Source organism: Pseudomonas sp. ADAK13 (assembly GCF_012935715.1).
Lineage (GTDB): Bacteria > Pseudomonadota > Gammaproteobacteria > Pseudomonadales > Pseudomonadaceae > Aquipseudomonas.
Map to the genome: position 1 here is coordinate 2,733,574 of NZ_CP052860.1, position 230,686 is coordinate 2,964,259.

193 protein-coding genes, 3 tRNA genes, 3 rRNA genes, 1 pseudogene and 1 riboswitch (2 of these 201 running past the window's edge) are annotated in these 230,686 nt (G+C 61.1%); of the genes and pseudogenes, 97 read left to right on the plus strand and 103 right to left on the minus strand.

Features of this window, described 5'->3' with window-relative positions; genetic code table 11:
- Nucleotides 1-174 carry the 3' end of a transporter substrate-binding domain-containing protein gene (locus HKK54_RS12725; protein WP_169386936.1) on the plus strand. It extends 762 nt beyond the left edge of the window, so 174 of the gene's 936 nt are visible here — the last part of the coding sequence; its start codon lies off the left edge, out of view; it ends in the stop codon at nucleotides 172-174.
- Between the two features lie 142 nt (nucleotides 175-316).
- Here HKK54_RS12725 and HKK54_RS12730 read toward each other — a convergent pair whose 3' ends face one another.
- The gene (locus HKK54_RS12730) at nucleotides 317-1,036 is read right to left on the minus strand and encodes a 16S rRNA (uracil(1498)-N(3))-methyltransferase (protein WP_169386937.1); all 720 of its coding nucleotides are present in this window, start codon (nucleotides 1,034-1,036) and stop codon (nucleotides 317-319) included.
- A gap of 91 nt (nucleotides 1,037-1,127) precedes the next feature.
- The gene (locus HKK54_RS12735; protein WP_169386938.1) at nucleotides 1,128-2,534 is read right to left on the minus strand and encodes an adenosylmethionine--8-amino-7-oxononanoate transaminase; all 1,407 of its coding nucleotides are present in this window, start codon (nucleotides 2,532-2,534) and stop codon (nucleotides 1,128-1,130) included.
- Nucleotides 2,535-2,814: 280 nt separating this feature from the next.
- Here HKK54_RS12735 and HKK54_RS12740 point away from each other — a divergent pair, with 280 nt between their 5' ends.
- Nucleotides 2,815-3,366, plus strand: a complete 552-nt coding sequence (locus HKK54_RS12740; RefSeq protein ID WP_169386939.1) for a cytochrome b — start codon at nucleotides 2,815-2,817, stop codon at nucleotides 3,364-3,366.
- Between the two features lie 32 nt (nucleotides 3,367-3,398).
- Entirely contained in the window at nucleotides 3,399-3,995 is a 597-nt protein-coding gene (locus HKK54_RS12745) for a YceI family protein (protein WP_010167625.1), read from the plus strand.
- Between the two features lie 68 nt (nucleotides 3,996-4,063).
- On the opposite strand, the gene HKK54_RS12750 is transcribed toward HKK54_RS12745, so the two are convergent.
- The 5 genes from HKK54_RS12750 to ahcY form a co-directional block, all read right to left on the minus strand.
- A complete protein-coding gene (locus HKK54_RS12750) occupies nucleotides 4,064-5,947 on the minus strand; it encodes a DEAD/DEAH box helicase (protein ID WP_010167623.1) in 1,884 nt (627 codons plus the stop codon).
- Between the two features lie 222 nt (nucleotides 5,948-6,169).
- Nucleotides 6,170-6,973: a substrate-binding periplasmic protein gene (locus HKK54_RS12755; protein WP_169386940.1), complete on the minus strand. Its 804-nt coding sequence runs from the start codon at nucleotides 6,971-6,973 to the stop codon at nucleotides 6,170-6,172.
- A gap of 70 nt (nucleotides 6,974-7,043) precedes the next feature.
- Entirely contained in the window at nucleotides 7,044-8,126 is a 1,083-nt protein-coding gene (locus tag HKK54_RS12760) for a hypothetical protein (RefSeq protein WP_169386941.1), read from the minus strand.
- Between the two features lie 75 nt (nucleotides 8,127-8,201).
- Nucleotides 8,202-9,047 carry a methylenetetrahydrofolate reductase [NAD(P)H] gene (gene metF, locus HKK54_RS12765; RefSeq protein ID WP_010167618.1) on the minus strand — a complete coding sequence of 282 codons (846 nt, stop codon included), beginning with the start codon at nucleotides 9,045-9,047 and terminating at the stop codon, nucleotides 8,202-8,204.
- 71 nt (nucleotides 9,048-9,118) lie between these two features.
- Entirely contained in the window at nucleotides 9,119-10,528 is a 1,410-nt protein-coding gene (gene ahcY / locus HKK54_RS12770) for an adenosylhomocysteinase (protein ID WP_010167616.1), read from the minus strand.
- A gap of 21 nt (nucleotides 10,529-10,549) precedes the next feature.
- Nucleotides 10,550-10,655, minus strand: a riboswitch (S-adenosyl-L-homocysteine riboswitch).
- A gap of 198 nt (nucleotides 10,656-10,853) precedes the next feature.
- Between ahcY and HKK54_RS12775 the strand changes: the two genes are divergently transcribed.
- The 3 genes from HKK54_RS12775 to HKK54_RS12785 all read left to right on the plus strand — a co-directional run bounded on the left by HKK54_RS12775 (nucleotide 10,854) and on the right by HKK54_RS12785 (nucleotide 14,276).
- The gene (locus tag HKK54_RS12775) at nucleotides 10,854-11,258 is read left to right on the plus strand and encodes an acyl-CoA thioesterase (RefSeq protein WP_010167614.1); all 405 of its coding nucleotides are present in this window, start codon (nucleotides 10,854-10,856) and stop codon (nucleotides 11,256-11,258) included.
- Nucleotides 11,259-11,297: 39 nt separating this feature from the next.
- Nucleotides 11,298-13,325 carry a patatin-like phospholipase family protein gene (locus HKK54_RS12780; RefSeq protein WP_237151055.1) on the plus strand — a complete coding sequence of 676 codons (2,028 nt, stop codon included), beginning with the start codon at nucleotides 11,298-11,300 and terminating at the stop codon, nucleotides 13,323-13,325.
- Between the two features lie 63 nt (nucleotides 13,326-13,388).
- Complete coding sequence (locus HKK54_RS12785) at nucleotides 13,389-14,276, plus strand: formate/nitrite transporter family protein (RefSeq protein WP_169386942.1); 888 nt, start codon at nucleotides 13,389-13,391, stop codon at nucleotides 14,274-14,276.
- On the opposite strand, the gene HKK54_RS12790 is transcribed toward HKK54_RS12785, so the two are convergent.
- The gene (locus tag HKK54_RS12790) at nucleotides 14,270-15,535 is read right to left on the minus strand and encodes a cation:proton antiporter (protein WP_010167608.1); all 1,266 of its coding nucleotides are present in this window, start codon (nucleotides 15,533-15,535) and stop codon (nucleotides 14,270-14,272) included. The two genes, HKK54_RS12785 and HKK54_RS12790, sit on opposite strands and share 7 nt — an antisense overlap.
- Nucleotides 15,536-15,692: 157 nt before the next feature.
- Nucleotides 15,693-16,862 (minus strand): MFS transporter, encoded by a 1,170-nt coding sequence (locus HKK54_RS12795; RefSeq protein WP_169386943.1) that lies wholly within the window; start codon nucleotides 16,860-16,862, stop codon nucleotides 15,693-15,695.
- Nucleotides 16,863-17,061: 199 nt separating this feature from the next.
- Here HKK54_RS12795 and HKK54_RS12800 point away from each other — a divergent pair, with 199 nt between their 5' ends.
- Nucleotides 17,062-17,895: an EamA family transporter gene (locus HKK54_RS12800; protein WP_010167604.1), complete on the plus strand. Its 834-nt coding sequence runs from the start codon at nucleotides 17,062-17,064 to the stop codon at nucleotides 17,893-17,895.
- Between the two features lie 31 nt (nucleotides 17,896-17,926).
- The gene (locus HKK54_RS12805; RefSeq protein WP_010167602.1) at nucleotides 17,927-18,313 is read left to right on the plus strand and encodes an MAPEG family protein; all 387 of its coding nucleotides are present in this window, start codon (nucleotides 17,927-17,929) and stop codon (nucleotides 18,311-18,313) included.
- Nucleotides 18,314-18,407: 94 nt separating this feature from the next.
- Here HKK54_RS12805 and mltA read toward each other — a convergent pair whose 3' ends face one another.
- A complete protein-coding gene (mltA, locus tag HKK54_RS12810; protein WP_010167600.1) occupies nucleotides 18,408-19,580 on the minus strand; it encodes a murein transglycosylase A in 1,173 nt (390 codons plus the stop codon).
- 128 nt (nucleotides 19,581-19,708) lie between these two features.
- Here mltA and HKK54_RS12815 point away from each other — a divergent pair, with 128 nt between their 5' ends.
- Nucleotides 19,709-20,158: a c-type cytochrome gene (locus HKK54_RS12815; RefSeq protein WP_010167598.1), complete on the plus strand. Its 450-nt coding sequence runs from the start codon at nucleotides 19,709-19,711 to the stop codon at nucleotides 20,156-20,158.
- A 6-nt stretch (nucleotides 20,159-20,164) separates the two neighbouring features.
- Here the strand turns inward: HKK54_RS12815 and HKK54_RS12820 are convergent, their stop codons facing one another.
- The 5 genes from HKK54_RS12820 to HKK54_RS12840 all read right to left on the minus strand — a co-directional run bounded on the left by HKK54_RS12820 (nucleotide 20,165) and on the right by HKK54_RS12840 (nucleotide 25,196).
- On the minus strand, nucleotides 20,165-20,560 hold the full coding sequence (locus HKK54_RS12820) for a DUF1090 domain-containing protein (protein ID WP_169386944.1): 396 nt from the start codon (nucleotides 20,558-20,560) through the stop codon (nucleotides 20,165-20,167).
- A gap of 81 nt (nucleotides 20,561-20,641) precedes the next feature.
- Entirely contained in the window at nucleotides 20,642-22,327 is a 1,686-nt protein-coding gene (gene ligB / locus HKK54_RS12825; protein ID WP_169389277.1) for an NAD-dependent DNA ligase LigB, read from the minus strand.
- 98 nt (nucleotides 22,328-22,425) lie between these two features.
- Nucleotides 22,426-22,767, minus strand: a complete 342-nt coding sequence (locus HKK54_RS12830; RefSeq protein ID WP_010167595.1) for a DUF1090 family protein — start codon at nucleotides 22,765-22,767, stop codon at nucleotides 22,426-22,428.
- Nucleotides 22,768-22,990: 223 nt separating this feature from the next.
- Nucleotides 22,991-24,181 (minus strand): methionine adenosyltransferase, encoded by a 1,191-nt coding sequence (gene metK, locus HKK54_RS12835; protein ID WP_010167594.1) that lies wholly within the window; start codon nucleotides 24,179-24,181, stop codon nucleotides 22,991-22,993.
- Nucleotides 24,182-24,200: 19 nt separating this feature from the next.
- Nucleotides 24,201-25,196, minus strand: coding sequence for an ArsR/SmtB family transcription factor (locus tag HKK54_RS12840; protein ID WP_169386945.1), 996 nt, complete (start codon nucleotides 25,194-25,196; stop codon nucleotides 24,201-24,203).
- Between the two features lie 248 nt (nucleotides 25,197-25,444).
- Here HKK54_RS12840 and tkt point away from each other — a divergent pair, with 248 nt between their 5' ends.
- The 6 genes from tkt (at nucleotide 25,445) to fba (ending at nucleotide 31,727) form a co-directional block, all read left to right on the plus strand.
- Entirely contained in the window at nucleotides 25,445-27,442 is a 1,998-nt protein-coding gene (tkt, locus tag HKK54_RS12845) for a transketolase (protein WP_169386946.1), read from the plus strand.
- A 137-nt stretch (nucleotides 27,443-27,579) separates the two neighbouring features.
- Nucleotides 27,580-28,629 carry an erythrose-4-phosphate dehydrogenase gene (gene epd / locus HKK54_RS12850; RefSeq protein WP_010167590.1) on the plus strand — a complete coding sequence of 350 codons (1,050 nt, stop codon included), beginning with the start codon at nucleotides 27,580-27,582 and terminating at the stop codon, nucleotides 28,627-28,629.
- A 19-nt stretch (nucleotides 28,630-28,648) separates the two neighbouring features.
- The gene (locus HKK54_RS12855) at nucleotides 28,649-29,812 is read left to right on the plus strand and encodes a phosphoglycerate kinase (protein WP_010167588.1); all 1,164 of its coding nucleotides are present in this window, start codon (nucleotides 28,649-28,651) and stop codon (nucleotides 29,810-29,812) included.
- 29 nt (nucleotides 29,813-29,841) lie between these two features.
- Complete coding sequence (locus tag HKK54_RS12860; protein ID WP_010167587.1) at nucleotides 29,842-30,069, plus strand: hypothetical protein; 228 nt, start codon at nucleotides 29,842-29,844, stop codon at nucleotides 30,067-30,069.
- A 60-nt stretch (nucleotides 30,070-30,129) separates the two neighbouring features.
- The gene (locus HKK54_RS12865) at nucleotides 30,130-30,465 is read left to right on the plus strand and encodes an MliC family protein (protein ID WP_010167585.1); all 336 of its coding nucleotides are present in this window, start codon (nucleotides 30,130-30,132) and stop codon (nucleotides 30,463-30,465) included.
- 197 nt (nucleotides 30,466-30,662) lie between these two features.
- Complete coding sequence (fba, locus tag HKK54_RS12870) at nucleotides 30,663-31,727, plus strand: class II fructose-bisphosphate aldolase (protein ID WP_003177554.1); 1,065 nt, start codon at nucleotides 30,663-30,665, stop codon at nucleotides 31,725-31,727.
- A 56-nt stretch (nucleotides 31,728-31,783) separates the two neighbouring features.
- On the opposite strand, the gene alr is transcribed toward fba, so the two are convergent.
- Together alr and HKK54_RS12880 are read right to left on the minus strand one after the other, a co-directional pair.
- A complete protein-coding gene (alr, locus tag HKK54_RS12875) occupies nucleotides 31,784-33,013 on the minus strand; it encodes an alanine racemase (RefSeq protein ID WP_169386947.1) in 1,230 nt (409 codons plus the stop codon).
- A gap of 141 nt (nucleotides 33,014-33,154) precedes the next feature.
- Entirely contained in the window at nucleotides 33,155-33,820 is a 666-nt protein-coding gene (locus tag HKK54_RS12880) for a polysaccharide lyase family 7 protein (protein ID WP_010167573.1), read from the minus strand.
- 308 nt (nucleotides 33,821-34,128) lie between these two features.
- Between HKK54_RS12880 and HKK54_RS12885 the strand changes: the two genes are divergently transcribed.
- Genes HKK54_RS12885 through HKK54_RS12895 form a run of 3 tightly spaced genes read left to right on the plus strand, consistent with a single transcriptional unit; the run spans nucleotide 34,129 to nucleotide 37,100 of the window.
- On the plus strand, nucleotides 34,129-36,240 hold the full coding sequence (locus tag HKK54_RS12885) for a putative bifunctional diguanylate cyclase/phosphodiesterase (RefSeq protein WP_169386948.1): 2,112 nt from the start codon (nucleotides 34,129-34,131) through the stop codon (nucleotides 36,238-36,240).
- 43 nt (nucleotides 36,241-36,283) lie between these two features.
- Nucleotides 36,284-36,784, plus strand: coding sequence for a M48 metallopeptidase family protein (locus tag HKK54_RS12890; RefSeq protein ID WP_010167569.1), 501 nt, complete (start codon nucleotides 36,284-36,286; stop codon nucleotides 36,782-36,784).
- 19 nt (nucleotides 36,785-36,803) lie between these two features.
- Complete coding sequence (locus HKK54_RS12895) at nucleotides 36,804-37,100, plus strand: winged helix-turn-helix domain-containing protein (RefSeq protein WP_010167567.1); 297 nt, start codon at nucleotides 36,804-36,806, stop codon at nucleotides 37,098-37,100.
- 131 nt (nucleotides 37,101-37,231) lie between these two features.
- On the opposite strand, the gene HKK54_RS12900 is transcribed toward HKK54_RS12895, so the two are convergent.
- Nucleotides 37,232-37,684, minus strand: coding sequence for a GNAT family N-acetyltransferase (locus HKK54_RS12900; RefSeq protein ID WP_010167565.1), 453 nt, complete (start codon nucleotides 37,682-37,684; stop codon nucleotides 37,232-37,234).
- A gap of 221 nt (nucleotides 37,685-37,905) precedes the next feature.
- Between HKK54_RS12900 and HKK54_RS12905 the strand changes: the two genes are divergently transcribed.
- Nucleotides 37,906-38,643, plus strand: a complete 738-nt coding sequence (locus tag HKK54_RS12905; RefSeq protein WP_010167563.1) for a substrate-binding periplasmic protein — start codon at nucleotides 37,906-37,908, stop codon at nucleotides 38,641-38,643.
- A gap of 88 nt (nucleotides 38,644-38,731) precedes the next feature.
- On the opposite strand, the gene yccS is transcribed toward HKK54_RS12905, so the two are convergent.
- On the minus strand, nucleotides 38,732-40,915 hold the full coding sequence (gene yccS, locus HKK54_RS12910) for a YccS family putative transporter (protein ID WP_169386949.1): 2,184 nt from the start codon (nucleotides 40,913-40,915) through the stop codon (nucleotides 38,732-38,734).
- Here yccS and HKK54_RS33790 point away from each other — a divergent pair.
- Nucleotides 40,914-41,045 carry a hypothetical protein gene (locus HKK54_RS33790; RefSeq protein WP_272903150.1) on the plus strand — a complete coding sequence of 44 codons (132 nt, stop codon included), beginning with the start codon at nucleotides 40,914-40,916 and terminating at the stop codon, nucleotides 41,043-41,045. The genes yccS and HKK54_RS33790 overlap by 2 nt on opposite strands.
- Before the next feature lie 108 nt (nucleotides 41,046-41,153).
- Here HKK54_RS33790 and HKK54_RS12915 read toward each other — a convergent pair whose 3' ends face one another.
- From HKK54_RS12915 to betI, 9 genes are all read right to left on the minus strand, one after another.
- Nucleotides 41,154-42,332, minus strand: coding sequence for an NAD(P)/FAD-dependent oxidoreductase (locus HKK54_RS12915; RefSeq protein ID WP_169386950.1), 1,179 nt, complete (start codon nucleotides 42,330-42,332; stop codon nucleotides 41,154-41,156).
- Nucleotides 42,333-42,495: 163 nt separating this feature from the next.
- On the minus strand, nucleotides 42,496-43,833 hold the full coding sequence (gene dbpA, locus HKK54_RS12920; RefSeq protein WP_237151081.1) for an ATP-dependent RNA helicase DbpA: 1,338 nt from the start codon (nucleotides 43,831-43,833) through the stop codon (nucleotides 42,496-42,498).
- Between the two features lie 130 nt (nucleotides 43,834-43,963).
- On the minus strand, nucleotides 43,964-45,391 hold the full coding sequence (mdtD, locus tag HKK54_RS12925; RefSeq protein ID WP_003216894.1) for a multidrug transporter subunit MdtD: 1,428 nt from the start codon (nucleotides 45,389-45,391) through the stop codon (nucleotides 43,964-43,966).
- A 37-nt stretch (nucleotides 45,392-45,428) separates the two neighbouring features.
- Nucleotides 45,429-46,319 carry an alpha/beta fold hydrolase gene (locus tag HKK54_RS12930; RefSeq protein WP_169386951.1) on the minus strand — a complete coding sequence of 297 codons (891 nt, stop codon included), beginning with the start codon at nucleotides 46,317-46,319 and terminating at the stop codon, nucleotides 45,429-45,431.
- Between the two features lie 329 nt (nucleotides 46,320-46,648).
- Nucleotides 46,649-47,965, minus strand: coding sequence for a TldD/PmbA family protein (locus HKK54_RS12935; protein ID WP_169386952.1), 1,317 nt, complete (start codon nucleotides 47,963-47,965; stop codon nucleotides 46,649-46,651).
- Entirely contained in the window at nucleotides 47,965-49,407 is a 1,443-nt protein-coding gene (locus HKK54_RS12940; protein WP_169386953.1) for a TldD/PmbA family protein, read from the minus strand. Before HKK54_RS12940 ends, HKK54_RS12935 begins: the two co-directional genes overlap by 1 nt.
- 216 nt (nucleotides 49,408-49,623) lie before the next feature.
- Entirely contained in the window at nucleotides 49,624-51,327 is a 1,704-nt protein-coding gene (gene betA, locus HKK54_RS12945) for a choline dehydrogenase (RefSeq protein ID WP_010167551.1), read from the minus strand.
- A gap of 130 nt (nucleotides 51,328-51,457) precedes the next feature.
- Nucleotides 51,458-52,930, minus strand: coding sequence for a betaine-aldehyde dehydrogenase (gene betB / locus HKK54_RS12950; RefSeq protein ID WP_169386954.1), 1,473 nt, complete (start codon nucleotides 52,928-52,930; stop codon nucleotides 51,458-51,460).
- Between the two features lie 109 nt (nucleotides 52,931-53,039).
- Complete coding sequence (gene betI / locus HKK54_RS12955) at nucleotides 53,040-53,633, minus strand: transcriptional regulator BetI (protein WP_010167549.1); 594 nt, start codon at nucleotides 53,631-53,633, stop codon at nucleotides 53,040-53,042.
- 319 nt (nucleotides 53,634-53,952) lie between these two features.
- Between betI and betT the strand changes: the two genes are divergently transcribed.
- On the plus strand, nucleotides 53,953-55,944 hold the full coding sequence (gene betT, locus HKK54_RS12960; protein WP_169386955.1) for a choline BCCT transporter BetT: 1,992 nt from the start codon (nucleotides 53,953-53,955) through the stop codon (nucleotides 55,942-55,944).
- Between the two features lie 156 nt (nucleotides 55,945-56,100).
- On the opposite strand, the gene choV is transcribed toward betT, so the two are convergent.
- The 3 genes from choV to HKK54_RS12975 all read right to left on the minus strand — a co-directional run bounded on the left by choV (nucleotide 56,101) and on the right by HKK54_RS12975 (nucleotide 59,137).
- Complete coding sequence (choV, locus tag HKK54_RS12965; RefSeq protein WP_169386956.1) at nucleotides 56,101-57,279, minus strand: choline ABC transporter ATP-binding protein; 1,179 nt, start codon at nucleotides 57,277-57,279, stop codon at nucleotides 56,101-56,103.
- Nucleotides 57,276-58,121 carry a choline ABC transporter permease subunit gene (gene choW, locus HKK54_RS12970; protein ID WP_010167546.1) on the minus strand — a complete coding sequence of 282 codons (846 nt, stop codon included), beginning with the start codon at nucleotides 58,119-58,121 and terminating at the stop codon, nucleotides 57,276-57,278. Before choW ends, choV begins: the two co-directional genes overlap by 4 nt.
- A 68-nt stretch (nucleotides 58,122-58,189) precedes the next feature.
- Nucleotides 58,190-59,137, minus strand: coding sequence for a choline ABC transporter substrate-binding protein (locus HKK54_RS12975; protein WP_017476446.1), 948 nt, complete (start codon nucleotides 59,135-59,137; stop codon nucleotides 58,190-58,192).
- A 437-nt stretch (nucleotides 59,138-59,574) separates the two neighbouring features.
- Between HKK54_RS12975 and HKK54_RS12980 the strand changes: the two genes are divergently transcribed.
- Both HKK54_RS12980 and HKK54_RS12985 read left to right on the plus strand, forming a co-directional pair.
- Nucleotides 59,575-60,951 (plus strand): L-serine ammonia-lyase, encoded by a 1,377-nt coding sequence (locus HKK54_RS12980; protein ID WP_010167542.1) that lies wholly within the window; start codon nucleotides 59,575-59,577, stop codon nucleotides 60,949-60,951.
- Between the two features lie 548 nt (nucleotides 60,952-61,499).
- Nucleotides 61,500-62,603 (plus strand): GlxA family transcriptional regulator, encoded by a 1,104-nt coding sequence (locus HKK54_RS12985; protein WP_003216915.1) that lies wholly within the window; start codon nucleotides 61,500-61,502, stop codon nucleotides 62,601-62,603.
- Nucleotides 62,604-62,708: 105 nt separating this feature from the next.
- Here HKK54_RS12985 and HKK54_RS12990 read toward each other — a convergent pair whose 3' ends face one another.
- The 6 genes from HKK54_RS12990 to HKK54_RS13015 form a co-directional block, all read right to left on the minus strand.
- Nucleotides 62,709-62,972 (minus strand): hypothetical protein, encoded by a 264-nt coding sequence (locus HKK54_RS12990; RefSeq protein ID WP_003216918.1) that lies wholly within the window; start codon nucleotides 62,970-62,972, stop codon nucleotides 62,709-62,711.
- 359 nt (nucleotides 62,973-63,331) lie between these two features.
- Complete coding sequence (locus HKK54_RS12995) at nucleotides 63,332-64,492, minus strand: gamma-butyrobetaine dioxygenase (RefSeq protein WP_169386957.1); 1,161 nt, start codon at nucleotides 64,490-64,492, stop codon at nucleotides 63,332-63,334.
- Between the two features lie 9 nt (nucleotides 64,493-64,501).
- Entirely contained in the window at nucleotides 64,502-64,978 is a 477-nt protein-coding gene (locus HKK54_RS13000; RefSeq protein WP_010167537.1) for a thioesterase family protein, read from the minus strand.
- A 118-nt stretch (nucleotides 64,979-65,096) separates the two neighbouring features.
- Nucleotides 65,097-66,062, minus strand: a complete 966-nt coding sequence (locus HKK54_RS13005) for an L-carnitine dehydrogenase (protein WP_010167535.1) — start codon at nucleotides 66,060-66,062, stop codon at nucleotides 65,097-65,099.
- Nucleotides 66,063-66,204: 142 nt separating this feature from the next.
- On the minus strand, nucleotides 66,205-67,092 hold the full coding sequence (locus HKK54_RS13010) for a 3-keto-5-aminohexanoate cleavage protein (protein ID WP_169386958.1): 888 nt from the start codon (nucleotides 67,090-67,092) through the stop codon (nucleotides 66,205-66,207).
- 74 nt (nucleotides 67,093-67,166) lie between these two features.
- A complete protein-coding gene (locus tag HKK54_RS13015; RefSeq protein WP_010167531.1) occupies nucleotides 67,167-68,111 on the minus strand; it encodes a choline ABC transporter substrate-binding protein in 945 nt (314 codons plus the stop codon).
- Between the two features lie 193 nt (nucleotides 68,112-68,304).
- On the opposite strand from HKK54_RS13015, the gene HKK54_RS13020 reads away from it, so the two are divergent.
- Nucleotides 68,305-69,249 carry a GlxA family transcriptional regulator gene (locus HKK54_RS13020; RefSeq protein ID WP_169386959.1) on the plus strand — a complete coding sequence of 315 codons (945 nt, stop codon included), beginning with the start codon at nucleotides 68,305-68,307 and terminating at the stop codon, nucleotides 69,247-69,249.
- A gap of 72 nt (nucleotides 69,250-69,321) precedes the next feature.
- Here HKK54_RS13020 and HKK54_RS13025 read toward each other — a convergent pair whose 3' ends face one another.
- The 3 genes from HKK54_RS13025 to HKK54_RS13035 form a co-directional block, all read right to left on the minus strand.
- Entirely contained in the window at nucleotides 69,322-69,738 is a 417-nt protein-coding gene (locus HKK54_RS13025) for a DUF3010 family protein (RefSeq protein WP_169386960.1), read from the minus strand.
- Nucleotides 69,739-69,775: 37 nt separating this feature from the next.
- Entirely contained in the window at nucleotides 69,776-70,933 is a 1,158-nt protein-coding gene (locus tag HKK54_RS13030; RefSeq protein ID WP_169386961.1) for an MFS transporter, read from the minus strand.
- A 95-nt stretch (nucleotides 70,934-71,028) separates the two neighbouring features.
- A complete protein-coding gene (locus HKK54_RS13035; protein ID WP_010167522.1) occupies nucleotides 71,029-71,430 on the minus strand; it encodes a lysozyme inhibitor LprI family protein in 402 nt (133 codons plus the stop codon).
- Between the two features lie 219 nt (nucleotides 71,431-71,649).
- On the opposite strand from HKK54_RS13035, the gene HKK54_RS13040 reads away from it, so the two are divergent.
- From HKK54_RS13040 to etfB, 6 genes are all read left to right on the plus strand, one after another.
- Nucleotides 71,650-72,627 carry a dipeptidase gene (locus HKK54_RS13040; protein ID WP_005792153.1) on the plus strand — a complete coding sequence of 326 codons (978 nt, stop codon included), beginning with the start codon at nucleotides 71,650-71,652 and terminating at the stop codon, nucleotides 72,625-72,627.
- 79 nt (nucleotides 72,628-72,706) lie between these two features.
- Nucleotides 72,707-73,237: a DUF5943 domain-containing protein gene (locus tag HKK54_RS13045; RefSeq protein ID WP_005792152.1), complete on the plus strand. Its 531-nt coding sequence runs from the start codon at nucleotides 72,707-72,709 to the stop codon at nucleotides 73,235-73,237.
- Between the two features lie 15 nt (nucleotides 73,238-73,252).
- Complete coding sequence (dgcA, locus tag HKK54_RS13050; protein ID WP_010167515.1) at nucleotides 73,253-75,313, plus strand: dimethylglycine demethylation protein DgcA; 2,061 nt, start codon at nucleotides 73,253-73,255, stop codon at nucleotides 75,311-75,313.
- 185 nt (nucleotides 75,314-75,498) lie between these two features.
- Nucleotides 75,499-77,442, plus strand: a complete 1,944-nt coding sequence (gene dgcB / locus HKK54_RS13055) for a dimethylglycine demethylation protein DgcB (protein WP_010167513.1) — start codon at nucleotides 75,499-75,501, stop codon at nucleotides 77,440-77,442.
- A complete protein-coding gene (gene etfA / locus HKK54_RS13060; protein WP_010167511.1) occupies nucleotides 77,439-78,659 on the plus strand; it encodes an electron transfer flavoprotein subunit alpha in 1,221 nt (406 codons plus the stop codon). The genes dgcB and etfA overlap by 4 nt, the downstream gene beginning before the upstream one ends.
- Before the next feature lie 10 nt (nucleotides 78,660-78,669).
- Nucleotides 78,670-79,440 carry an electron transfer flavoprotein subunit beta gene (etfB, locus tag HKK54_RS13065; RefSeq protein ID WP_010167509.1) on the plus strand — a complete coding sequence of 257 codons (771 nt, stop codon included), beginning with the start codon at nucleotides 78,670-78,672 and terminating at the stop codon, nucleotides 79,438-79,440.
- A gap of 767 nt (nucleotides 79,441-80,207) precedes the next feature.
- Here etfB and gbcA read toward each other — a convergent pair.
- A complete protein-coding gene (gbcA, locus tag HKK54_RS13070) occupies nucleotides 80,208-81,503 on the minus strand; it encodes a glycine-betaine demethylase subunit GbcA (RefSeq protein ID WP_003216945.1) in 1,296 nt (431 codons plus the stop codon).
- Between the two features lie 283 nt (nucleotides 81,504-81,786).
- On the opposite strand from gbcA, the gene gbcB reads away from it, so the two are divergent.
- Nucleotides 81,787-82,887, plus strand: coding sequence for a glycine-betaine demethylase subunit GbcB (gene gbcB / locus HKK54_RS13075; RefSeq protein ID WP_010167504.1), 1,101 nt, complete (start codon nucleotides 81,787-81,789; stop codon nucleotides 82,885-82,887).
- Between the two features lie 125 nt (nucleotides 82,888-83,012).
- Here gbcB and HKK54_RS13085 read toward each other — a convergent pair whose 3' ends face one another.
- Together HKK54_RS13085 and HKK54_RS13090 are read right to left on the minus strand one after the other, a co-directional pair.
- Nucleotides 83,013-83,213, minus strand: a complete 201-nt coding sequence (locus HKK54_RS13085) for a hypothetical protein (protein WP_169389279.1) — start codon at nucleotides 83,211-83,213, stop codon at nucleotides 83,013-83,015.
- 191 nt (nucleotides 83,214-83,404) lie between these two features.
- Nucleotides 83,405-84,445: a threonine aldolase family protein gene (locus tag HKK54_RS13090; RefSeq protein WP_169386962.1), complete on the minus strand. Its 1,041-nt coding sequence runs from the start codon at nucleotides 84,443-84,445 to the stop codon at nucleotides 83,405-83,407.
- Nucleotides 84,446-84,535: 90 nt separating this feature from the next.
- Here HKK54_RS13090 and HKK54_RS13095 point away from each other — a divergent pair, with 90 nt between their 5' ends.
- From HKK54_RS13095 to fdhA, 8 genes are all read left to right on the plus strand, one after another.
- Complete coding sequence (locus HKK54_RS13095) at nucleotides 84,536-85,264, plus strand: TraX family protein (protein ID WP_169386963.1); 729 nt, start codon at nucleotides 84,536-84,538, stop codon at nucleotides 85,262-85,264.
- A 256-nt stretch (nucleotides 85,265-85,520) separates the two neighbouring features.
- Nucleotides 85,521-86,774 carry a serine hydroxymethyltransferase gene (locus HKK54_RS13100; RefSeq protein WP_010167495.1) on the plus strand — a complete coding sequence of 418 codons (1,254 nt, stop codon included), beginning with the start codon at nucleotides 85,521-85,523 and terminating at the stop codon, nucleotides 86,772-86,774.
- A gap of 22 nt (nucleotides 86,775-86,796) precedes the next feature.
- Complete coding sequence (locus tag HKK54_RS13105) at nucleotides 86,797-88,047, plus strand: sarcosine oxidase subunit beta (protein WP_003209185.1); 1,251 nt, start codon at nucleotides 86,797-86,799, stop codon at nucleotides 88,045-88,047.
- A 15-nt stretch (nucleotides 88,048-88,062) separates the two neighbouring features.
- Nucleotides 88,063-88,365 (plus strand): sarcosine oxidase subunit delta, encoded by a 303-nt coding sequence (locus HKK54_RS13110; RefSeq protein WP_010167494.1) that lies wholly within the window; start codon nucleotides 88,063-88,065, stop codon nucleotides 88,363-88,365.
- Complete coding sequence (locus tag HKK54_RS13115; RefSeq protein WP_169386964.1) at nucleotides 88,362-91,379, plus strand: sarcosine oxidase subunit alpha; 3,018 nt, start codon at nucleotides 88,362-88,364, stop codon at nucleotides 91,377-91,379. The genes HKK54_RS13110 and HKK54_RS13115 overlap by 4 nt, the downstream gene beginning before the upstream one ends.
- 140 nt (nucleotides 91,380-91,519) lie before the next feature.
- Entirely contained in the window at nucleotides 91,520-92,152 is a 633-nt protein-coding gene (locus HKK54_RS13120; RefSeq protein WP_010167492.1) for a sarcosine oxidase subunit gamma, read from the plus strand.
- 122 nt (nucleotides 92,153-92,274) lie between these two features.
- The gene (gene purU / locus HKK54_RS13125) at nucleotides 92,275-93,132 is read left to right on the plus strand and encodes a formyltetrahydrofolate deformylase (RefSeq protein WP_003209192.1); all 858 of its coding nucleotides are present in this window, start codon (nucleotides 92,275-92,277) and stop codon (nucleotides 93,130-93,132) included.
- A 184-nt stretch (nucleotides 93,133-93,316) separates the two neighbouring features.
- Nucleotides 93,317-94,516 carry a formaldehyde dehydrogenase, glutathione-independent gene (fdhA, locus tag HKK54_RS13130; RefSeq protein ID WP_010167488.1) on the plus strand — a complete coding sequence of 400 codons (1,200 nt, stop codon included), beginning with the start codon at nucleotides 93,317-93,319 and terminating at the stop codon, nucleotides 94,514-94,516.
- Between the two features lie 65 nt (nucleotides 94,517-94,581).
- On the opposite strand, the gene HKK54_RS13135 is transcribed toward fdhA, so the two are convergent.
- The 3 genes from HKK54_RS13135 to HKK54_RS13145 all read right to left on the minus strand — a co-directional run bounded on the left by HKK54_RS13135 (nucleotide 94,582) and on the right by HKK54_RS13145 (nucleotide 96,444).
- On the minus strand, nucleotides 94,582-95,040 hold the full coding sequence (locus tag HKK54_RS13135; protein WP_010167486.1) for an anti-sigma factor domain-containing protein: 459 nt from the start codon (nucleotides 95,038-95,040) through the stop codon (nucleotides 94,582-94,584).
- Between the two features lie 85 nt (nucleotides 95,041-95,125).
- Nucleotides 95,126-95,803, minus strand: a complete 678-nt coding sequence (locus HKK54_RS13140; protein ID WP_169386965.1) for an anti-sigma factor — start codon at nucleotides 95,801-95,803, stop codon at nucleotides 95,126-95,128.
- Nucleotides 95,800-96,444 (minus strand): sigma-70 family RNA polymerase sigma factor, encoded by a 645-nt coding sequence (locus HKK54_RS13145; RefSeq protein ID WP_178120978.1) that lies wholly within the window; start codon nucleotides 96,442-96,444, stop codon nucleotides 95,800-95,802. Before HKK54_RS13145 ends, HKK54_RS13140 begins: the two co-directional genes overlap by 4 nt.
- Before the next feature lie 144 nt (nucleotides 96,445-96,588).
- Between HKK54_RS13145 and HKK54_RS13150 the strand changes: the two genes are divergently transcribed.
- Nucleotides 96,589-97,158, plus strand: a complete 570-nt coding sequence (locus HKK54_RS13150; RefSeq protein ID WP_010167480.1) for a DUF2780 domain-containing protein — start codon at nucleotides 96,589-96,591, stop codon at nucleotides 97,156-97,158.
- Here the strand turns inward: HKK54_RS13150 and HKK54_RS13155 are convergent.
- Nucleotides 97,155-98,042, minus strand: a complete 888-nt coding sequence (locus HKK54_RS13155) for an acyltransferase (RefSeq protein WP_169386966.1) — start codon at nucleotides 98,040-98,042, stop codon at nucleotides 97,155-97,157. The genes HKK54_RS13150 and HKK54_RS13155 overlap by 4 nt on opposite strands.
- Nucleotides 98,043-98,215: 173 nt before the next feature.
- Here HKK54_RS13155 and rloA2 point away from each other — a divergent pair, with 173 nt between their 5' ends.
- From rloA2 to creD, 4 genes are read left to right on the plus strand one after another with little or no spacing between them, the layout of a single operon-like run.
- Complete coding sequence (gene rloA2, locus HKK54_RS13160; RefSeq protein WP_010167475.1) at nucleotides 98,216-98,716, plus strand: retropepsin-like aspartic peptidase RloA2; 501 nt, start codon at nucleotides 98,216-98,218, stop codon at nucleotides 98,714-98,716.
- A 9-nt stretch (nucleotides 98,717-98,725) separates the two neighbouring features.
- Nucleotides 98,726-99,394 carry a two-component system response regulator CreB gene (creB, locus tag HKK54_RS13165; protein WP_169386967.1) on the plus strand — a complete coding sequence of 223 codons (669 nt, stop codon included), beginning with the start codon at nucleotides 98,726-98,728 and terminating at the stop codon, nucleotides 99,392-99,394.
- Complete coding sequence (gene creC, locus HKK54_RS13170) at nucleotides 99,394-100,833, plus strand: two-component system sensor histidine kinase CreC (RefSeq protein ID WP_169386968.1); 1,440 nt, start codon at nucleotides 99,394-99,396, stop codon at nucleotides 100,831-100,833. Before creB ends, creC begins: the two co-directional genes overlap by 1 nt.
- 52 nt (nucleotides 100,834-100,885) lie before the next feature.
- Entirely contained in the window at nucleotides 100,886-102,217 is a 1,332-nt protein-coding gene (gene creD, locus HKK54_RS13175) for a cell envelope integrity protein CreD (RefSeq protein WP_169386969.1), read from the plus strand.
- A 223-nt stretch (nucleotides 102,218-102,440) separates the two neighbouring features.
- Here creD and HKK54_RS13180 read toward each other — a convergent pair whose 3' ends face one another.
- The 8 genes from HKK54_RS13180 to HKK54_RS13215 all read right to left on the minus strand — a co-directional run bounded on the left by HKK54_RS13180 (nucleotide 102,441) and on the right by HKK54_RS13215 (nucleotide 111,182).
- Nucleotides 102,441-103,070: a glutathione S-transferase gene (locus tag HKK54_RS13180; protein ID WP_169386970.1), complete on the minus strand. Its 630-nt coding sequence runs from the start codon at nucleotides 103,068-103,070 to the stop codon at nucleotides 102,441-102,443.
- Nucleotides 103,071-103,105: 35 nt separating this feature from the next.
- A complete protein-coding gene (locus HKK54_RS13185) occupies nucleotides 103,106-103,282 on the minus strand; it encodes a hypothetical protein (protein ID WP_010167463.1) in 177 nt (58 codons plus the stop codon).
- On the minus strand, nucleotides 103,279-104,382 hold the full coding sequence (locus HKK54_RS13190) for a PepSY-associated TM helix domain-containing protein (RefSeq protein ID WP_169386971.1): 1,104 nt from the start codon (nucleotides 104,380-104,382) through the stop codon (nucleotides 103,279-103,281). The genes HKK54_RS13185 and HKK54_RS13190 overlap by 4 nt, the downstream gene beginning before the upstream one ends.
- A 62-nt stretch (nucleotides 104,383-104,444) precedes the next feature.
- On the minus strand, nucleotides 104,445-106,874 hold the full coding sequence (locus HKK54_RS13195; protein ID WP_010167458.1) for a TonB-dependent siderophore receptor: 2,430 nt from the start codon (nucleotides 106,872-106,874) through the stop codon (nucleotides 104,445-104,447).
- 86 nt (nucleotides 106,875-106,960) lie between these two features.
- The gene (locus HKK54_RS13200) at nucleotides 106,961-107,938 is read right to left on the minus strand and encodes a FecR domain-containing protein (RefSeq protein ID WP_169386972.1); all 978 of its coding nucleotides are present in this window, start codon (nucleotides 107,936-107,938) and stop codon (nucleotides 106,961-106,963) included.
- The gene (locus HKK54_RS13205) at nucleotides 107,935-108,453 is read right to left on the minus strand and encodes an RNA polymerase sigma factor (RefSeq protein WP_010167452.1); all 519 of its coding nucleotides are present in this window, start codon (nucleotides 108,451-108,453) and stop codon (nucleotides 107,935-107,937) included. Before HKK54_RS13205 ends, HKK54_RS13200 begins: the two co-directional genes overlap by 4 nt.
- 102 nt (nucleotides 108,454-108,555) lie before the next feature.
- The gene (locus tag HKK54_RS13210) at nucleotides 108,556-109,263 is read right to left on the minus strand and encodes a 3'-5' exonuclease (protein WP_169386973.1); all 708 of its coding nucleotides are present in this window, start codon (nucleotides 109,261-109,263) and stop codon (nucleotides 108,556-108,558) included.
- Entirely contained in the window at nucleotides 109,260-111,182 is a 1,923-nt protein-coding gene (locus HKK54_RS13215) for a putative nucleotidyltransferase substrate binding domain-containing protein (protein ID WP_178120979.1), read from the minus strand. Before HKK54_RS13215 ends, HKK54_RS13210 begins: the two co-directional genes overlap by 4 nt.
- A 246-nt stretch (nucleotides 111,183-111,428) precedes the next feature.
- Here HKK54_RS13215 and HKK54_RS13220 point away from each other — a divergent pair, with 246 nt between their 5' ends.
- A complete protein-coding gene (locus HKK54_RS13220; protein WP_169386975.1) occupies nucleotides 111,429-111,875 on the plus strand; it encodes a response regulator in 447 nt (148 codons plus the stop codon).
- Between the two features lie 63 nt (nucleotides 111,876-111,938).
- Here the strand turns inward: HKK54_RS13220 and HKK54_RS13225 are convergent, their stop codons facing one another.
- Nucleotides 111,939-114,116, minus strand: coding sequence for a malate synthase G (locus HKK54_RS13225; protein WP_169386976.1), 2,178 nt, complete (start codon nucleotides 114,114-114,116; stop codon nucleotides 111,939-111,941).
- A gap of 420 nt (nucleotides 114,117-114,536) precedes the next feature.
- Here HKK54_RS13225 and HKK54_RS13230 point away from each other — a divergent pair, with 420 nt between their 5' ends.
- Nucleotides 114,537-115,055: a glycine cleavage system protein R gene (locus HKK54_RS13230; RefSeq protein ID WP_010167442.1), complete on the plus strand. Its 519-nt coding sequence runs from the start codon at nucleotides 114,537-114,539 to the stop codon at nucleotides 115,053-115,055.
- A gap of 222 nt (nucleotides 115,056-115,277) precedes the next feature.
- Here the strand turns inward: HKK54_RS13230 and rarD are convergent, their stop codons facing one another.
- The 5 genes from rarD to HKK54_RS13255 all read right to left on the minus strand — a co-directional run bounded on the left by rarD (nucleotide 115,278) and on the right by HKK54_RS13255 (nucleotide 120,936).
- Nucleotides 115,278-116,162 carry an EamA family transporter RarD gene (gene rarD / locus HKK54_RS13235; RefSeq protein ID WP_010167440.1) on the minus strand — a complete coding sequence of 295 codons (885 nt, stop codon included), beginning with the start codon at nucleotides 116,160-116,162 and terminating at the stop codon, nucleotides 115,278-115,280.
- Nucleotides 116,163-116,269: 107 nt separating this feature from the next.
- Complete coding sequence (locus tag HKK54_RS13240) at nucleotides 116,270-117,244, minus strand: serine/threonine protein kinase (protein ID WP_010167439.1); 975 nt, start codon at nucleotides 117,242-117,244, stop codon at nucleotides 116,270-116,272.
- 162 nt (nucleotides 117,245-117,406) lie between these two features.
- Nucleotides 117,407-119,305, minus strand: a complete 1,899-nt coding sequence (locus HKK54_RS13245) for a PhoX family protein (RefSeq protein ID WP_169386977.1) — start codon at nucleotides 119,303-119,305, stop codon at nucleotides 117,407-117,409.
- Between the two features lie 71 nt (nucleotides 119,306-119,376).
- Nucleotides 119,377-120,141, minus strand: coding sequence for a TOBE domain-containing protein (locus HKK54_RS13250; RefSeq protein ID WP_010167435.1), 765 nt, complete (start codon nucleotides 120,139-120,141; stop codon nucleotides 119,377-119,379).
- 57 nt (nucleotides 120,142-120,198) lie between these two features.
- Nucleotides 120,199-120,936 carry a ComF family protein gene (locus HKK54_RS13255; protein ID WP_169386978.1) on the minus strand — a complete coding sequence of 246 codons (738 nt, stop codon included), beginning with the start codon at nucleotides 120,934-120,936 and terminating at the stop codon, nucleotides 120,199-120,201.
- A 90-nt stretch (nucleotides 120,937-121,026) separates the two neighbouring features.
- Here HKK54_RS13255 and bioB point away from each other — a divergent pair, with 90 nt between their 5' ends.
- The 10 genes from bioB (at nucleotide 121,027) to HKK54_RS13305 (ending at nucleotide 133,425) form a co-directional block, all read left to right on the plus strand.
- Complete coding sequence (bioB, locus tag HKK54_RS13260) at nucleotides 121,027-122,082, plus strand: biotin synthase BioB (protein ID WP_010167432.1); 1,056 nt, start codon at nucleotides 121,027-121,029, stop codon at nucleotides 122,080-122,082.
- 154 nt (nucleotides 122,083-122,236) lie between these two features.
- Nucleotides 122,237-123,415 (plus strand): 8-amino-7-oxononanoate synthase, encoded by a 1,179-nt coding sequence (bioF, locus tag HKK54_RS13265; RefSeq protein ID WP_169386979.1) that lies wholly within the window; start codon nucleotides 122,237-122,239, stop codon nucleotides 123,413-123,415.
- Entirely contained in the window at nucleotides 123,408-124,139 is a 732-nt protein-coding gene (locus tag HKK54_RS13270) for an alpha/beta fold hydrolase (protein ID WP_169386980.1), read from the plus strand. The genes bioF and HKK54_RS13270 overlap by 8 nt, the downstream gene beginning before the upstream one ends.
- Nucleotides 124,132-124,944, plus strand: a complete 813-nt coding sequence (bioC, locus tag HKK54_RS13275) for a malonyl-ACP O-methyltransferase BioC (RefSeq protein ID WP_010167430.1) — start codon at nucleotides 124,132-124,134, stop codon at nucleotides 124,942-124,944. The genes HKK54_RS13270 and bioC overlap by 8 nt, the downstream gene beginning before the upstream one ends.
- Nucleotides 124,941-125,621: a dethiobiotin synthase gene (gene bioD / locus HKK54_RS13280; protein WP_010167429.1), complete on the plus strand. Its 681-nt coding sequence runs from the start codon at nucleotides 124,941-124,943 to the stop codon at nucleotides 125,619-125,621. The genes bioC and bioD overlap by 4 nt, the downstream gene beginning before the upstream one ends.
- A gap of 107 nt (nucleotides 125,622-125,728) precedes the next feature.
- A complete protein-coding gene (locus HKK54_RS13285) occupies nucleotides 125,729-126,010 on the plus strand; it encodes a pyrroloquinoline quinone biosynthesis protein PqqE (protein WP_169386981.1) in 282 nt (93 codons plus the stop codon).
- 337 nt (nucleotides 126,011-126,347) lie between these two features.
- Nucleotides 126,348-128,153, plus strand: a complete 1,806-nt coding sequence (locus HKK54_RS13290) for a phenylacyl-CoA dehydrogenase (protein ID WP_008434376.1) — start codon at nucleotides 126,348-126,350, stop codon at nucleotides 128,151-128,153.
- Nucleotides 128,154-128,359: 206 nt separating this feature from the next.
- A complete protein-coding gene (locus HKK54_RS13295; protein WP_029615777.1) occupies nucleotides 128,360-129,649 on the plus strand; it encodes a GGDEF domain-containing protein in 1,290 nt (429 codons plus the stop codon).
- Between the two features lie 90 nt (nucleotides 129,650-129,739).
- Nucleotides 129,740-131,524, plus strand: coding sequence for an acyl-CoA dehydrogenase C-terminal domain-containing protein (locus HKK54_RS13300; protein ID WP_169386982.1), 1,785 nt, complete (start codon nucleotides 129,740-129,742; stop codon nucleotides 131,522-131,524).
- A gap of 122 nt (nucleotides 131,525-131,646) precedes the next feature.
- A complete protein-coding gene (locus HKK54_RS13305; protein ID WP_169386983.1) occupies nucleotides 131,647-133,425 on the plus strand; it encodes an acyl-CoA dehydrogenase C-terminal domain-containing protein in 1,779 nt (592 codons plus the stop codon).
- A gap of 226 nt (nucleotides 133,426-133,651) precedes the next feature.
- Here HKK54_RS13305 and HKK54_RS13310 read toward each other — a convergent pair whose 3' ends face one another.
- On the minus strand, nucleotides 133,652-134,542 hold the full coding sequence (locus tag HKK54_RS13310; protein WP_010167419.1) for a LysR family transcriptional regulator: 891 nt from the start codon (nucleotides 134,540-134,542) through the stop codon (nucleotides 133,652-133,654).
- A 209-nt stretch (nucleotides 134,543-134,751) separates the two neighbouring features.
- Between HKK54_RS13310 and HKK54_RS13315 the strand changes: the two genes are divergently transcribed.
- Together HKK54_RS13315 and HKK54_RS13320 are read left to right on the plus strand one after the other, a co-directional pair.
- A complete protein-coding gene (locus HKK54_RS13315) occupies nucleotides 134,752-136,032 on the plus strand; it encodes an aspartate aminotransferase family protein (RefSeq protein WP_010167418.1) in 1,281 nt (426 codons plus the stop codon).
- A gap of 186 nt (nucleotides 136,033-136,218) precedes the next feature.
- Complete coding sequence (locus HKK54_RS13320; RefSeq protein WP_003211049.1) at nucleotides 136,219-136,377, plus strand: YqaE/Pmp3 family membrane protein; 159 nt, start codon at nucleotides 136,219-136,221, stop codon at nucleotides 136,375-136,377.
- A gap of 6 nt (nucleotides 136,378-136,383) precedes the next feature.
- On the opposite strand, the gene pqqE is transcribed toward HKK54_RS13320, so the two are convergent.
- The 10 genes from pqqE to HKK54_RS13370 form a co-directional block, all read right to left on the minus strand.
- Nucleotides 136,384-137,523 (minus strand): pyrroloquinoline quinone biosynthesis protein PqqE, encoded by a 1,140-nt coding sequence (gene pqqE, locus HKK54_RS13325; protein ID WP_008434380.1) that lies wholly within the window; start codon nucleotides 137,521-137,523, stop codon nucleotides 136,384-136,386.
- On the minus strand, nucleotides 137,516-137,791 hold the full coding sequence (gene pqqD, locus HKK54_RS13330; RefSeq protein ID WP_010167414.1) for a pyrroloquinoline quinone biosynthesis peptide chaperone PqqD: 276 nt from the start codon (nucleotides 137,789-137,791) through the stop codon (nucleotides 137,516-137,518). The genes pqqE and pqqD overlap by 8 nt, the downstream gene beginning before the upstream one ends.
- Nucleotides 137,788-138,540, minus strand: coding sequence for a pyrroloquinoline-quinone synthase PqqC (gene pqqC / locus HKK54_RS13335; RefSeq protein WP_010167412.1), 753 nt, complete (start codon nucleotides 138,538-138,540; stop codon nucleotides 137,788-137,790). The genes pqqD and pqqC overlap by 4 nt, the downstream gene beginning before the upstream one ends.
- 11 nt (nucleotides 138,541-138,551) lie before the next feature.
- On the minus strand, nucleotides 138,552-139,463 hold the full coding sequence (gene pqqB / locus HKK54_RS13340; RefSeq protein WP_010167410.1) for a pyrroloquinoline quinone biosynthesis protein PqqB: 912 nt from the start codon (nucleotides 139,461-139,463) through the stop codon (nucleotides 138,552-138,554).
- A gap of 77 nt (nucleotides 139,464-139,540) precedes the next feature.
- Nucleotides 139,541-139,615, minus strand: coding sequence for a pyrroloquinoline quinone precursor peptide PqqA (gene pqqA / locus HKK54_RS13345; RefSeq protein ID WP_003194766.1), 75 nt, complete (start codon nucleotides 139,613-139,615; stop codon nucleotides 139,541-139,543).
- Between the two features lie 168 nt (nucleotides 139,616-139,783).
- The gene (pqqF, locus tag HKK54_RS13350) at nucleotides 139,784-142,147 is read right to left on the minus strand and encodes a pyrroloquinoline quinone biosynthesis protein PqqF (RefSeq protein WP_169386984.1); all 2,364 of its coding nucleotides are present in this window, start codon (nucleotides 142,145-142,147) and stop codon (nucleotides 139,784-139,786) included.
- Between the two features lie 50 nt (nucleotides 142,148-142,197).
- Complete coding sequence (locus HKK54_RS13355) at nucleotides 142,198-142,992, minus strand: carbon-nitrogen hydrolase family protein (protein ID WP_169386985.1); 795 nt, start codon at nucleotides 142,990-142,992, stop codon at nucleotides 142,198-142,200.
- 10 nt (nucleotides 142,993-143,002) lie between these two features.
- Entirely contained in the window at nucleotides 143,003-144,685 is a 1,683-nt protein-coding gene (locus HKK54_RS13360) for a flavin monoamine oxidase family protein (RefSeq protein WP_169389280.1), read from the minus strand.
- Between the two features lie 167 nt (nucleotides 144,686-144,852).
- On the minus strand, nucleotides 144,853-145,335 hold the full coding sequence (locus HKK54_RS13365; protein WP_050543199.1) for an Lrp/AsnC family transcriptional regulator: 483 nt from the start codon (nucleotides 145,333-145,335) through the stop codon (nucleotides 144,853-144,855).
- A 56-nt stretch (nucleotides 145,336-145,391) separates the two neighbouring features.
- The gene (locus HKK54_RS13370; RefSeq protein WP_010167392.1) at nucleotides 145,392-146,303 is read right to left on the minus strand and encodes a sugar ABC transporter substrate-binding protein; all 912 of its coding nucleotides are present in this window, start codon (nucleotides 146,301-146,303) and stop codon (nucleotides 145,392-145,394) included.
- Between the two features lie 193 nt (nucleotides 146,304-146,496).
- Here HKK54_RS13370 and HKK54_RS13375 point away from each other — a divergent pair, with 193 nt between their 5' ends.
- Complete coding sequence (locus HKK54_RS13375) at nucleotides 146,497-148,857, plus strand: glucose/quinate/shikimate family membrane-bound PQQ-dependent dehydrogenase (protein ID WP_169386986.1); 2,361 nt, start codon at nucleotides 146,497-146,499, stop codon at nucleotides 148,855-148,857.
- A gap of 42 nt (nucleotides 148,858-148,899) precedes the next feature.
- On the opposite strand, the gene HKK54_RS13380 is transcribed toward HKK54_RS13375, so the two are convergent.
- On the minus strand, nucleotides 148,900-149,766 hold the full coding sequence (locus tag HKK54_RS13380; protein WP_169386987.1) for a LysR family transcriptional regulator: 867 nt from the start codon (nucleotides 149,764-149,766) through the stop codon (nucleotides 148,900-148,902).
- Nucleotides 149,767-149,879: 113 nt separating this feature from the next.
- Between HKK54_RS13380 and HKK54_RS13385 the strand changes: the two genes are divergently transcribed.
- The gene (locus HKK54_RS13385; protein ID WP_010167388.1) at nucleotides 149,880-150,305 is read left to right on the plus strand and encodes a VOC family protein; all 426 of its coding nucleotides are present in this window, start codon (nucleotides 149,880-149,882) and stop codon (nucleotides 150,303-150,305) included.
- A 10-nt stretch (nucleotides 150,306-150,315) separates the two neighbouring features.
- The gene (locus HKK54_RS13390; protein WP_169386988.1) at nucleotides 150,316-151,566 is read left to right on the plus strand and encodes an amidase; all 1,251 of its coding nucleotides are present in this window, start codon (nucleotides 150,316-150,318) and stop codon (nucleotides 151,564-151,566) included.
- A 9-nt stretch (nucleotides 151,567-151,575) separates the two neighbouring features.
- Here HKK54_RS13390 and HKK54_RS13395 read toward each other — a convergent pair whose 3' ends face one another.
- The 6 genes from HKK54_RS13395 to rpsU form a co-directional block, all read right to left on the minus strand.
- A complete protein-coding gene (locus tag HKK54_RS13395) occupies nucleotides 151,576-152,088 on the minus strand; it encodes a cupin domain-containing protein (protein WP_010167384.1) in 513 nt (170 codons plus the stop codon).
- Nucleotides 152,089-152,233: 145 nt separating this feature from the next.
- Nucleotides 152,234-152,310, minus strand: a tRNA-Ile gene (locus HKK54_RS13400).
- A 15-nt stretch (nucleotides 152,311-152,325) separates the two neighbouring features.
- The gene (locus tag HKK54_RS13405; protein WP_169386989.1) at nucleotides 152,326-156,069 is read right to left on the minus strand and encodes a bifunctional diguanylate cyclase/phosphodiesterase; all 3,744 of its coding nucleotides are present in this window, start codon (nucleotides 156,067-156,069) and stop codon (nucleotides 152,326-152,328) included.
- Between the two features lie 121 nt (nucleotides 156,070-156,190).
- Nucleotides 156,191-158,041, minus strand: coding sequence for an RNA polymerase sigma factor RpoD (gene rpoD, locus HKK54_RS13410; RefSeq protein ID WP_010167380.1), 1,851 nt, complete (start codon nucleotides 158,039-158,041; stop codon nucleotides 156,191-156,193).
- Nucleotides 158,042-158,108: 67 nt separating this feature from the next.
- Nucleotides 158,109-160,070, minus strand: coding sequence for a DNA primase (gene dnaG / locus HKK54_RS13415; RefSeq protein ID WP_010167378.1), 1,962 nt, complete (start codon nucleotides 160,068-160,070; stop codon nucleotides 158,109-158,111).
- A 445-nt stretch (nucleotides 160,071-160,515) separates the two neighbouring features.
- Nucleotides 160,516-160,731, minus strand: a complete 216-nt coding sequence (gene rpsU, locus HKK54_RS13420; RefSeq protein ID WP_002551877.1) for a 30S ribosomal protein S21 — start codon at nucleotides 160,729-160,731, stop codon at nucleotides 160,516-160,518.
- A 203-nt stretch (nucleotides 160,732-160,934) separates the two neighbouring features.
- On the opposite strand from rpsU, the gene tsaD reads away from it, so the two are divergent.
- Nucleotides 160,935-161,960 (plus strand): tRNA (adenosine(37)-N6)-threonylcarbamoyltransferase complex transferase subunit TsaD, encoded by a 1,026-nt coding sequence (gene tsaD / locus HKK54_RS13425; RefSeq protein WP_010167287.1) that lies wholly within the window; start codon nucleotides 160,935-160,937, stop codon nucleotides 161,958-161,960.
- Nucleotides 161,961-161,992: 32 nt separating this feature from the next.
- Here the strand turns inward: tsaD and plsY are convergent, their stop codons facing one another.
- Nucleotides 161,993-162,562, minus strand: a complete 570-nt coding sequence (gene plsY, locus HKK54_RS13430; RefSeq protein WP_169386990.1) for a glycerol-3-phosphate 1-O-acyltransferase PlsY — start codon at nucleotides 162,560-162,562, stop codon at nucleotides 161,993-161,995.
- Nucleotides 162,563-162,636: 74 nt separating this feature from the next.
- Here plsY and folB point away from each other — a divergent pair, with 74 nt between their 5' ends.
- Nucleotides 162,637-162,990 (plus strand): dihydroneopterin aldolase, encoded by a 354-nt coding sequence (gene folB, locus HKK54_RS13435; RefSeq protein WP_169386991.1) that lies wholly within the window; start codon nucleotides 162,637-162,639, stop codon nucleotides 162,988-162,990.
- Nucleotides 162,981-163,499, plus strand: a complete 519-nt coding sequence (gene folK / locus HKK54_RS13440; protein ID WP_169386992.1) for a 2-amino-4-hydroxy-6-hydroxymethyldihydropteridine diphosphokinase — start codon at nucleotides 162,981-162,983, stop codon at nucleotides 163,497-163,499. The genes folB and folK overlap by 10 nt, the downstream gene beginning before the upstream one ends.
- Here the strand turns inward: folK and HKK54_RS13445 are convergent.
- From HKK54_RS13445 to HKK54_RS13495, 11 genes and pseudogenes are all read right to left on the minus strand, one after another.
- The gene (locus tag HKK54_RS13445; RefSeq protein WP_169386993.1) at nucleotides 163,469-164,704 is read right to left on the minus strand and encodes a multifunctional CCA addition/repair protein; all 1,236 of its coding nucleotides are present in this window, start codon (nucleotides 164,702-164,704) and stop codon (nucleotides 163,469-163,471) included. The genes folK and HKK54_RS13445 overlap by 31 nt on opposite strands.
- Before the next feature lie 63 nt (nucleotides 164,705-164,767).
- Entirely contained in the window at nucleotides 164,768-166,330 is a 1,563-nt protein-coding gene (locus tag HKK54_RS13450; RefSeq protein WP_010167279.1) for a SpoVR family protein, read from the minus strand.
- Nucleotides 166,327-167,598 (minus strand): YeaH/YhbH family protein, encoded by a 1,272-nt coding sequence (locus tag HKK54_RS13455; protein WP_003211000.1) that lies wholly within the window; start codon nucleotides 167,596-167,598, stop codon nucleotides 166,327-166,329. Before HKK54_RS13455 ends, HKK54_RS13450 begins: the two co-directional genes overlap by 4 nt.
- Nucleotides 167,599-167,724: 126 nt before the next feature.
- A complete protein-coding gene (locus tag HKK54_RS13460; protein WP_003210999.1) occupies nucleotides 167,725-169,647 on the minus strand; it encodes a PrkA family serine protein kinase in 1,923 nt (640 codons plus the stop codon).
- Nucleotides 169,648-169,932: 285 nt separating this feature from the next.
- On the minus strand, nucleotides 169,933-170,262 hold the full coding sequence (gene glpE / locus HKK54_RS13465) for a thiosulfate sulfurtransferase GlpE (RefSeq protein WP_010167278.1): 330 nt from the start codon (nucleotides 170,260-170,262) through the stop codon (nucleotides 169,933-169,935).
- A gap of 34 nt (nucleotides 170,263-170,296) precedes the next feature.
- Nucleotides 170,297-171,148 carry a symmetrical bis(5'-nucleosyl)-tetraphosphatase gene (locus tag HKK54_RS13470; RefSeq protein ID WP_010167277.1) on the minus strand — a complete coding sequence of 284 codons (852 nt, stop codon included), beginning with the start codon at nucleotides 171,146-171,148 and terminating at the stop codon, nucleotides 170,297-170,299.
- A complete protein-coding gene (gene apaG / locus HKK54_RS13475; RefSeq protein WP_003210996.1) occupies nucleotides 171,148-171,528 on the minus strand; it encodes a Co2+/Mg2+ efflux protein ApaG in 381 nt (126 codons plus the stop codon). Before apaG ends, HKK54_RS13470 begins: the two co-directional genes overlap by 1 nt.
- Nucleotides 171,529-171,635: 107 nt before the next feature.
- Entirely contained in the window at nucleotides 171,636-172,448 is an 813-nt protein-coding gene (gene rsmA, locus HKK54_RS13480; protein ID WP_169386994.1) for a 16S rRNA (adenine(1518)-N(6)/adenine(1519)-N(6))-dimethyltransferase RsmA, read from the minus strand.
- Nucleotides 172,445-173,432: pseudogene (gene pdxA, locus HKK54_RS13485) on the minus strand (4-hydroxythreonine-4-phosphate dehydrogenase PdxA). The gene rsmA and the pseudogene pdxA overlap by 4 nt, the downstream one beginning before the upstream one ends.
- Entirely contained in the window at nucleotides 173,429-174,766 is a 1,338-nt protein-coding gene (locus HKK54_RS13490; RefSeq protein ID WP_442962323.1) for a peptidylprolyl isomerase, read from the minus strand. Before HKK54_RS13490 ends, pdxA begins: the two are co-directional and overlap by 4 nt.
- Nucleotides 174,747-177,521 (minus strand): LPS-assembly protein LptD, encoded by a 2,775-nt coding sequence (locus HKK54_RS13495; protein WP_169386995.1) that lies wholly within the window; start codon nucleotides 177,519-177,521, stop codon nucleotides 174,747-174,749. Before HKK54_RS13495 ends, HKK54_RS13490 begins: the two co-directional genes overlap by 20 nt.
- A 130-nt stretch (nucleotides 177,522-177,651) precedes the next feature.
- On the opposite strand from HKK54_RS13495, the gene HKK54_RS13500 reads away from it, so the two are divergent.
- The 3 genes from HKK54_RS13500 to HKK54_RS13510 are packed head-to-tail and all read left to right on the plus strand — an operon-like array spanning nucleotide 177,652 to nucleotide 180,111.
- A complete protein-coding gene (locus HKK54_RS13500; protein ID WP_169386996.1) occupies nucleotides 177,652-178,671 on the plus strand; it encodes an aminoglycoside phosphotransferase family protein in 1,020 nt (339 codons plus the stop codon).
- Nucleotides 178,668-179,342: an N-acetylmuramate alpha-1-phosphate uridylyltransferase MurU gene (gene murU, locus HKK54_RS13505; RefSeq protein WP_169386997.1), complete on the plus strand. Its 675-nt coding sequence runs from the start codon at nucleotides 178,668-178,670 to the stop codon at nucleotides 179,340-179,342. The genes HKK54_RS13500 and murU overlap by 4 nt, the downstream gene beginning before the upstream one ends.
- 1 nt (nucleotide 179,343) lies before the next feature.
- On the plus strand, nucleotides 179,344-180,111 hold the full coding sequence (locus tag HKK54_RS13510; RefSeq protein ID WP_010167264.1) for a TerB family tellurite resistance protein: 768 nt from the start codon (nucleotides 179,344-179,346) through the stop codon (nucleotides 180,109-180,111).
- Nucleotides 180,112-180,229: 118 nt separating this feature from the next.
- Here the strand turns inward: HKK54_RS13510 and HKK54_RS13515 are convergent, their stop codons facing one another.
- Nucleotides 180,230-181,204, minus strand: coding sequence for an alpha/beta hydrolase family protein (locus HKK54_RS13515; RefSeq protein ID WP_169386998.1), 975 nt, complete (start codon nucleotides 181,202-181,204; stop codon nucleotides 180,230-180,232).
- 77 nt (nucleotides 181,205-181,281) lie between these two features.
- Between HKK54_RS13515 and HKK54_RS13520 the strand changes: the two genes are divergently transcribed.
- The 10 genes from HKK54_RS13520 to trpE all read left to right on the plus strand — a co-directional run bounded on the left by HKK54_RS13520 (nucleotide 181,282) and on the right by trpE (nucleotide 193,487).
- A complete protein-coding gene (locus HKK54_RS13520) occupies nucleotides 181,282-183,669 on the plus strand; it encodes a PAS domain-containing sensor histidine kinase (RefSeq protein WP_169386999.1) in 2,388 nt (795 codons plus the stop codon).
- Between the two features lie 25 nt (nucleotides 183,670-183,694).
- Nucleotides 183,695-184,324 (plus strand): response regulator, encoded by a 630-nt coding sequence (locus tag HKK54_RS13525; protein ID WP_003210977.1) that lies wholly within the window; start codon nucleotides 183,695-183,697, stop codon nucleotides 184,322-184,324.
- Between the two features lie 214 nt (nucleotides 184,325-184,538).
- Nucleotides 184,539-185,651, plus strand: coding sequence for an ABC transporter ATP-binding protein (locus tag HKK54_RS13530; RefSeq protein WP_169387000.1), 1,113 nt, complete (start codon nucleotides 184,539-184,541; stop codon nucleotides 185,649-185,651).
- A gap of 43 nt (nucleotides 185,652-185,694) precedes the next feature.
- On the plus strand, nucleotides 185,695-186,735 hold the full coding sequence (locus HKK54_RS13535) for an ABC transporter substrate-binding protein (protein WP_010167251.1): 1,041 nt from the start codon (nucleotides 185,695-185,697) through the stop codon (nucleotides 186,733-186,735).
- 212 nt (nucleotides 186,736-186,947) lie between these two features.
- The gene (locus HKK54_RS13540) at nucleotides 186,948-188,180 is read left to right on the plus strand and encodes an ABC transporter permease (RefSeq protein WP_010167250.1); all 1,233 of its coding nucleotides are present in this window, start codon (nucleotides 186,948-186,950) and stop codon (nucleotides 188,178-188,180) included.
- Nucleotides 188,181-188,193: 13 nt separating this feature from the next.
- Nucleotides 188,194-189,018, plus strand: a complete 825-nt coding sequence (locus HKK54_RS13545) for an ABC transporter permease (protein WP_010167249.1) — start codon at nucleotides 188,194-188,196, stop codon at nucleotides 189,016-189,018.
- A gap of 196 nt (nucleotides 189,019-189,214) precedes the next feature.
- A complete protein-coding gene (locus tag HKK54_RS13550) occupies nucleotides 189,215-190,363 on the plus strand; it encodes an iron-containing alcohol dehydrogenase (RefSeq protein WP_169387001.1) in 1,149 nt (382 codons plus the stop codon).
- An 84-nt stretch (nucleotides 190,364-190,447) separates the two neighbouring features.
- The gene (gene rpe / locus HKK54_RS13555; RefSeq protein ID WP_169387002.1) at nucleotides 190,448-191,122 is read left to right on the plus strand and encodes a ribulose-phosphate 3-epimerase; all 675 of its coding nucleotides are present in this window, start codon (nucleotides 190,448-190,450) and stop codon (nucleotides 191,120-191,122) included.
- Entirely contained in the window at nucleotides 191,119-191,937 is an 819-nt protein-coding gene (locus HKK54_RS13560; protein WP_010167246.1) for a phosphoglycolate phosphatase, read from the plus strand. Before rpe ends, HKK54_RS13560 begins: the two co-directional genes overlap by 4 nt.
- Nucleotides 191,938-192,005: 68 nt before the next feature.
- Nucleotides 192,006-193,487 (plus strand): anthranilate synthase component I, encoded by a 1,482-nt coding sequence (trpE, locus tag HKK54_RS13565; RefSeq protein ID WP_010167244.1) that lies wholly within the window; start codon nucleotides 192,006-192,008, stop codon nucleotides 193,485-193,487.
- Between the two features lie 138 nt (nucleotides 193,488-193,625).
- Here the strand turns inward: trpE and estP are convergent, their stop codons facing one another.
- Nucleotides 193,626-195,548: an esterase EstP gene (estP, locus tag HKK54_RS13570; RefSeq protein WP_169387003.1), complete on the minus strand. Its 1,923-nt coding sequence runs from the start codon at nucleotides 195,546-195,548 to the stop codon at nucleotides 193,626-193,628.
- A gap of 411 nt (nucleotides 195,549-195,959) precedes the next feature.
- On the opposite strand from estP, the gene HKK54_RS13575 reads away from it, so the two are divergent.
- From HKK54_RS13575 to HKK54_RS13590, 4 genes are read left to right on the plus strand one after another with little or no spacing between them, the layout of a single operon-like run.
- Nucleotides 195,960-196,553: an aminodeoxychorismate/anthranilate synthase component II gene (locus HKK54_RS13575; protein ID WP_010167237.1), complete on the plus strand. Its 594-nt coding sequence runs from the start codon at nucleotides 195,960-195,962 to the stop codon at nucleotides 196,551-196,553.
- 9 nt (nucleotides 196,554-196,562) lie between these two features.
- Nucleotides 196,563-197,612, plus strand: coding sequence for an anthranilate phosphoribosyltransferase (trpD, locus tag HKK54_RS13580; protein WP_010167236.1), 1,050 nt, complete (start codon nucleotides 196,563-196,565; stop codon nucleotides 197,610-197,612).
- Nucleotides 197,609-198,445, plus strand: a complete 837-nt coding sequence (gene trpC, locus HKK54_RS13585) for an indole-3-glycerol phosphate synthase TrpC (RefSeq protein WP_010167234.1) — start codon at nucleotides 197,609-197,611, stop codon at nucleotides 198,443-198,445. Before trpD ends, trpC begins: the two co-directional genes overlap by 4 nt.
- A gap of 2 nt (nucleotides 198,446-198,447) precedes the next feature.
- On the plus strand, nucleotides 198,448-199,143 hold the full coding sequence (locus tag HKK54_RS13590; RefSeq protein WP_169387004.1) for a lipoate--protein ligase family protein: 696 nt from the start codon (nucleotides 198,448-198,450) through the stop codon (nucleotides 199,141-199,143).
- Here the strand turns inward: HKK54_RS13590 and crp are convergent.
- Nucleotides 199,140-199,784, minus strand: a complete 645-nt coding sequence (crp, locus tag HKK54_RS13595; RefSeq protein ID WP_010167230.1) for a cAMP-activated global transcriptional regulator CRP — start codon at nucleotides 199,782-199,784, stop codon at nucleotides 199,140-199,142. The two genes, HKK54_RS13590 and crp, sit on opposite strands and share 4 nt — an antisense overlap.
- Nucleotides 199,785-200,034: 250 nt before the next feature.
- On the opposite strand from crp, the gene HKK54_RS13600 reads away from it, so the two are divergent.
- Nucleotides 200,035-200,457 (plus strand): OsmC family protein, encoded by a 423-nt coding sequence (locus tag HKK54_RS13600; RefSeq protein ID WP_169387005.1) that lies wholly within the window; start codon nucleotides 200,035-200,037, stop codon nucleotides 200,455-200,457.
- Nucleotides 200,458-200,522: 65 nt separating this feature from the next.
- Here the strand turns inward: HKK54_RS13600 and coq7 are convergent, their stop codons facing one another.
- From coq7 to hemJ, 6 genes are all read right to left on the minus strand, one after another.
- Nucleotides 200,523-201,170, minus strand: a complete 648-nt coding sequence (gene coq7 / locus HKK54_RS13605; protein WP_010167223.1) for a 2-polyprenyl-3-methyl-6-methoxy-1,4-benzoquinone monooxygenase — start codon at nucleotides 201,168-201,170, stop codon at nucleotides 200,523-200,525.
- A 180-nt stretch (nucleotides 201,171-201,350) separates the two neighbouring features.
- Nucleotides 201,351-201,689 (minus strand): histidine triad nucleotide-binding protein, encoded by a 339-nt coding sequence (locus HKK54_RS13610; protein ID WP_010167221.1) that lies wholly within the window; start codon nucleotides 201,687-201,689, stop codon nucleotides 201,351-201,353.
- A 46-nt stretch (nucleotides 201,690-201,735) separates the two neighbouring features.
- Nucleotides 201,736-202,524 (minus strand): SDR family NAD(P)-dependent oxidoreductase, encoded by a 789-nt coding sequence (locus tag HKK54_RS13615; protein ID WP_010167219.1) that lies wholly within the window; start codon nucleotides 202,522-202,524, stop codon nucleotides 201,736-201,738.
- A 62-nt stretch (nucleotides 202,525-202,586) separates the two neighbouring features.
- Nucleotides 202,587-203,552: a DUF805 domain-containing protein gene (locus tag HKK54_RS13620; protein WP_010167217.1), complete on the minus strand. Its 966-nt coding sequence runs from the start codon at nucleotides 203,550-203,552 to the stop codon at nucleotides 202,587-202,589.
- A gap of 63 nt (nucleotides 203,553-203,615) precedes the next feature.
- The gene (locus HKK54_RS13625) at nucleotides 203,616-204,584 is read right to left on the minus strand and encodes an NAD(P)H-dependent flavin oxidoreductase (RefSeq protein WP_010167215.1); all 969 of its coding nucleotides are present in this window, start codon (nucleotides 204,582-204,584) and stop codon (nucleotides 203,616-203,618) included.
- Between the two features lie 24 nt (nucleotides 204,585-204,608).
- A complete protein-coding gene (hemJ, locus tag HKK54_RS13630) occupies nucleotides 204,609-205,037 on the minus strand; it encodes a protoporphyrinogen oxidase HemJ (RefSeq protein WP_169387006.1) in 429 nt (142 codons plus the stop codon).
- A gap of 136 nt (nucleotides 205,038-205,173) precedes the next feature.
- Here hemJ and argC point away from each other — a divergent pair, with 136 nt between their 5' ends.
- On the plus strand, nucleotides 205,174-206,208 hold the full coding sequence (gene argC / locus HKK54_RS13635) for an N-acetyl-gamma-glutamyl-phosphate reductase (RefSeq protein ID WP_169387007.1): 1,035 nt from the start codon (nucleotides 205,174-205,176) through the stop codon (nucleotides 206,206-206,208).
- Between the two features lie 162 nt (nucleotides 206,209-206,370).
- Entirely contained in the window at nucleotides 206,371-206,721 is a 351-nt protein-coding gene (gene erpA, locus HKK54_RS13640; RefSeq protein WP_003176443.1) for an iron-sulfur cluster insertion protein ErpA, read from the plus strand.
- A gap of 66 nt (nucleotides 206,722-206,787) precedes the next feature.
- On the opposite strand, the gene HKK54_RS13645 is transcribed toward erpA, so the two are convergent.
- Both HKK54_RS13645 and HKK54_RS13650 read right to left on the minus strand, forming a co-directional pair.
- Nucleotides 206,788-207,879, minus strand: coding sequence for an anhydro-N-acetylmuramic acid kinase (locus HKK54_RS13645; protein ID WP_169387008.1), 1,092 nt, complete (start codon nucleotides 207,877-207,879; stop codon nucleotides 206,788-206,790).
- 3 nt (nucleotides 207,880-207,882) lie between these two features.
- A complete protein-coding gene (locus tag HKK54_RS13650; protein WP_169387009.1) occupies nucleotides 207,883-209,295 on the minus strand; it encodes a peptidoglycan DD-metalloendopeptidase family protein in 1,413 nt (470 codons plus the stop codon).
- A gap of 211 nt (nucleotides 209,296-209,506) precedes the next feature.
- Between HKK54_RS13650 and tyrS the strand changes: the two genes are divergently transcribed.
- From tyrS to HKK54_RS13710, 12 genes are all read left to right on the plus strand, one after another.
- Nucleotides 209,507-210,706 (plus strand): tyrosine--tRNA ligase, encoded by a 1,200-nt coding sequence (gene tyrS, locus HKK54_RS13655; protein ID WP_169387010.1) that lies wholly within the window; start codon nucleotides 209,507-209,509, stop codon nucleotides 210,704-210,706.
- A 552-nt stretch (nucleotides 210,707-211,258) separates the two neighbouring features.
- Nucleotides 211,259-212,795: ribosomal RNA gene (locus HKK54_RS13660) — 16S ribosomal RNA — on the plus strand.
- 83 nt (nucleotides 212,796-212,878) lie between these two features.
- Nucleotides 212,879-212,955: transfer RNA gene (locus HKK54_RS13665), tRNA-Ile, on the plus strand.
- Between the two features lie 30 nt (nucleotides 212,956-212,985).
- Nucleotides 212,986-213,061, plus strand: a tRNA-Ala gene (locus HKK54_RS13670).
- A 246-nt stretch (nucleotides 213,062-213,307) separates the two neighbouring features.
- Nucleotides 213,308-216,201 (plus strand): 23S ribosomal RNA (locus HKK54_RS13675).
- Between the two features lie 156 nt (nucleotides 216,202-216,357).
- A 5S ribosomal RNA gene (rrf, locus tag HKK54_RS13680) occupies nucleotides 216,358-216,473 on the plus strand.
- The 16S, 23S and 5S rRNA genes sit together here with 2 tRNA genes alongside, the layout of an rRNA operon.
- A gap of 159 nt (nucleotides 216,474-216,632) precedes the next feature.
- Nucleotides 216,633-220,082, plus strand: a complete 3,450-nt coding sequence (gene recC / locus HKK54_RS13685; RefSeq protein WP_169387011.1) for an exodeoxyribonuclease V subunit gamma — start codon at nucleotides 216,633-216,635, stop codon at nucleotides 220,080-220,082.
- Complete coding sequence (recB, locus tag HKK54_RS13690) at nucleotides 220,079-223,756, plus strand: exodeoxyribonuclease V subunit beta (protein ID WP_169387012.1); 3,678 nt, start codon at nucleotides 220,079-220,081, stop codon at nucleotides 223,754-223,756. The genes recC and recB overlap by 4 nt, the downstream gene beginning before the upstream one ends.
- Nucleotides 223,753-225,804, plus strand: coding sequence for an exodeoxyribonuclease V subunit alpha (gene recD / locus HKK54_RS13695; protein WP_169387013.1), 2,052 nt, complete (start codon nucleotides 223,753-223,755; stop codon nucleotides 225,802-225,804). Before recB ends, recD begins: the two co-directional genes overlap by 4 nt.
- 161 nt (nucleotides 225,805-225,965) lie before the next feature.
- Nucleotides 225,966-226,535 (plus strand): YfiR family protein, encoded by a 570-nt coding sequence (locus HKK54_RS13700; RefSeq protein WP_029616047.1) that lies wholly within the window; start codon nucleotides 225,966-225,968, stop codon nucleotides 226,533-226,535.
- Nucleotides 226,532-227,800, plus strand: a complete 1,269-nt coding sequence (locus HKK54_RS13705; protein ID WP_010174158.1) for a diguanylate cyclase domain-containing protein — start codon at nucleotides 226,532-226,534, stop codon at nucleotides 227,798-227,800. Before HKK54_RS13700 ends, HKK54_RS13705 begins: the two co-directional genes overlap by 4 nt.
- 4 nt (nucleotides 227,801-227,804) lie before the next feature.
- Complete coding sequence (locus HKK54_RS13710) at nucleotides 227,805-228,296, plus strand: OmpA family protein (RefSeq protein ID WP_010174161.1); 492 nt, start codon at nucleotides 227,805-227,807, stop codon at nucleotides 228,294-228,296.
- A gap of 155 nt (nucleotides 228,297-228,451) precedes the next feature.
- Here HKK54_RS13710 and HKK54_RS13715 read toward each other — a convergent pair whose 3' ends face one another.
- Nucleotides 228,452-229,399, minus strand: a complete 948-nt coding sequence (locus HKK54_RS13715) for a LysR family transcriptional regulator (RefSeq protein WP_010174163.1) — start codon at nucleotides 229,397-229,399, stop codon at nucleotides 228,452-228,454.
- Nucleotides 229,400-229,530: 131 nt separating this feature from the next.
- On the opposite strand from HKK54_RS13715, the gene HKK54_RS13720 reads away from it, so the two are divergent.
- Nucleotides 229,531-230,686, plus strand: partial view of a CoA-acylating methylmalonate-semialdehyde dehydrogenase gene (locus HKK54_RS13720; protein WP_010174165.1) — the 5' portion only. Its footprint extends 362 nt past the window's final position; the window shows 1,156 of its 1,518 coding nt (coding positions 1-1,156); it begins with the start codon at nucleotides 229,531-229,533; the stop codon falls past the right edge of the window.

The following is a 230,686-nucleotide window of genomic DNA, read 5'->3' on the forward strand; positions in this document are numbered from 1 at the left end:
CTCGCGGTGGTCAACGAAACCCTGGCCGGGCTGTATAGCTCGGGGGAGATCAACGGGATTTACCAGCGCTGGTTTGAACAACCGATCCCGCCCAAGGGCTTGAACCTGGAATTCCCGATGACCAGTGAGTTGAAGGCGATTATTGCCAAGCCGGTGAGCGACCCGGTGGAGTAAACCGATCTGGGTTGGTCACCCGACTAAAAGTGTGGGAGCTGGCTTGCCTGCGATAGCGGTGTATCAGCAACAGATGTAGGGCTGACCCACCGCTATCGCAGGCAAGCCAGCTCCCACATTTGATTGGGTTTGCAAGGCTGGGTTAGAAGTCGCCCCACAATTGCTGGGCCACCGACAGTGCCACGACTGGCGCTGTTTCGGTACGCAGTACCCGTGGGCCCAGGCGTGCCGAATGGAAACCTGCACCCTGGGCCGTCTCGACTTCGCCATCGGTCAAGCCGCCCTCCGGCCCGATCAGGAAGGCCAGGCTCCCAGGCTTGGCATGGCTCACCAGCGGCTCGGCCACCGGGTGCAGCACCAGCTTCAAATCTGCCTCGACTTGCTTCAACCAATCCGCCAGCAACAGCGGTGGGTGAATCACTGGCACTCGCGAGCGGCCGCACTGCTCGCACGCGCTGATCGCCACCTGGCGCCAGTGTTGCAAGCGCTTGTCGGCGCGCTCGTCCTTGAGGCGCACTTCGCAGCGGTCGCTGAAGATCGGGGTGATTTCATTCACCCCAAGCTCGGTGGCTTTCTGGATCGCCCAGTCCATCCGCTCGCCACGGGACAGGCCCTGGCCGAGGTGGATCTGCAACGGCGACTCAATCTGCCCGGCGAAGGTTTCGGTGACCTGCACCACCACACGTTTTTTACCGACTTCCAGCAAGCTGGCGCGAAACTCCTGGCCGGAGCCGTCGAACAGTTGTACGGCGTCGCCTTCGCTCATGCGCAATACGCGGCTGATGTAGTGCGCCTGGGCTTCCGGCAACTCGTGGTCGCCAAGGCTCAGGGGGGCGTCGACAAAAAAGCGGGACAGTCTCATTTCTGTTCTCGGAAGAAATACAAAACCTGTGGGAGCCGAGCTTGCTCGCGATGACGCAAGCCTTGGCACCCGGTTAATCAAGTGAACTCAATCAACCCGGATCACGAAACCCCGGGTGGAAATCCTTGGGCACCGCCACGCTGACCTTGCTGTTGGTGGCGATGTCGATCCCTTCGCTGGCCACGTCCGCCAGGAAGTCGATCTGCTCCGGAGTAATCACGTACGGCGGCAGGAAGTACACCACGCTGCCCAACGGCCGCAGCAACGCGCCGCGCTCCAGGGCATGTTCAAACACCTTCAGGCCACGGCGTTCCTGCCATGGGTAGGCGGTCTTGGTGGCCTTGTCCTGCACCATCTCGATGGCCAGCACCATACCGGTCTGGCGCACCTCAGAGACGTGAGGATGGTCCACCAGGTGCGCGGTGGCGGTCGCCATGCGCTGGGCCAGGGCCTTGTTGTTTTCGATGACGTTGTCTTCTTCGAAGATATCCAGGGTCGCCAGGGCCGCCGCACACGCCAGCGGGTTGCCGGTGTAGCTGTGGGAGTGCAGGAAGGCGCGCAGGGTCGGGTAGTCGTCGTAGAAGGCGTCGTACACGTCGTCGGTGGTGACCACGGCGGCGAGCGGCAGGTAGCCGCCGGTCAGGGCCTTGGACAGGCACAGGAAGTCCGGGCGGATGCCGGCCTGCTCACAGGCGAACATCGTGCCGGTGCGGCCAAAGCCGACGGCGATTTCGTCGTGGATCAGGTGCACGCCATAGCGGTCACAGGCCTCGCGCAGCAGCTTGAGGTACACCGGGTGGTACATGCGCATGCCGCCGGCGCCCTGGATCAGCGGCTCGACGATCACGGCAGCGACGGTGTCGTGGTTTTCGGCGAGGGTCTGCTCCATGGCCTGGAACATATTGCGTGAATGTTCTTCCCAGCTCATGCCTTCGGGGCGCAGGTAGCAATCCGGGCTCGGCACCTTGATGGTGTCCAGCAGCAGCGCCTTGTAGGTTTCAGTGAACAACGGCACATCGCCCACCGACATCGCGGCGATGGTTTCGCCGTGGTAGCTGTTGGTCAGGGTGACAAAGCGCTTCTTGTTCGGCAGGCCGCGGTTGAGCCAATAGTGAAAGCTCATCTTCAGCGCGACTTCGATGCACGACGAACCGTTGTCGGCGTAGAAGCAGCGGGTGAGGCCCTCGGGGGTCATCTTCACCAGGCGCTCCGACAGCTCGATCACCGGCTGGTGGCTGAAGCCGGCGAGGATCACGTGCTCCAGCTGATCGACCTGATCCTTGATGCGCTGGTTGATGCGCGGGTTGGCGTGGCCAAACACGTTGACCCACCAGGAGCTGACGGCGTCGAGGTAGCGTTTGCCTTCGAAGTCTTCCAGCCAGATGCCTTCACCGCGCTTGATCGGGATCAGCGGCAGTTGCTGGTGGTCTTTCATCTGGGTGCAGGGATGCCACAGCACCGCAAGGTCGCGTTGCATCCACTGATTATTCAAACCCATGTTCATTCTCCTCGAAGCGGCTCGCGGCAGGCGCGGGCGAAACAATCGCGCAAGCCTATGCAATGCCGGCCTGTGTCACAACCCATTGCGGGTTTGAAGCGTAAATTGATGGTAAACACAGGACAGTCCGTCACGTTTCTTCTGGATAGTCCTTAATCTCTTGTTAACTTACTCTGCATACGCTCTTGATCGTATTTCTCGATATTTCAAAGCGAAATTTTCCGCTTTAATTCGATAGGTAAATCGATAGTCTTGGCACAGCTCTTACGGGATTTGGGACATGCAACTACGTAATTCATCGGCCCGTTACGGCTGGGTCAGTATTGTTTTGCACTGGGGCGTGGCCCTGGTGGTGTTCGGTCTGTTCGCGTTGGGCCTGTGGATGGTCGGTCTCGACTACTACAGCACCTGGCGTAAAGACGCCCCGGACCTGCACAAGAGCATCGGCATCACGCTGTTCGCCATCATGCTCGTGCGGATCGTCTGGCGTTTGCTCAGCCCGCCGCCGCCACCGCTTGCCAGCTATAGCCGCATGACACGCCTGGGGGCTGCGTTTGGCCACGCATTCCTGTATCTCGGGTTGTTTGCCGTGATGATTGCCGGTTACCTGATTTCCACCGCAGACGGTGTCGGGATCCCGGTGTTTGGCCTGTTTGAGATTCCTGCGCTGGTTTCCGGGCTACCGGACCAGGCAGACACTGCAGGCGTGGTGCATTTGTACCTGGCCTGGGTATTGGTGGTGTTCGCCGGCCTCCATGGTGTGGCTGCGCTGAAACACCATTTCATTGATAGTGATGTGACCCTGGTTCGTATGCTGGGGCGCAAAGCCTGATGTTCAACCTCGACTCACAAGGAATAGAAAGCATGTTGAAAAAGACTCTCGCCGCTCTGGCCATTGGTTCTGCTCTGCTGACTGCCGGTCAGGCGATGGCAGCTGACTACGTTGTCGACAAGGAAGGCCAGCACGCCTTCGTGGACTTCAAGATCAGCCACTTGGGCTACAGCTTCATCACCGGTACCTTCAAGGACCTGGACGGCAAATTCAGCTTCGACGCTGCCAAGCCTGAAGACAGCAAGATTGAGTTCAACGTCCGTACCGCCAGCGTATTCACCAACCACGCCGAACGTGACAAGCACATCGCCAGCAAAGACTTCCTGGACGTTGGCAAGTTCGCCGATGCCAAGTTCGTTTCCACCAGTGTTAAAACCACCGGTAAAAACGCTGCTGGCCAAGTCACTGCCGACGTCACCGGCGACCTGACCTTCCATGGCGTGACCAAGCCTATCGTGGTCAAGGCCACCTTCCTGGGTGAAGGCAAGGATCCATGGGGCGGCTACCGTGCCGGCTTTGAAGGTACTACTTCCTTCAACCGCCAGGACTTCGGCAAGCAGATGGACCTGGGCCCAGCGTCCAACACGGTTGAGCTGTACGTGACGTTTGAAGGTGTGAAAGCGAAGTAATTTTCGCCAGCCACACAAAAATGCCCCGGATCTCGCGATCCGGGGCATTTTTTATGAAGCGCTGAAAATCAGCGGTTGCGGGTCAGCAACGCCGGCTTTTCACCACGTGGACGGCCTGGCAGTTGATCCAACTGCTCAGGGGTCAGCGTGCGATCGCTTTTCGACTCTTTGTGGATGATCTTCGGTGCCGGGCCGCCGCGCGGGTTTTGCACCGCAGGCTCAGACAAACGAGGTTGATCATCACGGGCCGGGCGACGGTTGCGCGACTCTTCGCGACGGGCCTGGCCGTCACGCGGTGCGCCGTTACGCGGGCCGCTGCGCTTGGCCGGCGGGGTGCCGGTGGTGGCGCCGTTGCTGCTGCGCGGACCGTTCTGACGGCCTTGTGGCTGGCCGCCGGTACGCGGAGCACCTGCGCCTGCACCCTGTGCCGGGGCACCTGGACGGCGACCACGACCCTGGGCCGGCTTGGCCTGGGGCACGTAGTCAACGCGGTTACCGAAGTTGTCCACGTCATCGTCGAGGAACTCGTCCGGCGCACGGTCGGCAGCGGCACGTGGCGGCTGGCTCGGCTGGCGCTGTTCGCGGGCCGGGGTACCTTCACGAGGCTTCTGCTCACGGGCCGGGCGTTCGCCACGGCCATTGGTCGCAGCCTTGTCCTTGCCGCCCTTGTCCTTGCCCTTGTCTTTACGACCGCCACCACCGCCGCCGCCGTTCGGGCCATCGCCCTTCGGACCGCGTGGGTTGTTGCGCGGGTTACGCACGTCCGGACGCTCGCGTACTTCAGGCTTCTCAGCCTCAACGGCGCTCGAGTCGAAGCCCATCAGGTCGCCGTCGGCGATTTTCTGCTTGGTCATGCGCTCGATGCTTTTCAGCAGTTTTTCTTCGTCGGGGGCGACCAGGGAAATGGCCTCGCCTGAACGACCGGCCCGGCCAGTACGGCCGATACGGTGCACGTAGTCTTCGTCGACGTTTGGCAGCTCGAAGTTGACCACGTGTGGCAACTGGTCGATGTCCAGGCCGCGAGCGGCGATATCGGTGGCCACCAGGATGCGCACTTCACCGGCCTTGAAGTCGGCCAGGGCTTTGGTGCGGGCGTTCTGGCTCTTGTTGCCGTGGATCGCGACGGCGGTGAGGCCGTGCTTGTCCAGGTACTCGGCCAGACGGTTGGCGCCGTGCTTGGTGCGGGTGAACACCAGCACCTGTTCCCACGCGCCGGCGGTGATCAGGTGGGCCAGCAGGGAACGCTTGTGAGCGGCGGGCAGGCGGAACACGCGCTGCTCGATACGCTCGACCGTGGTGTTCGGCGGCGTGACTTCGATGCGCTCGGGGTTGTGCAACAACTTGCCCGCCAACGCGGTGATGTCGTTGGAGAACGTGGCCGAGAACAGCAGGTTCTGGCGTTTGGCCGGCAGGCGCGCGAGGACCTTTTTCACGTCATGGACAAAGCCCATGTCGAGCATGCGGTCGGCTTCGTCCAGCACGAGGATTTCCACGTGGGACAAATCGACGCTGCCTTGGCCGCACAGGTCGAGCAAACGACCCGGGCAGGCAACCAGTACGTCGACACCGCGGGACATGGCCTGAACCTGTGGGTTCATGCCGACGCCGCCGAAGATGCAGGCGCTGACGAACTTCAAGTCGCGGGCATACAGCTTGAAGCTGTCATGCACTTGGGCGGCGAGTTCGCGGGTAGGGGTCAGGACCAGTACGCGCGGTTGGCGCGGGCCATGACGCTGGGATTTGTCCGGGTGACCGTTGGGGAACAACCGCTCCAGGATCGGAAGGGCGAAGCCGCCGGTTTTACCAGTACCTGTCTGAGCCGCAACCATCAGGTCGCGACCTTGCAACACGGCGGGAATGGCCCGCTGTTGCACCGGAGTAGGCTCGGTATAGCCCGCTGCCTCGATGGCGCGGACTAAAGCCTCGGAGAGACCGAGGGAAGCAAAGGACATGAGTAATCCTGTTTTAGTTAGGGCTTGGCCCAGAGGGATAGTCTTGCCTGGCGTGAATGGCGTTTAGATGAACGCAATCCCGTCCGGTCCTGCTGGGGCTGGCGGGCACTCAGACGGCTCGCGCGGGCTTGAAAGCTGCGCTGTAGCGGGGTCGGGTGCCTTTTGCAAGACCGAAGCGTCCGGGCGTAAGCCTGGCGGAAAGGCCGGAGTATAACAGAGCAATCACTCTGCGCTGCTTTCCTGCTGCTCAACGGTGTTCGCGGGCAGGGCCAGCGCGCTGGTTTGAGCACTCGTGCCGGCGTATTTGGCGCTCAAGGCCGCGTAGGCCGGCTCTTGCTTGAAGCGTTTGAGTTCGGCGGCAAAGCGTTGCACCAGTAAATCCATGCCGGCACCACGGCGCACGGCCAGGAATTGTGGCTGGCTGCTCACCACTTGGGGCGCCTGGGTGATCTGGTCCTCAAGCCCGAGGGCCTTGAGCACATGCTGGCCGACCCTTCGGTCGGTAATTACCAGGTCGATCCGCCCAAGGGCCAGTTTGCCGAAGTTGGCCTCATGGCTGGCGGCCGGCTCCTGCTTGAACAGGGTGGATTCGCTGAATTCGGCGCCGTAGAGGTAGCCCGGCGAGGTGCCGATGGTCAGGCCACGCAGGTCGTCGAAGGTCTGGAACGGGTGCGGGCGGTCATTGGCGTAGAACAGCACGAACTCGACCCTGGACAGTGGCTCGCTGGGGTACAGCAGCACCGCGTCGCGTTCATGGCTGTGGAAAATATCCAGTGCGCCATCGGCCTGGCCCTGGTCGAGCATCGCCAGGCAGCGTTTCCAGGGCAGAAACTGCCAATCCACATCGATGCCCAGGCGCTGGAACACGATCACCGTGGTCTCGTAGTCGAGCCCGCGCATGGTGCCGTTGTCGTCATACACGTAGGGCGCCCAGGGCTCGGTGACAATACGCAGTTTCTCGCCGTGGGCGCCGAGGCTCAGGCAAGCAAAAAGAACAGCAGTCAACAACCGGAAAGTGACAGGCATGCCCTGAGATTACGACTGTATCGGACTAAAGAGAAGCTCTGGCACAGTGATCTGCGGGCGCTCGCGAGGTTTACTTGCCCGGAGATTTGATCAGGTGTTCGTAGATTGCCTCGCGCCGCTCACCCAGAATCAGCCGTACCAGGGGATTGGCAAACCAGTGTTCCAACAGGTGAGCATCAACCGGTCGCCCCTGGCGCTCTTCCTGGTTTTGCCGGGCCTTGTCCCACCAAACCGGGCCACACGCCTGGTCGAACTCGTTTTCATGTTCATAGCAGCCGTAGAGGATTTCCCGGATGAACTGCTGTTGGTGCTTGGGCAATGCCAGTGTGATCAGCTTGTACATCAAGCGTTGCAGGCGCGGCGGGCGGGGCAGGTGGGCGGAAACCTGGCGCGTGTCGTCCAGGGCTTTGGCGCTGGTGGGGTTCGCCCGATGCTTGGCGATCCACGCCTTGACCTTGGCCCGGAACAACTGCTTGCGGCTCCAGTAGTGATGGATCAGGTCCGGGCATTCACGCACGTTGAGGGTGCGATAGGCGGCAATCGACAGGCAGAACTCTTCCAGGGTGTAGGCGCCCTGGGCATGGGGGAACAGTTCGTCCATCAGTTCAATCGAACGGTCGAGGATGTGCGCGTCCTGCTGCGTGAGGCCCATGACGCCTGAGTTGAGGGTCATCATGTCGTCGTCGGCCACGCCCATGTCCAGCAGGCGCTGATACAAGGCGCTGTACAGGATGCTTTCGTGGTTGTCGCCATACTTGGTGTAGAAGGCGTTGCACAGCAGGGTGCCGGGCTGCACGCGTTCAAACAGCGCCAGGGGCGAATGATGGAAAAACGTGTCGGTGTCGATCAGCAGCGCCACGTCGGATTCTTGCAATACTTGCCGCAGCACCACGTGCTTGGTGCGGAAGTGGTAGCCGTGGGGCTCGCTCCAGCGTTTGCGGGTGGCCTCATCCAGTGGGCGCACCCGTACCGGCAGCAGGCGATAAGGCTCGGGGTTGTCGCTGAAAACCTGGATATCGATGCCTGTATCCGGCGCATCGCGCAGGAACGACAGGGCGCTGGCGATGCTGAATACGGCTTCCTGATGGTAAGTCTCTGCGCCGAACACCAGGTAGACCAGTTGCGGGCGGGACGTCGGGGCGGCTGTATTCATGGACTGCAGAATTCCGTGTACGTTTAGAACGACAAAGGCCCTCATTATGAGGGCCTTTGCATTTCGGAACAGACCTTAGCGTGGCAGCTTGAGGTTGTTCCAGATAGCGAGGCTTGGCTCGGCCTGGTTCAGGGTATAGAAGTGCAGCCCTGGTGCGCCACCTTGCAACAATTGTTCACACATTTCGCTGATGACCTGTTCGCCGAACGCCTGGATGCTCTTGACGTCATCGCCGTAAGCTTCCAGTTGTTTGCGGATCCAGCGTGGGATTTCAGCGCCGCAGGCGTCAGAGAAACGCGCCAGTTTGCTGTAGTTGGTGATCGGCATGATGCCCGGCACCACCGGGATGTTCACGCCCATCGCCTGCACACGTTCAACGAAGTAGAAGTAGCTCTCGGCGTTGAAGAAGTACTGGGTGATCGCACTGTTGGCGCCGGCGTTGGCCTTGCGCACGAAGTTCTGCAGATCGTCTTCGAAATTGCGTGCCTGGGGGTGCATCTCCGGATAAGCGGCCACTTCGATGTGGAAGTGATCGCCGGTTTCTTCACGGATGAAGCTCACCAGGTCATTGGCATAGCGCAGCTCGCCGCTGGCCATGCCCATGCCGGACGGCAGGTCACCGCGCAGGGCGACGATGCGCTTGATGCCGGCTTGCTTGTATTGGGTCAGCAGGCCGCGCAGGTCGGCCTTGCTGTCGCCCACGCAGGACAAATGCGGAGCAGCAGGTACGTTGACTTCGCTTTCCAGCTGCAACACGGTATTGATCGTGCGATCGCGGGTGGAGCCACCGGCACCGTAGGTGCAGGAGAAAAAGTCGGGGTTGTAGCTGGCCAACTGCTTGGCTGTCGCCATCAGTTTTTCATGCCCAGCATCGGTCTTGGTCGGGAAGAACTCGAAGCTGTAGCGACGGTCTTGGGACATGGTCATACCCTTGGGAACTCGAAAGCCTGTAAGGCAAACCCGCCCCGGGAGGGGGCGGGCAGCCAAGCCGATCAGTAGCGGTAAGCGTGCGGCTTGAACGGACCTTCAACGCCCACACCGATGTAGTCGGCCTGGGTCTTGGTCAGTTGAGTCACTACGCCGCCGAAGCCGCGGACCATTTCCAGGGCCACTTCTTCGTCGAGTTTCTTCGGCAGTACTTCCACGGTCAGGCGCTCGGCTTTCTGGGCAGGCGACAGGTCGGCGTATTTCTGGCCGAACAGGAAGATCTGGGCCAGTACCTGGTTGGCGAACGAGCCATCCATGATGCGGCTTGGGTGGCCAGTGGCGTTGCCCAGGTTTACCAGACGGCCTTCGGCCAGCAGGATCAGGTAGTCGTCGTTCTGCGGGTCGAAATCACCAGCACCGGTACGGTGAACCTTGTGTACCTGTGGCTTCACTTCTTCCCATGCCCAGTTCTTGCGCATGAAAGCGGTGTCGATTTCGTTGTCGAAGTGACCGATGTTGCACACCACGGCGCGCTTTTTCAGGGCCTTGAGCATGTTCGAATCGCACACATTCACGTTGCCGGTGGTGGTCACGATCAGGTCGATCTTGCCCAGCAGGGCCTTGTCGATGCTTGCTTCGGTGCCGTCATTGACGCCATCGATGAACGGCGAAACCACTTCGAAACCGTCCATGCAGGCTTGCATGGCGCAGATCGGGTCAACTTCGGAAACCTTGACGATCATGCCTTCCTGACGCAGGGACTGGGACGAACCCTTGCCCACGTCACCGTAGCCGATCACCAGGGCTTGTTTACCCGACAGCAGGTGGTCGGTACCGCGCTTGATCGCATCGTTCAGGCTGTGACGGCAGCCGTACTTGTTGTCGTTCTTGCTCTTGGTCACCGAGTCGTTGACGTTGATGGCCGGGATTTTCAGCTCGCCCTTGGCCAGCATGTCCAGCAGGCGGTGTACGCCGGTGGTGGTTTCTTCGGTCACGCCGTGGACGCGGTCGAGGATCTGCGGGTACTTCTTGTGCAGCAACTCGGTCAGGTCACCGCCGTCGTCGAGGATCATGTTGGCGTCCCATGGCTTGCCATCCTTGAGGATGGTTTGCTCCAGGCACCACTCGTACTCTTCTTCGGTCTCGCCTTTCCAGGCGAACACGGCGATACCGGCAGCAGCGATAGCGGCAGCGGCCTGGTCTTGAGTCGAGAAAATGTTGCAGGACGACCAACGTACTTCGGCACCCAGGGCAACCAGGGTTTCGATCAGCACGGCAGTCTGAATGGTCATGTGGATGCAGCCGAGAATCTTCGCGCCCTTGAGCGGCTGCTCAGCGGCGTACTTGCGACGCAGGCCCATCAGGGCTGGCATTTCGGATTCGGCGATAAAGGTTTCGCGACGGCCCCAGGCAGCGAGGGACATGTCGGCGACTTTGTAGTCGGTAAAACCTGCAGGCGTGATTACAGCGCTCATGAAGAGCCTCCATTCGTAGTGTGCGAATGGGCGCCGTTGTGCGTTTAGTATCCAGCTGGCTAACCAGGCCGGACAACGCCCCATCCGAGCCTGACAGGTCGAGCCTGCTGCAGCGCCCCTCGGACAGGTGGCGGGAGAACGGTATCAATCGAAGATGACCGTTTTGAAGCGGAGGCGATTATAGCCGTCTGCGCCTGACTTCTAAAGCCTTTCTGTCGGCGGCATGAAGATCGCGCATGGGGCTGATAGGCAATGGCTCATAGAGCTTGGCCCCGGCCTCTGCCATGATGTTGTCCATCATTTCGCAACACGCTTTGGAGTGAACATGAACTTCCACACCCGCAAATGGGTAAAACCCGAAGACCTCAACCCCAACGGCACCCTGTTCGGTGGCAGCCTGCTGCGCTGGATCGACGAAGAAGCGGCCATCTACGCAATTGTCCAGTTGGGCAACCAGCGGGTGGTGACCAAGTACATCTCTGAAATCAATTTCGTCAGCGCCTCGCGCCAGGGCGACATCATCGAGCTGGGTATCACCGCCACCGAGTTTGGCCGCACCTCCATCACCCTGACCTGCGAAGTGCGTAACAAAATCACCCGCAAGAGCATCCTGACCGTGGAAAAAATGGTCTTCGTCAACCTGGGTGAAGACGGCTTGCCGGCGCCTCATGGGCGTACCGAGATCAAGTACGTGAAGGACCAGTTCCAGGAAGACGGCATCAGCGAATAATCTCGGCCGGGAGCGGCTTGTTTTACAAGACGCTTCCGGATGGACCTTTCCCAGGCTCTCTCGTCACACAGGACTACAACCTGTAGAGAGAGTCGACATATGGAACTGTTAAATCCTACTCAGCCTTCATTCCCTCAATCATCGTCACCCGTTGCCCGGGATGTTGTTGGAAGTGGTCTGGCAGCGGCGGCCGACACGGTTTTGGCGCCTGTCGTCGAAAGGCGTGGTCCGGCCACCGTCCAGCCTCAAGGTACGAAAACGTCCCTGGTAGACGGTGCTGGCGAACGTACGTTGGCGTTGAGTCGCTATCAGAATGGCGTGGTGGAAGTGACGCTGTCCCCGCCGCCGATCACCCACCTGGTACTCAGTGGCGGCGGTGCCAAGGGCATTGCCTATCCGGGGGTGGTCCAGGCGCTTGAAGATAAAAACGCCTTGAAGGATATCCGCAGTATTTCAGGCTCATCTGCCGGCGGTATTTCGGCAGCCCTGATTGCCAGTGGGATGGGGGCCAAGGACTTCGACACGCTGTCGGACCGCCTTGAATTGCCCAAGCTGCTGAACAGCAAACACGCCATTCCTGCATGGCTGCAGGACGCGAGTTCGAGTGTCGGGAAGGTGGCGGGCAAGGTCAGCAGCCTGGCAGAGGTTTTGTTTAACGTGTTGCCACGCCTTGGCTCCAAGGCCGAACCCCTCGAGGCATTGGTGCGCGACGAGTCGCGAAAAACGGTGCTGGCGCACATTGCCGATTTGCCCAGGGACCAGCGCACACCACAAATCCTGGCGATTGCGGACAAATTAAGTGCGGGCGGCGCGACGACGTTCGGTGATTTGCAGGTGTTGAGCCGGCATATCCCGGCAATCAAAGAGCTCAATATCACGGGTACCGGCTTGTTCGAGGGCCGACCGCAATTGGTGGTGTTCAATGCCAGTCTCACGCCGGACATGGACATCGCGCGCGCCGCGCATATTTCGGGGGCGCCGCCGGTGGTGTTCAAGGCGCCGCAGGAGCAAGGGCATGGGTTTCAGGAAAACGGCGAGAAAACCTTCTTTCAGGATGGCGGCCTGCTGCTCAACACTCCCGCCACTGACTTTTTCCAGCGCACGTTTCCCGCCAGTGCAATCGCCGATACTGAACAACTGATCTTGAAGTTCGACGGTGATGAGCCCGCGGCAGTGCGCGGCAGTCGCCTTGACGGTTTCAAGGACGGGTTTCTCGGGATCCCGAACGCGGCCAATCATGAGCTGATGGCCTCGAAACTTAACGCCATGAAGGATCAGACGGTCGTTATGCCATTGAAGACCGGGATGGGTGACTTCAGCGGCTTTCTCAACGGCACGATCAATTTCACCATGCCGCTGGAGGTCAAGAATCACCTGCAGCAACTCGCACGGGCTGCGGTGAATGCCCATGTGGAAAAACGCTCTGAAGTGCGGGAGCAGTATTTATTCGGCTCGATTGAAGGTGCTGTGTTGGCCATGAGCGATTCCATGCTTGCCAGCGTAAAGGACGCACTTGATCAGGACGAAGCGTCCAGTGACGTGCTGCGTTTTCGAAACGAAGCCCGGCAGGGGCTTGCCATGCTTGATAAGGCTGTCGCGTCGGCCAACACCGGCGATCGGCTGCAAATGACGCCTGAATTGGCGTCGGCGTTGCGCAACCTGGACGCCCTGGCCAGCCGCCCGGAATACGTCGAGTGGCTGGGAGTTCGCCTCAATGATGCGGACAAGCCCAATTTTCAGCAGCTGCTGCAAGCGCCGCATCAGAACGCGTCAAGGGTCCTGGCAAGTGCCATCAGCGAAATGAAAAAGCGCAATATCGCGGTGATCGCCGACAACTTCGCTCGGGAGGTTCTCTATCCCTCGTTGTTTCGCCCGGGCCAGCCGGATTCGAATGTCGCCCTGCTGCGTCGGGTTGAACACAACCTGGGCCGGGCAACGACGCCGGCCCAGGTCAACCAGGCGCTCGATGACATCGTTGAAAACTACGTGGCACGTAATAAACCCTGGTCGCAGCCAGGGCGCTCCACGACAGTGGAAATGGCCAAGGCATGGCGCCTGGCGGTTTAGTGGCTGAACAGTCCTGAACGCCGCGTGTCGTAGCTAAAAGCACACAACGAATTCAGGAACGCCATGGCCACTGAAAAAGACGGCAAGACCCCCAACCTGTCGCAGGAAGAGCAACACGACGTCGACAAGAACCAGCCGCCTCGTGCGGCGGTTCTGCACGAAATCATCCGCACCCAGGGCGACCAGGAACTGGAGCGTACCGTGGCTGCCCTATGGTGGTCGGCGCTGGCCGCCGGCCTGACCATGGGCCTGTCGCTGATGGGCATGGGCTTGCTCAACTCGCGGTTGCCGGACGGTGAAGGGTTCAAGGTGATTGCCAGTTTTGGTTACTGCGCGGGCTTTCTTGCGGTCATCCTCGCGCGCCAGCAGTTGTTTACTGAAAACACCCTGACGGCAGTGTTGCCGGTGATGAGCAAGCCCACCCTGGGCAATGCCGGCCGGCTGCTGCGCTTATGGACGGTGGTGCTGGTGGGCAACCTGTGCGGCACCCTGCTGGTGGCGTACGTGATGCTGCACCTGCCGATCTTCGACACCAAGACCGACCTGGCCTTCCTGGAAATCGGCCGCAAGGTCATGGAGAACGACACCTCCCAGATGTTCGCCAAGGGCATCGTGTCCGGTTGGATGATCGCCACCATGGTCTGGATGATCCCGTCCATGGAAAGCGCCAAGCTCTGGATCATCATCCTGATCACCTACCTGATGGCGCTGGGAGACTTCACCCACATCGTGGTGGGTTCGGCGGAAGTGTCGTATTTGGTGTTTGCCGGCGAACTACCGTGTAAAGACTTTTGGCTGATCTTTGCCGGGCCGACGCTGGCGGGCAATATCATCGGCGGCAGCTTTATCTTTGCGCTGATCAGCCATGCGCAGATTCGCAGCGAAAGCAGTTTGCCGGGGAAAGCCGCTGCGGACCCGAGGCATCCGCAGCAGATCAACAAGGATCAGTGAGTGTCGGGCGTCGCGGCTGGCGCCGGCTCATCCTTGGTCACATGCTTGACCAGCTTGCCGATGCTCAAGCCCTGCAACAGGATCGACGACAGCACCACGATGTAGGTGATGCTCAGGAGCAAGTCACGCTCCGGGCCCAGCGGCAAGGCCAGGGCCAATGCCACGGAAACCCCGCCGCGCAGACCGCCCCACGTGAGGATGCGGATGGTTCCGCGGGGTACTGTGCGCCAGCGTCGCAGCAGCAGGATCGCCGGGGCCACCGTCAGCAGGCGTGACAGCAGGATCGCCACCGCCAGCAAACTGGCGGCCAGCACGTGCAGCCAGTTGAACGGCAACAGCAGAAGCTCCATGCCGATCAGCGCAAACAGCAGCGCGTTGAGCATGTCATCGAGCAGTTCCCAGAAGCCGTCGAGGTAGCGCCGGGTCATGTCGTTCATCGCCAGCTTGCGGCCCAGGTTGCCGATGATCAGGCCCGCGACCACCATCGCGATCGGTGCCGAGACGTGCAGTTCGGTGGCCATCGCCGAGCCGCCGATCACCAGGGCGAGGGTCAGCATCACTTCGATCTGATACTGCTCGATGCTCTTGATCATCAGGTACACGATGTAGCCGATCAGCCCACCGAATACCACGCCGCCAATCGCCTCATGCGCGAACAGCATGGCTGTAGCGCCGACGGTGGGCGTCTCGCCCAACTGCGCGATGCCCAGCAACACGGTGAACACCACCACGGCCGTGCCGTCGTTGAACAGTGATTCGCCGACGATCGTGGTTTTCAGCGGCTTGGACGCGTTGGCGGTCCGTAGCACGCCGAGCACGGCAATCGGGTCGGTGGGGGAAATCAGCGCGCCGAACAGCAGGCAGTACAGGAAGCTCACGTGCCAGCCGAACAGGGCAAAGATGTAGAAGGCCAGGCTGCCGATCACCACCGTGGCGATCAATACGCCGAACGTGGCGAGCAGGCCGATGGGCCAGCGGTAGCTGCGCAAGTCGCTCAGGTTGACGTGCAGGGCGCCGGCGAACAGCAGGAACGAGAGCATCCAGTTCATCAGCAAGTCGCCGAAGTCGATCTGGCCGATCAACTGCTGGATACGCTCTTCAAGGCCGGGGTAGCCGATAAAGCTCAAGCCTTGCAGCAGCAGGGAAAACATCAGCGCCGTCACCATCACACCGATGGTGGGCGGCAGGCCGATGAAGCGGTAGTTCACATACGTGAGCAGGGTGGTCAGGCAAATAAACGCAGCGACAAGTTCAAGCATCCGGGGTCCTTGGACAGAGGGGGGAGTGAAGATCAAATGTGGGAGCTGTCGAGTCCCGGCGAGGCTGCGATGGCATCACCTCGGTGTGCTTGCAAGACCGCAGCGCCGGCATCGCAGCCTCGCTAAAGCTCGACAGCTCCCACACGGAACACATTTATCAGTTGGGTAGGTTGACCGCAGTTGTACTGCGGCGTTGCAGGTAGATGAAGAAAAGTGCCGCCAGTACCGTCAGGCAACCCAGCAGTGCACCGGTCCAGGGCAGGTCCGACAGGTCGGCGCCGCTGGCCACTACCAGCCCGCCGATCCAGGCGCCGGCGGCGTTGCCCAGGTTGAAGGCGCTCTGGTTCAGGGTCGAGCCGAGGTTCGGCGCTTCGTGGGCCTGGTCGATGATCAGCAGTTGCAGGATCGGGCACAACGCGAAGGCGAACACGCCCCACAGCAGTAGGGTAATCGCCGCCGGGATCACCGAATGGCTGGTGTGGGAGAACACCGCCAAAATCAGCACCACCGCCAGGGCCATGCCCACCAGCGAGGGCAGCAGGCGGCTGTCGGCCAGGCGCCCGCCGAGCATGCTGCCCGCGGTGAGGCCGACGCCGAACAGCAGCAACATCAGCGTAATGCCGTGGGGGCTGACGCCGGTGATGTCTTGCAAAATCGGCGCGATGTAGGTGAAAACGCTGAACAGGCTGATGGAGGCCAGGACGCTCATGCTCAAGGCCAGCAGCACGTTGGGTTTGGTCAGTACCCTGAACTCGCTGGCGAGGTTGGCCTTGTCCATCGCAATGTGCTTGGGCAGCCACAGCCATTGGGCCACGGCGGCAATCACGCCGATGACCGACACCGCCCAGAACGTCGAGCGCCAACCGGCGTATTGGCCCAGCGCAGTGCCCAACGGCACGCCGAGCACGTTGGCCAGGGTCAGGCCGGTGAACATCATCGCAATCGCCTGTGCCCGTTTGTTCGGCGCCACCAGGCCGGCGGCCACTACCGAGCCGATGCCGAAGAACGCACCATGGCACAGCGCGGTGACCACGCGGGCAGCCATCAGCGTCGCGTAGTTCGGCGCCAGGGCGCACAGCACATTGCCGAGGATAAACATCACGGTCATGCCCAGCAGCGTGGCCTTGCGTGGCATGTTGGCGGTGCCGATAGCCAGGATCGGTGCGCCGAACACCACGCCCAGGGCGTAGCCGGTGATCAGCAGGCCGGCGTTTGGAATGCTCACGGACAGGTCACGGGCGACGTCGGGCAGCAAGCCCATGATGACAAATTCGGTGGTGCCGATGCCAAAGGCGGCTACGGCCAGTGCAAGCAAGGCGAGCGGCATGCGAGGATCTCCTGTCGGTAATCGTGACGCTCTGATCAGGCATACGCATGCCGGCGCCCGGATCGGGAGGGATCGGGCAGCAACAAACATTTATTGGTATAGGTCTTTGCGCAACTGAGTGCGGCGTGGTCGGCTTTAGTATAAACAGCTGATGACATATGGCGAATCAATTCTATGTTTTCTGACTGGGGAGTCACCGGTGATTGCAACGGCTCTGGTACTGGTAGCGGCGCTGTTGCATGCGACGTGGAACACCTTGATCAAATTCAGCGGCGAGCGCCTGTTGGTGATCGCGTGCATGGACAGCGTAGCGTTGCTGTTTGTCTTGCTGGCGGTGGGGTTCGTGTCGCTGCCGCCGCTGGACATCTGGCCGTGGATCATCGCTTCGGCGCTGTTTGAACTGCTCTACCGCTACCTGCTGATCCAGGCCTATCGCGTGGGTGACCTGGGGTTGGTGTACCCGCTGATGCGCGGGCTGTCGCCCCTGGTGGTGCTCGCGCTGACGCTGGTGTTTGCCGGTGAGGTGCTGAGCACCCAGCAGATCCTCGGCATTCTGCTGATTCCGTTCGGCATGTTGTGCCTGCTGTGGCAGGGCGGCGGCGGTGACCGGTTGCCCTGGTCGATGCTGCCGGTGGTGGCGCTGATTGGCCTGTGCATCGGTTGCTACACCTTCCTCGACGGCCAGGCGTTGCGCCGTTGGTCGCACCCGCTGGATTACCTGGTGTGGCTGACGCTGATCAGCGCCTGGCCGTTTCCGTTACTGGCGATGGTGCGCAAGCGGGCGGCGTTCGGGTTGTTCTGGCGCACGCAGTGGCGGCTGGGGCTGAGCGTCGGGTTATGCGTGTTGTTGAGCTACGCTCTGGTGCTTTGGGCCATGCAACTGGGCTCGATTGCCGAGGCTGCCGCGCTGCGGGAAGTCAGCGTGATTCTGGTGGTGCTGTTCGGCATGCGTTACCTGAAAGAACCTTTCGGCCGCCCGCGGCTCATAGCCTGTGGGTTGGTGCTGATCGGCATGTTCGTGATGAAACTCTAACCGTCGGATAAAACTAAAAAAGGAATGGGTTATGACAGTCGCTTTCTGGTGTGTGTTGATCGCAATCTTTCTGCCGTACCTGTGCACGGGTGTGGCCAAGTTCAGCGGCGGCAAGTTCGGGCCCCGGCAGAACCATGACCCGCGTGCCTTCCTGGATACTCTGGAGGGGTTCGCCAAACGTGCCCACAGTGCACAACTCAACAGCTTTGAAGTGACCCCGGCCTTTGCGGCGGCAGTGATCATTGCCCATTTGGCAGGCGGCGCTTCGCTGGTGACCATCAACGTACTGGCGGTGCTGTTTATCACCAGCCGGTTGCTCTACATCATCTGCTACCTGGCGGACTGGGCGATGCTGCGGTCGGTGGTGTGGGCGCTGGGGATGGCGTTGATTGCGAGTTTCTTCTTCGTCTCGATCTAAAGCCTGGCACTGTTCAAATGTGGGAGCGAGCAAGTCGAATCGTCGCACCGCCGCTCCCACACAAGCCCGCTTCCACATAGGTCAGTGGTGTTATTCAGGTTCCTGTCGGTGCGTCCGGCACTTTCGGCAGCGCCGCACCTTTAGGCCACAGCATCCAGATCTGGCCCTGCTGCTTCATGTTGCCCGCCAGTTCCCCTGCGGCATCACCCGTTCCCCAGAACAGGTCGGCGCGCACTTCTCCGGTAATTGCACCACCGGTGTCCTGCGCGGCTACCGGGCGGGCAATCGGTGCGCCATCCGGTCGCGTAGTCGACAGCCACAACAGGCTGCCCAGCGGAATCACCTTGCGATCCACCGCCACGCTATAACCTGCAGTCAGCGGTACGTTCAGCGAGCCACGCGGGCCTTCGTTGCTGTCGGGGCGGGCGCTGAAGAATACGTAGCTGGGGTTGCTCGCCAGCAATTCAGGAATCCGCTGGGGATGAGCCTTGGCCCAGGCGCTGATGGCGCCCATGGTCACGTCTTCTTTTTTCAACTCGCCTTGCTCCACCAGCCAGCGGCCGATGGGGCGGTACGGGTAGCCGTTCTGATCGCCGTAACCGACACGCAATTGGCGGCCGTCGGCCAGTTGGATACGGCCCGAACCCTGGATCTGCAGGAATTGCAGGTCCATCGGGTTGGTCAGCCAGGCGATCGGCTTGGCGGTAGAGCCTTGCTGGTTGATGGCGCTGGCATCGTCATAAGGCTTGAGCACCCGACCTTCCAGGCGACCGCGCAGGCGCTTGCCCTTGAGTTCCGGGTAGATGCTTTCCAGGTTGACGATGATCAGGTCATCCGGCACGCCGAACACCGGCACATGGGCGGTGGCGGTTTCGGTGAGGCTGCCGGGGTAAACCGGTTCGTAGTAGCCGGTGATCAGGCCGTTGGGGCTGTTGTCTGCCGAACGCAGGCCGTAGACATCGAGGTTGGCCTTGAGGAAATCACGAATCGCCATCGCGGTGGACGGCACGCTGGCCGACGCCGCGCACGTCGTGCCCCACACCGGGTCGGCCTTGAGCCGTTGGCAGGCACTGCGCCAGGATTCGAAGCCGGCCTGCAGGTCGCTGTCTGACACCGCCGGCAGGTTTTCCCAGGTAGCGCCGACGTAGGTCGCGATGGCGTGGGGCTTGGCTTTTTCATCTTTGCCGGTGTCGCAACCGGCCAGCAACGCGATCATTGGCAGAGCCCACGCCAGGCGGCGGCTCCAGGGTTTAAAACGGGTATTCATGAACATGATTCCTGAAGCGATTGCCCGTGCCGGTCGGCGTTCGAGCAACCCTTATTATTAATAGGGGTATTGGTCTTTGCGGGCGGGGCGAGGATACTGGCCGCCGTTTCCCGTGACCTTGAGCCATCATGACTTTTAAAAGACTGACCGTTGTATTGCTGGCCTGCCTGACACTGTCCGCCTGCGGCGGGGTTGATCCGAATTCGCCCCTGGGCCAGCGCAAGGCCATTTTCAAGCAGATGCTCAAGACCGGCGAAGACCTGGGCGGCATGTTGCGTGGGCGCATTCCGTTCGACGGCGCAAAATTTGCCGAAGGCGCGGTCAAGCTCGATACGTTGTCCCATGAACCGTGGAAACATTTCCCGAGCGTGCGTGAAGAAGACCACACCAGCGCCAAGGACGACGTGTGGCAGCAACAGGCACGCTTCCAGGAAATGGCCCGAAACCTTGAAACGGCCACCGGTGAATTGGTGATCGCCAGTCAGGTCCAGCCTTACAAGGCGAGCAATCTCGGGCCTGCGGTGCAGAAAGTCGAAGATGCCTGCACCGCGTGCCACAAACAGTTCCGCGATCACTGAGGCGTCTTACTTGTCCAGTTCGTCCAGGGCGTCCTGCAAGTCCTTGCGTGACTGGGCCAGCTTGTCCTTGCGCTTGTTGATCTTGTCGGAATCACCCTTCTTCATTGCCTTGTCGAGGTCGGCCTGACGGCGGCTGACTTCGTGCTTGGCGTCGAGCACCTTGTTTTCGCGCTCCTTTTTCAAGGAGGCGTCGGTGCAGTTGGCAGTGACTTCACTCAGGGCTTTTTCCAGGCCGGCTTGCTGCTCGCTGTTGCCGTGGGCCTTGGCTTGTTCGATCTGGGTGCTGATGGCCTGGCGCTTGGCGGCACAGCCGGTGAGTGGCGCGGTTTCTTCGGCTGCCAGCAGCGGCGTGGCCATCAGGGTCGCGACGGTCAACAGGGCAAAAGGTGCAAGAAATTTCATAAACGCTCCAAGGGGAACAAGGTCGCAATCAGGTGGGCAGGATGAATTCTGCCGGCACCGGTTAATGCCGCCGGGCAACGGTTAAAAACCATCTATTCCGGCAGCCCGTAATGTTTCACTCAAGGCCAGCACCTGCGGGTCGCGAAAAAAAGCGCTCAGTTGCGCCGCGCGGCCCGGGCCTATGCCGTCTTCTGCCAGCCAGGCTTGAGTGTCTTTGGCGGCCAGGGTTTGCCAGCCGCCTTGTAGATTGTTGCGGGCGGTGGGCGGTACTCCCAGGGCCATCAGCCATTGTGCGAACGGTCGCTGCCGGGCGCTGCGCAAGCTGTCGAGTAAACGCGCACTGCTGCGTTCACCGAATCCATCAATGTTAGCAAGCTCTGCCTCATCCAGGGTTAACCAATCGAGCAGGTCAACGATCAGACCGGCCTGAATCAAGCTGTTCCAGGTTTCGCGGCCGATGTGTGGCAGGGCCAGCCCCTGGGCGCCACTCAGCCAGGTCAACCGCGCGAGCAGTTGTTCTTCACAACCGGGGGCCAGTTGCCAACAACTCAACGGGTGAAAGTCCTTGGCCTGCGGGACCTGCAACTCGACCCGCGGCTGACTGCGCAGGATGACGCGGTCAAGGCGCGGGATAACCTGGCCTGCGAGGCTGATGGAAACCTGGTCGCCAGGGCGGATATCCAGTTCCTGCCAACGTTTCAGTGAGCCAACACTGACCCGGCTGATGTTGCGGTCGTCGAGCAGTACCGGCTCCAACTCCAGGATGGAGGTGATGCGCCCGGTACGGCCAATCTTGAAGTGCACCTTGTGGACATAGGCCAGCGCCTTGACCACCGGGTACTTCCAGGCAACCGCCCAATAGGGCGCGCTGACCCGCCATCGTTCTGCCGGCGCGCGCTGGCTTTGGTGCAGCACCACGCCGTCGCTGGCGAAGGGCAGTGGGTGGCTGTACCAGTAACTGCGCCAGTGCGCGGCTTCAGTGATGTCCTTGATCGGTTGACTGTAGCGCCCGCTGTCGGTGAAGCCCCATTGCGCAAGCTGGTTCAGCGCTTCGGAAAAGTCCCCGGGGCCTTTGGGCCATGCCCACACAAACAGACCGATATTGGCGGCGTCGGCTTCGCTCAACTGCCGGCGGTTCATCAGCCCGGCTACCTTGCTGCGGGCGCCGATGCCGCCTTTGACGGCTTGCACATGATCCGTCAGTCGCCAATAGAGTTCGCCTTGCAACAGCAGGTCTATAGGCTCGGGCAGCTGCTGGACGATTCCGGGGATCCTGCGAGCGGACGCTGACCAGTCCTGGCCCAGTTGGCCATCGCCGCGACTGATGAGCCGGCTCAGTCGGCCCTTTCGATAAACCAGTGTCACGGCGACGCCATCGACCTTGGGCTGAATCCACACGTCCTGACGAGTGCTCAACCAGCTTCGAACGGCGTTATCGTCCAGCAGTTTTTCCAGTCCGGTGTGAGGCGTCGGGTGGGAGATTGTGCCGCGTGCAGTGCCCAGCGGGTTATCCGTGACTGCAGCGCCGGGGGCAAAACAACTGCGCCATTGGGTCAGGCGCTGGCGGGCCTGGTCATAGAGCTCATCGCTGATAAGTGACTGGCCCAGCCGGTGGTAACTGTCATCCCATTGGCGGACCTGCTGCGCCAGGGTGGTGATCTGGGCTTGCGCGTGATCGGTGTCCCAGTCGGGGCACTCCCGTGCCCACGCCATGAGCGGCGAGAAACTGAGTAAAAAGAAAATCAGCAGGCGCATAGGCAACGTCATCATGAGCATCCTTGCTCTGAAAGGGCGCCCAGCCTATGCCATCCCTGAGGGCATAAAAAAGCCCCGCAATCGCGAGGCTGTTTACCCGATGTTTCTGCTTACTTGAACAGACCGCCCAGGGCTTTCACGGTGTCGTTGCTGTCGGCCTTGGCCTGCTGCTTTTGCTGGCCTGCGTCGAGCTTGTCCTGGGACTCGCTGACTTTTTTGCAACCCTTGTTTACTTGATCCAGAGCGGCCTGCATGGCTTTCACTTTCAGGTCCTCGCCATTGGCCTTGGCGGCGTCGACTTTGGCTTGCAGGTCTTTGCTCTGTTTTTCGCAGTCGCCGGAAGACACACCCAGTTGGGACGTCAGGCCGCTGAGTGCGCTCAAGTCGGCGTGCGCCGGCAGGGCAAACAGGCTGAGCAGAAGGGCGGCCGGGGCGAGTGTGGAAATGCGCATGAAAAACCTCAATGTTCGATTGCCTGCGCGCTTATGGTTCCCGGGCAGGCGCAGTGCAATATCCAATAAAAGGTGAGGGCCCGGGAGGGCGCGGATTCTAGTGGGCCATCATTTAGCCTGCAAGCATTGGATCCAAAAAACGTGAACATCGCCCGCAAATCATCCGGCAATAAAAAACCCTGCCGGGAGAACCCGGCAGGGTTTTGGGTGCACCGTAAAGCGATTACAGGCCGGCGGCAGTACGCAGGTCGTTGGCGCGGTCGGTCTTTTCCCAGGTGAACGTGGTGAAGGTGTCGTTGCCGACAGTCTTCTGCTCCGGAGTACGGCCGAAGTGGCCGTAGGCCGCGGTTTCCTGGTACATCGGGTGCAGCAGGTCGAGCATGGTGGTGATTGCGTACGGACGCAGGTCGAAGATTTCACGCACCAGCTTGACGATCTTGTCGTCGCTGATCTTGCCGGTACCGAAGGTGTTCAGCGAGATCGACGTAGGCTGGGCCACACCGATGGCGTAGGACACCTGAATCTCGCAACGCTCGGCCAGGCCGGCCGCCACGATGTTCTTGGCCACATAACGACCGGCGTAGGCCGCGGAACGGTCAACCTTGGATGGATCCTTGCCGGAGAAAGCGCCACCGCCGTGACGGGCCATGCCGCCGTAGCTGTCGACGATGATCTTGCGGCCGGTCAGACCGCAGTCGCCTACCGGGCCACCGATGATGAACTGGCCGGTCGGGTTGATGTGGAACTGGGTGTCTTTGGTCAGCAGTTCGGCAGGCAGCACGTGCTTGACGATCAGCTCCATGACGCCTTCGCGCAGGTCGGCGTAGGAAACGTCCGGATTGTGCTGGGTCGACAGTACCACCGCGTCGATGCCGACCACTTTTCCGCCTTCATAACGGCAGGTCACCTGGGACTTGGCGTCCGGGCGCAGCCATGGCAATGCACCGGATTTACGGGCTTCGGCCTGGCGCTTCACCAGTTGGTGGGAGAAAGTGATCGGTGCTGGCATCAGTACGTCGGTTTCGTTGCTGGCGTAGCCGAACATCAGGCCCTGGTCGCCAGCACCCTGATCTTCAGGCTTGGCACGGTCGACACCCTGGTTGATGTCAGGGGACTGCTTGCCGATGATGTTCATCACGCCGCAGGTCGCACCGTCGAAGCCGACGTCGGAGCTGGTGTAGCCAATGTCGGTGATCACGTCACGAACGATCTGCTCCAGGTCGACCCAGGCAGAGGTGGTGACTTCGCCGGCGATGATCGCCACGCCCGTTTTCACCAGAGTCTCGCACGCCACTCGGGCGAACTTGTCTTCAGCAATGATGGCGTCCAGCACCGCATCAGAAATCTGGTCGGCGATTTTGTCCGGATGCCCTTCAGACACGGACTCGGAGGTGAAAAGGGAGTATTCGCTCATCTCGATGTTTTCCTGATATTTACCGATGGTGAGTGTCGCCAGCCGGCCGCTGAAAATGGCGGACCTGAATCTGGAAACCATTACGTAAACCTACATAGAGGCTTTCCCCGGGAACGAGTCCCGCAGCGGTGGCCCAACGGGCCAAATCGTCCTGTTCAAAACCCAGCCAGAGATCACCGCAGGCCTCCCTGGCCCAACTCTGGTTGTGGCTGCATAAATCCGTAATCAGCAGACTGCCGCCGGGTTGCAGCAAATTCGCCATCTGCTTGAGGGCTTCTGCCGGGGCGGCGAAATGGTGCAGGACCATGTTCAGCACCACGCAGTCGGCCCGCAGGCGGGTGTCATTCAGGGCGTCGGCCAACTGCAGGCGAACATTGCCCAGTGCCTCGCGCTCACACAGTTGGCGGGCCAGCTCCAGCATGGCCGGGCTGTTGTCCAGCGCCGTGACCTGATGAAAGCGCCGCGCCAGTTCTGGCAGGAAACCACCATCGCCAGGCCCGACTTCCAGTGCCGTCGCTTCATTACTGAAGCTCAGCTTGTCCAAAAGTGCCAACACGCTTTCGCGGTATTGCGCCAAGCCGGCGATCAAGTCTTGCTGGGCGCGAAACTTCTCGGCTACCCGTGAGAAAAAGTCCTGGCTGGCCGCAGCGCGTTGCCCGTGCACCTGGCTGATGCGCGATTGAACATCCACCGGCAGGCTCAGGTTGTCGACTTCTTCGAGTAGCGCGGCGTGCAGCTTGCCGCCCAACTGTTCGGTGTGAGGCAGGGCGCGCCGGTAAAAAATCGCATTGCCTTCACGGCGGGTGGCCACCAGGTCGGCCTGGGCCAGGACCTTCAAGTGATGGCTCATGCCGGACTGGCCAATGGCGAAGATTTGCGCCAACTCCAGCACCCCGAACGAGTCGTTGGTCAGCGCACGCAGCACATTCAGGCGCAGCGGATCACCGCCGGCCTTGCACAGGGCTGCCAGCTCGTCGCTGTCATCGGGGCGAATGGAAGGTGCGCTTACGTTCATAAGGCCAGCAGTCTAGAGACGGTGGGAAAACCCCGCAAGGGCAATATCAAAAAGTTTTGATATTGGTCGATAATCGGTGGTTATAAGCAGTCGCTATAACCTATGGACGAACCGGTAAACGGTTTCTCCAGCCAATCCGCAGGAAAAACACCCTCAAGTGACTATCTGTCATTGCCCCGAGGGCCGTGGCTGAGGGAAAATGCCGATCCTTTTTTCCGTTTCTTTTATTCAACTCCAGGAGATCAGCGATGCCCAGCCGTCGTGAGCGTGCCAACGCCATTCGTGCCCTCAGCATGGATGCCGTGCAAAAAGCCAACAGCGGCCATCCCGGTGCCCCGATGGGCATGGCGGATATCGCCGAGGTACTTTGGCGTGACTACCTGAAACACAACCCGAGCAACCCGTCGTTCGCCGACCGTGACCGCTTCGTGCTGTCCAACGGCCATGGCTCGATGCTGATCTACTCGTTGCTGCACCTGACCGGCTACGACGTCACCATCGACGACCTGAAGAACTTCCGCCAAATCCACAGCCGCACTCCGGGCCACCCGGAATACGGCTACACCCCAGGCGTCGAGACCACCACCGGCCCACTGGGCCAGGGCCTGGCCAACGCCGTGGGTTTTGCCCTGGCTGAAAAAGTCCTGGGCGCGCAGTTCAACCGTCCAAACCACAACGTTGTCGACCACCACACCTACGTGTTCCTGGGTGATGGCTGCATGATGGAAGGCATTTCCCACGAAGTCGCTTCCCTGGCCGGTACCCTGGGCCTGGGCAAGCTGATCGCCTTCTACGATGACAACGGCATCTCCATCGACGGCGAAGTCGAAGGCTGGTTCACCGACGACACGCCAAAGCGTTTCGAAGCCTACAACTGGCAGGTGATCCGCAACGTCGACGGCCACGATCCTGAAGAGATCAAGACTGCCATCGACACCGCCCGCAAGAGCGAGCAGCCGACCCTGATCTGCTGCAAGACCACCATCGGCTTCGGTTCGCCGAACAAGCAAGGTAAAGAAGACTGCCACGGCGCCCCATTGGGTGACGCGGAAATCGCCCTGACCCGCGCTGCGCTGAAATGGAACCACGGCCCGTTCGAAATCCCGGCCGACATCTACGCCGAATGGGACGCCAAGGAAGCAGGCAGGGCTGCCGAAGCCGAGTGGGACCAGCGTTTCGCTGCCTACTCCGCCGAATTCCCGGAACTGGCCAACGAGCTGGTACGTCGCCTCGCCGGTGACCTGCCTGCCGACTTCTCGGAAAAAGCCTCGGCCTACATCGCCGAAGTGGCTGCCAAGGGCGAAACCATCGCCAGCCGTAAAGCCAGCCAGAACACCCTGAACGCATTCGGCCCGCTGCTGCCCGAGTTCCTCGGCGGCTCGGCTGACCTGGCCGGTTCCAACCTGACCCTGTGGAAAGGTTGCAAAGGTGTCTCGGCTGAAGACGCCAGCGGCAACTACATGTACTACGGCGTGCGCGAATTCGGCATGAGCGCCATCATGAACGGCGTCGCCCTGCACGGCGGCCTGGTGCCTTACGGCGCGACCTTCCTGATGTTCATGGAATACGCACGCAACGCGGTACGCATGGCGTCGCTGATGAAGAAGCGTGTGATCTTCGTCTACACCCACGACTCCATCGGCCTGGGCGAAGACGGCCCGACGCACCAGCCGGTCGAGCAATTGACCAGCCTGCGTACCACGCCGAACCTGGACACCTGGCGCCCATCGGACGCGGTCGAATCGGCTGTGGCCTGGAAGCACGCGATCGAGCGTAAAGATGGCCCTTCGGCGCTGATCTTCTCCCGTCAGAACCTGCAGCACCAAACCCGCGACGCGGCGCAGATCGAAGGCATCAGCCGCGGTGGCTATGTGCTGAAAGACTGCATCGGCGAGCCGGAGCTGATCCTGATCTCCACTGGTTCCGAAGTGGGCCTGGCGGTTCAGGCGTACGACAAGCTGACCGCTGCTGGTCGCAACGTGCGTGTGGTTTCCATGCCGTGCACCAGCGTCTTCGAGGCTCAGGATGCGGACTACAAGCAATCGGTGCTGCCGTTGCAGGTCAGCGCGCGTATCGCCATCGAAGCGGCTCACGCCGACTACTGGTACAAGTACGTGGGCCTGGAAGGCCGCGTAATCGGCATGACCACCTACGGTGAGTCGGCGCCGGCGCCGGCGTTGTTCGAAGAGTTCGGTTTCACCCTGGAAAATATCCTGGGTCAGGCTGAAGAGCTGCTGGAAGACTAAGTAAGTCTGCGTTGTCTGTGCTGTTGCTATCGCGGGCAAGCCCGTTCCCACATTTGATCTCGGTCTAATGTGGGAGCGGGCTTGCCCGCGATGGCGATGGAACATTCAACACTGAACGAACATTGATCGAGAACCCCATGCCTCAACCGCGTCCTTACAAAGTTGCACTCAACGGCTACGGCCGGATTGGTCGTTGCGTCTTGCGTGCTCTGGTCGAGCGAGGGGCGGCGGCCGGGTTTGAAATTGTTGCGATCAACGATCTGGCGGACATGGCCAGCATCGAATACCTGACACGCTTTGACTCCACCCACGGCCGGTTCCCGGGCGAGGTGCGGGTCGAGGACGACTGTCTGCATATTAATGGCCACTGCGTGAAGGTATTGCGCAGTGCCACCCCCGAGGGCATCGACTGGGCGGCGCTGGACGTCGACCTGGTGCTGGAATGCTCCGGTGCCTATCACACCCGTGCCGATGGCCAGCGTTTTCTCGACGCCGGTGCGCCACGGGTATTGTTCTCCCAGCCGATGGCCAGCGAGGCGGATGTCGACGCCACCATCGTCTACGGCGTGAACCAGGATTGCCTGACCGGCGCCGAACTGCTGGTGTCCAACGCCTCCTGCACCACCAACTGCGGCGTGCCGCTGTTGCGCCTGCTGGACCAGGCCATTGGCCTGGAATACGTGTCGATCACCACCATTCACTCGGCGATGAACGATCAGCCGGTGATCGATGCCTACCACCATGAAGACCTGCGTCGTACGCGTTCGGCGTTTCAGTCAGTGATTCCGGTGTCCACCGGGCTTGCGCGGGGTATCGAGCGACTGTTGCCGGAACTTGCCGGGCGAATCCAGGCCAAAGCCGTACGGGTACCGACGGTGAATGTGTCTTGCCTGGACATCACCCTGCAAACCGTCAGCGACACCGACGCCGGTGAAGTCAACCGGATCCTGCGCGACGCCGCCACCAGCGGCCCGCTCAAAGGCTTGTTGGCGTACACCGAGTTGCCGCACGCCAGCTGTGATTTCAACCACGACCCGCATTCGGCCATCGTCGATGCCAGCCAGACCCGCGTTTCCGGCCCACGGCTGGTGAACATCCTGGCGTGGTTCGACAACGAATGGGGTTTTGCCAACCGTATGCTGGACGTTGCAGAACACTATCTGCAAACAGCCTCTCCACAACTTTAGCTCTCAGGAATTGCCCCCCATGACCGTGTTGAAGATGACCGACCTCGATCTGCAAGGTAAGCGCGTACTGATCCGCGAAGACCTCAACGTCCCAGTCAAGGACGGTGTTGTCACCAGCGATGCGCGAATCCTGGCCTCGCTGCCGACCATCAAGCTGGCCCTGGAAAAAGGCGCGGCCGTGATGGTCTGCTCCCACCTGGGTCGCCCGACCGAAGGTGAGTTTTCGGCAGAAAACAGCCTCAAGCCAGTGGCCGAATACCTGAGCAAGGCCCTGGGCCGCGACGTGCCGCTGGTAGCCGACTACCTGAACGGCGTGGACGTGAAGGCCGGCGACATCGTGTTGTTCGAAAACGTGCGCTTCAACAAGGGCGAGAAAAAGAACAGCGACGAACTGGCCCAGCAATACGCCGCCCTGTGCGACGTATTCGTGATGGACGCCTTCGGCACTGCTCACCGTGCCGAGGGCTCGACCCATGGCGTGGCCAAGTTCGCCAAGGTCGCTGCAGCTGGCCCGTTGCTGGCCGCTGAACTGGAAGCCTTGGGCAAGGCACTGGGCGCTCCGGCCCAACCGATGGCCGCCATCGTTGCCGGCTCCAAGGTGTCCACCAAGCTCGACGTATTGAACAGCCTGAGCCAGATCTGCAATCAACTGATCGTCGGCGGCGGCATTGCCAACACCTTCCTGGCCGCTGCCGGTCACCCGGTGGGCAAGTCGCTGTACGAGCCGGACCTGCTGGACACCGCCCGCGCCATCGCCGCCAAGGTCAGCGTACCGCTGCCGGTTGACGTGGTGGTTGCCAAGGAGTTCGCTGAAAGCGCCGAAGCCACCGTCAAGCTGATCGCTGACGTTGCCGCCGACGACATGATTCTGGATATCGGCCCGCAAACGGCGGCCAATTTCGCCGAACTGCTGAAATCGTCCCAGACCATCCTGTGGAACGGTCCGGTCGGTGTGTTCGAGTTCGATCAGTTCGGCAACGGCACCAAAGTGCTGGCCCACGCTATCGCTGAAAGCTCGGCATTCTCGATTGCCGGTGGTGGCGACACCCTGGCGGCCATCGATAAATATGGCGTTGCTGACCAGATCTCCTACATTTCTACCGGTGGTGGTGCGTTCCTCGAATTCGTCGAAGGCAAGGTACTGCCGGCCGTTGAAGTGCTGGAAAGCCGGGCGAAGGGCTGAGGCACTTGCTGAGGAAAAGGAGCATTCCGATGATCAAGTCGTTGGCACTGGTGATCGCAGCGGGCCTGTTGGCCGGCTGCGGGAGCACCCCGAACGCGGAGGCCGAGCCTGAAAAGGCCGGGGCTGCGCCGCGAAAGAGTTGCTACCAGGCCGACTGGCAAGCCGAAACCATGCCGGTGATCAACAAGCGCATCGGGCCGGACGGATTGGAGAAATACGACTCCCCGCCCAAAGGTCAGGAACAGGGTTGCCCTTGACGGGTCTGATTCAATAACCGACAGCAGCGGTGGCCGCAGGTCGCCGCTTGAGGATTGGCAATGAAAGGCGTTTTCGCCCTGGCAGCACTGGCTTTATTGGCCGGATGCACCAACCTGAACATGTTCGACAAGAAGGCAGAGCCGGTAGACAAGTGGACCACCTGGACGTGTGACAGCCAGGCGCAAGTCAACTGGCGCTTCGCCGACCAGGCCCACACCCAGGTGGATGTACGCCTGGGTGGTTCGGACCAGGTTTACCGCCTCAAGCAGGACGTGGCGGCGTCGGGCGTGCTGTACAGCGACGGCCAGTTGGCGTTTCACACAAAAGGTGAGGAAGGCCTGGTTTACTGGGTTGCCACCGATGATTTGATCGGGCGCGGCTGTAAAGCTCAATAGCGCGCCGCGATCACCTGTAGGAGCCGGCTTGCTGGCGATAGCGTCAGCCGCCATCGCCGGCAAGCCGGCTCCTACAGACAGGTTTAACGATTAAGCAGGGCAGGCATTGAAAGCCTGACCTTCAATAACTTGAATAGCAGCCGCCGCTACGGCAGGCTTGCACGATTAACGACCCTCGACCGGGAGAGAGACTCACAATGGCACTTATCAGCATGCGCCAGATGTTGGACCACGCAGCCGAATTCGGCTATGGCGTTCCAGCCTTCAACGTCAACAACCTTGAGCAGATGCGCGCCATCATGGAAGCCGCTGACAAGACTGACTCTCCAGTGATCGTCCAGGCTTCGGCCGGTGCGCGTAAATACGCCGGCGCCCCGTTCCTGCGTCACCTGATCCTCGCCGCGATCGAAGAATTCCCGCATATCCCGGTGTGCATGCACCAGGACCACGGCACCAGCCCTGACGTGTGCCAGCGCTCCATTCAGCTGGGCTTCAGCTCGGTGATGATGGACGGTTCCCTGGGTGAAGACGGCAAGACCCCGACCGACTACGAATACAACGTACGCGTTACCCAACAAACCGTCGCCATGGCGCACGCCTGCGGCGTTTCGGTTGAAGGCGAGCTGGGTTGCCTGGGTTCCCTGGAAACCGGCATGGCCGGTGAAGAAGACGGTATCGGCGCCGAAGGCGTACTGGATCACAGCCAAATGCTGACCGACCCGGAAGAAGCTGCCGACTTCGTCAAGAAGACCCAGGTTGATGCCCTGGCCATCGCCATCGGCACCAGCCACGGCGCCTACAAGTTCACCAAGCCGCCTACCGGCGACGTGCTGGCCATCGACCGCATCAAGGAAATCCACAAACGCATCCCCAACACCCACCTGGTGATGCACGGTTCTTCCTCGGTACCGCAAGAGTGGCTGGCGATCATCAACCAGTACGGCGGCGACATCAAAGAAACCTACGGCGTGCCGGTTGAAGAAATCGTTGAAGGCATCAAGTACGGCGTGCGCAAGGTCAACATCGACACCGACCTGCGTCTGGCGTCCACCGGTGCGATGCGTCGCCTGATGGCCACCAACCCGAGCGAATTTGACCCACGTAAATTCTTCGGCGCTACCGTGACTGCCATGCGTGACGTGTGCATCGCGCGTTACGAAGCCTTCGGTACGGCGGGCAACGCTTCGAAGATCAAGCCGATCTCCCTGGAAGCGATGTACCAGCGTTACCTGAAAGGTGAGTTGAACGCCAAGGTCAACTAAGCCCTACGCGTTAATGAAAAAGCCCGCAGCGATGCGGGCTTTTTTGTGGCCGTGATTTACCTGTCCACCAACACCTTCGGATTCGAGTTACCCCACACCGTATACAGATCCGCCAGCAACGCCCCGTTGATGTCTTCAACCTCCGCCTGGGTGGTCTCCACCGCACCCTGCTTGCCGAACAACACCACCTCGTCGCCGCTCTTCACGGTCGGCACGTCGGTGACATCCACCATCAGGGTGTTCATCGACACCTTGCCCACCACCGGCACGCGATGGCCGTTGATCAGCACTACGCCTTTGTTGGTAAACGCCCGGCGGTAGCCGTCGGAATAGCCCACGGTGATGTTCGCCAGTTTCGAATCCCGCGCCAGGGTGTAGGTGCGGTCGTAGCCCACGGTGTTGCCCTTCGGATAGCTGTTGACCGACGCCACGTGGGATTTGAACTGCATCACCCGCTTGTATTCGGTGAACGACGGCACGGTATCGCCAAACAGCAGGCCGCCCGGACGAACCATGTCCAGCCGCGACTCGGGCACTTCCAGGGTGGCGAAGGAGTTGGCGGCGTGCAGGGTGATTTTACTGCGGTCGAGCTGGGCGACGTTGATCAGCCAGTTGGCCTGTTCATTGAACGCCTTGAGCCCGGTGCGTACGTCGGCGGCGTCTTCGACGGCGAAGTGGGTCATGATCGCTGTCACCTGCAGGTTCGGCACCTTGGTAATGGCTACGGCGTCGCGGCGGCCTTGGGCGGTGGTCATTTCCACGCCGTTGCGGCTCATGCCGCTGGAGTTCAGGCCCAGGTGCACAACCAGCGGGCGGCCGTGGTTTTCGGCGATCAGGCTGGCGCGCACGGCGAAATCCAGGTTGCCCACCAGCTCTTCGACGTTATACGGCAACGCAGCTTCCAGCTCGCTCAGGGCGGCGGTGCGTACACGGATCAGTTGGCCTTTGAAGCCGCTTTCACGGACCACGCGGGCTTCTTCGTTGCTGGCAATGCCGACACAGGGCACGCCCAGTTTGATCACCGACGGCATCAGCAAGCCGATGCCGTGGCCGTAGGCATCTGCCTTGAGCACGGCGCAGATTTTCGATTTGTCGGCGAGGCTGGCTTGCAGGGTGCGGATGTTGTTTTCGAAGGCGACTTTGTTGATTTCGACCCAGGCGTTGCTGTCCTGGATGTTGAGCTGAGCCACCCCGTCGGCCATCGAGAGGGGCGGGGCGGCGAAGGCCGGGTTTTGCAGCAGAGCCATGCCCAGGGAGAGGGCGAGCAGGGTGCGGGAAAAGGGCATTGAGCAGTCTCCATGACTTTCTTATAGGGGGTAGTGCGCGTGTGCGGCGCCATACTCGGATTGTCCTACAAGAAAGTCGAGACCCTGGGTCGCGGTTCTGTCCTAAAGCGTCGTGGGACCGGTCGCTGAAGCGAATCAGCGTCAGTCGTGGTCAATGTCCAGCTTTGCAAAGGTCACCCGGGCGCCTTCCTTGCTGTTGCCACTGTTGTCCTGCACGTAGGCGCCGGCCTTGAAGTACAGCGGTTGTTTGCCCCACGCCGCGCCAATGCGTTCGTTCCACTGCCCGCTGGCCGCGTCGACACTCAACAGGCCGGCTTTATTCAGGTGGATGACGTAGGTGAAGTTGCGGTCCAGCGGCACGTTTTCGGCAACGATGATCACCCGCCCTTCATCTTCATTGGGGCGCATGCGCACCTTGGCGACGATGTTACCGGTCTGGGTTTTTTCCTTGTACTGGTACTCGACCTTGATCAGCGGCTTCTGGCTGTCGTAGGCGTGGATTTGGCCGATGACGACCTTGCCGGAAGACGGCACCTGGTTGACCGCCAACGTGGCTCGCAGGAAGTTGTCGGCATCGCCATACAGCCAGTTGCGCAGGCGACCATCGGCGTAGGTTTCCCGCAGTTCGCTGCGGGGGTAAACAGCGTTCTCGGTACGTGTGCCGGTGACCGGGGTCCAGAATTGCACGCTGCTGCCTTCGGCCTGGAAGTACTGGTCCTTGAACCCACTGAGCAGTTTCGGGGTGTCGATGGTCGAGGGCGGGGAGCCGACGGGGATGCTCAGGTTCCAGGTGGACAGATCAATCATTGAAAGCGCCTTTAACAGGGGGAGAAGGTTGCGGCTCGAGAGCTGGCGCTTTCTTTATAGGTGGCTGGAAATGGATTGTTAATGATTTTGTGGCGGTTTATTGGCGTCATCTAAATGTCAAAAAGCCATGTTTCCCGTAAACCGGGGGCTGTAGACACTGACCGTTAGTCGGTTGTCCGGACTTTGGCTCAATGATGGCACCGTCATGGCTTCTGCTTTGGGGGATCCAGGTCTAGAGTGAGTCCTTATTGTTTATCCGGGTTTTTCGCAAAAATGACCGGAACGACTCCGACGGAAGAGAAGCAGCAATGGAATGCGCTCCAATCAAGCCCCGCGATGGTTGTTCAGTGCTTTTGGTGGTCGATGACTATCCCGAAAACCTGATCAGCATGCGTGCGCTATTGCAGCGTGACGACTGGTGTGTGGTGACGGCGGCATCGGGGGTTGAAGCCCTGGGATTGCTGCTCGAACATGACGTCGACCTGGTGCTGCTGGACGTGATGATGCCCGGCATGGACGGGTTCGAGGTGGCCCGGCTGATGCGCGGCAGCCAGCGCACGCAAATGACCCCGATCATCTTTCTCAGTGCCCACGCTCAGTCGCCGGCGGCAATGCTGGAAGGGTACGCCAGTGGCGCCATTGACTATCTGCTCAAACCCTTCGACCCGAATATCCTCAAGCCCAAGGTCCATGCCCTGCTGGAGCACCAGCGCAACCGCCGTGCCTTGCAGCGGCTGAGCCATGACCTGGAGTCGGCGCGGGCCTTCAATGCCTCGGTGCTGGACAACGCCGCCGAAGGCATCCTGGTGGTGGGCGAAGACGGGGTGATCAGCTACGCCAACCCGGCGATTTCGCGGTTGCTGAATGCGCCGGTCGCCGAGATCCAGGGCGCCGAGTTCCTCGGTTTTTTGCAGAAGCCCCATGTGCCTGGCTGGTCCGACTCTGCCTTGTATGAAGGCTACAAACGTGGCGAAACCTGGCGCCTGCACGATGCAATCCTGCGCACCGCGCCGGGCCAGCAACTGCCGGTGGCTATGTCGTGCGCGCCGCTGCCGGCCGAGCAGAAAGCCATGGTGGTCACGGTGCTGGACATGTCCGAGGTGCGCCACTTGCATCAGCAACTGGAGTTCCAGGCTGTCACCGACCCGCTGACCGGCCTGCTTAACCGGCGCGGGTTTCACCAGTCGGTGGAGAATGTGCTGTTGCGCAGTGAGCGTAACGAGCAATCGCTGGTGCTGCTGTACCTGGACCTCGACGGGTTCAAGCGGGTGAATGATTCCCTGGGGCACGACGCCGGCGACCGGGTGCTGCGCTGGGTTTCGGAGCAGTTGAAGGCGTGCCTGCGCTCCTACGACATTCTTGGCCGCATGGGCGGTGACGAATTCACCGCGTTGCTGGAGCTGGAATTTCCGGAACAGGCGGCCAAGATTGCGGAAAAACTGATCGAACGGGTGTCGATCTGTCAGCAGGTCGACGGCCTGGACGTGATGCTCGGCGTCAGTATCGGCATCGCGACCTTCCCGGACTGCGGCTCGGACCTTAACGGCCTGCTGCGCGCGGCGGACGTCGCCATGTACGAAGCCAAGCGCGCCGGGCGTCAGCAGTACCGCTACTACGACCAGGAAATGAACGGCCGGGCCCGCTCGCGCCTGATGCTCGAAGACAGCGTGCGCAGCGCCATCGAGAGTAAGGATTTCACCCTGGTGTACCAGCCGCAGGTGTCGCTGCACGACGGCCACCTGCGCGGTGTCGAGGCGTTGCTGCGCTGGCAGCATCCGAGCGTCGGCGATGTGCCGCCGGGGCTGTTCTTGCCGTTGCTGGAAGAGGCACGCCTGATCAGCCAGTTGAGCACCTGGATCTATCAACAGGTGGCCGCCCAGCGGCGGGCCTGGACAGCGGTGCTCAGCGATGAGTTGGTGCTGAGCGTGAGCTTGAGCAGCAGCCAGTTCAATATGCCGAACCTGGCCAGCCAGCTGCAGCAGGTGCTGGAGCGACATGGGCTGCAAGGCCGGCAGCTGGAGGTGGAGATCAGTGAGGAAAGCCTGATGCACAACCTGGAAGAGTCCACCAAGCAACTCAAGCTGTTGCGCGGGGCGGGTGTGCGGATTGCTCTGGATGATTTCGGCGCAGGCAACTGCTCCCTGGCGCACCTGCGGGACCTGGAATTCGACACCCTCAAGCTCGACCCCAAGCTGGTCGCCCGTGTTCCGGGTTCATCCCGGGATGCGGCGATGGCCCGGAGCATTATCGAGCTGTGCCGCCATTTCGACCTGCTGGTGATCGCTGAGGGCGTCGAGACTCAGGAGCAAGTTGAGTGGCTCAAGGCCAACGGCTGCCAGTTCGCCCAGGGGCCGCAGGTAGCGCCGCCATTGATCGCCGATGAAATTGCCGACTGGCACCTGCGCGCAGCGCCCCACTGAATTCGCTACACTGGCGGCCATTCAAATACCCGTTGTTGACCCCATGACCGCGCTGAAATACCTCCAGGCCTACCCCGCAGCATTGCAGGAGCAAGTGCGCCAGTTGATTGCCAAGGACCAACTGGGCGACTACCTGACCCAGCGTTATCCCGAGCGCCACGGCGTGCAGAGCGACAAAGCCCTGTACAGCTACGCCCAGGCCCTGAAGCAGGAGCACCTGCGCAACGCGCCGGCCATCGACAAAGTGTTGTTCGATAACCGCCTGGACCTGACCCACCGCGCTCTTGGCCTGCACACCACCATCTCCCGGGTGCAGGGGGGCAACCTCAAATCGAAGAAAGAAATCCGCATCGCTTCGCTCTTCAAGGAAGCCGCGCCGGAGTTTCTGCGCATGATCGTGGTACACGAACTGGCGCACTTCAAGGAATCGGACCACAACAAGGCGTTCTACAAACTCTGTGAGTACATGCTGCCGGGCTACCATCAGGTGGAATTCGACCTGCGGGTGTACCTGACCTGGCGGGACCTGCAAGGCAAGCCCTAACCTTCAAAGGCGATCGAGCATGGATGTGAGCAAGACCAAAAGCAGCTTCTACCGGCGCCTCTACGTGGCGTATCTGATCGACAGCCAACGGGCCAGCAGCGTCCCGGCGCTGACCGAGGTCACGGGCATGCCCCGGCGCACTGCCCAGGACACGATCGCGGCCTTGGCGGACCTGGACATTGTGTGTGAGTTTGAACAGGAAGACGGCGCCCGCAACCATGCCGGGCGCTATCGGATTCGTGATTGGGGCGCAATTGATCGGCGCTGGATCGAGGCGAACCTAAGCCAGATCAAGCGCGTACTGGATTATCCCTGACCCTGTGGCGAGTGGGCTTGTCCCCCATTGGGCTGCGAAGCGGCCCCAAAAAAGCGGGAGCGCTGCGCACTCCAACGGGGGACAAGCCCCCTCACCACAGGACAAGCCCCCTCACCACAAAAGCCCAGTGCTCAGGCCCGACGCATACCAATGTGTGGAATATCATCCTCAAGGTATTCCTCGCCCGCCACCACGAACCCATACCGCCCGTAATACCCCTGCAAATGCGCCTGGGCCGACAGATAGATCGGCACCTCAGGCCAGTGTTTCTCTGCCTGCCTGAGGGCTTCATCCATCATCTGGTGGCCCAACCCGGTGCCCCGTGCGCCTGGCGCCACGATCACCCGGCCAATCACCACATCGCCGCCCTGTGATTCAGGATCAAGCAGGCGCAGGTAGGCCTGCAATTGACCGTCGTCCCAGGCCATCAGGTGATGGGTATCACCGTCCAAGTCCTGGCCATCGATGTCCTGGTATACGCATTTCTGCTCGACAACGAAGACCTCCGAACGCAGGCGCAAGACGGCGTACAGCTGTTCTTTGCCCAAGTCATTGTGGTGTTTGCAGACCCATTCGACTGTCATGGTGTTCTCTCGGCTAATTGTCTGGTCAGGATAGTAAGCGCGCGGGAGGCGAGTGTCTAAATTGCGGATTTTTTGTGAGTGAGATCAATTTGCCATCATTCTGTGCAGGCGTGGCTGCCGTCTTTGTGTAATCTGCAGTACAGGCTCATTGATGAGCTACTGTTAAACCCTCGGGTTTGCCCCTGAGGTCAGGCCATAGAACGCCCGCCAAGGACTTGAGCATGCCGCGATTTTCTCGTGCCGTTGCTTTGATCGGTTTGTTGTTGCTGGCCCAGACGGCGGCGGCAGAGCGTTTGCGCCTGGTGGCGGATGCCTGGCCGCCGTTTACCGACGCCACCCTGATCAATGGCGGGTTGGCCACCGATATCGTGACTACCGCCCTGGCCCGTGCCGGCTACGCCAGTCAGTTTGAACAGGTGCCATGGGCCCGGGCGCTGATGGGCGTGGGTGACGGGCGTTACGATGTGCTGGTCAACGCCTGGTACGACGACGCGCGTACCCAGCTGGGGCAGTTTTCCGGTGAATACCTGCTCAATCGGGTGTTGTTTCTAAAGCGGCGTGACGATCCCATCGAGTTCCAGAACCTGCAACAACTTCACGACTATCCCATCGCTGTGGTGCGCGGGTATGCCTATTCGGCCGCGTTCGACGCCGATCCGCAGTTGCAGAAAGTCCCTGTGCATAGCTTTGCCATGGCGGTGCGTATGCTGGCGGCGCAGCGGGTGCGGCTGACGGTGGAGGATGAATTTGTCGCCCGTTACTACCTGGCCCGGGAGTCCGCCACCGTACGCAACGCGGTGGAGTTTTTGCCGGTGCCGCTGAGCGAAAACAGCCTGCACATTCTGGTCAGCCTGAAAAACCCGCAACACGAGCAGATCGTCGCAGGGTTTGATCGGGAGATCGCGAAAATGAAAGCGGATGGCAGTTATGCACGGTTGATGAAGCAGCACGGGATGTAGTGTTTTGGAGGGCCCCATCGCGGGCAAGCCCGGCTCCCACAGGAGTACTCGGTCAACTGTGGGAGCCGGGCTTGCCCGCGATAGCGGTTTAATCCGCGCCGGTATCTTTGATCAAGTGGGCTGCCAAGGTGCGCAACGGCCCCAATTGCCGGCAGATCAGCGCCAACTGCGTCTGCACCAGCCGCTGTCCCTCGTCGATCTCATCCGGCATCTGCTCCAGATCCACCGCCAACGCTTCTTCCGCATCACTCTGGATCGCGATCGGCTGCTTGTTGGCCAGCCCCGTGGCGATCTCGTCAATGCTCGCCGCCAGCGTCTTCCCGGCGCCGTCGATCAGGTGCTCGCGAACTTCGGCCGGCAGTTGGGTTTCACGGTGTGCACCGAGGCCCGAGAGGTAGCTGAGCAGGGTGTGGGACAGCACCAGGAACCTGAACCCCACATCCGCTTCCTTACGGAAATGCCCCGGTTCCATCAGCATGTTGGCCAGGGTGGTGGACAGCGCCGCGTCGGCGTTGTGGGCGTTGCGCCGGGCCAGGCGGTAAGCCAGGTCGTCGCTTTTGCCGGCGGCGTATTGCTGCATGATCTGGCGCAGGTAGATGCTGTTGCAGGTCAGGGTGTTGGCCAGCACCTTGTTCAGGCGTCGGCCCTGCCAGTCCGGCAGGAACAGGAACACCGCCAGCCCGGCGATCAGGCTGCCAAGCAACGTATCGAACAAGCGCGGCAGGAACAGCCCGTAGCCGTCGCCCACCTGGTTGAAGCAGAACAGCACCATCAGCGTGATCGCCGCGGTCGCCAGGGTGTAGCGGGTGGTGCGGTTGATAAAGAACACCAGGCCGGCGGCGATGGCGAACATCGACTGGATCAGCGGGTTGGGGAACAGGTCGAACAGCGCCCAGGCGATGGTCAGGCCGATGGCGGTGCCGATGATCCGCTGGCCCAGCTTGCGACGGGTGGCGCCGTAGTTCGGCTGGCACACGAACAAGGTGGTGAGGATGATCCAGTAGCCCTGGGACGGGTGAATCAAGTGCACCATCCAGTAGCCGATACTCAGCGCCAGGGGCAGGCGCAGGGCGTGGCGGAACAGCAAGGACGTCGGCGTCAGCTGTGTGCGCAGGCGTGTCCACATTTCCTTGAGGTTGCGCGGTGCACGGTCCAGCAGGCTGCTGTCGGTGGCATCCGCCAGGCTGTCGGGGTTGGCGGCGTCGCCCAGCAGGCGGTCCAGGGTCGACAGGTTGGCCGCCAGGGCGCGCAGGGAGCGCAGCAGGCCGCGCCAGGCCGGGTTGCTCTGGATGCGCAGGTGTTCCAGGGAGGCATTCAGGTCGCCCAGGGCTTCGGCGAAGCTGTCGTCATAGACGAAGGGCTGGCGCATCTGGATCGATTCGGCGAGGGTCTGGCAGGCCTTGCCTTGCTGGCGCAGCAGGCGCTGGCAGCGGAACAGCACGTCGCTGTGGAAGAAGGCTTCGGCGAGGGCGTTGTAAGGGTAATGCGAGGAACTGGCCCGTTCGTGGATGTCTTGGGCCAGGAAGTACAGCTTGAGGTAGCGGCTGACCTTGGAGCCCGGGCGACCGTTGCCGACCCGGTGCAGGATGATTTCCTTGGCGGCATTCAGCGCCGCCACCACCCGGCCATTTTGCTGCGCCAGTTCCAGGCGCCGTGCTTCCACATCCAGCTGGCGGATCGGCTCGAACAGCGACGACTTGAGCTTGAGGTAGCGCCCCAGCTCGCGAAACAGCCGAGCCAGGCTCTGCTGCACCGGCTGGTTGGAAAACAGCACCTGCCACAACACCGACAGCACGCCGTACCACGCGGCACCGGCCACCAGCAGCAAGGGCTCATGCCAGAAGTCAGTGACCGCGCCACCGCGCTGGTCCACGCCGATCATGGTGTAGACCGAGAGAATCAGGGTGGCCGACGCAATGGCCCCATAACGCTCGCCCAACGCACCGAGCATGGTCAGGCCGAAGCTTGAGAGCGCCAGGAAAATCGCGAAGATCCAGGGATAGGGAAACAGCAGTTCGACGGAGAGTGCGGCGGTGCTGAAGCACACCAGTGTCACGGCGAGGGCGTTGAGCCGGCCTTGCCAGTTGTCATCGGTCTCGGCCAGGGCGCTCGCGATAATTCCAAGGAACAACGGGATCAGCAGCGCCATTTCATTTTGGTACCAGCACAGCGCCATGCTGCCGGTCAGGGCGATGAATACCCGTACGCTGTAACTGAACTTGTCCAGTGCCCAAAGGCGCCGCATGGACTGCTTGAAGGAGGTCGATGACATGAAGTCTGGGGTCTTCCGGGACGATGCCGCTAAATTGAGCTATCAAGGACGCCACGGCAAGCGTGGCGATCACATCCAACAGCAAAATTTATTAAAGGCATTCTCTCAAGAACACCCCAAACCAATGTAGGAGCTGGCTTGCCTGCGATGGCGGTGTGTCAGTCAATCAAGATGTTGAAGGTGCCGGCCTCATCGCAGGCAAGCCAGCTCCCACCGTTTGACCGAGTACATCCCTGAATCAGGCAAATTGAGCGGCTGCATACCCGGAAGCCCACGCCCACTGGAAGTTGAACCCGCCCAGGTGACCGGTCACATCCAACACTTCCCCGATGAAGTACAAACCGGGGCTTTTCAGGGACTCCATGGTCTTGGACGAGACTTCCCGCGTGTCTACCCCACCCAGGGTAACCTCGGCGGTGCGATAGCCTTCAGTGCCCGCCGGTACCAGCTGCCAGCTCCCCAGTTTGCCGGCGATGTCGGCAATCTCGGCGTGGGTGTACTGCTTCATCGGCTTGGAAACGAACCAGGTTTCGGCCAGCAGGTTGGCCATCTTCTTGGTGAAGATCTCACCCAGCAGGGTTTTCAACTCGCTGTTCGGGCGCTCAACCTGTTGCTCCTGCAGCCAGGCGTGGGCGTCGTGGTCGGGCAGCAGGTTGATTTCCACGGTGTCGCCGGGTTCCCAGTACGAGGAAATCTGCAGGATCGCCGGCCCGCTCAGGCCGCGGTGGGTAAACAGGATGTTCTCGCGAAAGCTCTGGTCATTGCAGCTCACCAGGCAATCCACGGAAGTACCGGACAGCTCGCCGCACAACTCCTTGAGCTGGTCGGTGATAGTGAACGGTACCAGCCCGGCGCGGGTTGGCAGCAGTTCATGGCCGAACTGCCTGGCCACCTGGTAACCAAAACCGGTGGCGCCCAGGGTCGGAATCGACAGCCCGCCGGTGGCGATCACCAACGACTCGCAACGCAGCTCACCGAGGGTGGTTTGCAACTGATAGCCGCTGTCGACCTTGGCAATTTCCTGCACCGAGGTGTCCAGGTGCATGCTCACGCCCACCTGGATGCACTCATCCAGCAGCATCCCGAGGATGTCGCTGGACTTGTTGTCGCAAAACAGTTGGCCGAGTTTTTTCTCGTGGTACGGCACGCCGTGCTTGGCCACCAGCCCGATGAAATCCCACTGGGTGTAGCGGGCCAGGGCGGACTTGCAGAAGTGCGCATTGTGGGACAGGAAGTTGGCCGGCTCGGTGTACATATTGGTGAAATTGCAGCGGCCACCGCCGGACATCAGGATCTTTTTGCCGGCCTTGTTCGCGTGGTCGATCAACATCACCTTGCGCCCACGCCCGGCGGCGGTCAGCGCACACATCAAGCCTGCGGCGCCGGCGCCAATGATCACAACTTCGGTCGAGCGCACAGCCATGTCCTCACAAAAATATTGATCTGAAATGCAATCAAATGTGGGAGCTGGCTTGCCTGCGATGCAGCCGACTCAGTCTGTCTGTCAGATCGAGTTGATGCTATCGCAGGCAAGCCAGCTCCCACATTGATTCGGTTCCTTCAACAGGAACGCGGTGTTTTTACAGGATGCGCACGCGCAACGAACGGCCTTTGATCTTGCCGTCATTCAAGCGCTGCAGCGCCTGCTTGGCGATCCCGCGTTCCACGGCCACGAACGCCTGGAAATCAAAGATCGCGATCTTGCCAACCTGGGCACCGGGAATCCCGGCGTCACCGGTCAATGCGCCAAGGATGTCACCCGGGCGGACCTTGTCTTTACGGCCGGCGGCAATGCACAGGGTGCTCATCACCGGCAGCAATGGGCCGCCGCTCTGAGGCTTGAGGTTGTCCAGTTGGTCCCAGTTCAGCGGCGACTTCTGCAACTGCTCGATGGCCTGGGCGCGGTGGGCTTCGGACGGTGCAACCAGGCTGATCGCGATACCGGTCTCACCGGCACGGCCGGTACGGCCCACGCGGTGAATGTGGATTTCCGAGTCGCGGGCCAGTTCGACGTTGATCACCATGTCCAGTGCATCAATGTCCAGGCCACGGGCGGCAACGTCGGTGGCGACCAGTACCGAAGTACTGCGGTTGGCGAACATCGCCAGCACCTGGTCACGGTCGCGCTGTTCCAGGTCGCCATGCAGGCCGACGGCGGAAATGCCTTTGGCGGTCAGGTGGTCGACGGTTTCCTGCACTTGCTGCTTGGTGAAGCAGAACGCTACGCAAGACGCCGGACGGAAATGCGCCAGGACCTTGGTCACCGCGTCCATGCGCTCTTCCGGGGAAATCTCGTAGAAACGCTGCTCGATCTGGTCGTCCGAGTGGAACGCTTCGGCCTTGACCTGCTGCGGCGCGCGCATGAATTTCGAGGCCAACTGCTTGATGCTCACCGGGTAGGTGGCCGAGAACAGCAGGGTCTGGCGGCGGGCCGGGGTCTTGCTGATGATGTCTTCGATGGCGTCGTAGAAGCCCATGTCGAGCATGCGGTCGGCTTCATCGAGGATCAGCGTGTTCAAGCCGTCCAGCACCAGCGAACCCTTGCGCAGGTGCTGCTGGATGCGGCCCGGGGTGCCGACGATGACGTGTGCGCCGTGCTCCAGGGAAGCGATCTGTGGGCCGAGGGACACGCCGCCGCAGAGGGTCAGCACCTTGATGTTGTCTTCGGCGCGGGCCAGGCGACGGATTTCCTTGGCAACCTGGTCAGCCAGCTCGCGGGTCGGGCACATCACCAGGGCCTGGCAGCCGAAGTAGCGCGGGTTGATCGGGTTCAGCAGGCCGATGCCGAAGGCCGCGGTCTTGCCGCTGCCGGTCTTGGCCTGGGCGATCAGGTCCAGCCCTTTGAGGATCACCGGCAAGCTTTGCGCCTGGATCTGCGTCATCTCGACATAACCCAGAGAGTCGAGGTTAGCCAGCATGGCGGCGGAGAGCGGCAAAGTATTAAAAGCGGTGGCGATGGTAGTCACGGGACTGGCTCTGCAAAACAAAATGTCGCGCAGTGTACCAGTCCCGAAGGATTTTCCCTGCAAGTTCTAGACGAGAAGCCTGTTAATGCTCGATATCGTGCTCGCGGCTGACCACGCGTTTGCCGTCTTTTGGCGACAGTTGCAGGAAGATCGCCGCCGCCAGCATCGCCATGATGCCCACGGTGACGAAGGTCAGCTGGAACGCGCCGAGCACGGTGTCGACCCCGTCGTTGCCCACTTCTGCGGTGAAACCACCCAGCAGCGCACCGGCGCAGGCCACCCCGAGGCTCAGGGACAACTGCGCCACCACCGACAGCAAACTGTTGCCGCTGCTGGCCTGGGCGTCGTCGAGGTCGATCAGGGTCACGGTGTTCATCGCGGTGAATTGCAGCGAGTTGATCGCCCCGAGGATCGCCAGCATGCTCAGCAGCAGCGGGTAGGGCGTGTGTTCGCTGACCAGGCCCATGCTTGCCAGCATGATGCCCAGCGCCAGGGTGTTGCCGGTCAGCACCACGCGGTAGCCCAGGCGCTCGATCAGCGGCCGGGCGATGGACTTGGCAAACATCGCCGCCGCCGCCAGGGGCAGCATGCTCATCCCGGCTTCGGACGGTGAGTAACCCAACGCCACCTGCAACAGCAGCGGCACCAGGAACGGCAACGCACCGCTGCCGAGGCGGGCGAACAGGTTGCCGAGGATGCCCACGGCGAAGGTCCGGGTCTTGAACAGCACTGGGGAAAACAGTGGATTGTCGATATGCCCGGCCCGCAGCCAATAGGCCGCCAGGCACGCGAGGCCGCCGAACAGCAGCAACATCACCCGCAGGTGCGGCAGGTGCAATTCGCCGAGGCCTTCCATGGCGATGGTGATCAGCACCATCGCCGCGCCGAACAGCAGGAAACCCACGCCGTCGAACCGCGTGCGTTCGCTGCCGCGCAGGTCGGGAATGAATTTCCACACGGCGTAGCAGCCAATGATGCCCACCGGCAGGTTGATCAGGAAGATCCAGTGCCAGGTCAGGTATTGCACCATCCAGCCGCCCATGGTCGGGCCGAGCAACGGGCCGAGCAGCCCGGGAATGGTGATGAAGCCCATGATCCGCACCAGCTCCGAACGCGGGTAGGCGCGCAGCACCACCAGCCTGCCCACCGGCAACATCAAGGCACCACCGAGGCCCTGGATCACCCGCGCGCCCACCAGCATGGTCAGCGTGCTGGAGAGTGCGCAAAGCAACGAACCGATGCTGAACAGCATGATCGCGCCGAAGAAAATCTTCTTGGTGCCGAAGCGGTCGGCCACCCAACCCGAGGCGGGAATCAGCAAGGCCACCGTGAGCATGTAGGCGATCACCACGCCTTGCATGCGCAAGGGGTTCTCCGCCAGGTCCCGGGCCATGGCCGGCAAGGCGGTGTTGAGAATCGTCCCATCCAGCGACTGCATGAAGAAGGCAATCGCTACCACCCAGGGTAGCCAGCGGGCGGTCTTGGCATCGAGAGGGGCGCGATTCGGCATGAGTTACCTTTTTTGTTAGCAGCCTATGTGTCGGCGATTATGCGCTATCGGCAGCTCCTTTTCCCACTGGCGCTTCGTCTATATCTGACAACGCCACGTGCTTGCCCACCAGGAAATCGAGCAGCGCCCGGTGCACTGCCAGCGCCGCCTCGCGGGATTCCAGATCGAGCAAATGGCCGGTGTGTTCGGCGGTGGCGAAGCTGCTGCGCCCCACGTATTTTTTGAACAGTTGGGCTTCGTCTGCCGGGGTGTACTCGTCCAGGACGCCGTTGAGGAAGTGCACGGGGGTCTCGATCTGGGTCAATTGCGGCAGGTAGTTGCCGTCACCCAGCGCCAGCACCTGGTGGATATGGAAGCGCGCCTGGCGATACTCGGTGGTCGCCATGGTCGACAGGTGCCGGTGGTTATTGCGCTTGAGCCGCGGCGACAAATATTTGCCGACGGTTTCATTCAGCAAGTGGCCGACGGCGGACTTGTCATCGGCCTCGATCAGCACCCGCACCCGCTCTACGTATTCGAGCATCGCCTGGTTGAGGTTAGGCGCCAGCGCCATCACCACAGAGCTTTCAATGGACGGCGGGTTATGGGCCAGGGTCAGCAGCGTGGAAATCCCGCCCCACGAGGCAGACACCAGGTGGTTGACCTGAAAGCGCTCTACCAGTGCCCGCAGGATCTGCACTTCATCGTCCTTGGTCACAAGGTCGAGGTCGGTGTTGTGCGGGCGCGAATAGCCGGAGAACGGCAAGTCGAACATCAGCACATTGAAGTGCTCGGACAGGCACTTGCTGGTGCGGGCAAACGAGCGGGTGGTGGACAGCGCGCCATTGACCAACAGCACGGTTTTTTTCTCTGGGTTGTTACCCAACTGCTCTACGTGAACGTTGTAGTGCTTGAACAGCTTCTCAATGACAAAACTTCCATGGTTCATGTCAACGCTCCAGCTTGCCCTATCCCGGGCAAGGTCGTGCATCACTTGCGTACAAGTGGGTTGAGGACGGCGGGGTGTTGTTTGAGTTTTTTTACCGCGCGGACGTGGCTAGGTGCCACCAACCTTTATAACGAGGTTTCTCGCGAGCGACAACTGGCCGGACGGCCAGGTGTCTGGAGTGGGGTTTTGAGACCGAAGCGAATCTAGATGTGGAATGCAATCAAATGTGGGAGCGGGCTTGCCTGCGATAGCGCAGTGTCATTTAGCACATCTGGTACTGATACACCGCTATCGCGGGCAAGCCCGCTCCCACATGGGCTTTGCGTTGTTTACAAGGTCAGGGTCAGGCGTTTTACCAATGCGCCCGGTAATAGGTTGGACGAGGTGTTGCGCTGGCTGTAAGTACTCGCCGACAGCAGCAATTCCCGATCAGCGGTCAACGCTTCGAGTTGCGAGCCCAGCAGGCTGTACACGCTGTCATCAAAACGCATGGTGCTGACCGGCGCCTTGATCTCGCCGTCTTCGACCCAGAACGTGGCGAAGCGGGTCATGCCGGTCAGGCGCGCGGCGGGCTGGTCGGAGTAGTTCAGGTACCACAGGTTGCTGATGTACAAGCCGGTGCCCAATTGCTTGAGGATATCGGCCTGGGCCAGGCTGCCCGCCGCCATCTGCAACGCGCTGGGGGACTCATCGCTGCTGGCGCCGTTGGTGCTCAGGCCGTACTCGGCGGCGCTGCGGGAGTTCACCAGTTGGCCTTCGGCCTTGCCGCCGCTGATCAGCTTCACGTCGCTGCGTGGATAGCCATCGCGGGAAAACGCCGAACTCAGGGAGCCACTGACCTGTTCGTCCACGGCCACCAGCGGGCTCAAGGCTTGATCGCCTGCATACAGGCGCTGCAACGGGCTGCCCTTGCTGGCGATGGCCTGGGCGGAAAAACCGCCCCAGGTCAGCATGCTGATGATTTCTTCCATGGCCGCCGGAGCCAGGTAGGCGCGGTATTGCCCCGGTGCCAGCGGGTGCAGCGGGCGACCGAGGAACTCCAGTTGCTCGCGGGCCTGCTGGAAGCGTTGGGCGAAGGCCGCGCTGTCCCAATCGTTGCCGGCGTAGCTGGCCTTCACCGCTTCGCCGTTGGCGTGGAACAGGCTGAAGTCGAAGTTGAAACTGTTGGCCTGGTGCCAGCCGAAGGCGCCTGATGAACTGGCAAAGCCACGGCTGATAGGGCCGGCGGCGTAGAAGCCAACCATGTCCACGCCTTCAGCCGCCACGCTGATTGCTTCCAGCACCTGGGCCAGGTCCGGCAGTGGTCGGTCTTGCTGATCCTTGTTCTGCCAGGCGTTGTGATTGAGCAGCAGGTACGGGTCCTGCGGCAACAACGGCAGGGTCTCGCGCAGTTGTTGCAGGCCGTCGGCCAGGCGCTGGCGGTCCAGCTCAGGCTCGCCTGCCAGGGTGATGCCGAGGTCGGCGTGGCGCCCGTCATCAATCAGCTTCAGGTTCAGGCTGGCCTGTTGCACCTGGCCGGCCTGGCGCACTTTGCCGTGGTTGAAGCGCACGAACTCGGAAGACTCGTCGGCGTAGCCGAGGTGGAATTGTTCGCTGTCGGTGATGGCCTGTTTGAGCCAGTCCACCAGGGCTTTGAAATTGTTCATCAGGCATCTCCCCCGAATACATCCACGTTGCTGAACACACAGGCCGGCGACGCATGGCCGACGCGGATCACCTGGTTGGGTTCGCCCTTGCCGCAGTTCGGCGTGCCCAGCACCTTGAAGGTACTGGCGTCGCCAACGGCGCTGAGGTTGCGCCAGAACTGTGCGGAAATCGCCCGGTAGTTGGGGTTCTTCACCACGCCTTTGAGTTCGCCGTTTTCAATCAACTGGCCCCACTCGCAGCCGAACTGGAATTTGTTGCGCGCGTCGTCAATCGACCACGAACGGTTGGTGGACATCAGGATGCCATTCTCGATACCGCCAATCAGTTGCGCCATGTTCTGGTCGCCGGCCTCGATGTTCAGGTTGGCCATGCGGTCGATGGGCGCGCGGTTCCAGCTGCAAGCGCGGCTGTTGGCGACGCCGCCCATGCCGGAGCGGTATTGCGACAAAGCACCGCCCAATGGCTTGAGCAGCAGGCCTTCGCGGATCAGGAATTGTTTGCTGGCGCGGGTGCCGTCGTCGTCGTGCCCGTAGCTGGCGAGTTGCTCGGGAATGTCCGGGTCGAAGGTCACGTTGAGCAGGTTGGAGCCGTATTGCAGGTGGCCGAAGTCGCTGGCCTTGACGAAGCTGGTGCCGGCGTAATTGCGTTCATCACCGAGGATGCGGTCCAGTTCCAGCGGATGGCCAATGGATTCGTGGATCTGCAGGATCATCTGGTCAGGCATCAGCAGCAGGTCACGCGGCCCTTGCGGCGTATTCGGTGCCAGCAACAGTTGCAGCGCTTGATCGGCAATCTGCGGTGCGGCGCCTACCAGGCCGAAGCGGCTGATCACGTCAAACCCGCCTTGCTGGCCAAAGTTGGTGCCGCCCAGGGTGCGGGTCTGGCTGTCGTTGCCGTCGTAGGCCGTGACGTTCACGCCCGGGAACACAAAGCGCTGGGCCTGGCGCAGCTCGGCACCGGCGCTGTTGAGGTAGATCTGTTCGACGTGGGTGGTGCCCAGGCTGACTTCCCAGTTCACCAGGCGCTCGTCCTTGGGCACGGCGGCGGATTCGGCGCCCAGCAGTTGGTAGCAGTCGCTCAGGGACGGGAAGGGTTGGTCGAGGTTCGGCGACAGGTAATCGGCGATGTCGCTGGACACCGGCTGGTCACGCAGGTCGAGCAGGGCGTGGGGCTTGATCAGCCGGGCTTGCTGTTCGGCTCGCTCAAGGGCGGCTTGCAGGCCGGGCAGGGAAATGTCGTGGGTGGCGGCGTAGGCTTCGACGCCGTTGAGGCGCACGGTGAGCATCGCGCCTTCGTCCTGGCTCAGGTGCGGCGGCTCGGCGACGTTCTTGCGTACCGACAGGTACCGGCCAGACTCGCGGACATAGCGCAGGGAGAAGAATTCGGCAGTGGTGCGCAGGGCACTGAACTGCTTTTTGAGTGTGGCGTGGTGGTCGAACATGGGGCCTTCCTTGTGGGCGGCTCGGCGCGGGCAGGCAAACAGAGTAGGCCTGGGCTGGGGAGCTGATCAAGGAAAGTGTAGGAGAGGGGGTTTGCAGTGTCTGGTCGGGCCTCATCGCGGGCAAGCCCGGTTCCCACATGTGACCGAGTTGTTCTGGCGAACGAGGTCAAATGTGGGAGCTGGCATGCCTGCGATGCAGGCACCTCGGTGTATCAGTTACTGCGCAGTCGGACCCACTTCACGCATCGGCTTGCCACGCACCGGCGCATCGCCCGCTACGTAGTAATCCGCAGTGCTGCGCGGCAGTGGCTTACGACCACGGATCTTGTCGGCGATTTTCTCGGCGATCATGATCGTCGGTGCGTTCAGGTTGCCGGTAGTGATGATCGGCATGATCGACGCATCCACCACACGCAGACCCTGCATGCCATGCACACGGCCTTCAGCGTCAACCACGGCCATCTCGTCGGTGCCCATCTTGCACGAGCAGGACGGGTGGAACGCGGTCTCGGCGTGCTCACGGATAAATTTATCCAGTTGCTCGTCGGTCTGTACGTCGATGCCCGGGCTGATTTCGCGGCCACGGTACTGGTCGAGTGCCGGCTGCTGCATGATTTCACGGGTCAGGCGGATGCCGTCGCGGAATTCCTGCCAGTCCTGCTCGGTGGCCATGTAGTTGAAGAGGATGCTCGGGTAGTCCCGCGGGTTCTTCGACTTCAGCTGGATACGGCCACGGCTCGGCGAACGCATGGAGCCCATGTGCGCCTGGAAACCGTGCTCTTTCACACCGTTGCTGCCGTTGTAGTTAATCGCTACCGGCAGGAAGTGGTACTGGATGTTCGGCCAATCGAATTCTTCACGGGTACGGATGAAACCGCCCGCTTCGAACTGGTTGCTGGCGCCGATCCCGGTACCGTTGAACAGCCACTCGGCACCGATAGCCGGCTGGTTGTACCAGAGCAACGACGGGTACAGCGAGACCGGTTGGGTGCAGGCGTATTGGAGGTACAGCTCAAGGTGGTCCTGCAGGTTTTCGCCGACGCCAGGCAGGTCGTGGACCACCGGGATGTCGAGGCTTTCCAGCAGTTTCGCCGGGCCAACGCCGGAGCGTTGCAGCAGTTGCGGCGAAGCGATTGCGCCGCTGCACACCAGGACTTCCTTGCGGGCACGGGCTTCAACGCGTTCTTCGGCAGCACCGATCAGGTAGCGAACGCCGACGGCACGCTTGCCTTCGAACAGTACTTTGTCGGTCAGCGCGTGGGTGACGATGGTCAGCGTCGAGCGCTTCTTGGCCGTGTCCAGGTAACCGCGAGCGGTGCTGGCGCGACGGCCGTTCGGCGTCACGGTACGGTCCATCGGGCCGAAGCCTTCCTGCTGGTAGCCGTTCAAATCTTCGGTGCGCGGGTAACCGGCCTGTACGCCTGCTTCAACCATCGCATGGAACAGCGGGTTGTTGCCGGCTTTTGGCGTGGTCACGCTGACCGGGCCTTCGCCACCGTGGTAGTCGTTCGGGCCGATGTCGCGGGTTTCGGCTTTACGGAAATACGGCAGGCAGTCCAGGTAGGTCCAGTCTTCCAGGCCTGGCAGTTTCGACCAGTTGTCGTAGTCCATCGCGTTGCCGCGGATGTAGCACATGCCGTTGATCAGCGAGGAGCCGCCGAGGCCCTTGCCGCGACCGCATTCCATACGGCGGCCGTCCATGTGTGGTTCTGGATCGGTTTCGTAGGCCCAGTTATAGCGACGGCCTTGCAGCGGGAACGCCAGGGCGGCTGGCATCTGGGTACGGAAATCGAAACGGTAGTCCGGGCCGCCGGCTTCCAACAGCAGGACGGTGACGCCTTCGTCTTCGGTCAGACGGGTCGCCAGGGTGTTACCGGCGGAGCCGGCACCCACAATGATGTAGTCGTATTCTTGGGACATTAAATGCACCCTCATTTAGATATGGTCAGGTCAGGCGAGTGCTTCGCACTCGATCGCCGGCAAGCCGGCTCCTACAGGTCATGCGCAGTCCTTGTAGGAGCCCGCTTGCGGGCGATTGGCGGTATCAGCCTTAGAACACCGAGGCGTAGTCGCCCAGCTCAACCTGTACCGATTTGATGCGAGTGAAGTTGTTCAGCGAGCTGATCCCGTTCTCACGGCCCACACCCGACTGCTTGTAGCCGCCAACCGGCATCTTCGCGTCGGACTCGCCCCAGGCGTTGATCCAGCAGATACCGGCTTCCAACTGATGAATCACGCGGTGAGCGCGGTTCAGGTCCTTGGTCACCAGGCCAGCAGCCAGGCCGAAGTCGGTGTCGTTGGCGCGGCGGATCACTTCTTCTTCGGTGTCGTAGGTGAGGATGCTCATCACCGGGCCGAAGATTTCTTCACGGACGATGGTCATGTCGTCGGTGCAGTCGGTGAACACGGTCGGTGCAACGTAGGCACCCTTGGCGAATTCGCCGTCGGTCAGACGGTCGCCGCCGCACAGCAGGCGGGCGCCTTCTTCCTTGCCCTTGGCGATGTAGCCGAGCACGCTTTCCATGTGGGCGAAGCTGACCAGCGGGCCGAAGTTGGTGTTTTCATCTTCCGGGTTGCCGACGCGGATGCGCGCAACGCGCTCGGCGATCTTGGCTTCGAACGCGCCTTTGAGGGCGGTCGGAACGAACACGCGCGTGCCGTTGGTGCAGACCTGGCCCGAGCTGTAGAAGTTGGCCATCATCGCGATGTCGGCGGCGCGATCGAGGTCGGCGTCGTCGAAAATGATCAGCGGGGATTTGCCGCCCAGTTCCATGGTGACTTCTTTGAGCGAAGAACTCGAAGCGCTGGCCATGACTTTCTTGCCGGTGTCGGTGCCGCCGGTGAAGGAGACTTTCTCGATGCGCGGGTGCTCGGTCAGCCAGGTGCCGACTTCACGACCGCTGCCGGTCAGGACGTTGAACACGCCATCCGGAACACCGGCGGCGGTGTAGATTTCAGCCAGTTTCAGGGTGGTCAGCGAGGTGACTTCACTTGGCTTGAAGATCATCGCATTACCCGCGGCCAGGGCCGGTGCGGATTTCCACAGGGCGATCTGGATCGGGTAGTTCCACGCACCGATACCGGCGACGACGCCCAGCGGCTCGCGACGGGTGTAGACGAACGAAGTCGTGCGCAGTGGGATCTGCTCGCCTTCGATGGCGGGCACCAGGCCTGCGTAGTATTCCAGCACGTCGGCGCCGGTGACGATGTCGACGTATTGGGTTTCGGAGTACGGCTTGCCGGTGTCCAGGGTTTCCAGAGCGGCCAGTTCGTCGTTGCGCTCACGCAGGATTTCAACGGCGCGACGCAGGATGCGCGAACGCTCCATGGCGGTCATGGCGGCCCAGATTTTCTGGCCCTTTTCAGCGCTGACCACAGCGCGCTCAACGTCTTCTTTAGTGGCGCGTTGCACGTTGGCGAGAACTTCACCGTTAGCCGGGTTGATGGCTTCGAAAGTGGCATCGCTGCCAGCGTCGGAGTAGCCGCCGTCAATGTAGAGTTTTTGCAGTTCGAAACGGGCCATAAAGTCCTCGCAAGTGCATAAGTGGTTGGCGTTAACCGCCGAAGGTGGGCCATAAGGTTCTGGCAACACCGGCCGGCAGCCGTTCAGGGGTTGAGCGTTTATGTGTGCTCTAACTCACCTGCTTGGCCAATTGGAAATCCATGTATTCGTAAGCGATCCGTTGCGCCTGCTCCGTGTCGAAAGCGTCTCCCGACAGGGCGCCGCGCAACCACAAACCGTCGATCAGGGCCGCCAGGCCTCGGGCTGCGCTGCGTGCCTCGGACAACGGCAACGCTCGGCGGAACTGGCAGCACAGGTTGGAATACAGACGGTGATCGTTGATCCGCTGCAGCCTGTGCAATGACGGGTGGTGCATGCTGGTGGCCCAGAAGGCCAGCCAGGTTTTCATAGCCGGGCCGTTGACCTGGCTGGCGTCGAAGTTGCCTTCGATGATCACCTGAAGATGAGCCCGCGGGCTGTCATCTTTCAGCGCCAACCGGCGCTCGGTGACGTTCTCGATCAGAACGTTCATCAGGTACCGCATCGTGGCGGCGATCAGGCCATTCTTGTCCTGAAAATAGTGACTGATGATGCCATTCGAGACACCGGCCAGACGGGCGATCAGCGCAATGCTGGCATCCCCCATTCCGACCTGATCGACCGCAGTCAATGTGGCTTCGATCAACTGCTGGCGGCGTATGGGTTGCATACCGACCTTGGGCATCGTGCACCTCTCCTTAGGCCTGCCAACGGGCGATAAACGTCCGTCGGCTTGTGGGCCAGTCTATTTTGTTTTGATTGAACGTTCAATCAACAAAGAATAAGATCTGCGACAAATGGTCGCTGCCTACAGGTATTTCCTACGTGTATGTGGCGCCACCTGACATCGGGAAAACCCATGAAACAGCCCGGCACAGCGGTTCGCCGTGGGTTCATGGTTTTTCGGGGTGTCTTTATACACCCGTCCGTCGACTGCCGAAAAATCGATGGCTCGGGTCATGCGTTGCCTTGTGTTTCTCTGCACTGCCCGGAGCATCTGTGCCATGAGTTCTGCCTCTCTTATAAAGACCCCGCCAGAAAAGGTGCGGGTCAACGGTTGGGTGTTCTACACCTCCACCGCGCTGATTCTGTTGTTGACCGCGATTCTGATCATCGCCCCGCAGGAAGCCGGCAGGATGCTCGGTGTGGCCCAAGCCTGGTTGTCGAAAAGCTTTGGCTGGTACTACATGGTCGTGATCGCCGCCTACCTGGTGTTTGTGGTGGGCCTGGCGTTTTCGTCCTACGGTAAATTGAAACTGGGCAGCAAGGACGACACCCCGGACTTCAGCTACGGCGCGTGGGCCGGCATGCTCTTCTCGTCGGGCATCGGCATCTCGCTGCTGTACTTCGGCGCGTCCGAGCCGCTGGACCACTACTTCAACCCGCCTGAAGGCGCGTCGGCCACCGGCGAAGCCGCACGGCAGGCGCTGCAACTGACGTTCCTGCACTGGGGCCTGCACGGCTGGGCGATCTACGCTCTGGTGGGCCTGGCCGTGGCGTACTTTGCCTACCGTCATAACCAGCCGCTGGCCTTGCGCTCGGCGCTGTACCCGCTGGTGGGCGAGCGTTGGGTGAAAGGCGCAGCCGGTCACGCAGTGGACGGCTTCGGCATGTTCGTGACCCTGCTGGGCCTGGTGACGAACCTGGGGATTGGTTCGATGCAGGTGTCGTCCGGGTTGGAAAACCTGTTCGGCATGCAGCACAGCAACACCAACCTGCTGATTGTGATCATCGTGATGAGCACCGTGGCGACCATCGCTGCCGTGTCGGGTGTGGAAAACGGCATTCGCCGCCTGTCCAACCTGAACATCGTGCTGTTCAGCGGCCTGCTGATTTTCGTGCTGCTGTTTGGCCCGACCCTGCACTTGCTCAACGGCTTCGTGCAGAACATCGGCGACTACATGAACGGCATCATGCTGAAAACCTTCGACCTGTATGTGTACGAAGGCGACGCCGACAAGACCGAGCGCTGGATGGGCCTGTGGACTCTGTTCTACTGGGCCTGGTGGATTTCCTGGGCGCCATTCGTGGGCATGTTCATCGCGCGTATTTCCCGTGGTCGCACGGTGCGTGAACTGGTGGCCGGCGTGCTGCTGATTCCGCTGGGCTTCACCCTGGCGTGGCTGTCGATCTTCGGCAACTCGGCCCTGGACCTGGTGGTCAACCATGGTGCGGTGGAGTTGGGCAAGACGGCGCTGGAACAGCCGTCCATGGCGATCTACCAACTGCTGGAGCATTACCCGGCGTCGAAGATCGTGATCGGTGTGTCGATCTTTGTGGGCTTCGTGCTGTTCCTGACCCCGGCGGATTCCGGCGCGGTGATGATGGCGAACCTTTCCTGCAAGGGCGGCAACGTTGACGAAGACGCGCCGCACTGGCTGCGGATTTTCTGGTCCGCCGTGATTACCCTGGTGACCATCGGCCTGTTGTTCGCCGGTAACTTTGAGGCCATGCAAACCATGGTGGTGCTGGCGGGCCTGCCGTTTTCGGTGGTGCTGATTTTCTTCATGTTCGGCCTGCACAAGGCGATGCGCCAGGACGTGGCCATCGAGCTGGAACAGGCGCAACTGGCCGAACGAGGGCGTCGTGGTTTCAGCGAGCGCCTGACCGCCCTGGACCTGCAACCGAGCCAGGGTACCGTGCAGCGCTTTATGGACAAGCACGTCACGCCGGCGCTGGAAGAAGCGGCAACTGCGTTGCGTGATCAGGGGCTGGAAGTGCAAACCTTGCTGGGCAAATCCAAGCGCTGCATTGGTGTGCGCATCGAGATGGAAGAGGGGAATCCGTTTGTCTACGAGGTGAGCCTGGATGCTTATTCGTCGGCACCGAACGATTTGCCCGAGGAAGAGCGCACGCGCTACTACCGCGCCGAGGTTTACCTGCACAACGGGCCTCAGGAATACGACCTGATGGGCTTCACCCAGGAGCAGATCACCCGGGACGTGCTCGATCAGTTTGAAAGCCATCGGCAGCTCCTTGGCCGTGTCTATAGCTGAGTGTTGAAAGGAGCGGTGCCTTCACTGGCGCCGCTGTTCCAAGGTTGGAATGGGGTCAAATGTGGGAGCTGGCTTGCCTGCGATTGCAGTGGTGAATTCACTGCAGCTATCGCAGGCAAGCCAGCTCCCACATTGACCCCGTTCCTTCAGGAGGATTTACCCCAGGTTCTTGCCCAGGAGGGCATGGTAGAGCTCGCTGTCACCCAGGATCCCCACCACCTTGTTGTTGTCCTGCAGCACCAGCTTGTTCCCGGTCTGATAGCGAATCTGCAACGCTTCACGCATCCCGATATTGGAATCCACCAACGTCGGCATCCGGCCCAAACCTTCCACCGATTGCCCCGGTGTCCAGTTCTGCAAGTTCAGCACTGCGCCGTTCTGTCGCGCGCCCTTGATGGTGTTGCCTTCTGCAAGGTCCAGCCACGAGTCGCCACCCGGGTCCAGGCTGATGGAACCGTTGACGTGGGTGCAGTTGTCTACCGTGCGCATCAGGCTGCGGCCACACAACACATTCAGCGGATTGGTGTGGGCCACGAAGGTCCGCACATAGTCGTCCGCCGGGTTCAGCACGATCTCTTCCGGCACGCTGTACTGGATGATCCGGCCGTCTTTCATGATCGCGATACGGCTACCGAGTTTCAGCGCCTCATCCAGGTCGTGGCTCACAAATACGATGGTCTTGCTCAGCTTGCGTTGCAGTTCCAGCAACTCATCCTGCAAGCCCTGGCGGATCAGCGGGTCGAGTGCGGAGAAGGGTTCGTCCATCAGCAGGATATCGGCGTCCATCGCCAAGGCGCGGGCCAGGCCGACGCGCTGCTGCATGCCGCCGGAAAGCTCGTCGGGCTTCTTGTTGCGCCACTGCGACAGGCCCACCAGTTCCAGCTTGTCGTCCACCAGCTTGCGCCGTTCTTTTTCCGGACGACCCTGCATCTCCAGGCCGAAGCTGATGTTTTCGCGCACCGTCAGCCAGGGCATCAGGGCGAACTTCTGGAACACCATGGCGATGCGCTGGGTGCGCATCATTTTCAGCTCGGCGGGGGTGCAGGAAGCAATGTCGATCTGCCGACCTTCATGCTCCACAAACAGCTTGCCGCGGCTGACGGTATTCAAGCCGTTGATGCAGCGCAGCAAGCTCGACTTGCCCGAGCCGGACAGGCCCATCAGCACGCAGATCTCGCCTTTCTCTACATCCAGGCTGGCGTTTTCAACGCCGACGATCTGCCCGGTCTTTTTCAGGATCTCGTTGCGCGTCATGCCCTGGTCGAGCAGCTTGAGCGCCTCGCGAGGGTCCTTGGAGAAGATCACATCGACATTTTCGAATCGGATAATGCTCATGCATCACCCCCTACTTTGGCGTCGGGTTGTTTGCAGATGCGGTCGAGCATGATGGCCAGCAATACGATCGCCAGGCCCGCTTCAAAGCCCAGGGCGATGTCGGCGGTGTTCAGCGCGTTGACCACCGGTTTGCCGAGGCCGTCGGCGCCCACCAGGGCCGCGATCACCACCATCGACAACGACAGCATGATGCATTGGGTAATGCCGGCGGCGATGCTCGGCATGGCGTGGGGCAGTTCAATCCGCGAGAGCAACTGACGGCGCGAGCAGCCAAAGGCCTTGCCGGCGTCCATCAACTCTTGCGGCACATCACGGATACCCAGGTAAGTCAGACGGATAGGCGCGGCAATCGCAAACACCACCGTGGAAATCAGCCCGGGCACCACACCCAGCCCGAAGAGGGTCAGGGTAGGGATGAGGTAGACGAAGGTCGGTACGGTCTGCATCAGATCGAGCACCGGCCGCATCAGGGTGTAGAACATCGGTTTGTGCGCGGCAACAATGCCCAGCGGCACACCGATCACCACGCAGACCAGGGTGGCGAACAGCACTTGCGCCAGGGTCTCCATGGTTTCCTGCCAGTACCCCAGGTTCAGGATCAGCAGGAAGGAGGCGATGACAAAAACGGTCAGGCCCCATTTGCGTTGAATGAAATGAGCGAGCAGCGCAATCAGACCGATCAATGCCAGCGGATTGAACCAGGTCAGCGCGAACGTCACGCCGTGGATCATCGTTTCCAGGGTCGATGCGATTGCGTCGAAGTAGCTGGCCCCGTGTTGGGTCAACCATTCAACGAAGGCAGCGATGTACTGGCCTAGCGGGATTTTATGTTCAGTCAGCATGGTAGTGAATGTCCACATGCGAAGAGGAAAAACATCCCGGGCCAGCGTACCGGCCCGGGGTCAGCGGTTTACTTGGCGAGGTAAGCTTTGACGGCCTCCAGTCCTGGTTTGCCATCGACAGTGGTCACACCGGCCAGCCAGGTGTCGAGCACTTGCGGGTTCTTCTTCAGCCACGCCTTGGCGGCTGCGTCAGGCTTCATCTTGTCGTCCAGGACGTTACCCATCAGGGTGCTTTCCATGTTCAGGGTGAACGACAGGTTTTTCAGCAACTGGCCCACGTTGCTGCATTCCTGGGTGTAGCCCTTGCGAACGTTGGTGTAGATGGTGGCCTGGCCGTAGTTGGGGCCGAATGAATCATCACCCCCGGTCAGGTACTTCATCTTGAAGCGGGTGTTCATCGGGTGCGGTTCCCAGCCGAGGAACACGATGGCCTGGTCGCGTTTGGTGGCGCGTTCCACCTGCGAGAGCATCCCGGCTTCGCTGGATTCGACCACTTTGAAGCCTGCGGTTTTCAGGCCAAAGGCGTCTTTGTCGATGAGGGTCTGGATGGTGCGGTTACCGTCGTTGCCCGGCTCGATCCCGTAGATCTTGCCGCCCAGTTCATCCTTGAATTTGACGATGTCGGCGAAGTCTTTCAGGCCCTTGTTGTACAGCGCTTCCGGTACGGCCAGGGTGTACTTGGCGTTTTCCAGGTTGGCGCGCACGGTTTCCACGGTGCCGGCATCACGGTACTGCTTGATGTCGTTTTCCATGGTCGGCATCCAGTTGCCGAGGAAGATGTCCATGTTCTTGCCGTCAGCCAGGGACTTGTAGGTCACCGGAACGGAAATCATCGTGGTGCGGGGTTTGTAGCCGAGGCCCTTGAGGACTTCGCTGGTGGTGGCGGTGGTGACGGTGATGTCGGTCCAGCCGACATCGGAGAAGTTGACGGTCTGGCATTGCGCCGGTTCTGCAGCGTGAGCCAGGACTGGCAGACTCAGCATGGCGGCCAACAACAACGACGGGGAACCTTTCATGGGGGTGGACTCCTGGTGTTTTTCTGGCGGCGATCACACCGCGCTTATAGGTGTTGCGGTTGGGCGTGCGGCACAGCTCTGCCACGCAACTGTGCAAACGAGTCGAGACTGATCATGTACCAGTGAAAATCTGACGCCTACAGGGGGCGTCGTATCCAGTACAGGGATGGTCGTATCCAGTGTCGGTGACGTCGCTTACAGATTTTTTCCACGGCAAAACTGCACTTTTTACCGATCTGCACCGCAAAAAACGGCCAAAACGTCGCCTTCCACAACAGCGGCGCTGATGAGCATGGGTACGTCGGTGTGAGACGCCGTGAGCACCAGCAAAAGCTTGATGATGGCCGCATCTCGGCGGATTGCGACATGAGCGTAGCAGCTCCGTCACCAGGCGCTTTTTCACGCCTGGCCTGTGCTCATCGAGGAGTTTCACGGCAATGGCTATCAGCGTTTTCGACCTGTTCAAGATCGGCATTGGGCCTTCGAGTTCTCACACCGTCGGCCCCATGCGCGCCGCGGCGTTGTTCGTTCAAGGACTGCGTGAACGTGATGTATTGGAACAAGTGAGGCGCGTCGAAGTTCAGCTGTACGGCTCCTTGTCGGCCACCGGCATCGGTCACGGCAGCGATAACGCGGTGATCATGGGCCTGATGGGCGAGTGGCCGGACGCGATTGATCCGTCGCAAATCGGCATCCGCATCGAAACCCTGCGCGAGACCAACACACTGCTGCTGGACGCACGTTTGCCGGTGCCTTTCATATGGGCGCGAGACATGCGCCTGATCGACGAGAACCTGCCCTTCCACCCCAATGCCATGACCCTGGTGGTGTTTGGTGATAACGGTGAGTTGCACCGCGACACCTACTACTCCGTAGGCGGTGGATTTGTAGTGGATGCAGCCCAGGCCGCCAGCGGTGTGGCAGACATGGACCGCACCGAGCTGCCCTATGACTTTTCCAGCGCGGTGGAGTTGCTCCAGCTGTGCAAGACCCACAACCTGCGGGTCGCTGAACTGATGTTGGCGAATGAAAAAACCTGGCGCTCGGAAGACGAGATCCGCAGCGGCCTGATGAAGCTTTGGCGCGCCATGCAGGATTGCGTGGAGCAGGGGCTCAAGCACGAAGGCATTCTTCCCGGCGGCCTCAATGTACGGCGGCGTGCCGCCAAGTTGCACCGCAGCTTGCAGGAGTTGGGCAAGCCGAATGTGATCGGCTCAACCTTGAGCGCGATGGAGTGGGTCAACCTGTTTGCCCTGGCGGTGAATGAAGAAAACGCCGCCGGCGGGCGCATGGTCACGGCTCCTACCAATGGCGCGGCGGGGATCATCCCGGCGGTGCTGCACTACTTTATGAAATTCAGCGAAGAGGTGACCGAGGCCAACGTGGTCGACTATTTCCTCGGCGCGGCGGCGGTGGGCATCCTGTGTAAAAAGAACGCGTCGATCTCGGGTGCCGAAGTCGGCTGCCAGGGTGAAGTCGGCTCGGCGTGCGCCATGGCGGCGGCGGGGCTGGCGGAGATCCTCGGTGCGACGCCGGAGCAGTTATGCAACGCGGCGGAGATTGGCCTGGAACACAACCTTGGCCTGACCTGCGACCCGGTAGGCGGGCTGGTGCAGGTGCCGTGCATCGAGCGCAATGCAATTGCCGCAGTGAAGGCGATCAACGCGGCGCAGATGGCGCTGCGGGGTGATGGCCAACACTTTATCTCGCTGGACCGGGTGATCCGCACCATGCGTGATACCGGGGCGGATATGCATGACAAGTACAAGGAAACGTCGCGGGGCGGGTTGGCGGTGAGTGCTGTCGAGTGTTGATCCAGCTTTTATGTGACGAGGGAGCTTGCTGTGGCGAGGGAGCTTGCTCCCGCTGGGCTGCGCAGCAGCCCCAAAATCTTGGGAGCGCTTCGCACTCCAGCGGGAGCAAGCTCCCTCGCCACAGAAGAACAGCCTTGCTCATAAAGTGAACACCCGAACCAAAAGCGCCACCTTTTAGCGCGTCGCAATTAGATAAGTAGCTCCCGAACGATTTCCCCTCGTGACCACCTGTCACCCGTGCTTGTGGTGACAGACTTTTCCCACGTCGTTTCTCTCCCTTCCCACAAGTGCTACCGATCTGCTCACACCCCTTGAGCCTGCGTTCTCTCACGTCTTTTCCGGGTCATATCCCCCACTCCATGCGCGGGCTTATATAGACGCGTCATGAGGTCGTTTTCAGGAGTTATTGAATGCGCATTCAACTTTAGGCATGGCATTTGCTCTATCAATACAAAGCCTCTCGCCACAGGAGTTTCCTTAAGGTGATGAGCGCAATAACAAGAGCCTCGCCTGAGGCCATCACCCGCTTTGTGTGAGGAGATACCGCGATGACGTCGTTCAACTCAGGGGCTCAACCCCAGAACCGTGCGCCTCAATCCATCGGCTTTTTGCTGCTGGACAATTTCACGCTGATTTCCCTGGCCTCCGCAGTCGAACCGCTGCGTATGGCCAACCAACTTTCCGGCCGCGAGCTGTATCGCTGGACGACGTTGAGTGTCGACGGAAACCAGGTGTGGGCCAGCGACGGTCTGCAAATCACCCCCGATGCTTCCATGCACAAAGCCCCGGCCCTGGACACTGTGATTGTCTGCGGCGGCGTGGGTATCCAGCGCACCGTGACCCGTGAACATGTGTCGTGGCTGCAAAGCCAGGCGCGCCAGTCCCGTCGCCTCGGCGCGGTGTGCACCGGCAGTTGGGCCCTGGCTTGCGCCGGCCTGCTGGATGGCTTTGATTGCAGCGTACACTGGGAATGCCTGGCGTCGATGCAGGAGGCTTTCCCCCGCGTGGCGATGAGCACACGCCTGTTCACCCTCGACCGCAACCGCTTCACCAGTTCGGGCGGCACCGCGCCGCTGGACATGATGCTGCACCTGATCAGCCGCGACCACGGCCGTGAATTGTCGGCGGCGATCTCCGAGATGTTTGTGTACGAGCGCATCCGCAACGAACAGGATCACCAGCGTGTGCCGCTCAAGCACATGCTCGGCACCAACCAGCCGAAACTGCAGGAAATCGTCGCGCTGATGGAAGCCAACCTGGAAGAGCCGATCGACCTTGATGAGCTGGCGGTGTACGTCGCGGTTTCCCGGCGTCAGCTGGAGCGGTTGTTCCAGAAATACCTGCACTGTTCGCCGTCGCGCTACTACCTCAAGTTGCGCTTGATTCGTGCGCGGCAGTTGCTCAAGCAAACGCCGATGTCGATCATCGAAGTGGCGTCGGTGTGCGGGTTTGTCTCCACGCCGCACTTCTCCAAGTGCTATCGCGAATACTTCGGCATTCCGCCGCGGGATGAGCGCGTGGGTTCCAACACCACGCAACAGGTTGCGATGATGCCGATTCCCCAGGCGCTGGTGTTGTCACCGTTGTCTGGGCCGTTGTCGGCGTTGAGCCAGGCGCGCAATGAGTCGACGTTTGCGAGTGTAAGGCTCTAGACCGGGTCGCCTGCATCGCAGGCAAGCCAGCTCCTGCATTTGACCGAGTTATTGCTCAAAACACCGATCAATGTGGGAGCCGGGCTTGCCCGCGATAGCGGTCTGTCAGGCGCCAGAGTTCTGCCTGAACTGCACCAACGCCGGCAACAACTGCTTGTCGATCGCTTGCCTCACCGCCGGCAAAATCGTCGCGCTGCCGGTGTACATCTGCTCAACCATACCCTTGAGTGCCTTGGCCCGCGCCGCACTCAAACCGCGTACCGCGCATTCACAAGCCTGCTCGGCGGTCGCGCCGCTGGACACTTCGAAACCCAACGACCGCAGTTGGCCCAGCAGGTCATCCTGGTCAATCAAATCCGCGTGCATCATGACGTTTATCCTTGTTAGGGGAGCGGGGGATTGAGTTCGATTCTGGTAGGCCATCACCGAGTCGGCAAGGCCTGAATGCGCGAATGTCCGGGACACCTATGAACAGGTCGTTTTCGGGCCATTTATGAACGCGCGGAATGTGCACACTGGAACCCAGCAAGCAGCTTGAAGGTTTGGTCACCCTCGGGATGCACCGCTCACACAAAGCACTCTGCCCCGATCCTGTCACGGCTGGATCGGGGCTTTTTTTGGCTGGGATTTGTGGGGTTGCAACTGGCCTCATCGCAGGCAAGCCAGCTCCCACATTTTGATTTGTGAATACCTTCAAATGTGGGAGCTGGCTTGCCTGCGATGGCGGTCTACCTTTGCAACACCAATATCCGGGACAACAACTCATCCCGATCGATATAGCAGCCCTGGAAATGCCGCGCGCCGGACGCCGGATCAAACGCATTGCGCGCATGCAGGGTCCGGCGATTATCAAAGCACCACAGCTCGCCCGGATTCAGACGCTTGACCAACCGAAAACGCTCTTCCCGGGTCATCGCAATAAACCGGCGATAGGCGCGATACAGCAACGGCATCTGCGCGGCTGGCGCTTCAAACGGCCCGCGCAGAAAGTTGGCCATGCGAATCTCGGCGACCTCTCCCAATGCATCCAACGCGATGATCGGCGCCAGCCGGCGATAGTCGCTGTGACGGTCCTTGTTGCGGAACTCTACCGGGATCTCGCACAGCGCGTGAAAGGCTTCGGGGTCTTCATCGCGCAAGGCTCGGGCAATGGCGAAACCGTCGACAAAAATACTCTCGCCACCGTCGGCGTCGTTCACCAGGCAGTGCAAGAATTGCAGCCCGGGTTGCAGCTCTCGCGTCGGCAAATCACTGTGCAGCGGCAGGTTGAATGCGGTGTAGGCGTTACTGTCGGCATCGGCCTTGGATTGCACGTTGAACAGCACGCCGAAATTGCTCTCGCGGATGAACGAAATGCGCTTGGCGATCAGCGCCAGTGAGCCAGGTTCGGTGGGCACGCCGCGCACTTGGGTGAGGCCGCTGTCACGCAAAGCCAGCAGCCATTGCAGCAGGGCTTTCGGGTCTTCCATCAGCGCCGAGTAGTCGAATACGGGCAGCTCGAACGTACGGTCCCACAGCAGGGATTTCGGTTTGGCAGCCCGGCGTTCGGCGCGGGACTCATCGTCGTAGGCGTGCGCCCGCAACCACCCGGGATCGTATTGGCTGCGATGCCCGCCGCTCCATTCCACCGTCAGAAAACCCTGGTCGATACACGCACTGAGGGCCGTGAGGTTTTCGTCCACATCGACGATTTCCAGCACTTGTTCACGGGTCACGCTGTAGACGCAAACAGGGCACGGGCAGTTGTCCCGCAGCCACGGGTGATGGAACGGACTGACCCGCCCATCGGCCCATCGCACGCTGAGGTGATCGCCGTGCACCTGCACGTCGGCCAGGTCACTGATCAGCGGGTAAGTACGGAAGTCGGCAACAGCGGCGGCGGTTTGCATGGCGATTCCTTATTTTTGGGATGGCAGTCCAATCACGCGGCCGAGCAGGGCGGGCTTCGGCAGGTCGGTTTGTTCGGCGCTGATGCTTGCAAGTTTGCCCAGCACCGCGTCACTGAATGGCGCCGAGTGCGGGCCGGCGAGGTCGACGTGGAGCAGCATTTGCTCGTTGCCGGCCAACTCCTTCTCGTCGCCCACCCGATGCAGGCTGTGATAGAGGTGCAGGCGTTTGCGGTCGTGGGCGATGAGCTGGGTGTGCACCTCGACGTCGGCGCCCAGCTTCACTTCGTGCAAGTAGTTGAGGTGCAGTTCCAGGGTGAACAGCGAGTTACCGCTGGCTTCGCGGTTTTCGCTGTCCAGGCCCAGGGTGTCCATCAGCGCATCGGTGGCGTAGCTGAAGATCAGCAGGTAGAACGCATCGCGCAGGTGGCCGTTGTAGTCGACCCACTCGGGGAGGACTTTGGTGGTGTAGGTGGTGAGTGCGGGCATGTCATGGGTTCCGGGTATGTACTCGGTCAAATGTGGGAGCTGGCTTGCCTGCGATGACGGTGCAAGATTCGCCACCGCCATCGCAGGCAAGCCAGCTCCCACAGGAAATCAACAGCCGTTATTCGGCGAAAGTCATGCCGTGTTTTTCCTTGGTGGTCTTCACCGCCTCCAGCACCGCCAGCAGGCAATCATCACGATAGCGCTCCAGCGCCGAAATGCTGTGTTTGCCCAACTGATCGCTGGTGCCGTCCACCACATCGTCGATCAACTTGTCGGTCAATTCCGGTGCCGGCAAATAGGTCCACGGCAACTGCAAGGCCGGGCCGAACTGCGCCATGAAGTGCCGCATGCCGGCATCGCCGCCTGCCAGCGTATAGGTCAAGAACGTGCCCATGAATGACCAGCGCAGACCGGCGCCAAAGCGAATCGCATCGTCGATCTCGCCGGTGGTTGCCACCCCGTCGTTGACCAGGTGCAACGCCTCACGCCACAAGGCTTCCAGCAAGCGATCGGCGATAAAACCGGGCACCTCTTTGCGCACGTGCAAAGGGCGCATGCCGAGGGATTCGTACACCTTGATCGCCGCCTGAATGGCTTCGGGTGCAGTGTTTTTACCGCCTACCACTTCCACCAGCGGCAACAGGTAAACCGGGTTGAACGGGTGACCCACCACGCAGCGTTCCGGGTGCGTGGAGCCTTCATAAAACTCACTCGGCAACAGCCCCGACGTACTCGAACCAATCAACGCATTCGGCTTGGCTGCCGCGCTGATCTTACTGTGCAATTCCAGCTTCAACTCCAGGCGTTCCGGGGCGCTTTCCTGGATGAAGTCGGCGTCTTTCACGCACTCTTCAATTGTGGCCACAAAGCGCAGACGGTCTTGCGATGCGCCGGGTGCCAGGCCTTGTTTTTCCAGGGCGCCCCAGGCATTGGCGACACGTTTGCGCAGGGCCCCTTCGGCGCCGGGCGCCGGGTCCCAGGCCACCACATCCAGGCCGTGGGCCAGGGCGCGGGACACCCAGCCGCTGCCGATAACACCGCTGCCCAGCGCTGCGAAGGTTTTGATTTCAGTGATAAAGCTCATGGCAAATTCCTAAAGAGTTCGGTGATCAATGTGGGAGCTGGCTTGCCTGCGATAGCGGTGTGTCAGCAGCTGTATTCGGTGCAGGTGTGCCGCAATCGCGGGCAAGCCCGGCTCCCACAAGGTTCGGTGCTGTTCGGAACAGTCAGCCGCGCTTGGTCAAACCCATCTTGATCCGGCCTTCGGCAGGGGTCATGACCCGTGCACCGAGGCGGCTGAGGATTTCGCTGGCGCGTTCCACCAGTTGGCCGTTGGTGGCCAGTACGCCCTTGTCCAGCCACAGGTTGTCTTCCAGGCCGACCCGCACGTTGCCGCCCAGCAGCACCGCTTGCGCCGCCATTGGCATCTGCATGCGCCCAATCCCGAAGCCGGCCCACACCGCATCAGCCGGCAGGTTGTCGACCATGGCCTTCATGGTGGTGGTGTCGGCCGGCGCGCCCCATGGGATGCCCAGGCACAGCTGGAACAGCGGGTTGTCGAGCAAGCCTTCCTTGATCATCTGCTTGGCGAACCACAGGTGACCCGTGTCGAAAATTTCCAGCTCGGCTTTAACGCCCAGCTCCTGGATACGCTTGGCGCCCGCCCGCAGCTGGGCCGGGGTGGAGACGTAAATGGTGTCGCCATCGCCGAAGTTCAGGGTGCCGCAATCGAGGGTGCAGATTTCCGGCAACAGTTCTTCCACATGGGCCAGGCGGGTCAACGGGCCGACCAGATCGGTGTTGGGGCCGAACTCCATGGGGTTCTCGCCGCCACCGATTTCCAGGTCGCCACCCATGCCGGCGGTGAGGTTGACGATGATGTCGACGTCCGCCTCGCGGATGCGCTCCATCACTTCGCGGTACAGCGCCACGTCGCGGCTGAACTTGCCGGTTTGGGGGTCACGTACGTGGCAATGCACCACGGTGGCACCGGCCTTGGCTGCTTCCACCGCAGCGGCAGCGATTTGTTTGGGAGTGACCGGCACGTGAGGGCTTCTGGCGGTCGTGTCGCCAGCACCGGTGAGTGCGCAGGTGATGATGACGTCGTGGTTCATGAGGCAGGTTCCTTACAGGCGTGGTGATGCCGTTCGCAGCCGGGAGCGGCTGCGAAACGGTGATTCAGAAAAGGTTATTTGCTGGTCAATTGCAGGTTGGCGGCGGCCGGTTTGCCGTCAAAGGTGGTCACGCCTTCCAGCCAGCGCTGCTGGTCTTGCGGGTGATCCTTGAGCCATTGCTTGGCCGATTCGAGAGCGTCCTTGTGATCCAGCAGCGGCTGCATCATTCGGCTCTCGTCGGCGGCGGTGAAGGTCAGGTTGCTGAGCAGCTTGTGCACGTTGGGGCATTGCTCGGCGTAGGTCGGCGAAGTGACCGACCACACGGTGGCCATGCCTTCGTTCGGGCCCAGGGCGTCATCGCTGCCGGTGAGGTAAGTCATGGCCACATTGACGTTCATCGGGTGCGGCGCCCAGCCGAAGAACACCACGGCTTCCTTGCGGCGCACGGCGCGGTCGACGGCGGCGAGCATGCCGGCCTCGCTGGATTCCACCAGCTGGAATTTGCCGAGGCCAAATTGATTCTTGGCGATCATCGCCTTGATCTGGGTGTTGGCTCCCGAGCCCGGTTCGATGCCGTAGATCTTGCCACCCAGTTCCTTTTCAAACCTGGCGATGTCGGCGAAGGTTTTCAGGCCCTTGTCAGCCAGGTAAGTCGGCACCGCCAAGGTCGCGCGGGCGTCTTCCAGCGACGGCTTGTCGAGCACCTTGACCTGCTTGGCGTCGACAAACGGGGTGATGGTCTGGGTCATCAACGGGTTCCAGTAGCCCAGGAACAGGTCCAGGCGCTGGTCGCGGATCCCGGCAAAGATGATTTGCTGGGAGGCGCTGGTTTGTTTGGTCTTGTAGCCGAGGCCGTCGAGCAACACTTGAGTCATGGCGCTGGTCGCGATTACGTCGGTCCAGTTCACCACGCCCATGCGCACGTTCTGGCAAGAAGCCGCATCGGCTGCCATGACGTTAGTGCTCAAAATGGCGCTGGCGCTGAGTGCGAGCACGCAGCGGCTGATCAGTCGGTTCATGGTGGTTCCCTCGGCAGGTTGTTATTGTGGGTTCCGGCGTCTTTGTGCGCCGTGCAGCCAAGTTACGCAGCTTCAGAGGCGACAAAACGCACGGCGGCGACCAGCTCTTGCACTGCAGCGACCTGCCCCCTTGAATGACCGATTGAACTGGCGAATCACAGTGACCACGCTGTCCGTCCTACGAGAGCGCTCCATGTCCCAGGATTTCTACTTTCTGCTGATGCCGGGTTTCTCCGCCATTGGCTTTATCTCCGCGATCGAACCGCTGCGGGTTGCCAATCGCTTTCGTGGCGAACTGTACCGCTGGCACGTCTTGAGCGCCGACGGCGGCGCGGTGCTGGCGAGCAACGGCATGTCGGTCAACGCCGACGCCGCCCTGGAGCCATTGAAGAAGGGCGCGACCCTATTGGTGGTGGCCGGCTTCGAACCGCTAAAGTTCGCCACGCCGGCCCTGGAACACTGGCTGCGCCGCCTTGACCACGACGGGGTGACCCTGGGCGCCATCGACACCGGCGCCTGCGTGCTCGCCGAAGCGGGCCTGCTCGACGGCCACCGCCTGACCCTGCACTGGGAAGCCATCGACGCCTTCAAGGAATCTTATCCACAGCTGACGGTGACCCAGGAGCTGTTCGAGATCGATCGACGGCGCATCACCTCGGCGGGCGGCACCGCGTCCATCGACCTGATGCTCGACCTGATCAGCCAGGCCCATGGGCCGGAGTTGGCGATCCAGGTGTCCGAACAGTTTGTGCTCGGCCGCATCCGCCCGCGCAAAGACCACCAACGCATGCAGATCGCCACGCGCTACGGCATCAACAACAAGAAGCTGGTGCAGGTGATTGGCGAGATGGAGCAGCACACCGAACCGCCGCTGAGCACACTGGCACTGGCGGAGACGATCAAGGTGACGCGGCGGCAATTGGAGCGGCTGTTTCGGCTGCACCTGAACGACACACCGAGCAATTTCTACCTCGGCTTGCGGCTGGAGAAGGCGCGGCAATTGTTGCGCCAGAGCGACATGAGTGTGCTGGAGGTGAGCATCGCCTGCGGGTTTGAGTCGCCGTCGTATTTCACACGCAGTTACCGGGCGAGGTTTGCCAAGTGCCCGCGGGAAGATCGGCGACGGGAAGCGGTGTGAATACCGCTCTTGAGAACAACGCAGATCAAATGTGGGAGCAAGCCCGCTCCCACAGGGGATGTGTGGTGTGGCTTATTTCTTCATCAGTGCCGAGCATGCAGCCTTGTAAGCCTCATGCTGATACTTGTTCAGCGTCGCCGGCAGGGCAAAGTCGTGTTTCTTGCTCTGCGCGTTGATGGTCTGCGGCGACAGCAGCGTCACTTCAACGCCTTCCAGCAACTGAAACACCCCTTCAATCTTGAACGTGGTCGGGCCACCGGCGAATTCGCCTTTCTTGCTGCGCTTCTTGATGGCGATGCGGGTGATCGCGTTGTCCCGCACAAACGCACTCACCTGAGCAGCGAAGGCCTTGACGTTGGCCGCCTCATCATCGTCTTCAAGGGCGATTTTCTTGGTGGCCAGGGCAACGTGGCTCAGTGCCTGGCCGTCCAGCGAGGCGACGGCGATGATGGCTTCACTGCCTTTGATTTCGATGCCGCAGATAGTCATGGGGGCGCCTTGGAAAGTGGAGAGGGCCCGAATGGTATCAGGCCCGAGCCGGTTGGCGCGCTCCGGCCATCAGGCTCAGGCACGCGGCCCCCAGGGCCAATGCAGTCACCAGTGCACCTACCAGCGGCGTGATTTCCAGGCTGCCCTTGGCGATTACCACACCGCCCAGCGCCGCGCCCAAGGCCACGCCCAGGTGCATCGCCGAGGTGTTGATCCCCACATTGGCCTCACCCGATTCGGGTGCGGTGTGCAGCAAATAGTTCTGCACCACCGGCGAGATGGTCCAACTCAAGGCCATCCACAACGCGTACAGCGCCAGGAAACTCGCCAGCGAACCGGTGGCCCATGGCAGCAACGCCATGACCAGGGTGAACAGCGCCGGGATCAACACCAGCGCGCGCTTGAACCCCAGCCGGTCCGACAGCCAGCCGCCGCAATAACCACCGCTGATGGCCGCGATGCCAAAGAACACATAGAGATAACTCAAGGAAACGCCATGGATGCCCATGGTCTGTTGCACGTAAGGCGCCAGGTAGGCGAACAGCACAAAATGCCCGGTCAACAGCAACACCGACACCAGTTGCGCCAACAGCAGCTTGGGAATCACCAGTTGCCTGCAGTAATCACGCAACGAGGTGGGCGGGCGGCTGGCAAACGTCGGCAGGCTCAAGCGCAACAGTGCGGCGATCACCACCGCCAGCAGTGCCAGCAGCAGGAACGGCGCACGCCAACTGAGCGACTCGCTTACGGCAATCCCCAGCGGAATCCCAAGCACCAGCGAACCGCTGATGCCCATGAACACAATGCCGATCGCCCGCCCACGCAAGCGAGCGTCCACCAGCGATGCCGAGAGGGTCGACGCCAGCACCACCACCAACGCACAACTGGCCGCGCTGATGATGCGACAGACCAGCAGCATCCAGTAATTCACCGCCAGCCCGGAGCCCAGGTTGCCCACCGCAAAGGTCAGCAACGCGGCAGTCAGCAGGGAGCGCCGCTCAATGCGCGACGTCAGCGACAGCAGAGGCGCGGCGCACAGGGCAAAGGTCAGGGAAAACACCGCCGTCAGCTGCCCGGCAGCACTCAGGGTGACGCCCAGTTCCCGGGACAACAGCGGCAGAATCCCGCCCACCAGGTTTTCATCGATACCGGCGACGAAGGCGGCGAGGGCAAGGAGGTAGATGCGTGGGTTCATGGGGCGCCGCACAAAAGAAATGGACGGCGATCATGGCGAACGAGCCGCTTGACTGGCAAGTCAACAATCACGGGTTTCGTGGAATTGCCTACGGATTACTCCTGCCCAATCGACTCCAAAAACTCCGACCGCTCATCACTCATCCGCGCCAAACAGTCATTCTGCTGGATCGCATACTCCTTGCTGCCCGCCACCGCCGGGAACGTATCCACGGCGCAATCCGCGTCACGTAACTTTTCCCACTTCTGCTGGGCATCCTTCAGACGAGCGGTAATGTCCGCCAGCTGCGTCTTGTTGCTGCCATAGGTCGAACCCATGCGTTCCAGCAGCCCCTGGTAGTTATCCTTGAGCAGCTGTTCGGCGGTGGTTTTGTTATAGGTGGCGCATTCCAGGGTTTGTTTGTCGTTCTCGATGCCATCGCAAGGCGTGTTGTCGGTGTCTTCGGCCGCGTGCACGCCGGTTGCGATGAGTGCCAAAGCCAGGAAAATCGATTTCATTGCGCCGTCTCATATCAGTTGATGAGCAAATTCTGGCTCAAGCGTAAGACAAAGAACAGATACCCGTCGGAGATGTCATGTTGGCCTTTGTCGCGGATTGACGCTTTCGGCAATTCCCTTGTCGTTTTTGCACCCGGCTCCTTCTGCCCCGGGGCATATGCTGGCCCCAAAGCGCCGGCAGACGATTCGGCGCATGAATCGCCAATAAGGGGACGCCTGATGAGCCCAGCCGAATTGCACGCCGACAGCATCGTTATCGACGGGCTGATCATTGCCAAGTGGAACCGCGACCTGTTCGAAGACATGCGCAAGGGTGGCCTTACCGCTGCCAACTGCACCGTGTCGGTATGGGAAGGGTTCCAGGCCACCATTAACAACATCGTGGCCAGCCAGACCCTGATCCGCGAGAACAGCGACCTGGTGATCCCGGTGAAAACCACCGCCGATATCCGTCGCGCCAAGGAACAGGGCAAGACCGGCATCATTTTCGGCTTCCAGAACGCCCATGCGTTTGAAGACCAGCTCGGCTACGTCGAGATCTTCAAGCAGCTCGGGGTTGGCGTGGTGCAGATGTGCTACAACACCCAGAACCTGGTGGGCACCGGCTGCTACGAGCGCGACGGCGGCCTGTCGGGCTTCGGTCGCGAGATCGTCGCCGAGATGAACCGCGTCGGCATCATGTGCGACCTGTCCCACGTGGGCTCCAAGACCTCCGAAGAAGTCATCCTCGAATCGAAAAAGCCGGTGTGCTACTCCCACTGCCTGCCGTCGGGCCTCAAAGAGCACCCGCGCAACAAGTCCGATGAAGAACTGAAGTTCATCGCCGACCACGGTGGTTTTGTCGGCGTGACCATGTTCGCGCCGTTCCTGGCCAAGGGCATCGATTCGACCATCGACGACTACGCCGAAGCCATCGAATACACCATGAACATCGTGGGCGAAGACGCCATCGGCATCGGCACCGACTTCACCCAGGGCCATGGCCAGGATTTCTTTGAAATGCTGACCCACGACAAGGGCTACGCCCGCCGCCTGACCAGCTTCGGCAAGATCATCAACCCGCTGGGCATCCGCACCGTGGGCGAGTTCCCCAACCTCACCGAGACCCTGCTCAAGCGCGGCCATCCTGAGCGCGTGGTGCGCAAGATCATGGGCGAAAACTGGGTCAACGTCCTGAAGGACGTCTGGGGCGAATAAGCCACCGCATCTTCTGAATCCTTTCCCGCTGCCGTCCGCGCAGCGGGCAATAAACCGAATTGTTTGGAGTTAAGTTTCCATGGCCAAGATCGCCCCTCAATTGCCTATCGAAGTCGACAGCGAAACCGGTGTCTGGACCTCCGACGCCCTGCCGATGCTGTACGTGCCGCGCCATTTCTTCGTCAACAACCACATGGGTATCGAAGAAGTCCTGGGGGCCGACGCCTACGCCGAAATCCTCTACAAGGCCGGTTACAAATCCGCCTGGCACTGGTGTGAAAAAGAAGCTGAATGCCACGGCCTGGAAGGCGTCGCGGTGTTCGAGCACTACATGAAGCGCCTGTCGCAACGCGGCTGGGGCCTGTTCAAGATCCAGGACATCGACCTCGACAAAGGCACCGCCAGCGTCAAGCTCGAACACTCGGCATTCGTGTATGTGTACGGCAAGGTCGGGCGCAAGGTCGACTACATGTTCACCGGCTGGTTTGCCGGCGCGATGGATCAGATCCTCGAAGCCCGCGGCAGCAAAATCCGCACCGTGGCCGAGCAAGTCTACGGCGGCTCCGAAGAGGGCCACGACGACGGCCTGTTCACCGTCAAGCCGTTGTAAGTCGAGGACCCTGCCATGGCTTTCGAAGCAATGTTTGCGCCGATCCAGATCGGCAAACTGACCATCCGCAACCGCGTGCTCAGTACCGCCCACGCCGAGGTGTATGCCACCGACGGCGGCATGACCACCGACCGCTATGTGAAGTATTACGAAGAGAAAGCCAAGGGCGGGATCGGCCTGGCGATCTGCGGCGGTTCTTCCAGTGTCGCCATCGACAGCCCCCAAGGCTGGTGGAAATCGGTGAACCTGGCGGATGACCGGATCATCCCGCACTTCCAGAACCTGGCCGATGCCATGCACAAGCATGGCGCCAAGATCATGATCCAGATTACCCACATGGGCCGTCGTTCGCGCTGGGATGGCGAGCATTGGCCCACGTTGCTGTCGCCGTCGGGCATCCGCGAGCCGGTGCACCGTGCGACCTGCAAAACCATCGAGCCGGAGGAAATCTGGCGGGTGATCGGCAACTACGCCACTGCGGCGGCACGCGCCAAGGCCGGTGGCCTGGACGGCGTGGAACTGTCGGCGGTGCACCAGCACATGATCGACCAGTTCTGGAGCCCACGGGTTAACAAACGTACTGACGAGTGGGGCGGCAGCTTCGAAAACCGCATGCGTTTCGGCCTTGAAGTATTGAAGGCGGTGCGCAAGGAAGTCGGCCCGGATTTCTGCGTGGGCATCCGTTTGTGCGGCGATGAATTCCACCCGGACGGCTTGTCCCACGAGGACATGAAACAGATCGCCAAGTACTACGACGACACCGGCATGCTGGACTTTATCGGCGTGGTCGGCTCGGGCTGTGATACCCACAACACCCTGGCCAACGTCATCCCGAACATGAGTTATCCACCGGAGCCCTTCCTGCACTTGGCGGCCGGGATCAAGGAAGTGGTCAAGGCCCCGGTGCTGCACGCGCAGAATATCAAGGACCCGAACCAGGCGACCCGTATTCTGGAAGGCGGCTACGTGGACATGGTCGGCATGACCCGCGCCCACATCGCCGACCCGCACCTGATCGCCAAGATCAAGATGGGCCAGATCGACCAGATCAAACAGTGCGTCGGCGCCAACTACTGCATCGACCGGCAGTACCAGGGCCTGGACGTGCTGTGCATCCAGAACGCCGCCACCTCCCGTGAATACATGGGCGTGCCGCACATCATCGAGAAATCCGCCGGGCCTAAACGCAAAGTCGTGGTGGTGGGTGCCGGCCCGGCCGGGATGGAAGCGGCACGGGTGGCCGCCGAACGGGGCCACGACGTGACGCTGTTCGAGAAGAAAGAATTTATCGGCGGCCAAATTACCACCGCTTCCAAGGCCCCGCAGCGCGACCAGATTGCCGGGATCACCCGCTGGTTCCAGCTGGAACTGGCACGCCTGAACGTCGACCTGCGCCTGGGCGTGGCGGCGGACGCGGCGACCATCCTCGACCTGCGTCCGGACGTGGTGGTGCTGGCGGTGGGCGGTCATCCGTTCCTGGAGCAGAACGAACACTGGGGCGCGGCGGAAGGCCTGGTGGTCAGCAGCTGGGATGTGCTCGACGGCAAGGTTGCACCGGGCAAGAACGTGCTGGTGTACGACACCATTTGCGAGTTCACCGGCATGTCGGTGGCGGACTTCCTCGCGGACAAGGGCAGCCAGGTCGAGATCGTCACCGACGACATCAAGCCGGGCGTGGCCATCGGCGGTACATCGTTCCCGACGTACTACCGCAGCATGTACCCCAAGGAAGTGATCATGACCGGCGACATGATGCTGGAAAAGGTCTACCGCGAGGGCGACAAGCTGGTGGCGGTGCTGGAGAACGAATACACCGGGGCCAAAGAGGAACGGGTGGTCGATCAAGTGGTGGTCGAGAACGGCGTGCGTCCTGACGAAGAGATCTATTACGGGCTCAAGGAAGGCTCGCGCAACAAGGGCCAGATGGACATCGAAGCCCTGTTCGCGATCAAGCCGCAACCGTGCCTGAGCGAGCCGGGCGAGGGGTACTTGCTGTTCCGCATTGGTGACTGTGTGGCCCAGCGTAATACCCACGCCGCCATCTACGACGCCCTGCGCCTGTGCAAGGATTTCTGACCCAACACCGAACCAATGTGGAAACCGATCAATGTGGGAGCCGGCTTTTCTGTGGGAGCCGGGCTTGCCCGCGATGCAGGCGGCTCGGTTTCAAGTGAAACCGAGTTGTTGCCATCGCAGGCAAGCCAGCTCCCACATTGAGCCGGTTTCCATACAAGACCTGTGTGGTCTTTGGGAGCTTCACCATGTTGAACACCCTGCTTCCCATCCTGCTCTTTGCTGCCTTGGGCCTTGCGGTCCTCGGCGCGCTGCGCCGGGTGAACATGTGGCGCCGCGGCCGGTCCTCCAAGGTCGACCTGCTCGGCGGCCTTTTGGCCATGCCCAAGCGCTACATGGTCGACTTGCACCACGTGGTCGCCCGCGACAAATACATCGCCAACACCCACGTCGCCACCGCCCTGGGCTTTGTGCTTTCGGCGCTGCTGGCGATCCTGGTGCATGGTTTCGGCCTGCATAACCGCATCCTCGGCTACGCGTTGCTGCTGGCCTCGGTATTGATGTTTGTCGGCGCCACCTTCGTTTACCTGCGTCGTCGCAACCCGCCTGCGCGCCTGTCGAAAGGCCCGTGGATGCGCCTGCCGAAAAGCCTGATGGCGTTCTCGGTGAGCTTCTTCCTGGTGACCTTGCCGGTGGCCGGGATTCTGCCTGCCGACTTCGGCGGCTGGCTGCTCGCCGCCTTGCTCAGCCTGGGCGTGCTGTGGGGCGTGTCCGAAATGTTCTTCGGCATGACCTGGGGCGGCCCGATGAAGCACGCCTTCGCGGGTGCCTTGCACCTGGCCTGGCACCGCCGCGCCGAACGCTTCGGTGGTGGCCGTTCCACCGGTTTGAAGCCCCTGAATCTCGCCGATAAGACCGCGCCCCTCGGCGTGGAAAAGCCGGTGGATTTCACCTGGAACCAACTGCTCGGCTTCGACGCCTGCGTGCAGTGCGGCAAGTGCGAAGCCGCGTGCCCGGCGTTCGCCGCCGGCCAGCCGCTGAACCCGAAAAAACTGATTCAGGACATGGTCGTCGGCCTGGCCGGTGGCACCGATGCCAAGTTCGCTGGCAGTCCCTATCCGGGCAAAGCCATTGGCGAACATGCCGGTAGCCCGCACCAGCCAATCGTCAACGGCCTGGTGGACGCCGAGACCCTGTGGTCGTGCACCACCTGCCGCGCCTGCGTGGAAGAGTGCCCGATGATGATCGAGCACGTGGACGCCATCGTCGACATGCGCCGCCACCTCACCCTGGAGAAAGGCGCGACCCCGAACAAGGGCGCCGAAGTCCTGGAAAACCTGATCGCCACCGACAACCCGGGCGGTTTCGCACCGGGCGGGCGGATGAACTGGGCGGCGGACTTGAACCTGCCATTGCTCAGCGACAAAAAAACCGTCGACGTTCTGTTCTGGGTCGGCGACGGCGCCTTCGACATGCGCAACCAGCGCACCCTGCGCGCCTTCGTCAAAGTGCTGAAAGCGGCCAAGGTCGACTTCGCGGTACTGGGCCTTGAAGAGCGTGACAGCGGTGACGTCGCCCGCCGCCTTGGCGATGAGGCAACGTTCCAGATGTTGGCCTCACGCAATATCCAGACCCTGGCCAAGTACAGCTTCAAGCGCATCGTCACCTGCGACCCTCATAGTTTCCATGTGCTGAAAAACGAATACGGCGCCTTTGACGGCAACTACGTCGTGCAGCACCACAGCACCTACATGGCCGAACTGATCGACGCCGGCGCCCTGAACCTGGGCCAGCACAAAGGCAGCAGCGTGACCTATCACGACCCGTGCTACCTGGGCCGCTACAACGGCGAATACGAAGCGCCGCGCCACGTGCTGCGGGCGCTGGGGATCGAGGTCAAGGAGATGCAACGTTCCGGCTTCCGCTCACGCTGCTGCGGCGGCGGTGGCGGGGCGCCGATCACCGACATTCCCGGCAAGCAACGGATTCCCGACATGCGCATGGAAGACATCCGCGAGACCGGCGCCGAGCTGGTGGCCGTGGGGTGTCCACAGTGCACAGCGATGCTTGAAGGTGTGGTCGAGCCGCGTCCGCTGATCAAGGACATCGCCGAGTTGGTGGCCGACGCCTTGCTCGAAGACGCAGCCCCGGCCAAGACCCCGAAACGCGAACCTGCGCAGGTGCATATATGAGCGATATTATCCGCCGCGACCCACGGGCCGAATGGATCGCCCGCAACCGCCTGCACCCGCTGCACGCGGCGATGCAGCCGGTGCAACACAGCTGGATGGGACCGAACGGCGTCATCCGCAAAAATGTGCATGGTGTCGGTTTTATCGGCCCCAACGGCATCAAGCGTATCGACCGCAGCGGTGCTCAACAGGGTGGCGCGGTCAAGCGTTCTGCGGCAGTGGAAGTGCAGTTGCCGTTGCATCAGGTGGCCGCGCCGGCGTTTTACATCAACGTGGTGCCGGACATGGTCGGCGGCCGTCTGAGCAGCCACGACCGCGACCTGCTGGGCCTGGCCCGGCAGTTGGCCGGCAACGACGGTGCCGTGCTGGCCGTGGTATTCGGCGAGCACAAGGAAAACGCCTTTGCCACTGCTGGTGTGGATCGGCTGCTGGTGCTGGACGGCCACGAGTTCGACGGTTATTCACCGGAGCAACGGGTGCATGGCCTGCGGGCTGTGGATAACCAGTTCAACCCGCGCCACTGGCTGCTGCCGGACAGCCGCAGCGGTGGCGGCGAATTGGGCCGGCGCTTTGCCGCCAGCCTCAAGGAACGCCCGGCCACGCGGGTCTGGCAGATCAAGGGCCAGGAATGTATTGGCCGCGCAGGTGCTGGCCAGCAGGATTTGGCCCGGCCACTGCCACGAATGATCCTGGCCGCGGCGGAGTGCGCGGAGCCCGTCAGTGAAACCCGTCATGAAGTACTGACGGTGGAGTTATCCACCAGCCTGGCCCGCAGCTTGCCGCGCATCGAAGATTTGGGCGCGGTGGCCGTGGACCCGGCAGCGATTCCCATGGCCGAAGCGGAGTTTATTTTCTCTGGCGGCAACGGGGTCAAGGACTGGGCACTGTTCCACCAGACTGCCGCCGCGTTGGGCGCAACAGAAGGCGCCTCTCGGGTGGCGGTGGACGATGGCTTTATGGCGCGTGATCGGCAGGTCGGCGCCAGCGGCACCTGGGTCACCGCACGGGTCTACGTGGCGGTGGGGATTTCCGGGGCGATCCAGCACCTGCAAGGCATTGGTGCCTGCGACAAGGTGGTGGCGATCAACCTCGACCCGGGCTGCGACATGATCAAGCGTGCCGACCTGTCGGTGATCGGCGAAAGCGCCGCGATTCTGCAAGCCTTGATCGTTGCGGTCGAGGCCTACCGCAATGGCGCCAAGCGCGATGCGGCTTAAGGAAATGGCCATGACGACGAACGTAATCAGCCTGGTGTCCATCGGCGCCCACCCGACTTCCGGCCGGCCTCGCCGTGCCGAGCAAGATGCCCGTGCGGTGGAACTGGGCCTGCAACTGGCTGGGGATAACCTGCAAGTGCTGCACGCCGGCGACATCGCCGAACCGACCCTGCGCGCTTACCTGGGCATGGGTTTGCCGCAGTTGCATGTGCTTGAACAACCGGCCGGGACGGATGCTTTGCCGGCGCTCAGTGACTATCTGCGGGACGCGGGCGCCCACGTGGTACTCACCGGCAGCCAGGCGGAAACCGGCGAAGGCTCGGGAATGTTGCCGTTCCTGCTGGCCGAGCAGTTGGGCTGGCCGCTGATTGTCGGCCTGGCCCAGGTGGAATCCATCGACGGCGGCGTGGCCCATGTACTCCAAGCGCTGCCACGTGGCCAGCGGCGGCGCTTGAAGGTGCGCTTGCCGTTCCTGGCCACGGTGGATAACGCGGCGCCCAAGCCCCGGCAAAGCGCCTACGGGCCGGCTCAGCGCGGCGTGCTGGAAGCCCATGACGTCGAGGTGTTGGAGGATGAGTTATTCACAGGCGCTGTGTTGCAACCGGCCAAACCACGGCCCAAGCGCCTCAAGGTGATCAAGGCCAAGAGTGGTGCCGACCGTATGAAAGCGGCCACGGCCAAGGCCAGCGGCGGTGGCGGGCAGGTGCTCAAGGGTGTCAGCCCGCAAGACGGTGCCCAGGCCATTCTCAAGTTGCTCATAGAAGAAGGCGTGGTTCGCTGACCTTATCCAGGGATTGTGGCTTTACCCACAATCCCTGTTAACCCGCCTGTGGATAACCTGTTCGCGGCTGTCCACAGCCCTTGCAAATCAAGCCCTCCAGCCCGCTGTATGAAAAACAACCAGCGTAACTGACGGTTTTTCCTTGGGTTTTTCTGTGGATAAGGAAAATGCCCGGCGCACACTTGCCCCCAAAGTCTGTTGGTGCTTCTGTGGATAAGATGTTCGCTATCCGCTGTAGGCCATGCAGAACGTGGCTTTCAGTGGTCTGATCAAAATATGATCAATATCGGCTTTTCGACGGGTTTTCCCTCTCGAGGCCGCGATTTCACTCAGTCACAGGCGGTTTTCCACAGACAGGCCAAAGTTGCCCCCAAAGTCTGTTGGCGCTTCTGTGGATAAGGTGTTTGCGTTCCTCTGTAGCCCATACGGAGCGTGGCTTTCAGGCTTTAGGTCAAAAAACGATCAATGCGGGATAAAACCCGTCTCTTTGAATAAGTCACGGATTTTCTTGATTTTATTTCGATAGGAAAGCGCAGTTGCCCACAATTGCTGTGGGTGGCTTTGTGGATAAGTTGTTGGGCAATGGCTGGAAGCCAGGGCGCCATTGGTCTGTCAGGGTGTTGGATGAATTATGTACAGCCATAAATTATTGTGGGAGCCGGGCTTGCCCGCGATGACGGAGTAACAGCCAACAGAGGGGTTGAATGTTAAATCGCTATCGCGGGCAAGCCCGGCTCCCACATTTTGATCAGCAGCGTGTCAGCTGGTTACTCATGTACGGCAACGCCTTTCAGATACGGCGCCGGCGCCGCCCCCAGGTTGCTCAGCATCCGCTCGCTGTACCAATCCACAAAGTTGACCACGCCAAACTCATAGGTCTTGGAATACGGCCCCGGCTGGTACGCCGTGGAGTTGATGCCGCGCTGGTTTTCTTCGGCCAGGCGCCGGTCCTGGTCATTGGTGGCGTCCCACACTTTGCGCATGCGCTCGACGTCGTAGTCCACGCCTTCCACGGCGTCCTTGTGCACGATCCACTTGGTGGTGACCATGGTTTCCTGGGCGCTGATCGGCCACACGGTGAACACGATGATGTGGTCGCCCATGCAGTGGTTCCACGAGTGTGGCAGGTGCAGGATGCGCATCGAGCCCAGGTCCGGGTTCTTGATGCGGCCCATCAGCTTGTTGCAGCCTTGCTTGCCGTCGAGGGTCATCGACACGGTGCCCTTGAGCAGCGGCATGCGCACGATGCGGTTACGCAGGCCGAAACTGGCGTGGGCGTAAGGGATCTTCTCGGCGTCCCACGCGGCGGCGGAGGCGGCCACGTGGTCCTTGAAGGCCTGGTCGGCCCGTGGGTCGGTGACATCGTCCCATTCCAGCAGGGTTTTCAACAGTTCCGGGTGCGACGCGTTGCAGTGGTAGCACTCGCGGTTGTTTTCCAGCACTAGCTTCCAGTTGGCTTTTTCGAACAAGGTGGTCTGGATCGCCACCTTGGTGTTTTCCATGTCGTAGGGTTCCATGTAGTGGCTCAGGGTCGACAGGAAGTCGTCGATGGCCGGCGGGTTCTCCGACAGGCTGATGAAGATATAGCCACCGGCGGTCTTCACGTTCACAGGCTTCAAGCCGTACTGCTTCATGTCGAAGTCGGCGCCCATCTCGGTGCCGGCGAACAGCAGGCGGCCGTCCAGCTCGTACGTCCACTGGTGGTAATGGCAGACCAGCTTGGCGACCTTGCCCTTGTCGCTGGTGCACAAGCGCGAACCGCGATGGCGGCACACGTTATGGAACGCATGCACCACGCCGTCGGCGCCGCGGATCACGATGATCGGGTTCTTGCCCACTTGCAGGGTGATGTAGTTGCCCTTGGCGGGGATCTCGCAGGTCATGCCGGCGATCAACCACTCTTTCTGGAAAATTTCCTGCATGTCGATATCGAACAGCCGCTCATCAGAGTAAAACGGCTGCGGCAGCGAAAAGGTGCGCTCGCGTTCTTGCAGCATTTGCGCGGTGGCCTTGCGTGCGGGTTCCAGCGGATCGCCCAAGCTTAAGGTTGCGGTGACGTCCATCGTGTGTGTCCTCATGGCCATTCTGTGTGGCCGGCGAAAAGTGGCTAATCAGGTTTTGCAGCAAGGCGTAAAGAAAGCGTCGTTGTTGGGAGCGAGTGTGGGGCCGGCGCAGGCCAGAACCTTATCCATGAGCGACATGGCCCACTCTGTTCCCGACGCGCAACCCCCGTGGTATGGGGGCTGGTCGCGATAAGTATGTGAATGTCGCAGATAGGTAAATGGGTGGTTCTCGCGTTACGCAGAATCGCCACCATAAAGCCGAACTACGGCAGTGGAGAACAGCATGTCCAACAGCTTCCTGAATCCGGTAACTACCCAGACCTGGGCCAATGGTCGGCACATCGTCCGTTGCGTCAAAGTCATCCAGGAAACCTGGGACGTGCGCACTTTCTGCTTCATGGCCGACCAGCCGATCCTGTTCTTTTTCAAACCCGGGCAGTTCGTCACCCTGGAGCTGGAAATCGAAGGGCAGCCGATCATGCGCTCCTACACGATTTCCAGTTCACCGTCGGTGCCGTACAGCTTCTCGGTGACCATCAAGCGCGTGCCGGGCGGCAGGGTGTCCAACTGGCTGCATGACACACTGCACGAAGGCCAGGAACTGGCGGTGCACGGGCCGGTGGGCCTGTTCAACGCCATCGACTTCCCGAGCCCGAAAGTGCTGTACCTCAGCGGCGGTGTCGGTATCACCCCGGTGATGTCCATGGCGCGCTGGTTCTACGACACCAACGCCAACGTCGACATGACGTTTATCCACAGCGCCCGCTCGCCCAAAGACATCATCTACCACCGCGAACTCGAGCACATGGCGTCGCGGATCGATAACTTCAGCCTGCACCTGATCTGCGAGAAGCATGGCCTTGGCGAGCCATGGGCCGGTTATCGCGGCTACCTGAACCACAAGATGCTCGAACTGATGGTGCCGGATTTCCTTGAGCGGGAAGTCTTCTGCTGCGGCCCTACGCCGTACATGAACGCGGTGAAACGCCTGCTGGAAGCCTCCGGTTTCGACATGGCGCGCTATCACGAGGAATCCTTCGGCGCCACGCCACCGGAAGCCCGTGCCGACGCGGTGGAGCAAGCCGAGCAAGCGGCGGACGCACCGGAAATCGACCTGGCGGATCTGCACCAGGTGGAATTCATTGCATCGGGCAAAAGCATCCGCGTGGCACCGGGCGAGACCGTCCACGCAGCGGCGGCCAAGCTTGGCCTGCTGATTCCGAAAGCCTGCGGCATGGGGATCTGCGGGACGTGCAAGGTGATGAAACTGGGCGGGGAAGTCGAAATGGACCACAACGGCGGGATCACCGAGGAAGATGAAGCCGAGGGTTACATCCTGTCGTGCTGCAGCGTGCCGAAGGGTGATGTGCGTATCGAGTTTTAAGTGGGTAGTGATCGTTCCCACGCTCCGCGTGGGAATGCCTCCTCGGACGCTCCGCGTCCCGCTGTGTGGCGCGGAGCGTCACGGGCTGCATTCCCACGCAGAGCGTGGGAACGATCAGTCAGGGGTTATTGGGCGTAGATGTGGATGACGAAATGCTGGCCTGATGCTGTCAATTCATAGACTTTGTCGGTGACGGTCAATGTCCGGGTCTGTTCGCTGATGGTGTCACCGACTTTCACGGTTTTTCTGAACTCGTCCCAGTCGATGACTGTGGTCTGGACCGTGCCGTCGCCTTGCAGTTTGTTGTCGTAGCGATTGACTTCCATGGTGTTGCCCTCTGCTGGATTTCCGTTTCCGGCCGATGGTTCGGCAGGCGGGTGTTCCCGAAAGGTGTCAGATGTATCTGCCACCTTTCGGGTTCCAAGAGGCTAGTCAATGAAAGTGGGGTTGGTTGCTGTCAGAAATATCAAAAAACAGTCTCGGCATTCCGCCAGTATCCATTGGCTTGATTCCTACTTCAGGCGCTCATCACTTCCCGAATATCAGCGGCCAGTTCTCTGACGCGCTCTTCCTCGGTGTCCCACGCACACATGAAGCGCGCGCCGCCTTTGCCGATGAAGGTGTAGAACCGCCAGCCCTTGGCCGTCAGCGCGGCAATGGCCGGTTCCGAGAGTTGCAGGAACACACCGTTGGCCTGCACCGGGAACATCAACTCAACCCCCGGAATGTCCGCCACCAAACTGCTGAGCAATTGCGCGCAGTGGTTGGCGTGACGGGCGTGCTTGAGCCACGCGTCGTTTTCCAGCAGGCCTACCCACGGTGCGGACAGGAAGCGCATCTTTGATGCAAGCTGCCCGGCCTGTTTGCAGCGGTAGTCGAAGTCTTCGGCCAGCTTGTGGTTGAAGAACAGGATCGCCTCGCCCACGGCCATGCCGTTCTTGGTGCCGCCAAAGCACAGCACGTCGACCCCGGCTTTCCAGGTCAGGTCGGCAGGCGAGCAGCCGAGGAACGCGCAGGCGTTGGAGAAGCGTGCGCCGTCCATGTGCAGGTTCAGCCCCAGTTCCTTGCAGGTGACGCTGATGGCGCGGATTTCTGCGGGGGTGTACACGCTGCCGACTTCCGTGGCCTGGGTCAGGGTGACCACGCGCGGTTTCGGGTAGTGGATGTCCTGGCGCTTGAGGGCGATCTCGCGGATCGACTCCGGGGTCAGCTTGCCGTTTTCGGTGCGGGCGGTGAGCAGCTTGGAGCCATTGGAGAAAAACTCCGGCGCGCCGCATTCGTCGGTTTCGACGTGGGCGGTTTCCGAGCAAATCACGCTATGGTAGCTCTGGCACAGTGAAGACAGGGCCAGGGAGTTGGCGGCGGTGCCGTTGAAGGCGAAGAACACTTCGCAGTCGGTTTCGAACAGTTTGCGGAAACCGTCGGCGGCGCGGTGGGTCCATTCATCATCGCCATAGGCACGTTGATGGCCCTGGTTGGCGAGTTCCATGGCGGCCCAGGCTTCCGGGCAGATGCCGGAATAGTTGTCGCTGGCGAATTGTTGGCTCTTGTCGGTCATGGCCCAGTCCTGTGGTCGATGTTGGTGCGCACTTTACCGAAGATTGTCGGGCGGGCGCACGCACTGTTAATGCAAAGTCAGTGGGGAATTATGCACGGTTCTGAACGCCTTCCTGTAAGCCCCGTCCGCGATTGCGCCCTGGATCTGCTCAAGTGGCTGGCGCTGCTGAGCATGGTGCTGGACCACCTGCGCTATGTCGGTTTGAGCCTGGACGGGCTGTATGTGCCGGGGCGTCTGGCGTTCCCGTGGTTTTGCCTGGCGATTGCGGCAAATCTGCACCGGGTCAAGGATGCGCCCGTTACCGGCCAGTGGCGCTATCTGGGCTGGTTGCTGCTGTTCAGCGTGATCAGTGAGGTGCCGTACCGGATGTTCATTGACGACGCCGACACGCTGAACGTGCTGCCGACCCTGGCGCTGGGTTTGCTGGTTGCCCGGGGATGGCAGCAGAAGGCGGCTATTGATCGAGGATTGGCGTTGATCGCGCTGGTTGCTGCGGGGTTGTTTTCGGCGCAGCTGATGTTCGGTTTCTTTGGCGTGCTGCTGCCGCTGGCGATGCTGCTGGTGTTTCGCCGGCCGTGGTATTTCAGCGTGTTACCGGGTGTGGTGTGCCTGGCGGCCAATCAATGGCAGATTCTGCTCAACAGCGGCACGCTCGTGGCCATGCTGGGATTGGCCACCTGCCTGATTGCGCCACTGGCCGGATTGGTCTTGTTGCGACAGGCCAGACAGGTGTCGCCACCGGCTATGCGGCGCTGGGCGTATGCGCTCTATCCGGCGCATTTCCTGCTGCTGCTACTCGTGCGCAAGATCATCGCCTAACCCTTGTGGGAGCTGGCTTGCCTGCGATGCAGACGCCTCGGTGTACCCGTTGCACCGAGGGGATGCTATCGCAGGCAAGCCAGCTCCCACACAAGCCCGCTCCCACATTTGTTCTGCGTCGTTCATCCGATGTCGTAAACGCACCTTTGCGTGGCGTCCGTAGGCATTTGGTCTATCTGTACCAGCCCTACCATCGCATCAAAGGGCGCTGCCGCGTGCACGTGCCTCAACAAGACGAAATGCTGGGAGAGACGCGATGTTCAGCAAGCAAGACCAGATCCAGGGTTATGACGATGCACTGCTGGCGGCGATGAATGCCGAGGAGCAGCGCCAGGAAGATCATATCGAGCTGATCGCGTCAGAGAACTACACCAGCAAGCGCGTCATGGAAGCCCAGGGCAGCGGCCTCACCAACAAATACGCCGAAGGGTATCCGGGCAAGCGCTACTACGGTGGCTGCGAGCACGTGGACAAGGTGGAAGCGCTGGCCATCGAGCGCGCCAAGCAACTGTTCGGCGCCGACTACGCCAACGTGCAGCCGCACTCCGGTTCGTCCGCCAACAGCGCGGTGTACCTGGCGCTGCTGAACGCCGGTGACACCATCCTCGGCATGAGCCTGGCCCACGGTGGCCACCTGACCCACGGCGCCAAAGTGTCGTCCTCGGGCAAGCTGTACAACGCGGTGCAATACGGCATCGACACCGCCACCGGCCTGATCGATTACGACGAAGTCGAGCGCCTGGCCGTGGAGCACAAGCCGAAGATGGTCGTGGCCGGTTTCTCCGCTTACTCCAAGACCCTGGATTTCCCGCGCTTCCGCCAGATTGCCGACAAGGTCGGTGCGCTGCTGTTCGTCGACATGGCCCACGTCGCCGGCCTGGTGGCAGCCGGCTTGTACCCGAACCCGCTGCCCTACGCCGATGTGGTCACCACCACGACCCACAAGACCCTGCGCGGTCCCCGTGGAGGGCTGATTTTGGCCCGCGCCAATGAAGAAATTGAAAAGAAACTCAACTCCGCGGTATTCCCGGGTGCCCAGGGCGGCCCGCTGATGCACGTGATCGCCGGCAAGGCGGTGTGCTTCAAGGAAGCCCAGGAACCGGGTTTCAAGGCCTATCAACAGCAAGTGATCGACAACGCCCAGGCCATGGCCGGCGTGTTTATCAAACGCGGCTACGATGTCGTGTCCGGCGGGACCGATAACCACCTGTTCCTGGTCAGCCTGATCCGTCAGGGCCTCACCGGCAAAGACGCGGACGCCGCCCTGGGCCGCGCCCACATCACCGTCAACAAAAACGCCGTGCCCAACGACCCGCAGTCGCCGTTCGTGACTTCGGGCCTGCGTATCGGCACCCCGGCGGTGACCACACGCGGCTTCAAAGTGACCCAATGCCTGGAGTTGGCCGGCTGGATCTGCGACATCCTCGACAACCTCGGCGACGCCGATGTGGAGGCCAACGTCGCCAAGCATGTGGCCGCCCTGTGCGCTGATTTCCCGGTTTATCGCTGAGCGCGGTTTTGGAGTAATGACTATGCAACGCTACTCGGGCTTCGGCCTCTTCAAGCACTCACTCAGCCACCACGAAAACTGGCAGAAGATGTGGCGCACGCCGACCCCCAAAAAGGTCTACGACGTGGTCATCGTCGGCGGCGGCGGGCATGGTCTGGCGACGGCTTACTATTTGGCCAAAGAGCACGGCATCACCAACGTGGCCGTGGTCGAGAAAGGCTGGTTGGGCGGCGGTAACACCGCGCGTAACACCACCATCGTGCGCTCCAACTACCTGTGGGATGAGTCGGCGCACCTGTACGAACACGCGATGAAACTCTGGGAAGGTTTGTCCCAGGACCTGAACTACAACGTAATGTTCTCCCAGCGTGGCGTCTACAACCTGTGCCACACCCTGCAAGACATCCGTGATTCCGAGCGTCGCGTCAGCGCCAACCGCCTCAACGGGGTGGACGGCGAACTGCTCAACGCCAAACAAGTGGCCGACGAGATCCCGTACCTCGACTGCTCAAAGAACACCCGCTACCCGGTCATGGGCGCCACCGTGCAACGTCGCGGCGGCGTGGCCCGTCACGATGCCGTGGCCTGGGGCTTTGCCCGCGCCGCCGACGCACTGGGCGTGGACCTGATCCAGCAGACCGAAGTCATCGGTTTCCGCAAGGAAAACGGCGTGTGCATCGGCGTCGAAACCAACAAGGGCTTTATCGGCGCCAAGCGCGTCGGTGTGGTCACGGCGGGTAACTCCGGGCACATGGCGTCGCTGGCGGGCTTCCGCCTGCCGATCGAATCCCACCCGCTGCAAGCGCTGGTGTCGGAGCCGATCAAGCCGATCATCGACAGCGTGATCATGTCCAACGCCGTGCACGGCTACATCAGCCAGTCCGACAAGGGCGACCTGGTGATCGGCGCCGGCATTGACGGCTACAACGGCTACGGCCAGCGCGGCTCCTACCCGGTGATTGAACACACCATCCAGGCCATCGTCGAGATGTTCCCGGTGCTGTCCCGCGTGCGTATGAACCGCCAGTGGGGCGGGATCGTCGACACCACGCCGGATGCCTGCCCGATCATCTCCAAGACCCCGGTCCCGAACATGTTCTTCAACTGCGGTTGGGGCACCGGTGGTTTTAAAGCGACTCCAGGCTCAGGCAACGTATTTGCCGCCAGCCTTGCCAAGGGTGAAATGCACCCGTTGGCCGCTCCTTTCTCCATCGACCGTTTCCACAACGGTGCGCTGATCGACGAACACGGCGCTGCGGCCGTCGCCCACTAACAGGAGAAATTTCCTATGTTGCATATCTTCTGTCCTCACTGTGGCGAACTGCGCTCCGAAGAGGAATTCCACGCGTCCGGCCAAGCGCACATCCCGCGCCCGCTGGACCCGAATACCTGCACCGACGAGCAGTGGGGCGACTACATGTTCTTCCGCGACAACCCGCGCGGCCTGCACCACGAGCTGTGGATTCACGCCGCCGGTTGCCGCCAGTATTTCAACGCGACCCGCGACACCGTGACCTACGAAATTCTTGAAACTTACAAGATCGGTGAGAAGCCACAATTCACCGCCAAGGCCTCTGGAGAGAAGGTATGAGCCAGATCAATCGCCTGTCCAACGGTGGCCGGATCGACCGCAACAAAGTCCTCAGCTTCAGCTTCAACGGCCAGAGCTACAAAGGCTTTGAAGGCGACACCCTGGCCGCTGCACTGCTGGCCAACGGCGTCGACATCATCGGCCGCAGCTTCAAGTATTCCCGCCCGCGCGGCATCTTCGCCGCCGGTGCCGAAGAGCCGAACGCGGTGCTGCAGATTGGCGCCACTGAAGCCACGCAAATTCCTAACGTGCGCGCCACGCAACAGGCGCTGTACCAGGGTTTGGTCGCCACCAGCACCAACGGCTGGCCGAGCGTGAACAACGACATGATGGGCATTCTCGGCAAGGTCGGCGGCAAGCTGATGCCGCCGGGTTTCTACTACAAAACCTTCATGTACCCGCAATCGTTCTGGATGACGTACGAGAAGTACATCCGTAAGGCTGCAGGTTTAGGCCGCTCGCCGACCGAGAACGACCCGGACACCTACGACTACATGAACCGTCACTGCGACGTGCTGATTGTGGGCGCCGGCCCTGCCGGTCTGTCGGCGGCCCTGGCCGCTGCTCGCAGCGGCGCGCGGGTGATCATCGCGGACGAGCAGGAAGAATTCGGCGGCTCCTTGCTGGATTCCCGTGAAAGCCTCGACGGCAAGCCGGCCGCCGAATGGGTTGCCAGCGTGATCGCGGAACTCAAAGCTCTGCCGGATGTGGTGCTGCTGCCTCGCGCCACCGTCAACGGCTACCACGACCATAACTTCCTGACCATTCACGAGCGCCTTACCGATCACCTCGGTGACCGTGCGCCGATCGGCCAGGTGCGTCAGCGTATCCACCGTGTGCGTGCCAAGCGTGTCGTGTTGGCCACCGGTGCGTGCGAGCGTCCGCTGGTGTACGGCAACAACGACGTGCCGGGCAACATGCTGGCCGGTGCGGTCTCGACTTACGTGCGTCGCTACGGCGTGGCACCGGGCAAGAAGCTGGTGCTGTCGACCAACAACGATCATGCCTACCGCGTTGCGCTGGACTGGTTCGACGCCGGTCTTACCGTTGTTGCCGTAGCCGATGCTCGCCACAACCCACGAGGCGCGCTGGTTGAAGAGGCCCGTGCCAAGGGTATTCGCATCCTCACCGGCAGCGCCGTGATCGAAGCCCGTGGCAGCAAGCACGTCACCGGCGCGCGCGTGGCCGCCATCGACGTCAAGGCCCACAAAGTCACCAGCCCCGGAGAATGGCTGGAGTGCGACCTGGTGGCCAGCTCCGGTGGCTACAGCCCGGTGGTTCACCTGGCCTCGCACCTGGGCGGCAAGCCGACCTGGCGTGAAGACATCCTCGGTTTTGTACCGGGCGAAGCACCGCAGAAACGCGTGTGCGTTGGTGGTATCAACGGCGTCTACGGCCTGGGCGACTCCCTGGCAGACGGTTTTGAAGGCGGCGTGCGCGCGGCCAGCGAAGCCGGTTTTGCACCGGTGGAAGGTACGCTGCCAAAAGCCTTGAGCCGTCTGGAAGAGCCGACCCTTGCGCTGTTCCAGGTGCCCCACGAAAAAGCCACTGCACGGGCGCCGAAGCAATTTGTCGACCTGCAAAACGACGTCACCGCCGCCGCCATCGAACTCGCCACCCGCGAAGGTTTCGAGTCGGTGGAGCACGTCAAACGCTACACCGCGCTGGGCTTCGGCACCGATCAGGGCAAGCTCGGCAACGTCAACGGCCTGGCCATCGCGGCCCGCTCGCTGAACGTGACCATCCCGCAGATGGGCACCACCATGTTCCGCCCCAACTACACGCCGGTGACCTTCGGCGCGGTAGCGGGCCGCCACTGTGGGCACATCTTCGAGCCGGTGCGCTACACCGCGCTGCACGCCTGGCACGTGAAAAACGGTGCCGAGTTTGAAGACGTCGGCCAGTGGAAACGCCCGTGGTACTTCCCGCGCAACGGTGAAGACCTGCACGCCGCGGTCAAACGCGAATGCCTGGCCGTACGCGACAGCGTCGGCCTGCTGGATGCGTCCACCCTCGGCAAGATCGACATTCAAGGCCCGGATGCCCGCGAATTCCTCAACCGCATCTACAGCAACGCCTGGACCAAGCTCGACGTGGGCAAGGCCCGCTACGGCCTGATGTGCAAGGAAGACGGCATGGTCTTCGACGACGGCGTCACCGCTTGCCTCGCCGACAACCACTTCCTGATGACCACCACCACCGGCGGCGCGGCGCGCGTACTTCAGTGGCTGGAAATCTACCAGCAGACCGAATGGCCAGACCTCAAGGTGTACTTCACCTCGGTCACCGACCACTGGGCGACCATGACCCTGTCCGGCCCCAACAGCCGCAAGCTGCTGAGCGAAGTCACCGACATCGACCTGGACAAGGACGGCTTCCCGTTCATGACCTGGAAAGAAGGTTTGGTGGGCGGCGTGCCGGCGCGGGTGTTCCGGATTTCGTTTACCGGTGAGCTGTCGTACGAAGTCAACGTGCAGGCCGACTACGCCATGGGCGTGCTCGAAAAAATCGTCGAGGCCGGCAAAAAGTACAACCTGACCCCGTACGGCACCGAGACCATGCACGTGCTGCGGGCCGAGAAGGGTTTCATCATCGTCGGCCAGGACACCGACGGCTCGATGACCCCGGACGACCTGAACATGGGCTGGTGTGTAGGCCGCACCAAACCGTTCTCGTGGATCGGCTGGCGCGGGATGAATCGCGAAGATTGCGTGCGTGAAGACCGCAAGCAACTGGTGGGCTTGAAGCCGATTGACCCGAACGTGTGGCTGCCGGAAGGCGCGCAGCTGGTGTTCGACGCCAAGCAGACGATCCCGATGAAGATGGTCGGCCACGTCACCTCCAGTTATGCCCACAACTCCCTGGGTTATTCGTTTGCCATGGGCGTGGTGAAGGGCGGCTTGAAGCGCATCGGCGAGCGGGTGTTTGCACCGCTGGCAGATGGCAGCGTGATCGAGGCGGAGATTGTGTCTTCGGTGTTCTTTGACCCGAAAGGCGAGCGTCAAAATATCTGACAGACCGAGTCGCCTGCATCGCAGGCAAGCCAGCTCCCACATTTTGAATGGGTTCACCCCGCAAAATGTGGGAGCCGGGCTTGCCCGCGATGAGGCCGGAACAGTCACTGCAAGACCTACAGAATTCAAACAGGTGCTTTATGACAGCAGCCAATGTTTACCAACAACGCCCCACCTCCGGCGCCAAGGCCGAGTCGTCGCTGCACCATGCCGACCTCGCCAGCCTGGTGGGCAAGGGCCGCAAGAACGCCGGCGTGACCGTGCGTGAAAAGAAATTGCTGGGCCACCTGACCCTTCGAGGCGACGGCCACGACGCAGCCTTCGCTGCCGGCGTGCACAAGGCCCTGGGCATCGAGTTGCCCGGCGCGTTGCAAGTCATCGTCAAGGGTGAAACCAGCCTGCAATGGCTCGGCCCGGATGAGTGGTTGCTGGTGGTGCCGAGCGGTGAAGAATTCGCCGCCGAGCAAAGTTTGCGCGAGGCGCTGGGTGAGTTGCATATCCAGGTCGTCAACGTCAGCGGCGGCCAGCAGATCCTTGAACTCAGCGGCCCGAACGTGCGCGACGTGCTGATGAAATCCACCAGCTACGACGTGCACCCCAACAGCTTTCCGGTGGGCAAGGCGGTGGGCACGGTGTTCGCCAAGTCACAACTGGTGATTCGCCATACCGCTGAAGACACCTGGGAGCTGGTGATCCGTCGCAGCTTCTCGGATTACTGGTGGCTGTGGTTGCAGGACGCGGCGGCTGAGTATGGCCTGGCCGTCGAAGCCTGATATGACGCTTACCCTGTAGGAGCCCGACTTGCCGGCGATGGCGTCGGTGAGATCGTCATCGCCGGCAAGCCGGGCTCCTGCAGAGGGCGCGTTGCCTGAAGTTGTTTGAGGAGTTACCCGCAATGAGCCGCGTACCCGACACATGGATTTTGACCGCCGACTGCCCCAGCGTGCTCGGCACGGTGGACGCGGTGACCCGCTATCTGTTCGAGCAGGGCTGCTACGTCACCGAACACCACTCCTTCGATGACCGGCTCTCGGGCCGGTTCTTCATCCGTGTGGAATTCCGCCAGCCCGACGGTTTTGACGAGCAAGCCTTCCGCGATGGCCTGGCCACTCGCGGCGAGGCGTTCGGCATGATCTTCGAGCTGACTGCGCCGAATTACCGGCCAAAAGTGGTGATCATGGTCTCCAAGGCCGATCACTGCCTCAACGATTTGCTCTACCGCCAGCGCATCGGCCAACTGTCGATGGACGTGGTCGCCGTGGTCTCCAACCATCCCGACCTCAAGCCCCTGGCCGACTGGCACCAGATTCCGTATTACCACTTTCCCCTGGACCCCAACGACAAACCGTCCCAGGAGCGCCAGGTGTGGCAGGTGATCGAAGAGTCGGGCGCCGAACTGGTGATCCTTGCGCGCTACATGCAAGTGCTGTCGCCGGAGCTGTGCCGCAAGCTCGACGGCAAAGCCATCAACATCCATCACTCCCTGTTGCCCGGTTTTAAAGGCGCCAAGCCGTATCACCAGGCCTACAACAAGGGCGTGAAACTGGTGGGCGCCACCGCGCATTACATCAACAACGACTTGGACGAAGGGCCGATCATCGCCCAGGGCGTGGAGGTGGTGGACCACAGCCACTACCCGGAAGATTTGATCGCCAAGGGGCGGGATATTGAGGGTCTGACCCTGGCCCGGGCCGTGGGGTATCACATTGAGCGGAGGGTGTTTTTAAACGCCAATCGTACGGTCGTTCTATAGATCGCTATCGCAGGCAAGCCAGCTCCCACATTTGAATGTGTTCACAAATCAAAAATGTGGGAGCCGGGCTTGCCCGCGATGAGGCCATCAGCAACAACGCAAAAACAGCATCTGTACCCGAGCACTTAAACGCGCTGCCTGCCTGGGCAGCGCGGTTCCATAAAAACAACAGCGAGGTGAAAGCATGTCTGGTAATCGTGGTGTCGTGTATCTCGGCAACGGCAAGGTCGAAGTACAGAAAATCGACTATCCCAAAATGCAGGACCCCCGTGGCAGGAAGATTGAGCACGGCGTCATCCTGCGCGTGGTCTCCACTAACATCTGCGGCTCCGATCAACACATGGTGCGTGGCCGCACCACCGCCCAGACCGGCCTGGTCCTGGGTCACGAAATCACCGGCGAAGTGATCGAGAAAGGCAGCGACGTCGAGAACCTTAAAATCGGCGACCTGGTGTCGGTGCCGTTCAACGTGGCGTGTGGCCGTTGCCGCTCCTGCAAAGAGCAGCACACCGGCGTGTGCCTGACCGTCAACCCGGCCCGTGCCGGTGGCGCCTACGGCTATGTCGACATGGGCGACTGGACCGGCGGCCAGGCCGAATACGTGCTGGTGCCTTACGCCGACTTCAACCTGTTGAAACTGCCGGACCGCGACAAGGCCATGGAGAAAATCCGCGACCTGACCTGCCTCTCCGACATTCTGCCTACCGGCTACCACGGTGCGGTCACGGCGGGCGTTGGCCCGGGCAGCACGGTCTACATTGCCGGTGCCGGCCCGGTGGGCCTGGCGGCTGCCGCCTCCGCTCGCCTGCTGGGTGCTGCGGTGGTGATCATCGGTGACGTCAACCCGATCCGCCTGGCCCACGCCAAGGCCCAGGGTTTTGAAATCGCCGACCTGTCCAAGGACACCCCGCTGCACGAACAAATCGCCGCGTTGCTGGGCGAGCCTGAGGTTGACTGCGCCGTGGATGCGGTAGGCTTCGAAGCGCGCGGCCACGGCCATGACGGCGTCAAGCACGAGGCGCCAGCCACCGTGCTCAACTCGTTGATGGGCGTGGTGCGGGTGGCCGGCAAAATCGGCATCCCGGGCCTGTACGTGACCGAAGACCCGGGTGCTGTGGACGCCGCTGCAAAAATGGGCAGCCTGAGCATTCGTTTCGGCCTGGGCTGGGCCAAATCCCACAGCTTCCACACCGGGCAAACCCCGGTGATGAAGTACAACCGCCAACTGATGCAGGCGATCATGTGGGACCGTATCAATATTGCCGACATCGTCGGTGTGGAAGTCATCAGCCTGGATGACGCGCCGCGCGGTTATGGCGAGTTCGATGCGGGTGTGCCGAAGAAGTTTGTGATTGATCCGCACAAGTTGTTCAGCGCGGCTTAAGTCGCGGGCCAATAAAAAGGCGACCCTTGGGTCGCCTTTTTTGCATCTGGGGTTGGGTGGGTGAATCAGCGAATCGCCAAAGCCCCCTGATACACCGTTGGCCCCGTCGGCTGCTTGCTCACCGAGCCGCCCTTGGTTTCCGAACTGACCATCAGCGTCACCGGCTTGCTGATCGACTCTTGCTGGCGCGGGTTGATGCCAATAATGCCTTTGCCGTCTTCAGGCAACAGGCCCAGTGAAACCGGGTTACCGTCCGCCGGCACAGCCCACAGTTCCAGGCTTTGGTCTGGAGCCGGTGCGGTGGCAGCAATCGGCTGCACTTCAAGGTAATCCTTGTGGGCCACGATCTGCGTGGCCGGTTGCTGGGTGGTGTTCACCAGCAATGCGGCAGATTTGACGCTGTCCTTGGTGTAGAGGGCACCGCCGACGCCCGCCACTACCACCAGACAGGCGCCGACGAACAGGCGTGGGCGGTTCCAGAATGAAGGCTTGTGCTCAATCACTTGGGGGTTGATCGCAGTCATTAGGCTCTTCCTGACATGTTTTGTAGTCTTTCATGGACCCAGGTTACGGCGATCAGTTCCTCAATCCATCGACTTGGGCCCTGGCTCAGAGTGATGCCAATTGGCCTTGATACAGCACCGGCCCGGTCGGTTGTCCGGTGGGTGAGCCGCCCTGAGGTTCAAGACTGACTGCCAGCGTCAACGGTGCCGTCAGCAGTGCCTGTTGTTCTTTGCTCAGTTGAATCCGCCCTTTACCCGACACCGGCACCAACCCCAGCGAGATCGGTTTGCCACCCGCCGGGATTGCCCACAGTTCCAGCGCACGTGCCGGTGCCACCGCCGCCAGCGCCAGTGGTTCCACCTGCAGATGATCCGCATACGCCTGGATCTTCAGCGCCGGCTGTTGATCCGCCGCCACCAGCGTGGCGTTGTATTCCACCCCAAGATCGCGCTGGTACAGCACACCCACCAATACGGCGATCACCACCCCGCACGCCGCTGCCAGCAACCGCAGGTTCATCCAGAACGGTTTCTTCGCCGGCATATGCAGCACTTGCGGTTCAATGCGCGCCTTGATCCCTTCCCACACATGATCCTGCACCGGCCGCTCGGGCAATGGCCCGGTCAGGCGGGCGAGGGCATCCTGCCAGTGTCCCAGTTCGACGCGCAGGGCTGCATCGTCCAGCAGCAGTGCTTCAAAGCGCCGCCGCGCCGTGGCGGGCATCAGCCCGATGGCGTAATCCGCTGCGAGGGCGCGGCGCAGGGCGGTGGTTTGGTAGTTCATGATTCAAGGCACCTGCGCAAACGCTCCATGCCGCGGCGAATCCAGGATTTGACCGAGCCCAGGGGCGCGGCCAGGTGGTCGGCCAATTCCGAGCACGACAAGCCCTGGAAGTAAGCCACGGTGATCGATTGGCGCTGCATGCCTTCAAGGCTGTCGAGGCAGCGGTTCAGGGCGTGGGCTTCACGCTCGCTGTCGAGCAATTCATGGGCGCTGGGGCTTTCGTCGGCCATTGCGTCTTGCTGGCCGTCGCTCAAGGGTTGTTCGCGGTGTTTGCGCAACTGGTCGATGGCCAGGTTGCGGGTGATGTTGATCATCCAGGTCAGCGGCGCCGACAAGTGAGCCTCATACCGCGAGGCGTTGAACCAGATGCGCACGAAACTCTCCTGCAGCACGTCTTCGGCCAGGTCCTGGCGGCCCATGAAACGCAGGGCAACACCGTGCAAACGCGGGGAAACGCTGCGATAGAGCGTTTCGAACGCCTGGCGGTTACCCAGTGAACACTGGGCCAGCAATTGCCGTAGCTGATCGGCATCGTGGGTCGAAATGGGGCTTCTCCAGGCACTTGCATCAGGGCGATGGGACGGCGCACGGTAAAGAGGGCAGGCTGAGGTTAGTCCAGCTTGGGCGTTCATTCCATCCATCTCCGTGCGGCTCGTGGTGGATATACGCAGCGCAGGGCGGTTCGGATGCAGTGGTTTTCTGAACTAATCTGAGAGGTGGGAACAATCCTTCGCACTGCCCAGTCAAACCCCTGCTTTTAGCGCTTACTTTCAGAGGTTGTCTTGATGAAGATTTCACGCGGTTTTGCCCTGTCCTGCCTGTTGACCGTGGCGGCCAGCCCGGTGTTTGCGGCAGGTTTCAGCCTCGGCGACGTGGCCAATGCCGTTTCGGGTGCACAGGGTGGCGACAAGGCGGCAGCGGCTGCACCGACCTCACAGACCGCCGGTCTGCTGGGCGCCCTGACCTCGCAACTGAACGTGACCCCTGAGCAGGCCGTCGGCGGCACCGGCGCGATGTTGGGCCTGGCCAAGAATAAATTGGGTGGCGGTGATTACTCGCAGTTGACCCAGAGCGTTCCGGGCCTGGACAAGCTCTCCGGCAGCAACTCCCTGGGCAGCCTCGGCGCCCTGAGCGGCATGCTTGGCCAGAGCGGCGGCAGCAAGACCTCGGGCCTGGATGGCGTATTGGGTAACGTGAAGAACACCAGCGACCTGAACACTGCATTCAGCGCGCTGGGCATGGACAGTGGGATGGTGGGCCAGTTTGCGCCGGTTATCCTGAAATACCTGGGCGGCCAGGGCGCCAGCGAATCGGTACTGGGCAAGCTGGCTTCGGCCTGGGGCACGGGCGGCTAAGGTCGCTCTGCGCGCAGTTGTTCGATGCGCGCATCTTTCTCCATCCAGAGCTGGTTGACCCAGTTCTGGACGGTCTGGCGAAACGCCGGGTCGTTCTCGTAATCCCCCCGCCACAAGGCCGGATCCAGCTCACGGGTGCGGATATCAACGATCACCTTCGGTACCGCGCCGCTGATCAAGTCCCAGAAACCCGGAATGTTCTCTTGTGGATAAACCACGGTGACGTCGAGCACCGCGTCCAGCTGTTCGCCCATCGCCGCCAGCACGAACGCTACACCGCCCGCCTTGGGTTTGAGCAGGCGCTCGTAGGGTGAGTCCTGTTGTTGACGCTTGGCGGGGGTGAATCGGGTGCCTTCCAGGTAATTGACCACCGTGACCGGCTGGCGCTTGAACAGCTCGCAGGCTTCCTGGGTGATTTTCAGGTCCTGGCCTGCAAGCTCTGGGTGTTTGGCCAGGAACGCTTTGGTGTAGCGCTTCATGAACGGGTAGTCCAGCGCCCACCAGGCCAGGCCCAGGAACGGTACCCAGATCAATTCCTTTTTCAGGAAGAACTTGAAGAACGGCGTGCGCCGGTTGAGGGTCTGGATCAGCGCCGGGATGTCGACCCAGGATTGGTGGTTGCTGATCACCAGATAGGAGGTGTCGCCCCGCAGGTCGCCACCGCCGCGAATGTCCCATTGGGTGGGGATGCACAGGGCGAAGATCAGCTTGTCGATCTCGGCCCAGGTTTCAGCGATCCACATGACCGCCCATGAGGCGTAGTCGCGAAAGCGACCGGGGGCCACCAGCTTGAGCAGGGCAAACACCATCAGTGGCCCGAACAGCACCAGGGTGTTGAGCAATAGCAGGGATGTGACGAAACAGCCGGTGAGCAGGCGGCGCATAAGTAACTCTTGGAATCATTTTTGGCCCGCCATGATAAGCAGCTTGTGTCGAGAGGCCAAATCGCAGATGTGATGATGAATGTTTCACTTAAGGCCCGGTATGCTTAGGCGCCCAACTAAGCAGCGGTTTTGCGGTCTAGAATTCGCCCACTTATTTCAAGGAAACCTCCTACGTGAAATCCATCCTTGCCCTGCTAACTCTCGTGGCCTTGCCTGTCATGGCCGCTGAGCCGACCCTTTACGGTCGCTACGAATACATTCAACTGCCGGAAATCGGCGAGACCTTCAAGGCCAAGATGGACACCGGTGCGCTGACTGCCTCGCTGTCGGCCCGGGACATCGAGACCTTCACCCGTGACGGCGACGACTGGGTACGCTTCCGCCTCGGCGGCAAGGAGGCCACCAACAAGGTGTACGAGCACAAGGTCTCGCGCATCAGCAAAATCAAAAGCCGCGCCGACGAAGATGACGACAAGGACGAGGCTACCGTGGCCAAGCGCCCGGTGATCGACCTGGAAATGTGCCTGGGCAACGTCAAGCGCACCGTCGAGGTCAACCTCACCGACCGCAGCAGCTTCAACTACCCGCTGCTGATTGGCGCCAAAGCCTTGCGTGAATTCGGCGCTGCGGTGAACCCTGCTCGCCGTTACACTGCGGACAAACCGGACTGCTGACGGAACACCATGGCGCATATCCTGATTGTCGAAGACGAAGCGGCCATCGCCGACACGCTGATTTTTGCCCTGCAAGGCGAGGGCTTCACCACCACCTGGCTGAGCCTCGGCCAGGCGGCGCTGGCCCATCAGCGGCAAACCCCGGCGGACCTGATCATCCTCGACATCGGCCTGCCGGACATCACCGGCTTTGAAACCTGCAAACAGCTGCGGCGCTTCAGCGAAGTGCCGGTGATGTTCCTCAGCGCCCGGGACGGCGAGATCGACCGCGTGGTGGGCCTTGAGATCGGTGCCGACGACTATGTGGTCAAGCCCTTCAGCCCACGTGAAGTGGCGGCGCGGGTACGGGCGATTCTCAAGCGTGTGGGCCCCGGTGTCGCACCGGCGATGTTCCAGGTGGACATGGAGCGCATGCAGATCAGTTACCGCGGCCAGCCCCTGAGCCTCACGCGCCATGAATTCCGCCTGCTGCAAAGCCTGCTGGAGCAACCCGAGCGGGTCTTCAGCCGCGAACAACTGCTGGACGCCGTGGGCGTGGCTGCGGATGCCGGCTACGAGCGCAATATCGACAGCCACATCAAGAGCGTTCGTAGCAAATTGCGCACGGTGGCGCCTGACGCCGAACCCATCCAGACCCATCGCGGCTTGGGCTACAGCTACAGCCCGGGCAACAGCTGATGCGCCTCGGGATCCGATTTTTCCTGGTGTACGCGCTGTTTATCGGCCTGACCGGTTACTTTGTGCTCAGCACCGTGATGAAGGAAATCCGCCCCGGCGTGCGCCAGTCCACCGAAGAAACCCTGGTGGACACCGCCAACCTGCTGGCAGAAATCCTGCGCGATGATGTGAAGAACGGCACCCTCGGCCAGAGCCACTGGCCCGAGCTGCTCAAGGCGTACGGCGAACGTCAGCCGGGCGCGAATATCTGGGGCCTGTCGAAAAACCAGGTCAACCACCGCATCTACGTCACCGACGCCAAGGGCATCGTGTTGCTGGACTCCACCGGCGAGGCGGTGGGCGAGGACTACTCGAAGTGGAACGACGTGTACCTGACCTTGCGCGGCGAATACGGCGCACGTTCCACCCGCAGTGAACTGGACGACCCGGCCTCATCGGTGATGCACGTTGGCGCGCCGATCCGCGATAACGGGCAGATCATCGGCGTGGTCACCGTGGCCAAACCCAACAGCTCGTTGCAGCCCTACGTGGATCGTACCGAAGACCGGCTGCTGTGGTACGGCGCCGGGCTGGTGGGCCTGGGCCTGCTGTTCGGCGCGCTGTTGTCGTGGTGGTTGAGTGTCGCACTGCGCCGGCTCACGGCGTATGCCCAGGCCGTCAGCGAAGGCCGGCGTGCCGAGTTGCCGCACTATCGCGGTGGTGAGCTGGAGCAGTTGTCCACCGCGGTGGAACACATGCGCACCCAGCTGGAAGGCAAGGCGTACGTCGAGCGTTATGTGCACACCCTGACCCATGAATTGAAAAGCCCGCTGGCGGCGATTCGCGGCGCGGCGGAGCTGCTGCAGGGCGACATGTCCCGTGACCAGCAGCAGCGTTTCGTGGGCAATATCGACAGTGAAAGCGCGCGCTTGCAGCAGTTGATCGAGCGCCTGCTGAACCTGGCCCAGGTGGAGCAGCGCCAGGGCCTCGAAGACCAGGCCAGTATGTCGTTGGCGGCGCTGGTGGACGAAGTGCTCAAGGCCCAATGCGCGCGCATCGAAGGCGCCGGATTGCAGGTCGAACAGGCGATTGCAGTGGATGTGCAGGTGTACGGCGAGCCGTTCCTGCTGCGCCAGGCACTGGGCAATCTGCTGGAAAACGCCCTGGACTTTACCCCGCCCGGTGGCGCATTGCGGTTCAGCGCCCGGGACCTGAATGACGGCATCGAATTCACCCTGTTCAACCAAGCCGAACCGATCCCCGAATACGCCTTGCCGCGTCTCAGCGAACGCTTTTATTCCCTGCCGCGCCCGGCCAGCGGGCGTAAGAGCACGGGCCTGGGGCTGAATTTTGTCGAGGAAGTGATGAAGCTGCACGGCGGTTCATTGCAGATCGGCAACGTGCCCGGCGGCGTGCAGGTCAAACTGCATCTCCACACAGTCTCCACATTCCCTTCATAAATCCCCCTTAAGCGCCGGCCAGACTCTCCCCCATCAAAACAGGGAGAGCTTCATGAACCGCAATCTGCTTTTCAAACTGGGCGCCATCGCGCTGCTGATCGTGCTGTTGTTGATTCCGTTGCTGATGATCCACGGCGTGATTACCGACCGTCAGCAGTTGCGCGACGACGTCTTGCAGGATATCGCCCGCAGTTCCAGCTACAGCCAGCGCCTCAGTGGCCCGGTGCTGGTGGTGCCGTATCGCAAGACCGTCCGGGAGTGGAAGCTCAATGAAAAGCTCAACGAACGCTACGAAGAAACCCGTGAAGTGCGCGGTCGTCTGTATTTCCTGCCGGAGCAATTTGCCCTCGACGGCCAGGTGCAAACCGAAGTGCGCGCCCGGGGCATTTACCAGGCGCGGCTGTTCCATGCTGACAACCGTATCAGCGGGCGGTTTGTGTTGCCGGAGCAGTTGGGTATCAAGGAAAACTTTGGCGATTACCAGTTTGACCCGGCGTATCTGGCGGTGGGTATCAGCGACATTCGTGGCATCGAAAACGCGCTGAAGCTGGAGCTGGGCAGCCAGCAACTGGGGTTTTCGCCGGGCACTCAAGTGGCGTGGCTGGGGGAGGGTGTTCACGTGATGCTGCCCGAGCAGGACAGCAAGAAGCCGTCACCTTTTGATTTCGCCTTCAACCTGCGCCTGCAAGGTACCGAGCAACTGCAAGTGGTGCCGGTGGGCAAGACCAGCCAGGTCAAGCTGGCGTCGAACTGGCCGCACCCGAGCTTTATCGGCAACTTCCTGCCGACCCAGCGCGAGGTCACCGCCCAGGGCTTTACGGCCAACTGGCAGACCACGTTCTTCTCCACCAACCTGGAAGAAACCATGGGCGGTTGCACCTGGGACCAGGTGTGTGATGACTTCAACAGCCGCAGCTTCGGCGTGAGTTTTATCGACCCGGTGGACCAGTACCTCAAGAGTGACCGGGCGATCAAATATGCGCTGCTGTTTATCGCCCTGACGTTTGCCGGCTTTTTCCTGTTCGAGGTGCTCAAGAGCCTGGCGGTGCACCCGATCCAGTACGCGTTGGTGGGGGTTGCCCTGGCGTTTTTCTACCTGCTGCTGTTGTCGTTGTCGGAGCACATCGGGTTTGGCCCGGCGTACCTGATATCGGCGGCTGCCTGTGTGCTGTTGATTGGGTTTTACGTCTGCCATGTGCTGCGCAGCGTCGCCCATGGCCTGGGGTTTTCGGTGGGGTTGGCGGCGTTGTATGGCTTGTTGTACGGGTTGTTGAGTGCGGAAGATTACGCGTTGTTGATGGGCTCGTTGCTGCTGTTCGGGTTACTGGGCACGGTGATGGTGCTGACCCGCAAGCTGGATTGGTATGGGGTGGGCAAGCGATGAGTCGGTCGTTGGGGTTGCGGGAGGATCAGCAAGAGGGCGCGCAATTGGTGGCGAGGATCAACGCGCTATTCCCTGTTGCCCGAGAGCTGTTTGTGGCGAGGGAGCTTGCTGTGGCGAGGGAGCTTGCTCCCGCTGGAGTGCGAAGCGCTCCCAGGATTTTTGGGGCCGCTGCGCAGCCCGGCGGGAGCAAGCTCCCTCGCCACAGAAGAGCCCTTGCAGTCGGTTAGGCCGGCGGCTGGGTCTGCAACATCGACGGCCGCTGACTCACCTCGGCATACCACGCCGCCAGCTTCGGATGGCTGGACCGCCACTGCATGTCCGGGTGGCGGAAATCCAGGTACGCCAGTGCACAGGCCACGCTGATCGCCGCCACATCAAACGGCCCGGTCAGTTCGGTGATGGCGTCCTGTTCCAGCATGTCGAGGGTGCGGCGGATCTTGTCGCGCTGGCCTTCCAGCCACAAGTCCCAGTGTTTTTCCACCGGGCGCATGGCGGTTTCGTAACGCACCAGCACGGCGGCATCCATGATCCCGTCGGCGGTCGAGGCCAGGGTCAGGCGTCGCCAGCGGGCCGGGCCGTCTCGGGGGATCAGCGGGGTGCCGGTGTGTTGGTGGTCGAGGTAATCGAGGATCACCCGGCTGTCATGCAGCGCGTTGCCGTCGGCCAGGCGCAGCGCGGGGATCTTGCCCACCGCGTTGTCCAGGATCACATCGGCGTCGGGCGCGATCGGTGTCGGCATGCAGGCGTGCAAGGTCACGCGGTCCAGTTGGCCGGTCTCGTGCAACAGCACCCGTACCTTGCGCACAAACGGCGAGGCGGGGTTGTGGAACAACGTCATGCTGGGGATGGACATGGGCATTCCTCGGAAAAGGGCAGCGCTAATCTATCTCAACGCTTGAGCAACGCCCAGCTGCCAATTACCGCCGGAATACCCAGCCCGACCCAGCTCAACGAATCCCACAACCCGTCCCCCAGCAACGCCGCAAACAACCCGGCCGCGCTCAGCAGCCCGATGGCCAGCGGAATGCCAAACACCTTCCAGAAACTCGACTGCCGCGGCTTCATGACTTGGCCGCCTTGCGCCGTACCTGCCACAGGTACACGCCGCTGCCCAGGACGATGATGGTCAGCACGTCCAGCACTGCCCAGAGGATCTTCATCGGCATGCCGCCGTAGTCACCAAAGTGCAGCGGCTGCGACATGCCCATGGCGTCCATGTACCACGGCCGTTCGGCGATGGCGGTGACGTGCAGGTTGCTCGCGTCGATCAGCACTGGCGTCAGCAGGTGCGACGTCAGGTGGGTGCTGCCTTTCATGAACACCGCGTAGTGATGCTCGCTGGAAAAGCGCGTGCCGGGGAATGCGATAAAGTCCGGCTCCATGCCGGGCGCGGCCTTGGCGGCGATTGTCAGCAGGTCGGTGGCGGGCGCGCGCAAGGTCAGTGGCGGGGCGTTCTTGTAGGGTTCGATCATCGCGCTGAGGCTGTCGGTGCGCCAGGCCGCGATGATCAGGTCGGCGCAGGCGCTGATCACGCCGGTCACGCCCACCACCAACGCCCAGGTCAGGGTGACCACGCCGATCAGGTTGTGCAGGTCGAGCCAGCGCAGGCGCGTGGATTTGTCCTGGCGCACGGTGGCGAACTTCAGCCGGCGCATGAAGGGCAGGTACAGCACCGTGCCGGAAATGATCGCCAACACAAACAGGATGCCCATGAACGCCAGCAGCAACTTGCCCGGCAGCCCGGCAAACATATCGACGTGCAGGCGCAGCAGGAACATCGTCAGCCCGCCGTTGGCCGAAGGGGTTTCCACGGCCTCACCGGTGCGGGCGTCGAGCATGAAGGTATGGGAAGAGTTGGGTTCGGTGCCGGCAGTGGCGGCCATGATCGCGATCACGCCGTTCTTGTCGTCTTCATCCCAGGCCAGGTACTGCATGGCTTCGCCGGGGCGATGGGCCTGGGCTTTGGCCACCAGTTGTTCGAGGTTCAGCTGCGGGGTGTGGGCGGGCATTTGCGCCAGCTCGGGCTCGTTGCCCAGCAGGTGATCGATCTCGTGGTGGAAGATCAACGGCAGCCCGGTGAGGGCGAGCAGCAGCAGGAACACCGTGCAGACGAGGCTGGTCCAGGTGTGGATGAAGGACCAGCGGCGGATGGTTTTGCTTTTCATTTTCTAGCCTTCAGACACACCGAAGCCGCCCATAAGGGCGGCCTGGTTGTTAACTCAGTCGATTACCACTGGTAGGTGGCACTGGCGACCACGCTGCGTTGGTCGCCGTAGTAGCAGTAGGAGGCATCACAGGTGGAAATGTAGTCCTTGTCGAACAGATTGGTGGCGTTGAGCTTCACCGATGCGCCTTTGAGGCTGTTGTTCAGACGGCCGAGGTCGTAATGCACGGAGGCATCGAACACGGTGTAGGCGTCAGCCTTGCCCAGCCAGGTGTTGCCCTGGTCGCCATAGGTGTTGCCGGTGTAGCGGGCGCCCGCGCCGACTCCGAAGCCGTCGAGCACGCCAGAGTGCCAGGTGTAATCGGTCCACAGGGAGGCTTGCTGGTTGGGCATCAGTTGCAGGCGGTTGCCTTTGTATTGGCCTTTTTGTACCTCGGACTTGGCCAGGGTGTAAGCGGCGATGACCTTGAGGTTCTCGGTCACGTCAGACACCGCTTCCAGCTCCAGGCCCTTGACCTTCACTTCGCCGGTCTGGTTGGTGATTGACTGGCCACCGGCCCCGAAGCTGGTAACCAGCACGTTCTTTTGGGTCAGGTCATACACCGCAGCACTCAGCAGAGTATTTGAGCCAGGCGGCTGATACTTGACCCCGAGTTCCCATTGCTTGCCTTCAGTGGGTTTGTACGACTCGGTCGGCGAAACGCTGGCGTTGCTCGCTGGCTGGAAGGATTCGGCGTAGGAGAGGTACGGCACGAACCCGGAATCGAACACATAGCTCAGCGCCGCGTTGCCACTGAAGTTCTTGCTGCGGTCGGTATTGGTCGCGTCGTTCTTGTTGAAGTATGTGGTGCCTTGGTGCACCCAGTCTTCACGACCGCCCAGGGTCAGGCGCCACTTGTCCAGGGCCATCTGGTCCTGGGCATAAAGGCCGGTCTGGATGGTTTTCTGGTTGTAGTCGTAATACGCCGTGGAGCGCGCCGGGCGCACCACCGGCTTGGTGTTGACCGGGTTGTAGAGATTGACCGTCCCGCCGTCACCGAAGATCGACAGATACGAGGTGTCGGTGCGCTGATGATCCAGGCCCAGCAGCAAGGTGTGGGTGATGTCGCCCGTGGCGAAGTCAGCCTGGAAATTGTTGTCGACGGCGAACTGGCCGATGTTTTCGTCCACGTTGGTCGACGAGCGGCTGGTGTTGCCTTCGGCATCAATGGTCGAGTATCCGTAGGAACCGACGGTCAGTTGCTGGAAGGACAATTCCGATTTGGTGTAGCGCAGGTTCTGCTTGAACTGCCAGGTATCGTTGAAGCGATGTTCAAAGGCATAGCCCAGTGCGTAGTAGGTGCGGTCGTAGTACTCGTAGTCCGGATCGCCGAGGTTTTTGTGATGAGATATGTCGCCCAGTGGCGAGTGGATCTTGGTGCCTACAATCGGCAGGAACTGACTGGTGGCGCCGGTATCGTCACGAGTGAACTGCGACAGGAAAGTCAGCTTGGTGTCGGTGTCGATATTCCACGTCAGGCTGGGCGCGATGTTGTAGCGCTTGTTGTCGATGTGATCGACCTGAGTGCCGGCATCGCGCACCACGCCGCTGAGTCCGTAGAGAAACTGGCCTTCATCATCGATCTTGCCGGTGCTGGCGAAGTTGATCTGGCGATAGTTGTCGCTGCCGTATTGCACCTGGATGGCATTGCTCGATTCAGCGCTGGGGCGGCGACTGACCATGTCCAGCAGGCCGCCCGGCGGGGTCTGGCCATAGACCGACGAAGCCGGCCCGCGCAGCAGCGCGAGGCGGTCGAGGTTCCAGGTTTCGGCTTTCGGGTTGGCATACACGCCGCGAGGCAGCGGCAGGCCGTCGAGAAACTGGGTGGGTTCGAAACCGCGAACACGCATCCAGTCGTAGCGGGTGTCGCTGCCATAGCTGGCGGACACGATGCCGGGCATGTACTTCACGGCGTCATCCAGGTTCTGGACGTTGCGGTCCTGCATTTGCTCGCGGGTGGCGACAGAAATCGAGCGCGGCGCTTCGACCAGCGCGGTATCGGTCTTGGTGCCAGCGGCGGTGCGAGTCGCCAGGTAACCCTCCACCGGCCCCCATGCACTTTCCGCATTGGCCTGCCCGGTAATGCTTGTCTCCGGCAACGCCACAACCCCATCCGGAATCGCTACCAGGCTGAACGTGCCCGCGCTGCTTTGCTCCAGCTGCAAACCGGTCCCACGCAACGCTTCACGCAACGCACCCTGCGCATCGAACTGGCCCTTCACCGGTGCAGACGTCTTGCCCGACGCCAATCCAGGATTCAGCGTCAGCGCCAAGCCCGCCTGGCTGGCGATCTGGTTCAGGGTAGTGGCCAGCGGTGCTGCCGGCAGGTTGTAGGCACGCACGCTGGAGGCCTGTTCGGCGGCGATCAGCTGGGTGCTGGCCAGCGGCGCGCTGAGGGCAATGGCCACGGCTAACAGGCTGGGGCGCAACAAGGTGTCTAGCGTGCGGGACATACGGCGGCTCCTGAATGGAAATATTTCTCAATTGCCTATGTGCCGAACGAGATGCAAAAAGTGATAGGGCTGAATGAAAATAATTTCTATTGGGTTGCAGGCTTGCCGGTAACCGTCACCCACCACGGCGTGTGCTGCTCGATTTGCACCGGCAAGGTCGGCAGCAACGCGTTCAGCGCCAGGTTGGTGTCGTGCAGCGGGAAGCTGCCGGTGATCCGCAGGTCGGCCACCTGTTTATCCACACCCAGGTAGCCGGTGCGGTAGCGGCTCAGCTCAGCAACCACGTCGCCGAGGCGCGCGTTGTCCACCACCAGCATGCCGCGTGTCCAGGCGTCGGTGCCGGGGCTGACGGCGAGCATCGGGCCGAGGCCGTCGCGGCGCATCAGCACTTGCTGGCCTTCCTTGAAGATCTGCTCCTGGTGCAGCGCCTCGGGCTGCGCGCCGACGGCAGACTGCAACACGCTGAGGCGCGTGCCGTCTTCTTCGCGCTTGACGATAAACCGCGTGCCCAGGGCGCGCAGGCTGCCTTCGCGGGTTTCGACAAAAAACGGGCGGGCGTCGTTGTGGCCGGTTTCGACGAGGATCTCGCCTTCCTGCAACACGATCACCCGGCGTCTCTCGTCGAAGCGCACGTCGATGGCGCTGTGGGTGTTGAGGTTGATCACGGTGCCGTCGGCCAGCTTCAGGGTGCGCTGTTCGCCGGTGGCGGTGCGCTGGTCCGCCAGCCAGTAGTCGAACGGCACGTAGCGCTGGCCGGCGAACACCACCAGGCCGCATACCAGCACCACACTGGCCAGGCCGCTGCCGAGCTTGCGCACGCGGCGGCGAATACCTTCGCGCGATTGCAGCAGCGCGGCACGGGCAGGGCCCGAGGCCACGCTGAAACGCTGATCGAGCATGCCCAACTGGCGCCAGGCGCGGGCGTGTTCTTCATCACTGGCCAGCCATTTGGCGAACTCTTCCTGTTCTACGGCGCTGCCGTCGCCCGAGTCGAGGGACAACTGCCAGGCAATCGCCGCGTCGAGCACCCGTGCCGACACCGGTTTGGAACCGACCTGGCTCACAGCGGCTCGCCATACAGGGCGATGTAGCACTGGCGAATGCCCTGGGCCAGGTATTGCCGCACACGGGGCACGGAAACCCCCAGGCGCTGGGCGATTTCGGCGTGGCCCATGCCATCGAGGCGGTTATAGAGGAAGGCCGCGCGGGCTTTGCTCGAGAGTTTGCCCAGCAGGCGGTCGATGGCCTTGAGGTCTTCGAGGATCAGTTGCTGTTCTTCCGGGGACGGATGTTCGCTTTCCGGGATCAGCATCAGTTCAGTGAGGTAGGCCTGTTCCAGTGCTGCGCGACGGAAGTAATCGAACAGCAGGCCCTTGGCGATGGCCACCAGAAACGCCCGGGGCTCGCGGGGTTCGCGCAGTTCTTCACGGCCCAGCAGGCGCATGAAGGTGTCCTGGCTCAGGTCTTCGGCACGGCTGGGGCAGGCCACGTTGCGTCGCAGCCACGCCAACAGCCAGCTGCGATGGTCGCGGTACAACGCGCCAACAAGCTCACTGTGGGGACTTTGGATTGACGACAAGGCGACACCGATCGGAAAGTTTAAACTAACGAGAATTATTCGCGATTGTGGCAGAGGCGTCGTACGGGTGCAATTGGCGTTGGTCGGGTGATGGCACTGTGTTTAAAAAGACGGGGCTTGTTTGCGACGTTTCCACTGGCCAAGGCGCTCCTGCAAGGCTTTGGGGCTGTCGATCTGCTGCTGCCGGGCCCGGCTGAACAGGATCAGCATCAACTCCGCCGTGGCCAACGCATCCGCGCTCGCATGGTGACGCTCGCCCACCTGCAGCTTGAAATGCCCGATCCAGTCATCCAGCCCGGCTTCGCGGATGTTCGCGTCGGGACACAGCAGCGGGGCGATGTCGGCCACGTCCAGGAACGGGTGGTTCAAGCGATAACCCAGGCTGTCCTTGAGGGCCCGGCAGAGCATGTGTTGATCAAAGGGCGCATGGAACGCCAGCAACGGGCTGTCGCCGACAAACGCCATAAAGTCCATCAACGCTTCAGCCGGATCACTGCCCGCCGCAATGGCGCTGGGCCCCAGGCCGTGGATCAGCACGCTGGGGTTGAGCTTGGTTTCGGCCCGTTGCAGGGTGCGTTCGAACAGTTGGGAGAAGTCCACCGCGCCGTCTTCGATCACCACCGCGCCAATCGACAACACCTGGTCACGATTGAGGTTCAGGCCGCTGGTTTCCAGATCCACCACCACCCAGCGCTGGTCTCGCAACGAACCGTCCCCCAGCGCCCGGGGTTTTGGCAGTTGCTCGACCCGCCGCTGTTGCGCTGCGTCCAGGCCCGGCTTGGCTTTACGCAACCAGCCAAACAAGCTCACAGCTGGTACCGCAGGGTCAGGCTGCTTTGCAGGCGTTGGGCCTGGCGCAGGGACTCACGCAGGATGCGCCGGTCCAGGTGGTTGAGGCTGTCGGGGTCGACGCGGTTGGAGTAGGGCAGGTTCTCGCGGGTTTGCAGCTGGTGCTGTTGCATGCGGGTTTGCTGGATAAAGTGATAGGCCTCTTCATAGGCCGCGCCGTCCAGGCGTTCGATGACTTCCTTGGCCACCAGCTGGCGCAAGCGCTCCAGGGTGTTGATAGCACTGATGCCATTGGCCAGGGCCAGCAGCCGGGCACCGTCGACAAAGGGCGTGAGGCCTTGCACCTTGAGGTCGAGTGTCGCCTTGTCGGCGCCTTTGCGTGTCAGCACGAAATCCCGGAAACGCCCCACCGGCGGGCGCTGGCGCAACGCGTTCTCGGCCAGCATGCGCTGGAACAAACGGTTGTCCGCCACCTGATCGAGAATGCCCTGGCGCAATTGCTCGCACCCGTGTTCATCGCCCCACACCACCCGCAAATCAAAATAGATGCTCGAACCCAGCAGGTTCTCCGGCGTTGCCTCGCGAATAAACCCGGCAAACCGCCGCGCCCATTCCGCCCGGGACAGGCACAGCTCCGGGTTGCCGGCCATGATGTTGCCCTTGCACAGGGTAAAACCGCACAGCGCCAGGCTCTGGTTGATCTGTTGCGCCAGGGGCAGCAGGCGGCCACGAATCTCGGCGGCTTCAGCGGCGTCTTTGGCTTCAAACAGAATGCCGTTGTCCTGGTCGGTATACAGCGTCTGCTCGCGGCGGCCCTCGCTGCCGAAACACAGCCAGCTGAACGGCACGCCGGGGTCGCCCTTGTCGGCCAGGGTCAGCTCGATGACGCGGCACACCGTCTGATCGTTGAGCAAGGTGATGATGTGGGTGATCTGCGTGGAGGACGCCCCGTGAGCCAGCATGCGTTCCACCAACTGGCCGATTTCGCCACGGATCGCCACCAGGTTTTCTACCCTTGGCGCGTTGCGGATAGTCCGGGCCAGGTGCACCAGGTCGACCCGTTGCAGGGAAAACAGGTCACGTTCGGACACCACGCCACACAGGCGCTGATCCTTGACCAGGCACACGTGGGCAATATGCCGTTCGGTCATGGCGATCGCGGCGTCGAAGGCGCTGTGGTCCGGCGTGAGAAAGAACGGCGCCTGGGTCATATGGCGCTCGATGCCCTGGTTGAAATCGCTGGTGCCATCGGCCACCACTTGACGCAGGTCCCGCAGGGTGAAAATCCCCAGGGGCGCCTTGTGCTCATCGACGATCACGATGCTGCCCACTTGCTGCTCGTGCATCTGCGTGACCGCTTCGCGCAGGGGCGTCAGCGGGCTGCAGGTCACCGGGTGGCGCATGGCCAACTCGCCCAGGCGGGTGTTCAGCGAATACTGGGTGCCGAGGGTTTCCACGGCTTTTTGCTGGACTTGCTGGTTGACCTGATCCAGCAGGCTGCTCACCCCGCGCAAGGCAAAGTCGCGAAAGGCACTGGAAAGCGCGAACAGCTTGATAAAGGCCGGCTTGTTCAGTTGCAGGCAGAAGGTGTCTTCGGCGGCTTTATGCTCGGTGCGGGTCGCCCGCTCGCCCAGCAACGCGGCCAGCGGGAAACATTCACCCGTGGTGATTTCAAAGGTGGTTTCTGTGGAATCCGGCCGCTCGCCGACCACGCGCCCCTGCTTGACGATATAAAAATGCTCCACCGGCCCGCCCGACGGCTTGAGAATGCTCTCGCCGGGGCCGTAGAAGCGCAATTGGCACTGCTCTACCAGAAATCCCAGGTGGGCGTTTTCCATCTGGTTGAACGGCGGGAAACGTTGCAGGAATTGCAGGGTGCCGTGGATGTTCTGCAACACAGCGGTTTTTCCCGCTTGTGTGAAAGCATCAGCTTTACTCATACCTATGACCGCAGTTTTTTTGTCGTTATCGTGCCTCATGGTCGACTCCTGCGCTGCGGGTGCCCATTGGACGTAAGTCTAGGTAGCGAATTGTCCTCAACGACTAGGGAAAAACCTTACATGAATATCGTCCAAACCCCGTAGAACGCCCACTAGGAAAACTTTCCGACGAAGTGCACATTGTTCGCCCTTCCGGCGATGTCTGAGTTCTGTGCTGGGAGATTGATCAGAACTGCCGAGAAACGTATGTCCGACCACGATATTTTGAGTGACGCCGAGCGCGAGGCCCTGAGCGCTGTTATGCAGGAGCCTGATTTACCGCCACAACGGGTTTTGATCGTGGATGACGACAAGGACTCTCGCGAACTGTTGGCGGAAATTCTTGGCCTGGACGGCATTCGTTGCATGACCGCAGACAGTGGCGAGGCGGCGTGGGACTTGTTGAGCTCCAGCAGCTCCATTGGCTTGCTGATCACCGACCTGCGCATGACCCCGAGCAACGGGCTGCAATTGATTCGCCAGGTGCGCGGGTCTACCCGGGCGGCGCTGCCGATCATCATCATGTCGGGGGACGCTGAAGCGCCGGACGTGATTGATGCCATGCATTTGAGCGTGGTGGACTTCTTGCTCAAGCCCATTGATAGCGCAAAGCTGGCGAAGATGGTGAAGCGGGAGTTGGGGATGGTGCAGTAAAACCCGGTGACCAAAAAAAAGCCCTGATCGGAAGATCAGGGCTTTTTCGTTTCCAGCGCTTGATTACAGGCCGTTCTTGGCCTTGAACTCCCGGCGCCGACGGTGCAACACCGGCTCGGTGTAGCCGTTCGGCTGCTTGGTCCCTTCAACTACCAACTCCACCGCCGCCTGGAACGCGATGTTGCTGTCAAAATCGGGAGCCAACGGACGGTACAGCGCGTCACCGGCGTTCTGACGGTCCACCACCGGCGCCATGCGCTTGAGGCTTTCCATCACCTGGGCTTCATTGACGATGCCGTGGCGCAGCCAGTTGGCGATGTGCTGGCTGGAAATGCGCAGGGTGGCGCGGTCTTCCATCAGGCCGACGTCGTTGATGTCCGGCACTTTCGAGCAACCCACGCCCTGGTCGATCCAGCGCACCACATAACCGAGGATGCCCTGGGCGTTGTTGTCCAGTTCGTTGCGGATTTCTTCGTCGGACCAATCGGTGTTCTGGGCCAGAGGAATGGTCAGGATGTCGTCCACCGAAGCGCGTTCGCGCTTGGCCAGTTCGGCCTGGCGGGCGAATACGTCAACCTTGTGGTAATGCAGCGCGTGCAGCGCGGCCGCCGTTGGCGACGGGACCCACGCCGTGTTGGCGCCGGCCAGCGGGTGAGCAATTTTCTGCTCCAGCATGGCGGCCATCAGGTCGGGCATCGCCCACATGCCTTTACCGATTTGTGCACGGCCTTGCAGGCCGGTGCTCAAGCCGATATCGACGTTCCAGTTCTCGTAGGCGCCGATCCATTTTTCAGCCTTCATGGCAGCCTTGCGCACCATCGCGCCAGCTTCCATGGAGGTGTGGATTTCGTCGCCGGTGCGGTCGAGGAAGCCGGTGTTGATAAACACCACGCGCTCGCTGGCCGCCTTGATGCAGGCCTTGAGGTTGACCGTGGTGCGGCGCTCCTCGTCCATGATCCCGACTTTAAGGGTGTTGCGTGGCAGCTTCAGCACGTCTTCAATGCGGCCGAACAGCTCGTTGGTGAACGCGGCTTCTTCCGGGCCGTGCATTTTCGGTTTAACGATGTAGACCGAACCGGTGCGGCTGTTCTTGCGGCTGGTGTTGCCGTTGAGGCTGTGGATCGCCGACAGGCTGGTGAGCAGGCCGTCGAGAATGCCTTCTGGTACTTCGTTGCCGTCTTTGTCGAGGATCGCGTCGATGGTCATCAAGTGACCAACGTTACGCACGAACAGCAGCGAACGACCGTGCAGTGTCACGTCTTTACCGTCTGCGCCGGTGTACACACGGTCGGCGTTCATGGTGCGGGTAAAGGTCTTGCCACCCTTGGCGACTTCTTCCGACAGGTCGCCTTTCATCAGGCCGAGCCAGTTGCGGTAGATCACTACCTTGTCATCGGCATCGACGGCGGCGACGGAGTCTTCGCAGTCCATGATGGTGGTCAGCGCGGCTTCCATCAGCACGTCTTTCACGCCGGCGGCGTCGGTCTGGCCGACCGGGGTGCTGGCGTCGATCTGGATTTCGAAGTGCAGGCCGTTGTGCTTCAGCAGGACTGCGGTCGGCTTGGCGGCATCGCCCTGGTAGCCGATCAACTGGGCATCACTGCGCAGGCCGCTGTTGCTGCCGCCCTTGAGGCTGACCACGAGCTTGCCGTCGACGATCTTGTAGCCGGTGGAGTCCACGTGGCTGCCGGCAGCCAGAGGCGCGGCTTCGTCGAGGAAGGCGCGGGCGAAGGCGATAACCTTGTCGCCACGCACCTTGTTATAGCCTTTGCCCTTTTCGGCGCCGTCGGCTTCGCTGATGGCGTCGGTGCCATACAGCGCGTCATACAGGGAGCCCCAGCGCGCGTTCGAGGCGTTGAGGGCGAAACGGGCGTTCATCACCGGCACCACCAGCTGCGGGCCGGCCATGTGGGCAATTTCTTCGTCGACGTTTTGGGTCGATGCCTGGAAATCCGCGGCTTCTGGCAGCAGGTATCCGATATCTTGAAGGAAGGCTTTGTAGGCCACCGCGTCGTGGGCCTGGCCGGCGTGCGCCTGGTGCCAGGTGTCGATCCGCGCTTGAAAATCGTCGCGTTTGGCGAGTAGGGCTTTGTTCTTCGGCGCCAGGTCGTGGATGACCTTGTCGGCACCGGCCCAGAACTGGTCGGCGGTAATGCCGGTACCAGGAATGGCTTCGTTGTTCACGAAGTCGAACAGGACTTTGGCGACCTGCAGGCCACCGACTTGAACGTGTTCAGTCATTGCTTGCCTCACTCTGCGGAGCTTATGCGCTTTTCAGCTTTTCAATTTACCAATGAAGCCTCTGGCCATGTAAACCGCGAATACGCCGCACCAGTACATGCCGATGAAGGCGGCTGGGCGGGCTGCGTCGCGGTGCGTGGTTGCCTTGGCAGACATCGACCTAACGTTATGTAGTGCGCGATTGGGCATACTACATGATGAGTTGCGGTTGTGAAAATTAGACTAAATACGTCGTTTAGCGACCCACTTTGGTTATACGGTCACAGTGGGGTACGGGATGTTCTCAAAAAACTATTGGATTGTTCCAGATAAATATAAAAATGGTACACGATTTGTTTTCGTGCCTACCTGAGTCCACCTTGATAGGTGCGAGGGGAACACCTGGTTCCTACCTGATTTTCATAAGAAGAGGACGACACCATGGACCATCTCGTACTGACTGTCATCGCCCCGGACAAACCCGGCGTGGTCGAGCGCATCGCCCAATGCATCGCGTCCCACGGCGGCAACTGGCTGGAAAGCCGCATGGCGCACATGGCCGGGCAGTTTGCCGGGATTTTGCGCGTGAGCGTGCCAGCGGAAAACCGTCTGGATTTGATTGGGGCGCTGGAAGACTTGTCCACTCACGGCATTCGCGTGCTGCTGGGGGAAAGCAGTTCGGTCGCCGCCAGTGAGTCGCAACCGATCGCCATGGCGCTGGTGGGCAATGACCGGCCGGGAATTGTTCGCGACATCACCGCGCTGCTCAGCAAGCAGGGCGTCAACCTGGAGCGCTTGATCACAGACGTGCGTCCGGCGCCGATGAGCAGCGACCTGTTGTTTCACGCCGAAGCCTTGCTGGCGGTGCCGTTGACGCTGCCGTTGGAGACGTTGCAGGCCGCGCTGGAAACCCTGGCGGATGACTTGATGGTGGAACTGGAACTACGCAGCGAGGAATAGTTGCCCACAAGGTTATGCATGGAAATCTTGCATGGGCCTGTGGATAACCTGTAGAGACCCGCGTCCAGCCCACGCGGGCCGTGGTTCTTCGCCGGTTGAGCAAAAAACGAGCAGTTTCAATGGCTTGTGCACAAACGCCGGGGACCAGGCTGTGGATAACCTTGGGGTGAATGGCTGCAAGCCACGCCGGCTATGGCTTGCAGGGGTTTGTACGTTATTTGATCAGTTTTTCCGCACGGTCAGCCAGGCGTCGAGGCTGTAGACCACCAGGCCGGCCCAGATAAAGCAGAAAGCGATCAGCGTGGCGGGCGCCAGGTGTTCGTTGAACAGCAGCACGGCTTCCAGCAGCACCAGGGTGGGCGCCACGTATTGCAGGAAGCCCAAGGCGGTGTAGGGCAAATGCCGCGCGGCGGCGTTGAAACACACCAGCGGGATCAACGTCACCGGGCCTGCGGCTACCAGCCACCACGCCTCCGAGGTGCTCCAGAACGCCATCTGCGCGCTGTGGGCGGACGGATTGAACAGCAGCCATGCGATGGCAATCGGCACCAGCATCCAGGTTTCCACCACCAGCCCGGGCAATGCCTTGACCGGCGCCTGCTTGCGGATCAACCCGTAGAAACCAAAGGTCGCGGCGAGTACCAGCGACACCCACGGCAGGCTGCCGACTTGCCACACCTGTTGCGCCACGCCGACCGCCGCCAGGCCCACGGCCACCCATTGCAGGCGGCGCAGGCGCTCGCCCAGGATCACCATGCCCAACAGCACGTTCACCAGCGGGTTGATGTAATAACCCAGGCTGGCCTCAAGCATGCGGCCGCTGTTCACCGACCACACGTACGTCAGCCAGTTACCCGCGATCAAGGTGCCGCTCAGGGCCAGGATCGCCAGGCGCTTGGGGTTGTCCCGCAGTTCACGAAGCCAGCCCGGGTGTTTCCAGACCAGCAGCAGCAAACTGCCGAACAGCGCAGACCACAGCACGCGGTTAACGATGATTTCTGCGGCGGGAACGCTGGCGATGGCTTTGAAGTAGATCGGGAACAGGCCCCAGATGACGTAGGCGCTCAGGCCCAATATGTACCCGCGACGGGGGTTGGCGGCTTGCATGCAGAATCCTTGCTTAGGCAGCTAACAAAGCCGCGATTGTAAGGATATTTGTCAGGGGATGTGTGTTGAAAGTGTAGGGCCCAAGGCTTGGGCCCAGACGGTAGGGATCAGAACAGCTTCAGCGGTTCTTCATTGAGCGCCGACAATTGCTCGCGCAACGCCAACACCTGGTCGCCCCAGTAACGCTCGCTGCCAAACCACGGGAAACTGTGGGGGAACGCCGGGTCGTCCCAGCGGCGTGCAAGCCAGGCGCTGTAGTGCATCAGGCGCAGGGCCCGCAGTGGTTCGATCAGGGCCAGTTCGCGCGGGTCGAAGTCATGGAATTCCTGGTAACCGTCCATCAATTCCGAGAGTTGTCCCAGGCATTCCTGGCGGTCGCCAGCGAGCATCATCCACAGGTCTTGTACGGCGGGGCCCATACGGCAATCGTCGAGGTCGACGATGTGGAACATCTCGTCGCGACACATCATGTTGCCGGGGTGGCAATCGCCGTGCATGCGGATGTTCTTGTGGGGCGTGGCCTTGTAGACCTCTTCCACACGCTTGAGCAGGTCGCGGGCCACGGACTCGTAGGCCGGCAGCAGGCTTTTGGGAATGAAATTTCCTTCCAGCAGGGTGTTCAGGGAATCGTGACCAAAATTCTTCACGCCCAGGGCTTCGCGGTGTTCGAAAGGGCGGGTGGAGCCGACCGCGTGCAGACGGCCGAGCAGCTGGCCGAGGCGATACAGCTGGTCGAGGTTGCCCGGCTCCGGCGCGCGGCCACCACGGCGCGGGAACAGGGTGAAGCGGAAACCGGCGTGTTCGAACAGGCTTTCGCCGTTGTGAATCATCGGCGCCACCACGGGCACTTCGCACTCGGCCAGCTCGAAGGTGAAGCTGTGTTCTTCGAGGATGGCTTCGTTGGTCCAGCGCTGGGGCCGGTAGAACTTGGCGATCAAGGGCTCGGCGTCTTCGATGCCGACCTGGTAGACGCGGTTTTCGTAGCTGTTGAGCGCGAGGATGCGGGCGTCGCTGAGGAAACCGATGCTTTCGACTGCGTCGAGCACCAGGTCAGGGGTCAGTGTTTCAAACGGGTGTGCCATGCGAACTCCTGCGCGCAGCAGGGCGCCGCGTCCGGCCGGGTATGGTAACGCACCGGGGTCGAGATAGGTGGTGACTGTTAGTCCGCCATCGCGGGCAAGCCCGGCTCCCACAGGAGTACTCGGTCAACTGTGGGAGCCGGGCTTGCCCGCGATGGCGCCTTATCAGGCGCCGACGATCCCGCCATCATCCCGACGAATCGCCATCACCGAAGACCGTGGCTTACCATTCGGCAGGTGTTCCGGCCAGGTCGAGCCACCGGTTTCCCCTGGATGCTGAATCCCCACAAACAGGGTTTTCTGGTCTGGCGAGAAGCTAATCCCGGTCACCTCACAGGCCACCGGCCCTACCATGAACCGCCGGATCTCACCGGTCGCCGGGTCGGCGCAGAGCATTTGGTTGTTGCCCATGCCGGCAAAGTCGCCGCCGTTGCTGTAGTCGCCATCAGTGAGGATCCACAACCGCCCGGCCTTGTCGAAGCCCAGGCCGTCCGGGCTGTTGAACATGTTCTGCGGGTTGATGTTGGACGAGCCGCCCTTTGGCGTCCCGGCATGCACGGTCGGGTTGCCAGCCACCACAAACAAGTCCCAGCTGAAATCCGGCGCGCCATGGTCGGAGGCAGAGGCCTTCCAGCGCAGGATCTGCCCGTAGACGTTTTTCTCCCGCGGGTTCGGGCCGCCTACCGGCTGCCCGTCTTCGCCGCGCTTGGCGTTGTTGGTCAGGGTGCAATACACCTGGCCGTCGGTAGGGCTGACCACGATCCATTCCGGGCGGTCCATGCGGGTGGCTTTCACCACGCTGGCGGCCAGGCGCGCGTGGATCAGCACTTCGGCCTGGCTGGCAAAGCCGGTGTTGGCGTCGATGCCGTTATTGCCGTAGGTCAGTTCGACCCATTGGCCCTGGCCCTTGGGATGGTCGGCATTGCCGTCGCCCGCATCGAAGATCGCCACGTACAAGGTGCCGTGGTCCAGCAGGTCCTTGTTGGCCTTGGGGTTCTTGTGGTTGATCTTGTCGCGGCTGATGAACTTGTAGATGAACTCGCCGCGCTCGTCGTCGCCCATGTACACCACGGCGCGGCCGTCGCGGGTTTCAGCCAGGGCGGCGTTTTCGTGCTTGAAGCGGCCCAGGGCGGTGCGTTTGACAGGGGTGGATTGCGGGTCGAACGGGTCGATTTCTACCACCCAGCCATGACGGTTGAGTTCGTTGGGGTTCTTGGCCATGTCGAAGCGCGAGTCGTGCTGATGCCAGTTGATGTCTTTGCTGGCGGCCACCACGCCGTAGCGTTTCTGCCCGGCGTCGAAGGTTTGTTGCGGGTTGCTGCTGCCGAAGCAGTCGGTGAAGTTTTCTTCGCAGGTGAGATAAGTGCCCCACGGAGTCTTGCCATTGGCGCAGTTCTGGAAAGTGCCGAGGACTTTTTTGCCGGTCTTGTCGGCGCTGGTTTTCAGCCAGGCATGGCCCGCGGCGGGGCCGCCGAAGCGGATCGGCGAGTTGCCGTGGATGCGCCGGTTGTAGCGCGAGTCCTGGACGAACTGCCAGGTGTCGCCTTTACGCCGTACTTCAATCACTGACACACCTTCGCTGGCCAGCGCCTTGCGCACGTCTTCGGCCGATTGTGGCGCGCCGCCGTGGGCGTAGAGGTAGCGGTAGTTGGTGTATTCGTTGTTGATCGCCATCAGCGCGCGGTTGTTGTCCCCGGGGAAGGCGAACAGGCTCATGCCGTCGTTGTTGTCGCCGAACTGCTGTTCCTGGGCCTTGGCGGTGCCGTTGCCGCTGGGGTCGAAGGCTGGCGCATTCTTGTGCAGTGGCTGGCCCCAACTGATCAGCACCGAGGCGCTGTAGCCAGGCGGCAGGGTGATGGTGTCGCTGGTGGCCGCGGCGATGCTGGCGAAACCCAGCAACGGGCTGTTCGACGCGGCGTTGACCGCCAGGGCGCTGCGGGTCAGCAGGTTGCCGCCGAGGAACATCGCCGCACCGCAGAGGGCGCCGGCGCCGATAAAACGCCGGCGGGTGAGGCCGACCATCTGTTCCAGGTCGGTGGCTTGGTTTTCTTCTAATAGGCTCATTTCAGGCTCCCTGCGGGTTTTTGCAGCCACCTTAGGGAGCGGTCGTGACGAAATTGTTGCAGTTTGAAGCGTTACGCGGGGGTGCCCAGCAGCACATTGCTGGGGGAGAACTGCACCTTCACCTGCAGGCCTTCGGCGGCCTTGAGCTGTACGAGCGCGTCGGGCTGGGCCAGGGCGCATAAAACCTGGCCATTGGGCAGGGTGATACGGACCTCGCTGGGGCCATCATCGGCGTCGAGAATGGCCTCGATTTTTCCTTCCAGGCAATTGTGTCCAGGTGTTGCGGACTGCTTCGCGGCCAGCACTTCAAGCCAGCCGGCCTTGATCAGGGCGACGACTTCGGTGCCGGTCTCCAGTTCCAGGTGCAAGGTGCTGTCGTGGGTGATTTGCGCATCCAGGCTCAGGCCTGCGGCCAGTTCCAGGCGAATCAGGTCGTTGCGACCGTGGCTGTGAATCGCAATGACCTTGCCGTGCAACTGGTTGCGCGCGCTGGTGCGCAGCATCAGGCGGCCCAGCAGGTTGAAGTCGCTGGCGTCTTCGGCGGAATCCAGCACCTGGGCTTGCACCACCTGCAGGCGTTGGTAGAGGCGTAGTACCCGTTCACCTTCGGCCGTCAGCCTGGCGCCGCCGCCGCCCTTGCCGCCGACGCTGCGTTCCACCAAGGGCTTTTGCGCCAGGTTGTTCAACTCGTCGATGGCGTCCCACGCGGCCTTGTAGCTCAAGCCCGCGCTCTTCGCCGCGCGGGTGATGGAGCCTTGCTCGGCAATGTGTTGCAGCAGGGCAATACGCTGGGGACGGCGGACGATGTGTTGGCTCAGGAGGGTTGGCAGGGACATGGGCACACGCTTTGATGGAATGGGCAGACGTTGCGGGCAGGGCGTCTCGGAGTCAAGTCATGTGCCCGGCTTGGGCGTACGCGCCAGGCAATACACATCAACCTGCCGCGCGCCGGCGTCCATCAACAGCCGGGCGAGGCTGTTGGCAGTGGCGCCGGTGGTGAGTACGTCGTCGATCAGCGCCAGATGCCGGTCTTTGACCAGGGCATTGTCCGCCAAGGCAAAGGCCTGGAGCAGGTTGCGCTGACGGGTCTTGGCGTCCAGGGCCTGTTGCGCCACGGTTTCATGAGGCCGTAACAGCAGGTGCTCATCGTAAGGGATGTTCAGGTCCTTGCTCAGCCAGCGTGCGAGCATCGCCGCCTGGTTGTAACCCCGTTGGCGCAGGCGTTTGCGGGCCAAGGGTACGGGCAGCAGGCAGTCGGGGCGCGCGAGGCCGGCATCGTCATACCGGTGTTGCAGGAATTGCCCCAGCAGGTGCGCAAGCAAATGGCCCAGCGGCCAGCGCGCCTGATGCTTGAAGCGGCTGATCAGGCTGTCGACGGGAAAGCTGTAGGCCCAGGGTGCAACCACCTGTTTAAACGCCGGCGGTCGCTTCAGGCATTGGCCGCACACCAGGCCCGCCATGGGTAACGGCAGTGCGCACACGTCGCACTGATCCATCAGCCACGGCAGCTCGGTTTCGCAGACGTTGCAGATGGAATGGGCGGTTTCGCTGTGCTCGTCGCAGACTAAACAGGGCTGGTTGCTTTTTAACCAGATGTAAACCTTGTGTTTGTTGTCGAGTTGACAGTGCATGAATCTTCCTTAAATATGCCGAGCATCCGTGTCGTGCCTGTGGGTATTACTCCCCGCAGGGCTTGCCAAAGCATAATCAAGGAATCGCCCATGAGCGCCAGCATCACTGCCAACCTGCGTCACGATTGGTCTTTAGCCGAAGTCAAAGCGCTGTTTGTCCAGCCCTTCAATGACCTGTTGTTCCAGGCGCAGACCGTGCACCGCGCGCATTTCGACGCCAACCGCGTCCAGGTTTCCACGCTGCTGTCGATCAAGACCGGTGCCTGCCCGGAAGATTGCAAATATTGTCCGCAGTCGGGCCACTACAACACGGGCCTGGAAAAAGAAAAGCTGATGGAAGTGCAGAAGGTCCTCGAAGAGGCCGCCCGCGCCAAGGCCATCGGTTCGACCCGTTTCTGCATGGGCGCCGCCTGGAAGCATCCGTCGGCCAAAGACATGCCCTACGTACTGGAAATGGTCAAAGGCGTGAAAGCCATGGGCCTGGAAACCTGCATGACCCTCGGCCGTCTCGACCAGGACCAGACCGAAGCCCTGGCCCAGGCCGGCCTCGACTACTACAACCACAACCTCGACACCTCGCCGGAGTTCTACGGCTCGATCATCACCACCCGCACCTACAGCGAACGCCTGCAAACCCTGGCGTACGTGCGTGAATCGGGGATGAAGATCTGCTCGGGCGGCATCCTCGGCATGGGCGAGTCGCTGGACGACCGCGCCAACCTGCTGATCCAGTTGGCCAACCTGCCGGAGCATCCGGAATCGGTGCCGATCAACATGCTGGTGAAAGTCGCCGGTACGCCGCTGGAAAATGCCGACGACATCGACCCGTTCGACTTCATCCGCATGCTGGCGGTGGCGCGCATCCTGATGCCGCAGTCCCATGTGCGGCTGTCGGCCGGGCGTGAAGCGATGAACGAGCAGATGCAGGCCCTGGCGTTTTTTGCCGGCGCCAACTCGATTTTCTACGGCGATAAACTCCTGACCACCGCCAACCCGCAGGCGGACAAGGACATGCAGCTGTTCTCGCGCCTGGGCATCTTGCCGGAAGCCCGTGAAGAGCACGCCGATGAAGTGCACCAGGCGGCGATCGAGCAGGCGCTGGTGGAGCAAAAGAGCAGCGAGCAGTTCTACAACGCGGCTGTTTAAGCCATTTCTCCTGCCCACGTGCGATCCAGTGTGGGAGCTGGCTTGCCTGCGATAGCGGTCTATCAGACGCATTGATGCTGAATGTGCCGCCGTCATCGCAGGCAAGCCAGCTCCCACAGGGTTGACCGCGTTCGGTTTGCTTAATCGAGGTCTCATGTCTTTCGATCTCGCCGCGCGTCTTGCGGCCCGTCGTGCCGAACACCTGTATCGTCAACGTCCACTGCTGCAGAGCCCGCAAGGCCCTGAAGTGGTGGTCGATGGCCAGCCGTTGCTGGCGTTCTGCAACAACGATTATCTGGGCCTGGCCAATCACCCGCAAGTGATCGAAGCCTGGCGTGCGGGCGCGGCGCGCTGGGGTGTGGGCGGTGGCGCTTCGCACCTGGTGATCGGCCACAGCACGCCGCACCATGAACTGGAAGAAGCCCTGGCCGACCTCACCGGTCGCCCGCGAGCACTGCTGTTCACCACCGGTTACATGGCCAACCTCGGCGCCGTCACGGCGTTGGTGGGGCAGGGCGATACGGTGCTCGAAGACCGCCTTAACCACGCCTCGTTGCTGGATGCCGGTTTGCTCTCCGGGGCGCGCTTCAATCGATACCTGCACAACGACGCGGAAAGCCTGGCCAAGCGCCTGGAAAAAGCCACCGGCAATACGCTGGTGGTGACCGACGGCGTGTTCAGCATGGATGGCGATGTGGCCGACCTGCCGGCGCTGGCCCGTGAAGCCCGGGCCAAGGGCGCATGGCTGATGGTGGATGACGCCCATGGCTTCGGGCCTTTGGGCGCCAACGGTGGCGGGATCGTCGAGCATTTTGGCCTGAGCCAGGAGGACGTGCCGGTATTGGTGGGCACCCTGGGCAAGGCGTTTGGTACTGCCGGGGCGTTTGTAGCAGGCAGTGAGGAACTGGTCGAAAGCCTGATCCAGTTTGCCCGCCCGTATATCTACACCACCAGCCAACCGCCGGCGCTGGCCTGCGCCACGCTGAAAAGCCTGGAACTGCTGCGCACCGAGCATTGGCGGCGTGAGCATCTCAACGGGCTGATCCGCCAATTCCGCTTGGGCGCCGAGCAGATCGGCCTGGAGCTGATGGACAGTTTCACGCCGATCCAGCCGATCATGATTGGCGACAGTGCCCGTGCCGTGCGCTTGTCGCAGATGTTGCGCGAGCGTGGGCTGATGGTGACCGCGATCCGTCCACCGACTGTGCCCGCTGGCAGCGCGCGACTGCGGGTGACCCTGACAGCGGCCCACAGTGAGGCGCAGGTGCAGCTATTGTTAAGCGCATTGGAAGAGTGTTTCCGCTTGTTAGGCCAGGAGCCCAACCATGCGTGATCGACTGATATTGCTGCCCGGCTGGGGCCTCGGCGTTTCGCCGCTGGAGCCGTTGGCGGCGGCGTTGCAGGGGCTGGATGAACACTTGCAGGTGCAGATCGAACCGTTGCCGGACGTGGAGTCGGACGACCTTCAAGAGTGGCTCGATGAGCTGGATTCGACCTTGCCCCAAGACGTCTGGCTGGGTGGTTGGTCCCTCGGCGGCATGCTTGCTGCCGAGTTGGCCGCCCGGCGCGGTGATCATTGTTGCGGTTTGCTCACCTTTGCCAGCAACGCAAGCTTCGTGGCCTGGTCCCGCTGGGACCATGGCATGCCCGAAGAGGATTTTATTGCGTTTCTTAACGGTTGCCGCCTTGATCCGGTTGCGACGTTAAAACGCTTCAGTCTGCTTTGCGCCCGGGGTTCCAGCGATCCCCGATCACTTGCTCGGCTATTGCTGGCGGGTGCCCCTAAAACCTCCGCGCAGACCTTGCTCAGTGGTCTGGAGCTGTTGGGCCGATTGGACACCCGTCAGGCGTTGGTCGACTTTCAAGGGCCGCAGTTGCATCTGTTTGCCGGGCTGGACGGGCTGGTTCCGGCTGAAGTGGCCAGTGAGTTGTTCGCCTTGTTGCCCGATGTTGAAATCGGCCTGATTGAACAGGCCGGTCACGCTTTTCTACTGGAGGACCCCCACGGTGTGGCGGGGGCCATCCAGGCTTTTTTGCATGAGTGCGGTGATGACTGATTTATCCCATCCTGCGCTGCCCGGCGGCTTGCCAGACAAGCGCCAGGTAGCGGCCTCTTTTTCTCGCGCAGCGGCCAGTTACGACAGCGTTGCCGAATTGCAACGCGCGGTGGGCAGCGAGCTGCTGCGGCGTCTGCCGGAAGGTATTTCGCCGCAACGCTGGCTGGACCTGGGCTGCGGCACGGGTTATTTCAGTCGTGTGCTGGGCCAGTCATTTCCGGACAGCCAAGGCGTGGCCCTGGACATTGCCGAAGGCATGCTCAACCACGCCAGGCCCTTGGGCGGCGCGCAGCACTTTATCGCTGGCGATGCCGAGCGCTTGCCCTTGCAGGACGCCAGCTGCGGGCTGATCTACTCCAGTTTGGCGGTGCAGTGGTGCTCGGATTTTGCAGCGGTGCTCAGCGAAGCGCGTCGTGTGTTGCAGCCCGGCGGTGTGCTGGCGTTTGCCAGCCTGTGCGTGGGTACGCTGGATGAGTTGCGCGAAAGCTGGCGCGCGGCGGATGGCATGGTTCACGTGAACCGCTTCCGGCCGTTCAGTGCTTATGAGCAGTTGTGCGCGGCCAGTGGCTTGCGGGTGCGTAGCCTGGAGCAGCGTCCCCATGTGCTGCATTACCCCGACGTGCGCAGCCTGACCCACGAATTGAAAGCCTTGGGTGCGCACAATCTGAACCCGGGGCGCCCCGGAGGCTTGACGGGCCGGGCGCGGATTGTTGCACTGGTGCAAGCCTACGAGCAGTTCCGCCAGGCCCAAGGCCTGCCGGCGACCTATCAAGTGGTGTACGCCGTCCTGGAGAAACCTCTATGAGTGCCGCTTACTTCATCACGGGGACCGACACCGACGTCGGCAAGACCACCGTCGCCGCCGGCCTGCTACATGCCGCGCGGCAAGCAGGCAAGAGCACCGCGGCGGGCAAGCCGGTGGCCTCGGGATGCCAGCTGACGCCCAAGGGCCTGCGCAATTCGGATGCCCTGGCGTTGCTGGCTGAGTGTTCGTTGCCCTTGACCTATGCCGAGGTCAACCCGGTGGCGTTCGAGCCGGCCATCGCACCGCATCTGGCGGCCCGCGAAGCCGGAGTGGCACTGACGGTTCAATCGTTGTTGAAGCCCATGCAGCATATTCTCGCCAAGCAGGCCGACTTCACCCTGATTGAGGGCGCGGGCGGTTGGCGCGTGCCCTTGGCGGATCAGGACAACCTCTCGGACCTGGCCCAGGCATTGAAGCTGCCGGTGATTCTGGTGGTGGGCGTGCGGCTGGGTTGCATCAGCCATGCGTTGCTGACCGCCGAAGCCATCGCCCGGGACGGTCTGCCACTGGCAGGCTGGGTGGCGAATATCATCGACCCCAAGACCTCTCGTCTGGAAGAAAACCTCGCGACCCTGGCCGAGCGGCTGCCTGCGCCATGCCTGGGAAGGGTGCCGAAACTCAAGCATCCCGGCGCTGAAGCGGTGGCGGAGTACTTGCAACTGGACCTGCTTGACTAGTTTTGCCTATGGCTAAGGCATTATGCCATTAGTGTTTTTAACGGGCGTTTTGCCAGTAGGTCTGCTTCAATAACGGTTCACGATTCTCTTATAGGCAGGTTCACGCCATGGAAATCTCTGGTAGCAGTGCGTTTTACTCGGGGCTGAGCGCGATTCAGACCGGGCAGAACCGTGTCGACCAGGCCGCCGGCAAGATCGCCAGCGCCGCCACTACCCAGCCTTCGGACGCACAAAATGATCGGCTGCGTTCCGTAGACGCCAATCAGGCAACCAATTCGGCCAGCAATATGGTCGAGATGGCCCAAGGCAAGTTCCAGGTCGAGTTGGGCGCCAAAGTCGCGAAGGCTTCCGACGAAATGCTCGGCACGTTGATCGACACTTACGCATAACCCCCTCTTATCGTGCGAGCTGGCTTCTCTGTGGGAGCTGGCTTGCCTGCGATAGCGTCACCTCGATCCTCCTGATACACCGCGGCGCCTGCATCGCAGGCAAGCCAGCTCCCACGTTGATCTTCACCGCTCAATAATCTTTTTTCACCCTGAATCGTCATGCGGCATTTCGCTGCAGGCCTTGCCGTGCCTGACGTTGACCCACGTCATGACAAACGGCATTTGCGCGACGCTTGACAAGGATTGGTCGTAAACGTATGTTTCAAACAACTGTTTGACCGCAATAACACATCCACGCGGTTGTTCATCCCAGATACATCAGCAGAGGTTTATCGCTATGCCTGACTACAAGGCCCCCTTGCGTGATATTCGCTTCGTTCGTGACGAACTGCTTGGCTATGAAGCGCACTATCAGAGCCTGCCGGCTTGCCAGGACGCTACCCCGGACATGGTTGACGCCATTCTGGAAGAAGGCGCCAAGTTCTGTGAGCAGGTACTGGCACCGCTGAACCGCGTGGGTGACATCGAAGGTTGCACCTGGAGCGAGTCAGGCGTTAAAACCCCTACCGGTTTCAAAGAAGCCTACAAACAATTCGTTGAAGGCGGCTGGCCGAGCCTGGCCCACGACGTGGCGCACGGTGGCCAAGGCCTGCCGGAGTCCCTCGGCCTGGCGGTCAGCGAAATGGTCGGCGAAGCCAACTGGTCGTGGGGCATGTACCCGGGCCTGTCCCATGGCGCGATGAACACCATTTCCGAGCACGGCACTCCCGAGCAGCAAGAGGCTTACCTGACCAAGCTGGTGTCGGGCGAGTGGACCGGCACCATGTGCCTGACCGAACCGCACTGCGGCACCGACCTGGGCATGCTGCGCACCAAGGCCGAACCTCAGGCTGACGGTTCCTACAAAGTTTCCGGCACCAAGATCTTCATCTCGGCCGGTGAACACGACATGGCCGACAACATCGTCCACATCGTGCTGGCCCGCCTGCCGGATGCACCGGCCGGCACCAAAGGCATTTCGCTGTTCATCGTTCCCAAGTTCGTCCCGAACGCAGACGGTTCGATTGGCGAGCGCAACGCGGTGTCCTGCGGTTCCCTGGAACACAAGATGGGCATCCACGGTAACGCCACTTGCGTGATGAACTTCGACGCGGCCACCGGTTTCCTGATCGGCCCGGCGAACAAAGGCCTGAACTGCATGTTCACCTTTATGAACACCGCTCGTTTGGGTACCGCGCTGCAAGGCTTGTCCCACGCTGAAATCGGCTTCCAGGGCGGCCTGAAATATGCCCGCGACCGCCTGCAAATGCGCTCCCTGACTGGCCCGAAAGCGCCGGACAAGGCAGCCGACCCGATCATCGTGCACCCGGACGTGCGCCGCATGCTGCTGACCATGAAAGCCTTCGCCGAAGGCAACCGCGCGATGGTGTACTTCACCGCCAAGCAGGTTGACGTGGTCAAGTACGGCACCGACGACGAAGCCAAGAAACAGGCTGACGCACTGCTGGCCTTCATGACCCCGATTGCCAAGGCGTTCATGACCGAAGTCGGTTTTGAAGCCGCCAACCACGGCGTGCAAATCTACGGCGGCCACGGCTTCATCGCCGAGTGGGGCATGGAGCAGAACGTTCGCGACAGCCGCATTTCGATGCTGTACGAAGGCACCACCGGCATCCAGGCCCTCGACCTGCTGGGCCGTAAGGTGCTGATGACCCAAGGCGAAGCGCTGAAGGGCTTCACCAAGATCGTGCACAAGTTCTGCCAGGCTAACGAAGGCAACGAAGCCGTACAGGAATTCGTTGCACCGCTGGCTGCACTGAACAAAGAGTGGGGCGAGTTGACCATGAAGGTCGGCATGGCAGCCATGAAAGACCGCGAAGAAGTCGGTGCCGCCTCGGTGGATTACCTGATGTACTCCGGCTACGCGTGCCTGGCTTACTTCTGGGCCGACATGGCCCGCCTGGCTGCCGAGAAACTGGCTGCCGGCACCACCGAAGAAGGCTTCTACACCGCCAAGCTGCAGACTGCGCGCTTCTACTTCCAGCGCATCCTGCCGCGTACCCGCACCCACGTTGCAACCATGCTGTCGGGCGCCAACAACCTGATGGACATGAAAGAAGAGAACTTCGACCTGGGCTACTAAGCCTCGGCGGGTTCATTTCAAAAAGCCGCCGCTCCTTCGGGAGCGGCGGTTTTTTTTTGCGCGATAAAAAACCACAGCGCAGCACTCAGGGATTGCGCCGTGCGGCCGTTAAAGTGATGGCAATGTGATACGCATCACATTGAATGTGCTTAACTGTGATCAGTGAAGGCACTGTGCCATCTTTTTAGTGGGTCGGAGCTTTACCCTTGTCGCGCGCGTCCGCTGTACGTTTCAGTCATTTTTTACCTTCACTGCTATTACTGCTGGCGGGGCTCTCGGCTGCGTACGTGAAGGATCTCAATGTGTTCTTCACTTCACTGTTCAACGTACTGCCGACCCTGGTGTTGCTGCTGGGCGGCTCGTACTGCGCGGTCTACCGTCGCCAGCGCGAGCTGTTCCTGATGATCACGGTGTACGTCATCTATTTCCTGCTGGACACCCAGACCGATTACTACCGTGACAATGGCCGGGTCCGGGAAGACGCGGCGGTGGTCTTCCATCTGTGCTGCCTGTTGCTGCCACTGCTGTTCGGCATCTATGCGGTGTGGCAGGAAAAAACCCACCTGTTTCGCGACTTCGTCGCACGTTGCGCGGTGTTGCTCGCGGTCGGCAGCGTGGCACTGGCCCTTGAGCAAAGTTTCCCCCACGCCTTGTTGAACTGGTTGGCCGAGATTCGCTGGCCCGCCTTGCATGGCCGCTGGATGAGCCTGATCCAGTTGTCCTACCCGATGTTCCTGATTGGTTTTGTCACCCTGGCCGCGCAGTACTGGTACCAGCCAAGGCCGCTGCACGCCGCGCAACTGGTGGGCTTGATCGGGTTGTTCTGGATGTTGCCGCAGACTTTCATCCTGCCGTTCACGCTGAATATCATGTGCAGCCAGGTGATGCTGATGATTGCCGCCGGGGTGGCGCACGAGGCGTATCAAATGGCCTTCCGTGACGAGCTGACCGGGCTGCCGGGGCGCCGCGCGCTCAATGAGCGTATGCAGCGCCTGGGGCGCAACTATGTGCTGGCCATGGGCGACGTCGATCACTTCAAACGCTTCAACGACACCCATGGCCACGACGTGGGCGACCAGGTATTGCGCCTGGTGGCCAGCAAGCTGTCGAAGGTCAACGGCGGCGGCCGCGCCTACCGGTATGGCGGTGAAGAGTTTGCGGTGGTGTTCGCCGGCAAGACCCTTGATGAATGCCTGCCGCACTTGGAAGAGATTCGCGAAATCATCGCCAACTACGACATCAAGCTGCGTAACCCGGACCGTCCCCACGACGACCAGCAGGGTCGCCAGCGTCGTGCTGGCAGTGGCGCGTCGAGCGTGTCGGTGACCGTCAGCATCGGCGTGGCCGAGCGCCAGGCTGAGCAGCGTACGCCCGAAGAAGTGCTCAAATCCGCCGACCAGGCGCTGTACAGCGCCAAGGGTGCCGGGCGTAATTGCGTGGTGGCCGCAGGGCAAAGCCGCCGGGGCGCGGTGCGCATGGGCGGCGCTGCCGGTTGAGTGATGGTGCTGTATTCAGCGGCCCTACAGTGATTGTCCGGCAGGCCGTGCGGCAGTAGGTTGAAGGTATCTGCTGCCGGAGACATTGCCATGCCTGACTATAAAGCTCCCCTGCGCGACATGCGCTTTCTGATCGATCACGTCTTTGATTTCCACGGCCACTACGCGGCGCTCGGGGCGAACGATGCCAGCCCGGACATGGTGGGCGCGATCCTCGAAGAAGGCGCGAAATTCTGCGAAAACGTGCTGTCGCCGTTGAACCGCTCCGGCGATGAAGAAGGCTGCCATTTCGACAACGGTGTGGTGACCACGCCGAAAGGCTTCAAGGAAGCCTTCGCCCAGTACGTGGAAGGCGGCTGGCACGGTTTGGCGGCAGACCCGGCCTACGGCGGGCAAGGCTTGCCGATGTCCCTCGGGCTGGTGCTTGCCGAGATGATCGCCTCCAGCAACACCTCCTGGGGCATGTACCCCGGCCTGACTCACGGTGCGATGTCGGCGATCCACGCCCACGGTACTGACGAACAGAAAAACACGTACCTGAGCAAACTCACCGCAGGCCAGTGGACCGGCACCATGTGCCTGACCGAAGCCCATTGCGGCACCGACCTGGGGCTGATCAAGACCCGCGCCGTGCCTCAGGCAGACGGCAGCTACGCGGTCACCGGCAGCAAGATTTTCATCTCGGCCGGCGAGCACGACATGAGTGAAAACATCATCCACCTGGTGTTGGCCAAGCTGCCGGACGCACCGGCCGGGACCAAGGGTATCTCGCTGTTTATCGTGCCCAAGTTCCACGCCGATTCGGGTGAGCGCAACGGTGTGAGCTGTGGCTCCATCGAGCACAAGATGGGCATCAAGGCTTCGGCCACCTGCGTGCTGAACTTCGATGGCGCCCGGGGTTTCCTGATTGGTGAGGCGAACAAGGGTCTCAACTGCATGTTCACCATGATGAACCATGCACGCCTGGGTACCGGGATGCAGGGCCTTTGCCTGGGTGAAGCCAGCTTCCAGGGCGCGATCAAGTACGCCAACGATCGCTTGCAGATGCGCTCGCTGACTGGCGCCAAGGCCCCGGAAAAAGCCGCCGACCCGATCATCGTCCACCCGGATGTGCGGCGCATGTTGCTCACCATGAAAGCCTTCAACGAAGGCAACCGGGCGTTGACCTATTTCACCGCACAGTTGCTCGATACCGCGCACCTGAGTGCTGACGAGGGCCAGCGCCAGGAGGCTGAAGATTTGTTGGCGTTTCTCACGCCGATCTGCAAGGCCTTCATGACCGAAACCGGGCTGGAGGTGACCAACCACGGCATGCAAGTGTTCGGCGGCCATGGCTTTATTCGTGAATGGGGCATGGAGCAGCTGGTTCGCGATTGCCGGATTGCGCCGATCTATGAAGGGACCAACGGTATCCAGGCGTTGGATTTGCTCGGGCGCAAGGTGCTCGGCAGCCAGGGCAAGCTGCTGCGGGGCTTTACCAAAATCGTCCACAAGTTCTGCGCGGCCAATGCGGAGCATCCGCAACTCAAGGCCCATGTGGCGCAGCTCAACCAGTTGAATCAGCAATGGGGCGAGCTGACGGTCAAGGTGGGCATGGCGGCGATGAAAAACCCCGATGAAGTCGGCGCCGCCGCTCTGGATTACTTGATGTACAGCGGCTACATCATCCTCGCCTACCTGTGGCTGCGCATGGCGCTGGTGGCACAAGAGCAGTTGGACAGCGGCCGCGGTGATGCCGATTACCATCATGGCAAACTGGCCACGTGCGAGTTCTACTTCAAGCGCCTGTTGCCACGCACGGCCGCCCATCGGGCGGCGGTAGAGGCGGGCAGTGAGTGTCTGATGAGTCTGCCGGCGGAGCTGTTTGCACTTTAGTGACCGTAAAATACTTGTTGGTCACAAGCAGACCCTATGTGTCACAAAAGTTGTTCGGTTACACTCGGGGTCTGTAAAACTGACACCACCCGAATCACTTTTAAGTTCTCACGAGGTTTGCCATGGCTGACTACAAAGCGCCGCTGCGCGATATGCGCTTCGTCCTCAACGAAGTTTTCGAGGTCGCCAAACTCTGGGCCCAACTGCCCGCGCTGGCAGAGACCGTCGACGCCGAGACCGTTGAGGCAATCCTCGAAGAAGCCGGCAAAGTCACCTCCAAGACCGTCGCCCCGCTCAGCCGCGGCGGCGACGAAGAAGGCTGCCGCTGGGAGAATGGCGCGGTCTTCACCCCGGCCGGCTTCAAGGACGCCTACAAAACCTACGCCGAAGGCGGTTGGGTGGGCGTGGGCGGCGACCCAACCTACGGCGGCATGGGCATGCCCAAGGCGGTGTCGGCCCAGGTTGAAGAGATGATCAACTCCTCGGGCCTGGCCTTCGGCCTGTACCCGATGCTGACCTCCGGCGCCTGCGTGTCGATCAACACCCATGCCAGCGAAGAACTCAAAGCCACTTACCTGCCGAATATGTACTCCGGCGTGTGGGCCGGTTCCATGTGCCTGACCGAGCCGCATGCGGGCACTGACCTGGGGATTATTCGGACCAAGGCCGAGCCTCAGGCGGACGGTTCCTACAAGGTCAGCGGGACCAAGATCTTCATCACCGGTGGCGAGCACGACCTCACCGACAACATCATTCACCTGGTGCTGGCCAAGCTGCCGGACGCACCGGCGGGTCCCAAGGGGATCTCGCTGTTCCTGGTGCCCAAGTTCATGGTGAATGCCGATGGCAGCCTGGGCGCGCGCAACCCGGTGACCTGTGGCTCCATCGAGCACAAGATGGGCATCCAGGCGTCCGCGACCTGCGTGATGAACTTCGACGAAGCCGTGGGCTACCTGGTGGGCGAACCCAACCGTGGCCTGGCGGCGATGTTCACCATGATGAACTATGAGCGTCTGGGCGTCGGCATTCAGGGCCTGGCCTCCGGCGAGCGCTCTTATCAGAACGCTATCGAATATGCCCGCGACCGCCTGCAAAGCCGTTCGCCAACCGGTCCGAAGGCCAAGGACAAGGTCGCCGACCCGATCATCGTCCACCCGGACGTGCGTCGCATGCTGCTGACCATGAAAGCCTCGAACGAAGGTGGCCGCGCATTCTCCACCTACGTCGCGATGCAGTTGGATACCGCCAAGTTCAGCGAAGACGCCACCGCCCGCAAACGTGCGGACGACCTGGTGGCCTTGCTGACCCCGGTGGCGAAGGCGTTCCTGACCGACCTGGGCCTGGAAACCACCGTGCACGGCCAGCAGATTTTCGGCGGCCACGGCTACATTCGCGAATGGGGCCAGGAGCAACTGGTGCGCGATGTACGCATCACCCAGATCTACGAAGGCACCAACGGCATTCAGGCCCTGGACCTGGTAGGCCGCAAGATCGTCGGCAGCGGCGGGGCGTTCTACAAGTTATTCGCCGACGAGATTCGCCATTTCACCGGCACGGCCGGTGCCGAATTGGCCGAGTTCACCAAACCGCTGAACGCGGCGGTGGATGACCTGGACGAACTGACCGCCTGGTTGCTGGATCGCGCCAAGTCGAACCCGAATGAAATCGGTGCGGCGTCGGTGGAGTACCTGCACGCCTTCGGCTACATGGCATACGCCTACATGTGGGCGCTGATGGCCAAGGCGGCCTTGGGCAAAGAAGCTCAGGAAGATTTCTACGCCAGCAAACTGGGCACCGCGCGGTTCTACTTTGCCCGCCTGCTGCCGCGGATCGCGTCCCTCAGTGCTTCGGTAAAAGCCGGTAGCGAATCGCTGTTTTTGCTGGATGAAGCCCAGTTCTAAGGGCTTGGAGGGCGTGTAAGCATTCTCTTACATGACGTGCTGCTATTCGTCCTCTATCGCCATATTGGATCCACGGATAATCTACTTCACATGGACGTCGCGCAGGAAGCGCAAAGCAACAACACGGACACGTAGGATTCTGCCAGGAAGGCGGAGTGAAATGGATGTCAGGGAAACAGTCTGCAAAGCCCCGCTTCGGCGGGGTTTTCTTTTGCCTGCGAAAAAGTCAGACAGGCGCGTTCATCACGTCTTCCAGCAGCGTGCGCAACAACTCCAGCGTCGCCTGCTGACGCTGCACATCCCGGCACACCAACCCGACTTTCAACGGCACCCGTGGTTCGCTCAACGGTTTCCACAGCAACCCCTTGCTGTTGTGTTCGTCCTGGGAGCGTCCGGGCAGCACTGTCGCCAGCTTGGTGTGGGGCAGGCTGTCGAGAATCCCCACCATCGTATTCAACTCTGCCTGCACTTGCGGGCGTCGGCCCAGGTTGGCCAGTTGGCCTTGCCATATCTGCCGCACCTGAAACTCTTCCCCGAGCAGTAACATCGGTAACTCGGCGGCTTGCTTCAAGGAGACTTTCTTGAATTCCCGCAGCGGGTGGTCGGACGGGATGACCACTTTCAGTTCATCTTCATACAGCAGCACGCCGTGCAGCCCCGGCTGGCGCGGCGGCAGGTAGCTGATGCCGATATCCAGCGAGCCATTGAGCAGCCGGCGTTCGATTTCCATACCGGTCAATTCGTAGATCTGCACCACCAGGTGCGGCTGCGCCTTGCGCACCCGTTCGAGCATCTGCGGCACCAGGCTGGTGTGCACGGTTTGCAGCACGCCGATCGCCAGGGTGCGCAACGCCTGGCCCTTGAAGTTGCGCAGCGCTTCCACCGCATGCTGCATGCCGTCGAGCAGGGGCAGGGCATGGTTGTACAACGTGTGGGCGGCGAGGGTCGGCAGCAGGCGCTTGCTGCTGCGTTCGAACAGGCTCACATCGAGGTTCTGTTCGAGCTGGCGAATCTGCTGCGACAAAGCCGGCTGGGAGATCGACAGGCGCTCTGCTGCCCGCCCCACGTGGCCTTCTTCATACACCGCGACGAAATAACGCAGTTGCTTGAAATCCATAAGTAATGCTTATCGAAAAAGCTGGAAAATCGAAATGGCCGAGTGCCCCCGAGACGCCTAGTCTAGCGCCTATTCACAGGGCTTACAGGGCCGGAAAGCGCGATGAGTAGTGTTTATGTTGACGGTGTTTGCATAGGCAGGGCAAAAAACCTCAGCCATGGGTTGAACGGCAGTACCGACCAACGTGCGATTGCCAGCGGGGTTCATTCATGAACCTGTTCAACCTGCGTCGCCCGGTCCCCAGTCTGGATGATCTGATTCTCGACGCGAAAACCCCGACACTGCGCGACGACCTTTCCAGCGATTGTTTGATGCCCAGCGTGACGCGTCCGCCCCAAGTGTTTATACGCGGCCAGGGCTCCTGGCTGTGGGACAGCGAAGACCGTGCCTACCTCGACTTCAATCAGGGCGGCGGCGCCAACAGCCTGGGTCACAGCCCGCAAGTATTGACCAAGGCGTTGGCCGATCAGGCCCAGTCGCTGATTAATCCTGGCAACGGCCTGCACAACCGCGCTCAACTGAACCTCGCCGACCGCCTGTGCCATCGCACCGGCAGCGACCAGGCCTACCTGCTCAACAGCGGTGCCGAAGCCTGCGAAGCGGCGATCAAGCTGGCGCGCAAATGGGGTCAGCTCCATCGCGGCGGCGCCTATCGCATCATCACCGCCAGCAACGGTTGCCATGGTCGCAGTTTTGCCGCGATGTCGGCCTCGGCGGCCGCCAGTGAAAACCGCTTCGAGCCGCAGTTGCCAGGCTTCAGTCACGTGCCGTTCAACGACCTGCCGGCGCTGCATGCAGCGGTCGACGCGCAAACCGTGGCAATCATGTTGGAACCGATCCAGAACGATGCCGGCGTGATCCCCGCGACCGAGCATTACCTCAAGGGCGTCGAGCGCCTGTGCCGCGAGCTGGGGATCCTGCTGATCCTCGATGAAGTGCAAACCGGCACCGGCCGTTGTGGCACTTTACTCGCCGAACAGCACTATGGCGTCCGCGCCGACATCATCACCCTGGGCAAAGGCCTGGGTGGCGGTGTGCCATTGGCGGCGTTGCTGGCGCGGGGCAAGGCGTGTTGTTTTGAACTCGGTGAGCTGGAAGGCACCCACCACGGCAACGCGCTGATGGCATCTGCTGGCGTGGCGGTGCTCGATACGGTGCTGAACCACGGATTTCTTGAACACCTATGCGACGTCGGTGCCTACCTGGGCGAAGGGCTGGCACGCCTGGCGCATCGTTATGGCCAGGGCGAATTGCGCGGCCAGGGCCTGCTATGGGGACTGACCCTGTCGGAAGACTCGGCAGATGCAGTGGTAAAGGCAGCGCTGAGTGAAGGTCTGATCCTGGGCGCGCCGCAACCCGACTGCCTGCGCTTCACCCCGGCGCTCACGCTGAGCAAAAGCAACGTCGACGAAATGCTCCTGCGCCTGGCCCGCGCCTTCTCCCGGGTGCGCACCGCGCAGCTGCAATGCCGCAAGGGCATTGCCGTTTAACCCCCTTACTTCCTGAACCGTCTCGCGGTATACGCGGCGCCTCCAGCCTGATTCTTTTGGCTGGGGGCGTTTTTTTGTTTGCTGATTAGAGGATGGCCTCGTGCCAGATCCCACTGAACCCTCACGAACGCCCAAGGTCGATTAGCTTGTACGGCTCACACGAGCCGATTTTCAGGAGCTAAACCCATGGATATCATTCGCATCATCATCGCCATTCTGCTGCCGCCACTGGGTGTGTTCCTGCAAGTGGGTTTCGCTGGCGCGTTCTGGCTGAATATTCTGCTGACCTTGTGCGGTTACATTCCGGGCATCGTGCACGCCGTGTATATCATCGCCAAACGTTAACAGGCCTCAGCCTTTCGCAATCAGCCGTGAGTTGCGCTCATTGCGAAAGGCCAGTTGCTCGATGGTCTGGGTGGCATGCTCCGCTTCCTCGCGGGCCTGGAGGATCATCCCGTGATGCTCCGATTTGCTGCACACCGGGTCGGCGTTGCTGGCATCTCCGGTCAGCATGAACGCCTGGCAGCGGCAGCCACCGAAGTCCTTTTCCTTCTCGTCGCATGAGCGGCATGGCTCGGGCATCCAGTCATAGCCGCGAAAGCGGTTGAAGCCGAACGAGTCGTACCAGATGTGTTGCATGCTGTGGTCGCGCACGTTGGGAAATTGCACCGGCATCTGTCGGGCACCGTGGCACGGTAGGGCAGTGCCGTCCGGTGTCACCGTCAGAAAGATACTGCCCCAGCCATTCATGCAGGCTTTCGGGCGCTCCTCGTAGTAATCCGGCGTAACAAAGATCAGCTTGCACGGGTGGCCTTCGGCTTCGAGCTTGGCGCGGTACTCGTTGGTGATGCGTTCGGCGCGCACCAGTTGTTCCTGGGTCGGCAACAGGCCGACCCGGTTGAGCTGGGCCCAGCCGTAGAACTGGCAGGTGGCAAGCTCGACAAAGTCCGCTTCCAACGCAATGCACAGCTCGATGATGCGGTCGATCTTGTCGATATTGTGCCGATGGGTGACGAAGTTCAGCACCATTGGGTAGCCATGGGCTTTTACTGCCCGGGCCATTTCCAGTTTTTGCGCGAAGGCTTTTTTCGAGCCGGCCAGCAGGTTGTTCACTTGCTCGTCGCTGGCCTGGAAGCTGATCTGGATATGGTCCAGCCCAGCCTTCTTGAAGTCGCTGATCTTCTGCTCGGTCAGGCCGATGCCGGAGGTGATCAGGTTGGTGTAGAACCCCAGTTTGCGCGCCTCGGCGATCAGTTCGGCGAGGTCCTGGCGCACCAGCGGCTCACCGCCGGAAAACCCCAGTTGCGCGGCGCCCATTTCCCGGGCTTCGCGAAATACCTTGATCCACTGTTCAGTGCTCAGCTCCTTGCCCTGCTCGGCGAAATCCAGCGGGTTGGAGCAATACGGGCATTGCAGCGGGCAGCGGTAGGTCAGCTCGGCCAGCAACCAGAGCGGCAGGCCGATTTCCGGCTTGGGTGGCAGGTCAGGCAAGTTCGATCCAGTGCTGAGCACGGGCAACCTCCATGAATTGCTCGATGTCTTCACCGAGTTCGGGCACACCCGGGAATTGCTGGTCCAACTCGGCGATGATCGCGCTGACGTCGCGCTCGCCATCGATCAAACCACCGATCAATGCGGCGCTGTCGTTGAGCTTGATCATGCCTTCCGGGTACAGCAGCACATGGCCTTTTTGGGCCGGTTCGTACTGGAAGCGATAGCCCTGGCGCCAGGCCGGTTTTTTGCTGCGATCGAAGCTCATAGGGTGATCCCCTTATGCCATACACGCTGATCAGTCACGCTGTGGTACGGCGGGCGTTTCAGTTCGTAAGCCATGCTCATGGCATCGAGCATGCTCCAAAGAATGTCCAGTTTGAACTGGAGAATTTCCAGCATGCGCTCCTGGCCTTCGCGGGTGGTGTAGTGCTGCAAGGTGATTGCCAGACCGTGCTCCACATCCCGGCGAGCCTGGCCCAGACGGGTGCGGAAATACTCGTAGCCTGCCGGGTCGATCCACGGGTAGTGCTGGGGCCAGCTGTCGAGACGCGACTGGTGGATCTGCGGGGCGAACAATTCGGTCAGGGAACTGCTGGCAGCTTCTTGCCAGCTGGCGCGGCGGGCGAAGTTGACGTAGGCGTCTACGGCAAATCGTACGCCGGGCAGTACCAATTCCTGGGAGCGCAGTTGATCCGGGTCCAGGCCGACTGCCTGGCCCAGACGCAGCCAGGCTTCGATGCCGCCGTCTTCGCCAGGGGCACCGTCGTGATCCAGCAGGCGCTGGATCCACTCACGACGGATCTCTCGGTCCGGGCAGTTGGCCAGGATGGCGGCGTCCTTGAGGGGAATGTTCACCTGATAATAAAAGCGGTTGGCGACCCAGCCCTGGATCTGTTCGCGGGTGGCACGGCCTTCATACATCGCCACGTGATACGGGTGATGGATATGGTAGAAGGCGCCCTTGGCCCGCAGGGCCTGTTCGAACTCGGCGGTGGTCAGCGGTATGTCAGTCATTTGGCTCGCTCCTACAATTCAATGCTCATGCCGTCGTACGCCACTTCCACATTGCGCCGCAGCAACTCGGCTCGCTCGGGCGAGTCCTCATCCAGGATCGGGTTGGTGTTGTTGATGTGGATAAGCACCTTGCGCTGCTTGGGCAACTGCTCCAGCACTTCCAGCATGCCGCCGGGGCCATTTTGTGCCAGGTGGCCCATCTCGCGGCCAGTACGGGTGCCGACGCCACGGCGCTGCATTTCGTCGTCATCCCACATCGTCCCGTCCACCAGCAGGCAATCGCTGCCGGCCATGATCTCCAGCAACGGCCCGTCGACCTTGCCCAGGCCCGGCGCATAGAACAGCTTGCCGCCGGTGCGCAGGTCTTCGACGATCAGACCGATGTTGTCGCCCGGGTGTGGGTCGAATCGGTGAGGCGAGTAGGGCGGTGCTGCGCTGCGCAGGGGCAACGGCGTAAAGCGCAGGTTGGGGCAGGCGGGAATCGTGAAGCTGGCGTCCAGCTCGATGCGGTTCCAGGCCAGCCCGCCGTTCCAGTGGGTCAGCATGGTGAACAGCGGGAAGCCGGTGCTCAGGTCTTCATGAACCATGTCGGTGCACCACACCTGGTGCGGGCAGCCTTCGCGCAGGCTGAGCAGGCCAGTGGTGTGGTCGATCTGGCTGTCCATCAGGATGATCGCGCTGATGCCGGTGTCCCGCAGGGCACGGCCGGGTTGCATCGGGGCGAACCCTTGAAGCTGGGCGCGAATGTCCGGCGAGGCGTTGCACAAGACCCAGTTCACGCCGTCATCGGAAATCGCGATGGACGATTGGGTGCGCGCCTCGGCCCGCAGGCTACCGTCGCGAAAACCTGCGCAGTTCACGCAGTTGCAGTTCCATTGCGGGAAACCACCGCCCGCGGCGGAACCTAGAATCTGGACAAACATGGCCGCTCCATTACACACAACTCAAAAATAAAAACGCCCCGGGCGAGCCGAGGCGTTGCATTGCGATACAAAGCCAATCAGCGGCTGGCAAAGTACATGGTGACTTCAAAGCCGATACGCAGATCAGTGTAAGCAGGTTTGGACCAAGTCATGTTCTTACTCCTACGATGGGATGGGACGTTTACTACCAGGTAATACATATAGTCCACCTCCAAGCGGAGATGTTCAGATGTGTGCATGTGAATGTTACGTACTTCTTTTGAAGATAGCGCTGTCCTGTGGGAAAAAGCCTTTTACCGAAGCGGCAATGATCAGCCTGATCATTGCCAGAGACCGGCGCTGAGCGGGCCATTGGCCACGCAGTGCCAGCCGCCTGCAGCCGCATTGAGTTGCTGTGCAGCGTCCATTAAATCCTTGCGGGTGCGGGTCTGGATGAAATCTTGCAATTGATTGATGTAATCCGACGGGTGGCCCGCCAAATGGGCGTGCCAGAGCAGTTCAGCGGCTTGGGCGGTGGGCAGGGCATCGAGGGCAAATTGCCAGGCCAGATCACCCGGCAGTTCGCTGCTGTTGATCAGGGCGGGCAACTGTTTCAGGAACGTTTGCAGATGATCGAGAATTTGCGCAAGGGAGGCGCTGGGAGATTGCACCCCGAACAGCAGGCCGGTTTGTCCATTGAATTGTCGGATGCCGCTGAACACCGCGTAGCCCAGTTGCAGTTCAACCCGCAGACGCTGGTAGAACGGCGCCTGCATCAGGTGTGCAAGCAAGCGCCAGCATGCTTCGTCGGCCAGGGATTGGGTCGGTGTCGGGCAGAACAGCAGCAACGCGGCGTCGGTGGAATCGGTACTTACCTCGTGCCAAAAGTGCTGGCCGCCGGATGAAGGACGTTCAGTGATGGCCGTTGCCGGTTGGCCGGGCAGTTTCCCGGCAGCAGTTTTAATGGCCTCCTCGCCGCTGGCCGGCATCCCTAAGGCAAGCCCTTGCCAGCGGGCCGTTGACCATCGGTCCTGATGAGGTGTTGGGCTGGCGGGCGTGATGCCTGAGCAACAAGAGGGCAATGCCTTGAGCAATTGCCGGATGGCCATTGCCGGTGCCGCACGGGTGGATGCTCCAGCTTTTTCATCAAGTTGTATCAGGCTGCGCGCCACTTCTGCCAATACCGCCGGCATGGGGTCGTGAAGCCCGACCATTCTCAGTTGCCAGTGATTGCCAATGGTCTCGAAGGCAAGTTCGACGCCCGCTTGGCTGGCGTTCTCGCGCAGGCGTGGGAAAAGGTCTGTGGGTAGCGGCGAATCCAGCTGCCAGCGCAGGTAAATCGCCCCCTCGTCTGTGTCACCTGGCAACGCCTGGCTGAAGGTCAGCGCCGAAAGATCCTTTCGTCCACGGGAGCGATCCTGGGCGAACGTGCGCAAACCACGATGGGCGCTGGTTTGGCCGCGAATCAGCCCAGGGCGTTCCTCCCGCGCTGCCGGACGCAGGAACGGATTGTCAGGTGGCAGTTGCCAGGCGTGCCGGGACGGCGGCAGTTGCAGCGAGTCCAGCAGCGCCTTGAGGGACGTGGCGCTGTGCTCGGACAGGACCGGCTCGTTGTCTTGCCGGGCCAGTGCCAGGGCGCCGCTGACCTGTCGTTTGTGCGCGAGCAGCAAGGCGTACTCTTCCCGCAGCAGCGTCCAATCACTGTGTGCGAAAAAGCTCAACCAGTCGTGCAACAGTTCTTCGATCACGGTGGTTTGCCGGGCACCGAGCGTGTCCAGGGTGAACTTGATATCCAGCAGCGCCTGGCCGCCGAACTGATACAGCACCGTCGCGCTGAGGGCGCTGACCCACTGTCGCGCCTGCAACTCGGCGAGCAACCCACCCGGGGCCGAAGCGTTCAGCCACAGGCACAGGAAATCCAGGGCTTCAGGGGATGCTTCGCTCACCACCACCTGATGCCAGTGGTGTTCATTGGTGTGTTGATAGGTCCGTTGAATGCCGGCCAGCAACGCGGGTGCAGGCACCTGTGGCTTCAGCGGTGCGGTCTTCAACGCAGCGCCAAACTGCTTCGCCAAAGCCTCCAGCTCCGCCAGTGACTGAGGGCCCGCCAGGCTCAAGGTCATCTGCCCGGTCTGATAGAAGCCTTCATAAAAATCCCGCAACGCTTGCTGAAAATCCTCACGCTCTACCGGCAAGCTATCCCGGTTGCCCGCATGAAACGCCCGCAGCGGATGACCCGCCGCAACGCCTTGCAGCAACGCCTGTTGCTGTTGGGCCGTGGCATCTTGCGACCAGGCGATAAATTCCGCGTGCAACACTTCACGCTCCCGCAACTGGTCTTCCGGGGCCAGGCGCGGATGGGCGAGCATATCCACCAGACGCTCCAGCGCCGCATCAAATGCGGGAACCGGCACCTCAAAGAAAAAGTCGGTAGTGCGTTCGCGAGTGCTGGCGTTGACCTGGCCACTCTGACGCTGCACGTAAGCCATCAGCCCTTCATTTGCAGGAAAACGCTCAGTCCCCAGAAACAACAGATGCTCAAGGAAATGCGCCAGTCCCGGCCACGCCAAGGGCACATCATGACTGCCCGCTGCAACGCGCAAGGCCGCCGCGCAGCGCTTCAAACGCGGCGCATGATGCAAGGAAACCTGCAGGCCGTTGGCCAGGGTCAATTGAAGGTGATGAGGGTGGGCCGGCGCAGGCATGGGCACTTCCGAAACGTAGGAAGTGCCTATGCTAGCGCAAACCTGCCGGATCAGTGCTTGTGCAACGCACCGTAGAGCTCCGGGCGACGGTCCAGCAGGTAGCGATTGGCCGCGCGGGAGTCGATCATCAGTTGGCGATCCAGAGTGCCGACAATCAACGATTCATCAAGACCCGCCTGGGCAATCCGCTGGCCATCCGGCGCGGCGATGCTGCTTTGCCCGCAATACTGGATCTCGCCTTCCTGCCCGCAATAGTTGGCGTAGGCCACATAACACTGGTTTTCAAAGGCCCGCGCCCGCACGGTGACATCGGCGACGAAATCGAAGGGCACCATATTGGCGGTCGGCACCAGGATCAACTCCGCCCCCGCCAGCGCCAGGCGCCGAGTGTTTTCCGGGAATTCCAGGTCATAGCAGATCAGGAACCCCAGCTTCCAGCCGTTCAATTCCACCAGCGGAAACTCATCGTCTCCGGGGCTGAACATCGAGTGGTCGAGGTCGCCAAACAGGTGGGTCTTGCGGTAGTTGCACAGGCGCTGGCCGTTGGCGTCGATCAACTGCACGGCGTTGTAGATCTGCCCGTCAGCCCCGCGTTCCGGATAACCATAGAGAATCGCCACACCCGAGTTTTTTGCCAGCGCAGCGATGGACTGCGCAGACGGGCCGTCCTGAGCTTCCGCCAGGGCGCCGACCGCTTCCAGGCCGATGTTATAGCCGGTGAGAAACATCTCCGGCAGCACCAGCAGGTCGGCGTCGGTAGCCTCTTGCGCCAGTTGATGCAGGCGCTTGAGATTGCCGGCCACGTCCAGCGGCAAAGGCGGGCATTGATACAGGGCGACACGCATGGGCAACTCCTTACTCGGGCAGTGCGATCGGCCCGATTTCATCGAACACATCGCCCGGCCCCGGGTTCTGTGGGTGAGTGCTGCCACCGAAGTGAGTCATGATGCCCCACACCGCGTTCAGCGAGGTTTGCACCGCGCCTTCAACCCACGCAGGCGTCCAGGATACGTCGTCACCGGCAATGAAAATACCGCGTTGCTCTGCCGGCATGTCCTTCTGCATGAAGTGCGCGTACATCCGCTGGTTGTAGCGATAGTGGCCCGGCAGTGCGCCCTTGAAAGCACCGAGGAAATGCGGGTCGGCTTCCCACGACACGGTGATCGGATCGCCGATGATCCGCGCGGCAATGTCGACTTTCGGGTAGATCTTTTTCAGCGCATCGAGGGCCAGTTTTACGCGCTTTTCGATCGGCTGCGGGAGCATCTTCAACGCGTCGCTCATCCACGAGTAGGACAGGCAAATCACCCCAGGCTTGTCGTCGCCATTGTCGAACAGATAGGTGCCACGGGTCAGGCGGTCGGTCAGCGTCATGCTCATCAAATCGCGGCCGGTTTCCGGGTCCTTATCCTTCCAGAACGGCCGGTCGACCATCACGAAAGTCTTCGACGATTGCATGTAGCGGGTGCGGTCGAGGGCCATCCACATCTTCTGCGAGAACAAGGTTTCGTCGCACTCGATCTGGGTGGTCAGCAGCCAGCTCTGGCAGGTGGTCAGCACGGCGGCGTATTCGCGGGTGTCGCCGTAGTTGTCAGTGACGGCGAAACGGCCCCCTGGCGCGTGGGCAATGCGCTTGACCCCGGCCCGTGGCGCGCCGTGGTGCAAGGAACTGAGGCTGGTGCCTTCGGGCCAGTGGGCACAGTGCTCCGGCACATGGCGCCAGATGCCCATGGGTACCTGGGCGACACCGCCGACCACCAAGTGCTGGTGGTCGTCGCAGTTGGTCATCACCACGCGGAAGATTTCCAGCATCGAGTTGGGGAAGTCCGAGTCCCAGCCACCGGTGCCGAAGCCGACCTGGCCGAACACTTCGCGGTGATGGAAGGACAACTTGGCGAACGCCTTGGAGGTAGCGACGAAGTCGTAGAAGGTGCGGTCGTCCCACAACGGAACCAGCGTATTCCACAGCTCTTTCAGGCGCGGTACGTCACGGTCGCGGATGGCTTGCTGGATATCGGCGAACTGCGAGCCGGCTTCCAGGGCGTCGGCCCAGGCGTCAGCCACTTCCTGGAACAGTGCAGGAAGGTCGGCGAGTTTCTGTGCGTAGTGAGTCTGGCCTTCGAGGTCGATGACCGTGCTGCCGGATGCGGGCGTCAGCGGGTTGGGAAACGGTTTGGTCTCCAGCCCGAGTTTGTCCACGTAGTGGTAGAACGCGGTGGAGGACACCGGGAAGCGCATGCCGCCCAGCTCGGCAATGATGCCTTCGGCGCCTTCAAACGCCTGGGAACGCAGGCGGCCACCCATTTTCGAGGCTTCGTACACCACCGGTTTCAGGCCGAGCTTCATCAGCTCATAGGCGGCCACCAAGCCGGCAATCCCGGCGCCGACGATCGCCACTTCGGCGCCATGGTTGGCCGCTGGAATGCTGCCCAGACCGGCCGGGTGCTCGATCCAGTCATCGAAGGCGAACGGGAAGTCCGGGCCAAAGATGGTGATCGGTTTTTTACCGTTGGCAGGGTGGCGATTGGGCTTGCTGATGGTGCTGGAAGGAATGCTCATGGCTGACCTTGCTGGCGGCTCGGCGGGGCGCGACCCGCTGAGTATAGGAAAAGATGGCAGCCATTCTAGGGAGCGTAGCGTTCGTTAATAAGACGCAATGTGTCGTCGGATTGAATTGTTTTTAGTCAGAGTGACGAAGATGCTGGTCAGATTGGTTGTCCGCGATCCAGTTTGTTACTGAGGATGATCGAGGTGGTGGTCTTCTCTACACCGTCGACACTGCCGATTTGGTCCAGCAGTTGATCCAGCTGCTCCGGCGAATCGGTGCGCAGCCAGGCCACGTAATCGAACTCGCCGCTGACCGCACACAGTTGCTGAACCTGCGCCATGGCACTGATCCGGCGCAGCACTTCCTTGCCCGAGCGCGGTTGCACGGTAATCCCCACGTAGGCCTGTAAACCGCCATCCACCACCCGCTGGCTCAGGCGTACGCCATAGCCGGTAATCACTTGGGTTTTTTCCAGGCGCGCCAGGCGCGAGGTGACGGTGGTGCGCGCGATGCCCAGTTGCCGGGCGAGCATGGCCACGCTTTCGCGGGCGTTGATCTGCAACGCGGCGATCAACTGGCGATCGATTTCATCGAGGACGGGAGGGTGAGAGGCGGGCAAGGTGTTCTCCGGCGCGGGCATCAATGGGCAAGCATGTTACAGGCTCATTCCCCTTGATGCTCGCGGCGGCGTTTGGCTCAGTTGTGCAGGAACTGCGGGTAGTTTTCCGGGGTGACCAGTTGGGTCGGAACCCATACATCGCCTTGCAGGGCGGCGTGCTTGATCAGCATCAGCGCCGCGTCCACCGAGCCCGCACCGATGGCCACCGGGTCGCGGAATACGGTCACTGCCAGTTGGCCTTTCTTCAGCGCCTGCAAACCGTCCGGCGTGCCGTCGATGCCGCCCACCAGAATGTCCTGGCGCCCGGTCTGGCGCAGGGCCATGGCGGCGCCAATGCCCATCTCGTCATTGTTGGAGGCCACGGCATTGATGGTCTGGCCCTTGGTCAGCCATTCATTCATCAGGTCCATACCTTTTTCCCGCTGCCAGTCGCCGGACTGTTCTTCAACGACTTTGATCTCGGGGTACTTGGCCAGCACATCCTTGACGCCACTGGTGCGCTTGCCGGTGTCGCTGTGGGCGAGGCGCCCGAGGATGATCGCCAGGTTGCCTTTGCCGCCCATCTTTTCGGCCAGGTATTCCATCTGCATCCGGCCAATCGCGCGCTCGTCGGTGCCGACGAAGACGACGCCCGGCGGGAAGGTTTCAACCTCGGGGCGGCTGTTCATGTACACCAGCGGGATCCCGGCGGCGTTGGCCTTTTCGGTGATTTTACGGGTGGCGGCGGTGTCGGCCGGGTTGACGATGATCGCGTCGACTTTCTGGCTGATGAAGCTTTCCACCTGGTTCAACTGGCGGACTACGTCGCTGGCGGAATCTTCCACCTGCAGCTTGACTGCATCGGGCGAGGCCTTGGCTCGGTCCTGCATGGCCTGCACCAGGTAGGAAACGTAGTTATCAAACTGTCCGACCGATACCCCAATGCGCAATTCAGCGTGGGCAGCGGTGGACAGCAACAGGGCACAGGCACAGCCAAGCAGGCGCTTCATGACAGGTTCCTTTTTATTGTTTTAGTGCGACAAAGATTCTGAAACAAACACTATTGGAAATAAAATTCCACTTCAAGTAACGCCCGGAATTTATTTTCGCCGCTGATCGAACACATTAATTTGGGTCAGATTGTTAAAAGTAACTATTTGGTACATTATTTCCCGTTAGGTATTCAGGAAGGACGTTTGTGAGATGAATAACTTTGGGGCTGCCACCGGCAGCAGATTTTTGCTGATGGGGCTGGGCCTGCTGATCGCGTTGATCGGCCTGGGTTTGGCGGGCGGTGGCGGTTACCTCGTGGCGCTGGGTGGCAGTTGGTATTTCCTGCTGATGGGCCTGGCGATGCTTGTTTCCGGCGTGCTGATCGCCAAGCGCAAGCCTCAAGGCGCGTGGCTATACGCCGTGGCCTTGGTGCTGACCGCGATCTGGGCAGTGTGGGACACGGGCCTGGAATACTGGCCTTTGGTGTCGCGGGTCCTGACCTTTGCCGTCATCGGCCTGGTGGTTGCACTGATTTATCCACAACTCGCCCGCGCCTCTGGGTCGACACCCGGGCGTGGTGCCTATGGTGTCGCCGGGCTGCTGGGCCTTGGCGTGGTCGCCACCCTGGCGTACATGTTTGTGCCGACTCACGTGGTCAAGGCCAGCAGTGAGCCTGCGGTGACTGCGGTGACACCGGGCACCGAGCAAAAAGACTGGGCCCACTGGGGCAATACCACCGCCGGCAATCGGTTTGCCGCGCTGGACCAGATCAACAAAGGCAACATCGACAAGTTGCAGGTGGCCTGGACCTTTCACACCGGCGACATCCCTGAAAGCAACGGCGCCGGCGCCGAAGACCAGAACACCCCGCTGCAGATCGGTGACAGCGTTTACGTGTGCACCGCCTACGGCAAAGTCTTCTCCCTGGATGCCGACACCGGCGCCCAGCGCTGGAAATTCGACCCACAGGGCAGCGGTCCCAACTGGCAGCGTTGCCGGGGCCTGGGTTATTTCGACAGCAGCGCCAGTGAGCAACCTGCCGGCGCAAAAGCCTGTGTGAAACGTCTGTTTCTGCCAACCGGCGATGCCCGGTTGATTGCGATCAATGCTGAAACCGGCGCGCCCTGCGAAGACTTCGGCGACCACGGCACCGTCGACCTGAAAACCGACATGGGCGAAGTGAAGGCCGGTTATTACCAGCAAACCTCGACGCCACTGGTGGCGGGCAATGTGGTGATCGTCGGCGGCCGCGTGGCAGACAACTTCTCCACCGGCGAACCGCCAGGCGTGGTGCGCGCCTTTGACGTGCACAGCGGCGAACTGGTGTGGGCCTGGGACCCGGGCAACCCGAACACCACCAAACGGCCACCCGCGGGTGAGACTTACACTCGGGGGACGCCGAACGTGTGGTCGGCCATGTCCTACGACGCGAAGCTCGGCCTGGTCTACCTGCCCACCGGTAACGCTACCCCTGACTTCTTTGCCGGTGAGCGTACTGCCTATGACGACAAGTGGAGCTCCTCCATCGTCGCCATTGACGTGAAGACCGGCCAGGTGCGCTGGCACTTCCAGACCACGCACCATGACCTGTGGGATTTCGACCTGCCAGCGCAACCGCTGCTCTACGATATTCCGGATGGAAACGGCGGCGTACAGCCGGCCCTGGCTCAAGTCACCAAACAAGGTGAAATCTTCCTGCTCAACCGCGAAACCGGCGTGCCCATCGCCCGGGTCGAAGAGCGTCCGGTGCCTCAGGGCAATGTGCCCGGCGAGCGGTATTCGCCGACCCAGCCGTTCTCGGTGGACATGCCTTCGATCGGCAATCAGCAACTGACCGAATCCGATATGTGGGGCGCCACACCGTTTGACCAGTTGATGTGCCGCATCCAGTTCAAAGGCATGCGTCACGAGGGCGTCTATACGCCGCCTGGCCTGGACCGGGCGCTGCAATTCCCGGGTTCGCTGGGTGGTATGAACTGGGGCAGCGTGTCGGTGGACCCGAACACCAATTACATGTTCGTCAACGATATGCGCCTGGGTTTGGCCAACTATATGATCCCGCGCGACAAGATCGCAGCCGGTGCCAGCGGCATCGAGATGGGTGTGGTGCCGCAGGCCGGTACGCCGTTTGGCGCCATGCGTGAGCGCTTCCTCTCGGCAGCGGGCATTCCGTGTCAGAAACCACCGTTCGGCACCATGTCGGCCATCGATTTGAAAACCCACAAGCTGATGTGGCAAGTACCGGTGGGCACGGTTGAAGACACCGGGCCGCTGGGCATCCGCATGCACATGCCGATTCCGATTGGCATGCCGACCCTCGGCGCGTCGCTGGCGACCCAGTCTGGCCTGTTGTTCTTCGCCGGTACCCAGGACTTCTACCTGCGCGCGTTCGATACCGGCAACGGCAACGAAATCTGGAAGTCCCGTTTGCCTGTCGGTAGCCAATCCGGGCCGATGACCTACGTGTCGCCCAAGACGGGCACGCAGTACATCGTGCTTACCGCCGGCGGCGCGCGACAGTCGCCGGACCGCGGGGATTATGTGATTGCCTATGCGTTGCCCAAGAAATAGGGCCTGAAAAAGCCGCACGTATGTGCGGCTTTTTTTTGCGTCTTAGCTCACGTCAGCCAACAGGCATCGGGCAAAGAGTTGCGGCACGGGAAGGTTGCGTTGGCTGTAGCGGCTCAGCAGGATGATTTCCCGGTGAAAGGTCAGTTCGCCCAGCGGGATGACCCGCACCTGCGGGGATCGGTCCAGCCAGAGTCCCGCGTGGGGAACCAGTGAAACGCCCAGCCCGCATTCGACCATCTTGACGAGGGCTTCTATCTCGTCCAGCTCCAGCGCAACCTGCACGTCCAACCGCTGTTCCCGCAGAAAACGACTGACCAGCCGCCCGCCAAACGAAGCACGGTCGTAGCGCACATGGGGCTGAGCGGCGAGCAGCTGCAGCGGGTCATCACCCTTGACCGTTTGCGGCACGATCAGCACAAACGGCTCCTTGCGCAGCACCTGCACGTGCAGCTCCTTGGGCAAGTCAAAGGGCGGGCGAATGATGATCGCCGAGTCCAGTTCGCCTGCGTCCACCTGGCTGAGCAGCTCCAGGGAAACCCCCGGCACCAACTTGCACTCCACCGTCGGCGCCGCGTGTCGCAGGCGCACCAGGGCTTGGGGCAGCAGGCCGGTCTGGGCGGTGGTGATCGCGCCGACTTTCAACTCGCCACGGTATTCATTGGCGTCCACCGGCACGGCCATGCGGTTAAACGTCTCGAGAATTTCCTTGGCCAGCGGCAGCGCGCGGATACCCGCCGCGTTCAGCGTGGCCTGGCGCCCGGTGCGATCGAACAACTGCACGCCAAGCACCTGCTCCAACTGGCGGATCTGCGCGCTGACCGCCGACTGCGTCAGCCCGATGTGCATGCCCGCCGCCGCGAACGTGCCATGACGGGTGACGGCGATAAAGGTTTTCAGTTCCCGCAGCATGGGCGTCTCGATTGATCGAAATAATTTGAGCTCGATGCGAAAACTATCGTCTTTCCATCGGTTACGGCAAGGCTAGACTCGGAAGGACTTAATACCCACAGAGGTTAGACCTGATGGCACTGGCTCCTTTTCACCTGGCAATTCCGGTATTCGACCTGGCGGCTGCGCGGCAGTTTTACGGTGAGGTGTTTGGCCTGGAGGAGGGGCGGGCCAGTGATCACTGGGTCGACTTCGATTTCTTCGGCCATCAGCTGGTTATTCATGAGCATCCGAAAACCGCTTCTCAAGAGGCGGCGCACACCAATGCCGTGGACGGCCACGATGTGCCGGTGCCGCATTTTGGCGTGGTGCTGAGTTGGGATGATTGGCATGCGCTGGCTGAACGTCTGCAGGCGCGCAACACCCGGTTTGTGTTGGAGCCGCATATTCGCTTCAAGGGCCAGGTGGGTGAGCAGGCGACGTTGTTTCTGTTCGACCCTTGCGGCAATGCGCTGGAGTTCAAGGCGTTCAAGGATATTGGGCAGTTGTTTGCCAAGTGAGGGGGCGTCGATGAATCAACTCGACGCGACGGGTATCGCCGAGGCCGTGGTTGCTGCTGGTATTACGCCTGCCTTGGTTGCTGAGCATTTTCTTGCGCGGACAGGTGCCGACGAGCCGCAGATCCAGGCTTTTGTATCCTTCGAGCCTGAAGCGGTACGCGAGCAGGCAAGGCAGCTTGAGGGAAGTGCCGGCCTGCTGGCGGGCGTGCCGGTTGGGATCAAGGACATCTTTGATACGGCCGACCATCCAACGGAATTCTATTCGCCGATTTACCAGGGTAATCGTCCTTCGCGGGATGCCCATGTGGTGACGCTGCTGCGCCAGGCGGGCGCGATCATCATGGGCAAGACCCACACCACTGAATTTGCCTACATGAACACGGGGCCCACGCGGAATCCGCTTGATCTGGCCCGTACGCCGGGTAGCTCCAGTGCGGGTTCTGCGGCGGGGATGGCGGCCGGGTTTTTCCCGTTGGCGTTGGGTACCCAGACGGCTGGATCGTTGCTCAAGCCTGCGGCTTACTGCGGGTTGTATGCTTTCAAGCCGTCGTTTGGGCTGGTCTCGCTGGAGGGCGTGAAACCGCTGGCGCCGAGCTTCGATACGGTGGGCTGGTATGGACGTTCGGTGCGCGATCTTGAGCGGGTGGCGCGGGTGTTGATCCCGGGGTTTCCTGCTGTGGAGGCGGTGCGTCGGCCGCTGCGGCTTGGTTTCTGCCGCACCTCTCGCTGGCCGGATGTGCAGCCGTCGGTGGCGCAGGCGATTGAACAAGCGATCGCCCGGTTGGGGCATCTTGTCAGCGAAGTTGTGTTGCCCGAGGCGTTCGACGGAGTATTTGATGATCATCAGTTGATCAATGATTGCGAAGGTGCCCGCTCATTGGCCAAGGAGTTTCAGTCTCATCCTGAGTTACTCAGTGATTCGACGTTGGCCATGATTGAGTGTGCGAAGGCTACGAGCTGGGAGCAGGAGTCGGCTGCGAAGGCGCGCCTCGCACAACTCGCCCCGCAGCTCGCGCAGATCTGCCAGCCGTTTGATGCGATGTTGAGTGTTTCCTGCGGGATGTTGGCACCGGTGGGGTTGGAGACCACGGGACCGTCGGACTTCATCAAGTTCTGGGGCGCGTTTGGCTTGCCGCAGGTGAATGTGCCGGTGTTGCGTGGGGATGGGGAATTGCCGGTGGGGTTGCAGGTGATTGGGGCGTTTAGAGGGGATGCGCCGTTGCTAGGTACGGCGCAAGTCATTGTTGATGCGCTGGCGTGATCAGCGAGATTAAGACGCCTTGCACACCTTGGCAGCGGCAGGATCGTTCGGGATGAACGAATCCGGCGCGCCAGGCTTCAGCACCACGTACCCGCGTCGCCACGGTTGATCGTCCACCAGATTCCAGCGATGGCCTGTGCCGGTATTGTCTTCGGCAATCAGCACTTCACCCGGATGCAGCGTGAACTTTTCACCGCCGCGCGTCACGAACGCCAGCGTGCCGGACAGCGTCATCACGTACTGAGGCTCCGGGTCGTTATGCCAGCTGTACGAGGAATGCGCCGGGGTTTGCTTGAAGTGAATAGCAGTCACGTCATTGCGCATGCTCTGGTCGATGGTGCCTTCCAGTACGTGGGAGTTGTTGTCGGCGCCCGTGCACAGCTTGAATGCCTTGATGGTGTCAGTGTTGGCGGGGGCGGCTTGTGCGCCGCTCAAGGTGGCGAGGGTGATTGCGACGGTGGCCGCGGCACGCAGGCCCAGGCGGTGGATTGGGTTGTGCGGCGAACGTTTCTTCGGATGCATGGAACAAGTTTCCCTCGTGCTGGAGTGGCGTTGACTGGGAATCATGGTCTTAGCCGTAGCCGTGCGGGACAACTAACTAATGTTTCATGGCTGAACGCCTCAGGCGCCAGAAACGACAAAGCCGCGCAATGCGCGGCTTTCAAGATGGTGGGCCCAGTAGGACTCGAACCTACGACCAAGGGATTATGAGTCCCCTGCTCTAACCAACTGAGCTATAGGCCCTCAGTAGGCCGCGGATTATAGCGATGGTTTCTTCGCTGTGCCATCCGAAAAGTCCGAAACACTCATGCGAAGGAACGTCGCGGCGAAAACGTCCGGCGGCAGCGGCAGGCTGACGATGTAGCCTTGCATCTGTTCGCAGCCTTCAGCCGCCAGAAACGCTTGCTGGGCAGGCGTTTCCACGCCTTCGGCGATGATGGTGAATTGCATGCTGTGGCCCAGGGCGATGATGGCGCGCACGATGGCCGCGTCGTGTGGGTCATCGGGCAGGCCGCGGACGAAGGATTGGTCGATCTTCAGGAAGTCCAGCGGCAGGCGTTTCAAATAGCTGAGGGACGAGTAGCCGGTGCCGAAGTCATCAATGGCCAGTTGCACGCCCAGGCCCTTGAGTTGGTGCAGCACCTCCAGTGCTTCCTCGGCCTGGCTCATGATGAAGTTTTCGGTGATTTCCAGTTGCAGGCAGCCGGGCTCGAGGTGGTTGTCCCGCAGCAGCTGTTCGATGCGCGCGAGCAGGTTGGGGTGGCGCAGTTGCGCGCCGGCGAGGTTGACGGACAGTGGGCCGAAGTCATCAAAGACCTCTCTCCAGTCGTGCATCTGCCGGCAGGCCTGTTCCAGTACCCAGTCGCCAATCTGCAGGATCATGCCGTTCTCTTCGGCCAGGGCGATGAAGTGCTCGGGCGGCACTTCGCCAAAGGTGGGATGGAGCCAGCGAATCAGCGCTTCGGCGCCGATCAGTTGTTGGGTGTCGAGGCTCAGTTTTGGCTGGTAGTAGAGGAACAGTTCGTCGCGCTCGATCGCCCGGCGCAGTTCGTGTTCCAGCGCCACCCGTTCGTTGGCCTGGGCGGTGAGGTCCTCGGTGTAGCTTTCGACGCGGTTGCGGCCTTTTGCCTTGGAGCGGTACATGGCGGCGTCGGCATTTTTCACCAGGGTCGCGACGTCGACGCCGTCCCGTGGGTAGAGGCTGGTGCCGATGCTGGCGCTGATAAAGAACTCGTGCTCGCCCGCCTGGAACGGCGGGGTGAAGCAGGCCAGCAGTTTATTGGCCAGGTGTTCGGCGTCGCTGGCTTGTTGCAGGCCGGGCAACAGGATGATGAATTCGTCGCCGCCCAGGCGCGCAACGGTGTCGACGTCCCGCAGTTGGTCCTTGAGGCGCACCGCAATGTCCTTGAGCAGCAGGTCGCCAATCGGGTGGCCTAGGCTGTCGTTGATGTGTTTGAAACGGTCGAGGTCGAGGAACAGCACGGCGCCCTGGCTGCCGGTTTCCTGTTGATGGTTGAGGGCGGCCTGCAGGCGGCTTTCAAACAGGGTGCGGTTGGGCAGGCCGGTCAATGGGTCGTGGTGGGCCTGGTAATCGAGGCGCGCCTGGGCGTGCTTGAGGCTGGAGATGTCGGCAAACACGGCAACAAAGTGGGTAATCGACTGCTCTCGATTGCGCACCGCGCTGATGGTCAGCCAGCTGGGGTACAACTCGCCGTTCTTGCGCCGGTTGGAGATCTCGCCCTGCCAGTGGCCGTTGGCCGTCAGTTGGTGCCACATGGCTGCGTAGAAGGCGCTGTCGTGCAGGCCCGAGGCAAGCAGGCGCGGGGTTTGGCCGAGGGCTTCGGCTTCGCTGTAGCCGGTGATCTCGCTGAAGGCGCGGTTCACGGCGCTGATGTTTTGCCGGGTGTCGGTGATCAGTACGCCTTCGGCCGTGCTCTCGAAGACGGTGGCGGCCTGTTGCAGTTTTTCCTGCATCAGCTGGCGCTCGGTGATGTCCCGGGCGATGGTCAGCATGCAGTCCTCGTCGCCGATGGGCAGCGGGCGGCTGGAGACTTCACACAGGCGAATCTCGCCGTCGTTGCGGCGGATGTGGCAGACAAAGTCGCGGACAAACCCGTCCCGTTGCAGCCGCTCCAGCATGTCTTTGCGTTCGTTCAGGTCGACCCAGATGCCGAGGTCCAGGGTTGACTGGTCCAGTGACATTACGCTGTTGAAACCGGTGATGCGGCTGAAGCCTTCGTTGACCTCAATCAGCAGACCGTCGCTTTGACGTGATAGCAGCAGGCCGTCGGGCGAGGCGTGGAAGGCCTTGGCGAATTTCTCTTCGGAGGTTTGCAGGCGCTGCTGGGTTTCTTTCAGTTGGGTGATGTCGCGCACCACCACCACCAGGGCTTCGATGGTGTCGAGTTGAAACGGTTCGGCGGAAATCAGCCCGGTGAAGGCCTGGCCGTTGCTGCGCAGGAACGGCATTTCCAGGTTGCGGATGCTGGTGGTCTGTACCCGTTGCAGCAAGCCGGGGCCTACACCTTGAATGCCCCAGATATTCAGTTCGGTGGCGGTTTTTCCCACGACTTCTTCGGAGCTCAGGCCTATCTGGTCTTCGAAGGCCTTGTTGACCTCCATCAGGCAGCCGTCGGACAGCCGCGCGATCACCAGGATGTCCGGGCATTGCTGGAACACCGAGGCAAATTTCTGCTCCGAAAGCTGCAACGCTTCCTCGGTGCGCTTGGCTTCACTGATGTCGATCATCAGGCCGCGCAACACCGGCTCGTGGCCGTGTTCGATCAGGCTGACGATATCCCGCACCCACAGGCAGCGGCCATCGGCGGTGATCACCCGGTAGTCGACACTGTGGTCGCGGTTGGCTCGGGTTTCTGCGTAGCAATAGGATTCTGTGCGGGTCAGGTCGGCGGGGTGAATGATGTTGCGCCAGAAGCCCGGGATCAGCCAATGGGCCCGAGGATAACCCAGCAGTTCCTCGGCGTGGGGCGACACGTAGCTGTAGGTGAAATCGCTGATGCTGGCTTCCCAGGCGATCGCGGAAAGGCTCTCCACCAGGCCGCGATAATGGTATTCGCTGCTGCGCAATTCCTGTTCGAGGGCGACCCGGCGGGAAATCTCCGAGCTGAGCCGGCGGTTGATCCGGATAACCACGGCCAGCACAGTGCTCAGTAACAGCACGGCCGGCAGCCCGTAGAGCAGCACGTCGGTCCAGAGTGTGCGGTGGTCGATGACATTGCCGACCCAGCGTTGCTGGATAGCCTCGGTCTCGGCCGGGCTGATGTCGGCCAGGACTTTATCGAGGATGCCTACCAGCATCTTGTCGTCCTTGGGTACGCCCATGGCCAATTGATATCGGTAGGGCGTTTCGCCACTGACGTATAAGCCTTCCAGCTTGAGCTGGCGCAGGCTCCATACGCTGGACGCCAGGTCGCCGACTACCGCATCGACCTTGTCGGTGGCCAGGGCCTGCAGCGTTGAGCTGACGTTGGGCATGGCCACCAGGTTGAGGTCCGGGTGGTGAGTGCGCAGCAGTTCGTGAGGGGCGTAGTTTTCCACCACGGCCACCTTCAGCCCATACAGGTCCTTGAGGTTGCGCGGTTGCGGGCCGCCTTCATGGGCGAGGATGACAATGGGGAAGTCGAGATAAGGGCGGGTAAACGACAGGAAGCCCTGGCGTTCCGGCGTGGACATGATGCCCGGCAGCAGGTCGAGTTGGTTGTTGCGGGCCTGCTCCAGCACCGCGCTCCAGTTCACCGGCTCAATCAGCTTCAGCCGGACCCCAAGGCGATCCTGCATCAGCCGCACGTAATCAGCGGCCAGGCCCTGGTAACGACCGTCTTCATCGCGGTATTCAAAGGGTGGCCAAGACGCATCGACGCCCAGGCGCAACTCTTGGTGGTCCGCCAACCAGACACGCTCTTCATCAGTGAGAGTCAACGCGCCAGCCGTTGCGGTCCAGGTCAGCAGCGACAGCAGTAACACGGTCGGCAATCTGGGCATAACGGTCTCGTTATGGCACGGGGAATGTTTCGAGTGTAGACGGGCATTGCGGGGGAGGTGAGGCGGGGAGAATTTAAACTGCAGAAAGCAAAAACCCCGGCCTGGGCCGGGGTTTTTGTGATCACTCGTCGAGGAAGGAGCGCAAATGCTCGCTTCTCGTCGGGTGGCGCAGCTTGCGCAGCGCCTTGGCTTCGATCTGACGAATCCGCTCACGGGTAACGTCGAACTGCTTACCAACCTCCTCAAGGGTGTGGTCGGTATTCATGTCGATGCCGAAGCGCATGCGCAGTACCTTGGCTTCACGGGCAGTGAGGCCGGACAGTACGTCGCGAGTCGCTTCTTTCAGGCTCTCAACGGTGGCCACATCGATTGGCGACTGCATGGTCGAGTCTTCGATGAAGTCACCCAGATGGGAGTCTTCGTCATCACCGATCGGGGTTTCCATGGAGATCGGCTCTTTAGCGATCTTCAATACCTTGCGGATTTTATCCTCAGGCATTTCCATGCGTTCGCCCAGCTCTTCCGGGGTCGGTTCGCGACCCATTTCCTGCAACATCTGCCGGGAAATACGGTTGAGCTTGTTGATCGTCTCGATCATGTGCACCGGAATACGGATGGTGCGGGCCTGGTCGGCGATCGAGCGAGTGATCGCCTGACGGATCCACCAGGTGGCATAAGTCGAGAACTTGTAGCCGCGACGGTATTCGAACTTGTCCACAGCCTTCATCAAGCCGATGTTGCCTTCCTGGATCAGATCGAGGAATTGCAGGCCGCGGTTGGTGTACTTCTTGGCGATGGAGATCACCAGACGCAAGTTCGCTTCAACCATCTCTTTCTTCGCGCGGCGGGCCTTGGCCTCACCGATCGACATGCGACGGTTGATGTCCTTGATCTCGGCAATCGTCAGACCGGTTTCGGTCTGCAATGCAGTCAGCTTCTGCTGGCAACGAACGATGTCGGCCTGGAAGCGACCAATGGCTTCAGCGTATTTGCTTTTGCCTTTGGCCAGTGCGTCGGTCCAGCTTTCGTCGACTTCGTTGCCCGGGAACTGGCGCAGGAAATCGGCACGCGGCATGCGCGCATCACGGACACAGAGCTGCATGATCGCACGCTCTTGTGCACGCAGACGCTCAAGGGCGCTACGAACCCGCTCAACCAGGCCTTCGAATTGCTTCGGTACCAGTTTGATCGGCATGAAGAGTTCAGCCAGTGCCAGCAATTCAGCAGTTGCCTGCTTGCTGCCGCGACCGTGCTTCTTCAGGGCCTTGCGAGCCAGTTCCATCTGATCGGAGACCGCGCCGAAACGCTGGGCTGCGATGATCGGATCCGGACCGCTTTCGACTTCTTCTTCGTCATCGGTGCTGGCTTCAGCTTCGTCATCATCGGTATCGTCGTCTGCTTTCGCAGCCTTGGCATCGATCGGTGGCGGAACTTCAGCCGCAGGTGGCGCAATGCCGTCGTCCGGGTCGATATAACCGCTCAGGACGTCGGACAGGCGGCCACCTTCGGTGGTGACGCGAGTGTACTCGGAGAGAATGTGGTCAACCGTGCCTGGGAAGTGCGCGATTGCGCCCATCACTTCACGGATGCCCTCTTCGATACGCTTGGCGATTTCGATTTCGCCTTCACGTGTCAGCAGCTCTACCGTACCCATTTCGCGCATATACATGCGCACAGGGTCAGTCGTGCGACCGATGTCGGTCTCGACCGCTGCCAACGCGGCGGCTGCTTCTTCAGCGGCTGCCTCGTCGGTATCGGCGTCGGCCAACATAAGGGCGTCCGCATCCGGAGCACTCTCGTGTACGGGGATCCCCATGTCATTAATCATGCGGATGATGTCTTCCACCTGCTCTGGATCTGAAATATCCTCAGGCAGGTGGTCGTTGACCTCTGCGTAAGTCAGATACTTCTGCTCACGACCAAGGGTGATCAACTCTTTGATACGAGACTGCTGTTGCGCTTTTCCGGACATAACACCCTATCCACTGAAGGTCTTGGCGGGCAAAAAACAAGCCGAGGATTATACCCGAGCTATGACCTCACACGCCAGCTGAGGTCGGGTTTGATGCGGAAACATTGCGACTTAAAAGGTCGCGCAGTTGATTTTTCTCTTCGGCGGTCAATTCACTCTGACGCGCTTTTCGAAGAAGTTGTTCCAGGTTTCGCTCGCGTTGACGAGCTACCAAGCTAGTAATGGTGTCGAAAAACTGTTGTTCAAGGTTATCGCCATCAATCAGCCATTCCTTTTCTGCCAATGCCTTCAGCAAGCGGCCCTGTTCAGTGCCGTGCCAGCGTGCAATCAGCTGGAATGAGTTTAGCTTAGGATTCTTCTGTACGGCTTCGAGCAGGGCCACCAACAGTTGTGTATTGGTGTGGTCTTCGGCCGCAAAGTGCCCCGCGTCTTCGACTTTTTGTGCCAGCTGCGGGTGGTGCAATAACGTACGCAGGGCCGCCATGGTGGGTGGCTCTACTGCTGCTGGGACGCGTGGGCCGCGCGGTTCGTCACGGTCACCGCCACGTTTACCGTTTTTGTCCCAGGGTTTCTTGTCCCATTTCTTGCCGCCGGCGCCGGGTTTCTTCGGTGTCCACTCCTGCTGGGGCGTGTAGGCCTCCTGCGGTTGGTGGAAGTCGGAATAGTCCGGCATGGCGTCGTAATCCATGCCCGGGTCGTAGGCCGGCGGTGCCTCTTGCGGTGCGCTGTGCACCAGCTGGCTGACGGCCTCGCCACTCAAACCGGTAATTTCCAGCAGGCGCTGACGCATCAGGGTCCGCAGGTTGGCCCCCGGAACCTTGTCGATCAGCGGTGCCGCGAGGGTGACCATGTGGGCCTTGCCTTCGAGGGAGCGCGGGTCGGACTCTTCGGTCAGTTGCTGGAAAAAGTAATCGGCCAGCGGTTGTGCATGTTGGTTGATGCGCGCGCGGAACGCGTCGGTGCCTTCGGAGCGGACCAGGGTGTCCGGATCTTCGCCTTCGGGCAGGAACAGGAAGCGCGCGCGCCGCCCGTCCTGCAGGCTCGACAGCGTCGATTCAAGGGCGCGCCATGCCGCATTGCGGCCAGCCTGGTCGCCGTCGAAGCAGAACAGTACGTTGGGCACCACGCGAAACAGGCGCTTCAAGTGCTCTTCGCTGGTCGCGGTACCCAGGGTCGCCACGGCGTTGCGCAAGCCTTGCTGGGCCAGGGCAATCACGTCCATATAGCCTTCAACCACGATGATTTCGTCGAGGTTGCGGTTGTTCTTGCGCGCTTCAAACAGGCCATAGAGTTCCTGGCCTTTGTGAAACACCGGGGTTTCCGGTGAGTTCAGGTATTTGGGCTTGTCGTCCCCCAGCACCCGGCCGCCGAACGCGATGATACGGCCGCGACTGTCACGGATCGGGAACATCACCCGGTCGCGGAAACGGTCATAACGCTTGCCGGTCTCGGCGTTTTCCACCAACAGGCCGGCGTCGATCATGGCTTTTTGCTGCAGGGTGTCGCTGCTCAGGTGCTTGTACAGATTGTCCCAGCCAGGCGGGGCGAAGCCGAGGCCGAAGTCGCGGGCGATTTCACCGGTCAGGCCGCGGCCCTTGAGGTAATCGACGGCGGCTTTGCGCTGCGGGTGGCTTTTCAGCGCCTGGCGGTAAAAGTCGGCGGCGGCGGTGAGCAGCGGGTACAGCGGCGAATCGGTGGGTTGCCGCGGTTTGTGCGGGCGGCCACTTTCTTCGCGGGGGATTTCCATGCCGGCGGCTTTCGCCAGTTCCTCGACGGCCTGGGGGAAGTCCAGGTTGTCGTGGTCCATGATGAAGCCGAGGGCGTTGCCGCCGGCGCCGCAGCCGAAGCAGTAGTAGAACTGCTTGTCGGGGCTGACGCTGAACGACGGCGTCTTTTCTTTGTGGAACGGGCAGCAGGCGGTGTAGTTCTTGCCGGCCTTTTTCATTTGCAGGCGCGAGCTGACAACATCGACGATGTCGGTGCGGTTCAGAAGGTCGTCAATAAAGCTCTGGGGAATTAGCCCGGCCATGGCGTTCTCGTCATCACTGCGTGTAAAAGAGGGCCCGCAACGTGCTCAAGGCACGCAGGGTGTGCGGCTCGATCAACTGTCGTCTGCTTGGTCTGTCAGGAAGTGTATCTGCCGAACATTCACTGACGTTAGTTCCGATCAGTGCCCGGCGTAGAAATGTTGCCCGGGAGTCCGGTCTTGGCCATGTGGGGGCCTCGGATGCTCATCGGTGGGCGCAGCCGACCTGTTGATCGCCTGTTAAAAAATAAGTGTGCTCGTCAGTAGCCTTGTTAGGCTCGTCAGAAGAGACGTGCACCGCTGGCAAAAGAGCCAGTCCTGACGTGTGAAGCAGTTCGTTTCAGTCGCATGTGCGGCGTCAACGGTGAAGCATCAAGCGATATCCGCAAATGCCAACAGCCCGGCTGAGGGCCGGGCTTGGCAGAAGCTTGCTACGAACGTCTGTGTATTAGTACAGACGAACGGCGCGGCGCTGCTCGCGCTGAACTTTCTTGGCGTGACGCTTAACAGCGGCTGCTGCTTTACGCTTACGCTCAGAAGTTGGCTTCTCGTAAAATTCGCGGCTACGAACTTCAGCCAGAACACCGGCTTTTTCGCAGGAGCGCTTGAAACGACGCAGAGCTACGTCGAAGGGTTCGTTCTCTTTTACTTTGACGGCTGGCATCCAGAGCTACCTTCTTTCATTACCGGGAATCAACGTTCTCGTCGCAAAAAATTCGCGGCTGAGGTCGTCGGTTTTTAAGGGTTGCGGATGTTAACCCCTCATTGCCCGGAATGCAAAGCCTCTGATCGAAAACCGCTAGTCGGGAGGGGGAGCGACGACTATTATGCGCGCCTTCGAATTCAGCCTCTACAAGGCGCAAACCCATGCTAGTTCTGGGATTAGAAACCTCGTGCGACGAAACCGGTGTCGCACTTTACGACAGTGAACGCGGGCTTTTGGCCGACGCGCTGTTCAGTCAGATCGACCTGCATCGTGCCTATGGTGGCGTGGTGCCGGAGCTGGCCAGCCGTGACCATGTCAAACGCATGCTGCCTTTGATTCGCCAGGTGTTGGACGAGGCTGGCTGCGTGCCGACCGAGATCGACGCCATTGCTTATACCGCAGGCCCTGGATTGGTCGGAGCCCTGCTGGTTGGGGCCTCTTGCGCCCAGGCGCTGGCCTTTGCCTGGGGTATTCCGGCCCTCGGCGTGCACCACATGGAAGGCCATTTATTGGCGCCGATGCTGGAAGAAAATCCGCCGCAGTTCCCGTTCGTCGCTTTGTTGGTCTCGGGTGGCCATACGCAGCTGGTTCAGGTGGACGGAATCGGCCAGTACACGCTTTTGGGCGAAAGCCTGGACGATGCCGCCGGTGAAGCATTCGACAAGACCGCGAAGATGATGGGCCTCAATTATCCAGGCGGCCCGGAAATCGCGCGGCTGGCGGAAAAAGGCATCCCGGGGCGCTACACCTTCCCGCGTCCGATGTGTGATCGCCCGGGCCTGATGTTCAGCTTCAGCGGCCTGAAAACCTCTGCCCTGAACACCTGGCAGCAGAGCGTCAGCGCCGGAGACGACAGTGAGCAAGCCCGTTGCGACATCTCTCTGGCGTTCCAGCAGGCCGTGGTGGAGACTTTGACCATCAAGTGCAAGCGGGCCCTGAAGCAGGCGGGTATGAAGCGCCTGGTGATCGCCGGCGGCGTCAGCGCCAACAAGGCATTGCGCAGCTCACTGGAGAAAATGCTCGGCGACATGAAGGGCGATGTGTTTTATGCCCGTCCCGAATTCTGCACCGATAACGGCGCGATGATCGCCTATGCCGGTTGCCAGCGCTTGCAGGCCGGCCAACATGAGAGCCTGGCTATCAGCGTGCAGGCGCGCTGGCCGATGGAGCAGTTGCCGCCGTTGTAATCGGCAACGTGAGCCAGGTTCGGCGGGCGTATTTAAAAATGCCGTTCGCGCCCGGCAAACAGGTCGCGTAAATTGCCCCGGTGGCGCCAGACGATCAGCAGCGTAAGCACGCTCATCGGCACCAGCGCCGCCGGCGCCTGCCAGGCCAGCAATGGCAGGGTCAGGGGCGTGGCGATCAGCGCGGCCAGCGAGCTGGTGCGGGTCAGGTAGAACGTCAGCAGCCAGGCCAGGATGGCCAGCAGTGCTGCCGGTGGGTAGACCCCCAGCAGCATGCCGGCCGCTGTCGCGACGCCCTTGCCGCCGCGAAAGCGGAAGTACAGTGGGAACAGGTGGCCGAGTACGGCGCAGACGCCAATCCAGGCTTGCTGTTGCAGCGAAAGCCCGGCCAGGTCGGCGATCAGCACCGGCAACAGGCCCTTGCAGACGTCGCCGAACAGCGTCAGTACGGCGAGTTTCTTGCCGGCCAGGCGCAACATGTTGGTGGCGCCGGCATTGCCTGAGCCACTCATTCGCGGGTCGGGATTTCCCGTCAGGCGGCTGAGCAAAATGGCGAAGGACAGCGAGCCGAGCAGGTAGGCGAGAGTCGCCAGTAACCAAAACATGCTAACTATTCCGGGCGAGGACGCCCTGATTCTAACGGGGCATCGCGCCCTTGTCGTGCAGCGGAGAAGAGTGCTTGGACAGAGTGTTTATCGAAGGCCTGGAAGTCGACACCGTGATCGGGGCTTACGACTGGGAGCGCGGTATCCGGCAATGCCTGCGTCTGGACCTGAGCTTCGCCTGGGATAACCGCCCGGCCGCTGCCGGTGACGACCTGACCCTGGCCCTGGATTACGCCAGCGTGTCCGCCCGCATCCAGGCCTTTGCCGATCAGGCACAATTCCAGTTGGTGGAAACCTTCGCCGAGCGCCTGGCCGAAGTGTTGATGAGTGAATTCCAGATTCCCTGGCTGCACCTCAAACTGACCAAGCCCGGCGCCGTTCCGGCTGCCAAGGGCGTGGGCGTGGAGATCGAGCGCGGATGTCGCTAACTCAGGTTTACCTTGGCCTTGGCAGCAATATCGAGCGTGAGGCGCACTTGTGCGCAGGCCTCGACGCGCTGGCGGGCTTCCTGACGGATATTCGTTGCTCGCCGGTGTTTGAAAGTCAGCCGGTGGGCATCAAGAGCGGGCCATTCTTCAATCTGGTGGTGTCGGCCTATACCGACCTGCCGTTGATGGAACTGGACCGCCGACTGAAGTTCATTGAGGCCGACAATGGCCGCTACGCCCCGGACCGCAAGGGCTTGCCCCTGGACATCGACGTGCTGCTGTACGGCGAGCTGGTGGGTAACTTCGATGGCCTGATTCTGCCCCGGGCCGAGATCCTGAAGAACGCGTTTGTGCTGTGGCCGCTGTCGTTGATGGCGCCGGAGCGTTTGCATCCTGAGGCGGGCAAGTCATTTGCCGCGCTTTGGCAGGATGCACAGATCGATCAGGTATTGGCGCCGGTCGCATTCGTGTGGCGGGATCAGTCGTTGACGCCGGATGCGCTCTTGTAGGCTTTCATCGCCTTGAGGCGTTCGCGTTTGAGCGCTTCGCCCAATTCGGGGCCTTTGAAGCCTTGTTCCAGTAGCGGCGCGACCGCCACACCTCTGGCCGCCAGCGCCGCGCCACGTAAATAATCCGCCTGTGGATAACTTCTCTGCTCCAGGCCTTTGCGGCCGCGGGCGTCCATCTCGCACGCCACCACGAACTCTTCAAAACGCTGCGGGCGACGGTAAACGTCAAAGCTTTGCAGCAACTCCAGCAACGTCGAGGGCCTCAGCTCCAGCGCTCGATGGGCGTGGGTATGGTATTCACCCACCAGCAGCGCCAGTTCCTGGCAATCCCTCGGCACCTTGAAGCGCTCGTTCACCGCCTTGATCAGCTTCAAGCCGCGATGCTCATGGGCAATGTGCTGCGGTAACTTATCCACAGGCGTGATGCCCTTGCCCAGATCGTGCAACAGGCAGGCCCAGCGTACGGTCAGTGGTTGGGCATGGAGGGCAGCCTGTTCCAGCACGCTCAGGGTGTGCACGCCGGTATCGATCTCGGGGTGATGAGCTTCGGGCTGCGGTACGCCAAACAGCGCGTCGATTTCCGGCATCAGGGTTTTCAGGGCGCCGCAATCGCGCAGTACCTGGATAAACACCTGCGGCTGATTTTCCATCAGTGCGCGGGAAATCTCCTTCCAGCTGCGTTCGGGCGTGAGGGCTTCCAGTTCGCCGGAGTCGCTGAGTTCGCGCATCAGCTCCAGGGTTTCTGGCGCAACGGCAAAGCCGAGGCTGGCGTAACGCGCAGCAAAGCGGGCAACGCGCAGGACACGGAGCGGATCTTCGGCAAATGCGGGAGAAACGTGGCGGAGAATGCGTGCCTCCAGATCCTCCTGGCCGTGATACGGATCGGTGAGGTTGCCGTCGTCATCCTCGGCCATGGCGTTGATGGTCAGGTCGCGGCGGATCAGGTCTTCTTCCAGGGTGACTTCGGGGCTGGCGTGAAACACAAACCCGCCATAACCCCGGCCGCTCTTGCGCTCCGTACGGGCGAGGGCGTACTCGTCGCCGTTTTTCGGGTCAAGGAATACGGGGAAGTCAGCGCCCACGGGCTTGTAGCCCAAGGCGAGCATTTCTTCAGTGGTAGCACCGACTACGACGCGGTCGACATCGGTAACGGGGATGCCCAGCAGGCGATCACGTACCGCACCACCGACTTTGTAGATTTGCATGAAAAAGCCTCCATTAGCGGCACAGGATAACGCCTGCGGCGCGCCAATGGAGGCTTTGCGGTTTTACAGATGCACAACGGCCAGGTCGAGGCGCCCGTAGTCGTTATCGCTGTGGTCGTTGCGGGGCGGAACATGGTGGGTTTTCATCACCTGATCGCCTTGCAGCGTTTCGAGGTGGATATCGAACCCCCACAGCCGGTGCAGGTGCTTGAGGACCTCCTCGGTTGACTCTCCCAACGGTTTACGGTCGTGCTGCTGGTGGCGCAGGGTCAGCGAGCGATCGCCGCGCACGTCGATGCTGTAGATCTGCACGTTGGGTTCGCGGTTGCCCAGGTTGTACTGCGCCGCCAGGGTTTCGCGGATGGTGCGGTAACCCGGTTCGTCATGGATCGCCGGTACCAGCAGATCGTCCTTGAGGTCGTCATCCATGATGCTGAACAACTTGAGGTCACGAATCACCTGGGGAGACAGGTACTGCAGGATGAAGCTCTCATCCTTGAAGCTGCTCATGGCGAACTTGATGGTGGACAGCCAATCGCTGCCGGCGATGTCGGGGAACCAGCGGCGGTCTTCTTCGGTGGGGTGTTCGCACATGCGCCGGATGTCCCGGTACATGGCAAAACCCAGGGCATACGGGTTGATACCGCTGTAGTAGGGGCTGTCGAAGCCCGGCTGGAACACCACGCTGGTGTGGGACGTCAGGAACTCCATCATGAAGCCGTCGGTGACCAGGCCTTCGTCGTACAGGTCGTTCATCAGGGTGTAGTGCCAGAACGTGGCCCAGCCCTCGTTCATCACCTGGGTCTGGCGCTGTGGATAGAAGTACTGGGCAATCTTGCGCACGATCCGCACGATTTCCCGCTGCCAGGGCTCCAGCAACGGCGCGTGTTTTTCGAGGAAATACAGGATGTTTTCCTGGGGTTCGGCGGGAAAGCGCGCATTGTCCTTGTCGCTGTTCTTGCCGGCGCGTTTGGGAATGGTGCGCCACAGGTCGTTGATCTGCTTTTGCAGGTGCTCTTCCCGGTCCTTCTGGCGCAGGCGTTCTTCTTCGGCGGAGATCGGGTAAGGGCGCTTGTAGCGGTCGACGCCGTAGTTCATCAGGGCGTGGCAGGAATCCAGCAGGTCTTCCACCGCATCGATGCCGTGGCGCTCCTCGCACTGCATGATGTACTGCTTGGCGAACACCAGGTAATCGATGATCGAGCTGGCATCGGTCCAGGTGCGAAACAGGTAGTTGCCCTTGAAAAAGCTGTTATGCCCGTAGCACGCGTGGGCTACCACCAGCGCTTGCATGCAGATGGTGTTTTCTTCCATCAGGTAGGCGATGCATGGGTCGGAGTTGATGACGATTTCGTAGGCCAGGCCCATCTGGCCGCGGGTGTAGGACTTTTCAGTGCTGAGGAAGTGTTTGCCGTAGGACCAGTGGTGATAGCCCAAGGGCATGCCCACGGACGCATAGGCGTCCATCATCTGTTCGGCGGTGATCACTTCGATCTGGTTGGGGTAAGTATCCAGGGCGTAACCCGCCGCGATGCGGCTGATTTCCCGGTCATAGGCCTGGATCAGTTCGAAGGTCCATTCGGACCCCGTGGATATGGGTTGGCGCTTATGCTCTTTGGCGGTCATGTCACTAACCTGCGCTGGAAGAGTTCACGGAAGACCGGGTAGATATCGCCGGCCGAGACCAATTGTTGCTGGGCGAAGGTGTCAGCGAAGGCTTCGCTGATGCGCTCGTATTCGAACCACAGTGCCTGATGCTCGCGCGGGGTGATTTCGACGTAGGTGTAGTACTGCACGAACGGCATGATCTGGTTGATCAGGATGTCGCGGCAGATCGGCGAATCGTCGTTCCAGTTGTCGCCGTCGGAAGCCTGGGCGGCGTAGATGTTCCACTCGTTGGCCGGGTAACGCTCGGCCATGATCTCCTGCATCAGCTTCAAGGCGCTGGAAACGATGGTGCCGCCGGTTTCCCGCGAGTAGAAGAACTCCTCTTCGTCGACTTCCCGGGCGCTGGTGTGATGGCGAATGAACACCACATCGATCTTGTCGTAGTTACGCTTGAGGAACAGGTACAGCAGGATGAAGAAGCGCTTTGCGATGTCCTTGGTCGCCTGGGTCATGGAGCCGGACACGTCCATCAGGCAGAACATCACGGCCTTCGAGCTGGGGTTGGGTTGCTTGACCAGCAGGTTGTACTTCAGGTCGAAGGTGTCGAGAAACGGCACGCGGTGAATCCGTGCGCTGAGTTTGGCGATTTCGGCCTCGATTTCCTGAATATCGCCGAAGTTGTCCGGTTCTTCGCGTTTCAGGCGTTCCAGTTCGGCTTTGGCATCCCGCAGTTTCGCCCGGCTGCTGCCAGACAGGGCGATACGTCGCGCATGGGCCGAGCGCAGGGTGCGGATGATGTTGATCCGTGACGGGTTGCCTTCGTTGCTGATGCCGGCACGTACGGTTTTGAAGGTGTCGGTACCGGTCAGATTGCGTTTGACCAGGTTGGGCAGTTCCAGGTCTTCGAACATGAACTCCAGGAACTCTTCCTGGGTGATCTGAAACACGAATTCATCCATGCCTTCGCCAGAGTTGCCGGCCTTGCCCGGGCCTTTGCCGCCCGCGCCGCCTTGGGGGCGCTGGATATGTTCGCCGCTGGTGAATTCCTTGTTGCCGGGGTGCACGACAGTCTGTTTGCCGCCCCGGCCGTGGTGCAGCACCGGTTCATCGATGTCACGTCCGGGAATGCTGATCTGTTCGCCATGCTCCATGTCGGTGATGGAGCGGCGGCTGACGGCCTCTTCGACGGCCTTTTTGATGTGGTCACGGTAACGCCGCAGGAAACGCTGGCGGTTTACCGTGCTCTTGTTCTTGCCATTGAGACGTCGGTCGATCACATAGCTCATGTGGGAGCCCTCCGGGCAGCTTCAAGTTACAAGCTTCAAGCGGCAAGCTGGAAGCTTAAAGACAAGCGGTCGATTGCCAGGCTGTCCGGCGTACCGGGAGCCTGGCCTCTCACGCTTGTCGCTGCCTTACTGCGATTTGCGAACCCGCAGGTACCACTCGGAGAGCAGTCGTACCTGTTTGTCGGTGTAGCCACGCTCGACCATTCGAGTGACGAAGTCGTTGTGTTTTTGCTGATCCTCCTTGCTGGCCTTGGCGTTGAAGCTGATGACCGGCAGCAGATCCTCGGTGTTGGAGAACATTTTCTTCTCGATGACCACCCGCAGCTTCTCGTAGCTGAGCCAGGTAGGGTTCTTGCCGTTGTTGTTGGCCCGGGCGCGCAGCACAAAGTTGACGATTTCGTTGCGGAAATCCTTCGGATTGCTGATGCCGGCGGGTTTTTCGATCTTTTCCAGCTCCTCGTTGAGGGCCACGCGGTTGAGGATTTCGCCGGTTTCCGGGTCGCGGTATTCCTGGTCCTGAATCCAGAAGTCTGCGTACAGCACGTAGCGGTCGAAGATGTTCTGGCCGTATTCGCTGTAGGACTCCAGGTACGCGGTCTGGATTTCCTTGCCGATGAACTCGATGTAGCGCGGAGCCAGGTATTCCTTGAGGAAGCGCAGGTAGCGCTCGCGGGTTTCAGCCTGGAACTGTTCCTGTTCGATCTGCTGTTCCAGCACGTAAAGCAGGTGTACCGGGTTGGCGGCGATTTCATGCGGGTCGAAGTTGAAGACCTTGGACAGGATCTTGAACGCAAAGCGTGTCGACAGGCCGTTCATGCCTTCATCCACGCCCGCGGTGTCGCGGTATTCCTGGATCGACTTGGCCTTCGGATCGGTGTCCTTGAGGTTTTCGCCGTCGTATACCCGCATCTTCGAGTAGATGTTGGAGTTTTCCGGCTCCTTGAGGCGCGACAGGACGGTGAACTGGGCAAGCATCTTCAGGGTGTCAGGCGCGCAATGGGCCTTGGCCAGGGAGCTGTTGAACAGCAGTTTGTCGTAAATCTTGATTTCATCGCTGACCCGCAGGCAGTACGGCACCTTGACGATGTAGATCCGGTCGATGAAGGCTTCGTTGTTCTTGTTGTTGCGGAAGGTGTGCCATTCCGATTCGTTGGAGTGGGCCAGCAGGATCCCGGTAAACGGAATCGCCCCCAGGCCCTCGGTGCTGTTGTAGTTACCTTCCTGTGTGGCGGTGAGCAGTGGGTGCAGCACCTTGATAGGGGCCTTGAACATCTCCACGAATTCCATCAGGCCCTGGTTGGCCCGGCACAGTGCGCCCGAGTAGCTGTACGCGTCGGCGTCGTTCTGCGGGAATTCTTCCAGTTTGCGGATATCGACCTTACCCACCAGCGCCGAGATGTCCTGGTTGTTTTCGTCACCCGGTTCGGTCTTGGCCACGGCAATCTGGTTGAGGATCGATGGATAGAGCTTCACCACCCGGAATTGGCTGATGTCGCCGCCAAACTCGGCCAGGCGCTTGGTCGCCCAGGGCGACATGATGGTGTTGAGGTAGCGTCGCGGAATGCCGAAGTCTTCTTCGAGGATCGCGCCATCTTCCGTGGCGTTGAACAGCCCCAGAGGCGACTCGAACACCGGCGAGCCCTTGATGGCGTAGAACGGCACCTTCTCGATCAGTTGTTTGAGTTTCTCGGCCAGGGACGACTTGCCGCCGCCGACGGGACCGAGCAGGTAGAGGATCTGTTTCTTCTCTTCCAGGCCTTGGGCGGCATGGCGGAAATACGAGACGATCTGGTCAATGCATTCTTCCATGCCGTGGAAGTCTTCAAAGGCCGGGTAGCGGCGGATCACCTTGTTCGAGAAAATTCGCGACAGGCGCGAATTGGCTGCGGTGTCTACCAGCTCCGGCTCGCCGATCGCCAGTAGCAGGCGTTCAGCGGCAGACGCGTAGGCGCTGCGGTCCTTTTTGCACAGTTCGAGATACTCCTGAAGCGAGAGCTCTTCCTGGCGGGTGGACTCGAAGCGTTGTTGGAAGTGGCTAAAAATACTCATGACGTCGTCACCTCGCTCGATACGTGGAGCCGACGCCGGATCAATCAGTCGATGCTGGCAGTCATTGGTGGACACCAATGGCCGTTTTCCCCCCAGAACACCCTGAAACGCTACCGATGACCCGCACGCCGGTGTACCGGCTCTCCCCTGTTTTGGATGGCCTGCGCTTAAGGATAGTTCGGAATCAGGGAGGTCAAGGCGCGATACGAAATTAGTTTGGCTGCGCCGTTCGTCAGAAACGGCGCTAGGCCAAGCGTCACGCGGGATAGAGAGGTTTGAAAAAAATTATTGCGCGTCGCCTGCGGCAATTTCTGCAGGATAGGTCGCACGCCATAGCTCAAAGCCACCGTCCAGGCTGTAGACGTCGGAGAAGCCCTGGCTGACCAGATAGGCCGCCGCGCTTTGGCTGGAGTTGCCGTGGTAGCACGCCACAATCACCGGCGCGTCGAGGTCGGCGGCCCGGATGAAGTCGGCGATGTTGTGGTTGTCCAGGTGTTGGGCGCCAGTGATGTGGCCGGCGATGTAGGTCGGCTGGTCGCGGATGTCGACCACCACGGCGCCTTGCTCGCGCAGGGCCTGGGCTTGTTCGGGCGGGATACGTTTGAATTCAGTCATGGCGGGCTCCTTTTGGCCTGTATGAAAGCGCGGTTCAGCGCTTTGCCGTGGCCTGCAGTTGTTCGGGGATCGGGGCGTCGCACTGGCAGCTGGAACGCTCGCCAGTGTCGATGTTCATCAGGGTCATGGCGCCGCCCCACACGCAACCGGTGTCGAGGGCGAACACGCCCGGTTCATCACATTTGCCTTCCAGGGCTGCCCAGTGGCCGAAGATGATCTTCGTGTCACGGGTCTTGCGCTCCTTGTGAGCGAACCAGGGTTTGTAGCCGGGCAGGGCAGTGTCGGCGCCTTCCTTGCTCTTGAGGTCCAGCTTGCCTTCGGCGGTGCAGAAGCGCATGCGGGTGAAGTAGTTGGTGATCACCCGCAGGCGGGCGACGCCGGTGAGTTCGTTATCCCACTTCACGGGATCGTTGCCGTACATGCCGTCCAGATAAGCTGTGTACAGGTTGTCGTCGGCCAGGGCAGCTTCGACTTCGCCTGCGCACTTCAGGGCTTTCTTCAGCGTCCACTGTGGCGGAATGCCGGCATGCACCAGCGCCATGTCGCGGCTTTCGTCGTAGTGCATGATTTTTTGCCGGCGCAACCAGTCAAGCAACTCGGCGCGGTCCGGCGCCTCGAGGATTTCCCGCAGGGTGTCGCCCTTTTTCAGGCGCTCGATGTTATTGCCGGCCGCCAGCAGGTGCAGGTCATGGTTGCCCAGCACGCACACCAGGGAATCGCGCATGCCATAAAGGAAGCGCAGGGTCTCCAGGGATTGCGGGCCACGGTTGACCAGGTCGCCCACGAGCCACAGGCGATCCTTGGCCGGGTCGAAGGCCACACGGTCGAGCAGGCATTTGAGCGGTTCCAGACAGCCTTGCAGGTCGCCGACAGCGTACGTCGCCATCAGTGCAGGGCTCCCGGCACTGCCAGGCGGAACGGGGCGATGATGGCGTCGAAGTGTTTACCGTCGTCGGCGAGCATCTGGTAGCTGCCTTGCATATTGCCGACGCGGGAGGTCATGACGGTGCCACTGCTGTAGGTGTGGCTCTTGCCGGGGGCGATCAGCGGTTGTTGGCCGACCACGCCGGCGCCGCGTACTTCCTCGACCTGGCCGTCACCGTCGGTGATGACCCAGTGGCGCGACAGCAGCTTGGCGGGCAGTTCACCGTTGTTTTGCACCGTAATGGTGTAGGCGAACGCAAAACGGTTCTGCTCGGGTTGCGATTGTTCCGCCAGAAAGCGGGTGACGACGCTGACGTCGATCTGATAACGAGGATCGGACATGCAAGAGGCCTTAAAAGCAAAAGCGGGGGAACAGCGGATGCTGGTCAGTCTAGGCCAACTGATGGGCACTAGGCCAGACATGCTGTCTGGCCGTGCCCGACTTTGCTTTATTCAGCCGCTGGCGCTGGCTGAATGGCGAGCTGATCAGCCAGGCGCACGAAGGCGGCCAGGTCCAGTTGCTCGGGGCGCAGGCTGCCGTCGACGCCGGCGGCTTCGATTTCGGCGTTGCTGAGCAAGGCCTTGAGCGTATTGCGCAGGGTCTTGCGGCGTTGGTTGAACGCTTCGCGCACCACGCGCTCCAGCAATTTGTGATCTTTGGCCGGGTGCGGCAACACCGCGTGAGGCACCAGGCGCACGATGGCGGAGTCGACCTTCGGTGGCGGGTTGAATGCGCCAGGGCCAACGTTGAATAGATGCTCAACCCGGCAATGGTACTGAACCATGATCGACAGACGACCCCAGTCACCACCGCCAGGGCCCGCAGCCAGACGCTCGACCACTTCCTTTTGCAGCATGAAGTGCATGTCGCGGATGATGCCGGCGTTGTTCAGCAGGTGAAAAATCAGCGGGGTGGAGATGTTGTACGGCAGGTTGCCGACCACCCGCAGGCTGTTGGGCGCGGCGTTGAGGCTGTTGAAGTCGAACTTCAGCGCATCGCCCTGATGCAGGTTGAAGTTGGGCATGCCGGCAAATTGCTGGTTGAGGATCGGGATCAGGTCCTTGTCCAGCTCAACCACGTCCAGCTGGCCGCCGCTCTTCAGCAGGCCTTGGGTAAGGGCGCCCTGGCCCGGGCCGATTTCTAGCAGGCGGTCTTCGGGCTTGGCGTGAATGGAGCGCAGGATGCGATCAATCACGCCAGCGTCGTGCAGGAAGTTTTGCCCGAAGCGCTTGCGCGCCCGGTGTTGGTAATGCTCGGTCATATACGGGTCTCGGCCATCTGATAGGCGGTTTCCAGGGCCACGTGCAGGCTGCCGGTATCGATCTTGCCGCTGCCGGCGAGGTCCAGGGCGGTGCCATGGTCGACGGAGGTGCGGATGATCGGCAGGCCCAGTGTCACGTTGACCGCAGCGCCGAAGCCTTTGTACTTCAGCACGGGCAGCCCCTGGTCATGGTACATCGCCAGCACTGCATCGCAGTGCTCCAGATATTTGGGGGTAAACAGAGTGTCGGCAGGCAATGGGCCGCGCAGGTCCATGCCCTCAAGGCGCAGACGCTCCAGGGTTGGTTCGATGATGTCGATTTCTTCATGGCCCAGGTGGCCACCTTCACCGGCGTGGGGGTTGAGCCCGCAGACCAGGATGCGTGGGTGGGCGATGCCGAATTTCTGTTGCAGGTCGGCGTGCAGGATGCGTGTGACACGCTCCAGTCGCTCGGGGGTAATGGCGTCGGCAATCTCGCGCAGGGGCAGGTGAGTGGTCACCAGTGCCACCCGCAGGTCGCCCGTTGCCAGCATCATCACCACTTGTTCGGTATGGGTCAGCTCAGCGAGGAATTCGGTATGGCCGGAAAAGGCGATGCCCGATTCGTTGATCACGCCCTTGTGCACGGGGGCGGTGATCATCCCGGCGAAATCCCCGTCGATGCAGCCTTGGCCAGCCCGTGTCAGGGTTTCCAGGACGAAGGCCGCGTTGGCCTTGTCCAGCTGCCCGGCAACGACCTTGGTCGCCAGCGGGGTATCCCATACGTACAGGCTGTTGGCCGGCGCCGGCAGATCAGGCCAGTTGCCCGGGCCTACCGACAGCAGATCGACAACCACACCCAGCTGCGCGGCCCGCTCAAGGAGCAGGTCGCGGCTGGTAATGGCAATCAGGGGGTGTGGCTGGGGGCGAGGCGAGCAGCAGGCACAGGTCAGGACCAATGCCGGCCGGCTCGCCGGGTGTCAATGCGAAACGCTTGGGTTTCACTGGGCTGCCTGGTCGGTGCCTGTTTGGTCGGCACCAGGAAGCTTGTTCTCTACGTAGGCTTCGTCACGGATCTGACGCAACCAGGTCTGCAGCTCTTCATCGTACTTACGGTTACGCAGTACGGTCAGGGCTTGTTGCTCGCGGGCCTGGGCGGTGTTGTCAGTGGCGCGACGGCCAAGGACTTCCAGCACATGCCAGCCGTATTGGGTCTTGAACGGCTTGGACAGTACGCCTTGCGGAGTCTTGGCCATGACGTCCTGGAACTCTGGAACCAGTGCCTTCGGATCGATCCAGTTCAAATCGCCGCCGTTAAGCGCCGAACCCGGGTCTTCGGAGTAGCTCTTGGCCAGTTCGCCGAAGTCTTCGCCCGCTTCGATGCGGTCATAGAGCTTCTGCGCCAGTTCCTTGGTTTGTGCTTCGGTACGGATCTCGCTTGGCTTGACCAGGATGTGACGAACGTGAACTTCGTCCTTCATCTGGGCTTCTTCGCCACCGCGCTTGCCGAGCAACTTGAGGATGATGAAACCGCCCGGCGTACGGGCCGGTTGGGTGATGCCACCGACTTCCATGGCGCTCAGCTCGCGGTCGAACGGAGGTGGCAGTTGCGCGGCTTTACGCCAGCCCATGTCACCGCCTTCGAGGGCGTTATCGCTGCCGGACTGGGCAATAGCCATCTGCGCAAAGTCAGCACCTTGCTTGAGACGGTCATAGATAGCCTGGGTTTTCGCCGCTGCAGCATTGAGCTGTTCGGCATTCGCGCTGTCTGGCGTAGGGATCAGGATATTGGCCAGGTGCAGCTCTTCGGAAAGCTGCATCTTGCCGAGGTCAGAGGCCAGGAAGTTCTTCACTTCCTGCTCGGATACCTGAACCCGCTCGGCCACACGACGCTGACGCACACGGCTGATGATCATTTCGCGACGAATCTGGTCACGGGCGTCCTCATAGGACAGGCCGTCGTGAGCCAGGGCGGCGCGGAACTGATCAACACTCATGTTGTTGCGCTGGGCGATGGTGCCGACAGCCTGGTTCAATTCTTCGTCGCTGATACGGATACCGGAACGATCGCCGATCTGCAGTTGCAGGTTTTCAACGATCAGGCGCTCAAGCACCTGTTGGTCCAGCACGCTGGTAGGGGGGACGCCGCCGCCACGTTTGGCGATGGTTTGCTGAACTTCCTTGACCCGTTGGTCCAGTTGGCTCTGCATGATCACGTCGTTATCGACGATGGCCACTACCTTGTCCAGCGGTTGAACCGCCGCGTGAGCGGCGGCAGTACCCAGGAACAGCGCGCCCAGCATCAGCGGGCGCAGACAATCAGAAAGCTTGGTCTTCACGTTCACGATAACCTTCAATGCCTTTGTCGAGGAAGCTCTCTACCTTGGCGCCGGTCAGGCCGCCGAGTCCTTTAAGGACGACTTGGAAGAAGAGCCCGTGGTCACCCTTTTCGTTCAGCGGGGCGATCTGGCTGTATTCGTCGTTGGAAACCCAGTAACGGTTGATGACGCGCAGTTTCCAGCAGCAGTTGTCGTACTCGAAACCACCGAAGGCTTCCAGGGTACGGTTGCGGGCATAGTCATACTGCCAGCGGGTGATCAGGTTCCACTGGGGAACGATCGGCCACATCATCGAGAAGTCGTGTTGCTGGATTTTGTAGTAATCCTTCACGAAGTTCGGGTCGCCTGGCTGCCCGTAGTCGCCACCGAACTGCCATTTGCCGGTCAGCTGGTTGTACACCACCTGGTCGTTGCGATAGCGGTAGCCGACGTTGATAACCTTGTTCGGGTTGTCTTCCGGCTGATAGTGGAACATCGCGCTGCCGGAGCGTGGGCTGTGACTTTCGGTGTCCCAGTTGTAATCGGCGGTTGCACGCCAGTCGCGGTTGAAGCGGAACTCGTAGTCCAGGGCGATAGGCGATACGTCCGACTGTGCGTCTGCACGATCAGCTGCGAGGATGCCAGGCAGTTGAACTTCACGATCCTTGAAATACAACGCCTGGCCAACGCTGACGCGTTGACGTTCAAAGCCATTGTCTTCGATCCAGCGGCTGGTCACGCCCAAGGACAGTTTGTTCTCGTCACCTATACGGTCAGAGCCGCTGAAGCGATTGTCGCGGAACAGTGAGGCGTAGCTGAACGAGTATTCGCTGGTATCGAATACCGGGATATCGCTCTGGTCCTTGTTCGGTACGTACAAGTAGTACGCACGAGGTTCCAGGGTTTGACGATAGTCTTTGCCGAACCAGTTGGTGGTGCGGTCGAAGTAAAGGCCACTGTCGATACTGGCAATCGGAACTGCACGGTCTTGTGAGCTTTTAAACTCATCGCCGGCAGCTAGACTGTTTTTACCGATAGAGTCGAGGTCGAGATCGTATTTGGTATAGACGTATTTAAGCTTCGGCGTAACAAAACCATAGGTCCAGTTTATTGGGTAGTCGACAGCTGGAGCAACGTTAAGGCGAGTACCGTTTGCACGGGTCAGGCCTGTCACGAAAGTGTCCAGTCGATTTGTCGTCAAGCCATTTTCATCTGTGAACGTTCCGTTTTGCAAATCACGTTCGAACCGGACAGCTTCGGTTTCGTAAGTAAAGTTCAGCCCGCCCGGATGGTAAGGCAGTGCGCCATTAAAGGTGATCTGTGGCAAGCGGTCATACGGCGTGATCTGGGAGATCGTTGCCAGCTGGTACGCCTGCAGGTTCAGCTTCGCCTGGAAGGTATCACCGCGATAGGTCACCGAACCCTGCTGGTTCACGTAGTCCTGGGTCTTGATCCCTTCCTGATAGGACTTCAGATCCTGGAAGTAATAAGGATCGCTGATGTTGGTGTAGTCGACTTGGGTCAGTACACGCGAATCCAGCCCACCCTTGTGCTGCCAATTGAGCATGTAGCGGGTTTTTTCGTAGTCGGTCTGGAGCTTGCGCTCGTCGCTATCGTCGTTCAGGTACGCGCCGCCGAACTGGCCTTCGCTGGACTTGGTGAGGTAGCGGAACTCGCCTTCCATCAACAGGCCGCGCTTGGTCATGTATTGCGGGTACAACGTGGCGTCGTAGTTCGGCGCCAGGTTGAAGTAGTACGGCGTAACCAACGTGAAGCCAGTCTCGCCGCCGGTGCTGAAGCTCGGCGGCAGGAAGCCGGATTGACGACGGTTGTCGATCGGGAAATAGATGTACGGGGTGTAAAGGATCGGAATGTCCTTCACGCGCAACGTCACGTTGGTCGCGGTACCGAAACCGGTAGCCGGGTTGAGCGTGATGTTGTTGCCCTTGAGCTGCCAGGCGTTGCTGTTCGGCTCACAGGTGGTGTACGTACCGTCCTTGAGACGGATGATCGCGTTCTCTGCACGCTTGGCGTACAGCGCGTTGCCGCGGATGCGCGATTTGTGCATCACGTATTCGGCGTTGTCGACCTTGGCGGCGCCGGTGTCCAGTTGGACTTCGGCGTGGTCGCCCACCAGCAGGGCGCCGTTGTCGCGCAGACGGACGTTGCCGTTCAGCTCGCCACGGTTCTCGGCCTGGTACAGGTTGGCCTCGTCGGCCTCGACCTGCATGCTGCCCTGGCGCATGACGACGTCACCGGCCAGGGAGGCAATCTGTTGTTCCTGCTCGTAACGAGAGGCCTTGGCACCGATGAAGGTCGGTGCGTCGCTCTTGTTCGTCTTGTCGTTCATGCCAGGACGAATCGGCTCGATGTACGCGCCGGAGCAATACGGGCCGGTTTCGGCCAGTTGCGCCGCGGTGAGCTTCTCGCGAGGGACCCAGTCCAGGTGGCTGTAGTCGGCGCTGCGCGAACGCAGGCCCCGGCCCTTGGCTTCGGTGACCAGTGCGGTCTGCGGCACGGCTTCGGCACCACCGGCAGACTCGCCTTGCGGCGTGCCGCTGGCGGAGCTGACGGCGCTGCCGTCATGCACCGGGCGTGGTGGCAGCGGGGCTGCGGCCGTCTTCGGCGCGCAATCCCAGGCACCCGAAGCAGAGACTGAGCAGTCATACTGTTCCGCGGCGACCACGAATGAGGTGGCGAAAGGTTGCATGGCCAGCAGACTGCCGGTTACCAGCAACGGAAATTTTCTACGAAACGCGGGGGATTTCAATGCCATCTTATTAGTCCGGGCTTCCTGCGTGCCATCTGCCCGCGGTGTGGGCCGCACGCCTCTCGATGGTCTGAAAAAGATGCGTGATAATAAAGCATGACCCGCTTGACGGCTAGCGCCGTCGGAGACCCTTGTAATGCCCGACCAAGATCTACGTTTGCAACAGCTGCAAGTCTGGCTTGATGAGCAATTGCCTCGCCTTTTTACCGCTCAGGGTTGGGGTGTCGTACCCCCGGCCACGTTGACTGCGGCCAGCAGTGACGCGAGTTTCAGGCGTTACTTCCGATGGGATGGAGACGGTCGCAGTTTCGTCGTAATGGACGCTCCACCCCCCCAGGAAAACTGCAAACCTTTCGTCGATATCGCTCATTTGCTCGAACAATCGGGAATAAATGTTCCGAAAATTTATGCGCAAGATCTGCTTCGCGGCTTTCTTTTGCTGAGCGACCTGGGGAAAAAAACTTATTTAGACGTGATTGAGGCTGAAAATGCCGATCAATTGTTCGTCGATGCCATCGACGCCTTGCTGGCTTTCCAGCAATTGCCGATGGAGGCCCCGTTGCCCAGCTATGACGTTGCGCTGTTACGTCGAGAGCTGGAATTGTTTCCGGAGTGGTACGTTCGCCGTGAGCTGGGCATTGAGTTTGACGCCCGGCAACTTGCCCTGTGGCAGCGCGTGAGCGACCACCTGATCGACAGCGCCCTGGCCCAACCGAAGGTGCTGGTGCATCGCGACTATATGCCGCGCAACCTGATGATCAGCGAGCCAAACCCCGGCGTGCTGGATTTCCAGGATGCGGTCTACGGCCCGGTGACCTACGACATCACCTGCCTGTTCAAGGACGCATTCCTCAGCTGGCCCCAGGCTCGCGTGCGGGAATGGCAGCGCGGGTACTGGGAACGTGCCGGCGCGTTGGGCATCCCGGTGCAGGCGGACTTCGAGGAATTCCTGCGGGCCAGCGACCTGATGGGCGTGCAGCGTCACCTGAAGGTGATCGGGATCTTCGCGCGCATCTGCCATCGCGACGGCAAGCCGCGCTACCTGGCGGATGTGCCGCGCTTCTTTGCTTATATAGAGGCGGTGCTGGCGGACCGGCCAGAGCTGGGCGAACTGGGTGAGTTGCTGGCGAGCCTGCGCGTCGAGGCGGTCTTATGAAGGCCATGATCCTGGCCGCCGGCAGAGGTGAGCGGATGCGTCCGCTCACCTTGCACACGCCCAAGCCGCTGATCCAGGCCGGCGGCAAGCGCCTGATCGAGTATCACCTTGAGGCGCTGGCGAAAGCGGGCTTTACCGATATCGTCATCAACCATGCCTGGCTCGGCCAGCAGATTGAAGGCTACCTGGGTGACGGTTCCCAGTATGGCGTACGCATCCAGTACTCGGCCGAAGGCGAACCCCTGGAAACCGGTGGCGGGATTTTCAAAGCCTTGCCGCTGCTGGGGGACGAACCGTTCCTGGTGGTCAATGGCGATATCTGGACCGACTACGACTTCGCCAGCCTTGACCGGCCATTGAACGGCCTGGCCCACCTGGTGATGGTCGACAACCCGGCGCATCACCCGTCCGGCGGTGACTTCTACATAAAGGACGGTGCGCTTCATGATGCCGCCCCCGGTGCCGATAACCTGACCTTCAGTGGCATTTCCGTGCTCGACCCGAAGTTGTTCGCGGGTTGCAGTGCGGGTGCCTTCAAGCTGGCGCCGCTGCTGCGTGACGCCATGGCCAAAGGGTTGGTGACGGGGGAGCACATGAGTGGACGCTGGATCGATGTCGGGACGCTGGAGCGCCTGGCGCAAGTCGAAACCCTGCTGACAGCGGGGCACTAGGATGTTGTGGCCAGGGACTCTGATTGGAGCCGGGGCGGGCTTTGCCATTGCCAGCATTCCGGGGGCCATGTTGGGCGCACTGCTGGGCCAGGCGCTGGACCGGCGCCTGGAGCTGCAAAGCTGGGCGCAATTGCGTGAGCGCCTCGGCGGTCGGCCGGCGCTGCGTAACGATGAATTACTGTTCGTGTTGCTGGGCCGCCTGGCCAAGAGCAATGGCCGGGTAGTGGACGGGCATATCCAGCAGGCGCGTCAGGAAATGCGCTCGCTGGACATGGCCGAGCCGGCCCAGCGCCGCGCCATTGCCGCGTTCAATCGCGGCAAGTCCGGCTCGGACCGGGTGCGCAGTTATTTGGGCGTGCTCAAGGCCCAACCCCATGCAGCGGAAGGCGTGCTGCGTGCCTGTTGGCGCATGGCCTGGGCGGACGGCAAGGCCAGTACTGCCGAGCGCGAATTGATTGAGCAATGGGGCAAATGGTTGGGGTGGACGGTCCAGCAGATCCAGGCACTGGCCGCTGACTACGAGCCTGAGCGCAAGCCATTGGCCAATCGCGGTGGAGCGTATCAGGAAGCGCTGCGGATTCTGGGGGTGACCGCCACCACCGAGCCGTCAGTGATCAAGCGCGCGTACCGGCGCCTGCTCAGCCGGCATCACCCGGACAAGATTGCCGGCAGTGGCGCCAGCCCGGCCCAAGTGCGCGAGGCGACCGAACGTACCCGGGAGTTGCATAACGCCTATGCGCTGATTCGCGAACGGCGGGACTTTCGCTAAAGGTGGGAGCGGGCTTGCCTGCGATGCGGGCAACTCGGTCTCACTGATGCGCCGAGGTGATGCCATCGCAGGCAAGCCAGCTCCCACAGTTGGTCTTCATCCGTTTCAAAAACTGCGCTCAACTCCCGCTGGCTTGTGGGCTCAACCACCCGCGTACCCGCCGGTACAGTTGTTCTTGTCCGGCCGCGCTGTTATCGGGGAAGGCCTTCAGGGACACCTGCTTGTAGTTGTCATTCTTCAAGCGCTTGCTGGCCTGGGAACGTTCCAGGGCGGTTTTGCGCGCCTGCTCGCTGTCCTGATAGAACAGATCCGCCGTCGCCAGCTTCAGTTTGGGCGCCAGTTGTTGCAGGTCCGGTTCACGGCCCGCCGGCGTCTGCGCGGCCACCATGACGAATTTCTGCACCTGCGCCGGTTGTTTTTCACTCAGGTAACGCGCCGCCCACCATGCGCCGGTGCCGTGGCCGAGCAGCACAATGCTGCGGGCGTTCTGGGTCTGGGCGAAGGCGAGGGCGGCATCAATGCGCGCGAAGATTCGCGAGGCGTCAGTCTTGTCTTGTTCATCGCTGCCGGGAACCACGGCCGGGTCGGTGCCTTCGGCTTCAGCGCTGGCAGCTTGCTCAACGGGTTTGGCAACGGTGCTCGCGTCTTTGCTGCTGGTGTCCACCGCCGCTTTGGGTGATTCGATGACCCGTGGCGGCAGCGTGTCCAGGGTCAGGTCCGGCAGTGACAAGCTCAGGGTGCCCCAGGCGGCGTCCGGCAGTTTCTGGCGCAATGGCCCGATTGCTTGAGGCCAGTCAGCACTTTCGCCGTTGCCCGGGACGATAATCACCACGCCTTCAGGCTCGCCACTGTTGGCCGGCTTCCACAGGGCGAGGAAGGAGTCGCTGCCCGCCTGCAACTGTTGCTGCTCCTGTTGCGGGATTTGTCGCTCCAGGGCGTTGGCTTCTTCCTGGCTGCGTTCCGGCAAAGGCTGGCGCGCCACCGGTTTTTCCGGGGCGGGAGCGGGAGTGTCGGCGGCCTCGACACAAAAGGCGCTGGTAAACAGCAGCGACAGGCACAATGCTGGCAGTGCCGAGCGGTGGAGAAGTGGCATCGTTGATTTCCGGCCAGAAGTGATTCCGGCAGCCTAATGGGTTGGTCAGTGTTTGTCAGTGAGATGAGACGTGGATCATGGGTTTTCGCTACCTGTTGGTTATCGGCTGTTTATGCTTTCCCTTGATTGCGGGCGCGGTGCCTGCGCCTGCCACTCACCAGGCGCAGCTGGATGCCGGTCAGCGTGAATGGCTGGGGCAGCACCCGGACCTGCGGGTCGGCGTGGTGTTGCAGGCGCCTTATGCCCAATACGATCGGCGTTTGCAGCGGCTGTCCGGGGCCAACGTTGAGCTGATGCAATGGCTGGCCAAGGCGCTGGATATCGAGCTGACCTGGCGCAACTTCCCCAATCAGGAGCAACTGGAGGCGGCGGTGCGTGACGGCGAGGTCGACCTCGCCCCCGGCCTGCTGCAAACCCCGGCCGGTCTGCGCCTGTGGTTGTTCTCCGACCCGTATATGCGTGTGCCCCAGCACATCGTCGGGGTTCGCGATGGCGGCACGGCGGTTGACCTGGAGAAACTCGACGACCAATCCCGCGTCGCCGTGCGCATGCCCAGCGCGGTGGCGGATTACCTGCGCAGCACCTACCCGAGCCTCAACCTGCAAGGCGTGCCCATGGAGCGCCAGGCCCTGCAACTGCTGGTGAGCCAGCAAGCACGGTACGCGGTGGTGGATGAGGCGCAATTGAGCCGTTTGTCTGGCGAAACCGAGTTCGCCGGCCTCGCCGTGGTGGGCGACATCGGCCTGCCGCAGTTGCTGCGGGTGGCAACGCGACGCGACTGGCCGGAACTGGCCGACATCATGCAAAGCGCCTTGCGTGCGATTCCCGCCAGAGACCTGGACCAACTGCACACGCGCTGGCTGCAACCCAAATACCCGCGGGTGACCGAGTCCCCCGGCTTCTGGCAAAACCTCACCCTGTTGCTGGGGCTCTTGTTACTGGCCAGCCTGGCCGTGGTGTTCTGGCAGCGCCGCCAGCAACGCGGGCTGGAACACAACCTGCTGGCCGCCCGGGAAGAAAGCGCCGCCCGCGCCGCCGGTGCGGAAGCCTTGCGCCTGACGCAGTTCTCCATCGACCAAAGCACCGTCGGCATCCTGTGGGTCAATTGGGACAGCCATGTGCGCTACGCCAACCTGGCGGCAGAAACCATGCTCGGCTACGCCCCCGGCGCGTTGATCGAGCGGCCGCTGATCGAGTTCGACCCGACGCTGACCATGGACCGCTGGCTCAACTTGTGGAAGCGCGCCCGGGCCAGTGAAGACGGGCCGCAGAGTTTTGCGACCAGTTGCCTGCGCGCCGATGGCAGTGTGCTCCCAGCGGATGTGTCCCTGAGTTTCCTGCGCTTTGCCGAAGGCGAGTATTTGGTGGTCTACCTCAACGACGTCACCGAGCGCCGCCGGGCCCTCGCGGCCTTGCAGGAAAGTGAAGCGCGCCTGCAAGGGATTGCCGCCAACGTGCCGGGGCTGGTATTTCGCCTGGAGCGCTTGCCGCGCAGTGAAGCGATCGAATTCGCCTATATCAGCCAGGGCAGCGAGGGCCTGGTGGGTTACGCCCCCGAGGTGCTCAGCCACCCGGCCATGGGCATTCGCAGCCTGGTGCATCCCGATGATCGCGCCAGTTATCACCGCACCCAGGACCAGGCCATCGAGACCGAGAGCAACTGGGCCTGGCAGGGCCGCATCCTGACCCGCCTGGGCGAGCAGCGCTGGGCCGACATCAAGGCCGTGACCCGGCGCCTGGAAGACGGCGCCGTGGTGTGGGACGGGATTGTCTGGGACATCAGCGAGAGCAAGCGCATCGAACTGGAGCTGGATGCCTCCCGCGCGCAACTGCGTGAATTGTCTGCCCACCTGGAAACCGTGCGCGAGGAAGAAAAGGCCCGCATCGCCAGGGAAGTGCACGATGAGCTGGGGCAGATGCTCACCGTGCTCAAGCTGGAAACCTCGATGTGTGAGCTGAGCTACGCGCAACTGGACCCCGGCCTGCACGAGCGCCTGAACAGTATGAAGCGCCTGATTGCCCAGCTGTTCCAGCTGGTGCGCGATGTGGCGACTGCTTTGCGCCCGCCGATCCTGGATGCCGGGATTGCCTCGGCGATCGAGTGGCAGGCCCGGCGTTTCGAGGCCCGCACCCAGATTCCCTGCCTGGTGCAGGTGCCGGACAACCTGCCGGTGCTGAGCGACGCCAAGGCCATCGGCCTGTTCCGCATCCTGCAGGAGGCGCTGACCAATGTGATGCGCCATGCCCAGGCGCATACTGTCGAGCTGACACTGGTGGTGGAGGGTGCACACCTGCGGCTGACCATCAGCGACGATGGCGCAGGTTTTGTGCAGGCGCCCGGGCGCCCGGTGTCGTTTGGCCTGGTGGGCATGCGCGAGCGGGTGCTGATCATGGGCGGGCACCTGAGCCTGGACAGCGAAGTGGGCGAGGGCACCACCCTGAGCGTGACGGTGCCGCTGGATTGATAACCAAAAGAAGAGGACATCCACTGTGATCCGTGTACTGGTAGCTGAAGACCACACCATCGTTCGCGAAGGCATCAAGCAACTGATCGGCTTGGCCAAGGACCTGTTGGTGGTGGGCGAGGCGAGCAATGGCGAGCAGTTGCTGGAAACCCTGCGCCATGTGCCCTGCGAGGTCGTGTTGCTGGACATCTCGATGCCGGGCGTCAACGGCCTGGAAGCCATCCCGCGGATTCGTGCGCTGAACAATCCACCGGCGATCCTGGTGCTGTCGATGCACGACGAGGCGCAAATGGCCGCCCGCGCGCTGAAGGTCGGCGCTGCCGGTTATGCCACCAAGGACAGCGACCCGGCGCTGCTGTTGACGGCAATCCGCAAGGTCGCGGCGGGTGGGCGGTACATCGACCCGGACCTGGCAGACCGCATGGTCTTCGAAGTCGGCCTCACCGACTCCCGGCCCTTGCACTCGCTGCTGTCGGAGCGCGAGTTCTCGGTATTCGAGCGCCTGGCCCAGGGCGCCAACGTCAACGACATCGCCCAGCAGTTGGCGTTGAGCAGCAAGACCATCAGCACCCACAAGGCGCGCCTGATGCAAAAACTCAACATCACCTCCCTGGCGGAACTGGTGAAGTACGCCATGGAGCATAAGCTTCTATAGGCGCATACCTGTTTGCGACCACCCCGCGAGCACAACAAACCCATTCCTGCGACCTGTGGCTGTCGCACTGTCCCATCCCCGCCATCCGTGTAGGGCAATCCCTACCCCAAACCTTCCATATTGCTGATGCCATTCTCTCCGGGCCCCCGATTTGCGGGGCCTTGCGGTAGGACTACGCTTGTTCCATGGCAGTCCAAAACAAAAAGGTGCGGGTATGAGCGAGGTGGATTCAAATGATGTGCTGGTCAGCTTCCGTGGCGTGCAAAAGAGCTACGACGGCGAGAACCTGATCGTCAAAGACCTCAACCTGGAGATTCGCAAGGGCGAGTTCCTGACCTTGCTCGGGCCGTCCGGGTCGGGCAAGACCACCAGCCTGATGATGCTCGCCGGTTTTGAAACCCCTACCGCCGGCGAGATCCAGCTGGCCGGCCGCTCCATCAACAACGTGCCGCCCCACAAACGCGACATCGGCATGGTGTTCCAGAACTATGCGTTGTTCCCGCACATGACCGTTGCCGAGAACCTGGCGTTTCCGCTCTCGGTGCGCGGCCTGAGCAAGACCGACATCAGCGAGCGGGTCAAGCGCGTGCTGAGCATGGTGCAGCTCGATGCCTTCGCCCAGCGCTACCCGGCTCAACTCTCCGGCGGCCAGCAACAGCGTGTGGCCCTGGCCCGAGCGTTGGTATTTGAACCTCAGCTGGTGTTGATGGACGAACCCCTCGGTGCCCTCGACAAGCAGCTGCGCGAACACATGCAGATGGAGATCAAGCACCTGCACCAGCGCCTCGGCGTGACGGTGGTGTACGTGACCCACGACCAGGGCGAAGCGCTGACCATGTCCGACCGGGTGGCGGTATTTCACCAGGGCGAGATCCAGCAAATTGCCGCGCCGCGCACCCTGTACGAAGAACCGAAAAACACCTTCGTCGCCAACTTCATCGGTGAGAACAACCGCCTCAATGGCCGCCTGTACAGCCACACCGGCGACCGCTGCGTGGTCGAGCTGGCGCGCGGCGAGAAGGTCGAGGCACTGGCGGTGAACGTCGGCCAGGTCGGCGGCCCGGTGACCCTGTCGGTACGCCCGGAGCGCGTCAGCCTGAATGGCTCCAGCGAGAGCTGCGTCAACCGCTTCTCCGGGCGCGTGGCGGAATTTATCTACCTGGGCGACCACGTGCGGGTGCGCCTGGAAGTCTGCGGCAAGTCCGATTTTTTTGTGAAACAACCAATCGCCGAGCTGGACACAGCCCTGGCGGTCGGCGACGTGGTACCGATTGGCTGGCAAGTCGAGCACGTTCGCGCACTCGACCCACTTCTAGAGGCGAATTGATCGCCCCCTTGCTTCACCAACCTCGCACGTGGAGAGAACAACAATGTTGAGATCCCTGAAATATTCGGCCCTGGCGTTGAGCTTGATGGGCGCGACACAGGCCATGGCAGGCCCCGATTTGACGGTCGTGTCCTTCGGTGGCGCGAACAAGGCGGCGCAGGTCAAGGCCTTCTACGCCCCGTGGGAAAGCGCGGGCAACGGCAAGATCGTCGCCGGCGAGTACAACGGTGAAATGGCCAAGGTCAAGGCCATGGTCGACACCAAGAGCGTGTCCTGGGACCTGGTGGAAGTCGAGTCGCCGGAGCTCTCCCGTGGCTGTGACGAAGACATGTTCGAACCCCTGGACCCGAAACTGTTCGGCAACCCGGGCGACTATGTGAAGGGCGCGATCCAGCCGTGTGGCGTGGGCTTCTTTGTGTGGTCCACCGTGCTGGCCTACAACGCCGATAAACTGAAAGCACCGCCAGGCGGCTGGGCAGATTTCTGGGACACCAAGAAATTCCCGGGCAAACGCGGCCTGCGCAAGGGCGCCAAGTACACCCTTGAATTCGCCTTGATGGCTGACGGCGTGGCACCGAAGGATGTGTACAAAGTGCTGGCCGGCAAAGATGGCCAGGACCGTGCGTTCAAGAAGCTCGATGAGCTCAAGCCGTACATCCAGTGGTGGGAAGCGGGCGCCCAACCGCCGCAATACCTCGCTTCTGGCGACGTCGTGATGAGTTCTGCCTACAACGGCCGGATCGCTGCCGTGCAGAAGGAAAGCAACCTGAAAGTGGTGTGGAACGGCGGGATCTACGACTTCGACGCCTGGGCGATTCCAAAAGGCCTGGCGAAAGACCGTGCCGACGCGGCGAAAAAATTCATCGCCTTCTCGGTGCAGCCGCAGCAGCAGAAGACCTACTCGGAAAACATCGCCTACGGCCCGGCCAATACCCAGGCGGTACCGTTGCTGGCGAAGGACATCCTCAAGGACATGCCGACAACCCCGGAGAATATCGCCAACCAGGTGCAGATCGACGTGAGCTTCTGGGCGGATAACGGTGAGCAACTGGAGCAGCGCTTTAACGCGTGGGCGGCCAAGTAACCACCACACCCAGGGTGAATGGGCTTTTTGTGGCGAGGGGGCTTGTCCCCCGTTGGGCTGCGAAGCGGCCCTGAAACCAGCCACCGCGGTCAGCCTGAAAAACCGCGGTGGCTTTACTGGGGCTGCTGCGCAGCCCAACGGGGGACAAGCCCCCTCGCCACAGGTGTGGGCCCTCACAGGTCTGCATTCTTTTTTACGATCCGGAGTTCGCCATGGCCATCGCCATTCCCAGCCCCACCCTGAAACAGCGCCTGGCGCGTGCCGAGCGGCTCAACCGCTGGAAGGCCCAGGCCTTGATCGCGCCGCTGGTGGTGTTTTTGCTGCTGGTGTTCCTGGTGCCGATTGTGGCGCTGCTGTACAAAAGCGTCGGCAACCCGGAAGTGGTGGGCGGCCTGCCGCGCACGGTGGTGGCGGTGACGGCCTGGGACGGTCGTGGCCTGCCCGGCGAGCCGGTGTACCAGGCCATCAGCGAAGACCTGGGCGAAGCCCGGAAAAACTCGACCCTGGGCGACCTTTCCAAGCGCTTGAACATGGAACTGGCGGGCTATCGCAGCCTGCTGACGAAAACCGCGCGGGCGCTGCCGTTTACCGAAGCGCCTGCCTCCTATAAAGAAGCGCTGGAAAACCTCGACGAACGCTGGGGCGATCCGGCGTACTGGCAGGCGATCCGGCGCAACACCAGCAGCCTCACGCCTTATTACTTGCTGGCCGCCGTCGATCATCGCATCGACGACCTCGGCGAAATCGCCCCGGCCACGCCGGACCAGGCGATCTACCTCGACATCTTCGCCCGTACCTTCTGGATGGGCCTGGTCATCACCGTGTGCTGCCTGCTGCTGGCCTACCCGCTGGCTTACCTGCTGGCCAACCTGCCGGCGCGGCAAAGCAACCTGCTGATGATCCTGGTGCTGTTGCCGTTCTGGACGTCGGTGCTGGTGCGGGTGGCGGCCTGGATTGTGTTGCTGCAGTCCGGCGGCTTGATCAACAGTGCGCTGATGGGCATGGGCCTGATCGACAAACCGGTGGAGCTGGTGTTCAACCGGCTGGGGGTCTACATCTCCATGGTGCACATCCTGCTGCCGTTCATGATTCTGCCGATCTACAGCGTGATGAAAGGCATCTCGCCGACCTACATGCGCGCGGCGATTTCCCTGGGCTGCCACCCGTTCGCCAGCTTCTGGCGCGTGTACTTCCCGCAGACCTACGCGGGCGTCGGCGCCGGCTGCCTGTTGGTGTTCATTTTGGCGATCGGCTACTACATCACCCCGGCCTTGCTGGGCAGCCCGAACGACCAGATGGTCAGCTACTTCGTGGCCTTCTACACCAACACCAGCATCAACTGGGGCATGGCCACGGCCTTGGGCGGCTTGCTGCTGCTGGCTACCGTGGTGCTGTACCTGATCTACAACTGGCTGGTAGGCGCCAGCCGCCTGCGCCTGAGCTGAGGAGACCGTTGCGATGCTGAGCCCTTATATGTCGCCCGTGGAACGGGTCTGGTTCTACAGCTTGCGGATTCTCTGCGGCCTGATCCTGTTGTTCCTGATCCTGCCGGTGCTGGTGATCATTCCGCTGTCGTTCAACAGTGGAAGTTTCCTGGTGTACCCACTGCAAGGTTTCTCGTTGCACTGGTACCAGGACTTCTTCGGTTCGGCGGAGTGGATGCGCGCCCTGAAGAACAGCATCATCGTCGCCCCGGCGGCGACGGTGCTGGCAATGGTGTTCGGCACGCTGGCGGCGATTGGCCTGACGCGCGGGAATTTTCCCGGCAAGGCGCTGGTAATGGCCCTGGTGATTTCGCCGATGGTGGTGCCGGTGGTGATTATCGGCGTGGCCAGTTACCTGTTCTTCGCGCCGCTGGGCCTGGGCAACAGCTTCTTCTCGCTGATCGTGGTGCACGCGGTGTTGGGCGTGCCGTTTGTGATCATCACTGTGTCGGCAACCTTGCAGGGCTTCAACCATAACCTGGTGCGGGCGGCGGCCAGCCTGGGCGCGTCCCCGCTGACGGCGTTTCGCCGGGTGACCTTGCCGTTGATTGCACCGGGGGTGATCTCCGGTGCGCTGTTTGCCTTTGCCACCTCGTTCGATGAAGTGGTGGTGACGCTGTTCCTCGCCGGGCCCGAGCAGGCGACGTTGCCCCGGCAGATGTTCAGCGGTATCCGCGAAAACCTCAGCCCAACCATTGCGGCGGCGGCGACCTTGTTGATCGCCTTCTCGGTGGTGCTGTTGCTGACCCTGGAATGGCTGCGCGGGCGCAGCGAGAAACTGCGTACGGCCCAAGTCTAAAGGCCAACTCTCGGTTAAATGTGGGAGCTGGCTTGCCTGCGATGCGGGCGACTCGGTTTTTCAGTTGCACCGAATTGATGCTATCGCAGGCAAGCCAGCTCCCACAGGGAACGTGCCATTCAGCTGCTGAATGGCTGACAACCTGCAATCTGAAGCTACTCTTGTGCCAGCCCATAACTGATAAGAGGCCGCGCACATGAGTACTTCCTCATTCAAGATCGCCCACAAACTGCTCACCGGCCCAGGCGCCATCGAGCAACTGGCCGCCGAGCTGACGCGGCTGGATGTCGACAACCCGCTGATTGTCACCGACGCGGCGCTGGTCAAATCCGGTACCGTGGGGCTGGCGCTGGAGCACCTGGGCGAACGGACCTATGAAATTTTCGACCGCGTGCTGCCCGACCCGGAAATCGCCATCGTCGAAGACTGCATGCGCGTTTACCGTGAAGGCGGGCATGACGGGCTGATCGGCGTCGGCGGCGGCAGTGCCATCGACATCGCCAAGAGCGTCGCGGCCTACGCCGGTTACCACGGTGCCCTGGCCGACCTGTTCGGCGTGGACCAGGTGCCACGCAAAGGTCCGCCGCTGATCGCGATTCCCACCACCGCCGGCACTGGTTCGGAGGTGACCAATGTGGCGATTCTGTCGGACAAGGTCGCGCAGCTGAAAAAAGGCATCGTCAGCGATTACCTGCTGCCGGACGTGGCCCTGATCAGCCCGCAAATGACCCTGACCTGCCCCCGCAGTGTCACGGCTGCCAGTGGTGTGGACGCGCTGGTGCATGCCGTTGAGTCCTACCTGTCGCTGAATGCTTCGCCGATTACCGACGCACTGGCCATCGGCGCGATCAAGCTGATCGCCAAGGCGCTGCCCAAGGCCTACGCCAACCCCGCCAACCTGCAGGCCCGTGACGACATGGCCACCGCCAGCCTGATGGCCGGCATGGCGTTCGGCAATGCTGGCGTGGGCGCGGTGCATGCGTTGGCGTATCCGCTGGGCGGGCGTTTCAATATCGCCCACGGCGTGAGCAATGCCTTGCTGCTGCCCTACGTGATGCACTGGAACAAGCTGGCGTGCGTGGAGCGCATGCAGGAGATTGCCCAGGCCATGGGCGTGAATGTAACGGGTCTGAGTGCGGTGGATGCCGCCGACCAGGCCGTCGATGCGATGACGCGACTGTGTGCCGCAGTCGAGATCCCGTCAGGCCTGCGCAGCTTCGGTGTGCCCGAGGAGGCGATCCCGGCCATGGCGGTAGAAGCGGCGGGGATCGAGCGGTTGATGCGCAACAATCCGCGCAAGCTGAGCGCGGCGGATATCGAGAAAATCTACCGGGCAGCGTTCTAACCATTGAGCGAGGTCACGGTGCGCGCGGCAAAGCATGAGGTATACAATGCGCGCCATCGTGATTTAGCTCAAAAAAGGTGCGTCATGCAGCCCTTCGTCATTGCTCCATCGATTCTCTCCGCCGACTTCGCCCGCCTGGGCGAGGAAGTGGACAACGTGTTGGCCGCCGGTGCCGACTTCGTTCACTTCGATGTCATGGACAACCACTATGTGCCGAACCTGACCATTGGTCCGATGGTCTGCGCCGCCCTGCGTAAATACGGCGTGACTGCGCCTATCGACGCCCATTTGATGGTGAGCCCGGTGGACCGCATCGTCGGCGACTTCATCGAAGCCGGCGCGACCTACATCACCTTCCACCCGGAAGCCACGCTGCACGTGGACCGCACCCTGCAGTTGATCCGCGAGGGCGGTTGCAAGGCCGGCCTGGTGTTCAACCCGGCCACCCCGCTGAACGTGCTTGAGTACGTGATGGATAAGGTCGACATGGTGCTGTTGATGAGCGTCAACCCGGGCTTTGGCGGGCAGAAGTTCATCCCCGGTACTCTCAACAAGCTGCGCGAAGCGCGGGCGCTGATCGATGCGTCGGGCCGGGATATCCGCCTGGAGATCGACGGGGGCGTCAACGTCAACAACATCCGCGAAATCGCCGCCGCTGGCGCCGACACCTTTGTGGCCGGCTCGGCGATCTTCAATGCCCCGGACTATCAGGAAGTGATCGCCAAGATGCGTGCAGAACTGGCGCTGGCGCGTCCATGAGCGGCTTTGAGCAGCTATTCCCCGGCAAACTGCCACGGCTGGTGATGTTCGATCTGGACGGTACGTTGATCGATTCCGTGCCGGATCTGGCGGCTGCGGTGGACGCCATGCTGCTCAAGCTCGGTCGCAAGCCGGCGGGTGTCGAGTCGGTGCGCGAGTGGGTTGGCAACGGCGTGCAGATGCTGGTACGCCGGGCCCTGGCCAACAACATCGACGCCGAGGGTGTCGATGAGGTGGAGGCCGAGCATGCCCTTGAGCTGTTCAACGTGGCGTATGAAAACGGCCACGAGCTGACCGTGGTCTATCCCGGTGTGCGCGACACCCTGAAGTGGCTGCACAAACAGGGTGTGGAAATGGCCCTGATCACCAACAAGCCGGAGCGCTTTGTCGCGCCGCTGCTGGATCAGATGAAGATCGGCCGGTATTTCCGCTGGATTATCGGTGGCGATACCTTGCCGCAGAAGAAGCCGGACCCGGCGGCGCTGTTCTTCGTGATGAAAATGGCCAATATCCCGGCCTCCCAATCGCTGTTTGTCGGCGATTCGCGCAGCGATGTGCTGGCGGCGAAGGCGGCGGGGGTCAAGTGCGTGGCCTTGAGTTATGGCTACAACCATGGCCGGCCGATCGCCGAAGAATCCCCGGCGCTGGTGATTGATGACCTGCGCCTGTTAATCCCCGGTTGCTTGGGAGCGGGCGCTGAGATAACGTTGCCCGACGCTGTTCCATCCCCTTCTGGAAATCCCATCGTGGTGGTCACTCGCAAACTCTGGATGAAAGTCATCAAGGCCCTGGCCCGCTGGCGTTGGCGCGCCTGACTGATCCTGGCCGCGCTGCGGCACGTTTGCACACCTGACCGTTAGACCCTCACGCCACGAGGCACCTCATGATCCGCGAAGAATTCCTGCGTTTGGCCGCTGCCGGCTACAACCGTATCCCCATGGCCTGTGAAACCCTGGCCGACTTCGACACCCCGCTGTCGATCTACCTGAAGCTGGCCGATGAGCCCAACTCCTATCTGCTGGAATCGGTGCAGGGCGGCGAGAAATGGGGCCGTTATTCGATCATCGGCCTGCCGTGCCGCACGGTGCTGCGCGTACATGATCACCATGTCAGCATCACCCTGGACGGCGTGGAGATCGAAAGCCACGACGTGGAAGACCCGCTGGCCTTCGTCGAAGATTTCAAGGCGCGCTACAACGTGCCGACCATCGCCGGCCTGCCGCGTTTCAACGGCGGCCTGGTGGGTTACTTCGGCTACGACTGCGTGCGCTACGTGGAGAAACGCCTGGGCAAATGCCCGAACCCCGATCCGTTGGGAGTGCCGGACATTCTGTTGATGGTCTCCGACGCGGTGGTGGTGTTCGACAACCTTGCCGGCAAGATGCACGCGATCGTGTTGGCGGATCCTTCCCAGGCCGATGCCTTCGAGCAAGGCCAGGCCAGCCTCGAAGCGCTGCTGGAGAAGCTGCGCCAGCCGATCACCCCGCGCCGTGGCCTGGACCTCAGCCGTCCGCCGGCGGCGGACCCGGTGTTCCGCTCCAGCTTTACCCAGGATGACTACGAGCGTGCGGTCGATACCATCAAGGAATACATCCTTGCCGGTGACTGCATGCAGGTGGTGCCGTCGCAACGCATGTCCATCGACTTCAAGGCTGCGCCGATTGATTTGTACCGGGCGCTGCGCTGCTTCAACCCGACGCCGTACATGTACTTCTTCAACTTTGGCGACTTCCACGTAGTGGGCAGTTCGCCGGAAGTGCTGGTGCGGGTCGAAGACAACCTGATCACCGTGCGCCCGATTGCCGGCACGCGCCCTCGCGGTGCGACCGAAGAGGCTGACCTGGCGCTGGAACAGGACCTGTTGAGCGACGACAAGGAAATCGCCGAGCACTTGATGCTGATCGACCTGGGTCGCAACGACACCGGGCGTGTCTCGGAAATCGGTTCGGTGAAGCTCACCGAGAAGATGGTGATCGAGCGTTACTCCAACGTGATGCACATCGTGTCCAACGTCACCGGTGAGCTGAAGGCCGGGTTGACCGCGATGGATGCACTGCGGGCGATCCTGCCGGCGGGCACCTTGTCGGGCGCACCGAAGATTCGCGCGATGGAAATCATCGACGAACTGGAGCCGGTCAAGCGTGGCGTGTATGGCGGGGCGGTGGGGTATTTCGCCTGGAACGGCAATATGGACACCGCGATCGCGATCCGTACGGCGGTGATCAAGGACGGCGAGCTGCACGTGCAGGCGGGCGGCGGGATTGTGGCCGACTCGGTGCCGGCCCTGGAATGGGAAGAAACGCTGAACAAGCGCCGGGCGATGTTCCGGGCGGTGGCGCTGGCCGAGCAAACGCCGCAGGGCTAACCGCTGATCTCGATCCAAATGTGGGAGCCGGGCTTGCCCGCGATGGCGGTGTGACAGTCGACAGATTAGTTGACTGATCTACCGCTATCGCAGGCAAGCCAGCTCCCACAGTTGTTTTGTGAGGGATTTAAGATCGCCTCAGAAATCCAGGCTCACCCCGACACTCACCCCTTGCTGGGTAAAGTTGTCATCCTTTCTCACGTTATAGGCCGCATTCAACGCGAGGTCCTTGGTCAGCTTGTGGGTGATTCCCAGGTTCAAGCGATCCGAATTGCTGCGTGGCGTGTAGCCGTCCAGTTTGAAATCAATCCCCGGCACGCTGTTGAGTGACATGCCTACCCGCTGCGTATCGTTTTCAAACTCGTGCTCGTGGGCCACTTCGCCGAACACCAGGGTTTGCGGAGTGACGCGGTAGTTGGCTTGCAAGCCGATCCCCAGACGCTTGGAGTCACGCTGTTGGTCATCAAAGGTCAACGCCGTAGACCGCACGTCTTTCTCTGAATAACCCTTCACCTCGACCCGCGAATAGTCGGCGCTGATAAACGGCGAGAAGTGCCATTCGCTGTTCGGTTCGGCGATGTCGTAGCCAACGCGTGCGCTCAAGGCCCATAGCCAGCCGTCAGTGTCGCCTTTCTCGGTGCCTTCGCTGACGCCCAGGGCGAACTTGCGCTTGAGGTTGTCGAAGTCCAGCTTGCCGCCGGTCAACGCGGCGTCGGCCCACCAATGATCTTCCTGATACTGGGCGAACGCGGTGCCCATATAACTGTTGAGTTTGTAGTCCGAATCGCTGGCGCCGGCCTCAAGACTCTGGCGATAGAAGCCTGCTGCCACACCCACGCGCCACTCGTCATTGAGCCGGTAGCTGCCGCCGATGTTCAGGTTGTAGCCGCTGCCGTCCCCGCTGGCCGAGCTGTTTTGATCATCGAAGTCCAGGTGCTGGCCGCCGGCGGCGACAATCGCGCGCCATTGGCCCACCGCCTGCCAGTTGCCGGAGTCGGCTTGCCATTGGTTGCGCAGTTCATCCTGATGGGCGCGCAAGGTGCCTTGGGCCATTTCCGGCAGCAGGGTGATTTCCCAGGGCGCGGCGAGCAACGAATAGGCGTAGTCGGCGATCAATACCTGGCCGGCTTCGGTGGGGTGGACGGTGTCGTTGTAAATCAGCTTGGTCGGGTCCGGGTTGGTGCCGCCCACGCCATACACCGGATTCCTGCAGGTGGTGCCGCTGAAGCAGGTCTGGTTGAGGTTCTGGTCGGTGGCAAAGCCAAAACGCCCGGGGTCGGCAAAGGTTTCCTTGAGCAGCAACGGAATGTTCAGCGGGATAATTTGCGCATCGATCTGCGACAGGCGCTGCACCAGGGTCTGGTTGAAGACGCCGGCCAAGGCGCTGACGGTGCCTTGGAGCGGCGTGCCATTGACCGCAGGTGTCAGGCCCAGGTCCGGCAGCATCCACACCATCACATAGCGGGCGCCTGCCTGTTGCAGGGCCTGGGCGCTGTTGGCCAGGCGCCCGGCTGCGGCCGAAGCCTGATCGGGGCTGAGGACCAGGCCGTCGAGGAAGTCATTACCGCCGCCGGAGAGAAAGTACAACGCGTTGGGGTCGGCTCGGCCACCCGTTGATGCCAGGTATCCGGGGCGTGTACGCAACACTTGCCCGGTGTCGCTATCTGTGACGGTGGAGTTACCGGTGATGGCATCGTAGATCTGCTGAGTGGTGTAGCCGCCGACCGCCCAGTTGTTGCCGTCTGCCTGGCCCTGCGCGGCCCGCTCCGGCGAGGTGGAGGCATTCAGGTCGCCCGGGGCAACCCCCAGTTTGCCGCCCAATAACGTCGAGGAAATCAGCGAAGTGCTTTCGCCGCTGCCGTCGAAGTATTGCGGGCCGGTGCGGTTGGTGAAGCGATAAGTTGATCCGGGGGCGCCAGGGTCGGCGAATGTCCCGGCATCAGCCAGGCTGTCGCCGAACACGATCATGGTCGAGTAGGGTGACGGTGCGGCAAACGCCTGGGAGCAGGCCAGGGTTAACAGGCAGCCGACGAGTGGGGCGAAGTAGGGCTTTTTGGTCATGAGTCCGTCCATGATTTTATTTTTTTGTCTGCACTATGACTGTAGCGACCTCGCAAGGGTTCTGAAAAATTGACGCCAATTATCGGTCGGGCAGTTTTCCCCGTATTTGCGGCTCCATATTGCACCGCTGGCGAGGCTACGTTACTGTGCTTGGACGTATGAATGAGACCCTCCCCGTGTTGATCATCAGCAAACTCTTGATGCGAGTAGTCAAGGCACACGCCCGTTGGCGTTGGCGCGCCTAACTTTTCTCTACCGGCCACGCCGGACCTGTACCGATTTGCCTTCTTCACCCTCTGTTTGACGCCCCTTGCCGGCCAACCCCGGCAACCGGAACGTGCGTCTGGCAGCGGGTCACTCCCTTGGAAGGCCGTCATTAGAAGTCAGTGAATTCAAGAGGTTTTAGCCCACATGTTGCTGATGATTGATAACTACGACTCCTTTACCTACAACGTTGTGCAGTACCTGGGCGAGCTCGGCGCCGAGGTCAAGGTGGTGCGCAATGACGAACTGACCGTGGCGCAAATCGCCGCGTTGAACCCGGAACGCATCGTCGTTTCCCCGGGGCCGTGCACGCCGACCGAAGCCGGCATCTCCCTCGAAGCCATCCAATATTTCGCCGGCAAGCTGCCGATCCTGGGCGTCTGCCTGGGTCACCAGTCCATCGGCCAGGCGTTCGGCGGCGACGTGGTTCGCGCCCGCCAGGTGATGCACGGCAAGACCAGCCCGGTGTTCCACAAGGACCAGGGCGTATTCCACGGCTTGAATCTGCCGGTGACGGTGACCCGTTACCACTCGTTGGTGGTCAAGCGTGAAACCCTGCCCGAGTGCCTTGAGCTGACGGCCTGGACCCAGTTGGAAGACGGCTCCGTCGACGAGATCATGGGCCTGCGTCACAAGACATTGAACGTTGAAGGGGTGCAATTTCACCCGGAATCGATTCTGACCGAGCAGGGCTTCGAGCTGTTCGCTAACTTTCTCAAGCAGAGCGGCGGCACGCGCTAAGGACTTTTTATGGATATCAAGACTGCCCTGAGCCGTATCGTCGGCCATCTGGACCTGAGCACCGCTGAAATGAGCGATGTGATGCGCGAGATCATGACCGGTCAATGCACCGACGCACAGATTGGCGCGTTCATGATGGCCATGCGCATGAAGAGCGAAAGCATCGACGAAATCGTCGGCGCCGTGTCGGTGATGCGTGAGTTGGCGGACAAGGTCGAACTCAAGACCCTCGACGGCGTGGTCGACGTGGTCGGCACCGGCGGCGACGGCGCGAATATCTTCAACGTGTCGACGGCTTCTTCCTTTGTGGTGGCGGCTGCCGGCTGCACCGTGGCCAAACACGGTAACCGTGCGGTTTCGGGCAAAAGCGGCAGTGCCGACTTGCTGGAAGCGGCAGGTATCTACCTGAACCTGACCCCCGTACAAGTGGCGCGCTGCATTGATAACGTCGGCATCGGCTTCATGTTTGCCCAGTCCCATCATGGCGCGATGAAACACGCCGCCGGCCCGCGCAAAGAGTTGGGCTTGCGCACCCTGTTCAACATGCTCGGCCCGCTTACGAATCCGGCCGGCGTGAAACATCAGGTGGTGGGCGTGTTCAGCCAGGCGTTGTGCCGGCCATTGGCCGAAGTGTTGCAACGCCTGGGCAGCAAGCATGTGCTGGTGGTGCATTCCAAAGACGGCCTGGACGAGTTCAGCCTGGCAGCACCGACCTTCGTGGCGGAGCTGAAGAACGATGAAGTCACCGAGTATTGGGTCGAACCCGAAGACCTCGGCATGAAAAGCCAGAGCCTGCACGGCCTGGCAGTGGAAAGCCCGGCAGCCTCCCTTGAATTGATTCGCGATGCCCTGGGGCGTCGCAAGACCGAAAACGGCCAGAAAGCCGCAGAAATGATCGTGCTCAATGCCGGTGCGGCACTGTATGCCGCGGATCACGCCTACAGTCTCAAAGAGGGTGTTGCCCTCGCTCATGATGCATTGCACACCGGGCTGGCGCGCGAAAAGCTCGAAGAACTGGGTGCGTTTACTGCGGTGTTCAAAGTGGAGAATGAAGGATGAGTGTTCCGACCGTTCTGGAAAAAATCCTGGCCCGCAAGGCAGAAGAAGTCGCCGAGCGCCGTGCCCGGGTCAGCCTGGCCGAGCTGGAAGGCCTGGCTAAAAGCGCCGATGCACCGCGCGGTTTTGCCAATGCGCTGATCAAGCAGGCCAAGGACAAGCAGCCGGCCGTCATCGCTGAAATCAAAAAGGCTTCGCCTAGCAAGGGCGTGATTCGCGAGATCTTCGTCCCTGAAGACATTGCCAAGAGCTATGAGAAGGGCGGCGCGACATGCCTCTCGGTGTTGACCGATATCGACTACTTCCAGGGTTCCGACCTGTACCTGCAGCAAGCGCGTGCCGCGTGCTCGCTGCCGGTGATCCGCAAGGACTTCATGGTCGACCCGTACCAGATCGTCGAAGCCCGCGCGCTGGGCGCCGATTGCGTGCTGCTGATCGTCTCCGCACTGGACGATGTGAAGATGGCCGAACTGGCTGCCGTGGCCAAAAGCGTCGGCCTCGATGTACTGGTGGAAGTGCACGACGGTGATGAGCTGGAGCGCGCACTGAAAACCCTCGACACACCGTTGGTGGGCGTCAACAACCGCAACCTGCACACCTTTGAAGTCAGCCTGGAAAACACCCTCGACCTGTTGCCGCGTATTCCGCGTGACCGGTTGGTGATTACCGAAAGTGGCATCGTCAATCGCGCCGATGTTGAACTGATGGAGATCAGCGGCGTGTACTCGTTCCTGGTGGGCGAAACCTTCATGCGTGCTGAGAACCCGGGGGCCGAGTTGCAGCGCCTGTTCTTCCCGGAGCGTGGCGTTGCCGTCAGTGGCTCGACCCTGGATTGATGATGACCCAGCCGGTGGCGATGACGGTGGAGGCAGGCCTTAAGGCCGAGCAGGATTTGCTAGCCGCCGTCTGCGCGGGTGAGCAACCCTTCGGCCTGTTGTTCTGGCAGCCGAGTGACCAAGCGCTGGTGATGCCTCGTCGTCTGAGCCGGCTTCCGGCATTCGAAACCGCCAGTCAGGTCTCGGCTGACGCCGGTTGGCCAGTGCTGTTGCGGGAAACGGGCGGTGAGCCCGTCCCGCAATCGGCCGCCACGGTCAATATCGCGCTGGTCTACGCGCCGCCGCGCAGTGAAGGTGACCAAGGCCGCATCGAAACCGGCTACCAGCGTTTGTGCCAGCCGATTTGCGACCTGCTTATCGAACTGGGCGGCAATGCGTCGGTGGGTGAGATCGACGGTGCGTTTTGCGACGGTCGCTACAACGTCAACCTCGATGGCCGCAAAATGGTCGGTACCGCCCAGCGCTGGCGCCAGAGTGGCGGGCGTCCGGTGGGCTTGGTGCATGGTGCATTGCTGCTGGACGACTATCGCGTCGAGTTGATCGCGGCGGTCAATCGCTTCAATCGAGCCTGCGGCCTGGAACAACGGGTGCGTGCCGAAAGCCACATCGCCCTGCACGAGGCCTTTGCTGCGCCAGACGCGATCGCCCGGCTCGACACGTTATACCGCCAGATGCTCGCGAGTTTCCTGCCGGATTAACGGGTGCCGTATACCACCATGGTCTTGCCTTTGACATGGACCAGGTTGCGTTCCTCCAGGTCCTTGAGCACCCGGCCTACCATTTCCCTTGAGCAACCCACGATCCGGCCAATCTCCTGGCGGGTGATCTTGATCTGCATGCCGTCGGGATGGGTCATGGCGTCTGGTTGCTTGCACAGTTCCAACAGGCAGCGGGCAACCCGGCCGGTGACGTCGAAGAACGCCAGGTCGCCGACTTTACGCGTGGTGTCTCGCAGGCGCTGGGCGATCTGGCCGCTCAGGGCGTACAGAATGTCGGGATCCTGCTGGGCCAGTTCGCGAAATTTCGCATAGCTGATCTCCGCCACTTCGCATTCAACCTTGGCCCGCACCCATGCGCTGCGCTGCTGTTCCTTGCCGGCTTGTTCGAATAGCCCGAGTTCACCGAAGAAATCACCGGTATTGAGGTAGGCGATGATCATTTCGCGACCATCGTCATCCTCGATCAGGATGGTGACCGAGCCTTTGATAATGAAGAACAGGGATTCCGAGCGCTCGCCCGCGCAGATGATGTTGTGCTTGGCCGGATGACGCCGGCGCTGACAATGCATCAGCAGTTTGTCGAGGTTCTTGATTTTGGGTGTGGGAGTAATAGCAACCATGGTTGTATCCCGAAAAGACTGCACGGTGTTGTTGAGCTTGTTTTTTTGTCCAGCGCGATCAACGGTTAAGCTACATCATCCGGTGGATGGCAATGCGCCATTGATTTGGCGCCAGCTTAACAGACACATTCTGACTCCATTAGGGAATTTACCCAGCAAACGCTGCTGTTGATCGCTTTCATGGGAAACGCTGCCGGCCCAAAGCCCTGTGCTAAGCTGGCGACCCTTTTTTAGCAGTGGAGTCTGGGCGATGAAGGCACGCATCCAATGGGCGGGCGAAGCCATGTTCCTCGGTGAGTCGGGCAGTGGCCACGTGGTGGTCATGGATGGCCCGCCGGAGGCCGGTGGCCGCAACCTGGGCGTACGCCCGATGGAAATGCTCCTGCTCGGTGTAGGCGGTTGCAGCAATTTCGACGTGGTCAGCATCCTGAAGAAGTCCCGCCAGGCGGTGGAAAGCTGCGAAGCGTTCCTGGAAGCCGAGCGTGCGACCGAAGACCCCAAGGTGTTTACCAGGATCCACATGCACTTCGTGGTCAAGGGCCGGGCGTTGAAAGAAGCCCAGGTCAAGCGCGCCATTGAGCTGTCGGCAGAGAAGTACTGCTCGGCCTCGATCATGCTGGGCGCTGCCGGCGTTGTCATCACTCATGACTACGAGATCATTGAGTTGGGCTGATTCTTCAATCGGCAAAAAGAAAGGGCGCTTAAAGGCGCCCTTTCTTGTTTTTTGTAGGACCTGGCTCAGATGCGGTAAGTGCTCTTGGTCATGACCTTGGCCAGCAGGCTCATGCCAAATTTCACCGGTGCCGGGAAGCGGAAACCGCCCGCGTCCAGCGCGCTTTCGGCGTGATGTTCTTCATCAATGCGCATCTGCTCAAGAATCGCCCGGGATTTTTCGTCCTCGGCCGGCAGTTGCTCAAGGTGCTCATTGAGGTGTTTGCACACCTGATGCTCGGTGGCGGCCACAAAACCCAGGCTGACTTTGTCGCTGATCAGCCCGGCCACTGCGCCAATGCCAAACGATAAACCGTAGAACAGCGGGTTCAGCACGCTCGGGTGGCTGTTCAGCTGGCGAATACGTTGTTCGCACCAGGCCAGGTGATCGATTTCTTCTTCAGCAGCATGCTCCATCGCGGCGCGCACTTGCGGCAGCTTGGCGGTCAGGGCCTGGCCTTGATACAGCGCCTGGGCACAGACTTCGCCGGTATGGTTGATGCGCATCAGGCCGGCGACGTGGCGGGTCTCGGTCTCGCTCATCTGCGCTTCTGGCTGCACGATGGCGGGCGACGGGCGGTGCGGCTGGCCGCTGAAGGGCAGCAGCGTGCGCATGGCCGTATCGGCTTGCAGCAACAGGCGATCAATCGGCGAGTAGTGACGTTGGGTAGTCATGCTGACCTCCGGGAAGAATCTCGGCGGCCAGTTTACCGCAAGAGAGGGGGAAGCGTTTGCGCTGGGTCAAATTGCTTGTGTGGCGAGGGAGCTTGCTCCCGCTGGAGTGCGCAGCGCTCCCGGTTTTGTGCGGCCGCTATGCGGCCCAGCGGGAGCAAGCTCCCTCGCCACAGGTAGTGCTCAGCCCGGCGGCCAGTTCATCTGGCGCTGACCCAGTACATGCATATGGATGTGATAAACGGTCTGCCCGCCGTCTTCGTTGCAGTTCATCACCACGCGGAAGCCCTTTTCGCAGCCTTGTTCAACGGCCAGGCGTTGGGCGGTGAACAGGATATGCCCGGCCAGCGCCTTGTCTTCCTCGGTGAGGTCGTTGAGGGTGCGGATCGGCTTTTTCGGAATCACCAGGAAATGCACGGGTGCCATTGGCGCGATGTCGTGGAAGGCCAGGACCTGGTCATCTTCGTAGATGATCCTCGCGGGTATTTCTCTGTTGATGATCTTGGTGAACAGAGTATCCACAGCTGTTTCTCCATTGTGAAAGTGCAGGGTGAGTGTACGCAGGCGATCAGCGCGGGCAATAGGCCTTGTTGATGGCGCCGGCGATCTTGCGCGTCAGCCAGCGCGGGCTCAGCCGCGGGCTGAACGCCAGCCAGCGATTACGCCGGCCAGGGATGATGATGGCTTTGTTCTTGGCCAGGGCGCGCACGGTGTAGAGCGCGACTTCCTCGGGACTCATCAGCTGTTGGCTGCGGTCCAGCTTGGCGGTGTCCATTTGTGCGGTGCCGAAGAACGCAGTGCGGGTCGGGCCGGGGCAGAGTACCGAGACCTTGATCCCGCAGGTCTTCAGTTCCTCGCGCAAGCCTTCGGAGAAGTGCAGCACGTAGGCCTTGCTGGCGTAGTAGGTACTCATCCACGGCCCCGGCTGGAAAGCGGCAACCGACGCGACGTTGAGAATCTGCCCGCCGCCGTGCAGGGCCATGGCATTGCCGAGGGCGTGGCACATGCGGGTCAGGGCCAGGATGTTGACTTCCATCAGGTCCTGCTCGGTCATCCAGTCCTGCGCCAGGAACGGGCCGCTGGTACCGATGCCGGCGCAGTTGACCAGCAGGTCGATCTGCCGTTCGCCTTCCTCAAGCTCCAGCAGGAACCCGGACAGCCGCAAGGGCTCGCCCAGGTCGCAGGCGCGGAACAGTACTTCGACGCCAAAGCGCTGAGTCAATTCGATTGCAATGCTTTCCAACTGATCACGCTGGCGGGCCACCAGAATCAAGCTGCGGCCGCGACGGGCCAGTGCTTCGGCCAAGGCCAGGCCGATACCGCTGGAGGCACCGGTGATCAGAGCGTAACGGGTCATGCGTTTCTCCATCGCAACGCTACCGGGCCTGTGACAGAGGCGTCACAGGCGTCGGGCGTTTTTCACTGTTGCGTAGAGTCTACAGGTTCGGCTGTGTCGTCAGCACTTTGCACGTCGACTTCATCGACTGTGGTGGCCTGGTCGCTGTCGTCATCGGAATTGATGGAGCTGCTTTCGTAGCTGCCGCCTACGTCGCTTTCCAGTTGATCCAGGTAGCCGCTCATGCCCACTAACACTGCGCCGGCAAACACCAGCGGAATGAATGCCAGCCACAGGGCGGACAGGATTTTTACCGCGGTAGAGTTGCGCGGCGGTGGTGCGCCGTACTGGTTGGCGCCTGTATTGCCCGGGAGAACCATCAGCAGAATCGGGAAGATGCTGCCTACGAAGGGCACCAGGTGCAGGAACCACAGCCAGCCGGACCAACCCAGGTCATGCAGGCGCTGCACCGTGATCTGCACGCTCACCCACACCGCGGCCACGAGGAGGGCGATCCCGACCAAGAAGCCAATGACCATGGCAATCGTCGGGGACACCGCCGCGATCCCCAGCCCGACAGTAAAGAACGCGCCCGAGACGAGCAGCATCACCACGCTTAACACCAGCGTCCATGCCAGGAAGCGCAGGCGCCCGATACGTCCGTTGACGGTGAATACTTTAAGGGTGGAAAACTCCGGCAGGTTCTCCCCGACGGCGGCCCGGGGCGGGGCGTAAGGCGAAGCGGCCGGGCGGGTGTAATCAGCGGCGCTGGCGGAGTCCGTTTCGTGGGTTTCGGCAAGGCTGAAGGCGACGGGTTGCTCTTCTTCAATGCGCGCATCGACCCCGGCGTTTTTCAGCGCTTGCAGGTAGGTCTCGGCATCGGCGCGGGAAAGGTCGCGTTTCAGGGCGACCGGGCGGCCGGTGAAGAGCTTTTCGATGGCTTCCACTTCGCTTTTGAACAGCTCGGCGAGGTTCAGCTTGGCGGTGGTGCTTTCGACACCCGGGAGCAATGCGCCATCAAACACAATCTTGAAACGGTTGTCGCTCATGCGGGCATCCTTGTCACTTGAAGGGGGGAGGCCTGCTTCGATCAGCAGGCTTTACATCGCGGATCAGCGTGGCCAGCGTTTAGGCAATTGCGCCGCGTGCTCGAGCGCCTTGCGGTATTCGGCATCCAGGCGGGCCACGAGTTCATCGACGCTGGGCAAATCATCAATTTCACCGACGCCCTGGCCGGCAGACCACACGGTCTTCCAGGCTTTGGCTTCGTCGTTGAGTGGCTTGAGCTTGGAGCCGAAATTGACTTCGCCTTTGCCTTGCAGCGCAGCGAGGTCGAAACCGGCGTTTTCCAGGCTCTGGCGCATGAAACTTGCGGGAACGCCGGAGACGGCTGGAGTGTGCACGATGTCGGCGGCGCGCGATGTGAGCAGCATCTCTTTATAGGCATCCGGGGCATGGCTTTCGGTGGTGCCGATAAAACGGGTACCGAAATAGGCCAGGTCGGCGCCGAGCAGTTGCGCGGCCAGGATCTCGTGGCCGTGGTTGAGGCAGCCCGCGAGCAGCAGGGTCTTGTCGAAGAACTGACGGATTTCTGCAATCAGCGAGAACGGGCTCCAGGTGCCGGCATGGCCACCGGCGCCCGCTGCCACGGCGATCAAGCCATCCACGCCGGCTTCAGCGGCTTTCTCGGCATGACGCCGGGTGGTGACGTCGTGGAAGACCAGGCCGCCGTAGCTGTGTACGGCGTCCACTAATTCTTTCACCGCGCCCAGGCTGGTGATGACGATCGGCACTTTGTGCTCGACGCAGATCGCCAGGTCAGCTTCCACACGCGGGTTGCTGTTGTGCACGATCAGGTTGACCGCGTAGGGCGCCGGTTTGTCCAGCAGCGCCAGGCCCGCTTCGATCTCTTCCAGCCACGCCTTGAAGCCGCTGCTTTCCCGCTGGTTGAGTGCCGGGAAGCTGCCGACGATCCCGTTACGGCAGCAAGCCAGGACCAGTTGCGGATTGGAAATCAGAAACATCGGCGCAGCCACCACGGGCAGGCGCAGGTTTTGTTCGAGCGAAGCGGGCAGCGACATTGGAAGTACCCCGAGTAATAGGAATTAGAACGGTTTGACCACGACCAAAATTACGATAGCCAGCAATATCAGAACCGGCACTTCATTGAACCAGCGATAAAAGACATGGCTGCGGGTGTTTTCGCCACGGGCAAAACGTTTTACCTGCGCGCCGCACATGTGGTGGTAGCCGATGAGCAACACCACCAGGGTCAACTTGGCGTGGATCCATGCGCCGGATTGGAAGATGGCGGGGTTGAGGTAGATCAGCCAGCCACCGAAGATCAGGGTGGCAATCATCGCCGGCCCCATGATGCCGCGGTACAGCTTGCGCTCCATGATGCTGAAGCGTTCCTTGCTGACGGTGTCCTCGCTTTGGGCGTGATAGACGAACAGGCGCGGAAGGTAGAACAGCCCGGCAAACCAGCAGACGATGCTGACGATATGAAAGGCTTTGACCCATAGATAAAGCATTTTTAGTTATTCCCAGGTTCACGGTAGCTGAAGATAGTAGTGGCTCAAGCGTCTACACGTCACGTTGACGGTTGTCGCAGGACGATACGGACCCTATTATCGACGGCTTTCCAGTGGGTTCGTTGAGGGCAGGTTTATGGTCAAGGTCGGTATCGTCGGCGGCACGGGTTACACCGGTGTCGAATTGCTGCGTCTGTTGGCTCAGCATCCGCAAGCTGAGGTGGTGGTGATCACTTCCCGATCCGAGGCCGGCCTGGCGGTGGCCGACATGTATCCGAACCTGCGAGGCCATTACGACGGCCTGGCGTTCAGCGTTCCGGATATCGCGACGCTGGGTGCGTGTGATGTGGTGTTCTTTGCCACCCCCCACGGTGTTGCCCATGCCCTGGCGGGCGAGTTGCTGGCCGCTGGCACCAAGGTAATCGACTTGTCGGCAGACTTCCGCCTGCAGGACGCCGATGAGTGGGCCAAGTGGTACGGCCAGCCACACGGCGCGCCGGAGCTGCTGGAAGAGGCGGTGTATGGCCTGCCGGAAGTCAATCGCGAGCAGATCAAGCAAGCGCGCCTGATTGCCGTACCGGGTTGCTATCCGACCGCTACGCAGTTGGGATTCCTGCCCTTGCTGGAGGCCGGGTTGGCGGACGCATCGCGGCTGATTGCTGACTGCAAGTCGGGCGTCAGCGGCGCTGGTCGTGGCGCTGCAGTCGGTTCGCTTTACTCCGAGACGTCGGAAAGCATGAAAGCCTATGCGGTCAAAGGCCACCGTCACTTGCCGGAAATTCGCCAGGGGCTGCGTCGCGCAGCCGGCAAAGAGGTTGGCCTGACGTTTGTGCCGCACCTGACGCCGATGATTCGCGGGATCCACTCCACCCTGTATGCAACCGTCGTCGATCGTTCTGTGGATCTGCAGGCGCTGTTTGAAAAACGGTATGCCAACGAACCGTTCGTCGATGTGATGCCGGCGGGCAGCCACCCGGAAACCCGCAGCGTGCGCGGTGCCAACGTGTGCCGTATCGCGGTGCATCGTCCGCAGGATGGTGATCTGGTGGTGGTGTTGTCGGTGATCGATAACCTGGTCAAGGGCGCGTCTGGCCAGGCCGTGCAGAACATGAACATCCTGTTTGGCCTGGATGAGAAGCTGGGCCTGTCCCACGCGGGCATGCTGCCGTAAGTTTTCTGCTGTTGCGCAAAGGCCCGTTGATCGGGCCTTTCGTGTTTTTAATGGCCGCTGCGCAGATTGATATACCGTAACAATAGTTGACCGCTTTTCTAGGAGAAGCGGATAATGCCCGCCATCACGCATATGGCGGCGCTACGCCGGGAGATTATCAGCATGAGCGTTGAATCCTTCACCCCCACGGCTTTGCAATTCACCCACGGTGCTGCGCACAAGGTGAAGAGCCTGGTCGATGAAGAGGGTAATGATCGCTTGAAGCTGCGCGTATTTGTTACGGGCGGCGGTTGTTCAGGGTTTCAGTACGGTTTCACCTTCGATGAAGACGTGGCCGATGACGACACCATCGTTGAGCGCGAGGGCGTAAGCCTGGTCGTCGATCCGATGAGCTTCCAGTACCTGGCAGGAGCCGAGGTGGACTATCAGGAAGGTCTGGAAGGTTCGCGCTTCGTGATCAAGAACCCGAATGCCACCACCACTTGTGGTTGCGGGTCTTCGTTCTCGATCTGATCGACAGCGGAAGTAAAAACGCCGCTTGGCCTGGATAGGGTCAAGCGGCGTTTTGCTGTGTGGAGTTCAGGCGGGGTAGATGGCGCCGAGTACGCGAAGGCCACGGGCGCCGGTGACGCTGGGGCGGTTGGCGGCGATGCCTTCCAGGCAGCAATGGGCCAGCCAGGCGAAGGCCATGGCTTCGACCCAGTCGGGGTCTACGCCGTAGGTGGCGGTGCTGCTCACTTGAGTGGCGGGCAGTAAGGCGCTCAGGCGGTTCATCAAGGTCGTGTTGTGGGCGCCGCCGCCGCAAACCAGCAGGGCCTCGGTTTGAGGTTGTGCGGTTTGCAGGGATTCGACGATCGTCTGGGCGGTCAGCTCAAGCAATGTGGCTTGTACGTCCTGAGCTGCGAATGACGGTAACCGGCCCAAGTGATGTTCCAGCCATCCCAGGTTGAAGACTTCGCGCCCAGTGCTTTTTGGCCCTTTGGTCACGAAGAATGGGTCGCTGAGCAACGCCTTGAGTAGCTGCGGTTCAACCTTTCCTGTGGCCGCCCACTGGCCGTCGCGATCAAAGTTCTCGCCGCGTTGCTGGTGAACCCAGGCATCGAGCAGGACATTGCCCGGGCCGCAGTCGAAGCCTGCGACCGGTTTACCGGTCTCGATCAGGCTGAGGTTGCTGAAGCCGCCGACATTCAACACGGCGCGGTTGCCGGTACGCTCACCAAACAATGCCTCATGAAAGGCGGGCACCAGCGGCGCGCCTTGGCCACCGGCGGCGACATCGCGGCTGCGGAAGTCACTGACGACGGTGATTCCGGTCAGTTCGGTGAGCAGCGCCGGGTTGCCTATCTGTACGGTAAAACCCCGTGCAGGTTCGTGGCGAATGGTCTGCCCGTGGCTGCCAATCGCGCGAATGTCCTGGGGCTTGAGCTTCTGCTGGTCCAGCAGGGCATGAATGCCTTGGGCGGCGAGTGTCACCCAGTGGTGCTGGGCGATCGCCGAGCGGGCAATCTCATCCGGGCCGCTGGCACAAAGGCCGAGCAGCTCGGAACGCAGGGACTCAGGCATGGGGATGTAGTGGGTGGCGATCAGCTTGATCGCCGGGGCCTGCTCGATCAGCGCAACGTCCAGGCCATCAAGGCTGGTCCCGGACATCACACCTATATAGAGCGACATGGCTTAGCGTTTCGCCGAGGCCAGGAGGGTAGAGCGCTCCTGATCCATGCGGGCCATCAGTGGCTGGCTCTGCTGCAGGAAGCGAGCGCGCTCGGCCTTGGCGATGGGATCAGCCATCGGCAGCTTCTGACCCAGCGGGTCGACGTGCACGCCGTTGACCTGGAACTCATAGTGCAAGTGCGGGCCGGTGGACAGGCCGGTGGTGCCGATGTAGCCGATCACCTGGCCTTGCTTGACGTTGCTGCCCGTCTGAACGCCTTTGGCGAAGCCTTGCATGTGGCCATACAGCGTACGGTAGGTGTTGCCGTGCTGGATGATCACCGTGTTGCCATAGCCGCCACGGCGACCCGCCAGCAATACTTTGCCGTCACCGGCGGCCTTGATCGGCGTGCCACGCGGGGCGGCGTAGTCGACGCCTTTGTGAGCGCGAATTTTGTTCAGAATTGGATGCTTGCGACCCATCGAGAAACGCGAGCTAATACGGGCGAAGTCAACCGGAGTACGGATGAAAGCCTTGCGCATGCTGTTGCCGTCGGCGGTGTAGTAGCTGCTGTTGCCTTGTTTATTGGTGTAGCGCACGGCGGTGTAGGTCTTGCCGCGGTTGGTGAACCGCGCAGAAAGGATGTTGCCGGTGCCGACGACCTTGCCGTTGGCGACCTTCTGTTCGTAGATCACGTCGAATTCGTCACCCTGGCGAATGTCCTGGGCGAAGTCGATGTCATAGCCAAACACGCTGGCCATGTCCATGGTCATGCTGTGGGACAGGCCGGCGCGGGCGGCGGATTGCGACAGCGAACTGTTGATCACGCCGTGTACATAGGCAGAGCGCATGACTGGCTTGGTGGTGATGCGATTGAACGCAAAGCCCTTGGCGCCTTTGGTCAGCGTGATGCTTTCCAGGTCACTGACGTTGCTGTGCAGGTTGTTCAACTGGCCGTCGGGGGTGAATTCGAATTCAAGCTTCTGGCCGTGCTTGAGCTGGGTGAACTGCTTGGCCTGCTTGTCGCTGGCCAGCACATCGTTAACTGTCGCGGCAGGAAGGCCGACCTTTTCGAACAGGGTCGAAAGGGTGTCGCCTTTGGCAACAATCACTTCACGGTGTAGCGGGTTCTTGGGTGCTTCTACTGCAGGCTCGGCCTGTGCAGTCTCTTTAGTGTCTTCGGCGCTGTTTTCGATCTGGGCAAACGGCGATTCTGCGGCGCCATTTGTGGCTTGTAGTGCGTCGGAAGCGTCTTGATCTTGTGTCAGTTGCTCAGCCGGACTTTCAAGGTCAAGGCTCAGTGTCGTTCGTTTGGCTTCTACATCGCTGGAAGGGAATACCAGGAGTGCCAGGCTCAGAAGGGCGGCGATCCCACTTGCGGCGAGCAGGTGGGTCTTCGGGTAAAGCGGCGGCGCTTTAGACGGTTCTGTGGTCATAAGTAATTTTGACTTTGAAAAGATGAATTGGAAAAGATGAATGACATGATGAAGATGAAATAACTGTATAAAATATAACCAAATCATCTGTGGTGCAAGCTTGCGAACGCTAGGCTTGCTGAACGGTGTCCGTGCGCAGGGCAAAACTTGTAATTAGTCCCTGATCTTGTATGGTTGGTTCCCTTTTGAATCTGAGCCTTGCGGGTCTGTTATGAAGTCGGTTGAAGAGCAGCTAGCGCTGATCAAACGTGGTGCGGAAGAACTGTTGGTCGAAGCGGAGCTGATCGAAAAGCTCAAGCGTGGCCAACCCCTGCGTATTAAGGCTGGCTTTGATCCGACGGCGCCGGATCTGCACCTTGGGCATACGGTGCTTATTAATAAGCTGCGTCAGTTCCAGGAACTGGGGCACCAGGTGATCTTCCTTATAGGGGACTTCACCGGGATGATCGGCGATCCGAGCGGCAAGAGCGCTACGCGTCCGCCGTTGACCCGTGAGCAGGTTCTCGATAATGCCGAGACCTACAAGACCCAGGTCTTCAAGATTCTTGATCCGGCCAAGACCGAGGTGGCGTTCAACTCCACCTGGATGGACCAGATGGGGCCGGCGGACTTCATTCGTCTGACGTCCCAGTACACCGTTGCCCGCATGCTCGAGCGCGATGACTTCGACAAGCGCTACTCCAGCAATCAGCCTATCGCAATCCATGAGTTCCTCTACCCGCTGGTTCAAGGGTATGACTCGGTGGCGTTGCGTGCCGATGTCGAGCTGGGCGGTACCGATCAGAAGTTCAACCTGCTGATGGGGCGTGAGCTGCAGCGTGCGTATGGGCAAGAGGCTCAATGCATTCTGACCATGCCGTTGCTGGAAGGGCTGGATGGCGTCAAGAAGATGTCCAAGTCCTTGGGTAACTATGTAGGTATCCAGGAAGCGCCGGGCGTGATGTACGGCAAGCTGGTTTCGATTCCGGATGCGTTGATGTGGCGTTACTTCGAGCTGTTGAGCTTCCGCTCGATGGACGAGATCAATGCCTTGCGTGCCGATGTAGAAGCCGGTGCGAACCCGCGTGACGTCAAGATCAAGCTGGCTGAAGAGATCGTTGCGCGCTTCCATGGTGAAGAGGCTGCTGCCAGTGCTCACCGCGCTGCGGGTAACCGCATGAAGGATGGCGAGCTGCCGGATGATCTGCCGGAGATTGAATTGACTGCTGCCGAGGCAATGCCGATCGCGGCCGTCCTTAATAAGGCGGGCCTGGTGAAGAACTCGGCAGGGGCGCGCGACCTTCTGGGTTCCGGTGGTGTACGTATAGATGGTGAGGTTGTCGATCGCACCTTTATATACGAACTGGGCGCGACCCATGTTTGTCAGGCCGGCAAGAAGGCATTTGCGCGTATTACGCTTAAATCCGAATAAACCTGAAATTAACTGTTGACGGCGATTTATATCTGTCTATAATTCGCCCCACTTCCGGCGCAGTCGAAACGGAAAACTCCTTGGTAAACAAAGAGTTATGTAGGTTTCGACAGCGAGCTGCTTCAGATCATCGAAGCCTGGAAGGAGTTGATAGAGCGGTGTAGTTTGGCTCTGTTAACGGTTCGATCTTCTCGGTCGAAAGCGGAGAAAAAGAGGTGTTGACAGCAGCGTGTAACGCTGTAGAATTCGCCTCCCGCTAACGAGAGATCGGAAGCGCAAGTGGTTGAAGTTACAAAGGAAACTTTGAAAACTTCTGAAAATAATCACTTGACAGCAAATGAGGCTGCTGTAGAATGCGCGCCTCGGTTGAGACGAAAGATCTTAACCAACCGCTCTTTAACAACTGAATCAAGCAATTCGTGTGGGTGCTTGTGGAGTCAGACTGATAGTCAGCAAGATTATCAGCATCACAAGTTACTCCGCGAGAAATCAAAGATGTAACCAACGATTGCTGAGCCAAGTTTAGGGTTTCTTAAAAACCCAAAGATGTTTGAACTGAAGAGTTTGATCATGGCTCAGATTGAACGCTGGCGGCAGGCCTAACACATGCAAGTCGAGCGGTAGAGAGAAGCTTGCTTCTCTTGAGAGCGGCGGACGGGTGAGTAATGCCTAGGAATCTGCCTGGTAGTGGGGGATAACGTCCGGAAACGGACGCTAATACCGCATACGTCCTACGGGAGAAAGCAGGGGACCTTCGGGCCTTGCGCTATCAGATGAGCCTAGGTCGGATTAGCTAGTTGGTGGGGTAATGGCTCACCAAGGCGACGATCCGTAACTGGTCTGAGAGGATGATCAGTCACACTGGAACTGAGACACGGTCCAGACTCCTACGGGAGGCAGCAGTGGGGAATATTGGACAATGGGCGAAAGCCTGATCCAGCCATGCCGCGTGTGTGAAGAAGGTCTTCGGATTGTAAAGCACTTTAAGTTGGGAGGAAGGGCAGTAAATTAATACTTTGCTGTTTTGACGTTACCGACAGAATAAGCACCGGCTAACTCTGTGCCAGCAGCCGCGGTAATACAGAGGGTGCAAGCGTTAATCGGAATTACTGGGCGTAAAGCGCGCGTAGGTGGTTCGTTAAGTTGGATGTGAAATCCCCGGGCTCAACCTGGGAACTGCATTCAAAACTGACGAGCTAGAGTATGGTAGAGGGTGGTGGAATTTCCTGTGTAGCGGTGAAATGCGTAGATATAGGAAGGAACACCAGTGGCGAAGGCGACCACCTGGACTGATACTGACACTGAGGTGCGAAAGCGTGGGGAGCAAACAGGATTAGATACCCTGGTAGTCCACGCCGTAAACGATGTCAACTAGCCGTTGGGAGCCTTGAGCTCTTAGTGGCGCAGCTAACGCATTAAGTTGACCGCCTGGGGAGTACGGCCGCAAGGTTAAAACTCAAATGAATTGACGGGGGCCCGCACAAGCGGTGGAGCATGTGGTTTAATTCGAAGCAACGCGAAGAACCTTACCAGGCCTTGACATCCAATGAACTTTCTAGAGATAGATTGGTGCCTTCGGGAACATTGAGACAGGTGCTGCATGGCTGTCGTCAGCTCGTGTCGTGAGATGTTGGGTTAAGTCCCGTAACGAGCGCAACCCTTGTCCTTAGTTACCAGCACGTAATGGTGGGCACTCTAAGGAGACTGCCGGTGACAAACCGGAGGAAGGTGGGGATGACGTCAAGTCATCATGGCCCTTACGGCCTGGGCTACACACGTGCTACAATGGTCGGTACAGAGGGTTGCCAAGCCGCGAGGTGGAGCTAATCCCAGAAAACCGATCGTAGTCCGGATCGCAGTCTGCAACTCGACTGCGTGAAGTCGGAATCGCTAGTAATCGCGAATCAGAATGTCGCGGTGAATACGTTCCCGGGCCTTGTACACACCGCCCGTCACACCATGGGAGTGGGTTGCACCAGAAGTAGCTAGTCTAACCTTCGGGAGGACGGTTACCACGGTGTGATTCATGACTGGGGTGAAGTCGTAACAAGGTAGCCGTAGGGGAACCTGCGGCTGGATCACCTCCTTAATCGACGACATCAGCTGCTCCATAAGTTCCCACACGAATTGCTTGATTCATTGAAGAAGACGATAAAGAAGCAGCCCGAAATTGGGTCTGTAGCTCAGTTGGTTAGAGCGCACCCCTGATAAGGGTGAGGTCGGCAGTTCGAATCTGCCCAGACCCACCAATTTTGTGTGGGAAACGCCTGTAGAAATACGGGGCCATAGCTCAGCTGGGAGAGCGCCTGCCTTGCACGCAGGAGGTCAACGGTTCGATCCCGTTTGGCTCCACCACTAACTGCTTCTGTCATGAAAGCTTAGAAATGAGCATTCCATCAATGCGATGGTGAATGTTGATTTCTAGTCTTTGATTAGATCGTTCTTTAAAAATTTGGGTATGTGATAGAAAGATAGACTGAACGTTACTTTCACTGGTAACGGATCAGGCTAAGGTAAAATTTGTGAGTTCTCTTAGTTGAGAAATTCGAATTTTCGGCGAATGTCGTCTTCACAGTATAACCAGATTGCTTGGGGTTATATGGTCAAGTGAAGAAGCGCATACGGTGGATGCCTTGGCAGTCAGAGGCGATGAAAGACGTGGTAGCCTGCGAAAAGCTTCGGGGAGTCGGCAAACAGACTTTGATCCGGAGATGTCTGAATGGGGGAACCCAGCCATCATAAGATGGTTACCTTACACTGAATACATAGGTGTATGGAGCGAACCATGGGAACTGAAACATCTAAGTACCCTGAGGAAAAGAAATCAACCGAGATTCCCTTAGTAGTGGCGAGCGAACGGGGACTAGCCCTTAAGTGGCTTTGAGATTAGCGGAACGCTCTGGAAAGTGCGGCCATAGTGGGTGATAGCCCTGTACGCGAAAATCTCTTAGTCATGAAATCGAGTAGGACGGAGCACGAGAAACTTTGTCTGAATATGGGGGGACCATCCTCCAAGGCTAAATACTACTGACTGACCGATAGTGAACTAGTACCGTGAGGGAAAGGCGAAAAGAACCCCGGAGAGGGGAGTGAAATAGATCCTGAAACCGTATGCGTACAAGCAGTGGGAGCAGACTTTGTTCTGTGACTGCGTACCTTTTGTATAATGGGTCAGCGACTTATTTTCAGTGGCGAGCTTAACCGAATAGGGGAGGCGTAGCGAAAGCGAGTCTTAATAGGGCGTCTAGTCGCTGGGAATAGACCCGAAACCGGGCGATCTATCCATGGGCAGGTTGAAGGTTGGGTAACACTAACTGGAGGACCGAACCGACTACCGTTGAAAAGTTAGCGGATGACCTGTGGATCGGAGTGAAAGGCTAATCAAGCTCGGAGATAGCTGGTTCTCCTCGAAAGCTATTTAGGTAGCGCCTCATGTATCACTGTAGGGGGTAGAGCACTGTTTCGGCTAGGGGGTCATCCCGACTTACCAAACCGATGCAAACTCCGAATACCTACAAGTGCCGAGCATGGGAGACACACGGCGGGTGCTAACGTCCGTCGTGAAAAGGGAAACAACCCAGACCGTCAGCTAAGGTCCCAAAGTTATGGTTAAGTGGGAAACGATGTGGGAAGGCTTAGACAGCTAGGAGGTTGGCTTAGAAGCAGCCACCCTTTAAAGAAAGCGTAATAGCTCACTAGTCGAGTCGGCCTGCGCGGAAGATGTAACGGGGCTCAAACCATACACCGAAGCTACGGGTATCATCTTCGGATGATGCGGTAGAGGAGCGTTCTGTAAGCCTGTGAAGGTGAGTTGAGAAGCTTGCTGGAGGTATCAGAAGTGCGAATGCTGACATGAGTAACGATAATGGGTGTGAAAAACACCCACGCCGAAAGACCAAGGTTTCCTGCGCAACGTTAATCGACGCAGGGTTAGTCGGTCCCTAAGGCGAGGCTGAAAAGCGTAGTCGATGGAAAACAGGTTAATATTCCTGTACTTCTGGTTATTGCGATGGAGGGACGGAGAAGGCTAGGCCAGCTTGGCGTTGGTTGTCCAAGTTTAAGGTGGTAGGCTGGAATCTTAGGTAAATCCGGGATTCTAAGGCCGAGAGCTGATGACGAGTTAACTTTTAGTTAACGAAGTGGTTGATGCCATGCTTCCAAGAAAAGCTTCTAAGCTTCAGGTAACCAGGAACCGTACCCCAAACCGACACAGGTGGTTGGGTAGAGAATACCAAGGCGCTTGAGAGAACTCGGGTGAAGGAACTAGGCAAAATGGCACCGTAACTTCGGGAGAAGGTGCGCCGGTGAGGGTGAAGGACTTGCTCCGTAAGCTCATGCCGGTCGAAGATACCAGGCCGCTGCGACTGTTTATTAAAAACACAGCACTCTGCAAACACGAAAGTGGACGTATAGGGTGTGACGCCTGCCCGGTGCCGGAAGGTTAATTGATGGGGTTAGCTAACGCGAAGCTCTTGATCGAAGCCCCGGTAAACGGCGGCCGTAACTATAACGGTCCTAAGGTAGCGAAATTCCTTGTCGGGTAAGTTCCGACCTGCACGAATGGCGTAACGATGGCGGCGCTGTCTCCACCCGAGACTCAGTGAAATTGAAATCGCTGTGAAGATGCAGTGTATCCGCGGCTAGACGGAAAGACCCCGTGAACCTTTACTATAGCTTTGCACTGGACTTTGAATTTGCTTGTGTAGGATAGGTGGGAGGCTTTGAAGCGTGGACGCCAGTTCGCGTGGAGCCAACCTTGAAATACCACCCTGGCAACTTTGAGGTTCTAACTCAGGTCCGTTATCCGGATCGAGGACAGTGTATGGTGGGTAGTTTGACTGGGGCGGTCTCCTCCTAAAGAGTAACGGAGGAGTACGAAGGTGCGCTCAGACCGGTCGGAAATCGGTCGTAGAGTATAAAGGCAAAAGCGCGCTTGACTGCGAGACAGACACGTCGAGCAGGTACGAAAGTAGGTCTTAGTGATCCGGTGGTTCTGTATGGAAGGGCCATCGCTCAACGGATAAAAGGTACTCCGGGGATAACAGGCTGATACCGCCCAAGAGTTCATATCGACGGCGGTGTTTGGCACCTCGATGTCGGCTCATCACATCCTGGGGCTGAAGCCGGTCCCAAGGGTATGGCTGTTCGCCATTTAAAGTGGTACGCGAGCTGGGTTTAGAACGTCGTGAGACAGTTCGGTCCCTATCTGCCGTGGACGTTTGAGATTTGAGAGGGGCTGCTCCTAGTACGAGAGGACCGGAGTGGACGAACCTCTGGTGTTCCGGTTGTCACGCCAGTGGCATTGCCGGGTAGCTATGTTCGGAATAGATAACCGCTGAAAGCATCTAAGCGGGAAACTAGCCTCAAGATGAGATCTCACTGGAACCTTGAGTTCCCTGAAGGGCCGTCGAAGACTACGACGTTGATAGGTTGGGTGTGTAAGCGCTGTGAGGCGTTGAGCTAACCAATACTAATTGCCCGTGAGGCTTGACCATATAACACCCAAGCAATTTGCTGACCTGAAAAGGCACCAGATTGCGGTGTGTGAAGACGAAATGAACCGAAAGTTCGATTCTTGCAAACACCGAAAGCTGTCACATACCCAATTTGCTGAAGCGAGGCCAACTGGTCACGACTCAGTACCCGAATTTCTTGACGACCATAGAGCATTGGAACCACCTGATCCCATCCCGAACTCAGCAGTGAAACGATGCATCGCCGATGGTAGTGTGGGGTTTCCCCATGTGAGAGTAGGTCATCGTCAAGATTAAATTCCAGAACCCCTGATTGCTAACGCAATCAGGGGTTTTGTTTTGGGCGGTCGAAAAGCATGGCAAGCGGCCCCAAGTGCTCCTCACTTGCAGCCTACGATTGCCTTCAATGTTAAAGTCCATCCCTCGATTTTGCTTTTCCCAAGGAAGCCGTTATGCCGGATGCGACGTCCCTCAGTGCTGGATTCATGGTGGTTCACGGCAACCGCCTGGATGAGCTGCGCAGCCTGGTCGTCAGTTGGATGCGCCGTTATCCGCTGGCTCCCCTGGAAAACGAAATCGCTCTGGTACAAAGCAATGGCATTGCCCAATGGCTCAAACTGGCGCTGGCCGAAGACCCTGAAGATGACGACATGGGCGGCTGTGGCATCGCCGCAGCAATCGACGTGCAACTTCCTGGCAGCTTCATGTGGCAGCTCTATCGCATGGTCCTGGGCAAAGATGAGATTCCCCCCAAGTCCCTGCTCGATAAAGCCCCACTGACCTGGCGCCTCATGCGCCTGCTTCCCGAGCTGATCGACCAGCCGCACTTCGAGCCCCTGCAGCGTTTCCTGACTGATGACACTGATCTGCGCAAACGCTACCAACTGGCGGAGCGTCTGGCTGACCTGTTCGACCAATACCAGGTTTACCGCGCTGACTGGCTGGAAGACTGGGCTGCGGGCCGCCATCAATTGCGCAATGGTCGAGGCGAATCCAAACCCCTGAGCCCGGCCAACTGCTGGCAAGCCGAACTATGGCGGGCGCTGCTGCTGGATGTCGGGGAGGAGGGCATGGCCCAGAGTCGCGCAGGTGTTCACCAGCGCTTTATCGAGCGCATCAACACCCTTGAACAAGCACCCGCTGGCCTGCCTTCCCGAGTAATCGTTTTTGGCATCTCTTCCTTGCCAGCCCAAGCCCTGGAAGCACTCGCCGGCCTCGCCCGTTTCAGCCAAGTCCTGCTGTGCGTGCACAATCCATGTCGCCACCACTGGTCCGACATCGTTGCCGACAAAGACCTGCTCCGAAACGAATACAAGCGCCAGGCTCGCAAAGCCGGAATGCCCGTCACCATTGACCCGCAGACCCTGCACCAGCACGCCCATCCGCTGCTCGCTGCCTGGGGCAAACAAGGTCGCGACTACATCAACCTGCTGGACAGCTACGACGACCCCAACAGTTACCGCTCGGCGTTCCGCGACGGTCGCATCGATCTGTTCAGTGAGAGCGAGCCCACCACCTTGCTCAACCAGCTCCAGGACGACATCCTCGAACTGCGCCCGCTCAACGAAACCCGCGAACGCTGGCCAGGCGTCGACCTGAAGCGCGACACCTCCATCCGCTTCCACATTGCCCACAGCGCCCAACGCGAAGTGGAAATCCTCCACGACCAACTGCTCCAGCGCTTCAGCGCCGACCCTACGCTGCGCCCGCGCGACATCATCGTCATGGTCCCCGACGTCGACAGTTACGCGCCGCACATTCGCGCCGTATTCGGCCAGCTTGAAAGAAGCGACCTACGCTTCATCCCCTTCACGCTGACAGACCAAGGCCAGCGCGGCCGTGACCCATTGCTGATTGCCGTCGAGCACCTGCTCAAACTCCCCGACAGCCGCTTCCCGGTCAGTGAAATCCTCGACCTGCTCGACGTCCCGGCGCTGCGAGAACGCTTCGCCATCAAGGAGCGCGACCTGCCGACCCTGCACCGCTGGATCGAAGGCGCCGGCATCCGCTGGGGCCTCAACGCCGAACAGCGCGCCGGCCTTGGCTTGCCCAATGAGCTGGAGCAAAACAGCTGGCGTTTCGGCCTGCGCCGCATGCTCCTGGGTTACGCCGTCGGCACCGGTTCTGCCTGCGACGGCATTGAGCCCTATGATGAAATCGGCGGCCTCGACGCGGCACTGATCGGCCCGCTGGTTGCACTGCTCGACGCACTGCACGACGCCCACCAGGCTCTGTCACAACCCGCCGCGCCGAGAGAGTGGGGCGAGCGCCTGCAGAACCTCATGCAGCTGTTCTTCCTCCCGAGCAACGAACATGACGACTACCTGTTGGGTCAGCTTGAGCAACTGAGAGAAACCTGGCTGGAGACCTGTGAGTCCGTCGGCCTGCACGACGAGTTACCCCTCACCGTAGTCCGCGAGGCCTGGCTGGCCGGTCTCGACCAGGGCCGATTGTCTCAACGCTTCCTTGCAGGGGCTGTCAATTTTTGCACCCTGATGCCCATGCGCGCGATCCCGTTCAAGCTGGTGTGCCTGCTGGGCATGAACGACGGCGACTACCCGCGCGCTCAACCGCCGCTGGACTTCGACCTGATGGGCAGCGACTACCGTCCAGGGGATCGTTCACGCCGCGAAGACGACCGCTACCTGTTGCTTGAAGCCCTGCTTTCGGCTCGCGACCAGCTCTACATCAGTTGGGTCGGCCGCAGTATCCGCGACAACAGTGATCGCCCGGCGTCCGTCCTGATCGGCCAACTGCGTGACCACATCGCCAGCGGCTGGCACACCACAAACGGTGAGCCGCTCCTGGAAGCCACCACCCAGGAACACCCGCTCCAACCCTTCAGCGCCCGCTACTTTCATGAAGGTGACGAGCTGTTCAGCTACGCCCGCGAATGGCAGTTGCTCCATGCAACCCCGGGCATCCTCCCCGATACCGGCAGCCTGGCACCCTACACCCAGGAAGAACCGCTGAGCCTCGGCCAGTTGCAGGACTTCCTGCGCAACCCGGTCAAACACTTCTTCAGTCAGCGCCTGAAAGTATTTTTCGAAGCCGCTGAAGTCCCGTTGGAAGATGAAGAACCCTTCGTCCTGGACGCACTGCAGCGCTACAGCCTCAGCGATAGCCTGCTCGCCGCCGCGCTGACCCGGCCTGACAATCCCGACGAAGCCCTCAACGCCCAAGCCCTGCGCCTGCAAGGCAGCGGCTTGTTGCCAATGGTCGGTTTCGGCGAATGCCTGCGCAAAGAACTTATCGAGCCGTTGCCAGATCTGCTGCAGCGTTACCAGCAACTCCTGGCGCTCTGGCCCACGCCCTATGCCAGTGCTGAACCGATCAGTTTTGAGCATCAAGGCATTCAGTTGGACGGTTGGATCAGCGGCCTGCATCAACGTAGCGACGGCGGCTTTCTAAGTGTCACCGCCATCCCCAACAGCATTGGCTCGATCAAGACCCGCAAGTGGCACCGCCTGATTCGCCCGTGGGTGAACCACCTGGTGGCCTGTGCTTGCGGGCTGCCGTTAAGCACCGGCCTGGTCGCCAGCGACGACACCCTACTATTGGGCCCGCTGGAGCAAGCCACCGCCCAGGAACTCCTCGGCAACCTGCTGCTCGCGTGGAAAACCGGCATGAGTGAGCCACTGCCAATCGCCGTCAAGACGGCTTTCGCCTGGCTCTCTCAAACCGACCCGGTCAAAGCCCACGCTGCCGCCAGCAAAGCCTACGAAGGCGACGGCCAAACCACCGACGGCGAGCGCCGTGAAAGCCCCGCGCTCACCCGCCAGTTTCCCGACTATGCCGCGCTGATGGCGAGCGAAGAGTTCGAAGGCTGGTGTGAAACGCTGTATCGACCGTTGGTCAATGCCCCCTGGCGATCACTCACCAGCGCGGAGGCCGGCGCATGAGCAGCACAAAACCCCTGGCCCTGGCGTTCCCGCTCAAGGGCAGTCAACTGATTGAAGCGAGTGCCGGCACAGGCAAGACGTTCACTATCTCGGCGCTTTATCTGCGCCTGGTACTCGGCCATGGCGGTGACGAAGCGGGCTTCGGCCGCGAGTTGCTGCCGCCGCAAATCCTTGTGGTGACGTTCACCGACGCGGCCACCAAAGAGCTGCGTGAACGTATCCGTATCCGCCTGGCTGAAGCCGCGCGTTTTTTCCGCGAAGAAATCGAAGAACCCGACGCACTGATCGCCGAACTGCGCGACCAATATGGCCCCGAGCAATGGCCAGGTTGCGCCAATCGCCTGGACATCGCCGCCCAATGGATGGACGAGGCCGCCGTTTCGACCATCCACAGCTGGTGCCAGCGCATGCTGCGCGAACACGCGTTCGACAGCGGCAGTTTGTTCACCCAAACCCTGGAAACCGACCACAGCGACCTGCTCGGCGAAGTGCTGCGCGACTACTGGCGGCTGTTCTGCTACCCGATGCACGACGATGCGTTGAATTGGGTGCGCAACAATTGGGGCGGCCCGGCAGCCCTGATGCCACGGGTGCGCGCGCTGTTCGGCAGCGAGCGGCCCACGGATGAAGCTCGTAACCCCGCTGAGCTGATCAACGAATGCCTACAGGAACGCCGCCAAGCCCTTGTCGCGCTCAAGGCTCCCTGGCAACAATGGGCAGAAGAGTTGCGCACTATTTGCCTGCAAGCCGTCGCGGCTAAAGCCGTCGATGGCCGCAAGATGCAAGCCCGTTACTTCGAGCCCTGGTTCGAAAAAATCAGCGCCTGGGCCGCTGACGAATCACTCGAACAACTGGACATCGGCACCGGCTTCACCCGCCTGACGCCCGACGGCATGGCCGAAGCCTGGAAAGGCGAGCCGCCGCACCACCCCGGTATCGACGCGATGGCCGGTCTCAAGGCCAGCCTCGACGCCTTGCCCACTCCCGATGCTGCCGTACTGCAACACGCCGCCGGCTGGGTGGGAAAACGCTTCGAAGAAGAAAAACGCCGACGCGCCGAAATGGGTTTCGACGACATGTTGATCCGCCTCAACGCTGCGCTCCAGGCCGACGGCGGCGAGCGTCTGGCGAGCGTGATCCGCGAGCAATTCCCGGTCGCCTTGATCGACGAATTCCAGGACACCGACCCGGTGCAATACAGCATCTTCGACAGCATCTACCGCATCGAAGAAAACCACCTCGACAGCGGCCTGTTCCTGATCGGCGATCCGAAGCAGGCGATCTACGCGTTCCGTGGCGCCGACATCTACACCTACCTGCGTGCACGGCAATCCACTACCGGCCGCCATCACACCCTGGGCACCAACTTCCGTTCGAGCCACGCCATGGTCGAGGCGGTAAACCATGTGTTCCAGCGCGCAGAAAAAGGCCGTGGCGCATTCCTGTTCCGTGAACCGGACGGGACGAATCCGGTGCCGTTCCAGTCAGTATTGTCCCAGGGCCGCAAGGAACAACTGCAGGTCAACGGTCAGACGTTGCCCGCGCTGAACCTCTGGCACCTGCCCACCGACCAGCCCATATCCGGCGTGCTCTACCGCCAACAGCTGGCCGGTTCCTGCGCCAGTCAAATCGTTGCATTGCTCAATGGCGGACAGCAGGGGACTGCCGGATTCCTGAGCAAAGACGGTAGCCTCAAAGGCGTGCTGCCGTCAGACATCGCCATCCTCGTGCGTGACGGCAAGGAAGCCCAAGCCGTGCGCGGTGAACTGGCGGCCCGTGGTGTGCGCAGCGTGTACCTGTCGGATAAAGACTCGGTGTTCGCCGCCCAGGAAGCCCACGACCTGCTGGCCTGGCTCAAGGCCTGCGCCGAGCCGGACGTCGAGCGCCCGCTGCGCGCCGCCCTGGCTTGCGTCACCTTGAACCTGTCGCTGCCGGAACTGGAGCGTCTGAACCAGGACGAACTGGCGTGGGAAAAGCGCGTAATGCAGTTCCGCGACTACCGCACGATCTGGCGCACCCAAGGCGTGCTGCCGATGCTGCGGCGCCTGCTGCACGACTTCAAATTGCCGCAAACCCTGATCACCCGCAGCGATGGCGAACGGGTACTGACCAACCTGCTGCACCTCTGCGAATTGCTGCAACAGGCGGCCGCGGAACTGGACGGTGAACAGGCACTGATTCGCCACCTGGCCGAACATCTTGCGTTCTCCGGGCAGGCCGGTGAAGAGCAGATACTGCGCCTGGAAAGCGATGAGCAATTGGTCAAGGTGGTGACGATCCACAAGTCCAAGGGCCTGGAATACGACCTGGTCTTCCTGCCGTTTATCTGCTCGGCAAAACCGGTGGATGGCAGCCGCTTGCCGTTGCATTACCACGACGCAAACGGTAAATCCCAGGTCAGCCTCAGGCCCACCGCCGAGCTGATCGCCCAAGCCGACGACGAGCGCCTGGCCGAAGACCTGCGCCTGTTCTACGTGGCGCTGACCCGCGCCAAACACGCTTGCTGGCTAGGCATCGCCGACCTGAAGCGCGGCAATAACAACAGCTCGGTGTTGCACCTGTCGGCCCTGGGCTACTTGCTTGGCGGCGGTGCTTCACTGGGCGAATCCGCTGGCTTGGCGCGCTGGCTGTTCGACTTGCAGGAAGGTTGCCCGGCACTGCATTACGCAGAAATGCCCGAAGCCGAAGCGGTGGTATTCCACCCGCCGCGCAACGAAGCCACCTTGCTTGCGCCCCTGATGCCCAAACGCAAGGCGGCAGAAAACTGGTGGATCGCGTCCTACAGCGCCCTGCGTATCGGTGAAAGCATGAGCGCGACCAGTCTCGAAGCGCCGGAAAGCCCACAAGCGCAGAAGCTGTTTGACGACGAGCGCCTCGACCCGGATGCACCGCGTGAAGTGCCGGCTTCCGGTGGTGATATTCACCGTTTCCCACGCGGACCGAACCCCGGCACCTTCCTCCATGGCCTGCTGGAGTGGGCGGGCGGTGAAGGCTTCAATGTCACCCCGAATGCCATCGAAGATGCGGTCGCTCGCCGCTGCAACCGACGCGGTTGGGAAGGCTGGATCGGCACGCTGTCCGGTTGGCTTGGGCACCTGTTGCAGGCGCGGCTGCCCGTGGGCAACGGGCAGATGGCCCTCAGCGAATTGCAGCAGTACCAGATCGAAATGGAGTTCTGGTTCGCCAGCCACAAGGTCGATGTCCTCGCGCTCGACAAACTGGTGTGCCAGCACACGCACAATGGCGTGTCGCGGGTGGCCGCCGAGCCGGTGCTGCTCAACGGCATGTTCAAAGGCTTTATCGACCTGACGTTCGAACACGAGGGCCGCTACTACGTGGCCGACTACAAATCCAACTGGCTCGGCCCCGATGATTCGGCCTACACACAACAGGCCATGGAACTGTCGATCCTCGATCATCGTTACGACCTGCAATACGTGCTTTACCTGCTGGCCTTGCACCGTCAGCTCAAGGCGCGACTGCCGGACTACGACTACGACCGCCACGTCGGCGGCGCGTTGTACCTGTTCCTGCGCGGCACCCATTCCGCGAGCCAGGGCGCGTATTTCACCCGGCCGCCCCGGGAACTGATCGAAAGCCTGGACCTGCTGTTCCAGGGCAAACCGCTACCACCCAAGGCCGAGCCCGCCTGGGAACAAGGAGTGCTGCTATGAGCCTGTCGCCGTTACCGCTAGAGGAACTTACGCCTCTGAGCCGCGCCGCCGACCTGGTGCAATTGCTCGACCTCTGGGTGCAGCGCGGCTGGCTGCGGGCGCTGGACAAGGCGTTTGTCGGCTTCCTCCACGAACTCGATCCGCAGGCCGATCCCTTGGTGTTGCTGGCCGCTGCCCTGACCAGCCACCAACTCGGTCACGGCCATGTGTGTCTTGACCTGTTCGAAACCCTCAAGGCTCCGGATTTCGCCTTGTCGCTGCCGCCCGAAGGCGATGCACACACCGGAGCCATGCTGCTGCCCTCGCAGTTGCTCGATGGCCTGGACGGCGCCCACTGGTGCCACGCCCTGGCCGCCAGCCGCCTGGTGGCACTGGCCGTCGATGGCAGCGAAGACGCGCAAAGCCGGCCACTGGTGCTGTCGGGCAAACGCCTGTACTTGCGCCGTTACTGGACTTACGAACGGCGCATCGATACCGCACTGCGTCTGCGACTCGCCACCCGCGAAAGCGTCGCCGATGATCTGCCCGAACGCCTGAATCGCCTGTTCGACCAGGCCCCGCCGGACGGTGTTGTCGACTGGCAGAAACTCGCCTGCGCCTTGGCGACGCGCGGTGCATTCAGCATCGTCACTGGCGGCCCGGGCACCGGCAAGACCACTACGGTGGTGCGCTTGCTCGCGCTGTTGCAGGCGCCAGCGGTGGAAGCGGGCAGCGCATTGCGCATTCGTCTGGCCGCGCCCACTGGCAAGGCGGCCGCGCGCCTGACCGAGTCCATCAGCCAGCAAGTGCTGTCGCTGAAAGTGCCTGACGCGGTGAAGGACAAGATCCCGACCCAAGTCACCACTGTTCACCGCTTGCTCGGCAGTCGCCCTGGTACCCGACATTTCCGGCACCACATCGGTAATCCGTTGCCCCTGGATGTACTGGTAGTGGACGAAGCCTCAATGATCGACCTGGAAATGATGGCCAACCTGCTGGACGCCTTGCCGCCCCATGCCCGTTTGGTGCTGCTGGGGGACAAGGACCAATTGGCCTCGGTCGAAGCCGGGGCGGTGCTGGGGGATTTGTGCCGCGACGCCGAAGCCGGTTTCTACAGCCCGCAAACCCGCGAGTGGCTGCAACAGGTCAGCGGCGAAGACCTAGGCGCCAGCGGCCTGCAGGAAGACCTCGACGGTAGCCATCCCTTGGCGCAACAAGTAGTGATGCTGCGGTACTCGCGACGGTTTGGCGAAGGCAGCGGCATTGGCCAACTGGCCCGCTGGGTCAACCAGCAAAACGCCGAGCAGGCCCGCAAACTGCTGGCGGCCCGCAGCCACGCCGACCTGTTTTGCGTCAGCCTCAAGGGCGAACACGACCATGCCCTGGAGCGCCTGGTGCTGGACGGTCACGGCGACGGTGCCCACGGTTATCGCTATTACCTGAAGCTGCTGCAGACCGCGCGCCCGTCCCTCGACACGCCCCGCGACGACGAAGCCTGGACCGTCTGGGCGCAAAAGCTGCTGAAAGCCTTTGATGCGTTCCAGTTGCTCTGCGCCGTACGCAAGGGCCCGTGGGGTGTCGAAGGCTTAAACCAGCGCATCACCGCCGCGCTGCTCAGGGCCCGGCTGATCGACAGCGACCAGCAGTGGTACGAAGGCCGCCCGGTGTTGATGACCCGCAACGACTACGGCCTGGGCCTGATGAACGGCGATATCGGGATTGCCCTGAAACTGCCGGAAAGCGACGGCGGGCCGCAGGTACTGCGCGTGGCATTCCCGCGCAACGATGGCCAGGGCGGTGTGCGCTTTGTGCTGCCCAGCCGGCTCAACGATGTGGAAACCGTGTACGCGATGACGGTACACAAGTCCCAGGGTTCGGAGTTCACCCACACAGCACTGATCCTGCCGGACGCCCTGAACCCGGTGCTGACCAAAGAGCTGATCTACACCGGCATCACCCGCGCCAAGGATTGGTTCAGCCTGATCGAGCCCCGGGGCGGGGTGTTTGAAGAGGCGGTGCGTCGCAAGGTGAAGCGCTTGAGTGGGCTGATGCTGGAGCTGGGCACTTGATCGCTGAATAAGCTGACCGATGGGTTATCTAAATTTTCTGACCCAAATGTGTGATTTTTCTTAATAAAATGTCGGAATCCTCCCAGGTGTCGCCTCGGGGGTTTTCCGCCGTTGTGCTATCGTTGCGGCATCATCCCGAGAAGATCAAAGAGAATCGCTGCATGAACGTGGCTGTCTCGCCCACAGAGCGAAGTTTGAGCTGGAGACGAATGCTGCTGTTGGCGCTTCTGTGGGTATGCACGCCTCTCGCTTTTGCCCAGCCGCCTGCCGGCATCGCCGATCAACGGGCCAAGTCGGTCACTCAGGTCGTCCTGGGTATTCTCAGTTATGCCCGTTGGCCGGTAGAGCCCGCGCAATTGCGCCTGTGCATCGTCGGGCCGACCCAATACACCGATGACCTGGTCAAAGGCACGACTCAGGCCACCGGCCGTCCGGTGGTGGTGCAACGGTTGCTGGCCGACCACCCGGACATCGCCAATGCCTGTGACGCCGTGTACATCGGCCAATTGACCAGCGACGAGCGCAGCCGCCTGTTCGCGTCACTGATCGGCCATCCGGTGCTCAGCATCAGCGAAGGCGGCGACCAATGCACCGTGGGCAGCCTGTTCTGTTTGCGGGTGGCCGATGAACAGGTGTCGTTCGAGGTTAACCTCGACTCTGTTGCCCGCAGCGGTGTGCGCATTCATCCGAGCGTACTGCAACTGTCCCGCCGTCGAGCGTCAGGGTCATGAGGTTCGGTAAAGCGCCGGTGCGCCCAACCTTGCGTTCGGTGATTGGTCGCGGGCACCTGAGCCTGGCACTGATGGCGGTCAGCATGGCCAGTATCTCCCTGACGCTGCTTGGCGTGCTGGCGCTGCGGGTGTATGCCGACCACAACCTGCACCTGATCGCCCGTTCCATCAACTACACCGTGGAAGCGGCCGTGGTGTTCAACGACAGTGCCGCGGCGACTGAAGCCTTGGCCGTGATTGCCTCGGAGGAAGAAGTGGCCGAGGCAGAAGTCTTCAACATTGAAGGCAAGCAGTTGGCGCATTGGGAGCGCCCGGAAACCGGGATGCTGTCCATGATTGAGCTGCACCTGGCACACGCCCTGCTTGAACAACCCATCAGCCAACCGATTTTGCACCAGGGCCAGGTCATCGGCAGCGTGCACCTGACCGGCCATGGCGGCAGCCTGTTGCGTTTTCTGCTCAGCGGGCTGGCCGGGATCCTGGTGTGCACCGCACTCAGCGCCTGGGTCGCGTTGTTCCTGGCGCGACGGCTGTTGCGCGGCATCACCGGGCCATTGCACAGCCTGGCCTCGGTGGCCCACGCCGCCCGCAGCGAGCGGGCGTTTGACCGGCGCGTGCCACCGGCGCAAATCGCCGAGCTCGACAGCCTGGGCAATGACTTCAACGCCTTGCTCGATGAGATGGAAGCCTGGCAAACCCACCTGCAAAGTGAAAACGAAACCCTCGCCCACCAGGCCAGCCACGACAGCCTGACCGGGTTGCCCAACCGGGCGTTCTTCGAAGGACGATTGATCCGGGCCCTGCGCAGCGCCGCCAAACTCAACGAGAAAGTGGCGGTGCTGTTCCTCGACAGCGACCGCTTCAAAGACATCAACGACAACTTCGGGCACGCCGCCGGCGACGCGGTATTAGTGGCGGTGGCGGCGCGCGTGCGTGCGCAGTTGCGCGAAGACGATCTGGTGGCCCGCTTGGGGGGCGATGAATTTGCGATCCTGCTGTCGCCCCTGCACAAGCTGGAGGACGCCCAGCGCATCGCCGACAAAATCATCGCCAGCATGGATGCACCGATTCCTCTGCCCGGCGACACCCAGGTATTGACCTCACTCAGTATCGGCATCGCCGTCTACCCTGATCATGGTGCCACCCCGGGCACCCTGCTCAATGCCGCCGACGCGGCGATGTACCAGGCCAAACGGCTTTCCCAAGGTGGCCAGCAAACGGCGGAGTCGGAGTCCCTCGCCGTCAACATTCAACACAGGAGTTGATCCCTTGTTTTCGACCGCACGCGTTTTGTTTATCACCTTGCTCGTGGCCTTGCTCGCCCTGACGGGCTGCCAGACCCCGCCGCCCAAAGGCCTGACGCCCGCGCAAATTGCCGTGCTCAAGCAACAGGGTTTTGAACTGACAGACGAGGGCTGGGCCTTCGGCCTGTCGGGCAAGGTGCTGTTTGGCAGCGACGTCGAAAGCCTGAATGGGCCCAGCACCGAGATCGTCCAGCGCATCGGCAAGGCGCTGCTGGGCGTGGGCATTGAGCGGGTGCGGGTCGACGGCCACACCGACGCCTCGGGCAAGGAAACCTACAACCAGCAACTGTCCCTGCGCCGGGCAAAAAGCGTGGCCAAGGTGCTGACCAGCATCGGGATGAAAGAAGAAAACGTACAGCTGCGCGGGCTGGGCAGCAGCGAGCCGGTGGCCTCCAACGCGACAGCGGCGGGGCGCACCGAGAATCGCCGGGTGTCGATTGTGGTGATTGCCGACTAAGCTGGCGCCCTCGTTCGCTCTATGGAATGCGTTCAAAAATGTGGGAGCGGGCTTGCTCGCGAAGGCGGTGGATCAGTTGATAAATTCGGCGACTGACACACTGCTATCGCGGGCAAGCCCGGCTCCCACATTTTATTTATGGTGTGTTTGATCGCTTAATCCGCAAACCTCATGTCGCGGGTTTCCCCCATCAACAACGGCTGATTCTGCTCCGTCACCTCGCGGATGTAGTCCCACAGCAGGGTGATCCGTTTCAACTTCCTCAGGTCCTCGCGGCAGTACATCCAGAACTGCCGCGTAATGTTGATCTCCTTGCCCAGCACCGGCAGCAATCGCGGGTCCTGCGCCGCCAAAAAGCACGGCAGAATCGCCAACGACCTTCCTTGCTGTGCGGCTACGTACTGCGCGATCACGCTGGTACTGCGCAAGCTGGCGCTGGCGCCGGGCACCACGTTGGCCAGGTACAGCAGCTCTGAACTGAACGCCAGGTCGTCCACGTAACTGATAAACGGATGTTCGGCCAAGTCCGCTGCCCGGCGGATGGGCGGGTGCTGGTCCAGATACTCCTGGGTCGCGTAAAGCTGCAGCTTGTAATCGCACAACTTGCAGCACACGTACGGCCCGTGTTCCGGGCGCTCCAGGGCGATGACGATATCCGCCTCGCGCTTGGACAGGCTGATGAAGTGGGGCAGGGGCAGGATATCCACCGAGATCGCCGGGTAGGTGTCGACAAAGTGGCTCAGTTGCGGGGTGACGAAGAAACTGCCGAACCCTTCGGTGCAGCCCATGCGCACGTGGCCGGACAGCGCCACGCCAGAGCCCGAGACCTGTTCGCAGGCCATGTGCAAGGTGCTTTCGATGGACTCGGCGTAACCCAGCAAACGCTGGCCTTCGGTGGTCAGAACGAAGCCGTTGGTCCGGGACTTTTCAAACAGCAGGGTGCCCAACGATCCTTCAAGCGAACTGATGCGCCGCGACACGGTGGTGTAGTCCACCGCCAGGCGCTTGGCGGCGACGCTGGCCTTGCGGGTGCGGGCAACTTCGAGGAAAAACTTCAGGTCATCCCAGTTCAGGGAGCCTAACGACGTGATGTTTTTTTGCATATTGGACCGGCTTTTATGTGCGTTCTTATTAGAAGTTTGCACATCTATACTCCAAAAACAGTCCGAACGCCTCATCATCAAGGCGATTCAACGCCTTGGTTCTCTGCATACCTATAAGAATTGGAGACCACATGAACGCATCTGCCGATATTTCCGTGCAACAGGTCAAGCTGCTGATCAACGGCGAGTGGGTCGAATCCAAGACCACCGAATGGCAAGACATCGTCAACCCGGCCACCCAGCAAGTGTTGGCCCGCGTACCGTTTTCCACCCCCGAAGAAGTCAACGCGGCCATCGACGCCGCCCATCGCGCCTTCCAGACCTGGAAGCTGACGCCGATCGGTGCGCGCATGCGCATCATGCTCAAGCTGCAAGCCTTGATCCGCGAGCACTCCAAGCGCATCGCCGTAGTGCTCAGCGCCGAGCAGGGCAAGACCATTGCCGACGCTGAAGGCGACATTTTTCGTGGCCTGGAAGTGGTCGAGCACGCGTGCTCCATCGGCACTTTGCAGATGGGCGAATTCGCTGAAAACGTCGCCGGCGGCGTCGATACCTACACCCTGCGCCAGCCGATCGGCGTGTGCGCCGGCATCACCCCGTTCAACTTCCCGGCGATGATTCCGCTGTGGATGTTCCCGATGGCCATCGCCTGCGGTAACACCTTCGTACTCAAGCCGTCGGAACAGGACCCGCTGTCGACCGTGCTGCTGGTTGAGCTGGCGCTGGAAGCCGGCGTGCCAGCCGGTGTGTTGAACGTGGTTCACGGCGGCAAGGATGTGGTGGATGCGCTGTGCACCCACAAAGACATCAAGGCCGTGTCCTTCGTCGGTTCGACCGCTGTCGGTACCCACGTCTACGACCTGGCCGGCAAACACGGCAAGCGCGTGCAATCGATGATGGGCGCCAAGAACCACGCCGTGGTGCTGCCGGACGCCAACCGCGAACAAACTCTGAACGCCCTGGTAGGTGCCGGCTTCGGCGCGGCCGGCCAGCGTTGCATGGCGACTTCCGTGGTGGTGCTGGTGGGCGCGGCCAAGCAATGGCTGCCGGACCTCAAGGCCCTGGCGCAAAAACTCAAGGTGAACGCCGGCAGCGAAGCGGGCACCGATGTGGGGCCGGTGATCTCCAAGCGCGCCAAGGCACGCATCCTCGACCTGATCGAAAGCGGCGTGAAAGAAGGCGCCAAGCTGGAACTGGATGGCCGTGGCATCAAGGTGCCGGGTTTTGAAGACGGCAACTTCGTCGGCCCAACCCTGTTCTCCGGTGTGACCACCGACATGCAGATCT

Coding starts and splice junctions, on each gene's coding strand:
- HKK54_RS12730 (WP_169386937.1), bottom strand. CDS start 1,036: ATGAGACTGTCCCGCTTTTTTGTCGACGCCCCCCTGAGCCTTGGCGAC.
- HKK54_RS12735 (WP_169386938.1), bottom strand. CDS start 2,534: ATGGGTTTGAATAATCAGTGGATGCAACGCGACCTTGCGGTGCTGTGG.
- HKK54_RS12740 (WP_169386939.1), top strand. CDS start 2,815: ATGCAACTACGTAATTCATCGGCCCGTTACGGCTGGGTCAGTATTGTT.
- HKK54_RS12745 (WP_010167625.1), top strand. CDS start 3,399: ATGTTGAAAAAGACTCTCGCCGCTCTGGCCATTGGTTCTGCTCTGCTG.
- HKK54_RS12750 (WP_010167623.1), bottom strand. CDS start 5,947: ATGTCCTTTGCTTCCCTCGGTCTCTCCGAGGCTTTAGTCCGCGCCATC.
- HKK54_RS12755 (WP_169386940.1), bottom strand. CDS start 6,973: ATGCCTGTCACTTTCCGGTTGTTGACTGCTGTTCTTTTTGCTTGCCTG.
- HKK54_RS12760 (WP_169386941.1), bottom strand. CDS start 8,126: ATGAATACAGCCGCCCCGACGTCCCGCCCGCAACTGGTCTACCTGGTG.
- metF (WP_010167618.1), bottom strand. CDS start 9,047: ATGTCCCAAGACCGTCGCTACAGCTTCGAGTTCTTCCCGACCAAGACC.
- ahcY (WP_010167616.1), bottom strand. CDS start 10,528: ATGAGCGCTGTAATCACGCCTGCAGGTTTTACCGACTACAAAGTCGCC.
- HKK54_RS12775 (WP_010167614.1), top strand. CDS start 10,854: ATGAACTTCCACACCCGCAAATGGGTAAAACCCGAAGACCTCAACCCC.
- HKK54_RS12780 (WP_237151055.1), top strand. CDS start 11,298: ATGGACCTTTCCCAGGCTCTCTCGTCACACAGGACTACAACCTGTAGA.
- HKK54_RS12785 (WP_169386942.1), top strand. CDS start 13,389: ATGGCCACTGAAAAAGACGGCAAGACCCCCAACCTGTCGCAGGAAGAG.
- HKK54_RS12790 (WP_010167608.1), bottom strand. CDS start 15,535: ATGCTTGAACTTGTCGCTGCGTTTATTTGCCTGACCACCCTGCTCACG.
- HKK54_RS12795 (WP_169386943.1), bottom strand. CDS start 16,862: ATGCCGCTCGCCTTGCTTGCACTGGCCGTAGCCGCCTTTGGCATCGGC.
- HKK54_RS12805 (WP_010167602.1), top strand. CDS start 17,927: ATGACAGTCGCTTTCTGGTGTGTGTTGATCGCAATCTTTCTGCCGTAC.
- mltA (WP_010167600.1), bottom strand. CDS start 19,580: ATGAATACCCGTTTTAAACCCTGGAGCCGCCGCCTGGCGTGGGCTCTG.
- HKK54_RS12815 (WP_010167598.1), top strand. CDS start 19,709: ATGACTTTTAAAAGACTGACCGTTGTATTGCTGGCCTGCCTGACACTG.
- HKK54_RS12820 (WP_169386944.1), bottom strand. CDS start 20,560: ATGAAATTTCTTGCACCTTTTGCCCTGTTGACCGTCGCGACCCTGATG.
- ligB (WP_169389277.1), bottom strand. CDS start 22,327: ATGACGTTGCCTATGCGCCTGCTGATTTTCTTTTTACTCAGTTTCTCG.
- HKK54_RS12830 (WP_010167595.1), bottom strand. CDS start 22,767: ATGCGCATTTCCACACTCGCCCCGGCCGCCCTTCTGCTCAGCCTGTTT.
- metK (WP_010167594.1), bottom strand. CDS start 24,181: ATGAGCGAATACTCCCTTTTCACCTCCGAGTCCGTGTCTGAAGGGCAT.
- HKK54_RS12840 (WP_169386945.1), bottom strand. CDS start 25,196: ATGAACGTAAGCGCACCTTCCATTCGCCCCGATGACAGCGACGAGCTG.
- tkt (WP_169386946.1), top strand. CDS start 25,445: ATGCCCAGCCGTCGTGAGCGTGCCAACGCCATTCGTGCCCTCAGCATG.
- epd (WP_010167590.1), top strand. CDS start 27,580: ATGCCTCAACCGCGTCCTTACAAAGTTGCACTCAACGGCTACGGCCGG.
- HKK54_RS12855 (WP_010167588.1), top strand. CDS start 28,649: ATGACCGTGTTGAAGATGACCGACCTCGATCTGCAAGGTAAGCGCGTA.
- HKK54_RS12860 (WP_010167587.1), top strand. CDS start 29,842: ATGATCAAGTCGTTGGCACTGGTGATCGCAGCGGGCCTGTTGGCCGGC.
- HKK54_RS12865 (WP_010167585.1), top strand. CDS start 30,130: ATGAAAGGCGTTTTCGCCCTGGCAGCACTGGCTTTATTGGCCGGATGC.
- fba (WP_003177554.1), top strand. CDS start 30,663: ATGGCACTTATCAGCATGCGCCAGATGTTGGACCACGCAGCCGAATTC.
- alr (WP_169386947.1), bottom strand. CDS start 33,013: ATGCCCTTTTCCCGCACCCTGCTCGCCCTCTCCCTGGGCATGGCTCTG.
- HKK54_RS12880 (WP_010167573.1), bottom strand. CDS start 33,820: ATGATTGATCTGTCCACCTGGAACCTGAGCATCCCCGTCGGCTCCCCG.
- HKK54_RS12885 (WP_169386948.1), top strand. CDS start 34,129: ATGGAATGCGCTCCAATCAAGCCCCGCGATGGTTGTTCAGTGCTTTTG.
- HKK54_RS12890 (WP_010167569.1), top strand. CDS start 36,284: ATGACCGCGCTGAAATACCTCCAGGCCTACCCCGCAGCATTGCAGGAG.
- HKK54_RS12895 (WP_010167567.1), top strand. CDS start 36,804: ATGGATGTGAGCAAGACCAAAAGCAGCTTCTACCGGCGCCTCTACGTG.
- HKK54_RS12900 (WP_010167565.1), bottom strand. CDS start 37,684: ATGACAGTCGAATGGGTCTGCAAACACCACAATGACTTGGGCAAAGAA.
- HKK54_RS12905 (WP_010167563.1), top strand. CDS start 37,906: ATGCCGCGATTTTCTCGTGCCGTTGCTTTGATCGGTTTGTTGTTGCTG.
- HKK54_RS33790 (WP_272903150.1), top strand. CDS start 40,914: ATGAAGTCTGGGGTCTTCCGGGACGATGCCGCTAAATTGAGCTATCAA.
- yccS (WP_169386949.1), bottom strand. CDS start 40,915: ATGTCATCGACCTCCTTCAAGCAGTCCATGCGGCGCCTTTGGGCACTG.
- dbpA (WP_237151081.1), bottom strand. CDS start 43,833: ATGCTGGCTAACCTCGACTCTCTGGGTTATGTCGAGATGACGCAGATC.
- mdtD (WP_003216894.1), bottom strand. CDS start 45,391: ATGCCGAATCGCGCCCCTCTCGATGCCAAGACCGCCCGCTGGCTACCC.
- HKK54_RS12930 (WP_169386951.1), bottom strand. CDS start 46,319: ATGAACCATGGAAGTTTTGTCATTGAGAAGCTGTTCAAGCACTACAAC.
- HKK54_RS12935 (WP_169386952.1), bottom strand. CDS start 47,965: ATGAACAATTTCAAAGCCCTGGTGGACTGGCTCAAACAGGCCATCACC.
- HKK54_RS12940 (WP_169386953.1), bottom strand. CDS start 49,407: ATGTTCGACCACCACGCCACACTCAAAAAGCAGTTCAGTGCCCTGCGC.
- betA (WP_010167551.1), bottom strand. CDS start 51,327: ATGTCCCAAGAATACGACTACATCATTGTGGGTGCCGGCTCCGCCGGT.
- betB (WP_169386954.1), bottom strand. CDS start 52,930: ATGGCCCGTTTCGAACTGCAAAAACTCTACATTGACGGCGGCTACTCC.
- betI (WP_010167549.1), bottom strand. CDS start 53,633: ATGCCCAAGGTCGGTATGCAACCCATACGCCGCCAGCAGTTGATCGAA.
- betT (WP_169386955.1), top strand. CDS start 53,953: ATGAGTTCTGCCTCTCTTATAAAGACCCCGCCAGAAAAGGTGCGGGTC.
- choV (WP_169386956.1), bottom strand. CDS start 57,279: ATGAGCATTATCCGATTCGAAAATGTCGATGTGATCTTCTCCAAGGAC.
- choW (WP_010167546.1), bottom strand. CDS start 58,121: ATGCTGACTGAACATAAAATCCCGCTAGGCCAGTACATCGCTGCCTTC.
- HKK54_RS12975 (WP_017476446.1), bottom strand. CDS start 59,137: ATGAAAGGTTCCCCGTCGTTGTTGTTGGCCGCCATGCTGAGTCTGCCA.
- HKK54_RS12980 (WP_010167542.1), top strand. CDS start 59,575: ATGGCTATCAGCGTTTTCGACCTGTTCAAGATCGGCATTGGGCCTTCG.
- HKK54_RS12985 (WP_003216915.1), top strand. CDS start 61,500: ATGACGTCGTTCAACTCAGGGGCTCAACCCCAGAACCGTGCGCCTCAA.
- HKK54_RS12990 (WP_003216918.1), bottom strand. CDS start 62,972: ATGATGCACGCGGATTTGATTGACCAGGATGACCTGCTGGGCCAACTG.
- HKK54_RS12995 (WP_169386957.1), bottom strand. CDS start 64,492: ATGCAAACCGCCGCCGCTGTTGCCGACTTCCGTACTTACCCGCTGATC.
- HKK54_RS13000 (WP_010167537.1), bottom strand. CDS start 64,978: ATGCCCGCACTCACCACCTACACCACCAAAGTCCTCCCCGAGTGGGTC.
- HKK54_RS13005 (WP_010167535.1), bottom strand. CDS start 66,062: ATGAGCTTTATCACTGAAATCAAAACCTTCGCAGCGCTGGGCAGCGGT.
- HKK54_RS13010 (WP_169386958.1), bottom strand. CDS start 67,092: ATGAACCACGACGTCATCATCACCTGCGCACTCACCGGTGCTGGCGAC.
- HKK54_RS13015 (WP_010167531.1), bottom strand. CDS start 68,111: ATGAACCGACTGATCAGCCGCTGCGTGCTCGCACTCAGCGCCAGCGCC.
- HKK54_RS13020 (WP_169386959.1), top strand. CDS start 68,305: ATGTCCCAGGATTTCTACTTTCTGCTGATGCCGGGTTTCTCCGCCATT.
- HKK54_RS13025 (WP_169386960.1), bottom strand. CDS start 69,738: ATGACTATCTGCGGCATCGAAATCAAAGGCAGTGAAGCCATCATCGCC.
- HKK54_RS13030 (WP_169386961.1), bottom strand. CDS start 70,933: ATGAACCCACGCATCTACCTCCTTGCCCTCGCCGCCTTCGTCGCCGGT.
- HKK54_RS13035 (WP_010167522.1), bottom strand. CDS start 71,430: ATGAAATCGATTTTCCTGGCTTTGGCACTCATCGCAACCGGCGTGCAC.
- HKK54_RS13040 (WP_005792153.1), top strand. CDS start 71,650: ATGAGCCCAGCCGAATTGCACGCCGACAGCATCGTTATCGACGGGCTG.
- HKK54_RS13045 (WP_005792152.1), top strand. CDS start 72,707: ATGGCCAAGATCGCCCCTCAATTGCCTATCGAAGTCGACAGCGAAACC.
- dgcA (WP_010167515.1), top strand. CDS start 73,253: ATGGCTTTCGAAGCAATGTTTGCGCCGATCCAGATCGGCAAACTGACC.
- dgcB (WP_010167513.1), top strand. CDS start 75,499: ATGTTGAACACCCTGCTTCCCATCCTGCTCTTTGCTGCCTTGGGCCTT.
- etfA (WP_010167511.1), top strand. CDS start 77,439: ATGAGCGATATTATCCGCCGCGACCCACGGGCCGAATGGATCGCCCGC.
- etfB (WP_010167509.1), top strand. CDS start 78,670: ATGACGACGAACGTAATCAGCCTGGTGTCCATCGGCGCCCACCCGACT.
- gbcA (WP_003216945.1), bottom strand. CDS start 81,503: ATGGACGTCACCGCAACCTTAAGCTTGGGCGATCCGCTGGAACCCGCA.
- gbcB (WP_010167504.1), top strand. CDS start 81,787: ATGTCCAACAGCTTCCTGAATCCGGTAACTACCCAGACCTGGGCCAAT.
- HKK54_RS13085 (WP_169389279.1), bottom strand. CDS start 83,213: ATGGAAGTCAATCGCTACGACAACAAACTGCAAGGCGACGGCACGGTC.
- HKK54_RS13090 (WP_169386962.1), bottom strand. CDS start 84,445: ATGACCGACAAGAGCCAACAATTCGCCAGCGACAACTATTCCGGCATC.
- HKK54_RS13095 (WP_169386963.1), top strand. CDS start 84,536: ATGCACGGTTCTGAACGCCTTCCTGTAAGCCCCGTCCGCGATTGCGCC.
- HKK54_RS13100 (WP_010167495.1), top strand. CDS start 85,521: ATGTTCAGCAAGCAAGACCAGATCCAGGGTTATGACGATGCACTGCTG.
- HKK54_RS13105 (WP_003209185.1), top strand. CDS start 86,797: ATGCAACGCTACTCGGGCTTCGGCCTCTTCAAGCACTCACTCAGCCAC.
- HKK54_RS13110 (WP_010167494.1), top strand. CDS start 88,063: ATGTTGCATATCTTCTGTCCTCACTGTGGCGAACTGCGCTCCGAAGAG.
- HKK54_RS13115 (WP_169386964.1), top strand. CDS start 88,362: ATGAGCCAGATCAATCGCCTGTCCAACGGTGGCCGGATCGACCGCAAC.
- HKK54_RS13120 (WP_010167492.1), top strand. CDS start 91,520: ATGACAGCAGCCAATGTTTACCAACAACGCCCCACCTCCGGCGCCAAG.
- purU (WP_003209192.1), top strand. CDS start 92,275: ATGAGCCGCGTACCCGACACATGGATTTTGACCGCCGACTGCCCCAGC.
- fdhA (WP_010167488.1), top strand. CDS start 93,317: ATGTCTGGTAATCGTGGTGTCGTGTATCTCGGCAACGGCAAGGTCGAA.
- HKK54_RS13135 (WP_010167486.1), bottom strand. CDS start 95,040: ATGACTGCGATCAACCCCCAAGTGATTGAGCACAAGCCTTCATTCTGG.
- HKK54_RS13140 (WP_169386965.1), bottom strand. CDS start 95,803: ATGAACTACCAAACCACCGCCCTGCGCCGCGCCCTCGCAGCGGATTAC.
- HKK54_RS13145 (WP_178120978.1), bottom strand. CDS start 96,444: ATGGATGGAATGAACGCCCAAGCTGGACTAACCTCAGCCTGCCCTCTT.
- HKK54_RS13150 (WP_010167480.1), top strand. CDS start 96,589: ATGAAGATTTCACGCGGTTTTGCCCTGTCCTGCCTGTTGACCGTGGCG.
- HKK54_RS13155 (WP_169386966.1), bottom strand. CDS start 98,042: ATGCGCCGCCTGCTCACCGGCTGTTTCGTCACATCCCTGCTATTGCTC.
- creB (WP_169386967.1), top strand. CDS start 98,726: ATGGCGCATATCCTGATTGTCGAAGACGAAGCGGCCATCGCCGACACG.
- creC (WP_169386968.1), top strand. CDS start 99,394: ATGCGCCTCGGGATCCGATTTTTCCTGGTGTACGCGCTGTTTATCGGC.
- creD (WP_169386969.1), top strand. CDS start 100,886: ATGAACCGCAATCTGCTTTTCAAACTGGGCGCCATCGCGCTGCTGATC.
- HKK54_RS13180 (WP_169386970.1), bottom strand. CDS start 103,070: ATGTCCATCCCCAGCATGACGTTGTTCCACAACCCCGCCTCGCCGTTT.
- HKK54_RS13185 (WP_010167463.1), bottom strand. CDS start 103,282: ATGAAGCCGCGGCAGTCGAGTTTCTGGAAGGTGTTTGGCATTCCGCTG.
- HKK54_RS13190 (WP_169386971.1), bottom strand. CDS start 104,382: ATGAAAAGCAAAACCATCCGCCGCTGGTCCTTCATCCACACCTGGACC.
- HKK54_RS13195 (WP_010167458.1), bottom strand. CDS start 106,874: ATGTCCCGCACGCTAGACACCTTGTTGCGCCCCAGCCTGTTAGCCGTG.
- HKK54_RS13215 (WP_178120979.1), bottom strand. CDS start 111,182: ATGAGTAAAGCTGATGCTTTCACACAAGCGGGAAAAACCGCTGTGTTG.
- HKK54_RS13220 (WP_169386975.1), top strand. CDS start 111,429: ATGTCCGACCACGATATTTTGAGTGACGCCGAGCGCGAGGCCCTGAGC.
- HKK54_RS13225 (WP_169386976.1), bottom strand. CDS start 114,116: ATGACTGAACACGTTCAAGTCGGTGGCCTGCAGGTCGCCAAAGTCCTG.
- HKK54_RS13230 (WP_010167442.1), top strand. CDS start 114,537: ATGGACCATCTCGTACTGACTGTCATCGCCCCGGACAAACCCGGCGTG.
- rarD (WP_010167440.1), bottom strand. CDS start 116,162: ATGCAAGCCGCCAACCCCCGTCGCGGGTACATATTGGGCCTGAGCGCC.
- HKK54_RS13240 (WP_010167439.1), bottom strand. CDS start 117,244: ATGGCACACCCGTTTGAAACACTGACCCCTGACCTGGTGCTCGACGCA.
- HKK54_RS13245 (WP_169386977.1), bottom strand. CDS start 119,305: ATGAGCCTATTAGAAGAAAACCAAGCCACCGACCTGGAACAGATGGTC.
- HKK54_RS13250 (WP_010167435.1), bottom strand. CDS start 120,141: ATGTCCCTGCCAACCCTCCTGAGCCAACACATCGTCCGCCGTCCCCAG.
- HKK54_RS13255 (WP_169386978.1), bottom strand. CDS start 120,936: ATGCACTGTCAACTCGACAACAAACACAAGGTTTACATCTGGTTAAAA.
- bioB (WP_010167432.1), top strand. CDS start 121,027: ATGAGCGCCAGCATCACTGCCAACCTGCGTCACGATTGGTCTTTAGCC.
- bioF (WP_169386979.1), top strand. CDS start 122,237: ATGTCTTTCGATCTCGCCGCGCGTCTTGCGGCCCGTCGTGCCGAACAC.
- HKK54_RS13270 (WP_169386980.1), top strand. CDS start 123,408: ATGCGTGATCGACTGATATTGCTGCCCGGCTGGGGCCTCGGCGTTTCG.
- bioC (WP_010167430.1), top strand. CDS start 124,132: ATGACTGATTTATCCCATCCTGCGCTGCCCGGCGGCTTGCCAGACAAG.
- bioD (WP_010167429.1), top strand. CDS start 124,941: ATGAGTGCCGCTTACTTCATCACGGGGACCGACACCGACGTCGGCAAG.
- HKK54_RS13285 (WP_169386981.1), top strand. CDS start 125,729: ATGGAAATCTCTGGTAGCAGTGCGTTTTACTCGGGGCTGAGCGCGATT.
- HKK54_RS13290 (WP_008434376.1), top strand. CDS start 126,348: ATGCCTGACTACAAGGCCCCCTTGCGTGATATTCGCTTCGTTCGTGAC.
- HKK54_RS13300 (WP_169386982.1), top strand. CDS start 129,740: ATGCCTGACTATAAAGCTCCCCTGCGCGACATGCGCTTTCTGATCGAT.
- HKK54_RS13305 (WP_169386983.1), top strand. CDS start 131,647: ATGGCTGACTACAAAGCGCCGCTGCGCGATATGCGCTTCGTCCTCAAC.
- HKK54_RS13310 (WP_010167419.1), bottom strand. CDS start 134,542: ATGGATTTCAAGCAACTGCGTTATTTCGTCGCGGTGTATGAAGAAGGC.
- HKK54_RS13315 (WP_010167418.1), top strand. CDS start 134,752: ATGAACCTGTTCAACCTGCGTCGCCCGGTCCCCAGTCTGGATGATCTG.
- HKK54_RS13320 (WP_003211049.1), top strand. CDS start 136,219: ATGGATATCATTCGCATCATCATCGCCATTCTGCTGCCGCCACTGGGT.
- pqqD (WP_010167414.1), bottom strand. CDS start 137,791: ATGAGCTTCGATCGCAGCAAAAAACCGGCCTGGCGCCAGGGCTATCGC.
- pqqC (WP_010167412.1), bottom strand. CDS start 138,540: ATGACTGACATACCGCTGACCACCGCCGAGTTCGAACAGGCCCTGCGG.
- pqqB (WP_010167410.1), bottom strand. CDS start 139,463: ATGTTTGTCCAGATTCTAGGTTCCGCCGCGGGCGGTGGTTTCCCGCAA.
- pqqF (WP_169386984.1), bottom strand. CDS start 142,147: ATGCCTGCGCCGGCCCACCCTCATCACCTTCAATTGACCCTGGCCAAC.
- HKK54_RS13355 (WP_169386985.1), bottom strand. CDS start 142,992: ATGCGTGTCGCCCTGTATCAATGCCCGCCTTTGCCGCTGGACGTGGCC.
- HKK54_RS13365 (WP_050543199.1), bottom strand. CDS start 145,335: ATGCCCGCGCCGGAGAACACCTTGCCCGCCTCTCACCCTCCCGTCCTC.
- HKK54_RS13370 (WP_010167392.1), bottom strand. CDS start 146,303: ATGAAGCGCCTGCTTGGCTGTGCCTGTGCCCTGTTGCTGTCCACCGCT.
- HKK54_RS13375 (WP_169386986.1), top strand. CDS start 146,497: ATGAATAACTTTGGGGCTGCCACCGGCAGCAGATTTTTGCTGATGGGG.
- HKK54_RS13380 (WP_169386987.1), bottom strand. CDS start 149,766: ATGCTGCGGGAACTGAAAACCTTTATCGCCGTCACCCGTCATGGCACG.
- HKK54_RS13385 (WP_010167388.1), top strand. CDS start 149,880: ATGGCACTGGCTCCTTTTCACCTGGCAATTCCGGTATTCGACCTGGCG.
- HKK54_RS13390 (WP_169386988.1), top strand. CDS start 150,316: ATGAATCAACTCGACGCGACGGGTATCGCCGAGGCCGTGGTTGCTGCT.
- HKK54_RS13395 (WP_010167384.1), bottom strand. CDS start 152,088: ATGCATCCGAAGAAACGTTCGCCGCACAACCCAATCCACCGCCTGGGC.
- HKK54_RS13405 (WP_169386989.1), bottom strand. CDS start 156,069: ATGCCCAGATTGCCGACCGTGTTACTGCTGTCGCTGCTGACCTGGACC.
- rpoD (WP_010167380.1), bottom strand. CDS start 158,041: ATGTCCGGAAAAGCGCAACAGCAGTCTCGTATCAAAGAGTTGATCACC.
- dnaG (WP_010167378.1), bottom strand. CDS start 160,070: ATGGCCGGGCTAATTCCCCAGAGCTTTATTGACGACCTTCTGAACCGC.
- rpsU (WP_002551877.1), bottom strand. CDS start 160,731: ATGCCAGCCGTCAAAGTAAAAGAGAACGAACCCTTCGACGTAGCTCTG.
- tsaD (WP_010167287.1), top strand. CDS start 160,935: ATGCTAGTTCTGGGATTAGAAACCTCGTGCGACGAAACCGGTGTCGCA.
- plsY (WP_169386990.1), bottom strand. CDS start 162,562: ATGTTTTGGTTACTGGCGACTCTCGCCTACCTGCTCGGCTCGCTGTCC.
- folK (WP_169386992.1), top strand. CDS start 162,981: ATGTCGCTAACTCAGGTTTACCTTGGCCTTGGCAGCAATATCGAGCGT.
- HKK54_RS13445 (WP_169386993.1), bottom strand. CDS start 164,704: ATGCAAATCTACAAAGTCGGTGGTGCGGTACGTGATCGCCTGCTGGGC.
- HKK54_RS13450 (WP_010167279.1), bottom strand. CDS start 166,330: ATGACCGCCAAAGAGCATAAGCGCCAACCCATATCCACGGGGTCCGAA.
- HKK54_RS13455 (WP_003211000.1), bottom strand. CDS start 167,598: ATGAGCTATGTGATCGACCGACGTCTCAATGGCAAGAACAAGAGCACG.
- HKK54_RS13460 (WP_003210999.1), bottom strand. CDS start 169,647: ATGAGTATTTTTAGCCACTTCCAACAACGCTTCGAGTCCACCCGCCAG.
- glpE (WP_010167278.1), bottom strand. CDS start 170,262: ATGACTGAATTCAAACGTATCCCGCCCGAACAAGCCCAGGCCCTGCGC.
- HKK54_RS13470 (WP_010167277.1), bottom strand. CDS start 171,148: ATGGCGACGTACGCTGTCGGCGACCTGCAAGGCTGTCTGGAACCGCTC.
- apaG (WP_003210996.1), bottom strand. CDS start 171,528: ATGTCCGATCCTCGTTATCAGATCGACGTCAGCGTCGTCACCCGCTTT.
- rsmA (WP_169386994.1), bottom strand. CDS start 172,448: ATGACCGAGCATTACCAACACCGGGCGCGCAAGCGCTTCGGGCAAAAC.
- HKK54_RS13495 (WP_169386995.1), bottom strand. CDS start 177,521: ATGGCATTGAAATCCCCCGCGTTTCGTAGAAAATTTCCGTTGCTGGTA.
- HKK54_RS13500 (WP_169386996.1), top strand. CDS start 177,652: ATGCCCGACCAAGATCTACGTTTGCAACAGCTGCAAGTCTGGCTTGAT.
- murU (WP_169386997.1), top strand. CDS start 178,668: ATGAAGGCCATGATCCTGGCCGCCGGCAGAGGTGAGCGGATGCGTCCG.
- HKK54_RS13510 (WP_010167264.1), top strand. CDS start 179,344: ATGTTGTGGCCAGGGACTCTGATTGGAGCCGGGGCGGGCTTTGCCATT.
- HKK54_RS13515 (WP_169386998.1), bottom strand. CDS start 181,204: ATGCCACTTCTCCACCGCTCGGCACTGCCAGCATTGTGCCTGTCGCTG.
- HKK54_RS13520 (WP_169386999.1), top strand. CDS start 181,282: ATGGGTTTTCGCTACCTGTTGGTTATCGGCTGTTTATGCTTTCCCTTG.
- HKK54_RS13530 (WP_169387000.1), top strand. CDS start 184,539: ATGAGCGAGGTGGATTCAAATGATGTGCTGGTCAGCTTCCGTGGCGTG.
- HKK54_RS13535 (WP_010167251.1), top strand. CDS start 185,695: ATGTTGAGATCCCTGAAATATTCGGCCCTGGCGTTGAGCTTGATGGGC.
- HKK54_RS13540 (WP_010167250.1), top strand. CDS start 186,948: ATGGCCATCGCCATTCCCAGCCCCACCCTGAAACAGCGCCTGGCGCGT.
- HKK54_RS13545 (WP_010167249.1), top strand. CDS start 188,194: ATGCTGAGCCCTTATATGTCGCCCGTGGAACGGGTCTGGTTCTACAGC.
- HKK54_RS13550 (WP_169387001.1), top strand. CDS start 189,215: ATGAGTACTTCCTCATTCAAGATCGCCCACAAACTGCTCACCGGCCCA.
- rpe (WP_169387002.1), top strand. CDS start 190,448: ATGCAGCCCTTCGTCATTGCTCCATCGATTCTCTCCGCCGACTTCGCC.
- HKK54_RS13560 (WP_010167246.1), top strand. CDS start 191,119: ATGAGCGGCTTTGAGCAGCTATTCCCCGGCAAACTGCCACGGCTGGTG.
- trpE (WP_010167244.1), top strand. CDS start 192,006: ATGATCCGCGAAGAATTCCTGCGTTTGGCCGCTGCCGGCTACAACCGT.
- estP (WP_169387003.1), bottom strand. CDS start 195,548: ATGACCAAAAAGCCCTACTTCGCCCCACTCGTCGGCTGCCTGTTAACC.
- HKK54_RS13575 (WP_010167237.1), top strand. CDS start 195,960: ATGTTGCTGATGATTGATAACTACGACTCCTTTACCTACAACGTTGTG.
- trpD (WP_010167236.1), top strand. CDS start 196,563: ATGGATATCAAGACTGCCCTGAGCCGTATCGTCGGCCATCTGGACCTG.
- trpC (WP_010167234.1), top strand. CDS start 197,609: ATGAGTGTTCCGACCGTTCTGGAAAAAATCCTGGCCCGCAAGGCAGAA.
- HKK54_RS13590 (WP_169387004.1), top strand. CDS start 198,448: ATGACCCAGCCGGTGGCGATGACGGTGGAGGCAGGCCTTAAGGCCGAG.
- crp (WP_010167230.1), bottom strand. CDS start 199,784: ATGGTTGCTATTACTCCCACACCCAAAATCAAGAACCTCGACAAACTG.
- HKK54_RS13600 (WP_169387005.1), top strand. CDS start 200,035: ATGAAGGCACGCATCCAATGGGCGGGCGAAGCCATGTTCCTCGGTGAG.
- coq7 (WP_010167223.1), bottom strand. CDS start 201,170: ATGACTACCCAACGTCACTACTCGCCGATTGATCGCCTGTTGCTGCAA.
- HKK54_RS13615 (WP_010167219.1), bottom strand. CDS start 202,524: ATGACCCGTTACGCTCTGATCACCGGTGCCTCCAGCGGTATCGGCCTG.
- HKK54_RS13620 (WP_010167217.1), bottom strand. CDS start 203,552: ATGAGCGACAACCGTTTCAAGATTGTGTTTGATGGCGCATTGCTCCCG.
- HKK54_RS13625 (WP_010167215.1), bottom strand. CDS start 204,584: ATGTCGCTGCCCGCTTCGCTCGAACAAAACCTGCGCCTGCCCGTGGTG.
- hemJ (WP_169387006.1), bottom strand. CDS start 205,037: ATGCTTTATCTATGGGTCAAAGCCTTTCATATCGTCAGCATCGTCTGC.
- argC (WP_169387007.1), top strand. CDS start 205,174: ATGGTCAAGGTCGGTATCGTCGGCGGCACGGGTTACACCGGTGTCGAA.
- erpA (WP_003176443.1), top strand. CDS start 206,371: ATGAGCGTTGAATCCTTCACCCCCACGGCTTTGCAATTCACCCACGGT.
- HKK54_RS13645 (WP_169387008.1), bottom strand. CDS start 207,879: ATGTCGCTCTATATAGGTGTGATGTCCGGGACCAGCCTTGATGGCCTG.
- HKK54_RS13650 (WP_169387009.1), bottom strand. CDS start 209,295: ATGACCACAGAACCGTCTAAAGCGCCGCCGCTTTACCCGAAGACCCAC.
- tyrS (WP_169387010.1), top strand. CDS start 209,507: ATGAAGTCGGTTGAAGAGCAGCTAGCGCTGATCAAACGTGGTGCGGAA.
- recC (WP_169387011.1), top strand. CDS start 216,633: ATGCCGGATGCGACGTCCCTCAGTGCTGGATTCATGGTGGTTCACGGC.
- recB (WP_169387012.1), top strand. CDS start 220,079: ATGAGCAGCACAAAACCCCTGGCCCTGGCGTTCCCGCTCAAGGGCAGT.
- recD (WP_169387013.1), top strand. CDS start 223,753: ATGAGCCTGTCGCCGTTACCGCTAGAGGAACTTACGCCTCTGAGCCGC.
- HKK54_RS13700 (WP_029616047.1), top strand. CDS start 225,966: ATGAACGTGGCTGTCTCGCCCACAGAGCGAAGTTTGAGCTGGAGACGA.
- HKK54_RS13705 (WP_010174158.1), top strand. CDS start 226,532: ATGAGGTTCGGTAAAGCGCCGGTGCGCCCAACCTTGCGTTCGGTGATT.
- HKK54_RS13715 (WP_010174163.1), bottom strand. CDS start 229,399: ATGCAAAAAAACATCACGTCGTTAGGCTCCCTGAACTGGGATGACCTG.